Origin of the sequence: Shinella sp. HY16 (assembly GCF_028534175.1) — a bacterium.
Lineage (GTDB): Bacteria > Pseudomonadota > Alphaproteobacteria > Rhizobiales > Rhizobiaceae > Shinella.
The window spans coordinates 1-230,686 of sequence record NZ_JAHYXL010000003.1 but is presented as its reverse complement, the minus strand read 5'-3'; the positions used below and the strand labels follow the sequence as shown (position 1 = coordinate 230,686).

General features: G+C 65.2%; 201 protein-coding genes and 2 pseudogenes (1 of these 203 cut by a window edge). 71 read left to right on the top strand and 132 right to left on the bottom strand.

Features of this window, described 5'->3' with window-relative positions:
- Positions 1-1,860, bottom strand: partial view of an FdhF/YdeP family oxidoreductase gene (locus K0P03_RS27485; protein ID WP_272791231.1) — the 5' portion only. Its footprint begins 435 nt before the window's first position; 1,860 of the gene's 2,295 nt are visible here — the first part of the coding sequence; it begins with the start codon at positions 1,858-1,860; the stop codon falls past the left edge of the window.
- Between the two features lie 163 nt (positions 1,861-2,023).
- On the opposite strand from K0P03_RS27485, the gene K0P03_RS27480 reads away from it, so the two are divergent.
- From K0P03_RS27480 to K0P03_RS27470, 3 genes are all read left to right on the top strand, one after another.
- Positions 2,024-2,500 (top strand): GNAT family N-acetyltransferase, encoded by a 477-nt coding sequence (locus K0P03_RS27480; protein ID WP_050744833.1) that lies wholly within the window; start codon positions 2,024-2,026, stop codon positions 2,498-2,500.
- Between the two features lie 5 nt (positions 2,501-2,505).
- Positions 2,506-4,521, top strand: a complete 2,016-nt coding sequence (locus K0P03_RS27475; RefSeq protein ID WP_272791230.1) for a beta-N-acetylhexosaminidase — start codon at positions 2,506-2,508, stop codon at positions 4,519-4,521.
- 187 nt (positions 4,522-4,708) lie between these two features.
- On the top strand, positions 4,709-11,494 hold the full coding sequence (locus K0P03_RS27470; protein ID WP_272791229.1) for a beta strand repeat-containing protein: 6,786 nt from the start codon (positions 4,709-4,711) through the stop codon (positions 11,492-11,494).
- An 82-nt stretch (positions 11,495-11,576) separates the two neighbouring features.
- On the opposite strand, the gene K0P03_RS27465 is transcribed toward K0P03_RS27470, so the two are convergent.
- From K0P03_RS27465 to K0P03_RS27430, 8 genes are all read right to left on the bottom strand, one after another.
- The gene (locus tag K0P03_RS27465; RefSeq protein WP_272791228.1) at positions 11,577-12,575 is read right to left on the bottom strand and encodes a hypothetical protein; all 999 of its coding nucleotides are present in this window, start codon (positions 12,573-12,575) and stop codon (positions 11,577-11,579) included.
- Complete coding sequence (locus K0P03_RS27460; protein ID WP_272791399.1) at positions 12,572-14,260, bottom strand: glycerol-3-phosphate dehydrogenase/oxidase; 1,689 nt, start codon at positions 14,258-14,260, stop codon at positions 12,572-12,574. The genes K0P03_RS27465 and K0P03_RS27460 overlap by 4 nt, the downstream gene beginning before the upstream one ends.
- 38 nt (positions 14,261-14,298) lie before the next feature.
- The gene (locus tag K0P03_RS27455) at positions 14,299-15,075 is read right to left on the bottom strand and encodes a DeoR/GlpR family DNA-binding transcription regulator (RefSeq protein ID WP_023512106.1); all 777 of its coding nucleotides are present in this window, start codon (positions 15,073-15,075) and stop codon (positions 14,299-14,301) included.
- The gene (locus tag K0P03_RS27450; protein WP_272791226.1) at positions 15,072-16,607 is read right to left on the bottom strand and encodes an FGGY-family carbohydrate kinase; all 1,536 of its coding nucleotides are present in this window, start codon (positions 16,605-16,607) and stop codon (positions 15,072-15,074) included. Before K0P03_RS27450 ends, K0P03_RS27455 begins: the two co-directional genes overlap by 4 nt.
- 12 nt (positions 16,608-16,619) lie before the next feature.
- Positions 16,620-17,591 carry an ABC transporter permease gene (locus tag K0P03_RS27445; protein WP_130514429.1) on the bottom strand — a complete coding sequence of 324 codons (972 nt, stop codon included), beginning with the start codon at positions 17,589-17,591 and terminating at the stop codon, positions 16,620-16,622.
- A 3-nt stretch (positions 17,592-17,594) separates the two neighbouring features.
- Positions 17,595-19,145 (bottom strand): sugar ABC transporter ATP-binding protein, encoded by a 1,551-nt coding sequence (locus K0P03_RS27440; protein ID WP_272791224.1) that lies wholly within the window; start codon positions 19,143-19,145, stop codon positions 17,595-17,597.
- A 59-nt stretch (positions 19,146-19,204) separates the two neighbouring features.
- A complete protein-coding gene (locus tag K0P03_RS27435; protein ID WP_272791222.1) occupies positions 19,205-20,323 on the bottom strand; it encodes a sugar ABC transporter substrate-binding protein in 1,119 nt (372 codons plus the stop codon).
- Between the two features lie 231 nt (positions 20,324-20,554).
- Positions 20,555-20,959: a MerR family transcriptional regulator gene (locus tag K0P03_RS27430; RefSeq protein WP_023517105.1), complete on the bottom strand. Its 405-nt coding sequence runs from the start codon at positions 20,957-20,959 to the stop codon at positions 20,555-20,557.
- 51 nt (positions 20,960-21,010) lie between these two features.
- On the opposite strand from K0P03_RS27430, the gene K0P03_RS27425 reads away from it, so the two are divergent.
- The 6 genes from K0P03_RS27425 to nadE all read left to right on the top strand — a co-directional run bounded on the left by K0P03_RS27425 (position 21,011) and on the right by nadE (position 27,792).
- Entirely contained in the window at positions 21,011-21,793 is a 783-nt protein-coding gene (locus K0P03_RS27425) for a glutaredoxin (protein WP_272791221.1), read from the top strand.
- 180 nt (positions 21,794-21,973) lie between these two features.
- Positions 21,974-23,050 (top strand): hypothetical protein, encoded by a 1,077-nt coding sequence (locus K0P03_RS27420; protein ID WP_272791220.1) that lies wholly within the window; start codon positions 21,974-21,976, stop codon positions 23,048-23,050.
- A 3-nt stretch (positions 23,051-23,053) separates the two neighbouring features.
- Positions 23,054-25,009 (top strand): asparagine synthase (glutamine-hydrolyzing), encoded by a 1,956-nt coding sequence (gene asnB / locus K0P03_RS27415; protein WP_272791219.1) that lies wholly within the window; start codon positions 23,054-23,056, stop codon positions 25,007-25,009.
- A 2-nt stretch (positions 25,010-25,011) separates the two neighbouring features.
- Positions 25,012-25,266, top strand: a complete 255-nt coding sequence (locus tag K0P03_RS27410; protein ID WP_023515753.1) for an acyl carrier protein — start codon at positions 25,012-25,014, stop codon at positions 25,264-25,266.
- A 13-nt stretch (positions 25,267-25,279) separates the two neighbouring features.
- Positions 25,280-26,806: a class I adenylate-forming enzyme family protein gene (locus K0P03_RS27405; RefSeq protein WP_272791218.1), complete on the top strand. Its 1,527-nt coding sequence runs from the start codon at positions 25,280-25,282 to the stop codon at positions 26,804-26,806.
- Positions 26,803-27,792 carry an NAD(+) synthase gene (gene nadE / locus K0P03_RS27400; protein ID WP_272791217.1) on the top strand — a complete coding sequence of 330 codons (990 nt, stop codon included), beginning with the start codon at positions 26,803-26,805 and terminating at the stop codon, positions 27,790-27,792. Before K0P03_RS27405 ends, nadE begins: the two co-directional genes overlap by 4 nt.
- Here nadE and K0P03_RS27395 read toward each other — a convergent pair.
- The gene (locus tag K0P03_RS27395; protein WP_272791216.1) at positions 27,789-29,192 is read right to left on the bottom strand and encodes a S8 family serine peptidase; all 1,404 of its coding nucleotides are present in this window, start codon (positions 29,190-29,192) and stop codon (positions 27,789-27,791) included. The genes nadE and K0P03_RS27395 overlap by 4 nt on opposite strands.
- 110 nt (positions 29,193-29,302) lie before the next feature.
- Here K0P03_RS27395 and K0P03_RS27390 point away from each other — a divergent pair, with 110 nt between their 5' ends.
- The 19 genes from K0P03_RS27390 (at position 29,303) to K0P03_RS27300 (ending at position 46,015) form a co-directional block, all read left to right on the top strand.
- The gene (locus K0P03_RS27390) at positions 29,303-29,845 is read left to right on the top strand and encodes an RNA polymerase sigma factor (protein ID WP_023517513.1); all 543 of its coding nucleotides are present in this window, start codon (positions 29,303-29,305) and stop codon (positions 29,843-29,845) included.
- Entirely contained in the window at positions 29,842-30,582 is a 741-nt protein-coding gene (locus K0P03_RS27385; RefSeq protein WP_272791215.1) for an anti-sigma factor family protein, read from the top strand. The genes K0P03_RS27390 and K0P03_RS27385 overlap by 4 nt, the downstream gene beginning before the upstream one ends.
- A gap of 253 nt (positions 30,583-30,835) precedes the next feature.
- Positions 30,836-31,516: a TetR/AcrR family transcriptional regulator gene (locus K0P03_RS27380; protein ID WP_130514421.1), complete on the top strand. Its 681-nt coding sequence runs from the start codon at positions 30,836-30,838 to the stop codon at positions 31,514-31,516.
- Positions 31,467-32,003, top strand: a complete 537-nt coding sequence (locus K0P03_RS27375) for a GFA family protein (RefSeq protein ID WP_272791214.1) — start codon at positions 31,467-31,469, stop codon at positions 32,001-32,003. The genes K0P03_RS27380 and K0P03_RS27375 overlap by 50 nt, the downstream gene beginning before the upstream one ends.
- Positions 31,996-32,304, top strand: a complete 309-nt coding sequence (locus K0P03_RS27370) for a DUF6958 family protein (protein ID WP_272791213.1) — start codon at positions 31,996-31,998, stop codon at positions 32,302-32,304. The genes K0P03_RS27375 and K0P03_RS27370 overlap by 8 nt, the downstream gene beginning before the upstream one ends.
- An 88-nt stretch (positions 32,305-32,392) precedes the next feature.
- The gene (locus K0P03_RS27365; protein ID WP_272791212.1) at positions 32,393-33,109 is read left to right on the top strand and encodes a DUF6065 family protein; all 717 of its coding nucleotides are present in this window, start codon (positions 32,393-32,395) and stop codon (positions 33,107-33,109) included.
- A 179-nt stretch (positions 33,110-33,288) separates the two neighbouring features.
- A complete protein-coding gene (locus tag K0P03_RS27360; protein WP_272791211.1) occupies positions 33,289-33,636 on the top strand; it encodes a hypothetical protein in 348 nt (115 codons plus the stop codon).
- A gap of 34 nt (positions 33,637-33,670) precedes the next feature.
- Positions 33,671-35,149 carry an SLC13 family permease gene (locus K0P03_RS27355; protein ID WP_272791210.1) on the top strand — a complete coding sequence of 493 codons (1,479 nt, stop codon included), beginning with the start codon at positions 33,671-33,673 and terminating at the stop codon, positions 35,147-35,149.
- Between the two features lie 144 nt (positions 35,150-35,293).
- Positions 35,294-36,469, top strand: coding sequence for a glycerate kinase family protein (locus K0P03_RS27350; RefSeq protein ID WP_272791209.1), 1,176 nt, complete (start codon positions 35,294-35,296; stop codon positions 36,467-36,469).
- A gap of 143 nt (positions 36,470-36,612) precedes the next feature.
- On the top strand, positions 36,613-37,881 hold the full coding sequence (locus K0P03_RS27345) for an ABC transporter substrate-binding protein (RefSeq protein ID WP_272791208.1): 1,269 nt from the start codon (positions 36,613-36,615) through the stop codon (positions 37,879-37,881).
- 126 nt (positions 37,882-38,007) lie between these two features.
- Complete coding sequence (locus K0P03_RS27340) at positions 38,008-38,883, top strand: sugar phosphate isomerase/epimerase family protein (protein WP_272791207.1); 876 nt, start codon at positions 38,008-38,010, stop codon at positions 38,881-38,883.
- Positions 38,880-39,665 carry a 6-phosphogluconolactonase gene (locus K0P03_RS27335; protein WP_272791206.1) on the top strand — a complete coding sequence of 262 codons (786 nt, stop codon included), beginning with the start codon at positions 38,880-38,882 and terminating at the stop codon, positions 39,663-39,665. The genes K0P03_RS27340 and K0P03_RS27335 overlap by 4 nt, the downstream gene beginning before the upstream one ends.
- Positions 39,662-40,606 carry an ROK family protein gene (locus K0P03_RS27330; RefSeq protein ID WP_272791205.1) on the top strand — a complete coding sequence of 315 codons (945 nt, stop codon included), beginning with the start codon at positions 39,662-39,664 and terminating at the stop codon, positions 40,604-40,606. The genes K0P03_RS27335 and K0P03_RS27330 overlap by 4 nt, the downstream gene beginning before the upstream one ends.
- Positions 40,603-41,676 carry an ABC transporter ATP-binding protein gene (locus tag K0P03_RS27325; protein ID WP_272791204.1) on the top strand — a complete coding sequence of 358 codons (1,074 nt, stop codon included), beginning with the start codon at positions 40,603-40,605 and terminating at the stop codon, positions 41,674-41,676. The genes K0P03_RS27330 and K0P03_RS27325 overlap by 4 nt, the downstream gene beginning before the upstream one ends.
- 1 nt (position 41,677) lies before the next feature.
- Positions 41,678-42,586, top strand: a complete 909-nt coding sequence (locus tag K0P03_RS27320; protein ID WP_272791203.1) for a carbohydrate ABC transporter permease — start codon at positions 41,678-41,680, stop codon at positions 42,584-42,586.
- 1 nt (position 42,587) lies between these two features.
- The gene (locus tag K0P03_RS27315) at positions 42,588-43,427 is read left to right on the top strand and encodes a carbohydrate ABC transporter permease (protein ID WP_023514796.1); all 840 of its coding nucleotides are present in this window, start codon (positions 42,588-42,590) and stop codon (positions 43,425-43,427) included.
- A 29-nt stretch (positions 43,428-43,456) separates the two neighbouring features.
- Positions 43,457-44,542, top strand: coding sequence for a Gfo/Idh/MocA family protein (locus tag K0P03_RS27310; RefSeq protein WP_272791202.1), 1,086 nt, complete (start codon positions 43,457-43,459; stop codon positions 44,540-44,542).
- A 32-nt stretch (positions 44,543-44,574) separates the two neighbouring features.
- On the top strand, positions 44,575-45,141 hold the full coding sequence (locus tag K0P03_RS27305; RefSeq protein ID WP_050744809.1) for a TetR/AcrR family transcriptional regulator: 567 nt from the start codon (positions 44,575-44,577) through the stop codon (positions 45,139-45,141).
- Positions 45,142-45,169: 28 nt separating this feature from the next.
- Positions 45,170-46,015 carry a cupin domain-containing protein gene (locus K0P03_RS27300; protein ID WP_023514793.1) on the top strand — a complete coding sequence of 282 codons (846 nt, stop codon included), beginning with the start codon at positions 45,170-45,172 and terminating at the stop codon, positions 46,013-46,015.
- A 40-nt stretch (positions 46,016-46,055) separates the two neighbouring features.
- Here the strand turns inward: K0P03_RS27300 and K0P03_RS27295 are convergent, their stop codons facing one another.
- From K0P03_RS27295 to K0P03_RS27275, 5 genes are all read right to left on the bottom strand, one after another.
- A complete protein-coding gene (locus K0P03_RS27295) occupies positions 46,056-47,786 on the bottom strand; it encodes an acetyl/propionyl/methylcrotonyl-CoA carboxylase subunit alpha (protein WP_272791201.1) in 1,731 nt (576 codons plus the stop codon).
- 10 nt (positions 47,787-47,796) lie between these two features.
- Positions 47,797-49,389 (bottom strand): 5-oxoprolinase/urea amidolyase family protein, encoded by a 1,593-nt coding sequence (locus K0P03_RS27290; RefSeq protein WP_272791200.1) that lies wholly within the window; start codon positions 49,387-49,389, stop codon positions 47,797-47,799.
- Positions 49,390-49,396: 7 nt separating this feature from the next.
- A complete protein-coding gene (locus K0P03_RS27285; protein WP_050744806.1) occupies positions 49,397-50,206 on the bottom strand; it encodes a putative hydro-lyase in 810 nt (269 codons plus the stop codon).
- Between the two features lie 9 nt (positions 50,207-50,215).
- The gene (locus K0P03_RS27280; protein ID WP_272791199.1) at positions 50,216-50,983 is read right to left on the bottom strand and encodes a LamB/YcsF family protein; all 768 of its coding nucleotides are present in this window, start codon (positions 50,981-50,983) and stop codon (positions 50,216-50,218) included.
- Positions 50,984-51,057: 74 nt separating this feature from the next.
- Positions 51,058-52,323, bottom strand: coding sequence for an NRAMP family divalent metal transporter (locus tag K0P03_RS27275; RefSeq protein WP_023514788.1), 1,266 nt, complete (start codon positions 52,321-52,323; stop codon positions 51,058-51,060).
- A 244-nt stretch (positions 52,324-52,567) separates the two neighbouring features.
- Here K0P03_RS27275 and K0P03_RS27270 point away from each other — a divergent pair, with 244 nt between their 5' ends.
- Positions 52,568-53,230 carry a GntR family transcriptional regulator gene (locus K0P03_RS27270; protein ID WP_023514811.1) on the top strand — a complete coding sequence of 221 codons (663 nt, stop codon included), beginning with the start codon at positions 52,568-52,570 and terminating at the stop codon, positions 53,228-53,230.
- 12 nt (positions 53,231-53,242) lie between these two features.
- On the opposite strand, the gene K0P03_RS27265 is transcribed toward K0P03_RS27270, so the two are convergent.
- From K0P03_RS27265 to K0P03_RS27205, 13 genes are all read right to left on the bottom strand, one after another.
- Positions 53,243-55,291, bottom strand: a complete 2,049-nt coding sequence (locus tag K0P03_RS27265; protein WP_050744803.1) for a putative bifunctional diguanylate cyclase/phosphodiesterase — start codon at positions 55,289-55,291, stop codon at positions 53,243-53,245.
- Positions 55,292-55,517: 226 nt separating this feature from the next.
- Positions 55,518-55,931: a type II toxin-antitoxin system VapC family toxin gene (locus K0P03_RS27260; RefSeq protein WP_050744802.1), complete on the bottom strand. Its 414-nt coding sequence runs from the start codon at positions 55,929-55,931 to the stop codon at positions 55,518-55,520.
- Complete coding sequence (locus K0P03_RS27255; protein WP_024271381.1) at positions 55,928-56,176, bottom strand: hypothetical protein; 249 nt, start codon at positions 56,174-56,176, stop codon at positions 55,928-55,930. Before K0P03_RS27255 ends, K0P03_RS27260 begins: the two co-directional genes overlap by 4 nt.
- A gap of 71 nt (positions 56,177-56,247) precedes the next feature.
- Complete coding sequence (locus K0P03_RS27250) at positions 56,248-57,852, bottom strand: GMC family oxidoreductase (protein WP_272791398.1); 1,605 nt, start codon at positions 57,850-57,852, stop codon at positions 56,248-56,250.
- A gap of 17 nt (positions 57,853-57,869) precedes the next feature.
- A complete protein-coding gene (locus K0P03_RS27245; RefSeq protein ID WP_272791198.1) occupies positions 57,870-59,399 on the bottom strand; it encodes an FGGY-family carbohydrate kinase in 1,530 nt (509 codons plus the stop codon).
- A gap of 30 nt (positions 59,400-59,429) precedes the next feature.
- Complete coding sequence (locus K0P03_RS27240) at positions 59,430-60,272, bottom strand: class I fructose-bisphosphate aldolase (RefSeq protein WP_272791197.1); 843 nt, start codon at positions 60,270-60,272, stop codon at positions 59,430-59,432.
- Positions 60,245-61,993 (bottom strand): glycerol-3-phosphate dehydrogenase/oxidase, encoded by a 1,749-nt coding sequence (locus K0P03_RS27235; protein ID WP_272791196.1) that lies wholly within the window; start codon positions 61,991-61,993, stop codon positions 60,245-60,247. The genes K0P03_RS27240 and K0P03_RS27235 overlap by 28 nt, the downstream gene beginning before the upstream one ends.
- A 12-nt stretch (positions 61,994-62,005) precedes the next feature.
- Positions 62,006-63,001: an aldo/keto reductase gene (locus K0P03_RS27230; protein ID WP_272791195.1), complete on the bottom strand. Its 996-nt coding sequence runs from the start codon at positions 62,999-63,001 to the stop codon at positions 62,006-62,008.
- Positions 62,998-64,005, bottom strand: a complete 1,008-nt coding sequence (locus K0P03_RS27225) for a sugar-binding transcriptional regulator (RefSeq protein WP_023515425.1) — start codon at positions 64,003-64,005, stop codon at positions 62,998-63,000. Before K0P03_RS27225 ends, K0P03_RS27230 begins: the two co-directional genes overlap by 4 nt.
- 1 nt (position 64,006) lies before the next feature.
- Entirely contained in the window at positions 64,007-64,996 is a 990-nt protein-coding gene (locus tag K0P03_RS27220) for an ABC transporter permease (protein ID WP_023515424.1), read from the bottom strand.
- Between the two features lie 22 nt (positions 64,997-65,018).
- The gene (locus K0P03_RS27215) at positions 65,019-66,545 is read right to left on the bottom strand and encodes a sugar ABC transporter ATP-binding protein (RefSeq protein WP_272791194.1); all 1,527 of its coding nucleotides are present in this window, start codon (positions 66,543-66,545) and stop codon (positions 65,019-65,021) included.
- A gap of 65 nt (positions 66,546-66,610) precedes the next feature.
- A complete protein-coding gene (locus K0P03_RS27210) occupies positions 66,611-67,639 on the bottom strand; it encodes a substrate-binding domain-containing protein (RefSeq protein WP_023515422.1) in 1,029 nt (342 codons plus the stop codon).
- 204 nt (positions 67,640-67,843) lie between these two features.
- Complete coding sequence (locus tag K0P03_RS27205; RefSeq protein ID WP_430441573.1) at positions 67,844-68,749, bottom strand: phosphotransferase; 906 nt, start codon at positions 68,747-68,749, stop codon at positions 67,844-67,846.
- Positions 68,750-68,831: 82 nt separating this feature from the next.
- On the opposite strand from K0P03_RS27205, the gene K0P03_RS27200 reads away from it, so the two are divergent.
- Positions 68,832-69,473: a class I SAM-dependent DNA methyltransferase gene (locus tag K0P03_RS27200; RefSeq protein ID WP_272791192.1), complete on the top strand. Its 642-nt coding sequence runs from the start codon at positions 68,832-68,834 to the stop codon at positions 69,471-69,473.
- An 11-nt stretch (positions 69,474-69,484) separates the two neighbouring features.
- Here the strand turns inward: K0P03_RS27200 and dmeF are convergent, their stop codons facing one another.
- The 7 genes from dmeF to K0P03_RS27165 form a co-directional block, all read right to left on the bottom strand.
- Positions 69,485-70,474, bottom strand: a complete 990-nt coding sequence (gene dmeF, locus K0P03_RS27195; RefSeq protein ID WP_050744794.1) for a CDF family Co(II)/Ni(II) efflux transporter DmeF — start codon at positions 70,472-70,474, stop codon at positions 69,485-69,487.
- Positions 70,475-70,560: 86 nt separating this feature from the next.
- Positions 70,561-70,833: a metal/formaldehyde-sensitive transcriptional repressor gene (locus K0P03_RS27190; RefSeq protein ID WP_023516304.1), complete on the bottom strand. Its 273-nt coding sequence runs from the start codon at positions 70,831-70,833 to the stop codon at positions 70,561-70,563.
- An 88-nt stretch (positions 70,834-70,921) separates the two neighbouring features.
- Positions 70,922-73,363: a GcvT family protein gene (locus K0P03_RS27185; protein ID WP_272791191.1), complete on the bottom strand. Its 2,442-nt coding sequence runs from the start codon at positions 73,361-73,363 to the stop codon at positions 70,922-70,924.
- Positions 73,360-74,271, bottom strand: coding sequence for a phosphotransferase (locus tag K0P03_RS27180; protein WP_050744792.1), 912 nt, complete (start codon positions 74,269-74,271; stop codon positions 73,360-73,362). Before K0P03_RS27180 ends, K0P03_RS27185 begins: the two co-directional genes overlap by 4 nt.
- On the bottom strand, positions 74,271-76,304 hold the full coding sequence (locus K0P03_RS27175; protein WP_272791190.1) for an ABC transporter permease: 2,034 nt from the start codon (positions 76,302-76,304) through the stop codon (positions 74,271-74,273). Before K0P03_RS27175 ends, K0P03_RS27180 begins: the two co-directional genes overlap by 1 nt.
- 4 nt (positions 76,305-76,308) lie before the next feature.
- Complete coding sequence (locus K0P03_RS27170; RefSeq protein ID WP_272791189.1) at positions 76,309-77,328, bottom strand: quaternary amine ABC transporter ATP-binding protein; 1,020 nt, start codon at positions 77,326-77,328, stop codon at positions 76,309-76,311.
- A gap of 94 nt (positions 77,329-77,422) precedes the next feature.
- Entirely contained in the window at positions 77,423-78,388 is a 966-nt protein-coding gene (locus K0P03_RS27165; RefSeq protein ID WP_272791188.1) for an ABC transporter substrate-binding protein, read from the bottom strand.
- A 231-nt stretch (positions 78,389-78,619) separates the two neighbouring features.
- On the opposite strand from K0P03_RS27165, the gene K0P03_RS27160 reads away from it, so the two are divergent.
- Positions 78,620-79,381, top strand: a complete 762-nt coding sequence (locus K0P03_RS27160) for a DeoR/GlpR family DNA-binding transcription regulator (RefSeq protein ID WP_023514862.1) — start codon at positions 78,620-78,622, stop codon at positions 79,379-79,381.
- 143 nt (positions 79,382-79,524) lie between these two features.
- On the opposite strand, the gene K0P03_RS27155 is transcribed toward K0P03_RS27160, so the two are convergent.
- Entirely contained in the window at positions 79,525-80,838 is a 1,314-nt protein-coding gene (locus tag K0P03_RS27155; protein ID WP_023514863.1) for a glutamine synthetase family protein, read from the bottom strand.
- Entirely contained in the window at positions 80,828-81,724 is an 897-nt protein-coding gene (locus K0P03_RS27150; RefSeq protein ID WP_023514864.1) for a MurR/RpiR family transcriptional regulator, read from the bottom strand. The genes K0P03_RS27155 and K0P03_RS27150 overlap by 11 nt, the downstream gene beginning before the upstream one ends.
- A gap of 147 nt (positions 81,725-81,871) precedes the next feature.
- Here K0P03_RS27150 and K0P03_RS27145 point away from each other — a divergent pair.
- The 9 genes and pseudogenes from K0P03_RS27145 to K0P03_RS27105 all read left to right on the top strand — a co-directional run bounded on the left by K0P03_RS27145 (position 81,872) and on the right by K0P03_RS27105 (position 90,011).
- Positions 81,872-82,688: pseudogene (locus K0P03_RS27145) on the top strand (N-formylglutamate amidohydrolase).
- Positions 82,678-83,328 (top strand): isochorismatase family cysteine hydrolase, encoded by a 651-nt coding sequence (locus tag K0P03_RS27140; RefSeq protein ID WP_272791186.1) that lies wholly within the window; start codon positions 82,678-82,680, stop codon positions 83,326-83,328. The pseudogene K0P03_RS27145 and the gene K0P03_RS27140 overlap by 11 nt, the downstream one beginning before the upstream one ends.
- A 121-nt stretch (positions 83,329-83,449) precedes the next feature.
- On the top strand, positions 83,450-84,622 hold the full coding sequence (locus K0P03_RS27135) for an ABC transporter substrate-binding protein (RefSeq protein ID WP_272791185.1): 1,173 nt from the start codon (positions 83,450-83,452) through the stop codon (positions 84,620-84,622).
- Between the two features lie 52 nt (positions 84,623-84,674).
- On the top strand, positions 84,675-85,409 hold the full coding sequence (locus K0P03_RS27130; protein ID WP_272791184.1) for an ABC transporter ATP-binding protein: 735 nt from the start codon (positions 84,675-84,677) through the stop codon (positions 85,407-85,409).
- Positions 85,402-86,109, top strand: a complete 708-nt coding sequence (locus K0P03_RS27125) for an ABC transporter ATP-binding protein (RefSeq protein ID WP_272791183.1) — start codon at positions 85,402-85,404, stop codon at positions 86,107-86,109. The genes K0P03_RS27130 and K0P03_RS27125 overlap by 8 nt, the downstream gene beginning before the upstream one ends.
- A gap of 3 nt (positions 86,110-86,112) precedes the next feature.
- Positions 86,113-87,003 carry a branched-chain amino acid ABC transporter permease gene (locus tag K0P03_RS27120; protein WP_023514870.1) on the top strand — a complete coding sequence of 297 codons (891 nt, stop codon included), beginning with the start codon at positions 86,113-86,115 and terminating at the stop codon, positions 87,001-87,003.
- An 11-nt stretch (positions 87,004-87,014) separates the two neighbouring features.
- Positions 87,015-88,043 carry a branched-chain amino acid ABC transporter permease gene (locus K0P03_RS27115; RefSeq protein ID WP_272791182.1) on the top strand — a complete coding sequence of 343 codons (1,029 nt, stop codon included), beginning with the start codon at positions 87,015-87,017 and terminating at the stop codon, positions 88,041-88,043.
- On the top strand, positions 88,040-88,708 hold the full coding sequence (locus K0P03_RS27110; protein WP_272791181.1) for a cysteine hydrolase family protein: 669 nt from the start codon (positions 88,040-88,042) through the stop codon (positions 88,706-88,708). Before K0P03_RS27115 ends, K0P03_RS27110 begins: the two co-directional genes overlap by 4 nt.
- A 13-nt stretch (positions 88,709-88,721) precedes the next feature.
- Positions 88,722-90,011, top strand: coding sequence for an aspartate aminotransferase family protein (locus K0P03_RS27105; protein ID WP_272791180.1), 1,290 nt, complete (start codon positions 88,722-88,724; stop codon positions 90,009-90,011).
- A gap of 3 nt (positions 90,012-90,014) precedes the next feature.
- Here K0P03_RS27105 and K0P03_RS27100 read toward each other — a convergent pair whose 3' ends face one another.
- The 19 genes from K0P03_RS27100 to ehuR all read right to left on the bottom strand — a co-directional run bounded on the left by K0P03_RS27100 (position 90,015) and on the right by ehuR (position 108,233).
- Entirely contained in the window at positions 90,015-91,259 is a 1,245-nt protein-coding gene (locus K0P03_RS27100; protein WP_272791179.1) for a Zn-dependent hydrolase, read from the bottom strand.
- The gene (locus tag K0P03_RS27095; protein WP_023516090.1) at positions 91,256-92,089 is read right to left on the bottom strand and encodes a BtpA/SgcQ family protein; all 834 of its coding nucleotides are present in this window, start codon (positions 92,087-92,089) and stop codon (positions 91,256-91,258) included. The genes K0P03_RS27100 and K0P03_RS27095 overlap by 4 nt, the downstream gene beginning before the upstream one ends.
- A gap of 5 nt (positions 92,090-92,094) precedes the next feature.
- Positions 92,095-93,006, bottom strand: a complete 912-nt coding sequence (locus K0P03_RS27090; protein ID WP_023516089.1) for a ribokinase — start codon at positions 93,004-93,006, stop codon at positions 92,095-92,097.
- A gap of 23 nt (positions 93,007-93,029) precedes the next feature.
- On the bottom strand, positions 93,030-93,794 hold the full coding sequence (locus K0P03_RS27085; protein WP_272791178.1) for a glutamine amidotransferase: 765 nt from the start codon (positions 93,792-93,794) through the stop codon (positions 93,030-93,032).
- 28 nt (positions 93,795-93,822) lie between these two features.
- Positions 93,823-94,914, bottom strand: coding sequence for a phosphotriesterase family protein (locus K0P03_RS27080; RefSeq protein WP_272791177.1), 1,092 nt, complete (start codon positions 94,912-94,914; stop codon positions 93,823-93,825).
- A gap of 1 nt (position 94,915) precedes the next feature.
- Positions 94,916-95,836, bottom strand: a complete 921-nt coding sequence (locus K0P03_RS27075; protein ID WP_245290450.1) for an ABC transporter permease — start codon at positions 95,834-95,836, stop codon at positions 94,916-94,918.
- Between the two features lie 86 nt (positions 95,837-95,922).
- A complete protein-coding gene (locus tag K0P03_RS27070) occupies positions 95,923-96,723 on the bottom strand; it encodes an ATP-binding cassette domain-containing protein (RefSeq protein WP_023516085.1) in 801 nt (266 codons plus the stop codon).
- Between the two features lie 68 nt (positions 96,724-96,791).
- On the bottom strand, positions 96,792-97,733 hold the full coding sequence (locus K0P03_RS27065) for an ABC transporter substrate-binding protein (RefSeq protein WP_272791176.1): 942 nt from the start codon (positions 97,731-97,733) through the stop codon (positions 96,792-96,794).
- Between the two features lie 138 nt (positions 97,734-97,871).
- Entirely contained in the window at positions 97,872-98,486 is a 615-nt protein-coding gene (locus K0P03_RS27060; protein WP_050744973.1) for a cupin domain-containing protein, read from the bottom strand.
- A 95-nt stretch (positions 98,487-98,581) separates the two neighbouring features.
- Positions 98,582-99,574 (bottom strand): N(2)-acetyl-L-2,4-diaminobutanoate deacetylase DoeB, encoded by a 993-nt coding sequence (doeB, locus tag K0P03_RS27055; RefSeq protein WP_272791175.1) that lies wholly within the window; start codon positions 99,572-99,574, stop codon positions 98,582-98,584.
- Between the two features lie 3 nt (positions 99,575-99,577).
- Positions 99,578-100,759: an ectoine hydrolase DoeA gene (gene doeA / locus K0P03_RS27050; RefSeq protein WP_272791174.1), complete on the bottom strand. Its 1,182-nt coding sequence runs from the start codon at positions 100,757-100,759 to the stop codon at positions 99,578-99,580.
- Between the two features lie 49 nt (positions 100,760-100,808).
- On the bottom strand, positions 100,809-101,801 hold the full coding sequence (gene eutC / locus K0P03_RS27045; protein ID WP_272791173.1) for an ectoine utilization protein EutC: 993 nt from the start codon (positions 101,799-101,801) through the stop codon (positions 100,809-100,811).
- Complete coding sequence (gene eutB, locus K0P03_RS27040; RefSeq protein ID WP_272791172.1) at positions 101,798-102,805, bottom strand: hydroxyectoine utilization dehydratase EutB; 1,008 nt, start codon at positions 102,803-102,805, stop codon at positions 101,798-101,800. Before eutB ends, eutC begins: the two co-directional genes overlap by 4 nt.
- The gene (gene eutA / locus K0P03_RS27035) at positions 102,802-103,584 is read right to left on the bottom strand and encodes an ectoine utilization protein EutA (protein ID WP_272791171.1); all 783 of its coding nucleotides are present in this window, start codon (positions 103,582-103,584) and stop codon (positions 102,802-102,804) included. The genes eutB and eutA overlap by 4 nt, the downstream gene beginning before the upstream one ends.
- The gene (ehuD, locus tag K0P03_RS27030) at positions 103,584-104,246 is read right to left on the bottom strand and encodes an ectoine/hydroxyectoine ABC transporter permease subunit EhuD (RefSeq protein ID WP_272791170.1); all 663 of its coding nucleotides are present in this window, start codon (positions 104,244-104,246) and stop codon (positions 103,584-103,586) included. The genes eutA and ehuD overlap by 1 nt, the downstream gene beginning before the upstream one ends.
- A gap of 2 nt (positions 104,247-104,248) precedes the next feature.
- A complete protein-coding gene (gene ehuC, locus K0P03_RS27025) occupies positions 104,249-104,908 on the bottom strand; it encodes an ectoine/hydroxyectoine ABC transporter permease subunit EhuC (RefSeq protein WP_272791169.1) in 660 nt (219 codons plus the stop codon).
- 115 nt (positions 104,909-105,023) lie between these two features.
- On the bottom strand, positions 105,024-105,869 hold the full coding sequence (gene ehuB / locus K0P03_RS27020; RefSeq protein ID WP_037406054.1) for an ectoine/hydroxyectoine ABC transporter substrate-binding protein EhuB: 846 nt from the start codon (positions 105,867-105,869) through the stop codon (positions 105,024-105,026).
- 69 nt (positions 105,870-105,938) lie between these two features.
- On the bottom strand, positions 105,939-106,724 hold the full coding sequence (gene ehuA, locus K0P03_RS27015) for an ectoine/hydroxyectoine ABC transporter ATP-binding protein EhuA (protein ID WP_272791168.1): 786 nt from the start codon (positions 106,722-106,724) through the stop codon (positions 105,939-105,941).
- A gap of 123 nt (positions 106,725-106,847) precedes the next feature.
- A complete protein-coding gene (gene ehuR / locus K0P03_RS27010; RefSeq protein WP_443020611.1) occupies positions 106,848-108,233 on the bottom strand; it encodes a MocR-like ectoine utilization transcription factor EhuR in 1,386 nt (461 codons plus the stop codon).
- A 102-nt stretch (positions 108,234-108,335) separates the two neighbouring features.
- Here ehuR and K0P03_RS27005 point away from each other — a divergent pair, with 102 nt between their 5' ends.
- From K0P03_RS27005 to K0P03_RS26995, 3 genes are all read left to right on the top strand, one after another.
- Positions 108,336-108,818, top strand: a complete 483-nt coding sequence (locus K0P03_RS27005; RefSeq protein ID WP_023516072.1) for an Lrp/AsnC family transcriptional regulator — start codon at positions 108,336-108,338, stop codon at positions 108,816-108,818.
- Between the two features lie 132 nt (positions 108,819-108,950).
- The gene (locus K0P03_RS27000) at positions 108,951-110,447 is read left to right on the top strand and encodes an NAD-dependent succinate-semialdehyde dehydrogenase (RefSeq protein ID WP_272791167.1); all 1,497 of its coding nucleotides are present in this window, start codon (positions 108,951-108,953) and stop codon (positions 110,445-110,447) included.
- 59 nt (positions 110,448-110,506) lie between these two features.
- Entirely contained in the window at positions 110,507-111,880 is a 1,374-nt protein-coding gene (locus K0P03_RS26995) for an aspartate aminotransferase family protein (RefSeq protein WP_272791166.1), read from the top strand.
- A gap of 109 nt (positions 111,881-111,989) precedes the next feature.
- On the opposite strand, the gene K0P03_RS26990 is transcribed toward K0P03_RS26995, so the two are convergent.
- From K0P03_RS26990 to K0P03_RS26950, 9 genes are all read right to left on the bottom strand, one after another.
- Complete coding sequence (locus K0P03_RS26990) at positions 111,990-113,789, bottom strand: NAD(P)/FAD-dependent oxidoreductase (RefSeq protein ID WP_023513457.1); 1,800 nt, start codon at positions 113,787-113,789, stop codon at positions 111,990-111,992.
- 66 nt (positions 113,790-113,855) lie between these two features.
- Positions 113,856-114,929 (bottom strand): 2,3-butanediol dehydrogenase, encoded by a 1,074-nt coding sequence (locus K0P03_RS26985; protein WP_050744766.1) that lies wholly within the window; start codon positions 114,927-114,929, stop codon positions 113,856-113,858.
- 162 nt (positions 114,930-115,091) lie between these two features.
- Complete coding sequence (locus K0P03_RS26980; protein WP_272791165.1) at positions 115,092-116,963, bottom strand: sigma-54-dependent Fis family transcriptional regulator; 1,872 nt, start codon at positions 116,961-116,963, stop codon at positions 115,092-115,094.
- Between the two features lie 88 nt (positions 116,964-117,051).
- Positions 117,052-118,014, bottom strand: a complete 963-nt coding sequence (locus K0P03_RS26975; protein WP_050744764.1) for an ABC transporter ATP-binding protein — start codon at positions 118,012-118,014, stop codon at positions 117,052-117,054.
- On the bottom strand, positions 118,011-118,922 hold the full coding sequence (locus K0P03_RS26970) for an ABC transporter ATP-binding protein (protein ID WP_023513453.1): 912 nt from the start codon (positions 118,920-118,922) through the stop codon (positions 118,011-118,013). Before K0P03_RS26970 ends, K0P03_RS26975 begins: the two co-directional genes overlap by 4 nt.
- Positions 118,919-119,740 (bottom strand): ABC transporter permease, encoded by an 822-nt coding sequence (locus tag K0P03_RS26965; protein ID WP_023513452.1) that lies wholly within the window; start codon positions 119,738-119,740, stop codon positions 118,919-118,921. Before K0P03_RS26965 ends, K0P03_RS26970 begins: the two co-directional genes overlap by 4 nt.
- 5 nt (positions 119,741-119,745) lie before the next feature.
- Positions 119,746-120,681, bottom strand: coding sequence for an ABC transporter permease (locus K0P03_RS26960; RefSeq protein ID WP_130514369.1), 936 nt, complete (start codon positions 120,679-120,681; stop codon positions 119,746-119,748).
- Between the two features lie 84 nt (positions 120,682-120,765).
- The gene (locus K0P03_RS26955; RefSeq protein WP_050744761.1) at positions 120,766-122,358 is read right to left on the bottom strand and encodes an ABC transporter substrate-binding protein; all 1,593 of its coding nucleotides are present in this window, start codon (positions 122,356-122,358) and stop codon (positions 120,766-120,768) included.
- 56 nt (positions 122,359-122,414) lie between these two features.
- Positions 122,415-124,040 carry an amidohydrolase gene (locus K0P03_RS26950; RefSeq protein WP_272791164.1) on the bottom strand — a complete coding sequence of 542 codons (1,626 nt, stop codon included), beginning with the start codon at positions 124,038-124,040 and terminating at the stop codon, positions 122,415-122,417.
- Positions 124,041-124,223: 183 nt separating this feature from the next.
- Here K0P03_RS26950 and K0P03_RS26945 point away from each other — a divergent pair, with 183 nt between their 5' ends.
- Positions 124,224-125,195, top strand: a complete 972-nt coding sequence (locus K0P03_RS26945; RefSeq protein ID WP_272791163.1) for a LysR family transcriptional regulator — start codon at positions 124,224-124,226, stop codon at positions 125,193-125,195.
- Here K0P03_RS26945 and K0P03_RS26940 read toward each other — a convergent pair.
- The 8 genes from K0P03_RS26940 to K0P03_RS26905 all read right to left on the bottom strand — a co-directional run bounded on the left by K0P03_RS26940 (position 125,167) and on the right by K0P03_RS26905 (position 132,690).
- Positions 125,167-125,967 carry a M55 family metallopeptidase gene (locus K0P03_RS26940; RefSeq protein WP_272791162.1) on the bottom strand — a complete coding sequence of 267 codons (801 nt, stop codon included), beginning with the start codon at positions 125,965-125,967 and terminating at the stop codon, positions 125,167-125,169. The two genes, K0P03_RS26945 and K0P03_RS26940, sit on opposite strands and share 29 nt — an antisense overlap.
- The gene (locus K0P03_RS26935) at positions 125,964-127,001 is read right to left on the bottom strand and encodes a DmpA family aminopeptidase (protein WP_050744972.1); all 1,038 of its coding nucleotides are present in this window, start codon (positions 126,999-127,001) and stop codon (positions 125,964-125,966) included. Before K0P03_RS26935 ends, K0P03_RS26940 begins: the two co-directional genes overlap by 4 nt.
- Positions 127,002-127,083: 82 nt before the next feature.
- Positions 127,084-127,935 carry a D-amino-acid transaminase gene (locus K0P03_RS26930; RefSeq protein ID WP_050744971.1) on the bottom strand — a complete coding sequence of 284 codons (852 nt, stop codon included), beginning with the start codon at positions 127,933-127,935 and terminating at the stop codon, positions 127,084-127,086.
- Positions 127,936-128,069: 134 nt separating this feature from the next.
- Positions 128,070-129,626: a D-aminopeptidase gene (locus tag K0P03_RS26925; RefSeq protein ID WP_050744757.1), complete on the bottom strand. Its 1,557-nt coding sequence runs from the start codon at positions 129,624-129,626 to the stop codon at positions 128,070-128,072.
- Positions 129,627-129,760: 134 nt separating this feature from the next.
- Positions 129,761-130,243 (bottom strand): c-type cytochrome, encoded by a 483-nt coding sequence (locus K0P03_RS26920; protein ID WP_023516462.1) that lies wholly within the window; start codon positions 130,241-130,243, stop codon positions 129,761-129,763.
- A 98-nt stretch (positions 130,244-130,341) separates the two neighbouring features.
- Complete coding sequence (locus tag K0P03_RS26915; protein WP_088016450.1) at positions 130,342-130,776, bottom strand: c-type cytochrome; 435 nt, start codon at positions 130,774-130,776, stop codon at positions 130,342-130,344.
- Positions 130,773-132,269: a multicopper oxidase family protein gene (locus tag K0P03_RS26910; protein WP_272791161.1), complete on the bottom strand. Its 1,497-nt coding sequence runs from the start codon at positions 132,267-132,269 to the stop codon at positions 130,773-130,775. Before K0P03_RS26910 ends, K0P03_RS26915 begins: the two co-directional genes overlap by 4 nt.
- A 70-nt stretch (positions 132,270-132,339) precedes the next feature.
- Positions 132,340-132,690: a hypothetical protein gene (locus K0P03_RS26905; protein ID WP_050744755.1), complete on the bottom strand. Its 351-nt coding sequence runs from the start codon at positions 132,688-132,690 to the stop codon at positions 132,340-132,342.
- A 211-nt stretch (positions 132,691-132,901) separates the two neighbouring features.
- On the opposite strand from K0P03_RS26905, the gene K0P03_RS26900 reads away from it, so the two are divergent.
- Together K0P03_RS26900 and K0P03_RS26895 are read left to right on the top strand one after the other, a co-directional pair.
- The gene (locus K0P03_RS26900; RefSeq protein WP_023516458.1) at positions 132,902-133,276 is read left to right on the top strand and encodes a CidA/LrgA family protein; all 375 of its coding nucleotides are present in this window, start codon (positions 132,902-132,904) and stop codon (positions 133,274-133,276) included.
- Positions 133,269-133,967: an LrgB family protein gene (locus K0P03_RS26895; RefSeq protein WP_024271193.1), complete on the top strand. Its 699-nt coding sequence runs from the start codon at positions 133,269-133,271 to the stop codon at positions 133,965-133,967. The genes K0P03_RS26900 and K0P03_RS26895 overlap by 8 nt, the downstream gene beginning before the upstream one ends.
- A 4-nt stretch (positions 133,968-133,971) precedes the next feature.
- Here K0P03_RS26895 and greA read toward each other — a convergent pair whose 3' ends face one another.
- The 11 genes from greA to K0P03_RS26840 form a co-directional block, all read right to left on the bottom strand.
- The gene (gene greA, locus K0P03_RS26890) at positions 133,972-134,454 is read right to left on the bottom strand and encodes a transcription elongation factor GreA (RefSeq protein ID WP_037408628.1); all 483 of its coding nucleotides are present in this window, start codon (positions 134,452-134,454) and stop codon (positions 133,972-133,974) included.
- A gap of 204 nt (positions 134,455-134,658) precedes the next feature.
- A complete protein-coding gene (locus K0P03_RS26885; protein ID WP_272791160.1) occupies positions 134,659-135,933 on the bottom strand; it encodes a GGDEF domain-containing protein in 1,275 nt (424 codons plus the stop codon).
- Between the two features lie 189 nt (positions 135,934-136,122).
- A complete protein-coding gene (locus tag K0P03_RS26880; protein ID WP_023516143.1) occupies positions 136,123-136,875 on the bottom strand; it encodes an ABC transporter ATP-binding protein in 753 nt (250 codons plus the stop codon).
- Positions 136,872-137,723, bottom strand: a complete 852-nt coding sequence (locus K0P03_RS26875; RefSeq protein WP_272791159.1) for an ABC transporter ATP-binding protein — start codon at positions 137,721-137,723, stop codon at positions 136,872-136,874. Before K0P03_RS26875 ends, K0P03_RS26880 begins: the two co-directional genes overlap by 4 nt.
- On the bottom strand, positions 137,720-138,622 hold the full coding sequence (nikC, locus tag K0P03_RS26870; protein WP_050744750.1) for a nickel transporter permease: 903 nt from the start codon (positions 138,620-138,622) through the stop codon (positions 137,720-137,722). The genes K0P03_RS26875 and nikC overlap by 4 nt, the downstream gene beginning before the upstream one ends.
- A 9-nt stretch (positions 138,623-138,631) precedes the next feature.
- The gene (locus tag K0P03_RS26865) at positions 138,632-139,681 is read right to left on the bottom strand and encodes an ABC transporter permease (protein WP_051758760.1); all 1,050 of its coding nucleotides are present in this window, start codon (positions 139,679-139,681) and stop codon (positions 138,632-138,634) included.
- Positions 139,682-139,765: 84 nt separating this feature from the next.
- Positions 139,766-141,352: an ABC transporter substrate-binding protein gene (locus K0P03_RS26860; protein ID WP_272791158.1), complete on the bottom strand. Its 1,587-nt coding sequence runs from the start codon at positions 141,350-141,352 to the stop codon at positions 139,766-139,768.
- A 239-nt stretch (positions 141,353-141,591) separates the two neighbouring features.
- Entirely contained in the window at positions 141,592-142,209 is a 618-nt protein-coding gene (locus K0P03_RS26855) for a helix-turn-helix domain-containing protein (protein WP_272791157.1), read from the bottom strand.
- A 135-nt stretch (positions 142,210-142,344) separates the two neighbouring features.
- Positions 142,345-143,352, bottom strand: coding sequence for a magnesium and cobalt transport protein CorA (locus K0P03_RS26850; protein ID WP_050744747.1), 1,008 nt, complete (start codon positions 143,350-143,352; stop codon positions 142,345-142,347).
- A 198-nt stretch (positions 143,353-143,550) separates the two neighbouring features.
- Complete coding sequence (locus K0P03_RS26845; protein ID WP_272791156.1) at positions 143,551-144,294, bottom strand: SDR family oxidoreductase; 744 nt, start codon at positions 144,292-144,294, stop codon at positions 143,551-143,553.
- Entirely contained in the window at positions 144,287-145,036 is a 750-nt protein-coding gene (locus K0P03_RS26840) for an SDR family NAD(P)-dependent oxidoreductase (RefSeq protein ID WP_023513196.1), read from the bottom strand. The genes K0P03_RS26845 and K0P03_RS26840 overlap by 8 nt, the downstream gene beginning before the upstream one ends.
- Before the next feature lie 174 nt (positions 145,037-145,210).
- Here K0P03_RS26840 and K0P03_RS26835 point away from each other — a divergent pair, with 174 nt between their 5' ends.
- Entirely contained in the window at positions 145,211-145,942 is a 732-nt protein-coding gene (locus tag K0P03_RS26835; protein WP_023513195.1) for a FadR/GntR family transcriptional regulator, read from the top strand.
- 19 nt (positions 145,943-145,961) lie between these two features.
- Here K0P03_RS26835 and K0P03_RS26830 read toward each other — a convergent pair whose 3' ends face one another.
- From K0P03_RS26830 to tauA, 12 genes are all read right to left on the bottom strand, one after another.
- The gene (locus K0P03_RS26830) at positions 145,962-147,155 is read right to left on the bottom strand and encodes an NAD(P)/FAD-dependent oxidoreductase (RefSeq protein WP_272791155.1); all 1,194 of its coding nucleotides are present in this window, start codon (positions 147,153-147,155) and stop codon (positions 145,962-145,964) included.
- Complete coding sequence (locus K0P03_RS26825; RefSeq protein WP_272791154.1) at positions 147,155-147,961, bottom strand: NAD-dependent epimerase/dehydratase family protein; 807 nt, start codon at positions 147,959-147,961, stop codon at positions 147,155-147,157. The genes K0P03_RS26830 and K0P03_RS26825 overlap by 1 nt, the downstream gene beginning before the upstream one ends.
- A gap of 81 nt (positions 147,962-148,042) precedes the next feature.
- Entirely contained in the window at positions 148,043-149,701 is a 1,659-nt protein-coding gene (locus K0P03_RS26820; protein WP_272791153.1) for a hydantoinase B/oxoprolinase family protein, read from the bottom strand.
- Between the two features lie 15 nt (positions 149,702-149,716).
- Positions 149,717-151,801: a hydantoinase/oxoprolinase family protein gene (locus tag K0P03_RS26815; protein ID WP_272791152.1), complete on the bottom strand. Its 2,085-nt coding sequence runs from the start codon at positions 151,799-151,801 to the stop codon at positions 149,717-149,719.
- Between the two features lie 573 nt (positions 151,802-152,374).
- Positions 152,375-153,376 (bottom strand): phosphate acetyltransferase, encoded by a 1,002-nt coding sequence (gene pta, locus K0P03_RS26810; RefSeq protein WP_272791151.1) that lies wholly within the window; start codon positions 153,374-153,376, stop codon positions 152,375-152,377.
- Positions 153,376-154,413 (bottom strand): YeiH family protein, encoded by a 1,038-nt coding sequence (locus K0P03_RS26805; RefSeq protein ID WP_443020610.1) that lies wholly within the window; start codon positions 154,411-154,413, stop codon positions 153,376-153,378. Before K0P03_RS26805 ends, pta begins: the two co-directional genes overlap by 1 nt.
- Positions 154,414-154,485: 72 nt before the next feature.
- Positions 154,486-156,261: a sulfoacetaldehyde acetyltransferase gene (gene xsc / locus K0P03_RS26800; RefSeq protein WP_272791150.1), complete on the bottom strand. Its 1,776-nt coding sequence runs from the start codon at positions 156,259-156,261 to the stop codon at positions 154,486-154,488.
- A gap of 28 nt (positions 156,262-156,289) precedes the next feature.
- Positions 156,290-157,690, bottom strand: coding sequence for an NAD(P)/FAD-dependent oxidoreductase (locus K0P03_RS26795; protein ID WP_272791149.1), 1,401 nt, complete (start codon positions 157,688-157,690; stop codon positions 156,290-156,292).
- 18 nt (positions 157,691-157,708) lie between these two features.
- Positions 157,709-158,095, bottom strand: a complete 387-nt coding sequence (locus K0P03_RS26790; protein WP_272791148.1) for a nuclear transport factor 2 family protein — start codon at positions 158,093-158,095, stop codon at positions 157,709-157,711.
- 209 nt (positions 158,096-158,304) lie between these two features.
- Positions 158,305-159,132, bottom strand: coding sequence for an ABC transporter permease subunit (locus K0P03_RS26785; protein WP_023513816.1), 828 nt, complete (start codon positions 159,130-159,132; stop codon positions 158,305-158,307).
- Entirely contained in the window at positions 159,125-159,937 is an 813-nt protein-coding gene (locus K0P03_RS26780) for a taurine ABC transporter ATP-binding protein (RefSeq protein WP_023513817.1), read from the bottom strand. Before K0P03_RS26780 ends, K0P03_RS26785 begins: the two co-directional genes overlap by 8 nt.
- Positions 159,938-160,026: 89 nt before the next feature.
- Complete coding sequence (gene tauA, locus K0P03_RS26775) at positions 160,027-161,046, bottom strand: taurine ABC transporter substrate-binding protein (RefSeq protein ID WP_272791147.1); 1,020 nt, start codon at positions 161,044-161,046, stop codon at positions 160,027-160,029.
- Positions 161,047-161,185: 139 nt separating this feature from the next.
- Between tauA and pdxR the strand changes: the two genes are divergently transcribed.
- Positions 161,186-162,664: a MocR-like pyridoxine biosynthesis transcription factor PdxR gene (gene pdxR, locus K0P03_RS26770; protein WP_050744735.1), complete on the top strand. Its 1,479-nt coding sequence runs from the start codon at positions 161,186-161,188 to the stop codon at positions 162,662-162,664.
- Between the two features lie 48 nt (positions 162,665-162,712).
- On the opposite strand, the gene K0P03_RS26765 is transcribed toward pdxR, so the two are convergent.
- The 5 genes from K0P03_RS26765 to K0P03_RS26745 all read right to left on the bottom strand — a co-directional run bounded on the left by K0P03_RS26765 (position 162,713) and on the right by K0P03_RS26745 (position 169,628).
- Positions 162,713-164,155 (bottom strand): amidohydrolase family protein, encoded by a 1,443-nt coding sequence (locus K0P03_RS26765; RefSeq protein ID WP_272791146.1) that lies wholly within the window; start codon positions 164,153-164,155, stop codon positions 162,713-162,715.
- 107 nt (positions 164,156-164,262) lie between these two features.
- Positions 164,263-165,972 (bottom strand): dipeptide ABC transporter ATP-binding protein, encoded by a 1,710-nt coding sequence (locus K0P03_RS26760; RefSeq protein ID WP_272791145.1) that lies wholly within the window; start codon positions 165,970-165,972, stop codon positions 164,263-164,265.
- 1 nt (position 165,973) lies between these two features.
- Positions 165,974-166,870 carry an ABC transporter permease gene (locus K0P03_RS26755; RefSeq protein WP_050744733.1) on the bottom strand — a complete coding sequence of 299 codons (897 nt, stop codon included), beginning with the start codon at positions 166,868-166,870 and terminating at the stop codon, positions 165,974-165,976.
- Positions 166,870-167,835 carry an ABC transporter permease gene (locus K0P03_RS26750; RefSeq protein ID WP_023515892.1) on the bottom strand — a complete coding sequence of 322 codons (966 nt, stop codon included), beginning with the start codon at positions 167,833-167,835 and terminating at the stop codon, positions 166,870-166,872. Before K0P03_RS26750 ends, K0P03_RS26755 begins: the two co-directional genes overlap by 1 nt.
- A gap of 218 nt (positions 167,836-168,053) precedes the next feature.
- Positions 168,054-169,628 (bottom strand): ABC transporter substrate-binding protein, encoded by a 1,575-nt coding sequence (locus K0P03_RS26745; protein ID WP_272791144.1) that lies wholly within the window; start codon positions 169,626-169,628, stop codon positions 168,054-168,056.
- A gap of 155 nt (positions 169,629-169,783) precedes the next feature.
- Between K0P03_RS26745 and K0P03_RS26740 the strand changes: the two genes are divergently transcribed.
- Positions 169,784-171,151, top strand: coding sequence for an amidohydrolase family protein (locus tag K0P03_RS26740; RefSeq protein WP_272791143.1), 1,368 nt, complete (start codon positions 169,784-169,786; stop codon positions 171,149-171,151).
- 19 nt (positions 171,152-171,170) lie between these two features.
- Positions 171,171-172,373, top strand: a complete 1,203-nt coding sequence (locus tag K0P03_RS26735) for an amidohydrolase (RefSeq protein WP_272791142.1) — start codon at positions 171,171-171,173, stop codon at positions 172,371-172,373.
- Here the strand turns inward: K0P03_RS26735 and K0P03_RS26730 are convergent.
- Complete coding sequence (locus tag K0P03_RS26730; protein ID WP_023516173.1) at positions 172,368-173,330, bottom strand: helix-turn-helix domain-containing protein; 963 nt, start codon at positions 173,328-173,330, stop codon at positions 172,368-172,370. The two genes, K0P03_RS26735 and K0P03_RS26730, sit on opposite strands and share 6 nt — an antisense overlap.
- Before the next feature lie 242 nt (positions 173,331-173,572).
- Between K0P03_RS26730 and capB the strand changes: the two genes are divergently transcribed.
- The 3 genes from capB (at position 173,573) to K0P03_RS26715 (ending at position 179,261) form a co-directional block, all read left to right on the top strand.
- Positions 173,573-175,333, top strand: coding sequence for a caprolactamase subunit beta (gene capB, locus K0P03_RS26725; protein ID WP_272791141.1), 1,761 nt, complete (start codon positions 173,573-173,575; stop codon positions 175,331-175,333).
- 13 nt (positions 175,334-175,346) lie between these two features.
- On the top strand, positions 175,347-177,425 hold the full coding sequence (gene capA / locus K0P03_RS26720) for a caprolactamase subunit alpha (RefSeq protein ID WP_272791140.1): 2,079 nt from the start codon (positions 175,347-175,349) through the stop codon (positions 177,423-177,425).
- 480 nt (positions 177,426-177,905) lie between these two features.
- Positions 177,906-179,261 (top strand): purine-cytosine permease family protein, encoded by a 1,356-nt coding sequence (locus K0P03_RS26715; protein WP_272791139.1) that lies wholly within the window; start codon positions 177,906-177,908, stop codon positions 179,259-179,261.
- A 42-nt stretch (positions 179,262-179,303) separates the two neighbouring features.
- Here K0P03_RS26715 and K0P03_RS26710 read toward each other — a convergent pair whose 3' ends face one another.
- The gene (locus K0P03_RS26710) at positions 179,304-180,074 is read right to left on the bottom strand and encodes a DeoR/GlpR family DNA-binding transcription regulator (RefSeq protein WP_023512121.1); all 771 of its coding nucleotides are present in this window, start codon (positions 180,072-180,074) and stop codon (positions 179,304-179,306) included.
- 237 nt (positions 180,075-180,311) lie between these two features.
- On the opposite strand from K0P03_RS26710, the gene K0P03_RS26705 reads away from it, so the two are divergent.
- The 5 genes and pseudogenes from K0P03_RS26705 to K0P03_RS26680 all read left to right on the top strand — a co-directional run bounded on the left by K0P03_RS26705 (position 180,312) and on the right by K0P03_RS26680 (position 186,318).
- Positions 180,312-181,739, top strand: coding sequence for an NAD(P)/FAD-dependent oxidoreductase (locus K0P03_RS26705; RefSeq protein WP_336314306.1), 1,428 nt, complete (start codon positions 180,312-180,314; stop codon positions 181,737-181,739).
- Entirely contained in the window at positions 181,736-182,962 is a 1,227-nt protein-coding gene (locus tag K0P03_RS26700; RefSeq protein ID WP_272791138.1) for an NAD(P)/FAD-dependent oxidoreductase, read from the top strand. Before K0P03_RS26705 ends, K0P03_RS26700 begins: the two co-directional genes overlap by 4 nt.
- A pseudogene (locus K0P03_RS26690) lies at positions 182,962-184,363 on the top strand (FGGY family carbohydrate kinase). The gene K0P03_RS26700 and the pseudogene K0P03_RS26690 overlap by 1 nt, the downstream one beginning before the upstream one ends.
- 40 nt (positions 184,364-184,403) lie before the next feature.
- A complete protein-coding gene (locus K0P03_RS26685; RefSeq protein ID WP_272791136.1) occupies positions 184,404-184,763 on the top strand; it encodes a DUF1937 family protein in 360 nt (119 codons plus the stop codon).
- Positions 184,764-184,800: 37 nt separating this feature from the next.
- Complete coding sequence (locus K0P03_RS26680) at positions 184,801-186,318, top strand: amino acid permease (protein WP_023513343.1); 1,518 nt, start codon at positions 184,801-184,803, stop codon at positions 186,316-186,318.
- A 62-nt stretch (positions 186,319-186,380) separates the two neighbouring features.
- On the opposite strand, the gene K0P03_RS26675 is transcribed toward K0P03_RS26680, so the two are convergent.
- The 16 genes from K0P03_RS26675 to K0P03_RS26600 all read right to left on the bottom strand — a co-directional run bounded on the left by K0P03_RS26675 (position 186,381) and on the right by K0P03_RS26600 (position 202,260).
- Positions 186,381-186,761 carry a VOC family protein gene (locus tag K0P03_RS26675; RefSeq protein ID WP_023513342.1) on the bottom strand — a complete coding sequence of 127 codons (381 nt, stop codon included), beginning with the start codon at positions 186,759-186,761 and terminating at the stop codon, positions 186,381-186,383.
- A 54-nt stretch (positions 186,762-186,815) separates the two neighbouring features.
- Positions 186,816-187,520 (bottom strand): helix-turn-helix transcriptional regulator, encoded by a 705-nt coding sequence (locus K0P03_RS26670; RefSeq protein WP_023513341.1) that lies wholly within the window; start codon positions 187,518-187,520, stop codon positions 186,816-186,818.
- Positions 187,521-187,569: 49 nt separating this feature from the next.
- Positions 187,570-188,871, bottom strand: a complete 1,302-nt coding sequence (locus K0P03_RS26665) for an amidohydrolase (protein ID WP_272791135.1) — start codon at positions 188,869-188,871, stop codon at positions 187,570-187,572.
- 16 nt (positions 188,872-188,887) lie between these two features.
- Positions 188,888-189,790, bottom strand: a complete 903-nt coding sequence (locus K0P03_RS26660; RefSeq protein ID WP_272791134.1) for a DMT family transporter — start codon at positions 189,788-189,790, stop codon at positions 188,888-188,890.
- On the bottom strand, positions 189,787-191,577 hold the full coding sequence (locus K0P03_RS26655) for an adenine deaminase (protein ID WP_272791133.1): 1,791 nt from the start codon (positions 191,575-191,577) through the stop codon (positions 189,787-189,789). The genes K0P03_RS26660 and K0P03_RS26655 overlap by 4 nt, the downstream gene beginning before the upstream one ends.
- Positions 191,574-192,497, bottom strand: a complete 924-nt coding sequence (locus K0P03_RS26650; RefSeq protein ID WP_272791132.1) for a nucleoside hydrolase — start codon at positions 192,495-192,497, stop codon at positions 191,574-191,576. Before K0P03_RS26650 ends, K0P03_RS26655 begins: the two co-directional genes overlap by 4 nt.
- Before the next feature lie 5 nt (positions 192,498-192,502).
- Positions 192,503-193,531 carry an ABC transporter ATP-binding protein gene (locus tag K0P03_RS26645; protein ID WP_050744716.1) on the bottom strand — a complete coding sequence of 343 codons (1,029 nt, stop codon included), beginning with the start codon at positions 193,529-193,531 and terminating at the stop codon, positions 192,503-192,505.
- Entirely contained in the window at positions 193,524-194,300 is a 777-nt protein-coding gene (locus K0P03_RS26640) for an ABC transporter permease (protein WP_023513335.1), read from the bottom strand. Before K0P03_RS26640 ends, K0P03_RS26645 begins: the two co-directional genes overlap by 8 nt.
- A complete protein-coding gene (locus K0P03_RS26635) occupies positions 194,297-195,124 on the bottom strand; it encodes an ABC transporter permease (RefSeq protein WP_050744714.1) in 828 nt (275 codons plus the stop codon). Before K0P03_RS26635 ends, K0P03_RS26640 begins: the two co-directional genes overlap by 4 nt.
- A gap of 281 nt (positions 195,125-195,405) precedes the next feature.
- Entirely contained in the window at positions 195,406-196,428 is a 1,023-nt protein-coding gene (locus K0P03_RS26630; RefSeq protein WP_023513333.1) for an ABC transporter substrate-binding protein, read from the bottom strand.
- Positions 196,421-197,467, bottom strand: coding sequence for a LacI family DNA-binding transcriptional regulator (locus K0P03_RS26625; protein WP_050744713.1), 1,047 nt, complete (start codon positions 197,465-197,467; stop codon positions 196,421-196,423). The genes K0P03_RS26630 and K0P03_RS26625 overlap by 8 nt, the downstream gene beginning before the upstream one ends.
- 140 nt (positions 197,468-197,607) lie before the next feature.
- Positions 197,608-199,122 (bottom strand): M81 family metallopeptidase, encoded by a 1,515-nt coding sequence (locus K0P03_RS26620; RefSeq protein WP_272791131.1) that lies wholly within the window; start codon positions 199,120-199,122, stop codon positions 197,608-197,610.
- Positions 199,123-199,233: 111 nt separating this feature from the next.
- Positions 199,234-199,977 (bottom strand): amino acid ABC transporter ATP-binding protein, encoded by a 744-nt coding sequence (locus K0P03_RS26615; RefSeq protein WP_272791130.1) that lies wholly within the window; start codon positions 199,975-199,977, stop codon positions 199,234-199,236.
- 9 nt (positions 199,978-199,986) lie between these two features.
- A complete protein-coding gene (locus K0P03_RS26610; protein WP_272791129.1) occupies positions 199,987-200,664 on the bottom strand; it encodes an ABC transporter permease subunit in 678 nt (225 codons plus the stop codon).
- Entirely contained in the window at positions 200,657-201,382 is a 726-nt protein-coding gene (locus tag K0P03_RS26605; RefSeq protein WP_272791128.1) for an ABC transporter permease, read from the bottom strand. Before K0P03_RS26605 ends, K0P03_RS26610 begins: the two co-directional genes overlap by 8 nt.
- 80 nt (positions 201,383-201,462) lie before the next feature.
- Complete coding sequence (locus K0P03_RS26600; RefSeq protein ID WP_023513327.1) at positions 201,463-202,260, bottom strand: transporter substrate-binding domain-containing protein; 798 nt, start codon at positions 202,258-202,260, stop codon at positions 201,463-201,465.
- 215 nt (positions 202,261-202,475) lie between these two features.
- Between K0P03_RS26600 and K0P03_RS26595 the strand changes: the two genes are divergently transcribed.
- Positions 202,476-203,381: a LysR family transcriptional regulator gene (locus K0P03_RS26595; RefSeq protein WP_050744708.1), complete on the top strand. Its 906-nt coding sequence runs from the start codon at positions 202,476-202,478 to the stop codon at positions 203,379-203,381.
- A gap of 2 nt (positions 203,382-203,383) precedes the next feature.
- On the opposite strand, the gene K0P03_RS26590 is transcribed toward K0P03_RS26595, so the two are convergent.
- The gene (locus tag K0P03_RS26590) at positions 203,384-204,046 is read right to left on the bottom strand and encodes a helix-turn-helix domain-containing protein (RefSeq protein ID WP_272791127.1); all 663 of its coding nucleotides are present in this window, start codon (positions 204,044-204,046) and stop codon (positions 203,384-203,386) included.
- Between the two features lie 159 nt (positions 204,047-204,205).
- Between K0P03_RS26590 and K0P03_RS26585 the strand changes: the two genes are divergently transcribed.
- From K0P03_RS26585 to K0P03_RS26535, 11 genes are all read left to right on the top strand, one after another.
- Positions 204,206-206,167: an oxidoreductase gene (locus K0P03_RS26585; protein WP_272791126.1), complete on the top strand. Its 1,962-nt coding sequence runs from the start codon at positions 204,206-204,208 to the stop codon at positions 206,165-206,167.
- Between the two features lie 159 nt (positions 206,168-206,326).
- A complete protein-coding gene (locus tag K0P03_RS26580) occupies positions 206,327-206,944 on the top strand; it encodes a helix-turn-helix domain-containing protein (RefSeq protein ID WP_272791125.1) in 618 nt (205 codons plus the stop codon).
- Positions 206,945-206,989: 45 nt separating this feature from the next.
- Positions 206,990-208,060: an extracellular solute-binding protein gene (locus K0P03_RS26575; RefSeq protein ID WP_443020609.1), complete on the top strand. Its 1,071-nt coding sequence runs from the start codon at positions 206,990-206,992 to the stop codon at positions 208,058-208,060.
- Positions 208,061-208,265: 205 nt separating this feature from the next.
- A complete protein-coding gene (locus tag K0P03_RS26570) occupies positions 208,266-209,132 on the top strand; it encodes an ABC transporter permease (protein ID WP_272791124.1) in 867 nt (288 codons plus the stop codon).
- 3 nt (positions 209,133-209,135) lie between these two features.
- The gene (locus tag K0P03_RS26565) at positions 209,136-209,921 is read left to right on the top strand and encodes an ABC transporter permease (protein WP_272791123.1); all 786 of its coding nucleotides are present in this window, start codon (positions 209,136-209,138) and stop codon (positions 209,919-209,921) included.
- Positions 209,922-209,924: 3 nt separating this feature from the next.
- Entirely contained in the window at positions 209,925-211,040 is a 1,116-nt protein-coding gene (locus tag K0P03_RS26560) for an ABC transporter ATP-binding protein (protein WP_272791122.1), read from the top strand.
- A 17-nt stretch (positions 211,041-211,057) separates the two neighbouring features.
- Positions 211,058-212,443, top strand: coding sequence for an NAD(P)/FAD-dependent oxidoreductase (locus K0P03_RS26555; protein ID WP_130514313.1), 1,386 nt, complete (start codon positions 211,058-211,060; stop codon positions 212,441-212,443).
- 19 nt (positions 212,444-212,462) lie between these two features.
- Complete coding sequence (locus K0P03_RS26550) at positions 212,463-212,822, top strand: cupin domain-containing protein (protein ID WP_023513895.1); 360 nt, start codon at positions 212,463-212,465, stop codon at positions 212,820-212,822.
- A 96-nt stretch (positions 212,823-212,918) separates the two neighbouring features.
- Positions 212,919-213,515: a DJ-1/PfpI family protein gene (locus K0P03_RS26545; RefSeq protein ID WP_050744698.1), complete on the top strand. Its 597-nt coding sequence runs from the start codon at positions 212,919-212,921 to the stop codon at positions 213,513-213,515.
- A 22-nt stretch (positions 213,516-213,537) separates the two neighbouring features.
- Complete coding sequence (locus K0P03_RS26540) at positions 213,538-213,888, top strand: ribbon-helix-helix domain-containing protein (RefSeq protein ID WP_023513893.1); 351 nt, start codon at positions 213,538-213,540, stop codon at positions 213,886-213,888.
- Between the two features lie 301 nt (positions 213,889-214,189).
- The gene (locus K0P03_RS26535) at positions 214,190-215,212 is read left to right on the top strand and encodes an LLM class flavin-dependent oxidoreductase (RefSeq protein ID WP_272791121.1); all 1,023 of its coding nucleotides are present in this window, start codon (positions 214,190-214,192) and stop codon (positions 215,210-215,212) included.
- A 175-nt stretch (positions 215,213-215,387) separates the two neighbouring features.
- On the opposite strand, the gene K0P03_RS26530 is transcribed toward K0P03_RS26535, so the two are convergent.
- The 8 genes from K0P03_RS26530 to K0P03_RS26495 all read right to left on the bottom strand — a co-directional run bounded on the left by K0P03_RS26530 (position 215,388) and on the right by K0P03_RS26495 (position 225,841).
- Positions 215,388-217,571 (bottom strand): TonB-dependent siderophore receptor, encoded by a 2,184-nt coding sequence (locus tag K0P03_RS26530; RefSeq protein ID WP_272791120.1) that lies wholly within the window; start codon positions 217,569-217,571, stop codon positions 215,388-215,390.
- Positions 217,572-217,731: 160 nt separating this feature from the next.
- Entirely contained in the window at positions 217,732-218,616 is an 885-nt protein-coding gene (locus K0P03_RS26525) for a helix-turn-helix transcriptional regulator (RefSeq protein ID WP_050744696.1), read from the bottom strand.
- Positions 218,617-218,748: 132 nt separating this feature from the next.
- On the bottom strand, positions 218,749-220,254 hold the full coding sequence (locus tag K0P03_RS26520; RefSeq protein WP_050744695.1) for a tripartite tricarboxylate transporter permease: 1,506 nt from the start codon (positions 220,252-220,254) through the stop codon (positions 218,749-218,751).
- Positions 220,255-220,263: 9 nt separating this feature from the next.
- Positions 220,264-220,725, bottom strand: coding sequence for a tripartite tricarboxylate transporter TctB family protein (locus K0P03_RS26515; RefSeq protein ID WP_023513888.1), 462 nt, complete (start codon positions 220,723-220,725; stop codon positions 220,264-220,266).
- A 146-nt stretch (positions 220,726-220,871) separates the two neighbouring features.
- Positions 220,872-221,855, bottom strand: coding sequence for a tripartite tricarboxylate transporter substrate-binding protein (locus K0P03_RS26510; protein ID WP_050744693.1), 984 nt, complete (start codon positions 221,853-221,855; stop codon positions 220,872-220,874).
- 199 nt (positions 221,856-222,054) lie between these two features.
- Entirely contained in the window at positions 222,055-223,410 is a 1,356-nt protein-coding gene (locus K0P03_RS26505) for a sigma-54-dependent transcriptional regulator (RefSeq protein ID WP_272791119.1), read from the bottom strand.
- The gene (locus K0P03_RS26500) at positions 223,407-225,230 is read right to left on the bottom strand and encodes a sensor histidine kinase (RefSeq protein ID WP_371260105.1); all 1,824 of its coding nucleotides are present in this window, start codon (positions 225,228-225,230) and stop codon (positions 223,407-223,409) included. Before K0P03_RS26500 ends, K0P03_RS26505 begins: the two co-directional genes overlap by 4 nt.
- Before the next feature lie 110 nt (positions 225,231-225,340).
- Positions 225,341-225,841: a heme-degrading domain-containing protein gene (locus K0P03_RS26495; RefSeq protein ID WP_023514390.1), complete on the bottom strand. Its 501-nt coding sequence runs from the start codon at positions 225,839-225,841 to the stop codon at positions 225,341-225,343.
- 148 nt (positions 225,842-225,989) lie between these two features.
- Between K0P03_RS26495 and K0P03_RS26490 the strand changes: the two genes are divergently transcribed.
- Entirely contained in the window at positions 225,990-226,571 is a 582-nt protein-coding gene (locus tag K0P03_RS26490) for a LysE family translocator (RefSeq protein ID WP_272791118.1), read from the top strand.
- Positions 226,572-226,573: 2 nt separating this feature from the next.
- Here the strand turns inward: K0P03_RS26490 and K0P03_RS26485 are convergent, their stop codons facing one another.
- The 4 genes from K0P03_RS26485 to repA all read right to left on the bottom strand — a co-directional run bounded on the left by K0P03_RS26485 (position 226,574) and on the right by repA (position 230,686).
- Positions 226,574-226,867, bottom strand: coding sequence for a DUF6074 family protein (locus tag K0P03_RS26485; RefSeq protein ID WP_272791117.1), 294 nt, complete (start codon positions 226,865-226,867; stop codon positions 226,574-226,576).
- A gap of 93 nt (positions 226,868-226,960) precedes the next feature.
- Positions 226,961-228,283 (bottom strand): plasmid replication protein RepC, encoded by a 1,323-nt coding sequence (gene repC / locus K0P03_RS26480; RefSeq protein ID WP_272791116.1) that lies wholly within the window; start codon positions 228,281-228,283, stop codon positions 226,961-226,963.
- 157 nt (positions 228,284-228,440) lie between these two features.
- Positions 228,441-229,472, bottom strand: coding sequence for a plasmid partitioning protein RepB (gene repB / locus K0P03_RS26475; protein ID WP_272791115.1), 1,032 nt, complete (start codon positions 229,470-229,472; stop codon positions 228,441-228,443).
- 2 nt (positions 229,473-229,474) lie between these two features.
- Positions 229,475-230,686: a plasmid partitioning protein RepA gene (gene repA, locus K0P03_RS26470; RefSeq protein ID WP_024271204.1), complete on the bottom strand. Its 1,212-nt coding sequence runs from the start codon at positions 230,684-230,686 to the stop codon at positions 229,475-229,477.

The following is a 230,686-nucleotide window of genomic DNA, read 5'->3' as shown; positions in this document are numbered from 1 at the left end:
AGGCGTATCCCATTCCCGGTGCGACGCCGCATTGCGCAGGAGGAAGCCGCGCGGCTTGCGCAGGCGCGTGTTGTAATCCGTAAAGCCCGGAATGGTCGCCTCGATATGGTCGCGGATGCGGTCATAGTCTTCCGCAAGCGCACTCCAGCGCACGATGCCGCTGCCGACCGTCGCCTCGGCGATGCCGGCGATGATCGCCACTTCCGATTTCAGATGCGGCGAGGCGGGCCGGTTGATACCGGCCGAGCCATGCACCATGCTCATCGAATCCTCGACGCTGATCAGCTGGGAATTGCCGTTGGGCGCAAGGTCCATCTCGGTGCGGCCAAGGCAGGGCAGGATGAAGGACACCTCTCCCGGCATCAGGTGCGAGTGGTTGGGCTTCGTGGCGATGTTCACCGTCAGCTTGAGCCGGCGCAGCGCCGTTTCCACCAGCGTGCTGTCCGGCGTCGCGCGGGCGAAATTACCGCCGAGGCCGATGAAGGCCTCCGCCGAGCCATCCAGCATGGCACCGATTGCCGACAGCACATTGTGCCCGTGTTTGCGCGGTGGGGAAAAGCCGAACTCCCGCTCCAGCGCATCGAGGAAAGCTTCCGGCGGCTTCTCGTTGATGCCGACCGTGCGGTCGCCCTGCACGTTGGAATGACCGCGCACCGGGCAGAGACCTGCTCCCGGCCGGCCGATATTGCCGCGCAGGAACATGAAGTTGGCGATCTCGCGGATCGTCGCGACGGAATGCACATGCTGCGTCACGCCCATCGCCCAGGTGCAGATGACGCGCTCGGCCTGCATGTAAACCGCCGCCGCACGTTCGATCTCGGCCCGTGTCAGGCCGGATTGGTCCTCGATCTCGGACCAGCCGGTCGCCTCGACCGCGGCACGATAGGCGGAAAAATCCACGCACTGTTCGGCAAGGAAAGCATGGTCGAGCACCGGCGGCAGGCCCGCCGCAACCGCCGCGTCCTCCGCTGCAAGCACCGCCTTTGCCATGCCGCGCACGGCCGCCATGTCACCGCCGAGCTGCGGCTGGAAATAGTGGCTGGCAATGTCGGTCGAGCCGCCGCGCAGCATCTCGATCTTGTCCTGCGGATCGGAGAAGCGCTCCAGGCCCCGCTCGCGGATCGGATTGAAGACGACGATGCGCGCGCCGCGCAGGGCCGCCCGGCGCAGGTCCCCCAGCATGCGCGGGTGATTGGTCCCGGGGTTCTGGCCGATCACGAAGATCGCGTCCGCCGCCTCGAAATCCTCGAGCAACACCGTTCCCTTGCCGACGCCGATCGCCTGGCGCAGCGCAACGCCGCTCGCCTCGTGGCACATGTTCGAGCAATCGGGAAAATTGTTCGTGCCGTAGAGGCGGACGAAGAGCTGATAGAGATAGGCCGCTTCGTTGCTGGCGCGGCCGGAAGTGTAGAACTCCGCACGATCAGGATTGTCGAGGCTCTTCAGGATGTTGCCGATTTCTGTGAAAGCATCGCCCCAGGCGACCGGCAGATAGCGGTCGCTCGCCGCGTCATAGCGCATCGGATGGGTGAGGCGGCCATGGAGTTCCAGCTCGTAGTCGCTCAGCTTGCGCAGGTCCGCGACCGTATGGGCGGCGAAGAAGGCGGGCGTGGCCCGCTTTTCCGTCGCCTCCCAGGCAACCGCCTTCACGCCGTTCTCGCAGAATTCGAAGGAAGAGCCGTGCTCGGGATCCCCCCAGGCACAGCCCGGGCAATCGAACCCGTCCGGCTGGTTCGCCTTCAGCATGGCCCTGGCGCCCGACAGCGGCGTACCGCTTTCAAGCAGTCGCTTGCCACAGCTTTTCAACGCCCCCCAGCCACCGGCCGCGGAGGATTTCTTTCCGATAAAACGAGTATCCATAAATCAGGTATTTGCCATTCGTCAGCATTGATCAAGGGGCCAGTTCGAATGGCTTGATAGGGAATTCCTATCGCCATCGGCCACACAAAATCTGGCAGTTTGCCTGAATCACGGCGATTGACTACCAATCCTCTAAGGGGATCACCGAACCGGAGGCGTGGCCTTGGACTATCTCGTCAATCTCTCGCGTCTTGATCCCGACCCGGCGCTCGATGCCCGGATGACGCAGGCCGGCGTGACGATCCGCAGGGCCCTTGCGCCCGAAGCCAGGCTCGTCACCGACTGGGTGGCGGATACGTTCGGCAATGGCTGGGCCAGCGAGACCGCGGTCGCGCTGACGCGCCAGCCACCCACCGTCTTCATCGCAACCCGCGAGCGCCGGCTCGTCGGTTTCGCCTGTCATGAAGCGATCGCCCGCGGCTTTTTCGGGCCGACGGGGGTGGAAGCGGACGCGCGCGGGCTCGGCATCGGCCACGCCCTGTTGCTTGCCAGCCTCTTCGACCTGAAGGCGATGGGATACGGCTACGCGATCATCGGCGATGTCGGACCTTCGGCCTTCTACGAGAAGACGGTCAATGCCATGCCGATCCCGGACTCGGCGCCCGGTATCTATGCCGGCATGCTGCCGGTCCAGGGATGATTGCCATGCCGGCGCATGACCTCTACGGCCTTACGCTCGAAACCGTCTGGATCCCGGCCGCGGGAGAGCAGGCGATGGCCTACCGGCTCACGTTGCACAACGACGGGGCGACCGCCATCGACAATTTCCGCCTGTGCTTCAGCGGCCCCTGTCAGGTCGATGCCACGGCAACCGCGGAGGGCGGCCATATCGGCCGGCGGCTTTCAACCTTCACGGAGCTGCTGCCGCCGGAAGGGCTGGAGCTTGGCGCCGGCGCGAGCTGGACCGTCACCATCCATGGCCTGTCCTGGCCATTCCAGCACTGGACGGATGGTGCACGCGGCGCCTATCTGCTCTTTCCCGACGGCGGCACGCGCCAGGTCGCCACCACGCCGACGAAGCGCATGGGCGGCAACGCTGCGCCGAAACGGGGCATGGAGCCCTATCCCGTGCCCGCCAGACCACCGGCACCGGTTTCGGTCATCCCCTGGCCGAACCATGTCGCGCTCACCCGCCTCGGCCCCGTCCCCGCCGGCCTGACGCTTCTTACGGAAGATGCCATGGCAACGGCGGCGGCGGCAGCATTCCGGCGGCTGACCGAAGCACTTTTCGCCGCCGAAGGCATCGTCCGCGCTGCCGAGGAGGGCGGACTGCCGGTGCATTTCCACATACGGAAAACGCTCGCCGCCGAGGCGCATGAACTGGTCTTCACACCCGGCTCCGTCGCCATTCACGCCTCCGGGCAAACCGGATTCCTCTATGGGCTCATCACGCTCGGTCAGATCTGGCGCGGCGCGCATCATTATCCGCACGCCTTCGGGTTTCCGGCAGAAGGACAGATCGCCGATGCGCCGGCGATGAGCTGGCGCGGGCTGCATCTCGACGTGGCACGCCGGTTCTACGGCGCAGCGGAAATCCGGCGGCTGCTTTCCATTCTCGCCTGGAACAAGCTCAACCGCTTCCACTGGCACCTCTCCGACGACGAGGCCTGGCGGGTCGAGATCGATGCCTATCCGGCACTGACGGCAATAAGTGCCTGGCGCGGCGAAGGTCTTGCCATTCCGCCTTTGCTCGGTACCGGCGCGGAACGCAGCGGCGGCTACTACAGCAAGGCTGCCATCCGCGACATCGTCGGACATGCCCAGGACTACGGTATCGAGATCGTGCCGGAAATCGACATGCCCGGCCATTGCCATGCCCTGCAAATAGCCATCCCCGAGCTCCGCGATCCCGACGAGCGGGGCAGCTATCATTCGGTCCAGGGCTTTGCCGACAATTGCCTCAACCCCGCACGCGAGACGACCTACCGTGTCGTGGAAACGATCCTTGCGGAACTGATCGCGCTTTTCCCCTTCCGAACCATCCACATCGGTGCAGACGAAGTCCCGATCGGCGCGTGGTCCGGCTCGCCGGAGGCGCTCGCGAAACTGTCCGAAATCGCCGGAAGGGACATGAGCGAAGCCCATGCGAAACGGCTCAACGTGATCACCAACACGCACGGCGCCGATGCCATCGAAGGGTCCGGCGCGGCGGCGTTGCAGGCGATCTTCCTCAGGCGCATCCAGGCATTCCTCACCGCACAGGGCTGCACCACCGGCGGCTGGCAGGAAGCCGCGCACGGCAACATCATCGACAAGGACACGACCTATCTCTGCGGCTGGCGGGACGTCGCGGCCTCGGCGGCACTTGCCGACGAGGGCTACACGATGGTCGTCTGCCCAGGCCAGGCCTATTATCTCGACATGGCGCATTCGGCCGACTGGGACGAGCCGGGAGCAAGCTGGGCTGGCGCCTCGACGCCAGAAATGACCTACGCTTTCGATCCCGTCTCCGGCTGGAACGAGGCGCAGAAGGCCAGACTGCTCGGCGTGCAGGCCTGCATCTGGTCAGAGCCGATGCTCGACCGCGCCGTCTTCGACCGTCTCGTCTTCCCCCGCCTCTCGGCCGTCGCCGAAACCGGCTGGACCCGACCGGAACACAAATCCTGGCGGCGTTTCCAGGCTTCCGCAGGCCTCATGCCGGTGCTTTACGGCGCCGCGTAGAACACCGGCCGGCAGGCGCACCCTTCGGCCGTCCCGCGCGGGCAGGAAAGCCCGCAAACTCCCGGGAAATCAGGCATTCCGCCCCGCAACCTCCACGTACAGGTTCAGGCAAGCTCGCGATTGTATCGAAAATCAGCCGAATGGTGAATTTGCTGTTCTTTCGATTCCATATTTCAGGACTTTGCCCATGACGTCGATCGTGCCCACCCTGAGCATCGCCCAGATCAAGCAACTCTCCACTTCGGCAATCCTGGCCTGGACGACGGAGGACGTCGCCTCGCTCTCCACGAGCCAGCTCAATGCCTTCTCTTCCAAGCAGATCGCGGCGCTGGAAGTGGAGGACATCGAGACCCTCAACACCCGACAGCTGAGCGCCATTTCGCAAAGCGCCATCATCGGCCTGTCGCTCGACCAGCTCAGCGCTCTCGACAAAATCGCCATCGAGAATCTTGCCCCCTCCCAGGTCGCCGCCCTCACCGCGACCCAGATGAAAGGCCTGTCGTCCGAGCAGGCGGAGGCGCTGACGGTCTCGCAGGTCCGCATGCTGAGCGCCGCCCAGCTCGCCGCCCTCGACCCCGCGGATATCGCGACCTTCTCCACCGACGACATGGCGGCCATCAGCTACAAGGCCGTTCAGCTTCTCGGCACCGCGGCCATCGCCGCCCTTTCCTCCGAACAGATCAGCGCCCTGACGCCGCTCGCCATCGCGGGCTTCACGCCGGCGCAGACCACCTCGCTGACCCCGGAACAGATCGCAGCGCTCACGACGGCGCAGGTCGCACTCCTCAAGCCGACGCAGATCGCGGCACTCAGCGCCGAAGCGGTTGCCGCCTTCAGCGAGACACAGATCGCAGCGCTCAGCACCAGCGCGCTGACAGGTCTCCGATCGACCCAGATCAGCGCCATGAACACCGCGCAGATCGAGGCATTGACCCCGGCGCAGGTCCGCGCGCTTACCGGCCAGCAGCTTACGGCCATGGGATCGTCCGGCCTTGCCACCTTCTCCAGCCAGGATATCGCGGCGATCTCCAGCCGTGCCGTTCCCAGCCTCAGCATCGGCGTCATCGCCGCACTCTCCGCCGACCAGATCGAGGCGCTCAGCCCGTCCGCCATCCAGGCCCTGACGGTGATGCAGATCAATGCCCTCAGCCCGGCCCAGATCGAGCTCTTCACGTCCACCCAGGTGCGCGGGATGAACATGGCGCAGATCGGCGCGCTCGGTGCCGACGATATCGCCGCGCTCTCCAGCGACGCCCTCGCCGCCATCAACAACACTGCGCTGAAGGGGCTCAACACCGCCGCCGTCGCCGCCCTTTCGCAGGCGCAGATCGAGGCACTGTCGACGGCGCAGATCAACGCGCTTTCCGCAAGACAGATCGCCGCGCTCGGCGCCGCCGGCATCGCGCTGTTCTCCACGCTCCAGATCGCCGCCGTCAACAGCAGCGCCATCCCCGGCCTGACGACCGCCCAGATCGCCGTCCTCGCCAGCGACCAGGTCGAAGCCCTCTCGCCGGTGCAGGCCAAGGCGCTCACCGCAACCCAGATCGCCGCGCTCGAAGCCGATGACCTTGCGGTGTTCTCGACCGCCGACATCGCCGCCCTCTCGGCGAGCGCCGTAACGGGCCTTTCCACCGGCACGATTGCCAGCCTTTCCACCGACCAGATCGCCGCGCTCAGCGTGAAATCGATCCCCGGCCTCTCGACGCAGCAGATCGCCGCGCTCGAAGTCGCACAGGCCGAAGCCCTCACGGTCACGCAGGTCAAGGCGCTGACGGCCCGGCAGGTCGGCGTTCTCTCTCCCGAGGCGCTGGAAACTTTCTCGACTGCCGATATCGCCGCGCTTTCGGTCAACGCGCTTTCCAGCCTCGGCAGCGACTCCATCTCCCGCCTCACCCCCGAGCAGATCGCGGCACTCACGACCGGCCAGATCACGGCCCTCAAATCGTCGCAGCTCGCCGCGCTCACCACCGAGCAGGTCGAGGCCTTCACGCCCAATCAGGTCCGCGCCATGAGCGCCGTCCAGCTCGCCGCACTGACGCCGGACGCCATCGCCACCTTCTCGACCGCGGACATGGCGGCCATCAGCAATCGCGGCATTTCCGGCCTCAGCACGGCCGCCGTCGCGACCCTCACCACCGACCAGATCGCCGCGCTCAGCGGCGGCGCGCTCGGCAGCCTGACGGGTGCGCAGATCCGCGCCCTCGAAGCCGAACAGATCGAGGCGCTTTCCACCGCCCAGGTCGCGGCACTCGGCGCGACACAGCTTTCAGCCCTCGGCCCCGAAGACATGGCGATGCTCACCGAAGCACATATCGCCGCGATCAATGCCAAGGCCATCTCCGGCCTCAGCAGTGAGGCCATCGCCGCGCTTTCCACCGACCAGATCGCGGCCCTCGGAACCAGCGCCATCGCCAGCCTGAAGTCGACGCAGATCGCCGCCCTCACCCCCGAGCAGGTCGAGGCCTTCTCGCCGGTGCAGGTCCGCGCGCTCAGCGCCCAGCAGATCGCGTTCCTCGGCGCGGACGACCTTGCCACCTTCTCGACGGAGGACATAGCGGCGATCAATGCCAAGGCGATGCAGGGCATCACGTCCGATGCCTTCATCGGGCTTTCGGACGAGCAGGTCGGCGCGCTGTCGACCGCGCAGATCGCCGGCCTTTCCGCCAAGCAGTTCTCCGGGATGGACGGAACGGTCCTCGCCTCGCTCACCACCGGCCAGATCGCAGCCCTCAGTGCCAGTGTCATCGCTATCCTTTCGCCCAGCCAGATCGAAGCGCTGAGCACGGCACAGATCGAGGCCCTGACCCCGACCCAGGTCAAGGCGCTGAGTGCCAACCAGCTTGCCGCGTTGACCGCGGCCGACATCGCGACCTTCTCGAGCGCCGACCTTGCGGCCATCAGCAGCCGGGCGATTTCCGGGCTTGATGCCGATGTGCTCACCGGCCTTTCGGCCAGCCAGATCGCCGCCCTCGACCGCTATGCGATCCCGGGCATGAGCGCCCGGCAGATCGAGGCGCTGTCCTCTGCCCAGATCGCCGCCCTCACCACCGCCCAGATCGCCAGCCTCACCCCCACGCAGGCCGGCGCCTTCGAGGTGGAAGACATCCGGGCGCTTTCGACCGCGCAGGTCGCCGCCCTTTCCTTCCGCGCCATTCCCGGCCTGAGTGCCGGCTCCATCACCGCGCTCTCCTCCGATCAGCTTGCCGCCCTCAGCACGAGCAGCATGACGGGCCTGACCAGCAGCCAGCTCGATGCGCTGACCTCGCAGCAGGTGAGCCAGCTCTCCACCGCCCAGCTGCGGGCGCTGAACGCCACCCAGCTCGCCGGCCTTGACGACGACATCGACGTGCTCTCCACCGCGCAGATCGCCAGTCTCAACCCGGCCGCCATCAGCGGCCTCACCACGAACCAGATGGCGGGCCTCACCTCCGAGCAGGTCGCGGCCCTGACCACGGCACAGATCGGCGGGCTCAACTCCGGACAGGTCGGTGCCCTCAGCCCCGCCGACATCGCCTCGCTGACGAGCGCCCAGATCAATGCGCTCAGCGGCGTCGGCATTTCAGGCCTGACCGCAAACCAGATCGCAGCACTCACCACGGCACAGATCAACGCCCTCAACAACCGCCAGATGGCGGCACTCTCCTCCGCGCAGATCGCCGCGCTGGGAACCGACAACGTGGCGGCACTGACCACGGCTCAGATCGCCGCGCTCAATGCCGGCAGCATCGCGGGCTTCACCTCCGAACAGCTCGCCACCCTTTCCACCGCCCAGGCCGAAGCGCTGACCAGCGCGCAGGTGGGCTCCCTCAAGTCCGACCAGATCAGCGAACTCGGCACCGACGACATCGCCACCTTCTCGCCGAGGGATATCGGCATGATCAGCTCCGGCGCGATCGCCGGGCTGTCTCCGGCCGCAATCGCCGCGCTCTCGACGGCACAGATCGCCGCCTTCAGCACCGCCGCTATCGGCGCGATGAGCGCCCAGCAGCTCGCCGCCCTCTCCACCGCCCAGGCCGAAGCCCTGACCAGCCAGCAGGTTGCGGCCCTCAGCTCCGCCCAGCTCGCCACCTTCGGTGCCGATGACCTCGCCACCTTCTCGACCCGGGATATCGCCGCCATCGGCTCGAACGCCATTGCCGGTATCTCGACCGAAACGCTCGCGGCCCTTTCGACCGCCCAGATCGCAGCCTTCAGCACCGCCGGTATCGGCGGCATGACGGCACGGCAGTTCGAAGCGCTCAGCGTCGCCCAGGCCGAGGCACTCACCAGCACCCAGATCGGCGCAATGAGCTCGGCGCAGCTTGCGGCCTTCGGGACCGACGACATCGCCACCTTCTCGACGCGAGAGATCGCCGCCATCGGCGCAAACGCGGTCTCCGGCCTCTCGACGGCCGCAATCGCGAACCTCTCGACGGCGCAGGTGGCAGCCCTCAGCACCGCTGCGATCGGCGGCCTTGCAACCCGCCAGATCCAGGCCCTCACCAGCGCCCAGCTCGACGCCCTGTCGCCTGCCCAGGTTCGTGCCCTCGATGCCCGGCAGATCGCAACGCTCGGCACGGAATACATTGCCGCGCTTTCGACGGAGCAGGTTGCCGCCCTCAGCACGGCCGCCATTGCCGGCCTCTCCACCGACCAGATCGCGGCGCTCTCCACCGCCCAGGCCGAGGCCCTGAGCAGCAAGCAGGTCGCGGCCCTCACCTCGCGCCAGATCGCGGCGCTCGATCTCGACGACCTCGACACCTTCTCCGTCGCCGACATGGCCGCCATCAGCTCCAGCGCGATGTCGGGCCTGTCGACCGACATGCTCGCCTCGCTGACGACGAGCCAGATCGCCGCGCTCGGCCCGGCCGGCCTTTCCGGCATGACGAGCAGCCAGATCGCCGCCCTTTCCACCGATCAGGTCGGTGCGCTCACCACGGCCCAGCTCGCCGCCCTCGGGTCGAAGCAGACCGCAGCGCTCAGCACGGACGACATCGCCGCCCTTTCCCCAGCGCAGATCGCCGCCCTCGGCTCGGCCGGTGTTTCCGGCCTCACCACGGACCAGATTTCCGTCCTGTCCACCAGCCAGGCCGAGGCGCTGACCAGCGGCCAGATCGCCGCACTGAGTTCCAGCCAGGTCGCCGCCTTCAGCGCCGACACGATGGAGACCTTCACCGCCGCCGAGATGGCCGCAATCACATCAGGCGCGGTCTCCGGCCTGTCGGCGGCAACCATCGCGGCCCTGACGACGGCGCAGATCGCAGCGCTGAACGGGGCCGGCCTGACATCCACACAGGTCAACGCCCTCAGCAGCGACCAGCTGGAGGCGCTGACCAAGACCCAGCTCGCCGCCTTCGGATCGGCACAGATCGGCGCGCTCGGTACGGACGACATCGCAGTCCTCTCGCCCGAGCAGATCGCCGCCCTCGGCACGGCCGGCATCGCCGCCCTATCCACCGCGCAGGTCGCAGCGCTTTCCAGCAGCCAGGCGGAGGCCCTGACCAGCAAGCAGGTCGCCGCGCTGAATTCGCATCAGATCGCAGCGCTTGAGGCCGAAGACCTCGAACTGTTCTCGACGGCCGATCTTGCCGCGATCAATTCACGGGCCATGTCCGGTCTGTCGACGGCAACGCTCGCCGCGCTCAGCCCCGAGCAGATCGCCGCCTTCAGCCCCTCCGGCATTTCCGGCCTGTCGAGCGCCCAGATCGGCGCGCTGACCGCCGACCAGGTCGAGGCGCTGACAAGCGCCCAGGTCGGCGCCCTGAGCTCGCAGCAGATCGCGGCGCTCGATGCGGATGACATCGCGCTGTTCTCGACGGCCGACATGGCGGCCATCAGCTCGAGCGCGATTGCCGGCCTGTCGCCGGCGGTGCTTGCCGGCTTCTCGGCCAGCCAGATCGCCGCACTCAGCGCTGCGGGGATCGGCGGGCTCACCACAAGCCAGGTCGCCGCCCTCACCTCCGCTCAGGTCGCCGGGCTTTCCACCCAGCAGCTGGGAGCCCTCACCTCCAAGCAGGTTGCCGCCCTCGATGCCATCGACGTCAGCGCACTGACGCCTGCCCAGATCGCAGCGCTCAGCACGGGCGGTGTGGCCGGTCTTACCAGCACGCAGACCGGCGGCCTGACGCTGGAACAGGTCGAAGCGCTCACGACAAGCCAGATCGCGGCCCTCGGTTCATCCGCCCTTGCAGGCCTTTCGACCGAGGCGCTCGACACGTTCTCGCACGGCAAGCTCGCCGCGATCAGCGCCAGCGCGATCAAGGGCCTGCCGCCGGGCTATATGGCGACGCTCTCCGAAGGTGAAATCGCCGCCCTCGGCACGGCAGCGATCTCCGGCCTCAGCAGTGCCCAGATCGCAGCACTCAGCACCGCACAGGTCGAGGCGTTGTCGCTGGCCCAGATCGCCGCGCTGAGCCTGCCGGGCATTGCCGGCCTCACCTCCGCACAGATGCAGACCATCTCCTCCGAGGAGCTGGCGGCTATCGGCACGGCAGCCATCCGCGGGCTTTCGAGCGGCACGATCGGCGCACTGTCGACGGCGTCGATCGCAGCCCTGTCGACGGCTCAGGTCGCCGCTCTCACCTATGGCCAGATGTCGGCACTCGGCGCCCAGCAGGTGGGGGCGCTCTCGTCCGACCAGATCGGTGCGCTGACGGCGACACAGGCCGCGGCCCTCGGTGCCGACGACCTCGCCACGTTCTCGGCTGAGGATATCATCTCGCTGAGCTCAAGCGCGATTTCCGGCCTCGGCACGGCGACACTCGCCGGTCTTTCCACCGAGCAGGCTGCCGCCTTCACGCCCGGCCAGCTTGCCGCCATGACCTCGGCACAGATCAACGCCCTGCCGCAAGGTGGCGGGGGCGCACAGAACTTCGCTTCTCCGCCCATGAGCGACGAGTCTGCAGCGGAAGATCCGAGCTCTGCAGAGCCCAAGGCCGAGAGCGATGCGCAATCGGAGATCGCGTCGATCATCTCCTCCTACCTCACGGTCTGATCAAGCGACAAAGCCTGAAAACACGTTCGCCCCGGCAAGCCGGGGCGAACTGCATTTCGATCGACCGCTTCTGCGCAGACGGCTACGGGCTACCGTCTTCCCTCAGCGCCGCATCGGTGATCGTGTTGTCGAGGTCGAGCGCGCGGTCCGGCTTCAGGCCGAACCGCTGCAGGTCGCCGTGATAGCCGCGAACGGCTTCCGCCGGCGTCACGTTTCGGTTCGCGACGGCGCGCATCCAGGTCGTCAGCGACAGCTGGTGTTCGGCAAGGTTGATCTTGCGGCCGAAAATGGCGAGGCGGGCGCCGCTCGCCTCGGCGCGGGCGACCATTTCCATCGCATCGCGATGCGTGCCGCTCGCCCCGCCCATCACGCCGACGACGACAGTGTCGTCATGGGCGACCAGCTCCTCGAGCGCGCGGCGGCCGTTATAGACGATCTTCAGGAACTCCGGCCGCTCGACGCGCGTGAGGCTCGCCAAAGCCCGCACGATGCAGTCGTTCACGAAGGCGCCGGTCTCGGCAACGCCGAAGCCCGTTGCGGCATTCGGATTGAACACTTCGAGGAAATGCCGCTTGCCGGCGGTGCGTGCGTCGGCGCGGAAGGTCCGGTAGGCCTCCAGCATGGCGACGTCTGCAACGGCATCGTTGTTGAAGGTCATCGAGAACAGGCAGAGCTCAGCCTGCGCGCGCAGAAGATCGGCGCCGCGATAGGGCTGAGCCGGCGTCTCGCGATAGCGGCCGCCGCGGATGTTGAGCCAGACGTCGGTCGTCTCGTTGGCACGAAAGGCCGGCGTCACGGGGCTGCCGTCGAAGCTGCCGCGCTCGACGAGCCGCTCGATGTTGCTCGCAGAGCCCAGCATGACATCGACGGCCTTTTCCGCGATAAGGGTTTCCATCTCGGCGAGGAACTCCCGGCGCGTGCGGCTGCCGGCCGCGATCCCGTCTGCGCCGCGGCGAAAACCCGTCGTCAGGATGCCGCCGGAAATGTCGGCATCCTTGGCATCGACGAGGATGAAATCACCCGATCGGTAGGTGCCGGCGCGGATGCGCGCCATCTTCTCGTCGTAGCTCTTGGGCATCATGTCAGATCAACTCCATGGAAGGTCTTCAGCCGCGCGCGAACGGCGGCGATTTCATCGGCACGGCGGGCCACATCCCAGCCGAACGTCTCTCCCGCCTGGACGGCGAGCGCTTCGACCAGTCGCGCCGTCAGACGGCCGGTCACGGCAAGCGTCGTGCGACGGAAGGCCAGGTCCGCCAGCGAGCCGACCTGCTCGTTGCGCAGCACGTAATCCACCTCGCCGGTGCTGTAGTCCGGAGCGTCGGGAAGCGGCGCATCGGCCGGAACCGCGGCGACATGCGCCGCAACGACCCGCGCCGTGGTGCCGTAGTGGGCGAAGAGATCGCCGACGCGCTTCTCCGCAAGCCCGGTTTCCCGTGCGAGACCGGCAATCCACGCCTGCTTTCCCGCCTCGGTCTTCGGATAGTCACGCCCCCCGCCGATGGCGAGGTCTCGGGTCGAGGCCTTGCGGCCTGCGCCAAGGCGCTTCAGCAGCATGTCCGCCACTTCTTCCGCATAGCCCCGGAAGGTCGTCCACTTGCCGCCGACGAGCGAATAGACCGGATAGGGTCGGCCGGCGGCGGGTTCGAGGACCGGCGTCGCGTGGTCGCGGGTGATGAGGCCCGGATCCTTCGCATCGGAAGCCGGCAGTGGGCGGATACCGCTATAGACATAGACGATCTGGTCGCGAGAGAAGCGAAGCTTCGGCAGGAGCCTGCGCAGGCTTTCGAGGAGGTATTCCACCTCGTCGGGCTCGCAACGCACCGTATCGGGATTGGCCGCTTTGATGTCGGTCGAGCCGGCAAGGGCACGGCCGAGATATTCGAAGACCAGGCAGATGCGCCCGTCATCCGCCTCGAAATAGATCATCCGTCCCTTCAATTCCTTCAACAGGTCAGGATGGTCGAGCAAAATATGCGACCCCTTGGTGCCGCCGATCATGCGCGAGGGTTCGCCGAGGATGGCGTTCACCTCGTCGATCCAGGGACCGGCCGCATTGACGACGATCTTCGGTCGGATCGTCGCCGCCGCCTCGCCGGTGAGGCTTTTGACCGTCAGAGCGCCGTCCGCGGCGCGCTCCAGCCCGACATGGTTGAGCGCAGCGGACCGCGGGCTGTCGGCAAGGCCGTCGCGCACGAGTTCGAGGATCAGGCGCTCGGGATGGGTGACGGTGGCGTCGTAATAGGTGCCCGTCGCCACGATATCGGGCGTCAGCGCCGGCAGATCGCGCAGCGAGGCAGCCCGGCTTGCCGTCGAATGGCGCGGCATGACGCGGTGGCGCGCGCCATAGAAGTCGTAGAGCATCAGGCCGATCTTGACGAGCAGCGCGCCGCGGCTGCGCGGGGCGCTCTTCGAGCCGAACAGCGTGCGCAGCGCCGCGCCGATGCCCTTCGTCCAGGAGAAGATCGGGATCAGCGTCGGCAGCGGCTTGACGTAGTGCGGCGCATTGGCGAGCAGCAGGTTGCGCTCCAGCGTCGACTGCGCGACGAGGCGGAACTCGCCCGTCTCGAGATATTTCAGCCCGCCGTGGATGAGACGGGAGGGCGCCGCGCTGGTGCCGGCGGCATAATCATTCTTCTCGATCAGCAGGCAGTCGAGCCCCTGGGCCGTCAGGTCGCGGAAAAGGCCCGCGCCGTTGACGCCCGCCCCGACGATGAGAACGTCGACCGTGCCGCGCGCCGCCATCGCCGCCATCCGTTCGCCCATGCCGCCGGGAAAGGCGGCGGCGCCTGCTGCTGTCGCATTCATGTACTCTTGCCCATTTTCACGATTTCGAGTTTGACGCCGGCGTCTTTCAGACGCGCCCTCACCGCTTCGTCGACCCGGTCCGTCGTCAGCACGACGTCGAAGGCGGTCAGATCGCTCAGCACGTTGAGGGCGACCTTGCCGAATTTCGAGGAATCGACGAGCAGGATCTTGCGGCTCGACGAGGCCATCATCGCCTGCTTGACCTTGGTAACCTGCGCGTCCTGGATGAACGCCGTCACGCCGTCGATGGCAGAGGCGGAACAGAAGAGAACGTTCGCCCGAAGGCTTGATACCGCCTTCTCACAGGTGATGCCGATATAGGCGTTGTAGTTGCGGTGGTACTTGCCGCCGAGGCTGATCAGTTCCACTTCTTCGGCCTCGATCAGCTTGCCGGTCGAAATGTAGCTGTTCGTGATGACGGTGAGCGGATGGGCCTCCGGCAGCAGGTCCGCAAGTGCGCAGGCCGTGGAAGAATCGTCGAGCATCACGGCCTGTCCGGCCTCGACATAGGCCATGGCGGCGCGGGCGAGCGCTTCCTTCTCCCCCTTGCCCACCGTCTCGCGGTAGCGGAACGTGCTTTCGTAAAGACCGGAAGGCTGGACTGTGACCATGCCGTGCAGCTTACGCAGCACACCCTGCTGGGCGAGCGCGTCGATATGCCGGTGAATGGTCATGCGCGACACGCCGAAATGCTCGACGAGATCCTCGATGCGCGCCTGGCCGGCCCTCATGATGTAGTCGGCAATCTCCTCGCGCCGTGCTTCCGCCTTCATCCGTCCACTCCCCTTGACCGTTTTGCGAGATCCTCGATGGCCCGCCAGTGGGGCGCCATCCCGTCCGCAAGCTGTCTATAGAGATTGTAGCGCTCGGCAAGCCGGGCGCTGCGCACCGCATCCGGCTGGTAGGAACGCAGGATACGGGTCGTCGCTGCCGCGCCGGTTTCCGGGCTCGCATAGAGCCCGACCGCAGTACCGGCGACGAGCGCCGCACCCCAGGCGGCCGCCTCGTCGGCGGAGGAAACGTCGACGGCGAGCCCCGTCGCGTCGGCGAACATCTGCGCCAGAACCGGGCTGCGCGCGCCACCGCCGCTGATGCGCATGCGCTCCACCGGCACGCGCGACAGGAGGTCGTCGATGTGGAGCTTGTGGTTGAAGACGATGCCTTCCAGCACGGCCTTCAGAAGGTCGCCGCGCTCGTGCCAGCCGTGCATGCCAAAGAAGCCGGCGCTTGCACCGCTGCCGAAGGGCGAGCCGAAGAGGAAGGGATGGAAGACGATGTCCGACGGCTTTTCCAGCGCTCGCGCAAGTTCCGGCTGCAGCAGCGTATGGATGTCGGTCGCCTCGTGCTCGGCCCTTTCCGAAAGGTCGCGGCAGAAATTGTCGAGGAACCAGTCGTAGTTCGCGGTGGAGGCCGGGGAGATGGCCATTGAATTCCACCAGCCCTTGCGGATGCCGTTGCGGCAGAACCAGCGCGGATCGGCCATCGGTTCCTCGGTGACCAGCTCGTTGATCGAATAGGTCCCGGCGACGACCGCCAGCAGACCCGGCGCATGGCCGCCGATGCCGAGCGCCGAGGCCGTCACGTCGTGCAGGCCGGCGGCAACGGGCGTGCCCTCGAGGAGGCCGGTCGCTGCCGCCGCGTCGCGCGTTACCGTACCGATGATCTCATCCGGCCGCGCAACAGGTGGAAGGGCCGGCCAGAGGTCGCCGAGGCCGAAGACCTCCAGCGCCGCCCTGTCGAAGGCCTGCGTGCGCACATTGGTGAAGCTCGTGCTCGCCTCGGTCAGATCGGTGCCGACGACACCGGTCAGGCAGAAGCGCAGCCAGTCCTTGCAGGTGAAGACATGGCCGATGGCGCGGTAGCGCTCCGGCTCGTGCTGCCGGATATGGGCAAGCAGGGCCGAGGGCGCCGAGGCGTGGGCGGTCTGGCCGGTCAGCTCCAGCGCGCGTCGCGCCACGCCGTCCTTCTCCCACGCATCGATGATCCCGCCGGCGCGGCTGTCGAGCGAGAGGATGCCGGCGCCGAGCGGGCGCTTGTCACCGTCGAGCAGGTAGAGACCGTCGCCATGGGCGGTGGCCGCGATGGCCGTGATATCGCCGGCCGGCCGGCCGCTCTTCTCGATCGCCTCACGGATCGCCTCGGCGGTCGCGGTCCACAGGCCCGCCATGTCGCGCTCGACATGGCGCGGCTCGGGGAAAGACTGCGGCACCCGCCGCCGCGCGACGGCGACCGGCGTGCCGTCCTCCTCGAAAATCACCGCCTTGGTGACCGTGAGGCCATTATCGATGCCCAGAAGCAGCGCCATCGTTCTCTCCCGTCAGTTCCGGCTTGCATGCAGGGCGAAACGGTCCTGCAGGCTGGCAAGATAGATCGCGACGAGCAGCACGCAACCGAAGACCATCTGGCGGATCGAGGGCTCGATGCCGGTGAGGTTCATCAGGTTCTCGATGATGGCGATGACGATAACCGCGCCGAACACGCCAGAAAGCCGCCCGATGCCGCCATTAAGGCTGGTACCGCCGAGAATGGTGCCGGCGAAGACCATGAGGATGTCACCCTCGCCGAGATCGGCGACGACCGATTGCAGGCGCCCGACTTCCAGGAGGCCGCCGACGGCGGCGGCAAGGCCGGCAATGCCGAAGCAGAGGATTTTCGTGCGGTGCACCTTTACACCGGCGAGGAAGGCGGCTTCCTCGTTGTTGCCGATGGCGTAGATCTCCTTGCCGATGCGATGGCGCTCCATGAAGATATAGGCAACGCCGTAGAGCACGAGCCAGACGAAGATCGCAACCGGAATGCCGAACCAGCGTGCTTCGCCGAGATAGGTATACTCGGCTGGCAGGTAGTAGACACCCTCGGGAATTAGGAAGACCACGGCACCGCGCATCACGAGCAGCGTCGCGAGCGTCACGAGGAAGGCGTTGACGCGCAGGTTTACCGCGAAGGCGCCTGCTGCAAGGCCGACAAGCAGGCCAACAACCGGCGTCAGGATGACGGCGAGAACGGGATGGACCACATCAGGCGCCCAGACCGTCATCGCCACGATGGCGACGGCCGGCGCAAAGGCAAAGCTCGATTCCAGCGAGAGATCGACCTCCTTGATGAGCAGGACGAGGAAGAGGCCGAGCACCATGCAGCCGAGCGGCGCTGCCGCCCAGAGCACGTTGGTGATGTTCTGCAGCGAGGCGAAACCGGGAACAGTGAGCCCGACGGCGACGAGAACGGCGAGCAGCACCCAGATGAGGTGGCGCTCCATCAGACGGGAGAACAGCCGGACTGTGCTGGACATCGTTCAAACTCCTTGAATGGTCTTGTAGAGCGCGGAGACGGTGAAGTTCTCCTCGCCGCGTTTGAGGACGGCGATAATGCGGCCACGGAAGAAGACATAGATGCGGTCGCAGACCGTGATCATCTCCTCCTCGCTCTCCGTCAGCATGATCACCGCACTGTCGCGCGACAGATCGGTGCGGATCGCCTTGAGGATTTCGGGTTTCGTGGCGAGATCGACGCCGCGTGTCGGTTCGTTGAGGATGAGCAGGCGCGGCGCGTTCAGCGTCAGGCGCGCGATCAGAACCTTCTGCTTGTTGCCGCCGGAAAGGCCGCTCATACCGATCTCCGGCCCCTTGGCCTTGACCTTGAACTCGACGATCTTGTCGGCCGTCACCTGGCGGGCGCGGCGGCTATCGATCAGGCCGAGCGCGGTGGAGAACTGGCGGTAGCTGGAAATCAGCGTGTTTTCGGCAATCGAGCGGCCCTGGATGACGGCCTGGCGCTCGCGATGTTTCGGCAGCAGCGCGATACGGTGCTTCATCGCTTCGCCGGGCGATGCAAGATGCAGCGCCCTGCCCTCCATCTCGAAGGTTCCGGCGTCAAGCACGCCGAGGCCGAACAGGGCTTCGGCCGCCTCGTCCTTGCCGGACCCGTCCAGCCCGGCAAAACCGATGACATCGCCCGTGCCGAGCGACAGCGTGACGTCCTCGAAGACACCGTGACGGGTGAGGCCGGAAATGCGGGCAATGGGGCGCGACTGATCTTCCGGCACGGCGCGCGCGAGGCCATCAAGGCTCATCACGGGAATGTCGCCGACGATCCAGTTGGCGAGTTCCGCACCGGTGGTGGCGGCGACGTCGAGCGTGGCGACGGCGCGGGCATCGCGCATGACCGTGACGCGGTCACAGAATTCCATGATCTCGGAAACGTGGTGCGAGATCAGCGTGTAGGACCGGTCGGGATGGCGGCGCACGAGATCGCGCAGCAGCGACAGCAGCATCGTCTTGCGCTCGCGCGAGAGCGAAGCGGTGATCTCGTCCAGCAGGATGACCTTCGCCTCGTCGATGAACTGCGCCTTGCCGAAGGCAAGCAATTGCTGGCTCTCGATGGGCAGCGTCAGCATCAGCGCGTCCGGATCGATGGAAAGCCCGACGGCCTCGGCAACCTCGACGGCCTTGCGTCGCATATCGGAACGGCGCAGGAAGCCGAGCCTGCGGGTCAGCGGCTGGCCCATGAACATGTTGTCGACGACGGACAGGCGCGGCGCGAATTTCGGCTCCTGCGGCACGAGCGAAACGCCGAGCCCGTGGGCACGCACGGGATTGTAGTCGGCGATGGCGACAGGCGCGCCGCCGATTTCGATCGTGCCCGACGTCGCCTGTTGCGCGCCGGAAATCAGGCTCATCAGCACGGACTTGCCGGCACCGTTGCGGCCGATGATGCCGTGGATCTCACCGCGGCGCACGGAAAGATCGACATCCGCGACGGCGGTGAGGCCCGGGAAGCTCTTGGTCAACCCGGCAAGGCGATAGGACGGCGTCCCGGTCGCCGGGAGGGCGGCGGATTGGATCATGGTTCTACTCGTGGTCGGGAAGGAAGGCGGCGGCCGACATGCCGCCGCCCGGCACTCAATCAGTTCGCGGCCTTCATCTGGTTCGCCCAGTTGCGGGCGTCGGCCGCCGGCACGTCTTCCGGTACGGAATAGGCCTGGATCTTGTACCAGTCGCCGTCGAAGGCCTCGGAGGGCACGATCTCGACCGGCGCCCAGAGCTCCTCGCCCTCGATGGGGAAGGTACCGGCGGAAGCCGACTTGTCGAGAAGCTTGCCGCTCTTCATCATGTCGTAGAGCAGACGCATGGAGACGATGCCCTCGCCCGTCGCCGGCTGCACCGAGACGTGGGTGAGATCGCCCTTCTCCACCGCTGCGAGTTCCGGCTGCGTGCCGTCGATCGTCGCGACCGGGATATGCGCCGGATCGTCCGACTTCTTCAGCATATCCTGCGCCCCGAAGGCCGGAATCGCACCGCCGATACCCATCGTGCCGTCGATGCTGGCGACCGCAAGGATCTTGTCCTTGCCGTAACGCGAGATCATGTCGTCGACGACCTTGCGGGCCTTGGACCCGTCGCAGCCCGCCTCATGGGATTCGATCTTGATGTTCGGGTTGTCCTTGACGATCGGATCGAAGGCCGAATGATAGCCGGCGCTGCGGCCGATGTCGAAGGATGCGGTGATGATGCAGCGCAGCTCGATGATTACGCCCTCTTGCTTGCGCCAGCTCTCGCCTCGGTTCTTTTCGAGCCAGTTCACGATCGCCTCGCCGCCCTTGCGGCCGGCCGTCTCGTTGTCGAAGGCGACGAAGGTCGACTTGGACTTCGGCACGAAGGCATTGGAAACGACGACCGGAACGTTCTTGGCGGCGAGGTCCTCGACCACCTTGATCATCGCCTCGCCGCGCCACGGAACCAGGAGCACGCCATCGACGCCGCGGGCGATCTGCGCGTCGAGCGCATTGCGTTGCGCACTCACGTCATTGGCGCCGAACACCGTGAACTCGATCTTCACGCCATCCTTTTCCTCGATGCGCTTCCTCTCGATCTCCTGCCCGAGCTGCACGCCGTTGAAATAGATGTCGTTCGGCTCCCACCGGATCACGGCAACGCGATAGCTGTCCTTCGCCACGGCGGCGGTGGACAGAGAAAGGGCGATCGTCATCGCTGACAGACCTGCCAGCAAAGTCCTGGTTTTCATGGATTCTCCTCCGAATGCGCCTCTTCGTCCAGCGCTATTTGTAACGTATATAGTCGTTATAATATCGTCAATAGATGTTACAAATTTTCCAGATGCCCATTTCTGCACACAGGAAGGCATGCGCCGCCGCGGTCGCCTCTCCGCAGAAGAAAATTCGAAAAACAGGATTGAAAACATACGGCCCCAGCCGGGGCAGCCACGGGTAAACCGGTCGTCCGAGCGGCTGACTGCTCAGGCCTTGAAGGATTTCAGGATGGGACAGGGGCCGGTCTTGCCGACCGCACATTCCGAGACAAGCTTCTGCAGCGACAGCCGTGCCTCCTGAAGCTCCGCCATCCGGGCCTCCAGTTCTGCAAGGCGCTTCGCCGCCAGGACGCGCACCGCCGCCCTGTCCTCGCCGGAATCGAGTGCGAGCAGCTGGCGGATTTCCTCCAGCGTGAAGCCGGCGGCCTGCGCCTGCCGGATGAACCGCAAGCGGCTGACATCGGCCGGCCCGTATCGACGGATACCGTCGAGGCGTCTGGGCGTCGCGAGCAATCCCCTGCGCTGGTAGAAACGCACGGTCTCCACGCCGACATTGCCTGCCGCCGCAAGTTTTCCGATCGTCAGTTCATCAGGGGCTTGACTCCGTACCATGGTACGGAACTTATAGTCCTGCCAACGATTTCACAAGACAGGAGACGTGAGATGTTGGACAGAAACGATCAGGCCGGCCGCACGGCCATCCTCTATCGCATGGTGATGCCCGGCCACACCTGCCCCTATGGCCTGAAGGCGAAGGACCTGCTGAAGCGCTCGGGCTACGAGGTCGACGACCGCCACCTGACGAGCCGCGGAGAAACAGACGCCTTCAAGGCGAAACACGCCGTTCCCACCACGCCGCAGGTTTTCATCGACGACGTGCGCGTCGGCGGCTACGACGACCTGAGGCGCTATCTCGGCAAGCCCGTCGTCGATCCGAAGGCCACCACCTACCGCCCCGTCATCGTGCTCTTCGCCCTGACGGCGCTGATGGCAATGGCCGCAAGCTACGCCGTCAGCGGCACGCCCTTCACCCTCAGGGCCGCGGAATGGTTCATCGCCTTCTCGATGGTCGCTCTCGCCATGCTGAAGCTGCAGAATGTCGAGAGTTTTGCGACCATGTTCCTCAATTACGACCTGCTCGCCAAGCGCTGGGTGCCCTACAGCTACATCTATCCCTATGCCGAGGGTCTTGCCGGCATCCTGATGGTGGCGGGCGCGCTCAACGGGCTGTCGATCCCGATCGCGCTCTTCATCGGCACGATCGGCGCCGTGTCGGTCTTTAAGGCGGTCTATATCGAGAAGCGTGAACTGAAATGCGCCTGCGTCGGCGGCTCCAGCAACGTGCCGCTCGGTTTCATCTCGCTGACGGAGAACCTGATGATGATCGCCATGGCGATCTGGATGGCGGCAGCCAGCCTCGGTTATGTCGGTGGACACGCCATGTAGTCTGCCGGGGAGCGTGCCATGTTGCCGCATGGCACGCTCCTTACGTTACGTCACCAACCCAGAATGCTTTCTTGACCTTTTCTTCACGCTCCTCGCGTAAGCAGAACAGGACGAGGCCCGGAATGGGACAGGGCCGGGTGGGTATCGATGTCGAGCGTTCGTTCATTTGAAGCAGGGGATGTGGATGCGGTCGCGGACCTGTTCCAGCGCCTGCTGCGCAAGACCGCCGATCCGGCGAACGACGATCTGAAAACCTATCTGCGCACCCTCTTCATCGACTTTTCCGAGAAAGAACCGGAGCTGCGCTCCCGCGTGCATGTGCGCGCCGATGGCAGCGTTTCAGGTTTCCTCGGTGTCCTGCCGATGGAGATGGAGTTCGAGGGCCGCCGCCTGAAGGTCGCCAACTGCGGCACTTTCGCTTGCGACGACCGGGACAGCGACCCTTTCGCCGCTCCGCGCCTGCTGCGCGACGTGTTCTCCGGACCCCAGGACTTCTCCTTCACCGAGACGTCCAACACGATTTCCACCGACATGTGGCGCAAGGCGCGCGCCACGGTCCTTGCGCCCTACAGCCTCGAATGGCTGCGCATCCTCAAGCCGGCCGCCTTCTCGCTGGAGGTCGCAGCCGGACGCCATTCCGCCCTGAAACTGTTCCGCCCGATCGCCCGCGCCGCCGATGCCATCGTTTCCCGGCGCAGCGAAAAGCAGACCTGGTCCCATTACGCGCCGCAGGCAAGCAAGGCGGACGCCTTCATCGACGAGCCGGTGCCCGATGATGAATTTGCCAACCTTTGCAGGCAATTTTCCAGCCATTTCCCGCTGCGTCCGGTCTGGGACAGACCGATGCTGGAAACGATGCTGCAGCACGCCGCGCGCAAGGCGATGCATGGCGAACGTGTTCAGCATGCCGTCAAGACCCGATCCGGCAAGGCCATGGGCGCCTACCTTTATTATGGCGGCCCGGGCGGCATCGGCCATACGGTCCAGATCATGGCGGAACCCGGCCAGGAATCCATCATCATCGATTGCCTGATACGAAATGCGCACGCCCGCGGCCTCGTCGCCATCCGCGGCCGCACACAGCCGGTCTTGCTGCAGGCAATGCTTGGCAAGAAATGCGCCTTCCTGCACACCTCCTCGACCATCGTGCATACCCGCGACCCCGCACTGCTGGAGGCGATGACGAACGGCAAGGCATTCCTCAACGGCCTTGCCGGCGAAGGCTGGACGCGCCTCATCGGCGACCGGTTCGGGTAAGCCATGTGCGGGATCGCTGGATACTACGGGGGAAACATCGCGCCGGAACGGGCGGCGGACCACCTGCGCCGCATGGTCGCCGCGCTTCGCCATCGCGGTCCGGACGGTGAAGGGATCCTCATCCGCAGCGATGCGGGCCTTGCCCATACGCGCCTTTCCATCGTCGGCCTTGCCGACGGCGCCCAGCCGATGGCGACGGATGACGGGGCGCTCGCGCTCTCCTTCAACGGCGAGATCTTCAACTATGTGGAGCTGCGCGACGATCTGACGGCCCGCGGCCACCGGTTCCGCACCACGTCGGACACCGAGGTTCTGCTCACGGCCTTTGCGGAAAAGGGACCTTCCTGCCTGGCGGACTTCAACGGTGACTTCGCCTTCGCCATCCACGATGCGAAGAATCGTCGGCTTCTGCTTGCCCGCGACCGCATGGGCGTGCGTCCGCTGTTCTATACGCGGCATGAAGGCGCGCTGTTCTTCGCCTCCGAGATCGGCGCGCTGCTGGCCCTGCCCGGCATGGCCGCCGAGATCGATCCCGTGGCGCTCGACCAGATCTTTACGCTCTGGTGCCCGATCCCGCCGCGCACCGCCTACCGCAACATCTTCGAACTGCCGCCCGGGCACCTGATGACCGTCGAGGGCGACCGCCAGACGGTCCGACCCTGGTGGCAACTCTCCTTCCCCGATCGCGGCGATGTCCCGCCGGCCAGCCGGTTCGAAAGCCAGGTCGAGGAGCTGCGCGCGCTTCTCGCCGATGCGACGCGCATTCGCCTGCGCGCCGACGTGCCCGTCGGATCCTATCTTTCCGGCGGCATCGATTCTTCCATCATCGCCGCGCTTGCTGCGCGCAGCGTGACGCGCGGCCTTCGCACCTTTTCCCTGACCTTCCGCAGCGAGGAACACGACGAAAGCGCCTGGCAGCGGCAGATGGCAGCCACGCTCGATGCGGCCGCCGACAGCGTCGAATGCTCGACGGAGGCGATCGCACACCACCTGCCCGCAGTGATGGGCCATATCGAGCGACCGATCCTGCGCGCTGCCCCTGTGCCGCTGCACCTGCTTGCCGCCCGCGTGCGCGAGCGCGGCATGAAGGTCGTGCTGACCGGCGAGGGTGCGGACGAGATCTTCGCCGGCTACGACCTTTTCCGTGAGGCACGCGTCCGGCGCTTCTGCGGCCGGCAACCGGGATCCGTCCACCGCCCCCGTCTCTTCCAGCGGCTCTACCCCTATCTGCCGGGCCTCAAACAGCAGACGCCGGAATATCTCGCGCGTTTCTTCGCCTTCGGCTCGGAAGCCCTCGACGATCCGCTCTATTCCCACCGCCCGCGCTTCCGCTCCACGGCGGCGGCAAAGCTGTTCTTCTCCGCCGGCCTCAAGGAGACGCTTGGCAACTACGACGCCGCCGAGGACCTTGCAGCGCAGCTGCCGGCCGATTTCCGCCGCTGGCATCCGCTGCACCAGGCGCAATATCTCGAAACGGCCTTCCTGCTGCCGGGCTATATCCTGTCCAGCCAGGGCGACCGGGTGATGATGGCCAATGCCGTGGAAGGCCGCTTTCCCTTCCTCGACCACCGGGTCGTCGCCTTCGCCGCCGGCCTTGCCCCGGATACGAAGCTGCTCGGCCTTCGTGAAAAGCACATTCTCAAGGAAGCCGCCCGCGGCCTCGTACCCGAGGCCATCATCGACCGCCCGAAACAGCCCTATCGCGCGCCGGACAGCGAGAGCTTCGCCGCCCCGCACACGCCGGCCTATCTTGACACCGTGCTGTCGCCGGAGCGGCTTGCCGAGGGTGGGCTGTTCAATGTCCAGGCCGTCGGCAAGCTGAAGGAGAAGGTTCGCAACGGACAGGTCTCCGGCTTCCGCGACAACACGGCCTTCATCGGCATCCTCTCCACCGAGCTCCTGCGCGGCACCGGCGCCGCGCGATCCACAGAACCTGCATCCAGCATTGGGATAAGCTGACCATGTCCGACGAGACCAAAGCCGCAATCCGCACCTTCATCGTGGAAAACTTCCTGTTCGGCGACGACAGCCATCCGCTGCCGGCCGACCTGTCGCTGATCGACAACGACCTCGTCGATTCCACCGGCATCCTCGAACTCGTCGGCTTCCTTGAAGAACGCTTCGGCATCCAGGTCGCCGATGCCGACATCGTCCCGACCAACCTCGACACGATCGAGCGCATCGCCGGCTTCATCGACCGCAAGCAGGCGGCCTGACGGCAAGCCAGCCATGCGGATCGAGCAATATCTCAAGGACAGCGCAGCCCGCGACGGCGCCCAGACGGCGATCGTCTCGGGCGACGTGCGGCTCAGCTACGCGCGCTTCCTCGATCTTGCGACACGCATGGCAACGACGCTGCGCACACGTGGCGTCGAACGCGGCGACCGCGTTCTCATCCTCCTGGACAACGGCTGGCAGACCGCCGTCGCCGTCCTCGCGACCTGGATTGCGGGTGCCGTCATCTGCCCCGTCAACCCCGCGGCCAAGAGCACGCGGCTCGCGCAGATCGCCCGCGACTGCACCCCTGCGCTGGTCTTCGTGGAAGGCCGCCTCGAAAGGCTGCTTGATGAAACACCAGAGATCGCCGCGACACCTCGCATCGTGGCAGGCGGCGGCTTCGAGGCAGCGCTCGATGCCGCGCCGCTCATCGCCGACCCCCTGCCCGACACGGATCTCGCAGCACTGATCTACACATCGGGCTCGACGGGGGAACCGAAAGGCGTGATGCTCTCCCATGAGAACATGGACGCCGCTGCCCGCGCGATCACCACCTATCTCGAGAACACCGCCGCCGACACCATTCTCGTCGTGCTGCCCATATCCTTCGGCTACGGCCTCAACCAGCTCGTCACCGCCATGCGCTGCGGTGCGACCCTGGTCATCGAGAAATCCTTCGCCTTTCCGCAGGCGATCTTCGAGAGGATCCGCGACGAGCGCGTCACCGGATTTCCCCTCGTGCCGGCCATGGCCGCCATGATGATGCAGGCGCGCGACCTCGACGCGTCGCTTTTTGCAAGCCTGCGCTACGTCACCAGCGCCGCCGCGCCCATGCCGCTCGCCCATCTCGACTGGCTGCGCGCCTTCCTGCCGCAAGTGAAACTCTATTCGATGTACGGCCAGACCGAATGCACCCGTGCGAGCTGGCTGCCGCCGGGCGATATCGATGCCCGGCGCGGTTCTGTCGGCATCGCCATACCGGGCGGCCGGGCCGAGGTCGTCGATGAGGCAGGTGCGCCTGTGTCGCCCGGCACGGTCGGCGAACTGGTGATCAGCGGGCCGCATGTCATGCGCGGCTACTGGCAGAACGAGGCCGCGACACGCCGCGCGCTGCGGCCCGATCCGCGTATGGACGGCCTGCGCCTCCACACCGGCGACCTTTTCACCGCGGATGCGGACGGCTACCTCACCTTCGTCTCCCGCATGGACGACATCATCAAGTCGCGCGGCGAGAAGGTCGCGCCGAAAGCCGTGGAAGACGTGCTCTGCCGCATGCCGGGCGTCGCGGAAGCACTGGTCGTCGGCATTCCCCATGAGGTCCTCGGGCAGGCGGTCAAGGCTGTGGTCGTCGCCTCGGACCCGGCCCTCACCGAACGGGACGTGCTGCGCTTCTGCGCCCGCCATCTCGAGGACCACATGGTCCCGAAGCAAGTCGAATTCCGGGATACCCTTCCCAAGACCGATTCCGGCAAGGTAAGCCGCCGGCTTGCCGCCGAACCCGCCATTACGACTGGCCAAAAGACAGGATCGCCTGCATGACCGCGCCGAAGTCCCACACGCCCACCTTTGCCCCGCTCGTGCTCGATCCCGCTGCAGAGGTAGAACGCATTACCGGCTGGATGCGCGAGCGCCTGCGCCTCGACCTGCGCAAGCGCGGCCTGGTGCTCGGCCTTTCCGGCGGCATCGATTCCAGCCTCTGCGCAGCGCTCGCCGTCAAGGCGCTCGGCGCAAAGAACGTCTTCGCCCTGTTCATGCCGGAAAACGATTCCGATCCGGAAAGCCTGCGCCTCGGGCGCAGCGTCGCCGAAACCTTCGGCATCGAGAGCATCGTCGAGGATATCGGCCCATCGCTCGCCGCCATGGGCTGTTATACGCGCCGCGACGCCTTCATCCGCGAGGCCGTGCCGGAATACGAGGCGGGCTGGGCCTCCAAGATCGTCTTCGACAACCCGATGACGACGGGCGGTTACAACATCTCCTCCCTCGTCGTGCGCGCGCCCGACGGTGAAATGCGCAAGGTGCGCCTGTCGGCAAATGCCTATCTCGGCATCGTCGCGGCGACGAACATGAAGCAGCGTACCCGCAAGCAGCTCGAGTACTACCACGCCGACCGGCTGAACTTCGCCGTGCTCGGCACGCCGAATCGGCTGGAATACGACCAGGGCTTCTTCGTCAAGAACGGCGACGGCGCCGCCGATATCAAGCCGATCGCCCACCTCTACAAGTCGCAGGTCTTCCAGCTTGCCGCCCATCTCGGCGTCCCGGCCGACATCCTGTCGCGTCCGCCCACCACCGACACCTATTCCCTGCCGCAGACCCAGGAAGAGTTCTACTTCGCCCTGCCCTACGACAAGATGGACATCTGCCTCTACGGGCTGGAGAACGCCGTGCCGCCAGCGGAGATCGCCGCAGCAACGGGCCTCAAGGCAAGCGACGTCGAACTGGTCTGGACGGACATCGCCGCCAAGCGCAAGGTTGCCCGCTACCTGCATTGCCCGCCGCTCGTCTTCGATGGTGCGGACTAGGTTCCGCACAACGCGCGGGCGTTGAGCAATCCCCAGCCGTAGACGGCATCCTTGCCGGGCTTGCCGATGTCCTCGGCGGATTTCATCAGTTCCGCCTCGACCGCGTCCGGCGAAAGGCCGGGCTTGGCGGTCAGGAGAACGGAGACGGCAGCGGTGACGAAGGGGGCGGCGAACGAGGTGCCGCTCTTCTGCCTTGCACCGGAAACCGACGCCGCCGTCCACACGCCGACGCCGGGCGCCGCGATATCGATATGGTCCCCCCGCACTGCGCGGCGATAGGGATTGCGCGCCTTGTCGACCGCCGTCACGGCGATCACGTGCTCATAGGCGGCGGGATAGACCGGCTCGGCATTCGGCCCGTCATTGCCGGCAGCGGCAACCATGATGATCCCCCGGCTGGCGGCGGCCGCCACCGCCCGCTCCAGCAGCATATTGGCCGGACCCGTGAGGCTCAGGTTGACGACCCGGATGTCACGCTGGACGAGAAGGTCGAGCGCACGTACGAGGTCGTAGACATTGGCGATGTCGGCGGTCTTGCGAAAACGCTGGAAAGCATCCACGGCGACGACCTCGGCCTCGGGCAGCAGGCCCGGCACGCGGCTGCCGGGTGCTCCGACCAGCAGGGCCGCGACGGCCGTGCCGTGCTGCTCGCCCGATGCCGCACCCTTTTCGTCGCCAAGGCTGAGCACCTCCAGCCGCGCCTTCGCCAGAACGGCATGGTCGGCATTGATCGCCGTGTCGATGAGGCCGATGCGTTGCGGCTTCAGGCAGGCCATGCCGCTGCCGTCACCTCCGGTCGGCCAGCCGACCATGTGGCGCACCAGGCCGCAGCTTTCCCGCACGCAGGCCGCCTTTTCGGCCTCTGCCGCCTGCGGCTGGTAGAAATGGTTGAAATCCACCGCCGCAGTGGCACTGCGGGCCGAGACGGCAGCGCGCGCAGCCTCGAGGGTCATGCCCCGGGGAACGATGAGGCGAACCATCTCGCCGCCGACCAGCGCGACCTCGATGCGGCTGTCGATGACGAAGCCGTCCTGTGTCAGGCCGGCAAGCGCGCCCTCATCGAGGCCCGTCGCGACGATCTCGTTCTGTGCCCGCTCCGGCACCACGACCGGCCGGCGCACGGGCACGCGCCGGACCTCGCGCTCGGGACGGGAGAACAGCGGGCGCAGGATACGCGGCGTCTCCATGCGGCGGTCATCCCCGCGGCCGCCGCGATGGCTGCTGCCGCCGTCGTCATCGTCATCGTCATCACCGTCGTCGCCGTCGTCGTCGTCGGCAAGGGCCATGGCCACGCCCGGCGCCAGGCTACCTTGCGGCGCAGGCAGGGCAACGACCCCGGCCATGACCAGCGCAGCGAGGAGGGAAAGGCGTACGGTTCTGTCCATAAGGCGGCTCGGCATGGTCCGTCTCCCGTGGCGACACCGGTTCATCGGTGCCACCTTCTGTTGATAGTCATCCCTGACATACGTTTGACTCGACAGCTTATTCCATGGCGTGCCAAAGAAATTGCATGACGAACACCATGCCGACGGTGCCGGAACGGCTTGTGGCCTTCCTGCCGAACCTCAGACGTTTTGCGATTTCTCTCTGCCGTTCACGGGAACTGGCCGACGACCTGGTGCAGGCCGCCTGCGAGCGGGCGATCCTCGCCGCAGACAGCTTTGCACCCGACAGCCGCTTCGACGCGTGGATGTTCCGCATCCTGCGCAATCTGTGGATCGACCACCTGCGCCGCCAGAAGACGGCCGGCCCGCATGACGACATCGACGAGGCGCTCGACGTCTCCGTGCCCTCGGGCGAGGCGGCCGCCCATGCGCGCATGGACCTCGCCGGCGTGGCCGCCGCCTTGCAGAAGCTGCCGACGGAACAGCGCGAAGTGCTGGTTCTGGTCTGCGTGGAGGACATGAGCTACCGCGATGCCGCGGAAGTGCTGGCCATTCCGATCGGCACGGTGATGAGCCGCCTTGCCCGCGCACGGAAAAATTTGATGGAACTCACGGGAATAAGTTTCAGCGACGGGCGTTCGTCCGATACGAAAGGCGGCGTTCTATGAGCAAACAGGAATTCGACGACGAAACATTGATGGCGTTTGCCGATGGCGAACTGGACGAGGCGCAGAGCCTCGCCCTGGAAGAGGCGCTCGCCGACGACGAGGCCCTCGCCGAACGGCTCGCCGTCTTTTTCGACAGCCGCCGTCTGGTCGGCGACACCCTCAAGCCGCTGATCGACGAGCCGGTGCCGGAAGCACTGACCGTTGCGGTGCAGCGCATGGTGCAGGAGGCGGGGCAGAAATCAGCACCGCCGCAGGACAATGTCGTCTCCTTCCCCGCAAGGCCACATCCGGAGCCCGTCCGGCCGGTGGCGCGGTCGTGGATGATGCCGATCGCGGCGAGCCTCGTCGCCGTCATCACCGGCGTCGTCGGCTTCACGCTCGGGCGCATGGGCCCTTCGACGACGGATTCCGGCGCAGAGATCGCCGCCGCCCTCGATCGTGAGGCATCCGGCCGGGACGTGACGCTCGGCACTTCCGTGCTGCATGTCGTCGCCACCTTCCGCGACGAGCGCGGCGAGCTCTGCCGGGAATACCGGCTGACACAGCCGGCAAGCAACACACAGACCGTTGCCTGCCGTCAGGACGGCGCCTGGACCACGCGGCTCGCGCTGACGACGCCGCAGGCCGAAGGCTACGTGCCCGCCTCCGCACAGGAGACCGTCGACGCCTACCTCGCCTCCATCCAGGCAGGCGCGCCGCTTTCGGCCGAAGAGGAGCGCAAGGCGCTTTCTCCCTGAAAAACTACTTATACCGCCTTCCGGGCGGCCGGCGGCTCCTCCCAACAAGGGAAGGAGCCTTGCCTGCAGTTTGCGGCAGATCGAAAATCGACAAGTCATAAGGCCCCGAACGGCTCCGCTCCCACATCGGAAAGGCCGGCGGACAAGGCGTTTTGGACGTGATGCCCTGCTCAGGGCATAGGGGACGGCACAGCCAAATAGATTGATATCAATCTATTCTTGACACATACCAACCGTATGGTATGTTACCAACATGTCCAGACCGACCAAACACGCCCCCGAACGCGGCAATGCACGAACCCGGCTCCTCGAGGCGGCCCGCGACATCATCCGCGAGAAGGGATTTGCCGCAACGAGCGTCGATGACCTCTGCAAGGCAGCCGACGTCACCAAGGGCGCCTTCTTCCATCACTTCGCCAGCAAGGAGGCGCTGGGCGTGGCGGTTGCAGAGTTCTGGACGGAGACGACGACGGCCTATTTTGCAGCCGCGCCCTATCATGCGCCGAACGACGCACTCGCCCGGGTCCTTGCCTATGTGGCGTTCCGCAAGGCGATCATCACGGGCGCGCTGAAGGATTTCACCTGCCTCGTCGGAACGATGGCGCAGGAGGTGCACGCGAGCGCGCCCGATATTCGCGACGCCTGCGGCCGCAGCATCTTCGGTCATACGGCGACGCTGGAGGCCGATATCGAGACGGCGCGGCAAGAGCGCGGCATCGCCGCGGACTGGTCGGCCGACAGCCTGGCACGGCACATGCAGGCCGTGCTGCAGGGCGGTTTCGTCCTTGCCAAGGCCGGCAACGACCCCGTGCTCGCGCGCGAAAGCCTCGATCATCTGGAGCGATACATACGACACCTGTTCAACGCCATGGAGGATGACGCGCATGATGAGAGCGACCCAGATCGGCTGCGCCTGCGGGCGGACATGCCTTGAACTGCGGGGAGACCCGATCCTCGTTTCGGAGTGCCTGTGCAACAGCTGCCGGGCCGCCGCCGGCAGGCTCGCCGCCCTTCCCGGCGCGAAGAACACACTGACAGCCTACCAGGCGACACCCGCGGCGGAGTACCGCAAGGACCGGATACAGTTCCTCTCCGGCGCGGAAACCCTCCGGGAGTTTCGCCTCTCCCCCGGCGCTGGCTCGCGCCGGGTGATCGCGACCTGCTGCAATACACCTGTTTTCCTGGAGATGAAGGGCGCGCACTGGCTGAGCCTCTACCTGCATCTGTGGCCGGAGGCGGCAAGGCCGAAGGCGACGTTCCGCACGATGACCGGCGACCTTGCCAATACGTCCGGCCTGCCGGCCGACATGCCGAACCTCAAGACCCATACCGTCACCTTCTATGCCAAGCTTCTGGCGGCATGGATCGCCATGGGCTTCCGCAATCCGAAAATCACCGTGGGAGGAACCGTCGATGCCTGAGAAAATCGAAATCGAGAACGTCAACATTCCCGGCCGCACGGAGCGGGTGGACCACACGAAATACATGGCGATGCGCAAGGCGCTTCTCACCGCCCTGCCGGACACCGCGCCCGGCATGACGGTGGCGGAGGCCCAGGCCGCCCTCCTGCCCTTCCTCTCGGAAGCGGATTTTCCGGAGCGGCAGAAGGCGGGCTGGTGGATGAAGGCCGTGCAACTCGACCTTGAGGCGAAGGGCGTCATCCGGCGTGCACCGCGCAAGCCGGTGCAGCTCTACCGCCTTGCTGCCGCTGTGGCCGGCTGAACGGCATCTCCCGGCTTTTTTCGGGATGCCGGGAATAGACTGCAGCCGGCGCCGTTCCTCCTTCAATCGAACGATGAGGAGAACAGCGATGGTACTCGCCCTTCTGAAGAAACCGCAGCCCCGGCTGACCTTCCTCTGCCGCAAGGAGGACGAGGGTGTCATCCCCGCCCCGGTGCGCGCCAAGACGGCCCTGCCCGACTGGTTCCGCAAGCTGCCGCCCGTCGATGCCGCCCATGTCTCTCCGACGAACAGCGGCCTGACGGTGAAGCGTTGCATGCCCTTTCTCGACGCCATGGCGGCGGGATGGGTGATCGGGCTTTCCGGCACGGTCCGCATGGAGATATCCGATGGCGGCAGGACCGTGGATTGCGGCTGGGATTTCGATCGCACGCTGGTCAGCAACCATGCGAGCCACCAGGTCGCCGGCAATCCGCGCGAGCCCCTGCCGCCCTGCAAGTTCCACAACTACTGGACCATCCGCACGCCGCCGGGCTGGAGCTGCCTCTTCGTGCCGCCGCTCAACCGGGCGAACGGCGTCTTCGAGGTCGTGGCCGGCGTCGTCGACACCGATACCTACCAGTCGGAAATCCACTTCCCCTTCTTCGCCACCGGCGAGGACGGCCTGCATGTGCTCGAACGCGGCACGCCCCTCGTACAGGTCATCCCCTTCCGACGAGAAACCTCCGACCTCGACGCTGACATCCGCGCCGAGTGCGAGGCAGAGGGCACGGTCCGCAAGACGATCCTACGCAAGACACTCGCTGCCGACGGCTGGTACCGCAAGTTCGCGCGCGCACAGCGATAGCCCGCAGAAGACGAAAACTGCCCTTTCACCGCCGTTGCACACGCAGCGGCGGCGATGCCGCATGGACACAGAAACGATCTATGCAATTGAAAAATATTTGGTTTTTTTTGGGAATAGACACCCTATCCCGCCGTTCCTCCTTTGCAGCCGGCAAGGCTGTCATTCAAAGGAGACATGCCATGAAGAAACTCATCGCAATCCTCGGCACCTTCCTCGTGGTCGGTGCGGCAGCGCCGGCCCCTGCTATCGCGGACGATCCGGTCCAGCAGTTCCTGCAGAAGATGACGCGCAGCAACAAGGCGCACCACAGTCGCGCCTATCGTGACCGGGACGACGACCGCCGGGGCAGCTGGAGTTCCAACCGCAATTCCAACAGCAGCTCCAACAGCTCGTCGAACTCCTCGCGGAACTCCAACTCCAATTCGAGTTCCAATTCGTCAAGCAACTCCTCCTCGAACAGCTCTTCCAACTCTTCGAGCAATTCGAGCTCGAACTCTTCGTCGAACTCTTCGTCCGACGACGATTGAGACCCCGCCTGAAAGACCGAAAGGAGGGCAGATCTTGGCCCTTTATGCAATCGCCCCGCCCGCACCCCACGCCGCCCGGCGTGGGGAACCGTCCCCGGTTTCGCAAGCCACCGTCCCGCTCGCCCGCGTCAAGCAGATCGTCGCGGCGATCGTGCTCGCCTTCAGCGCCATGCTGATCTTCCTGGCGATCGACGGCCTGACGCTGCCTATGCGGCTGACCCTTGCGGTCTTCGTCGCCGCAATCACCGCCTGGACTATTCTCGATCTGCCGGATACGCCGGTGGCGTTGGCCGGCGCGGCGGTGCTGGCGGCCGTCGGCGCCATCGACGAGGACGTGCTTTACCGCTCGCTCGGCAACGATATCGTCTGGCTGATGCTGGCGGCCTTCGTCGTTGCCGGTGTGCTGCGGCAGGTCGGCGTGGTCGAACAGGTCATCGCGCGCCTGCTCGCCCGGCTCAACACCGTGCAGAGCCTGTTCTGGACGCTGACGCTCCTCATCTTCGTCACCGCCTTCGTCATTCCCTCCACCTCGGCGCGCGCCGCCATGCTGGCGCCGGTCTATCTCGGCCTGTCGGCGGCCATCGGCAACGGGCGGGTGAACCGTGCATTGGCGCTGCTCTTTCCCTCCGTCATCCTGCTGTCCGCCGGCGCATCGCTTATCGGCGCGGGCGCCCATCTCGTCGCTGCCGACATGATGAAGAAGACGGGTGGCGAAAGCCCCGACTTCCTCGGTTGGCTCGCGCTCGCCGGCCCGTTCTCCCTCCTCTGCTCGCTGATCGCCTGCGCGGCGCTGCTGCATCTCTTCCTGAACCCCGAGGAACGCAGCATGGCGCTCACCCGCCCTGCCGCGGAAGCGTCACCCACCCGCATGACACGGCGCCAGTGGACCGTGCTCGCCATCGCCGCGGCAATGGTCCTCCTTTTTGCAACGCAGCCGCTCCACGGCATCGGCATGGCGCTGATCGGCATCGCCGCCGCCCTGCTGCTGACGACCGAGCGCATCTCCGGCCTTTCCCTGAAGGCCGCGCTGAAGGGCGTCGAATGGAACCTCCTGCTGTTCCTCGCCGGCACGCTCGTCATCGGCGAGGCGCTGCTCGAGACCGGAACGGCGGCCGTGCTCGCCGAGCGGGTGGTCGGACTTGCCGGCAAGGGTATCGCGGCCTGGCCCGTCCTCGTCATCGCCTTCGCGGCAATTGCCGCGACGCTGTCGCATCTCGTCATCACCTCCCGCACGGCGCGGGCGACGGTGCTCATTCCCGCCCTCGCCCTGCCGCTCGCCGCCCTTGGCGCCGATCCCGTCGCTCTCGTCATGGTCGTCACGCTGGCGAGCGGCTTCTGCCAGACGCTGATGGTGTCGGCAAAGCCCGTGGCGCTCTTCGGCGGCATGGATCCGCCGGCCTTCGGCCAGGCCGACCTCTTCCGCCTCGCCGCCATCCTGATCGTGCCGTTCGTTGGACTCCTCGTTGTCTTCGCAACGCTGATCTGGCCCCTGCAGGGTGTACCGCTGCGCTAAACAAGCGCAACACGAGAGAAGAAGGCCGCCATTGGCGGCCTTTTTTATTTAGCCGACTAATTTTTTTCAACCCGATGGAATAGACCGCGCGCGCGCGCGTTCCTCCCCTGTCACATGGTTGTCACAGCAGAAAAGGAACGCTCCATGTCTTTCACGGTTCTTGTCGCCCCTTCCGGTTTCAAGGAAAGCCTGTCGGCGGATGAGGCAGCCGATTGCATCGCAACGGGCGTGCACCGCGCCTTCCCGAACGCCACCATCCTGAAGGCACCGATGGCCGATGGCGGGGAAGGCTTCACCAGGGCGCTCGTCAAGGCGACCGGCGGCACACTGCATAACCTCTCGGTGACCGGTCCGATCGGTGAACCGGTCGAGGCCCATTTTGGCTTCCTCGGCGGTTGCAGCGAGCCGACCGCCGTCATCGAGATGGCCGCGGCCGCGGGTCTCAGCCTCGTGCCGCGCGACCGGCGCAACCCCTGCCTCACCACAAGCTACGGCGTCGGCGAACTGGTGCGCACCGCACTCGACCGCGGCGCCCGCCGTATCCTGCTTGGCTGCGGCGACAGCGGCATCAACGATGGCGGCGCGGGCATGGCCGAGACGCTCGGCATCCGGCTGCTCGACGATACGGGCGCGCCCCTTCCCCGCGGCGGAGCAGCCCTCGCCCGCCTCGCCGCCATCGACATGGCCAACCGCGACCCGCGCCTTGACCGCGTGCGCATCGACGCGGCCGTCAACTGGCACAACCTGCTGCTCGGCGAGCGCGGCGTCGCCCGGGTCTTCGGTCCGCAGAAGGGCGCAACCCCGGCGCAAGTCGAGGTCCTTGCAAGCGCGATGGAGATCTATGCCGACGCCATCCGGCGCACGACCGGCATCGAGGTCGGCACGGCACCCGGTGCCGGCGCTTCCGGCGGGCTTGGCGCAGCGGTGCTCGGCCTTCTCGGCGGAAGGCTGCATCCCCGCTACGACATCGTCATGCAATATCTGGAACTCGATCGCTTCATGGCGACCGCTGACCTCGTCATCACCGCGGAAGGCAGCCTCGACGGACAGACGCCTTTCGGCAAGGTGCCGGCCGAGGTGGCCCACCGGGCAAAGCAGATGGGCGTGCCCGTCATCGCGCTCGCCGGCACGCTCGGCAAGGGTGTACGGCTCAATTTCGAGCACGGCATCGATGCCTTCGCCTCCATCCTCAGCCGCCCCTGCTCGCTGGAAGACGCAATTTCCGGCGCCCCGAAGCTCCTGGCCCGGGCGGCGGAAGATGCCGCACGCATGGTGATGGTCGGCATGAGCCTGCGCGATCGCCTCGACAGGGCCGCATGACGCTGGAGACGCACCACGGGACCGCACCGAGAGTATCCTGACATTGTCCACACTCTTCGCAAAGGGGCATTCCGCTTGCTTTACTTTACCGACCAGACGGTATAGTGATTTCTCGTGCTTAACGCGGTGTGGGAGGAAACACAGTGCAGCGGGATGGATTTCTGAGAACGACGGCGCTCATCGGCGCCGTCCTGTGGGGTGGCTCTGCGGCAGCGGCGGAAGTGTCGATCTTCTGCAGTTCGGCCGGGGCCGAACTCGAACTCTGCCAATCGGCCTCCGAGGCCTGGGCAAAAGAGACCGGCAACACGGTCAAGATCAACAAGATGCCGGCGAACTGGGGCGAGGCCCTGCCGCTCTACCAGCAGCTTCTCGCCGGCAAATCGGGCGACATCGACGTTCTGACGCTCGACAACATCTGGGTCGGTGCACTCGCCTCGCATCTGGTCGATCTCAAGGAAAAAGTGTCGGCAGAGGAGCTTTCGGGACATTTCGAGGCTGCGCTCGCCGACAGCACCATCGAGGGCAAGCTGCTCGCCATGCCGTGGTTCGTCGATGCCGGCCTGATGTTCTACCGCAAGGACCTGCTCGAAAAATACGGCAAGGCCGAGCCGAAGACCTGGGCGGAACTGACCGAGACGGCAAGGTCCGTCCAGGAACAGGAACGCACCGCCGGCAACAAGGACATGTGGGGCTACGTCTGGCAGGGCCGCGCCTATGAAGGCTTGACCTGCGACGCGCTCGAATGGGTCGCCTCCTATGGCGGCGGCACCTTCATCTCGCCGGACGGCGAGATCACCGCGAACAATCCGAAGGCCATCGAAGCGCTGGAACTCGCCCGCACCTGGATCGGCGGCATCAGCCCGGAAGGCGTGCTCAACTATGACGAGGAAGGTTCGCGCGGCGTCTTCGAGGCGGGCAATTCCATCTTCCACCGCAACTGGGGCTATGTCTGGGGAACCAGCCAGGCGGAAGGCTCGTCGCTGCTCGGCAAGGTCGGCGTGATGGCGCTGCCGGTCGGCGCGGAAGGCGAGAAATCCAGCGGCTGCTACGGTGCCGGCCTTCTCGGCGTCTCGAAATATGCCGACGATGTCGATGCGGCCGTCAGCCTGGTACAATACCTCACCAACGCCAAGGAACAGAAGCGCCGCGCCCTGCAGGGCTACAGCCCGACGCTGAAGGCGCTCTACCAGGATACGGAAATCCTGGAAAAGAACCCCTCGCTGCGCTTTGCCGAAAAGGCCTATGCGGAAAGCGCCTCACGGCCGTCGCAGGTCACGGGCGCCTCGTACAACCGCGTCTCGCAGCGCATCTTCAACGGCGTTCACAACGTTCTGAGCGGCAAGGAAAGCGCCGGAGACGCGCTCGCCAAGGTGAGCAGCGACCTGGAACGGCTGAAGAAGCGCGGCTGGTAACCGCCGTGGGCAATTCCGGAAGGACAGCATAGCGCCTTTGGTCCGGAGTTGCGCGAAACAGAAGCCCGAGCGTTTCGGCGGTTCGAGGAACAGTCGAAACGCTCGGGGAAACCCAAGGAAAAGACAGTGAATATCGCGATCGCACCGTGCTGCTGGGGCGTCTACTGGCCCACCGGCAACGACCTCGGCTGGACCGATTATCTCGACCGTATCGTCGCGGCCGGATACCGGCATACCGAACTCGGCCCCTACGGCTACTTCTCCACCGATCCCGCAGTGCTGTCACGCGAGCTGACCAGCCGCGGCCTCTCCGTGGTCGCAGCGGCCCATGTCCACACGCTGGCGGATGTGGGGACCGCGGACGCCCTTGCGGAACGGACGCATCAGATCTGCTCTCTGCTCACGGCTGTCGGCGGCACGCATTTCATCCTGATGGATGAATCCGAATTCTACCCGAAGGACCAGATGGGTATTGTCGACGAGGCCGGCTGGCGCACCGTCGTCGAACTGACCCTGCTCTCCGCCCGGATCGTGCGGGACTACGGCCTGCAGTTCAGCTTCCACCCGCATGTCGGCACCTGCGTCGAACATGAGGACCAGATCGATCGGCTTCTTGCGGAGACCGATCCCGATCTCGTCGGCCTCTGCCTCGATACCGGCCACCACGCCTATTGGAAAGCCGATCCGAAGGCGTTCTTCCTGCGGCACACGGCACGCATCAATGCCATCCATCTCAAGAATGTCGACGGCGCCTTCCGCGACAGGGTGCTGGCGGAGAACATCCATTGCGACCGCGCCTTCGAGGACGGCATCATGACGGATCTCGACCGCGGCGCCGTCGACATCGCCGATTTTCTCGAGACGCTGCTGGCGAGCGGCTATGACGGCCCGCTGGTCGTCGAACAGGATCTTGCGCCGAAACACCCCGAGACGCCGGAGGCGATCGCCACGCGCAACTTCACCTTCGTCTCGACCCTGCTTGCGGGACGGAGCGGCCGATGAAGACCCTGATCCACGACACGCCCGAGGCGATCGGCGCGCATCTCGCCGCCCGCATCCTCGCGGAAATCCATGCCGCCAATGCCGCCGGGCGACCTTATGTGCTCGGCTGCCCGGGCGGGCGAAGCCCGATGCCGGTCTATCAGGCGCTGGAGCGCCAGCTCGCCGCCGCGCCCGTCGATTGTTCGCATCTCGTCATCGCGATGATGGACGAATATCTGCTGCCCGGCGGCGCCGGCCTCTTTCCTCCAGCCGCCAGCGCGCACTACTCCTGCCGCGGCTTCGGCGAACGGGAGATCGTCGGTCGCATCAACCGGGCGCTGCCGGACGGCCTGCGCATGCCGAAGGCAAACTTCCGCATGCCTGCCATCGCCGAGCCGGAAGCCTATGACGGCATGCTCGCAGCTCTCGGCGGCATCGACCTGTTCCTGCTCGCCTCCGGCGCCGGCGACGGTCATATCGCCTTCAATCCACCCGGCTCCGCCCGCGAGAGCCGCACCCGCATCGTCACGCTCGCCGAGCAGACGCGGCGCGACAATCTCGCGACCTTCCCGGAATTCCGCGGTATCGAGGACGTGCCGACCCACGGTCTCACCATCGGCATCGGCTCCATCGCCGCGCTGTCCAAGGCCGTCGCGATGATCGTCTGGGGTGACGGCAAGCGCGAGGCCTTCCGCCGCCTTTCGGGCGCAGAAGCCTACGATCCGTCCTGGCCGGCGACCATTCTCGCCGAGTGCCGGAACGGCGAGCTCCACGCCGATACGGCCGCCGGAGCGCAACCATGACACGGCACGCGATCGGGGTCGATGTCGGCGGCACCAAGACGAAGGCCTGCATCGTCAGGCTTTCGGACGGCGCGGTCGTCGCCGAGCGCACTGAGGCGACGCCCTGCCAGGACGGCGGCAGCGCGGTGCTCGATCTCGTCTGCCACCTCGCGGCAACCATGCAGGATCGCGCACGCGGGCAGACCCTCGACATCGCGGCCCTCGGCATCTGCCTGCCGGAACTCGTGACACGGGACGGCGAGCCGGCCTCTGCCTGGAATTTCGACTGGCGCGGCCTCGACTACCGCACCCAGCTTGGCGCCTTCGCCCCCTTGCACATCGACAGCGACGTGCGCGCCGCCGCCTTCGCCGAGGGCTGGATGGGCGCCGGCAGGGGCGTCGATCCCTTCGTCTACGCCACCATCTCCACCGGCCTCTCCCATTCGCTGGTCATCGGCGGCACGCCCTATAAAGGCGCCCGCGGCTTCGCCATCCATTTCTCCGGCAGCGATATCGTCGCCTTTGACGGAGAGGGCCGCGCGGTGCGGCACAATCTGGAACTTTTTGCCGGCGGCAAGGCGCTCGGCGAGCGCTATGGTGCGATCACCGGGCGCCCGGATGCCTCCGCACTGGCGCTTTTCGAAGCCGAGGCGACGGACCCGCGCGCCGCGGAGATGGTCGCCAATGCACTCCTTTCGCTCGCCTCCTATCTCGGCCAGCTCATCAACACGCTCGACCCCGCCCTGCTCGTCCTTGGCGGCGGCATCGGCAGCGACCCCAAGGTGACGCCGCGGCTTGCCGCACTGACGCGCGAGTTCATCTGGGCGGACGGAGCGCGTGACATGCCGATCGTGCCGAGCCTCATCGGTGACACGGCCTGCGCCATCGGCGTGGCAGCGCTGGCAGCCCGGGCGCACGAAAAAATAGCGGAAAAGACACTCAGCAAGATGGAACGGCCATGAGCGGTATAGATCTCATCAATGTCGTCAAACGGTTCGGCGCGCTGACGGTCATCGACGGCGTCGATCTCGAGATTGCCGAGGGCGAGTTCGTCGTCTTCGTCGGCCCCTCGGGCTGCGGCAAGTCCACGCTGCTGCGCATGATCGCGGGGTTGGAGGAAATCTCCGATGGCGAGCTGCGCATCGCGGATAGCCGTATGAACGAGACGCCGCCGGCAAAACGCAACATCGCCATGGTCTTCCAGTCCTACGCGCTCTATCCGCATATGAATGTCGAACGCAATCTCGGCTTCGCCCTGGAAACCGCCCGGCTTCCCGCCGCCGAAATCCGCGAGCGCGTCACGAAGGCCGCAAAATTCCTCAAGATCGACCATCTGCTCGACCGCCGCCCCGCCCAGCTTTCCGGCGGACAGCAGCAGCGTGTCGCCATCGGTCGCGCCCTCGTGCGCCAGCAGAAGCTCTTCCTGTTCGACGAACCGCTCTCCAACCTCGATGCGGACCTGCGCATGGAGATGCGCGTGGAAATTGCCCGCATCCACCGCGAGGTGAAGGCCACCACGGTCTATGTTACCCACGACCAGATGGAGGCAATGACGCTCGCTGACCGCATCGTCGTGCTGAAGGACGGCCGCATCGCGCAGGTCGGCACCCCCATGGAGCTTTACGAGCGTCCGGCCAACCGTTTCGTCGCCAGTTTCATCGGCTCACCGCGCATGAATTTCCTCCCGGGAACGCTGGGGCGGGAAGGTGAGGAAAGCGTGCTGTCGCTATCCGGCAGAAGCTATCGCCTTCCCGCCCATGACTATGCCGGCGACGTCAGCCTCGGCATCCGCCCGGAAGACCTGGTCCTCGGTGGCGGCGAGGCAACGCTGGAGGCCGAGGTCTTGCTCGTCGAGCCGCTCGGCGGGGAATCCCTCGTCCATCTCACCGTCGGCGATGGGCGTTCGATCGTCGTCAAGGCACAGGGCAAGCCGGATATCCGGTCTGGCACCACCATCGCCGTCGGCTGGAACCACGCGCGTGCGCATCTCTTCGACAAGGAAGAGTGCACGATCAAGCCGGGGAGGATGTGACATGGCGACGGGAGCGATACGCATCGGCCTCAATGCCAAGCGGGCGCGTACGGCCTGGCTGTTCCTCGCACCGAGCCTCCTCGTGCTCTTCGCCGTGGCGCTCTGGCCGCTCGGGCGGACCTTCCTCTTCTCCTTCACCGATGCCTTCCTCACCGAACCCGACATCTACGACTATATCGGCCTCGAAAACTATTTCACGCTGTTCGAGGATCCGCTGTGGTGGCAGTCGGTCCGCAACACGCTCTATTTCACCATCATTTCGGTCTCCATCGAGACAGCGCTGGGACTTGCCATCGCGCTTTTGCTGAACGCCCACATTTCCGGCCGCGGCTTCATGCGCGCGGTCATCCTCATTCCCTGGTCCATCCCCGTCGTCGTCAGCGCGCGCATGTGGCAGTGGATGCTGCATGACCAGTTCGGCATCCTCAACCATGTGCTGAAGCTCATGGGCCTCATCGATAACGGCATCGCCTGGACGGCCAATCCCGATCTCGTGATGCCCGTCATCATCGCCGTCGACGTCTGGATCACCACGCCCTTCATGGTGCTGCTCATCCTTGCCGGCCTGCAGATGCTGCCCAAAAGCATCTACGAGGCCGCCTCGATCGACGGCGTGTCGGAATGGCGGCAGTTCACCGCGCTCACCCTGCCGCTGCTTGCGCCCAGCATCGCCGTCGCGGTGCTGTTCCGGCTGCTCGATGCGCTGCGCATGTTCGACCTCAGCTTCGTGCTGTCCTCGAACAGCGACGACACCAAGACCGTGTCGATCTACGCCCGCGAGGTGCTGGTCAATTTCCAGGACATGGGCGTCGGCTCGGCGGCAAGCGCCGCAATCTTCCTGATGATCGCCGTGGTGACGGCGATCTACGTGACCGTCTTCCGGCTCAACCGCAAGCTCCTGGGGGTGTGACATGGTGCGCAGTTCAACGGGCAGGCGCCTTCATCGCATCGCAATCTACACACTCTTTGCCGTGGTCGCGCTCTACACGCTGTTTCCCTTCTACTGGATGATCGCCTCCTCGCTGAAATCCGGCCAGGCGATCTTCGACGTCACCTTCCTGCCCGACCTGAAGTTCAACAATTACGAGGCGATCCTGTCGGACGGCGTGTTCCTGCGCAGCCTGCTAAATTCGCTCATCGTCGCCGCCTCCGTCGTGGCGCTCTCGCTGGGGCTGGCAATCGCGGCGGCCTATGCGCTGGGCCGCATCGATTTCCGCGGCCGCTCGCCGATCATGTTCCTCTTCCTCGCCGTCTCGATGTTCCCGCAGATCGCCCTGCTGTCAGGCCTCTTCGAGATGATCCGCTGGCTCGGCCTCTACAACACGCTCGGCTCGCTGATCTTCGCCTACATGATCTTCACGCTGCCCTTCAACATCTGGGTGCTGACGACCTTCATGCGCAGCCTGCCGCGACAGATCGAGGAGGCCGCCATCATGGACGGCTGCTCGCCGCTGCGCATCGTGCGCTGCATCTTCCTGCCGATGATGGGGCCGGCGCTGATCTCGACGGGCCTGCTCGCCTTCATCGCCTCGTGGAACGAGTTCCTGTTCGCGCTGACCTTCATCCTCACGGATGAAAACCGCACCGTACCGGTGGCCATCGCCCTCATTTCAGGCTCCAGCCGCTACGAGTTCCCCTATGGCGCGATCATGGCCGCGTCGACCATCGTCACCGTGCCGCTGATCGTGCTGGCACTGCTCTTCCAGAAATACATCGTTTCCGGCCTCACGGCCGGGGCGGTCAAGGGATAGGCCCCTTCCGGGGCAGAAAGGTCTTTTCCATGCGTATCGTCCGTGTCGGCCTCATCGGCCTTGGCGAGGTGAGCCAGCTCATGCACCTGCCGATCCTTGCCGATCATCGTCACCTCTTCGAGGTCGCCGGCGTCTTCGACGTCTCGCCGAGCCTCACCGCGCACTGCGCAGGCCGTTATCCGGGCGCCCGCGCGTATGAGAGCGCCGAAGCGCTGCTTGCGGCATCCGATATCGACGCCGTCTTCATCCTGACGCCCGACCAGACGCACCGCCACTATCTCGACCTGGCGCTGAAGGCCGGCAAGGACGTCTTCCTCGAAAAGCCCGCCTGCCTGACGCTCGGCGAGATCGACGACGTCCTGCCGCTTGCCGAAAAATCCGGCCGCCTCGTCTTCGTCGCCTATATGCGGCGCTATTCGGCAAGCTTCCTGAAGGCCAGGGAGATGATGCCGGCGCAGGAGGAGCTGCGCTATGTGCGCGTGCGCGACCTCATCTGTGAAGGCCCGTTCTTCATCCGCCAGACGCGCAACATCTTCTACCCCAACGACCTGGATGGCGCCTTCCTTGCACAGTCGCGCGCCGAGACCGAAGCGCTTCTGCGCGACGTCGCCGGCAAGGACGCTTCGCCCAGCCTGATGCGCGCCTACCAGGTGCTGACCGGCCTCTCCTCGCACAGCCTCTCGGCCATGCGCGAACTGATCGGCCTGCCGCACCGGGTCATCGCCGCCCATCACAAGCAGAACGGCGAGCAGATCGTCGCGCTCTTCGACTACGGCCACTTCACTGCGATCTACGAGGCGCTGATCGACAATGTCGCGCGTTTCGACGCCCGCATCGAGGTCTATTCCGACCGCCGCCGTCTCAGCTTCGGCTATGACACGCCGTACATCCGCAACCTGCCGACATCGCTGGAGGTCACGGACTCGACCGACACGGAAACAGAAACCCGCACCTTCGGCCCGAACTATACCGACCCCTTCGCCATCGAACTGCGCGCCTTCCACGACCATCTCGTGAACGGCACGGCGCCGAAGACGACACTCGGCGACTCCCGCCAGGACCTTGCTTTGATGGCGGAAATCGTCGGTCGCCTGCGCGAAAGTTCGTCGCTATAGCGGGAAGACCAGCAACAGCATCGAGGTTCGACATGGCAAGACGTGGCACCGCCCGGGAACGCATTCTCAGCGCCGCTGAGGAAATCATCGTCAAGGAAGGCGTTTCCTCGCTCACTTTCGACAAGGTGGCGGAGGTGACCGGGCTTTCGAAGGGCGGCATCCTCTATCACTTCGCCAGCAAGGATGCGCTGGTGCGCGCCATGGTCGAACGCTTCGTCTATCGCTTCGAGACCGGTCTTTCCGGCCTCGAAGGTGAGGACGAGGAACCGCATGGCCGCTACACCCGCGCTTATGTGAAGGCCACCATGGGCGGGGCCGCCAGCACCGGCGACCAGTACGACCGTCTCGGCGCCAGCATCACCGCAGCGCTGTCGAACTTTCCCGACCTGCTCGAAATCGTCCACCAGCAGAACATCCGTTGCCAGGCTTCCGTCGAAGCGGACGGCCTGGACCCGGTCGAAGCGACGATCATCCGCCTCGCCATCGAGGGCATGTGGATGGCCGAAGTGTTCAACGTCATGCATCTCGACCCCGCCACGAAACAGGCCGTCATCGACCGGCTGATCGCGCGCACGCGCCCGGCGGGCGCCGCCCCCTAGCTTTCCATATCATGAAGAGGAGTTTTCCATGGGCTACAAGCCGTCCCCCCGCCCCGTCTTCGACCGGCCAAGCCACATTCCCTATGCCGGCGTGACACGCCATCTTTGGGGCGAGGAGAATGCCGGCCTCGTCGACGACTGGATCTATGCCTCGACGGACAACATCCACCAGATCGTCTTCGGCATGCAGCCCGGCGGCTGCTTCAAACACACCGATGCCTTCCGCACTATTTTTGGCGCCGACGAGCTGCTCTATGTGATCAGCGGCACGCTGGGGCTCGCCAATCCGGAAACAGGCGAAGTCTGCATCGCCAAACAGGGCGAAGCACTGTTCTTCCGTAAGGACACCTGGCATCACGGTTTCAATCTCGGCGAGGAGCAGGTCCGCGTTCTCGAATTCTTTGCGCCGCCGCCGGCCAAGGGCACGTCGGGCCCCTATGCCCGCACCAAGCCGCTGCTATCGGAAAACCGCTACATCCAGGACGAATTCCTCGGTCGCTGGCCAATGGAGGCGGCGGCGCAGGAGAAGGCCCGCACCATCCATCCCAAGCGCGATGCCGACATGCTCTGGAGCCTCGATGCCGCAACGCAAGGCGCCTATACCGGGTTCTACTGCGCGACGGACCAGCTGACGGTCGGCAAGACGACGGTGCTCGGCGGCAAGCGCACCCGCATCGAACGCCACAAGGGCGACGAATGCCTGTATGTCGTTTCCGGCGTGCTCAACATCCATATCCCGGATGCCGAGGGCCAGGCCTGGTTCGAACTCAACCCGCGCGACGGCTTCTACATCCCCGCCGGGTTCGACCACCAGTATTTCAACATGTCGCACACGCCTTGCGAATTCGTCTTCGGCGTGGCGCCGGATTTCTGATCTGAAAATGGGCTCTCGAAAACCGGGAGCCCTTTTTGTTTCAGCCTTCGAACACCATCAGCGTGTCGCCAGCCTGAAGGTAGTCACCTTCCTTGACGCGCAGGCGAAGTCGGCCGGCCTTGGGGGCGAGGACCTGCGTTTCCATCTTCATCGCTTCCATGACAGCCACAAGGTCGCCTTCCGCGACGGTGGCGCCATCGGCGATCTTGAACGCCTGCAGCGTGCCGGAAACCGGAGCGGCGATGCCGTCCTCGGCAGGGCGCCCGCCCTTGCCTGCGGCCGATCCAGCGCCCTGCCCTGCAGCGCCGAGGCCGGCGAGCAGCAGGCTCGGAAGGGCGAGCGACACGCGCTTGCCGTCGATTTCGAAGTGGGTGCGGACCAGCGTCGGGTCTTCGGCCGGCTCCGGCCGGGCCATGGCCTCCGGCATGGCGGCGAAATCGGTCTCGATCCAGCGCGTATGCACCTTGAAACCGTCCGTGCCGATGAAATCCGCCGTGTCGATGGCGGCACGGTGGAACGGCAGGACCGTCGCGACACCCTCGATGCGAAACTCCTTCAGCGCACGGCGGGCGCGGCGAAGGGCCTCGTCGCGCGTCGCACCGGTCACGATCAGCTTGGCGACCAGCGAATCGAAGACACCGGGTACGGTGGAGCCGCTGACGACGCCGCTGTCGAGGCGCACGCCCGGGCCGGAGGGCGGATCGAAGACCGTGATGGCGCCCGGCGTCGGCAGGAAGCCGCGGCCGGGGTCTTCCGCGTTGATACGGAACTCGATGGAGTGGCCGCGCGGTTCCGGCGTTTCCAGCACACGCAACGGCAGCCCTTCGGCGATGCGGAACTGTTCGATGACGAGATCGATACCGGTCGTCTCTTCCGTGACAGGATGCTCGACCTGGAGACGGGTGTTCACCTCCAGGAAGGAGATCGTGCCGTCGACGCCGAGCAGGAACTCGACGGTACCGGCGCCGGAGTAACCGGCGGCGGCGCAGATCGCCTTTGCGGAGGTGTGGATCTTCTGGCGCTGTTCGTCCGAGAGGAAGGGCGCCGGCGCCTCCTCGATGAGTTTCTGGTTGCGGCGCTGGGCCGAGCAGTCGCGGGTGCCGAGCACCAACACGTTGCCGTGCTTGTCGGCGATGACCTGCGCCTCGATGTGGCGCGGCCGGTCGAGGAAGCGCTCGAGGAAACACTCCCCACGCCCGAAGGCCGCCGTTGCCTCGCGCACGGCGGATTCGTAGAGGTCCGCAACCTCCTCCATCTTCCAGGCCACCTTGAGGCCGCGCCCGCCGCCGCCATGCGCGGCCTTGATGGCGACCGGCAGGCCATGCAGCTCCGCAAAGGCGACGACCTCGGCTGCAGAGGACACCGGGCCATCGCTGCCGGCGACCAGCGGTGCGCCGACGCTTTGCGCGATACGCCGTGCCTCGACCTTGTCGCCGAGCGCTTCAATGACGGACGGATCGGGGCCGATCCAGATGAGGCCCGCGCCCTGCACGGCCCGTGCGAATTCGGCACGCTCGGAGAGAAAACCGTAACCGGGATGAACTGCATCCGCGCCTGCACGTTTTGCGACAGCGATCAACTTCTCGATATCGAGATAAGTTTCCGCCGGACGCACGCCACCGAGCCCATAGGCTTCGTCAGCGAGGCGCACGAACAGCGCGTCCGCATCCGGATCCGCATAGACGGCCACGGACTGGAGGCCATGGTCCTGGCAGGCGCGCGCGATGCGCACGGCGATCTCGCCACGATTGGCAATCAGCACTTTCTTCATGGCGGTTCTCCTAGCGGGTCGCGGTAATGTCGGCGAAGGGGCCGATCGGGCGGAAACGGATTTTTGCATTGATCGGGATCTGGCCGGCGAGGTCCAGATGGTATTCGGCGACGGCACCGATGACGGGATAGCCGCCAGTCAGCGGATGGTCAGCGAGGAAGAGCACCGGCTGGCCGCTGTGCGGCACCTGGATGGCGCCCGTCGCCGTGCCTTCGCTCGGCAGCTCCGCACTGTCCTTGCGCTCCAGCGGCACCTCGCCGGCAAGGCGGATGCCGACGCGGCTCGATTGCGGCGTCACCTGCCAGAGCTGGCTCGTCAGCGTCTCGATGCCCTTCTGCGTGAACCAGTCCGTTCGCGGGCCGAGCACCACGTCGAGCACCACCACATCACCGGCCGAGGGCAACCCGAAAGCGGGAAGCTCATCGGGCGAAACGCTCGCCAGCCCATCCTTGCGGCCACCAAGCGCGAGCACCGTCCCGGCCGTGACCGGCTCGGGGCCGACGACGGCCAGCGTGTCGGTAGCCGCACTGCCGAGGATCGACGCGACATCGAAGCCGCCGCGCACGGCAAGATAGGCCCGCATGCCCGCCTTCGGATGGCCGATCGTCACGACGTCGCCCGGCTCCAGCGCGATAGGCTGCAGAATCGAAAAGTCTTGGGCGCGGCCGTCCACATCGCGGACTGTCACGGGACAGGCGGCACCGGCAAGACCGATCACGGCGCGCACATTGCTTTCGAAGGAGAAGCCGCCGAGGGTGAGTTCGAGCGCCGGCGTGTTGGCCGGATTGCCGACAACGCGGCCCGCGGCGTTGAACGCGCCGCGATCCAGTGCGCCGGAGGCGGAAACACCCTGCCCCGTCTGGCCGAAGCGGCCAAGATCCTGGAAGAGAGCCGGCATCGGTGCGGCCAGAACCCTGAACTGCGGCGCATCCGCCACGACGGTGCGATCCGCCTTGGCGGTCGGTACGGGAAGGCTGACCGTCCGGCCCGTTGCCTCCATATCGAAGAAGCGCACACGATAGCCGGGCTGGAACAGTGCACCAGGCTCGCGATCGATGTCCCACATCTTGACCGGCGTCGTGCCGATGATCTGCCAGCCGCCGGGGCTTGCCTGCGGGTAGACGCCGCTGAAGGCGCCGGCAAGGGCGACCGAGCCGGCCGGAATGCGGGTGCGCGGGCTCTTGCGGCGCGGGACATGCAAGGCCGGATCGCCGCCGACGAGATAGCCGAAACCCGGCGCAAAGCCGCAGAACGCCACGGTGAATTCGCTTTCCGTATGCCGGCGGACGACCTCCTCGACACTGAGGCCGGTCAGCTCCGCAACATCGCGCAGGTCTTCGCCGTCATACCGCACGGGAATTTCGACCAGATGCTCCGACGGTGCGATCTTGGCAGAAAGGTCGCGAATGCCGATCCGGGCTGCAAGATCCGCCGCAGCCACCTTTTCCGGGCGGAAGCGGATCATCAGCGTGCGCGCGGCCGGCACCATTTCCTCGATACCATCGATGGGATCGGCCTGGAGTGCAGCAAAGAGAGCGAGCGTCTCGTCGAGATCGGCGAGCTCGACGAGGATGGTGGTCAGGCTGACGGGAAGAAAGCGCATCGAACCCTCACGCGTGATAGGCGGAATCGGGGATATCGGTGATGAACATGTGGCCCGGCGCATGGGTGATGGCAAAGGGCACGCCCGATGCCATCACGGCCGCCTGCGGAGTGACGCCGCAGGCCCAGAAGACCGGCACCTCGCCGGGCTCGATGCGCACCGCATCGCCGAAATCAGGCTTTGCGAGGTCGCTGATGCCGATGTCCTCGGGTGCACCGACATGAACCGGCGCGCCGTGCACCGCCGGGAAGCGGCCGGATATGGTGGCGGCGTCGGCAACGCGCGCGGCCGGGATCGGCCGCATGGAGACGACCATGTTGCCCTTGAGGCGGCCGGCGGGCCGGCAGGCCTTGTTGGTCAGGTACATCGGCACGTTGGTCTTGTCCGTCATGTGGCGGATCTCGATGCCGGCCTCGACCATCGGCGTTTCAAAGGTGAAGGAACAGCCGATGAGGAAGGCGACGAGATCGTCGCGCTCCGCCCAGGCCGCCGACGCGTCCGGCGTTTCCTCGGCAAGCTTGCCGTCACGCCAGATGCGATAGAGCGGCAGGTCGGTGCGCAGGTCCGCGCCGGGCGCCAAAAGCGTCGTCGGCGAGCCGGGGTCGGAGACATCGAGCACCGGGCATGGTTTGGGATTGCGCTGCGCGTAGAGCAGGAAATCGAACGCCCAGTCGCGCGGCAGTACGATCATGTTGGCCTGTGTAAAGCCCGGTGCAATGCCGGAAGTGGGCGCAACGAGCCCATCACGGTAGGTGGACCGCGCTTTGCGGGCGGCCGTGGCGTCGGCATGATCCAGGAAGGCGGTCGGGATCGTCATGGCCGCTCCTTACGTCTTGTCAGCGAAGGAGCGGATGGCGATGCCTTCCGCCTCGAAGCGGCGGCGGATCCCCTCTGCAATCGCCACCGCGCCGGGGCTGTCGCCGTGCACGCAGATCGACTGCGCCTCGATGCGGATCGTGCTGCCGTCGATGGCTTCCAGCGTGCCCTCGCGGGCGAGCTGCACCATGCGGTCGGCGATTGTCGCCTCGTCGTGCAGCACGGCACCCGGCTCGCGGCGCGAGACGAGCTCGCCCTTCGGCGTATAGGCGCGGTCGGCGAAGGCTTCGGCGACGACGGCAAGGCCGGCCTTGCGGGCGAGATCGAGGATTGGCGCATTGGCAAGGCCCATCAGGATCAGCGAGGCATCGACCGCCTTGATGCCGTCGATAACGGCCTGGCCCTGCCTGGCATCATAGGCGATGCGGTTGTAGAGCGCGCCATGCGGCTTGACGTACCGCACGGTGGTGCCGGCCGCAGCGGCGACGCCCTTGATCGCGCCAATCTGGTAGATCACGTCGGCGATCAGCTCCTCGGGCGTGGCGTCGAGGTCGCGTCGGCCGAAGCCGACGCGATCGGGATAGGAGACATGGGCGCCGATGACGACACCGTTTTTCGCGGCAGCCTGCACCGTGCGGTAGATGCCCGCCGGGTCGCCCGCATGGAAACCACAAGCGATGTTGGCGGAGGAGACAACAGCGAGCATCGCCGCATCATCGCCCATGCGCCACGCACCGTAGCTCTCACCGAGATCGCTGTTGAGGTCGATCGCTGCCATTGTTTCCTCTCCCTTTCTTGAGTTTTGCCGCTGTTCCGAACGCAAAACCGCTTCGCACGTTTGCTGGAATAGCTCTAGAGACCAAGCAGTCCGAAGATCGTGCCGGCCGACTTGTAGCCCATATACCATGTCAACAGGCAGACCAGGACGCCAAGGGCGAGCAGCCAGCGCGGATAGTGGTAGCCCCCCATCAGGTCCTCGCGCTTCCAGGCGGCAAAGAGGAAGATGCTGAGGCCGATCGGCAGGATGAGGCCGTTGAGACCTCCGACGAAGACCAGCATGGCCGCCGGTGGCGTGGTGATCAGCAGGTAGGAGACCAGCGAGATGGCGATGAAGACGACCGTGGCCATATTGCGGGCGTGTTCGCTGATATCCTGCTTGAAGACGGTGATGAACGAAACCGAGGTATAGGCCGCGCCGATGACGCTGGTGATGGCCGCTGCCCAGAAGATGATGCCGAAGAGGCGCAGACCGACATCGCCTGCTGCCGCCTGGAAGGCCTGGGCGGCCGGGTTGGCGGCCTGGCTCGCCGTGTCGATGACGACGCCACTGGCGACGACGCCGAGGATGGCGAGGAAGAGGACGTAGCGCATGAGACCGGTCACGGCGATGCCGGTGAGCGCGGCGCGGGTGACAGCCGGCAGGTGCTCCTGGCCGACCATGCCGCGGTCGAGCAGGCGGTGTGCGCCGGAATAGGTGATGTAGCCGCCGACCGTGCCGCCGACGATGGTGGTGATCGTGGCGAAGTCGATCGTGTCGGGCAGGACGGTCTGGAACAGCGCGTCGCCGACCGGCGGGCCGGACACGAAGGCGACGTAGAGCGTCAGCACGATCATCAGGATGCCGGCGAAGATGATGAAGCGGTCGACCGCAAGGCCGGCGCGCTTTGACAGGAAGATGCCGATCGAGAATACGGCGCTGATCGCTCCGCCGATCTTCGGATCGAGACCAAAGACCGCATTGAGGCCGAGGCCGGTGCCGCCGATATTGCCGATGTTGAAGAACAGGCCACCGACGATGACGAGGATGGCCAGAAGATAGCCGGAGCCGGGAATGGCGGCATTGGCGACGTCGGAAGCGCGCATGCGCGTGAGCGTCACGATGCGCCAGATGTTCAGCTGCACGACGAAGTCGATGAGGATGGAGGCGAGGATGCCGAAGGCGAAGGCAGCGCCAAGCTTCGTGGTGAAAGTCGCCGTCTGGGTGATGAAGCCCGGGCCGATGGCGGAGGTCGCCATCAGGAAGATCGCGGCGATCAGCGCCGAGCGACGGGATTTGACGGTTTGAAGGCCCTGCGCGACCACACTCTGGCCGGCAGGCACAGCAGCATTCTGTTCCATGAGATTTCTCCGCTCTCACGCACCCGCCCCTCGCGAGTGGTTCATCGTTAAATGATGAACCGCTACACAAAAATGTCAAGATTGTTCAACAATATTTCCATATCGTTCCTTATTCCTGCCGTTTTACCAATCACATAGCACTGGATTCGCCACACTTTTCGGCCCCATCGCTCACCCATTCATGCTATGCCCAGCCAGGAAAGAGGGTGCCCGAAGCAAACGGAATCGGGCCGGGGAGAAGACCATGACCGATGACGGAGAAGGCCTGCCGCTGGCGGATCGACTGGCGCGGCGCATTCGCACGCTTCTGATCTCGGGCGAACTCTCCCCCGGCCAGCGCCTCTCGGAAGCCGCCTTCAGCGACCGTTTCGACGTCTCGCGCAATTCGCTGCGCGAGGCCTTCCGCCTGCTCACCAAGGATGGCCTGCTGCGCCACGAGGCCAATCGCGGTGTCTTCGTCGCCGTGCCCTCCATGGCCTCGATCATCGACATCTACCGCGTGCGACGCATGCTGGAATGCGGCGCACTGCGCCAGGCCTGGCAGAAGCATCCGGCAATCCGGGCCATGCGCGCGGCGGTGGAGATGGCCCGGGAGCGGCGTATCGAGGGCGACTGGATCGGTGTCGGCAGCGCCAACATGATGTTCCACACCGCCGTCATCGACCTTTCCGATAGCGCGCGGCTCAACGAATTCTATGAGCGGATCTCGGCGGAGCTGCGCCTCTGCTTCGGCCTTCTCAACGACCCGGAACACCTGCACGCGCCCTTCGTCGACATGAACGACGCCATTACGACTCTCGTCGAAAAGAACCAGCCGCATGAGGCTGCGGCGCAGATGGAGATCTATCTGAACCTCGCCGAACGCACGATGCTCAAGGCACTCGAGCGGGCTTCGGAACTGGCCTAGCGCCAGTGGAACCTATGCGACGTCGGCGCGGCGCAGCGGTGCGGCAAGGCCTGTCGTTTCCGGCAGGAAGGGCTCCGGGCGACCAATGGAAAAGCCCTGCGCATAATCCACGCCGATCGTGCGCAGCGCGGCAAGAATCTCCGTGTTTTCAACAAACTCCGCGATCGTCTTGCGGCCGGCGAGGTGAGAAATCTGGTTGATCATCTCGACGGTCATCCAGTCCGCCTTGTCCGCCAGCATGTCGCGCACGAAACTGCCGTCGATCTTCACATAGTCCACCGGCAGGCGTTTGAGATAGGTGAGCGAGGACATGCCGACGCCGAAATCGTCAAGCGCGAAACGGCAGCCCATGGCGCGCATGGCGTTCATGAAGGCGATGGCTTCGTCAAGATTCTCGATCGCGCTGGTTTCGGTGATCTCGAAGCAGAGCACTTCGGCCGGCACCCGGCTGCGGCGCAGGGCTTCCCGCAGGAACGGCAGGAAGGTCTCGTCCTTCAGCGTCAGGCCGCTGAGATTGATGGAATAGGTGCCGGATGCCGCGCCCTTGCGGCGACCGATGATGTCCAGCGCATGGCGCACGACCCAGCGGTCGAGCGCCGGCATCAGGCCGAAACGTTCGGCAGCGGGGATGAACGCGCCGGGCGACAGCAGCGTGCCGTCCTCTTCGAGGCGTAGCAGGATCTCGCAATGCTCGCCCGTCTCGCCACCTTCCCGCAGGGTGGCGATGGCCTGCGAAAACAGCCGGAAGCGGTCCTCCTCCAGCGCCCGGTGCAGGCGCTGCACCCAGTTGAGATTGGCCGTGAACTGGGTCTGTGCCGCATCGGTCGTCTCGAAGACGTGCACGCGGTTGCGGCCCTTTTCCTTGGCCATGTAGCAGGCAATGTCGGCGGCGCGCAGCGCCTCCTCAAGCGTGTAGTTGCGCCCGGCCAGATGCACCACACCGATGCTGGCGCTGATCGAATAGCGATGGCCGTTCCAGACGAAGTCGATCGCTTCCGTGATCTCGCGCAGGCGCATGGCAATGCGCAGCCCATCCTCCGGCGCACAGTTCGGCAGGATGATGCCGAACTCGTCGCCACCCAGCCGTGCCAGAAGATCCGTACCCCGGATGGCGTTGACGAGATCGCGCGAGACGCGGCGCAGCAGCGCGTCGCCGGCCGCATGACCGCCATTGTCGTTGACGGCCTTGAACTGGTCGAGATCGATGAACATCAGTGCGTGGCGGGTCTTCGGCCCTGCCAGCATGCGCTCCAGCTCGCGCTCGAACAACCGGCGGTTGGCAAGCCCCGTCATATCGTCGTGATTGGCGCTGAAAGACAATTGCTCCTCGATCCTGCGCCGGTGGGTGAGGAAACTGTTGAGCCGCCAGACGGTCAGCACGATGAAGAGCAGTGCCATCGCCACATTGGCCGCAAGAAGCACCGCCTGGACCTGCCGCGTTCCCTCGCCGAGGCGATCGGAGAAACGTTTGGTGAGTGGCGTGACAAGCGCGTTGATCTCGTCGAGTTGGCGGGTAATGTCGCGGCGGTCGGCCTCGCTGATATGGGGGGACGTGTCGATCGCCTCGCCGATCGGCAACAATTGCATCAGCACCCCTTCCGCCGTGCGCCAGTCGCGCACGCAGGCCTCCATCACCGGAAGCCAGCGAAAATAACGGAACAACCAGATCACGTTGGGAATGTCATCCGGATGGTTGCCGCCCTTCAGGAAACCCTGATAGGCCGCCTGGATGTCGGGCTGATCGGCCTCGAGCGCGAGCCGTGCCGCCCGGTCGCCGAGCGGGATGGCCATCGCCTGCCGATAGCGATCGACGAAGGAGCGGTTGCCGCTGTCGGCATAGCGATTGAGGTAATAGAGCGCGTCGTGCTGGCCCTTCGACCACAGGCTCTCGCCCGTCACAAAGGCGCGCAGCGACGTGCTGACCTGCAGGCTGAACGTGGCAAGCGCGGTCTGCAGCACAACGATCAGCACGAAGGGCCAGGCGACCGAAATCAGGCGAAGCGTGCTTCGAGGAGACCGCATCATGACCGGTACCGTGCGGCCCGGCTCGTGTACGGGCATATGGCCTTAACCCCGATGCGGCACACCCCGTCATTCGCGATCGCTGTCGTCCTGTCCAAAGGCCGTACCCGTCTCACCACATTTGTCCCTTGCGCGCAGGCGCCCGGAAACCGGCAACCGCACCATCGCTTCGGTACGGACGAGTGGAGCACAAGAGTGTGAGAAAACCCCTAATACAACCATGAGATTGCACCCTATCGGCACGTTTGCGCCCCGGTTCGGGACGCTAGAAGGCCCAGGGATCGACGACCTCGATGCCGGTGCCGGTAAAGTCACGCGTGTTGCGGGTCGCAAGCCGACCGCCGTTGACGCGGGCGATCGCGGCAATCATACCGTCAGGCGCCGACATCGGGCGTCCTTCCCGCACCGCCTGCCCCATGATCTCGCCATAGGCAAGGGCCGCCGCCTCGGTCAGGCCGAAAATCCGCCCGGCAAAGCGCCGCCGCCATTCGGCCAGCCCCTGCTCCAACCTCACGGCCCGCTCGTCCGGCCTGATCTTCTGGATGCCGAAGGCGATCTCGGCAATCGTCACCGTCGGCAGCGCCAATTCGGCGTCGAAACGCGTGAGCCAGGCGAGCACGTTTTCCGAGGGCGCTTTCTTCAGCGTCTCGGACACGACATTCGTGTCGAGGAAGATCAAAGGTCCAGACCCTTGTGCGGCGTGCGATGCTCGCGGATCACGGCCTCCAAGTCGACTTCCGCACCGAAATCGGCGGCAAGCCGGCGGTAGAAATGGGCCGCCGGCTCACTGCCGGCCTCCCGCACCTCATAGGCCTCCAGCGCCCGCTCGACGATGTCGGCGACCGTGCGGTTTTCCCGCCGGGCAAGGCGATGAGCAAGATCGCGGGCGCGGGCGCTGCGGACGGAAAGTTGCGGTTCTGCCATGACGGTCTCCTTCGAGGGGAAATATAACCCTTCGCCTTGACGCCATCAAGATGGCAGGGGATGGCAAGCCATCAGGCTTGTGCCAGAATCGCCTCCGCCGCCTTTTCCGCAATCATGATGACAGGCGAATTGGTGTTGCCGGAAACGATGGTCGGCATGATCGAGGCATCGACGACGCGCAGCCGGTCCAGGCCGTGCACACGGAGCTTCGTATCGACCACTGCCATCGGATCGCTTCCCATCTTGCAGGTACCGACGGGGTGGAAGATGGTCGTGGCGATATCGCCGGCCTTGCGGATCAACTCCTCGTCGCTGTCATACTCCCGGCCGGGCAGCATTTCCTGCGGATGGAAGGGCGCAATGGCCTTTGCCTGCATGAGGCTGCGCGCATGGCGGATGGATTTTGCGGCGAGCAACCGGTCACCGACCGTCGAGAGGTAGTTCGGCCGGATTTCCGGCGCAAGAGCGAGATCGCGGGTCGCAATGTGCACCGTGCCGCGGCTTTCCGGCCGGAGATTGCACACCGAAACGGTGACCGCGGGATAGCGATGCAGGGGCTCGCCGAGTCGGTCGGTGCTGAGCGGCTGGACGTGATATTCAAGATCGGCCGTGGCGACGGCAGGATCGCTCTTGGCAAAGATGCCAAGCTGGCTCGGCGCCATGGAGAGCGGGCCGGAGCGGCGGAAGGCATATTGCAGCCCCATGCCGGCGCGGCTGAACAGGTTGTGGTAGAGCTGGTTCAGCGTGCGCGCACCCTCGATCCGGAAGACCGTGCGGATCTGCAGATGATCCTGAAGGTTCTCGCCGACGCCGGGCAGCGCGTGGTGAACGGGAATGCCGAGCGCGGAAAGCAATTCCGGCCGGCCGATGCCCGACAGCTCCAGGATTTTCGGTGAATTGATCGCGCCCGCCGACAGCACGACCTCCCGCGTGGCGCGGGCAAGGCGGGCGCGTCCGCCCTGACGAAAGCGCACGCCCGTCACCGCCCGGCCGTCGAACTCCAGCTGCTCGGTCTCCGCGCCGGTAAGGACACGCAGGTTCGGCCGTTTCATCGCCGGCCGCAGGAAAGCCTTCGTCGTGTTCCAGCGCAGCCCGCCGCGCTGGTTGACCTCGAAATAGCCTGAGCCCTCATTGTCGCCGTCGTTGAAATCGTCGGTCTTCGGGATGCCGAGTTCCTCGGCCGCATCGCGGAAGGCGTCGAGGATCGGCCAGGAGAGTCGCTGGCGCTCGACGCGCCACTCCCCGCCGGCCCCGTGCATGCCGGTTTTTCCGCGGTAGTTGTCTTCCGACTTCAGGAAATAGGGCAACACGTCGTCCCAGCCCCAACCGGCATTGCCCGCCTGCCGCCAGCCGTCATAGTCGGCCGCCTGGCCGCGCATATAGATCATGCCGTTGATCGACGAGCAGCCGCCGAGCACCTTTCCGCGCGGATAATTGAGCGCGCGGCCGTTGAGACCAGCCTCTGCAGCCGTCTTCATCATCCAGTCCGTGCGCGGGTTGCCCATGCAATAGAGATAACCGATCGGCACATGAATCCAGTGGTAGCGGTCCGAGCCGCCGGCCTCGATGAGCAGCACCCGGTTCTTCGGGTCGGCCGAAAGCCGGTTCGCCAAAACGCAGCCGGCCGAGCCGGCACCGACGACGATGAAGTCGTAGCTGCCCTCGTCCACCGGCATTTCCTGTTCCCTGACGGTCACGCTGCAACTCCTGCTGCCATCTCCTGCGAGGCTGTAAGGCGCCGCCAAAGCGGCGTCATGGCCTCGCCAATATCCCTGTAGAGGGCGTAGCGCCGGTCGTAGTGGGCGGCAAGCGCGACATTCGGCCTGTAGTGCCGGTCGGTCCGCACCATGGCATTGGCGCCTGCGGTGAAATCGGCAAAGAGGCCGACCCCGGTGCCTGCCGCAATCGCCGCACCGAGCGCGCCCGTCTCGCGTGACATGGCGACGGAGACAGGGACGCCGAGCACGTCGGCGAAGATCTGCGGCCAGAGCCTGCTGCGCGAGCCGCCGCCCGACAGAACCGCCTCCTCGAACGTCGCCCCGGCCTTGCGGATCGTCTCGACATGCTGGCGATGACCGAAGGCGACGCCTTCGAGCAAGGCACGGACCAGATGTCCCTTGGTGTGCCAGCCGGCAATACCGTAGAAGCCCGCCCGCGCATGGCCGTCCTGTTGGGCGCCGTAGAGATAGGGGTGGTAGAGCGGATCATCCGCTGCAGGCTCCACCGCCGCGGCATGCGCGCAGCAGGCGTCGAAAGGCGAGACGTCGGCGGTGTGGTCGCCTTCGAAGAACTCCCGCACCAGCCACTCGAGATTAGCGGCCGAGGTGGCGCTGTTTTCCATCGCCATGTAGCGGGTACGATCGAAGGTCGATGACATGAAGACCGGACCGTCGAGATCCGGGCCGTCGATGACGACCTGGTTGATGCTCCAAGTGCCGGCGATGACGGACGCGCTGCCGGTGCGCGAGACACCCGAACCGAGCGCCGAAGCGACGACGTCGAAGAGCCCGCCGATGACCGGCGTGCCGGCGGCAAGGCCAGTCTCCGCGGCCACCGCCTCCGTCACGTACCCGGCAATATCGGCGCTTTCGATGAGCGGCGGCAGGAGATCCATGCAGTCACCGAGGCCATAGGCCTCCATCAGCGCCTTGTCGTAGCGGCGCGCGGCAAGATCGAGCAGGCCGGCGCCGGACATATCCGAGACCTCGCTGACACGCTGGCCGGTCAGCCGATTGACGACGAAGTCCTTCGAGAAGAACACCGTGCCGATGCGCTTGAAGAGTTCCGGCCGGTGACGCTTCAGCCAGGCGAGCAGGGTCGGCGTCTGCGACGGCCAGGGGCGTTGGCGAGCGATCGGATAGGTCCGTTCGCCGACGCCTTCTGCCAGCCATGTCTCGACGAGGCCGGTCGCCCGCGTGTCGAGCGACTGGATGCCGACAAGCGGCTCGCCCGCCCGATCGAGCGCATAGAGCCCGTTGCCATGGCCGGCGCAGCCGATGGCGGCAATGTCGCCCGCCGCAATGCCCGCCCGGTCGAGGCAGGTGCGGATGACACGCCGCGCATTGGCCCAGAGCTCCCCGAGATCGCGCTCGACATGGCCGGGACTCGGCATGCGGCTATGGCCTTCTTCGCCCGCATGCGCCAGTTCCCGGCCCGTCCGGTCGAAAATCACCGCCTTGATCACGGTGTTGCCCGCATCGAGCCCCAACAGATATTCCTGCATGCTGAACCCCTCCCAAGGTTCTGGTCTATCTTACCCCTGCTGATAGCGCGCGAAAGCCTCTTCGCCGCTCGCATCCGCATGGATGATCGCCATCAGCCCGCGCACCACGGCGCTCGGATTGGCATGCTGGTAGATGTTGCGTCCATAGACCATGCCCACCGCGCCCTGCCGCATCAAGGCCGCGGACTTGTCGAAGACGGCGCGAAGATCCTCCTTGCCGCCGCCGCGCACGAGGACCGGGCAACGCGCCGCCTCAACGACCCAGTGGAAATCCTCGGCATTCGTTGTCGGATCCGCCTTGATGATATCCGCACCCATCTCGCGGGCAAGCCGCGTCAGGGTGACGATCTTCTCCGCATCACCGTCAACCATATAGCCGCCACGCTCCGTGACGGGTTGCATGACGAGCGGCTCGATCATCAGCGGCATGCCGTACTTCTCGCAATCCGCTCGGACGCGCGCGATATTCTGCACGCACTGGCGAAAAAGATCGGGCTCGTCCGGCAGCATGAAAAGGTTGACCACCACACAGGCGGCGTCCATCTCCAGCGCACCGATCAGCGGTTCCGCCTCGTTCTGCAGGACAGCCCACATGTCGCGGTGGCGAATGCGGTTATAGGGATTGCCCATGTCGATGCGCATGACGAGGGCAGGCTTGTCCTTGCCGGGAAGGCCCTGCAAAAGGTCGGCCTGGCCGTAGTTCATCTGGATCGCATCGGGCCTCGCATCGACCAGCGCCTTCACCACGGCCGGCATATTCTCCAGCCCGTCGAGGAAGGACGGCTCGTTGCACACGCCGTGATCGATCGCCACGTCCAGGCAACGACCGTTGCCGAACAGCCGGTTCATCCGGACCTTGCGGTTGTTTCGCATACATCACTCCTTTGTTCGTTCCTTGCGGAAAGGTTTTCCTCCGCGACGCCGTGGCGCTCGCGCATGAGGGTCAGAAAACGGGTGCGCTCCTCGGCCCTGCGCGCCGCGGGCCAGCCTTTTTCGGCTGCCAGCACATCAAGCGCGGCCTCCGTCATGCCAAGCGAGAGTTCGCCGGTAACGGCGAGCGCGGTGCGGCGCAGAAGGAGGTCGTCCAGATGCTCGACGGCTTCGGAGCGAATGAGATAGAGAAGTTCGCGAGCGCTGTAGGCCGGATGAGGCAGGACATGATCCGGCCCGGCGGCGATAAAGCAGGCGATGTCAAGCGCATCCGTGCCGTAGCGCGAGAACAGCACCGCGGTCTGTTCCGCGGGAAGGCCTGTAGAGGCCGAGAGCGCCCGCGTCCAGTCACCACCATTCTCGGGGTAGTCCCGGCCGCCACCGAGCGGGCGTTCCGCCGTGTCGATGCGGCGCGGCAGGCCGAGCCTGTCGAGCGCCATGTCGGCGGAGAGTTCACCGAAGGAACGGAACGTCGTCCACTTGCCGCCGATCATGCAGAGCACCGGCGGCCCGCCGTCGCGCCCTTCGAGGACGGTGCAGAAATGGTCGCGGGGGATACGGCCGGTAAAGCTGTCCTTGCTCGCCGGCAGCGGGCGCACGCCGGAAAACTGGAAGACGATCTCCTCCGGACGGATGCGGATGCCGGGCAGAACGAAAGCCAGCGATTGCAGGATGTAGTCCCGTTCGTCCGCCTCGCAGCGCACCATGCCTGGATCGTCGACGCGGATATCCGTCGAGCCCACCAGCACCTTGCCGAGATAGGGGAAGAGGATGCAGATGCGCCCGTCCTCGTTCTCGTAGTAGATCATGTGCCCGTCGAGCATGTCGCGCAGCGCGGGATTGTCGATGATGAGATGCGAGCCCTTCGTGCCGCCCATCAGCGGCACGGGCCGCGCCTCCGCGGGAAACAGGCTGGCATTGGCAATGTCGATCCAGCCGCCCGTCGCGTTGACGATGAGCCGCGGCTGGAGGGCAAACGTCTCCCCGGTGAGGCCGTCGTGCAGCCTGTAACGCCCGCCGCTCGCCTCCTCGATCGTCGCGTAGTTGAGAGCCCGTGCCTGCTCGCCGCCGGAAAGGCCGTCGCGCAGAAGCTCGATGCCGATACGCTCGGGATGGCTGACCCAGGCGTCGTAGTACGTCGCCGAGTTGCGGATCGCCGGATTGAGCGCCGGCCACTTTCCAAGGGTCGCCTTGCGGCTGCGGAACTGGTGCTTCGGCATCAGCGCCCGTTTGCGCGTGAGGAAATCGTAGATGCCGAGTCCCGTCTTGATGGCGATCGCGCCGCGGCGACTGGGGCGGCGGGTGAGGCCGAGGAAACGCACGATGCCATTGGCAAGGCCCGAAAAGATGTCGAAGACCGGCACCGTCGTCGGCAGCGGCGCGACGTAATGCGGCGCATTGCGCAAGAGGCGGTCGCGCTCGACGAGAGATTCCTTGACGAGGCTGAACTCGCCGTTTTCGAGATAGCGCAGCCCCCCATGCACCATGCGCGAGAGGGCGGCGCTCGCACCGGAACAGTAGTCAGCCTTCTCGACGATGAGCACGTTGACGCCCTGCAGCGCCAGCTCGCGAAAGACGCTGAGCCCGTTGATGCCGCCGCCGAGGACGCACACGTCCACCTTCGGGCTCTGGCGGAGCCCGTCCAAAGTCTGTTTCCGGTTCATGATGGCAGTCCGTTATCCGTCCATGGAGACGAGGTGTGCCGCGATGGCGGTGTCGATGGCCGCCAGATCGTCCGCCCCGAGCCGCAATGTACCGGCCCGCGCATTGTCGAGCGCCTGCGCCGGGTTTCTGGCGCCGCAGAGCGCGAAGGTCACGCCCTTCTGCGCCAGCGTCCAGGCGATCACCACCTGCGCGATGCTGGCGCCATGGCGCTCGGTGACGGGCCGGATCGCATCGGAAAAGGTTTTCGCCTTCTGACGGTTTCCAACGGAGAAGCGGGGATTGTCCTTGCGCTGGTCGTCGCCGGAAAACACGCGGTCCGGTCCGATCGTGCCGGAGAGCAGGCCGAGCGCCAGCGAGGAATAGCTGAGCGTCGACACGCCGTTCTGAACAGTGAGCGGCAGCAGGTCCGCCTCGATCTCGCGATCGATCATGCTGAACCGCTCCTGGATCGCATCGAGCGACCCTGTTTCGATATACTGCGCAAGCTCCGACCTATTGACGTTGCTTGCACCGATGGCGCGGATCTTGCCCGCTCTCTTCAGGTCCTCAAGCGCCGCAACCGTTTCCCCGATGGGCGTCGTCGCGTCCTGCCAGTGGGTGATGTAGAGGTCGATGTAGTCCGTGCCGAGCCGGCGCAGGCTCTCCTCCACCTCATGGATGATCGCATCCCGGCCGAGATAGCGGTGGACCGGCTTGCCGTCCTGTTCGAAGAAATGAGTGCCCTTTTGCGTGTGCCAGACGAGACCGCATTTCGTGGCGATGACGGCCTTGTCGCGGCGCCCGGCGATGGCCTTGCCGACGATTTCCTCCGAGCGGCCGAGGCCATAGGCGGGGGCCGTGTCGATGAGCGTTACGCCGGCATCAAGCGAGGCCTGGATCGCAGCGATGGATTGCGCCTCGTCCGTGCCGCCCCACATCCAGCCGCCGATCGCCCAGGTGCCGAGGCCGACGGCCGAGGCCTTGACGCCGGAGCGCCCGATGTCGCGGATCAATTGTTCGCCGCTCATGCGGAAACTCCTTCTTCGGATGCCAGTTCAAGAATGCGCGCGCCGGTCGCCTCGTCGGTGACGAGCGTGTCGAGATGATCGCCGCGCAGGACGCTGAGAATGGAACCGGCCTTGTTGAAGCCGCTCGCGACACCGATCTTCGTAGGGATGGAGGCGAACTCCGGAAGCGTCAGCGAGACCAGGGTACGGTTGAGGCTGTAGTCGCAGATCCGGCCCTCGCCGTCGAGCAGATGGGCCAGCAGCTCCGAGCTTGCGCCGGAATGCTCGATCGCCTTGCGGTCCTCGCTCGAGGAGGGATGCAGGTCGTAATAGGTCGAATCCGTGCTCATGATCGAGCCGATGCCGACGACCGCCACCTTCGCCTCGCGTGCCCGCTGGAAGACGTCGGCGACGGAGCGCATGTTCATCAGCATTGCGCGCTGTTCGGCATCGTCGGCAAAGAGCGGTGCGTGGATCTGGTAGGAGCGCCCGCCGAGCCGTTCGGCCATCAGCGTCGAGACGTGGTTGACGTCCGTATAGTGCTTGCCCTGGACGCAGCCCGTTGCGGGAATGACCTCGACATCGAAGCGTCGCGCTGCCTGCAGACCGGCAACGACGGCGCTGACGCCCTTGCCGCCGGTGATGCAGATCGTGTCGCCATCGGCGATCTCTTCGAGCAGCAGCCGGGCTGCGGCCTCCCCCACCGCTTGCAAGGCGGTCTGCGGGTTGTCGGAGACGGTCGGCACCACGACGGCGCGGCTGATGCCGCCGAGCGCCAGAAGCCGTTCCTCCATATCGACCAGCGGCTCGACCGGCGACTTGATCTTGATCTCGACGAGGCCGAGCTGGCGGCCGCGCTTGATGAGGCGATTGACGGTGGCGTGCGACAGGCCGAGCTGGTCGGCGATCTGCGCCTGCGTCAGGCCTTCCAGGAAATGCAGCACGAGCGCCTGATGCATCTGGCGGGCGATGACGATCTCTTCACGCGCCGCTGTGGTCTTGGGTTTCAGCTTGGCGATCGGCATGTCAGGAAGCCTTCCGCTTGTGCAGGAAATGGTCGATCGAGACGGCCGATAGCAGGATGCAACCCTTGATCATGTCCTGCCAGTAGACCGAGACGTTAAGCAGGATCAGCGACGAGGTGACGACCGAGAGCAGCGCGATGCCGAGGATGGCGCCAAGAATGGTGCCCGAGCCGCCGCTGAGCGAAGCCCCGCCGATGACGGCCGCAGCGATGATGTTGAGCTCCATGCCGGCACCGAAGGTGGGCGTCGCTGCACCGAAGCGGGACATGTAGATGACGCCTGCGACACCGGCGAGGGTGGAGCACAGAACCGTTACCCAGAACTTCACTTGGTTGGTCTTGATGCCGGAATAGAGCGCAGCCTTCTCGTTGCTGCCGGTGTAGAAGACCTTGCGGAACGCGGTCGCCCGGCGCAGCAGGAAATCGAACAGGATGACGACCGCGACGAAGATCAGGATGACATAGGGCACACCGTAGAAGGTGCCCTGGCCCACCGCCTTGAAGCCGGCCGGCAGCGTGAAGAGCGACAGCGGCGTACCCTTGGTGATGATGAGGCAGAGACCGCGCACGATCACCATCGCGGCCAGAGACGTGATGAAGTGGTTGAGGCCGACGACCGTCACGAAGAAGCCCATGGCGCCGCCGATGGCGCTCGAGGCGAGAATGCCGATCAGCGAGGCCGTCCACGGATCGAGCCCGGCCAGGAACAGCGAGCCGGACAGCACCATCGCGAAGCAGACGACGGAGCCGACCGCAAGGTCGATGCCGCCGACGATCAGAAGGATCGTCATGCCGACGACGACAATGCCTTCCACCGAAAAGCTCATCAGCATGGCGCGGAAATTACCGAGCGTCAGGAAGTGCGGCGAGGCGAAGCTCATGATCACGCAGAGCACGAGGATGATCGCGATCAGCCCGGCCTCACGCATGGTACCAATGCGCCTGAAGGACGATGTCTTCGGCGTGCTTGCCGCCATCGTGTCGATTGCCATTCCCGTCTCTCCCAGTTTCTTCTCACGCGGCATGGTTCGCCGCCCTTGCCGTACTCATGCCCGAAGCGAGCCGAATCACGGCTTCCTCCGTCATCTCCTCCGCGCCGAGTTCACCCGCGATGCGTCCCTCCCGGACAACGAGCACGCGGTCGCAGAGCCCGAGCAGCTCCGGCATTTCCGAGGATATGACGACGATGCCGATACCCGAGCGTGCAAGCTCGCGCAGCAGGCGGTGAATTTCTGTCTTCGCCCCGACATCGATACCGCGCGTCGGTTCGTCCATCAGAACGACCTTCGGCTTGACGGCGAGCTGCTTGGCGATGGCCACCTTCTGCTGGTTGCCGCCGGAAAGCGATTTTACCGGCGCGTCGATGCCGCCCATGCGCACGGCGAGCCGCTTTGCAAAATCCTCCGCCAGCGCCGCCTCGGCGCGGCCGTCGAGCAGGCCGAGCGGGCTCGTCAGCGACTTGAGGTCGAGCACGGAGATGTTCTGCGCGATGGAGAGATCGAGGAAGACGCCGGATCCCTTGCGGTCCTCAGAAAGGTAGACGATGCCGGCCCTCACTGCATCCGCATAGGAGCGGATCGCCTGTGTCTCGCCGTGCAGGCGCACCCTACCCGCCGTGTGCGGCCGCAGCCCGCAGATGCCCTCTGCGATCTCCGTCCGGCCGGAGCCGATGAGGCCGCCGATGCCGAGGATCTCGCCCTTGCGCAGAGTGAAGCCGACGTCGTGGAAACGGTCGCCGTCACCGAGGCGATCGACCTCGAGGATCGTCGTGCCGGGCGCTTCTCCCGCGCCAAGCTTGTCCGGATAGAGCTGCGTGATCTCGCGTCCGACCATGCGGCGTACCACGTCATCAGGCGTGATGTCGGCGATACGGTCGGTGCAGACATAGCGGCCATCGCGAAAAACGGTCACACGGTCGCAGAGCGAAAAGATCTCGGCCATACGGTGGCTGATATAGATGATCGAGATGCCGTTCGCCTTGAGGTCGCGGATGATGGAAAAGAGCTGCTGCGCCTCGGTTTCGGTGAGGGCGGCGGTGGGTTCGTCGAGGATCAGCACACGGCAGTCGAGCGTCAGCGCCTTGGCGATCTCGACGAGCTGCTGGCTGGAAATCGGCAGGTCCGCCACCTTGCGGCGGACATCGATGGCGGCAAGGCGGTTCATCACGGCCTGCGCATCGCGCTCCAGAGCGCGGTAGTTCATGAAAGGCGAGCGGCGCCGGTTGGTGGCGGCCATGAACATGTTTTCGGCAACCGTCGCATCCGGGCAGAGCGCGATTTCCTGATGCACGAGGCCGATGCCGAGTGCCTGTGCGGCGGCAGGCGAAGCGATGCGCACGGCCTTGCCGTCGACGCGGATTTCCCCCTCTGTCGGCTGCAGGACGCCGGCGATGATGTTCATCAGCGTCGACTTGCCGGCGCCGTTCTCGCCGCAGAGCGCATGCACTTCGCCGCGCGCCAGGGTGAAGTCGACCTCTGTCAACGCCTTCACCGCCCCGAAATGCTTGGTCACGCCATGAATGGTGAGCACCGGCTCCGCCATTGTCTTCCTCCCTCTTCCCGGAACCATCCGCGCCACACGGCGCGGATGGCGTTCACCTGGGAAGCTTACTCCTCGATGCCCTTGGTGCCGCGGCGCTTCAGGTACTTGTCCCAGTAGAAGTCGTCGGCATTTTCCGCCGTCACGATGGACAGGCCGTTGTCGACAACCGGGATGCTCATCGGGTTGAAGCCGGAGCGCTTGGCGTCGTTCATCGGGTCGATCAGTTCCGGATGCTTGGCAAGCCAGAGCAGCATGAAGCCCATATAGCCCTGCATGCCCTGGTTCGGGTTGATCGAGCCGAAGACTTCGCCGGCCTTGATCATGTCAAGGATGTTGGCGTTGACGTCCGCGCACATGACGAGGACCTTGCCGCCGGCTTCCTTGTTGGCCTGCGCCGCGCCGATGGCGGAGTTGGCTTCCGGCATGAAGACCGCGCCGAGGTTCGGGTTGGCCTGGATGAGGCTCGACAGGCCCTGATAGGCCTTGGTCGGGTCCTGGTTGGACGCAGCGCGGCCGACCAGCTTCATGTCTGGCCACTTCTCCTCCATGCGGGCGATGAAGGCGGAAATGCGCTTGTCGTGGTTGTCCTGACCCGGATTTTCAAGGACCGCATATTCGCCCTTGCCGCCCATCTTCTCGGCGATCGCATCGGCGGCATAGGTGCCTTCGCGGGTATTGTCCGAGGTGATGAAGGAGACGCGCTTGGAAAGCGGCGAGTCGGCAGCGAAGGTCACCACCGCCGTGCCCTGGTCGATGGCGCGGTTGATCGGCTCGATGAACGGGTCGGAGTTCATCGGGTGGACGAGAATGCCCGCCGGGTTCTGTGCCAGTGCCTGGTCGAAGGTGGCGATCTGCTTGTTGACGTCATATTCCGGCGTGCCGGTGTATTCCGTCTCGCAGCCGAGCTGCTGGCCGGCCTGCTTGAACATTTCATAGACCGGGAACCAGTATTCGACGCCCGAGACCATGACATTCATGACGTATTTCTCGCCCGGCTTGCAGCGGAACGGGTTCTCCGTTTCGGCCGCCGCGGAACCGGCAAAGAGCGTCGTCGCAAGGACCGCCATCGCGGTCGTCGTCAGAAAAGTGCGCAAGTATCCTCCTCGGGGCGAAAGCCCCTCCCAAAAAGCCCGTGGGCGTCGTTCCGACGCCGGTGATCTCCGTGAAGACCGGAATTCCTCCTCGAAGTCCGGTATGGGCAACTAATCGCAAAGCAGAGGGGGTGTCAATATAATTCAGACATTGAAATATATTTCATACTCAAATGGTGAAATCAAGCCCGGAGACTGAAATATCTTTCATCCTTTGGAGACGGCCGCCACGGAAGCGGCGAAGACCGGATCGGCCATCAGCGCGCGGCAACGGGCAAAACGCCCGTCTGCATAAGCGCGGAAGTCGGCGGCCGGATTGCCGTTCGCCAGCTGGATGAGCCCCCACAGGGTCCAGAGCAGGTCGCACATCGCCTTGTAGATGACGATCCGGCCGCGCTCGGCCGGTTTCGGCTCGCCACCGAAATAGGCGCGAATCATGGCCTCTTCCTGCGCGCGGTCGAACTCCGCCTCCACCGAGAGGTCGCCGAGATCCCACATCGGGTCGTTCATGCCGGAATATTCCCAGTCGACGATCCACATGCGGTCTCCCGTGTCGAGGAAGTTCTCGCAGAGCGGATCGCAATGGCAGGCGACGACGGGCAGCGGATGGGCGGCAAGCGCGGCGCGCACCGCCTCCGCCTCGCGCAGTCCCTCGTGATAGCCTTCCGGCAAGGCGACATCCTTGGTGGCGAGCACCGCAAGGTAATCGTCGATCATCGCGAAGAGCTCGAAGCGCGCGGGAAAGACCGCACCGCTGTCGTGCAGGCGGCGGAAGGCCTCGCCTGCACGCGCCGGGGCGCCGGCGACGGCCTTGAAGCCCTCCGGCGTCATCGTCGTCGCACCGGGAATGAAGCGCGTGACCATCAGCCCGCTCGCCGGATCCGCGTGAAAGACCTCCGGCCCCACGCCGACACGCGCGGCTTCCCTTGCCGCAGCGGCCTCGTTGCCGCGATCGATATATTCCTCCGTGCCCCTGCCGGGCACGCGCAGGCACCAGTCACGGACGCGGAAGACGAGGTTGGTGAGGCCACCGAGCCGTTCCACGGGACCGTCGTAGCCTGCCAGAAGGGGGATTTTTGCGATTGCATCCAGGGCCTGCCGCTCGTCGCTCATCAACACCTCCTTTTGGCCGCCCGGGACGGTTTCACAGATTTCGGCCTTTCGCTATCATCATCAGAATACGGGAGAAAAGGCTATGGCAAACGGGCATCACGAGGGCGCACTCGGCGCGGTCTACAATGCAAGCGGCACGGAGGAGGTCGCAGCCCTCTATGACGGCTGGGCGGAGACCTACGACGCCGACATGGCGAGCGCCGGCTACCGTCATCCGTCGATCTGCCTTGCGCTGCTTGCGCGCCACCTGCCGCGTGGCGCCGCGCCCCTGCTCGATGCCGGTGCCGGCACCGGGCTCATCGGCGAGTGGCTGGCGATCCTCGGCTATGCCCATGTCGAGGGCCTCGACATTTCCGAAGGCATGCTCGCCCGGGCGGCAGCAAAGAGCGTCTATGCCGCCCTGCATCGCGCCGCCCTCGGCAATCCCCTGCCCTTCCCGGACGGTCACTTCGCCGGCATCGTCTCGTCCGGCGTCTTCACGTCAGGCCATGTCGGGGTGGAGGGCCTGCCGGAGCTTGTCCGCATCACACGGCCAGGCGGCATCCTCGTTCTGACGGTGAAGAACACGCTCTGGAACGACGGTTTTTCCGACCATCTGGCTACCCTGGAGCGCGGGGGCATCCTCGAGCGGGCCGAGGAAACGGCGCCCTATGTCTCGATGCCCGGCGAGACGGGCACCGTGCCGAGCCGCGGCGTCGTGCTGAAGGTGCTGCGCCACGGCTGAGGCAGCGCCGGTCAGGCCGGCTGCACCTCGACGGTCACATGCGACAGCGCACCGAGATGGGCAAGCCGCGCCTTGTAGTCGGACGGCGCCTTCGGCTGCGGCGAGGACAGCGAAACGATGGCGGCGTGGTGGCCCGGGCCGACCTGCCAGACATGCAGGTCGGTAATGCGCTCGTCGCCGCGCTCCAGCGCCGTGCGGATACCGTCCGCCAGCGCGCCGCCCTCCGGCACCGCATCGATCAGCACGCCGCCGGTCTCGCGGATGAGGCTCCATGACCAGCGCACGATCACCAGCGCCCCGACCACGCCCATCAGCGGATCTGCCCAGAGCCAGCCGTAGCTCCGGCCGACCAGCAGCGCCACGATGGCGAGGATCGAGGTCAGCGCGTCCGCCAGGACATGCAGATAGGCGGCGCGCAGGTTGTTGTCGCGCGCGGAATGCGGGTGATCATGCGCATGGTGATCATGATCATCATGGTCGTGGTGATGATGGTGCCCGCCATGACCATGGCCATGACCGTGATGGCCATGGTGGTGATGCGCGTGATCGTCCCGCAGCAGCCAGGCGCTGACAAGGTTCACGGCAAGGCCGGCAACGGCGACGGCGATCGCCTGGCCGAAATGGATCTCGACCGGGTTGGCAAGGCGCTGGAAACTTTCCCAGCCAATGAGCAGGGCAATGAAAGCGAGGATGATGGCGCTGGCAAAGCCAGCGAGATCGCCAAGTTTTCCCGTGCCGAAGGTGAAGCGCGGGTCGCGCGCATGCCGGCGCGCATAGGAATAGGCAAGCGCCGCGATCAACATGGCGCCGGCATGGGTGGACATGTGCCAGCCATCTGCCACCAGCGCCATCGAGCCGTAGATCGCACCCGCGACGATTTCCGCCACCATCATGCCGGCCGTCAGCGCGATGACGAGCCAGACCCTGCGCTCGTTGCGGCTATGGTCTGTGCCGAGAAAGACGTGCTCGTGTGTGGACCTTGCCGTCATGTCGTTTGCCATGGGATTTCCTTTCGTTGTAGCCGGCGAGACTGGATCCCTTCGACAGGTCCCGCTGCGCGGTACATCCCGCCGTAGCGGGAACTGCGCTACTTCATGTAGGTCCGGATGACCCCGATCAGTTCCTCGCCGCCCTGAAGACAGTCCGCCTTCGTTTCGGCCTCCATCACATGGTGGCGCAGGTGATCCTCCATCACCTCGGCCGTGAGGCCGCCGAGCGCGCCGCGCACCGAGGCGAGCTGGCGCATGATCTCCGCACATCCCGCCTCGCCTTCCAGCGCCCGTTCGATGCCCTCGATCTGGCCACGAATGCGACGCACGCGGGCGATCAGCTTGTCCTTCTGCTGGATGGTGTGGCCCATGCAGGTCGTCCTTCGAATCTATACTATAGAGGGGTATACTATATGAATCATTCTCCGGGAAGGCCCGAGGGCCCTCCCTTCCTCAGGATCAGGCTTTCACACGCGCACCGGCCGGGTCGTAGAGCGGTTCGAGATGAATCTTTGCCGGCGTGCGCTCCATGGCGACGACGAGTTCATAATCGCCGCCTGTCAGGAAATCGTCGTCCACGCCCTCGGCGCGGCGCACATAGCCGTAGCCGACATTCTTGCCGAGCGTGTAGCCATAGCCGCCGCTGGTGAGGTAGCCGACGGGCTCGCCGTTGCGCAGGATCGTCTCACGGCCGACGAGCACGATATCGGGATTGTCGACCGTGAAGCCGGCCAGCGCCTTCCTGCGCTTTTCCCCTTGCAGGGCCTCCAGCGCCCGGCGGCCGAGGAAATCGGTATTCTTGCGCAGCTTCACCGCCCAGCCGAGACCGGCATCGAGGGGGGTGTCGTTCGGCGTGATGTCGGATCCCCAGGCACGATAACCCTTTTCGAGGCGCAGCGATTCCAGGGCGCGGTAGCCGACAGGGCGTATGCCGAACGGGGCACCGGCCGTCATCAGCGCGTCGAAGACCGTGCCGATGGCATCGATCGGCACATGCAGCTCCCAACCGAGCTCACCGACATAGGTGACGCGCAGCGCCCGCACGACATGGCCGGCGAGCACGATTTCCCGCACCTGGCCGAAGGGGAAGCCCGCATTGGAGACATCGGCATCGGCCAGCGCGGCCAGCACGTCGCGCGCCTTCGGCCCCATCAGCGAGAGCGTGCCGAAATCCTCCGTCACATCGCGAAGCGTCACGTCGAGACCATCGGGAAGGTGATCCGTGATCCAGCCGAGATCATGGGTGCGGAAGCCCGTGCCCGTCACGATGTAGAACTTTTCCTCGGCGAGCCGCGCCACCGTCAGGTCCGCCTCGATGCCGCCGCGGGTGTTGAGAAGCTGCGTATAGGTCAGCCGCCCCACCGGCTTGCCGACATCGTTGGCGCAGATCCAGTCGAGCGCCTTCAGCGCGTCCGGCCCCGTCATCTCGTACTTGGCGAAGGAGGATTGGTCGAAGATGCCGACGGCCTCGCGCACATGGCGGTGCTCGTCGCCGACCGTCGAGAACCAGTTCTGCCGGCCCATCGAATAGACGTCCCGTGCCTCCATGCCCTTCGGCGCAAACCAGTTCGGCCGCTCCCAGCCGAGCTTGGAACCGAACACCGCGCCATACGCCTTCAGCCGCTCATAGAGCGGCGAGACGACGCGCGGGCGCCCGCTTTCATATTCCTCGTGCGGGAAGCCGATCGTATAGTGCTTGCCATAGGCCTCCAGCGTGCGGTCGAGCACCCATTGACGGTCGCGGTGCATGCCGGCGAAGCGGCGGATATCGACCACCCAGAGATCGAGCGGCGCCTCGCCGTCAACGACCCATTGCGCCAGCACCCAGCCGGCCCCGCCGCCCGACGCGATCCCGAAAGCGTTGAAGCCCGCACCGACGAACATGTTGCTGCATTCCGGCGCCACACCGAGAATGAAGTTCCCGTCGGGCGTAAAACTCTCCGGTCCGTTGATCATCTGCTTGACGCCGACCTTTTCCAGCGCCGGCACGCGGGCGATCGCCTCCACCATATGCTGCTCGAAATGGTCGAAGTCGTCATCGAACAGCCGATAGGCCCACTCATCCGGCACATCGCCGGTCGTCCAGGGCTGCGGGTTCGGCTCGTAGCCGCCCATGACGAGCCCGCCGACCTCTTCCTTGAAGTAGGTGCGGCGATCCGGATCGCGGATCGTCGGCGCATCGGTTGCAAGCCCCGGCACGGCTTCCGTGATGATATACTGGTGCTTGACCGGCTGCAGCGGCACGTTGATGCCGGCCATCGCGCCCACCTGCCGCGCCCACTGGCCGGCGCAATTGACCACCTTCTCGCAGGCGATGTCCCCGAGCGTCGTGCGCACGCGCCGGATACGGCCGCCCTCGATGTCGAAACCCGTCACGCGCACGTTCTCGACGATCTTCGCGCCGTGCATGCGCGCGCCCCTGGCGAGCGACTGGGTGATGTCCGAGGGGCTCGCCTGCCCGTCCGTCGGCAGCCAGCTTGCGCCGACGAGGTCGCCGACCTCCATCAGCGGCCACATGGCCTTGACCTCCTGCGGCGTCAGGAGATGCATGTCCATGCCGAAGCTCTTGGCGGTGGTGGCGAGGCGGCGGAACTCCGTCCAGCGGTCCTGGTTGGTGGCGAGCCGCAGGCATCCCGTCATCTTCCAGCCGGTCGCAAGGCCTGTCTCGGCTTCGAGACCCTTGTAGAGATCGACGGAGTATTTCAGCACCCGGGTGATCGACGCCGAGGAACGGAGCTGACCGACGAGACCGGCCGCATGCCAGGTCGAGCCCGAGGTCAGCGTGCCCTGCTCCAGGAGGATCACGTTCGCCTTGTGGTCGCGGGCGAGATGATAGGCTGTCGAGCAGCCGATGATGCCGCCGCCGATGACAACGATCTCAGCATGGGATGGCAGGGTCATTTGGTGTGTTTCCCGTATTTCGTTCTGTAGTGGTCGAGCGCCCTGTCGAGGCGATCGAGATTTTCGGCCGTGTAGCCGACATAGTCGGCCCCCGGGGCTTGGAGATGGAGTTCCGACACCATGCTCCACATCGCCTCACGCAGCAGCGAGGCGCATTGCATGGCCGCGTGCGAGCGAAGGATCGCCGGGTCGGGGGCACCGGCGAAATAGGCATCGAGAAAATCCTCCGCCTCGTCGGGCGAAAGCCCGGCATTGGAGGTGGCGCCGGCAAGATCGAACATGGCGGTGGAGAAGCCGGCATATTCGAAATCGATCAGCCAGAGCCGATCGCCATCGTCGAGGATATTGGCCGGCAACAGGTCGTTGTGCGCGAAGACGATCGGCAGCGGCGCCTGGGCGGCCTCCAGTTCAGCGGCAAGCGCGAGGTAGCCCGGAAGATGCGGCTTCATGCGGCTGCCACCCTCCCGCAGCGTGCGGGCATAGTCGCGCACCACGTGGAACGGCCAGAAGAGGAAGGCGGCGCCGCTGACCTCCTGCGGCATCTCGCCATGGAACCGGCGCAGCAGGTCGGCCACCCGCCGCCGCCCGGCGGCAACATCTTCCGCGCTGAACGTCTTCGCACCGAGAAAGGCAGAGACCATCACACCGGGCTCAGCATAACGCACTTCGGGACCGAATCCAGCCGCATGCGCCGCGCGGGCCGTCATCAGCTCCCGCTCGCGGAAGACGTGATGGAAGGGATAGTCCCGGCCAAAGCGCACGACATGGCGCCCTACCGCATCGCTGACGAGATAGCTCTCGTTGCTGATGCCGCCCTTCAGCGGCGCGATCTCGATGCGGCCCTCCCAGCAGGGCAGAGCGCGGATGCGATCCTCGACGGCCCGGCTGGGTTCGACATGACCGTCCATCAGCTCACCCTTTCACGAATGCGGTTCGCGCCGGCTGAGATCAGCCGGTCCGCGATGATGGCGATGAAGGCGACGGACAGACCGGCGACGAGGCCGCGCCCCGTATCGGCCTTGGTGAGCGCGATATAAACCTCCTGCCCAAGATCACGCGTGCCCACCAGCGCCGTGATGACCAGCATGGAAAGGGCGAACATGATCGTCTGGTTGAGGCCGAGCAGGATTTCCGGCAGCGCCAGCTTCAGCTTGATCTTGACGAGAATCTGCCCGGGCGTGCAGCCCATGGCTCGGCCCGCCTCCACCACACGCGGATCGACGCGGTGAAGGCCCAGCACCGTGTAGCGGATCGCCGGCACGACGGAATAGGCGACGACGGCGATCATCGCGGTAAAATCCCCGACGCGGAAGAGCATGACGACAGGCATGAGATAGACGAAGGAAGGCAGCGTCTGCAGCGTGTCGATAAGGAGTTGCAGCCAGCGCCACAGCCGGTCGCGCTCCGCCGCCAGAATACCCAGCGGCACGCCGATAAGGCAGGCAAAGACGACGGAGACGCCGCAGAGATAGACGGTGATCATCGCCTTCTCCCATTGCCCGGTTGCGGCGATCAGGAAAGAAAGCACACCGACCAGCGTGGCGAGACGCAGGCCGCCCAGCCGGTAGCCGGCCAGCGCGAGCAGCGCGACGACACCCGCCCAGGGCAGGTCGCCAAGCAGTCGCTTCAGCGGAACGAGGAGGTTCAGCAGAATGGCGTTGCGGATCGCCTCCAGCGCATCGAAGAAATTGACGTTGATCCAGCGCACCACTTCGGACCAGAAAGTGCCGGTGGAGACCTGCCAGCTTTCCGGAAAGCTCTGCAGCGCGGGCACGGCAAGCCCGGCGAGGAAGGTCACGACGACGATGGCGAGCGCGGCGACGAGATAGGCATGACGGGAAACGAAGCCGCCATCCGTCGGGAGACCGGCTGCAGGCCGCCCAGCTTTCTCCGCATAGGCCTGGCTCAGCCGGTCGAGCGCCACGGCGAGCGCGACGATTGCAAGCCCGGCTTCGAGGCCCGCGCCGATATCGAGGCGGCGGAGCGCGGCGAGCACGTCGAAGCCGAGGCCGCCGGCACCGATCATCGAGGCGATGATGACCATGTTGAGCGAGAGCATGATGACCTGATTGACGCCCACCATCAGGCTGTCCTTGGCCGAGGGCACCATGATCTTCCAGGTCATCTGCCGCCGGCTGCAACCGACCATGTTGCCGAGGTCGCGGATTTCCGATGGTACGGAGCGCATGGCGAGGATCGTGACGCGCGCCATCGGCGGCAGGGCATAGATCAGCGTCGCGACGATGGCTGCGGTCGGACCGAAGCCGAAGAAGACGAGCACGGGCACGAGATAGGCGAAAACGGGGATCGTCTGCATGAGGTCGAGGATGGGAACCAGTACCCGCTCGAAGACCGGCCAGCGCCAGGCGGCAAGGCCGAGCAGCAAGCCGGCCACCACGCCGATCGGCACCGCGACGACGATGGAGGCAAGCGTCACCATGGCGCTCGTCCATTGGCCGAAGAGGACGAGGAAGCCGAAGCAGGCCGTGACGAGCGCGGCGAGCCGCACGCCGCCGGCATGATGGCCGATCAGCGCAACGATGGCGAGAACCGCCAGCCAGGAGAGTGGCGGCAGGTGCTGCACGGCGCTCGAGCCCTGCCCCGACAGGAGCCCGCTCGAGAGCAGGCCGAGCGCCACCCGATAGGGCAGGTCGATGATCTCGGCGAGGAACCGGGTGAAGTCCGTGAAGGTGAAGAGGCCGAAGCTCGCCTCGTCCACCAGCCATTTCGTCGCCTTGCCGATCCAGCGCGCCGCCGGGATCTCGAAAGCGCGCGGGTAGGAGAAGGCCCATTTCGCAACGCCCTCGCCGAACTGCCAGAAGAGGACGAAGAGGGCGAGCGCCGCAGGCCACAGCCAGCGTGTCCGCACAGCACCACGCGCGGTCGGGTTTTCCGGGATCGGTTCGGCGACTGGCTGGAGAACGGGGAAGGACGCGCCCATGTCGTCAGCCCCGCATCATCACGTCAACGACCGCCGCGCGGTCGAGGAGGCCGACGGGTATTCCCGCCCCGTCGAGTGCGGCGAGTGTCTCCGCACCGTGCGAAAAAAGCGGCGCGGCTTCGGCCACCGGCGCATTGGCGCGGATCGAGGCCTGCGGCAGCGTACCGTTGAGCGGCCGCATGAGGGTGGCCACCTTGACGACCTTGGCCCTGGCGACGCTGCGCGTAAACTCCGCCACATAGGGGGTCGCCGGGTTCAACACGAGATCCTCCGGCGTGCCCGCCTGCACGATCTCGCCATCCTTCATGATGGCGATGCGGTCGGCAAGGCGGATCGCTTCGTCGAAATCATGTGTGATGAAGACGATGGTCTTCCTCAGCACCGATTGCAGGCGCAGGAACTCGTCCTGCATCTCCCGTCGGATCAGCGGGTCGAGCGCGGAAAAGGGCTCGTCGAGGAACCAGAGCTCCGGCTCGACGGCAAGCGAGCGGGCAATGCCGACGCGCTGCTGCTGGCCGCCGGACAGCTCGCGCGGGAAGGCATTCTCGCGGCCGGCAAGACCGACGAGATCGATCATGCGCCGCGCCCGCTCCTCTCGCGCCGCTCGCTCGACACCCTGGATCTCCAGCGGAAAGGCGACATTCGCCAGCACCGTGAGATGCGGCAGCAGGGCGAAATGCTGGAAGACCATGCCCATCTGGTGGCGGCGGATCTCGATCATCCGCGCCTCGCTCGCCGCCAGGAGATTCTCGCCGTTGAAGAGGATGTCGCCGGAGGTCGGCTCGATGAGACGGGAGAGGCAGCGCACCAGCGTCGACTTGCCCGAACCGGACAGGCCCATAATGACGAAGATCTCGCCCTCGCGCACCTCGATGTTGACATCGCGCACCGCACCGACAGCGCCGGCCGCGCGCAACTCCGCACTCGTCAGCCGGACAGACGAGGAGCCGACGAGGGATTTGCCGCCTGCTCCAAAAATCTTCCAGACGCCGCGGCAGACAAGTTTCGGTTCGCTAGAGGCCATTTTCATTCCGGTCGCGTCATCGAAACGCGGTCCTTGCGGGACCGCACGAAAGGTGCCCGGCCTCCCCTGCTGGCGGAGGGCCGGGCCTTGCGCGCTACTTCTTGATCCAGCCGGACCAGCGCGCTTCGTTCGCCGTCATCCATTCGGCGACCACCTCGGAGACCTTCTTGCCGTCGAGGTCCACCTTGGTGATCATCGCCCCCATTTCGTCGTTGTTGATGTTAAACGCCTTAATGGCGGCATAAGCGCCCGGCCACTTGTCCTTGACGCCGGACCAGCCGACCTTCCAGATCGGGCCGAAGGGCTTGCCGCAATCATAGGCGGCATCGGGGTTCACGCCGGTCGCCGCATCCTCGTAGCATTCCTTCGAATAGGGCGGGAACTCGACCCACTCGCCCTTGTACTTGGCCGGCGCCCAGTGCGGCGCGTATATCCACAGGAGGATGGGCGCCTGGCGCTGGTAGGCGCTTTCCAGTTCGGCAAAGAGCGCGGCGTCCGTGCCGGCATGGATCACCTCAAAGGGCAGGTCCAGCGCCTCGACGCGCTCGTCATCGAAGCCGCCCCACGTGACGGGGCCGCCGAGATAACGCCCCTTTGGCGCGGTTTCCGGAATGGAGAAGGCTTCCGCGCATGCCTCGCTCTTCAGCGCCTCCCAGTTCGGCAGGCCGGGGCATTTCTCCTTCATATAGGCCGGATACCACCACTCTTCCTTGGCCTGCATGCCGGTCTCGCCGAAATTCTCGACCTTGCCGGTGGCCGTCGCGGCGTCCATCGCGTCGCGGCCGGTCGTTTCCCACATTTCCATGGCGACGTGCAGGTCGCCGGTTTCCAGCCCCGCAAACTGCGCGAGATAGTCGGCCTGGACATATTCGACGGAATAGCCGGCCTTCTTCAGCACCTCACCCATGATCTCGGTGGTGATGAGCTGGCCCGTCCAGTCGTGCAGAGTCAGCTTGATGGGGTCAGTGGATTCCTGCGCCGCTGCGGGCGCAATCGTGAAGGCCGCGGACAGGCAGAGCGTCGCGGCAAACAGTCCTGACAGGCGAATAGGTTGAAACATGCGTGATCTCCCGGTCGCACTTTGAAGTCGATGCTGTATGATGCGCCGGATGCCGTTCCCCGTACTTTTGTATCTGTCGGCCTGCGCACGGTAGCGATCTCACGCTGGATAAAAGCGGCTGTCAATCCTGCAATGTGGCTTTTTCTGCCTTTATGACCGAATTTGCGGCTTTCTTGCCAGATGATCCGTCTAGGATTATGAAGCAGGAGAACGCATGCGGACATGACGACGATGAACCACTCCAAACGGCACAACGACATTCTGAGGCTGCTCCAGCAGGACGGCACGGTGACGATCGCCGACCTTGCCAAGAAACTCGACGTTTCGCTGGAAACCGTGCGACGGGACATCAAGCCGCTGACGACGAACGGCACCGTGCTGAAGATGCACGGCGCCGTAGCGCTGCCCTCCGTGGTCGGCGAAGCGCCCTTTGAAAAGCGCATGCGCGAAAACAGCGAGGCGAAGAAGGCGATCGCCGTCGCCATGGCCGCGACGATTCGCGACGGTGATTCGATCATGCTCGATACGGGCACGACGACGAGCTACCTCGCCCGTGAATTGCTGGGGCACCGACGGCTGACGGTCGTGACCAACTCCTCCGACATCGCCCGCACCCTTTCAACGGTCAACGACAACAGGGTCTACATGGCGGGCGGCGAATTGCGCAGCGACAACGGCGCCGCCTTCGGCGTCTCGGCGATCGAGTTCATCAGCCATTTCACCGTGGGCCATGCCGTGATTTCCACGGGCGCGATCGATGCCGGTATCGGGGTGATGGACTACGACCTCGAGGAGGCGGAGTTCGCCCGGGCCGTGGTCTCGCGCGGCAAGCGAGCCGTCGTCGTCACGGATCATACGAAGTTCGGCCGGCAGGGGCTGGTACGGGTCTGCGAATTCAGCATGCTGACCGATCTTTTCACCGACAAGACGCCGCCCCGCGATGTCTCCGCCTCGCTGAAGGCGGCTGGCGTCAACGTCACGCTGGCACGCTGACGAAAAAGCGGCCCGGCGGATATCCCGCCGAACCGCTTTGCATCCCCCTCGGAAACCCGGGCGATCACGTCATCATCGAGCACTGGCGCCCGAAAAGAGCGCAGGGATCCTTGTAGACTTCCCCGCACTCAAAAGCCTTGTGGCTAGTAGGCATTTTCGTAGGCGGCGCAGATTTCCGCCTGCGTCTTGCCGGCAAGGTAGGCGATCTCGCCTTCCTTGTGCTTGACGTAGACATCGGCAAAGCCTTCCGGGAACCAGCCGCACACCGTTGCATTGCCACGGAACCGCTGGAGCGCGGCCTCCAGCGTCTGCGGCAGACGAACGTAGCCGCGTGCAGCCAGCGCCTCGACGGTCAAAAGAGATAAATCCTCCTGCGTCGCCTCCGGCACGGCAAGCCCCTCTTCGATACCCTGCACGCCGGCATGCACGATGGCGGCAAGCGTCAGATGCGGATTGGCCGTGCCGTCGGCAGCACGGAACTCGAAATTGAACTGGGCAGCGCGGGCGATGTCGCTGATGTCGGAAACCGGGCAGATGCGCACCGACGCCTCACGATCGCGGAAACCGAGATTGTTGAAGGCCGCGCTCCAGCGATGCGGCGTGAGACGCAGATAGGAGACGACGCTCGGCGCGGTAATGGCGATGATCGAATCGAGGTATTTCAGGATGCCGGCAACGAACTTTCCGGCGACGTCGGAGAGCTCGTGCTTGCCGTTCGGATCATGCGTGACGGGATTGCCGGCTGCGTCCAGCATGCTCATATGCACATGCACGCCATTGCCGACGCCCGCGGGGTCGCGGATCGGCGTGAAGGTGGGATCGTAGCCAAGCTCGCGGGCGACAAGACCGACGAGCTCGCGGGTGATCAGCGAATGGTCCGCGACGGTGACGCCCTTCTGCGGGCCCATCGTCACCTCGAACTGGCCGGCGCCGAACTCCTTCAGGATGGTGTCGGGCGTGACGCCCGCTTCCCGCATCGCCGCGATGATCGCCTCGCAGAAATGCCGCTCCTCCTGGAATCCCCCGAGCGTAAAAGCCTTGCCGATATCGGAGACGAGGTGCTTGATCTGGAATTCGTGCTCGAAAGCGCCGTAGAGCGTGACGCCCGCCACCCTTTGCAGGCGATCTAGCGCCGCCTCGAGGATCGAGCGCGTGCAGAATTCCCAAGGCCGACCATCGGTATAGCGGATGTTGCCGAGAACGAAATTCTCGTTCGGTGCCCCCTCCTCGCTCTCGATGCTGACGCTCGTCGCCGGATCGGGAATGAGCACGAGATCGCCGAGCGAGCCGAACGGGCTTTCGGCGATGTTGTCGAAGCAGGTGATCTGCACATTGGTCGGCGTCCAGCCGACGCCACGCCTCAGGCGCTTTTCCATCTGCACCAGCGGAAAAGCCTTGCCGCGCACTTTGCCCGAAAGGTCGCCGCAGCAGGCGACCATCATTTCTTCACGTTTCATCAGCGTCCCCGTTGATCTGATCATAGCCCGGCATCGAAAAGCGGATGCCGTCCCAATCCTTGATGCGTTTCTGCGTCGCCCCCCAATCGGCCTCGGAGACGCGCACGATCAGCGCCTCGACAAGTGCCATGGCGGCCGCCACCGTATCCCAGGCCGTGCCGGCATCGATCGGCAGCGCGACGATATGGTCGGCGCTGCGTGCCGCCGGCGACATCCACTTGTCGGTGACGACGACGATCGTCGCGCCGCGCTTTTCGGCGATGGTCTCGGCAAGGCGCGCCAGGCTGAGCTGGTAACGCCGGAAATCGAACAGCAGAACGACGTCCTTCCGGCGCATGCGCAGGACGTGCTCCGGCCATATTTCCGGGTTGCCGGCCATATGGTAGATGCCGCTGCGGATCTGGCGCAGGTGGATCGACAGGAACGCGGCGACATTGTCGCTGACGCGCCCGCCGAGCAGGAAAATGTTGCGCGCAGGATCGGCGAGCAGCTCGGCAAGGATGTCGAACTGCGCCTGCGACACCGTCGCGGTCATCTCCTGCATCACGGCCGAGACGCGCGCGACGTATTCCGACAGGAATTCCGAATGGCCCACCGGCTTCTGGCTCGATTTCAGGTCGAGCGGCGAGCGCTGCCCTTCCTTCAGCTCGGCAATCAGCTGGCGCTGCAGGTCCTGGAAGCCCCCGCAGCCGATCTTGCTGACGAAACGGGTGATCGAGGGGGCGCTGACACCGGTCTTGGCCGCCAGTTCCTGGATGCTTTCGAGGCCCGTGAAGGGGTAATCCGCAAGAATGGCATTGGCGATCTTGCGCTCGCTGGCGGTCAGCTGCGCTGCGGCATCGCGAATCCTCGTGCGGATCGTCGTCGACGATTTCCCATCGCTCATTGGCGTTCGTTCCCTTGGTTGGTCCGGATATTTGCGCCATGAAAAAAATTAGTCAAATGGAAAAATGCAATTGACTATGATCGAAAAATTTCTTTGACTGACTGTCATGAAAACCCGACCCACCGGGTCCACGACGGATGCCACTCCATGCTCAGGTTCGCCGACCGCGACACGACCAGACTGCTGCAGACGGGCGATCCGGAGCCGGTGGAATGGATCAATGCCGCCGGTGCCTCTTCGATCTTCCTGACCTGCGAGCATGCCGGCCGCGCCATTCCGGCGGCCCTCGGCGATCTCGGCATTCCCGCCGCCGAAATGGACCGCCACATCGCCTATGACGTCGGCGCCGAGGGCGTAGCCCGCGGTCTTGCCGAACGGCTCGACGCCGCGCTCGTCCTGCAGCGCTACAGCCGCCTCATCATCGACTGCAACCGTCCCTTCGAGGCGAAGGACTGCGTCGTCCTTGAGAGCGATGGCACCCCGGTGCCGGCCAATGCCGATATCTCCGATCTCGACCGCCGCCGCCGCTTCGTGGAGATTCACCAGCCGCTGCACGAAGCGATCGCCGCCGCGCTCGACCAGCGCCAGGCAAGCGGAAAGCCGCTTCTCCTCGTCTCGGTGCACAGCTTCACGCCGGTGATGCGCGCGACGGGCGCCGTCAGGGATTTCGAACTCGGCCTGCTCTACAATCGCGACGCCCGCCTTGCCGAACGGCTCGCGCAGACGTTCCGCGCCGCCAATCCGGACGTTACCGTCAAGCTCAACGCACCTTACCACGTCGACGACATCTCCGACTACACGATCCCGGTGCATGGCGAGCGGCGTGGCATTGCGCATGTGCTTCTGGAAGTCCGCAACGACCTCATCAACGATGCCCGCGGGCAGGAGGAATGGGCAGGCCGCCTGGCCGGCCCCCTCCGCCTTGCGGCAGACAGCCTCGAAGGAAACGCCTGATGGCCGCTGACCATCTGACCACCCGTGACGTGCCGCTCGATCCGGCCGCCTCCGCCATTCTCTTCATCGACGTGCAGAACTTTTCCGTGCGCCGCGAGGGCGGCGAGTTCAAGGACGTGTCCGACGCCGATATCGCCGGGAAATACGGCTATTATTTCAAGCGCATCCACGAGGTGGCGATCCCGAACATGCAGCGCCTGCTCGAAGGCTTCCGCAAGGCCGGCATCGAGGTGTTGCACACGACCATCGAGAGCCTCACCAGGGACGGCCGCGACCGCAGCCTCGACTACAAGATCACCGGCTTCAACGTGCCGAAGGGCTCATGGGACGGCAAGGTCATCGACGAGCTGGAGCCGCTCGACGACGAGATCGTCTTTCCGAAGAGCTCGTCCAGCGTCTTCGTGTCCACCCATATCGACTATATCCTGCGCAATCTCGGCGTAAAACAACTCGTGCTGTGTGGACTTCTGACCGACCAGTGCGTGGAATCGGCCATTCGCGATGCCTGCGACCTCAACTATCTCGTGACGCTCGTGCCGGATGCCTGCGGCACCTATTCGCAGGAGCGGCATGATTTTTCGCTCAACGCCATCAAGGGCTATTGCCGCCAGGTCTCGACCGACGCGCTGCTGAAGGAAATCGGGCAGTAAGGCCCGCAGACGAACAGACGGGACGGAACAAGGAGCATCCGAAAGCGGGCCGCAGAACAAAACAAAAAGGCCGGACCGCGCGACATTTCACTGCCGAAAGGCATTAAAAAGGGGAACGACCATGATGAAGACTTCAAGACTGCTTCTGGCGGCCGCAAGCCTTGCGCTCGCCGCCTCCGCGGCCTTTGCCGAAGACGACAAGATCGTCATCGGCGGCGCACTTTCCATGACGGGCATCCAGGCCCCGCTCGACACGCCCGGCTATAACGGCGCGCAGGTCGCAGTGAAATATCTCAACGACAACGGCGGCGTGCTCGGCAAACAGATCGAGTTCATCAACATCGACGGCAAGTCCGATCCCGTCACCGTCGGCAACGTCGCCGTCGAGCTGATCGACAAGGGTGCCCAGGTCATCGTCGCGCCGTGCGATTTCGACTTCGGCTCGCCGGCGAGCCGCGAGGCGCAGTCGGCCGGCCTCGTCGGCATCTCCACCTGCGCGTCCGACCCGCTCTATTCTTCCTGGTCGCTCGGCGACAAGCAGTTCACGCTTTCCATGTGGAACACCACGATGGGCGCGACCGCGGCCGATTTCGCCTTCAAGGAAAAGGGCTGGAAGACGGCCTATGTCGTTACCGACCAGTTCATCGCCTATACCAAGTCGCTCTCGAAATACTTCGTCGAGCAGTTCAAGGCCGATGGCGGCGAAATCCTGCTGGAAGACACCTATACGAACGGCGACAACAATTTTTCCGCCCAGCTCGCGCGTCTCCAGGCGCTCGGCAAGAAGCCGGACGTGATCTTCGTCTCGTCCTACGGCACGGATATCGGCGTGATCATCCGCGCGTTGCGTGAAGTGGGTTATGATGCGCCGATCCTCGGTGGCGATGCCTATGACGACCCGGCGATGCACCAGGCGCTCGGCGAAAAATTCGGCAACAACGTCTACTTCGTCACGCATACCTGGATGGGCCCGGAAGCCCACCCGGACATGGCGAAATTCATCGAGCTATACACCGCCATGCATGGCAAGGCACCGGATACGTCCTTCGTCTCGACCGGCTGGGATACGATCATGCTGCTTGCCGAAGCGATCAAAGCGGCCGGCACGACGGAAGGCGGCGCACTCGCCAAGGCGCTGGAAGACGGCCAGTTCAAGCTTCTGACCGGTGACCTCGACTATGGCACGGCAGAAGAGGGCCACGTTCCGAACAAGGCGGCGGCACTCATCGAGCTGAAGGGCGGCAAGCCGACCTTCGTGGGCTGGCGCAAGCCGGAATCCCTGCCGAAGCCCTGATCGCACCTCACGGGCCGGCCCTTGAAGCCGGCCCATCACCTTCGGAAAAGCCATGTCTGAAACCCGCCTCGCGGTAAACGACGTGTCGGTGGAATTCACCGGCCTCCGCGCCCTCGACCATGTATCGCTCTCCGTTGCAACCGGCGAGGTCGTCGGCCTCATCGGGCCGAACGGCTCCGGCAAGACCACGCTCATCAACGCCATCACCGGCCAGGTGAAGCTTGCGGGCGGCACGATCACCGCCGGCGGCACAAAACTCTCCGGCCTCTCCCCGCGCGAGATCGCACTGGCGGGCGTCAGCCGTTCCTTCCAGATCGTTCGCCTCTTCAACACGATGACGGTGCTGGAGAATGTCGAGGCCGCGGCGCTGGCAAAGGGCGCCTCGCGCACCGTTGCCGCCGAGCGCGCCAAGGGCCTGCTCGCCGAACTCGCCCTCTCGGCAAAGTCGGACGAACTGGGCGAAAGCCTCAGCTACGGCGACAAGCGCCGCGTCGAGATCGCCCGGGCGCTCGCCGCCGAACCGCGCTTCCTGCTGCTCGACGAGCCCGCCGCCGGCATGAACGACGCGGAGACGGAAACCCTGCTGCACACCCTGTCCGAACTGCCGAAGAAGCGGGGCCTCGGCCTACTCATCATCGACCACGACATGGGCCTCATCATGCGCCTCTGCCACCGGCTGCATGTGCTCGCCTCCGGCCGTACCATCGCAGAAGGCGACGCCGCCCATGTCCGCAGCCATCCTGATGTCATCGAAGCCTATCTCGGCAAGGGAGCGGCGCATGCTTGAGATTTCCGACCTCTCCGTCAGCTACGGCACGATCCGCGCGGTGCGTGGCGTCAGTTTCTCCGTCGCCAAAGGCGAGCTGGTCAGCCTGCTCGGTGCCAACGGCGCAGGTAAATCCTCCACCATCAAGTGCATCGCCGGCGCGCTGAAGGCGGCGGGCGGTTCGATCGTGCTCGAAGGCAAGGACATCACCGCCGCCAACCCTGAACAGGTCATCCGCGCCGGCCTTGCCACCGTGCCGGAAACCCGTGACGTCTTTCCCGACCTGACGGTCGCCGAAAACCTCATGCTCGGCGCCTACATCCACCGCCGCGACCAGGCCGGCAACCGCCAGAACCTCGAAAAGCTGCACACGCTTTTCCCGCGTCTTGCCGAGCGCGCGCACCAGCCTGCCGGCACGCTTTCGGGCGGCGAGCAGCAGATGCTGGTCATCGCCCGCGCGCTGATGGCGCGGCCCAGCGTGCTCCTTCTCGACGAACCCTCGCTCGGCCTTGCGCCCGCCATCGTCGAGCGCATCTTCGAGATGATCGAGACACTGAAGAAATCCGGCCTCACCATCCTGCTCGTCGAGCAGAACGTCAACCAAGCGCTCTCCGTCGCCGACCGCGCCTATGTCATGCGGCTCGGCGCCATCGTCGCCTCCGGCACCGCCGACGAGATCCGCTCCGGAAGCGATCTTAGCGCACACTATCTGGGAGGCTGACCGATGGCTTTCGCGATCCAGTTCGTCATCGACGTCCTTAGCCTCGGCGGGGCCTATGCCCTCATGGCGCTCGGACTCGTCATCATCTACGGCATCCTGCGCCTCGTAAACTTCGCCTATGGCGAACTCATCATGGTCGCCGGCTACACCATGTATCTTTCGAGCGGCTCGGGCCTGCCCTGGCTGGTCATGGCCGTCGTCGCTGTCGCCATGGCCGTGCTTTTCGGCATCCTCACGGACTACGCCGCCTTCCGTCCGGTGCGCGCCAAATCGGTAACCGCCGTCCTGATCACCTCCTTCGCCTTCTCCAACCTGTTGCAGAACGCCGCCCTGCTCTTCATCTCGCCGCGCCCACGCAACGTGCCGCTGCCGGAGATCTTTTCGCAGACCGTCTCGATCGGCGGCGCGATCACGCCGGTGCGCAACCTCATCACCATCGCCGCCTCGATCGTGCTGCTCGCCGCCGTCGCCTTCCTGATGCGCAAAACGACGCTCGGCATCGCCATGCGCGCGGCGGCGACAAACTTCACCATGGCACGCATGCTGGGCGTCCCGGCGAACCTCATCATCTCCTCGGCCTTCGCGTTGTCCGGTTTCCTTGCCGGCGTCGTCGGCATTCTCTGGATCGGGCGCATCGGTACGGTCGTGCCGGGCGTCGGACTGGAGCCGCTGCTCGTCGCCTTCATCGCCACCGTCATCGGCGGCATGCGCAGCCTTCCCGGCGCCGTCGTCGGCGGCTTCCTCCTGGCGCTCATCGACACGACGCTCAACTACACCCTGTCGCAGGACCTCCTGAAATTCCGCGACGCCTTCACCTTCAGCCTCGTCATCCTGATCCTGCTCTGGCGTCCGCAGGGCCTCATCAAGGGTCCGGCGAGCGGGCAGCGGACCTGAGGAGCGGATCCATGAAACACACCTATCTCACCGCGCTCATCCTCATCGCTGTCGTCGCCGTCATCGCCATCGGCAGCCAGATGCTCGGCATTCGCCTTTATGACCGCATCGCCACCAACCTCCTGATCTCGCTGGTCCTCGTCGTCGGCCTGCAGACCTTCATGGGCAATTCGGGCCTGCTCTCCTTCGCCCATATCGGCTTCATGGGTTTCGGGGCCTACACCTCCGCTGTGCTGACCATTCCCGCGCAGATGAAGGGCATGGCGCTGCCGGATCTCTATGACTTCCTGAAGGTCGTCGAAGTCTCGCCGTTCCTCGCCATGCTCGCGGCCGGCGTCGTCGCCGCGCTCGTGGCGGCAGTCGTCGCCTATCCACTGATGCGGCTCTCGGATGCCGCGGCCGTCATCACCTCCTTCGCGCTGCTCGTCGTGCTCTACACGGTCATGAACAACTGGAGCGCGATCACCAACGGGCCGCGCACGCTCTTCGGCCTGCCGAAGACGACGGACATGCCGCTCGCCGCCATCATCGCGGCCATCGTCATCGTCGTCGCCCTCCTCTTCAAGGAATCGCGCACCGGCAAGCTTCTGCGCGCCTCGCGGGAAGACGAAGTGGCCGCCGCCGCACTCGGCGCCGATATCCCGCGCCTGCGCTGGCGCGCCTTTATCCTCGCCGCCTTCATCGCCGGCATCGGCGGCGCGCTCTGGGGCCACTTCATCACCTCCTTCGCGCCGAAAGCCTTCTACCTGAAGGAAACCTTCCTCATCGTTACCATGCTGGTGATCGGCGGGGCGAACACGGTGACGGGCGCCGTCGCCGGCGCGATCCTCATCACCTTCGCCTATGAGGGCCTGCGCGGCACCGAAAGCGCGCTGAACGCCTCGGCCATCGGCGCCGGCCAGGTCGTCGGTCTCACCGAGATCGTGCTGGCACTCGCCATGATCGCCGTGATGATCGTCAAGCCCGGCGGTCTCTTCCCCAACCGCGAGATCGGCCACATCCTCACCCGCGCCCGCCGCAAGAAGGAGTTTTCGTCGTGAACTGGAAAACCGCCTACCGTTCCTTCTACTATGCCAATGCCGAGGAACCGGACGACATTACGCTCGACCCCGATACGACGGCCCTGCTCGTCATCGATATCCAGAACACCTACCTCGACCCGAAGGACACGCTGGAGGAAACCGCCCGCTGGCAACCCTTCTACGATCGCATGCGGGGCACGGTGATTCCGAACACTGCACGACTGATCGAAGAATGCCGCAAGCGCCAGGTGGAGGTCATCTTCGCCCGCATCGCCTGCCAGAAGCCGGATGGCCGCGACCGCTCGCTGAGCCAGAAGAAACCGGGCTTCAACTACCTGCTGCTGCCGAAGGAACTGCCCGAGGGCCAGGTCGTGCCGGAACTCGAACCGCGCGCTGACGAGATCGTTATCACCAAGACGACCGACAGCGCGCTGACCGGCACGAACCTTCGCCTGATCCTGCACAACATGGGCATCAAGGACGTCATCTGCTGCGGCATCTTCACCGACCAGTGCGTCTCTTCCACCGTGCGCAGCCTTGCGGATGAAAGTTTCGGCGTGGTCGTCGTCGACGATTGCGGCGCGGCGGCGACGGACGAGCTGCACCGGCGTGAGCTGGAGATCATCAACATGATCTACTGCCACGTCGTCCAGCTCGACGAGGTCCTGACCTTCTTCAAGTAACGAGGAGAGCGACATGTCCGGCCTCTACGCCCGCGAAAGCCGATCGGTCTCGACGATGGCGCATCTGCGCTTCTTTCCGCAGGCGGTGGTCGGCGGAAACGGGGCCTATCTGACCGGCGACGACGGGCGAAAGCTGCTCGATTTTGCCGCTTCCTGGGGCGCAGCGAGCCTCGGCCATGCGCATCCGGCCATCCGCGAGGCGGTAAACCGCGCGCTCTCCGACCAGGCGGGTGCAAGCTACCTCTCCACCGCCAACGAACCCTGCGTTCTCCTCGCCGAGAAGCTGCTGTCCCTCGTGCCGGAGCGCGCCCGCGGCCGCGTCTGGTTCGGACATTCCGGCTCGGATGCCAACGAGACGGTCGCCCGCATGGTCGTCGCCGCCACCGGCCGGCCGCGCATCCTCGCCTTCGACGGCGCCTATCACGGCGGCACCGTCGGCTCCATGGCCGTCTCCGGCCACCCATCGCAACAGGGCGCGCGTGCGAAGAACCTGACGCTCATACCCTACCCCAACAGCTACGCCGCCGGCAGCCCGGATGCCGCGAAGGACGCCGCCCTCGCCCACCTCGAAAAACTTTTCGCGACGGAGGTCCCGCCGCAGGAGGTCGCCGCCTTCTTCATCGAGCCGATCCAGTCGGATGGCGGCATGCTGGTTCCACCGGACGGCTTCTTTCCAGCGTTGGAAGCGCTCTGCCGCCAACACGGTATCCTCATCGTCTCGGACGAGGTGAAGGTCGGCCTCGGCCGCACCGGCCGCTTCAACGCCTTCGAACATCTCGGCATCGAGCCCGATATCGTCGTCTTCGGCAAGGGCCTCGGCAGCGGTCTGCCGATTTCGGCGGTGGTCGGCCCGGAGGCGATCCTGAACCACGCCGTCGCCTTTTCGCTGCAGACCGTGCACGGCAATCCCGTCTGCGCCGCGGCGGCGCTCGCCGTGCTGCACACCATCGAGCGCGACAACCTGGTGGCAAACGCCGAGCGGACGGGCCGCGTGCTGCGCGAGGCGCTCGACCGCCTCGCCGCCCGCCACGCCCTGATCGGCGATGTACGCGGCCGCGGCCTCGCCCTCGGGGTCGAGTTGACGGACGCACGCCAGACAGCGCTGACGGTCTACCGCGCCTTCCAGCTCGGCCTCGTGCTCTATTATGTCGGCGTGAATTCCAACGTGCTGGAGTTTACGCCACCGCTGACCTTGACGGAGGCGGAAGCGCAGGAGGGCGTCGCGATCCTCGGCCAGGCGCTCGCCGATGTCGCGGCGGGGCGTGTCGACGAAGCGTTGCTTGCGGACTTCGCCGGCTGGTAGGTTTCAGGCGGCCGAGAGGCGAAGCGCGACGCCCAGCAGGGTGCGTGCACCGGCGATGATATGTTCGTCGGAGACGAACTCCGCCTCGTTGTGGCTGACGCCGTTCCGGCACGGCACGAAGATCATCGCCGCCGGTGCAACCCGACCCACGAAGAGCGCGTCGTGGAAAGCGCCCGACACCATCGGCCGGCAACGGATGACGAGCGCCCGGCACGTCTCCTCGATAGCCGCCGTCACCGACGGGGCAAAGCGCCCGGGAGCCATATCGACCCGTTGCTGGATGGCCGTCCTGCAACCCCACCGCTCGCCAGCCCCCTCGCATTCCTCCCTCACACGCTGCTCCATCGCTGCTAGCGTCGCTGCGTCCGGATGGCGGATATCGACGGTAAAGGAGACCCGGCTGGGGATGACATTGATGGAGCCGGGCTCGGCAGCAATGCGGCCGACCGTCAGCCGCGCTTCGGGATCGGCAGGCATGATATCGTCCTGGATACGCGCGATGGCGGCCGCAGCCGCCCCCATGGGATCCTTGCGGAACTCGAGCGGCGTCGTGCCGGCATGCGCCGCCTCGCCGGAGAAGGCGACCTCCAGCCATTTCGTGCCCTGAACAGCGGTGACGACACCGATCGGCACATCCTCGCGTTCAAGGATGGGGCCTTGCTCGATATGCAGTTCGACAAAGGCGGAGATCGGGTGCCCGATGGGGCGCACCCTGGCCTGGGGCAAGGCATCGAGCGTCGCTGCCAGTTCGTCGGCAAGCAGCGCACCGTCCGTCGCCTGCGCACCCCGCCAATCGGACATGCTGCCCGCCCTGGCAAAGGCCATGGAGCCCATGCATCCCGGTGAGAAGCGGCTGCCCTCCTCGTTGGTAAAGGCGACCACTTCGATGGCGCGGTCCGTCTCTATGCCCGCATCGGCGAGCGCCTCCAGCGCCTCGAAGGCGCTGAGCGTGCCGAGCGCGCCGTCGAAGCGGCCGCCGGTCGGCTGACTGTCGAGATGGCTGCCAATAAGGAGCGGCGGCAGCGCCGTATCCCGGCCTTCACGGCGGAGAAAGAGATTGGCCGCTTCATCCTGAAACACGCCGAAACCGCGGGCCATTGCACGTTCGGCGAGGAGCCGCCGGGCAGCACGATCTTCGACGCTCAAGGCCTGCCGATTGACGCCGCCGGCGGGTGTCGCGCCGATGGCCGCGAAGTCGGCAACGGATCTGAGGAGGCGCGCGGGGTTGACCTCCGGCTGCCGGCTCATCGGCCGAGGCCTGCGATGAAACGCTTCACCCGGTCTGGATCGACCGCGTTCCACCAGACACCGTCATATTTGAGGGCACTGGCGATGATGACGCCGTCGGCGACGGCAAGGATGTCATTGGCATTGTCGTGGGTGACGCCGCTGCCGACCAATGTCGGCAGCGAGGCGGCCTCCTTGATCATGCGGATATAGCCGAGATCAGCCGTATGGCCGGTGCGCTGGCCGGTGGCTATGACGACGTCGGCGTCGAAGAAAACGAGATCCTTGACCTGCTCCTCCACCGGCCGGTCGGCGACGATGGCATGTGCGCCGTGCTTGACATGGGCGTCAGCGAAGATGCGGATACCCTTGGCGCGAAGCTGCGCGCGGTAGCGCATGGCGCGGGCGGACTCTCCCTCCACGATACCTTCGTTGGCGATATAGGCGTTGGCCCACTGGTTGACGCGGATGAAGGAGGCCGACGACGCCGAGGCGATGGCAAGCGCCGGGATTGCCGCATTGGCGAGCACGTTGATGCCGATGGGCCGGCCGAGTTCGCGGCGGATGCGGTCGGCGATGACGGCCATATGGGCGGAGGTTTCATGACCGATATCGTCAGGCTTGGCGAAGGGCACGTCACCGTGGTTTTCCACGATCAGCGCATCGCAGCCGCCGGCGAGGTAAGCGCGCGCATCCGAGAGGCCGCGCTCGTAGATTGCATCAACGCCCTCGTCGTCATACCGCGGCGCGCCGGGCAGCGGCATCAGGTGCACCACGCCGATCACCGGCTTGTCGCGCCCGAAAAGCGTCTTCAGCGTATCCTTGTCCTGTCGTCCGATAGGGTTGCTCATGGCGATCACACGTTTTCCAGTTTCAGTGTCTTGGTAAGGGCGGAGATTTCCGCCCGGGTCGGGAAGGAGGCGAGCGTGCCGGGGCGGCCGACGGCAATACCGGCCGCTCGTGTCGCCAGTAGCGCAGCGTCCGGCAGCAATGCCCCCTGGGCAAGAAGGCCCACCAGCGTGCCCGCGAAACAATCACCCGCGCCGCTGGCATCGACGGCCTCCACCTCTCCGGGCGGCAGGCGGATGCCGGACGAGGCCCCCTCATCGAGAAGCAGGGCGCCTGCACTGCCGAGCGTGACGATGGCGCTGCCGGCGCCCATGGCGAGCAGGCGGCGCGCGGCGCGCTCGGCATCGGCCTCGCCGGTCAGGGCTTTCGCCTCCGGCCGGTTGACGACGATGAGCGACACCGCCGAAAGATCGAACGGGTCGGCCGGCAGCGGGCTCGGATTGAGGACCGTGACGAGGCCCGCGGACCGCGCCGCCGCCAGGCAGGCCAGTGTCGCCGCCTGCGGGAGATTGCCCTGCATCAGCAGGATGTCCCCGGCTGCCCATGTGTCGCAGAGGGCGGTCATGGCGAGCGGGTCGAAGGCTTCCGCACAGGCTGCGGCGGTAACGATGACGTTTTCGCCGTCACGGTCGATCATGATCACCGAGCGGTCGCAAGGCAAATCGAGATGCAGGAGGTGAAGCGCCGGGATTTCGGCGGCGATCCGCCTCTCCACCCAGTCGCTCGCCGCATCGCGGCCGACCGGCGCCCAGAGGGCCACCGCGGCCCCCGTGCGTGTCGCGGCGACCGCCTGGTTGGCGCCCTTGCCACCCGGGCCGTCGCCGGCAGCGGTCGCATTCAACGTTTCGCCGGGCAGCGGCAAGCGCTCCAGGCGAAAGCTCGTATCGATGCAGACATTGCCGACGACGTGAATGGTCATGGGACGCGTTCCTGGGCTCTCCGTCAGTCCGTCGCCCAGGCGAGCATCTGCTCGAACAGGGTCTTGTAGCCCGGCCAGGCGATGAACTCCGGCGGCAGCCAGTGCGGGCCGACGTCGGAGGTCCAGACCAGCGTGCGGCCCTTTTCATAGGTGCCGGTGACGAGCAGCGGCAACGAGCCGTACTCGCTGGAAACCGTCATCAGCTGGTTGGCGCCGTCCTTCAGCGTCACTTCGTTGAAGCCGAGCAGGTAGGGGAATTCGCCGGAAATGCCCGACAGGATCGGGTGCGACGCATCGCCTGACACGACGGGTGTAAAGCCCTCCGGCACCTCGACTCGGTCATCGACCGAGAGGCAGGAGACGGGCAGGACTTCTTCGACGGCGGTGTTGCGGAAGCGCGCGCCGCCATTGATGCCCTGGAAGGAATAGTAACCGCCGAACATCAGGAGCGCGCCGCCGTTGGCGACGTAGTCACGCAGCAGCTTCAGGCGGTTCGGCGTGCGGCGGGAATGGATCCAGGTGTCGGGATGCAGGAGCAGCGTGTTGGCGCCGATATCCGAGAGCACGATGGCGTCATAGGCCTCAAGGCCCTCCAGCGTGTTCGGAAACTCCTTCTGCGCCTCGTGCGCCGGCATGAAGGTGACGTCGAACGGGCTGTCCTTCAGCGCCTTCAAGAGTTCATCGGCGCCGGTGTGGTAGGTGACGGTCGGAAACTGGTCGAAGCCCTTGATATGGGTCGCGGTCGACACCCAGGATTCGCCGGCGAGCAGCACTTTCTTCTTGGTCATGGTAACTCCTTGAACGGTTGGCCGGCGCTCAATGCGCGGCGGAGAAAACGGATTTCGGATTGTCGATCAGCATGCGGTCGATCGCCGCCTGCTCGACGCCGTGCCGCTTCAGGCGCGGCAGGAAATGCTTGAGGATATAACCGTAGCCGAAGCCGCCGTAACGGGTGAGCATGATCTTGAGGAACACGTCCTGCGAGAGCAGCAGACGGTCGGCAAACCCCTTGTCGACGAGCGACGCGATGGCGCGGGCGTTCTCCTCGTCGGACGGCGACTGGGCGTCCTGGTCGGCATAGTAGTAGTCCATGCCGATCATGTCATACTCCAGGAAGGCACCGCGCTTTGCGAGCGCCATCTGGTAGTCTGGGTCGCCGTGGCTCGGGTTCATGTGGCAGAGCACGGTATGCGCGGGATCGGCCCCCTCCTCCTCCACCACATCGAGCACGCGGTGGGCGAGGCGCTCCCAGCCGGGCAGGTGGATGGAGAGCGGCAGACCGGTGATGCGCGCCGCCCGCGCCGAGGCGCGCAGCGACTTTTCCTCCTCGGTGGTGAAGTTCCGGCTGACGCCGACCTCGCCGATGATACCCGCCATGATCTCCGGCTGGCTCTCGCCGCCGCCGACATCCGCGACGATGAACTGCGTCACCTCCTCCACGTCCATTGCCTTCAGCCAGTCAGGATGGGTGTGTTCGAGGTAGAAGCCGGTGCCCATGACGATGCGCAGGCCGGACATACGGGCGATGCGGGCAAGGCCGGTGGCATCGCGGCCGATCCCGAAATTCGTCGTCTCCACCACGGTGCAGCCGCCCAGCCCCTGGAAACGCTTCAACTCGCTGAGCGCCAGGTCCCCGTCATCGAGCGAGACATTGTCCCGGTTCATGTAGGGGTTCATCCGGAGGTCACCGACGATCTCGATGGAAACCTTCTGCTCGGCGATCGCCTTCTCGTCGGGGTGGCAGGGGCAGATCCAGCTGCGCGCGCCGTCGAGGAAGATATGCTCGTGCATCAGCGTCACGCCGAGGTCGTCGACGGGAATCGGGCCGGTCACGGTCATTGCGGTGCCGGACTTCACGCCGATGGGATGGCGCTTCCTCGGCTCCTCGGCAAAGAGGTGGTCGAGCATGTCAGCGTCCCCTCGCCCCGCCCTTGAAGAGGCGGAAGTTGAGCCAGATCGCGACCAGGATGATGAAGCCGGTGACGATGGGTGTGAAGAAGGGCGAAAGATGCGACAGGATGAGGCCGTTCGCCAGCACCGCGACCGTCAGCGCCCCGAGGATCGTGCCGACGAGCGAGCCTCGCCCACCGAACAGGCTCGTGCCGCCCAGCACCACGGCCGCGATGACATCGAGCTCGAATCCCTGCCCCGCATTCGAGGAGCCGGAGCCGAGGCGGGCGGAGAGGATGACCCCAGCCGCTGCCGAAGCTGCACCCGACAGGACATAGACCCAGAGGATGATGCGCTGCGTGTTGACGCCGGCCCGGCGCGTCGCCTCCGCATTGGCGCCGACCCCGGTGACGTAGCGGCCGAAATGGGTCTCGTTGAAGGCGATATAGGCGACGATCAGCACGACGATGGCGATGAGCGCCGGCGCCGGAATGCCGAGGATCCAGGCCCTGCCGATGGCGACGAACGGGCTCGTCGGTTCGATCGGGATCGAATAGCCGCCGGTGATCAGAAGCGCGAAGCCGCGGATGACGGAAAGGCCGGCGAGCGTGACGATGAAGGCGGGAATGCGCTCGTAGGCGATGAAATAGCCTTGGATCAGCCCCACCGTGCCGCCGAGTGCGAGCATCAGCAGAATGGCGAGCGGCCAGGGAACGCCGGCCTGCAGGGCGGCAGCGGACAGCGTGGCGGTCAGCGCGAGGACGGAGCCGACGGAAAGATCGATGCCGCCTGTCGTGATGACGAAGGTCATGGCGGCAGCGACGATCAGCAGCGGCGCGGACTGGCGGATGATGTTCAGGAGGTTCGGCGCCGTGAGGAAGGCATCCGTCGTCACCGCGAAGAAGAGGCAGCAGACGATGAAGAACAGCGCGATCGACATCACGCCGCCATTGGCGACGATTTTGTCGAGGATGGTCGCCTCACGCAGGCGCGGGGGATGGCTGGAATAGGCGTTGGGCTCGGAGCTCATGCGGAGGCGCCTCGTTCCTGATGGTTGTTGCCGGCAGAACGGGCGGTGAATTTCCGCCCGACGATGAGATTGACGACATCCTCGATATTGGTGTCCTCGATGCGCCGCTCGGCGACGTTGCGGCCCTCGTACATCACCTGGATGCGATCGCAGACCAGGAACAGGTCCTGCAGCCGATGCGTGATGAGGATGACGGAAACCCCGCGCTTCGAGACGGTACGGATGAGTTCGAGAACGGCCTCGACCTCGGCGACAGCAAGGGCTGCCGTCGGCTCGTCCATGATCAGAACGGAGGGATTGAAGGACGCGGCGCGGCCGATCGCGATCGACTGGCGCTGGCCGCCGGAGAGGTTCTCCACCTTCATGCGTGTGTCGGGAATGACGATACCGAGATTGGAGAGCATGTCGCGCGCCCGCTCGTGCATCGTTCGCTTGTCGAGCATCGGCACGCCGGCGAGGCGCCGCTTCGGCTCGCGGCCGAGGAAGAGGTTGCCCGCGACGTCGATCGTGTCGCAGAGGGCGAGGTCCTGGTAGACCATCTCGATGCGCGCGGCGCGCGCCTCCGCCGGAGAGGTGAAGGAAACCGGCCGGCCGTCGATCTCTATCGTGCCGGTATCGGGGATGACGGCGCCCGAAAGCACCTTGCTGATGGTGGATTTTCCCGCACCGTTGTCGCCCACCAGCCCGAGCACTTCGCCAGGCTTGAGGTTGAGCGAGGCGTTGTCGAGCGATTGCAAAGCGCCATAGCGCTTGGATATGCCGGTCATCCGGACGCGGCTGACGTCACTATCGGTCATGTTCGATGGCCCCTGAGGAGGTTCCGGTTGCCCGATCCGCCAAGCGGACCGGGCAGCGGCGGTTCGGCTTACTTGAACATATCGCGATACTGGTCGACGTTCGCCTTGGTGACGATCGTCACCGGAACGTTGATGATCGGCTCGATTGTCTCGCCCTTCTTCACCTTGACGAGCGCTTCGACGGCGGCCTTGCCTTCACCGGCCGGGTCCTGCTGGATGACGGCGGTGACAAAACCCTGGTCGATGCCGTCGATGGCGGATTTCGTCAGGTCCCAACCGAAGACCTTGATCGAGTCGCCGCGGCCCTGGCTGGCGACGGCGGAGACTGCGCCGAGCAGCGCTGGCTCGCCGGTGGCGTAGAGCGCGTTCATGTCGGGATTGGCGGTCATCAGGTTTTCCGCCGCTGCAAGCGCGACGTCCTGCACGTTCTGGCCGTCCACGGTGTTGAGGAACTCGACCTTCTGGCCGCCCTCGCCGACCGCCGCCTTAAAGCCGTCGAGGCGCTGGTTCTGGATGAAGGAGTTGAGCGCGCCGACGACGCCGACCTTGGCCGCGCCGCCCATGTCGCTCTTCACGTAATCGGAGAAGAACTTGCCGATTTCACCGCCTGCCGCCGTGTTGTCGACGCCGACGAAGGCGATGTTGTCGCCATCGGGGATCTGCGCGTCGATGGCGATGACGGGGATGCCGGCATTCTTGGCAGCGGTAATGGCCGGCTTCACGCCGTTGACATCGATGGCGACCAGAATGATGCCGTCGACCTTCTGGGTGATGTAGGTCTCGATCGCATCGTTCTGGGCAGAAGGCACGTTGTTGGCGTTGAAGATGACGAGCTCGGCGCCGGCTTCCTTGGCCGCCGCGCTGGCACCGTCATTGATCTGGTTGAAGAACAGCGCCTGCTGGTTGATGGTGACGAGCGCGAACGTATCGGCGAAGGCGTTTGCAGCGCCCATGGAAAGCGTCATGGCAACGGCTGCAGCGCAGCCGAGGAGATATTTGGTCCGACCCATTTTGATGTTCCCCTTGTTTGATGCCGTTGGCGGCAACCGGAATTTACGAGAGGCATTATTCAAGTGACTTGAATTTATGTCAAGAGACTTGAATTGCGCGCCTGCAAAATCCGCTGGGGAGATTTTTAAAGAGGAATATCAGAAGGTTGGCGGCGTATTCACCCAGAAGATCGAGGCACGCTCGGCTCCGACATTGCGATACCAGTGCGCAAGCTCGGAATTGAACACGAAACTGTCGCCCGCCGAAAGCCGGAAGGTCTTGTCACCGATCATCAGCTCGATCTCGCCGACCAGCACGTATCCCACTTCTTCCCCGACATGCTGGATCGGCCCGGCGCTCTGGCCGCCTGCGTCGATATGGTGGATGTTGCACTGGAGAAGATGGCCGGTCGAATAGGGAATGATGCGCTCGAGCGAGATGCCTTCGCCGCGCCGGAGAGGATCGAGCGCGATGAGCGGACGGGTCCCCGCGCGGAACACAACGCCCTCCTCGCCATCGGTCTCCTCGAACATCCAGCCGATATTGGAATCGAGCGCCCGTACCAGGCGGTGCAGCATGGGCAGCGAGGGCGAAGCCTTGCCGTTCTCGATCTTCGACAACAGGCTTTCGGAACATTCCGCCGCCAGCGCGAGCGCCTTCAGCGTCAGCCCGCGCGTCTGGCGGGCGAGCTTCAGGCGCGCGCCGAGCCGCACGGGATTCGACTGGATCCTGTCCTCCCGGCTGCTGTCAGACGGTAAAGGCGGCTTGAGCATGTTCATGATATGAGTATCGCATTGATCGAGACCGCAATCATAAATCCTTCAATCGACGGCTGTCCAGAGACCGCCGCACGCCCGTCCGGCGCCACCTACGCGACGACGGCCGCGAGCACGCTGACGCAATCGCCGGGCTTGACCAGCCCAGGGAAATGGCGTGCCACAAGGATGCCGTCCATCTTCGCCGTCACCTCCAGCGGCGCGGCGCCGGTACGGCCAACGGGATAGATACGGGCAACAACGGCACCGGCCGCGACCGGATCGCCGAGATCGAACAGCGGTTCGATGAGCCCGCCGTCCTCGGCAAAGGAGAAGCAACTGCCATCGGGCATGTCGAGCCAGGTCGTCCCGGACGCCTCGACCGCGCCTTTCAGGATACCTGCCGCCTTCAGCACATTCGCGACGCCCCGCTTGGCGATGCCGGCGCTTTTCGCCGTCGCCGTGCCGCCACCGCCGAGTTCCGTTGTGATGAAGACCTTGCCCATCTCCTCGGCGGCCGTGTCGTACATGCCGACCGCATCGATCTCCAGCATCTTCATCGACCAGGGCGCGCCGAAGGCGCTGACGAGGTCGAAGGCCTTTGCCTCCTGCGCCTTGTCGGGCAGGATGTGGGCGGCGCAGAAAGGCAGGAAATCAAGCGTTTTTCCGCCGGAATGAAAGTCGAGAACGACATCGGCGAGCGGCAGCAGCGTGCGCTGGAAATAGTCGGCGATCTTTTGGGTCACCGTTCCATCCGGCGCGCCGGGGAAGCTCCGGTTCATGTTGCCCCTGTCGATCGGGGAGGTGCGCGTGCCGGCAAGGAAGGCCGGATAATTCATCGCGGGCACGATGATGACGCGGCCGGTCACCTCCTCGGCTCTCAGCGAACGGGCAAGATCGAAGAGCGCGATCGGCCCCTCGTATTCGTCGCCATGATTGCCGCCGGTGAGGAGCGCGGTCGGCCCCTCCCCGTTCTTGATGACCGTCACCGGGATCATCACAGAGCCCCAGGCCGAATCGTCCCGGCTGTAGGGCAGACGCAGGAAGCCGTGCTGCACGCCTTCGGCTGAGAAATCGACCGTGGGCGCAATAGGAGAAGCGCGCATGGTTCAGTCCTTCACGAGAAGCTTGCGCGGCACGTCGGCGAAACATTCGACACCGGTCTCGGTGATGAGAATGCTCTCCGTCGTCTCGAAACCCATGTCCTCAAGCCAGAGGCCCGTCATGAAGTGGAAGGTCATGCCCGGCTTGAGCTCGGTCCTGTCGCCGGGGCGAAGGCTCATCGTGCGCTCGCCCCAGTCCGGCGGATAGGAGACGCCGATCGGGTAACCCGTGCGGTTGTCCTTGACGATGCCGTACTTTTTCAGCACCGCGAAGAAGGCGTTGGCGATGTCCTCGCAGGTGTTTCCGGGTTTGGCCACGGCAAGGCCCGCCTCCATACCCTCCAGCGTCGCCTTTTCGGCATCGAGGAAGGCCTGTGTCGGCTTGCCGAGGAAGACGGTGCGCGAGAGCGGCAGGTGGTAGCGGTTGTAGCAACCGGCGATCTCGAAGAAGGTGCCCTCGCCCGATTTCATCGGCCGGTCGTCCCAGGTGAGATGCGGCGCGGAGGCCTCGACGCCGGACGGAAGCAACGGCACGATGGCCGGATAGTCGCCGCCGATGCCCTCCGTGCCGCGGATGCCGGCGTCATAGATCTCGGCGACGAGATCGCATTTGCGCATGCCGACCTCGATCCTGTCGAAGATACGCTGGTGCATCTTCTCGACGATGCGCGCGGCCTTGCGCATGTACCGGATTTCCGTCTCGCTCTTGACCGCGCGCTGCCAGTTGACGAGCGCGGTGGCATCGACAAACCGGGCGTTCGGCAGATGTTTCTGGAGCGAGGCGAAGGCAGCGGCGGAGAACCAGTAATTGTCCATCTCGACGCCGATGGTCATTTTCTCGAGACCGCGTTCGGCAAGCCTGGCGGAGAGATAGTCCATCGGGTGGCGTTCGGTGGACTGCACATAGTTGTCGGGATAGCCGATGATGTTCTCGTGGCTGAGATAGGCGGTGAATTTCGCGCCGTTGGCGTCCTGTCCGCGGCCGTACCAGATCGGCTCGCCGGCCGGCGGCACGACGACGCACTGGTGCACGTAGAAGGACCAGCCGTCGTAGCCCGTCAGCCAGTTCATGTTCGAGGGATCGCTGACGATCAGGACGTCGATCCCCTTGGCCTCCATGGTCTTTCGCGTCTTTTGAAGACGCGTTTCATATTCCGGAAGTGAGAACTTCAGGTTCGCTTGTTTCATCGGTTTTTCCTCTGTACCCGGCTGGTCTTCCGCTAGCGGGAGGCCGGTCTCAACTTTCGAAGGTCGCGCCAGCCCCGGCCGCCGCCGCGCGAGCGGCTGCGAGCGTTGCGATGGCGGTGTCCTGGATGCCCGTGCCGGTAAGATCCGCCACGGTGATCTGCTCGGGGCCGGAGCGGCCCGGTTTGCGCCCGGCAATGATCTCGCCGAGTTCGGTGAAGAGGGCGCCCTCCGTCACAAGGCCGGCCTCGATGGCGTGGCGCAACTCGCCAAGCCTGCGCGTCTGCTTGAGGCTGTCGGCGACATAGAGACCCGCCCCGGTGACGATGGCAGGTTCGATCTCGTTCTTGTGCTCGGCATCCGAGCCCATCGCGGTGACGTGCTGGCCCGGCTGGAGCCATTCGGCCTTGAGGATCGGCGTTTCCGATGGCGTCGTGGTAATCACGACATCCGCGCCATCGACCGCCGCCCGGCCGCTCGCCTCGGCACGCACGGGAAAACCGAGCTTTTTCGCCAGCTCCGCCGCGACAGCCTCCGCCTTTTCCACCTCCCGCGCCCAGATGCGCGCCTCCCGGATGGGGCGCACCAGGCTCAAGGCTTCAAGCTGCAGTTTCGCCTGCATGCCCGCACCGAGGATGGCGGCAACGGAGGCGTCCTCACGCGAAAGATGCTTCGCCGCCACCGCGCCGGCCGCGGCGGTGCGCACGTCCGTAAGATAGCCGTTGTCGAGCAGGACGGCCTGCACGAGGCCGGTCTTCGTCGAAAACAGCACCATCAGGCCGTTGGTGCTAGGCAAGCCGATCTTCGGGTTGTCGAAGAAGCCGGGGCTGATCTTGATGGCGAAGCCATCGAGGCCGGGCACATAGGCGGTCTTCACATCCACCTCGCCGCGATGCTCGGGAATGTCGAGCCGGAGGACCGGCGGCATGGCGACGGCCTTGGTGGCGAGCGCATGAAACGCATTCTCCACGCAGTCGATCGCCTCGAGATCGAGCGGGACGATGCGCCGCAACTCCGCTTCGGTGAGTATCTTCATCGTCGTCACGCCCTCTCCTCCGCAAAGGGATCCACCGCGCCGTCAAGAACCCGTTTGTGCAGGCCCATATCCACATTCCGGCCGGAAAGGACGACGGCCACCGGACCGTCCAGCCGGCCGAGCCGGCCGGAGAGCAGCGCCGCGATGCCGACCGCCGCCGCCCCCTCGATCACCTCACGCTCCTCGGCATAGGCATGGCGCATACCGGCGGCGATCTCCGCTTCGGAGAGCAGGATCACATCGTCGAGCAGCGCGCGGCACATCTGAAAGGTCACGGCATTGTCGAGGCCGATGCCGCCGCCGAGGGAATCCGCAAGGCTTGCGACCTCCTCGACCTCGATCGGCCGTCCGGCAACAAGGCTCGCCTTCATCGCCGCACCGCGCTGCATGGTGAGGCCGATGACGCGCGCCTTCGGAACACGCCCCTTCACCGCCGCGGCGACACCTGCTGCCAACCCGCCACCGGAGAGCGGCACAAGCACGGTCGACACATCCGGCATCGCCTCCGCGATCTCCAGTCCGAGCGTGCCCTGCCCGGCCACCACGGCCCTGTTGTCGAAGGGCGGCACCATGACGAGGCCCTCTTCGGCCACCAGTCGCTCCACCTCGACCTGCGCCTCGTCCTGCGACCGGCCGGTGATGCGCACATCGGCGCCGAGCCGGCGGATTTCCGAGACCTTGTTCTCCGGCACCAGCCGCGACATGCAGATCGTCGCGACCGATCCTTCGACCTTCGCCGCATAGGCAAGCGCCCGGCCATGGTTGCCGGTCGAGGCCGCCACGACGCCACGCGCCCGCTCGCCCGGCGAGAGCGACAGGACGGCATTCGTCGCACCACGCAGCTTGAAGCTGCCGGTCGTCTGGTGGTGCTCGAGCTTCAGCCCGACCGGCACGCCGCAGCGCTCGGCCAGCGATGCCGACGGCACGAAGGGCGTGCGCAGGATGCGACCGTCGATGCGCCGGGCCGCCTGCTCGATATCTGCCATGGTCACGGGGAGATCTGACGTCGTCATGCGTCACCGCCCGGATAGGCGCAGGTCATCAGCCGGCCGAGCGCCGGCCGGGCGGTCTCGTCGCCGCAAAGGTGCAGGCACGCCCAGGCGGTGGCGAGGTTGCTGGTAACGACCGGCCTGCCGATGGCAGCCTCGATCTTCGCCGCCACGCCCGCCGCGCGCACGGCGGTGCAGGAGATGAAGAGCGCCTCGCAATCCGGCGCCGTCGCTTCCTTCGCGAAGGCGACGATCTCTTCCGGGGAAATCCGCGCCATGTCCCGATCGTCGGAGAGGCCGAGGCAGGTGAAACGGGCAATGTCGAAGCCGAGCGCCAGAAAATAGTCGGCCATCGGCCGGCTGGTGTCGAGCGTATAGGGCGTCAGCACGGATATCCGCCTCGCGCCGAGGGCCTTCAGGCCAGAAACCGCGGCAGCGGTCGGCGTCACGACCGTGGCGGTGGGCTTGGCTGCCCTGATCGCGGCCTTCACCATCGCATCGCCGATGACGACGGAGGCCGAGGTGCAGGAATACATCACCACATCCAGGGGCTCGTCCGGCAAAATGAGTGCCGCGCCCGCCGTCAACGAGGGCTGCATGGCGGCAAGGTTCTCCGGCGTCACCGGATTGGCATAGGGAATACGGGTGGCGTAGACGCCGATGCGCTCATTCGCCACCATGCGCTGGAAGTCCACCTCCGTCGTGTGGTCGGTCGCCAGAATGATCAGGCCGAGACGTTTTTCCAGCGGCCGGTCGTCGAGTTTTGGTGCGCGGGAAGCGAGCGCGAGATCAAAGGTGCGCATCAGCGTTCCTCCACCCGGGCGTAACGTTCTTCCAGCCAGCGCAGGAAGACGACGGAGATCAGGCTCATGATCAGGAAGAACACGCCGACCAGCGTCATCGGCTCGATGTAGCGATAGCTGCTGTTGGCGACGCTTTTCGCCTGGTTCATCAGTTCCAGCACCGTGATGGCCGACAGCAGCGGCGTCTCCTTGAACATGGCGATGAGATAGTTGGCGAGGGCCGGGATCATCGGCGGGATCGCCTGCGGCAGGATGACGTGGATCCAGGTCTGGCGGCCGGTGAGGTTCGTCGCCTTCGCCGCCTCCCATTGCCCGCGCGGCACGTTCTCGATACCCGCGCGATACACCTCCGCGGCATAAGTGCCGTAGTGCAGGCCGAGCCCGATGACGCCGGCGAGCAGCGCCGGCAACCGGATGCCGATGTCCGGCAGCACATAAAAGATGAAATAGAGCTGCACGAGCAGCGGCGTGCCGCGAATGAACTCGACGACGAAGCCCGTGGCCCTGGCAACCGGCTTCGGCGCCGTCATACGCAGGATCGCGAAGACGAGGCCGATGGCTGCGGCGAGCACCGCACCGAGAGCGGTCGCAAGAATGGTGATCTTCAGCCCCTCGAGGAGGGTCGGCATGATTTCCCAGACGAAATTCCAGTCCCATTCCATCGTCAGGTCCTCACACCATCGAGACCACGGGTGATCCGGCGCTCCAGCCAACGCATGCTGGTGGAGATGGCGAGCGCCATCAGGAAGTAGAGGACGAGGATCGTCGCGAAGGGGATCAGCGTGCTGCCGGTCTGCGCGCGCACCACCTGGGCCTGGAACGTCATGTCGGTGAGCGAGATCAGCGAGACGACGGCCGTGGCCTTCAGAAGTTCGATTGCGTTGTTGCAGAAGGTCGGCAGCATCAAGGGCAGCGCCTGCGGCAGGATGACATGGCGCATCGCCTGGCCGCGCGTCAGGTTCAGCGCGATGCAGGCCTCGCGCTGCTCCCGGCCAATCGCCTTGACCGCGCCGCGCACCACCTCCGCGCCGTAGGCTCCGACATTGAGCCCCAGCGCCAGAACGCCGGCCTGGAGCGGCGACAGCGTGACGCCGGTGAGCGGCAGCACGAAATAGACCCAGAAGAGCTGCACGAAGATCGAGGTACCGCGGAAGAACTCGATATAGGTGGTGGCCAGCGCCCGGACCGCCATGAAGCGGCTGACGCGCCCGAGCCCGGCGATAAACGCCATGACAACGGCAAGCGCAGAGCCCATCACGGTGAGCTGCAGCGTCACCAGCGCGCCTTGCAGGATCAAGCCTATATAGCCGGACCAGTCGGTCATGGTGTGTTCCAAACTAACTTCAGCGGAGCGGCGCCCCTCGTCCGCCTGTCGGCAGCTTCTCCCCGCAAACGGGGAGAAGGTCGCGGCAGCGGGATGAGGGGCAAATCCGCCATCCTCACTTCGCCGCGCAGAGCTTTTCGCGCGTCGTCGACATCGCCGCGGCGGCGGAAAAGCCATAGGGCTCGATGATCTTGGCAAACTCGCCCGTCTCCTTCAGCTTGGCGAGCTCGACGTCGAAGGCGTCCCGCAACGCTTCGTCACCCTTGCGGAAGGCAGCACCGTCGCAATAGACCGGAGCGCCCTCGACAGGCGCGACGACCTCGATGTTCGGATCATTCGCCTTGGAAACGAGGTCGTTGATCGAGAGGACCGGCAGCGAATAGACGTCGATGCGGCCGTCCTGGAGCATTTTCAGGCCGCTCTGGCCGTCCGGCACGACAATGACGCGGTCACGCGGCACGCCGGCTTCGAGCGCCAGCTTCTCTTCCGTGCCGCCACCCGGCGCGCCGATCTTCGCGTCCGGATTGTCGGCGATGTCCTTGTAGCTCTTGAAACCGAGCGGGTTGCCCTTCTTCAGCGCGAAAGCCTCCGCGTCACACAGGACCGGCTCCGAATAGGCGACAGCGGCGCAACGCTCCGGCTTCATGAAAAGACCGGCGGTGACGACGTCGTGGCGGCGGGCCTGGAGCCCCGGGATCATCGCGCCATATTCCGAGATCGAGGCGACGATATCGGCAACGCCGAGGCGCTTGAAGACCTCGCGGGCGACATCGGGCGCGGCGCCCGAAACCTTGCCGTCGGCGGCGACCGCCGTGAACGGCGGCTCGTTGGCTATGGCGACGCGGGCAAAGCCTTGTTCCTTCAGTTCCGCAAGCTTGCCGTCATCGGCAAAAGCCGGCGCGGCGGCAACGACCGCCATCAGCGCGCTCGCGCTGGCGGCAATGGTCAAAAATGTCCTCATGCTCATTGTTCCCAACTCCTCTGGCTGTCCTTGGTTGTTGTTTGGAGCGTTGTTTCCGAGGGACACCCCTCAGACGCGGTGCCCTGCCGCGATGATCTTGCGCAGGAAGGTTTGCGTGCGTTCCTGCCTTGGATTGCGGAAAATCTCGTCCGGCTTGCCCTCCTCGACGATCTTGCCGCGATCGAAGAACAGGATGCGGTCGGCAAAATCGTGGGCGAAGCCCATCTCGTGCGTGACGAGCAGCATGGTCATGTCGGTCTCGGAAGCGAGCTTGCGCATGACGTTCAACACCTCCTCGACCAGTTCCGGATCGAGCGCCGAGGTCACCTCGTCAAACAGCATGATCTTGGGAGAAAGCGCGAGAGCACGGGCGATGGCGACACGCTGCTTCTGTCCGCCGGACAGCTGGGCGGGCATGTTCCTCGCCTTGTCGGCAAGGCCCACCATGTCGAGAAGCTCCATCGCCCGCTTCTCGGCCGTCGCCTTCGCGACGCCCTTGGTCAGCATCGGCGCCAGCGTGACATTGTCGAGCACGCATTTGTGCGGAAAGAGATTGAAGTGCTGGAAGACCATGCCGATCTTCTCGCGCATTTTGTGCAGGTGCCGGTCGTCCGCCGGCACCAGGCCGCCGTTCTTCGGCATGTGGTAGAGCTGGTCGCCATCGACCTCGATATGGCCGCCGCTGATCGTCTCCAGCGTCATCAGGATGCGCAGGATCGTCGTCTTGCCGGAGCCGGAGGGGCCGATGAGCGCAAGCTTCTCGCCCGGCAGCACCTCCATCGACAGCCCGTCGAGCACGGTCAAGGGACCGTAGCGCTTCACGATGTTGTCGATGCGGATGATGGGTGCGGCCATGCATGTCTCTCCCTGTTGAGACAAGTGATGGCCTAACGATGCGCGGCGATCGAAATCATGTCAATGTAGATAATAATCTCATGACAATTATTGTTTCATCGCCCATTTCTCGGGCACCGATCGTCAAATCGCGAGCAGCAACGCCTCCGGGTTCCCGCTGGCCAGTGAAGCCAGAATGCCAAGGCCCGTGCGAAGTTCCTGCTCCGTCGTCGAGCCGAGGGAAATGCGCACCGCCGGCTGCCAGCCCTGATCCGCGGTGCGGAAGGAAGAGCCGGGCGCGATGGCGACGCCGCGCAGACGCGCCTGCGAGACGAAGCCTTCCTCCGTATGTCCTTCCGGCAGCGGCAACCAGACATGCAGGCTCTGTGGATGCGAGCGGTACGGCAGGCCGGCGAAGACCTCCTCCGCAATGGCATGTCGCACCGCCAGCGCCCGGCGCTGCCAGCTGACGAGCTCCATCGCCGTGCCGTCGCTGACCCAGCGCGTGGCGATCTCGGCAATGGAGGGCGTCGCCATCCAGTTCGAGACGAGATGCCGGTTGGCAACGGCCGCGACATAGCGGTCGGGCGCGGCGAGATAGCCGATGCGCAGGCCCGGCACCGTGATCTTGGTGAAACTCGTCACGTAGAGCGCGCGCTCCGGCGCATAGGCGGCAAGTGGCGGCGCCCTTTCCGCGACGAGCGGCCCTAGAATATCGTTCTCGATGATCGCGATGTCATGGCGCCTCGCCACCTCGGCCAGCGCCTGCCGCCGCTCCGCGCTCATCAGCGTCGCGGTCGGGTTGATGACGGAGGGCTGCAGGAAGACGGCGCGGATGACGCCCTTTCGGCAGGCCTCGTCCAGCGCCTCCGGGATCATGCCGTCGCGGTCGATCGGCAGCCCCTCCAGGTGCAGGCCGAGATAGGTGGAGAGCGGCACCAGCGTGTGGTGGCTGATCGCCTCCGTCGCGACCGTCGCGCCCGGCGGCGCGACGCTCATCAGCGCCACCGTCATGCCCGACGTCGCGCCGTTTGTAAGACTGATGTTCAGCGGCGAAATGTCGAGCCCGCAGCGCGCCAGCCATTCGGAGGCAACGGTGCGGTGGCGCGGGAACACCATGTTGGGCCGGAAGGAGAGCGCCGAACTCGACGGCAGGTTTTCCGCAAGCCAGCCGAAGGCCTCGCGCATGCGCTCCAGGTGGATCTGCTCGCAGACGGGCTTCAGGATCGACAGGTCGACCAGCTCGCCGAGCCGCTCGGGCAGATAGGGCGGCTCCGGCTCCTTCGGCCGCGTCTGCACGAAGGAGCCGCGGCCGATCTCGCCGGAAATCAGGCCACGGCGGATCAGTTCGTCATAGGCGCGACTGACGGTCTGTACGGAGAGTTTCAGCTCGTCTGCGAGCTTGCGGTGTGGCAGAAGGCGTGTACCGTTGGGCAGCAACCCCTCCTGGATGGCGCGGGCGATCTGCTCGGCAAGCGACAGGTAGGCCGGCCGGCGCAATTGGGATATATCGGGTCGCCAATTTGTCATGATTTCAACAGTGCTCAAATTCAGTCCAATTGACAACGCCAAAATGCCTTTCCATTGTCTTTTTTCAAGCTTTGACATGATCTTCGCCCGGAGGGCGACCGCATGAAACTCGACGCCATCGACCTGCGCATCCTGGAGGCGATCCAGGAGAACGGCCGCATCACCAAGCTGGCGCTGGCAGAGAAGGCGGGCCTTTCCCCGACGCCCTGCTGGCTACGGCTGCGCAAGCTGGAGAAAGCGGGCATCGTCACGGGCTATCATGCGCGCGTCGCGGTGCGGCGCCTGGCGCCCGTCGCCAGCGTTATGATGGAAGTGACGCTCGCCAACCACCGCCAGGCGGATTTCGACCGTTTCGAGCGTGCGGTGGCGGCGACACCGGAAATCGTCGCCTGCTGGTCCGTCGGCGGCGGCGTCGACTACATCCTGAAGATCATGGCGCCCGACATCGACGCCTACCAGCGGCTTGTCGACGATCTGCTTGACCGTGAGCTCGGCATCGACCGTTACTTTACCTACATCGTCACCAAGACGGTGAAGGAGGAGACCGCACTGCCGTTGGCAACGCTGCTGCCGGCCCCGGACTGATCGCGACGTAGAGAGATTGTCTACGCGTGGTCGCGGGTTTGGCCAAAGTCTCTGCGGCCAGCCCCGGCAATAGACAATCTTTTGCCCCCGCCTCTGGCAGACTCATGGTCGACACAGCCAGAGGAGGCCGACTTGACCGCCCTATTCGCCCGGACCGTTTTTCACGATGCGCTCGCCCGCCTGAGCGATCCGCATCTGCTGCGCGAACTCTCCTATGTCGGTGGTCGCTGGGTGGCCGGCCGCGACGGCGACAGTTTTGCCGTAACGGACCCCGCCTCCGGCGCAACGCTCGCCTGGGCCGCCGCGCTCGATGCCGGCCAGACGACGGAGGCCGTTTCAGCCGCCGCGCAGGCCTTTCCCGCCTGGCGGGATCTGCTGCCGCAGCAGCGCGCCGAAACCCTGCGCAAATGGCACGGGCTGATCCTTGAAGCGCGCGAGGACCTCGCGCTGCTGATGACGCTGGAACAGGGCAAGCCGCTCGCGGAATCCCGCGGCGAGATCGATTATGCCGCCTCCTTCATCGAGTGGTATGCGGAGGAGGGCAAGCGCCTCAACGCCGAGAGCGTGACGAGCCACCTGCCCGGCGCCGAGATGATCGTGCGGCGCGAGGCGCTCGGCGTCGTCGGCATCGTGACGCCGTGGAACTTCCCCTCCGCGATGATCACCCGCAAGGCCGCCGCAGCGCTTGCCGCCGGCTGCACGGTCGTCGCCCATCCCTCCAGCGAAACGCCGCTCTCGGCGCTCGCCCTTGCCGAACTCGGCGAGCGGGCCGGCCTCCCGGCAGGCGTCTTCAATGTCGTGACGGGCGATGCCGCCACCATTGTCGGCTGCATGAACGCGGACGCCCGTGTGCGCGCCATGAGCTTCACCGGTTCGACGGAGATCGGCAAGCTGATCGCCGGCCAGTGCGCGCCGACCATGAAGCGGCTCGTCATGGAGCTCGGCGGCCATGCACCGCTGATCGTCTTCGCCGACGCCGATATCGACAAGGCCGCGGATATCGCCGTCGGCGCCAAGTTCGCGACGTCCGGGCAGGATTGCCTTGCCGCCAACCGCATCTATGTCGAGCGCCCCGTGCTTGCCGCCTTTACCAAGGCCTTCAAGGCGCGCATCGAGGCGCTGAAGGTCGGCGCCGGGCTGGACGCGGATGTCGAGATCGGCCCGCTGATGCACGAGCGCGCCATCGCCAAGGTGGAAGAACAGGTGGCCGATGCCGTCAAACAAGGGGCAAAGGTTCTCACGGGAGGCAAGCGCCACAAGGCCGGCCCGCTGTTCTACGAACCGACGCTTCTTGCCGAAGTCTCCGACGACGCGCTGATCATGCGTGAGGAAACCTTCGGCCCCGTCGCTGCCGTCACGGCCTTCGACAGCGAGGCGGAGGTGATCGCCCGCGCCAACGACACCGAATACGGCCTTGTCGCCTATGTCGTCACCGAGAACGGCGCACGACAGATGCGGCTTGCCCGCGCGCTGGAATACGGCATGGTGGCGGTCAACCGCGTGAAGATCACCGGCGGGCCGATCCCCTTCGGCGGCTGGAAACAATCCGGCCTCGGCCGCGAGGGCTCGCGCCACGGCATGGAGGCCTTCACGGAACTGAAATATCTGTGCATCGACACGGCGGCATGATTTTCAACACCTGCCACGGCCCGGAACACGCAAACAGACTGACTTCGAAAGGAAAGACCATGCTCGACAGACGCAACGAACTCACCGCCTGGGATCGCGACCACTTCTTTCACCCCTCGACCCATATGGGCATGCATGCGCGCGGCGAAACGCCGACCCGCGTCATCGGCGGCGGCGAAGGCGTCTACATCACCGATACGAACGGCAAGACAAGCCTAGACGCCTTTGCCGGCCTCTACTGCGTCAATGTCGGCTATGGCCGCACGAAGATTGCCGACGCGATTGCCGAGCAGGCAAAGAACCTCGCCTACTACCACGCCTATGTCGGGCACGGCACGGAAGCTTCGATCACGCTTTCCAAGATGATTATCGACCGAGCACCCGAGGGCATGAGCCGTGTCTATTTCGGGCTTTCCGGCTCGGACGCCAACGAGACGAACATCAAGCTCGTCTGGTACTACAACAATATCCTCGGCCGGCCGGAGAAGAAGAAGATCATCTCGCGCTGGCGCGGCTACCATGGCTCCGGCGTCATGACCGGCTCGCTGACCGGCCTTCACCTCTTCCACAATGCCTTCGACCTGCCGCGCGCCCCGATCCTGCACACGGAATCGCCCTACTTCTTCCGCCGCCCGGACCGATCGATGGACGAGGAGCAGTTCGCGCAGTATTGCGCCGACAAGCTGGAGGAAATGATCCTTGCCGAGGGCCCGGACACCATCGCCGCCTTCATCGGCGAGCCGATCCTCGGCACAGGCGGCATCGTGCCGCCGCCGAAAGGCTACTGGCAGAAGATCCAGGCCGTGCTCGACAAATACGACATCCTTCTGATCGCCGACGAGGTCGTCACCGGTTTCGGCCGCCTCGGCACGATGTTCGGCTCGGACCACTACGGCATGAAGCCCGCCCTCATCACCATCGCCAAGGGCCTCACGTCTGCCTATGCGCCGCTCTCCGGCACCATCGTCTCCGACAAGATGTGGGAGGTGCTGGTCAAGGGCTCGGACGAGCTCGGCGCCATCGGCCATGGCTGGACCTATTCCTCGCATCCGATCTGCGCCGCAGCCGGTGTCGCCAACCTCGAGCTCATCGACGAACTCGGCCTCGTGGAAAATGCCGGCTCCACCGGCGCCTATTTCCGCAGCGAACTCGCCAAGGCCGTCGGCGACCACAAGCATGTCGGCGAGGTACGCGGCGATGGCCTGATGGCTGCCGTCGAATTCGTCGAAGACAAGGACGACCGCGCCTTCTTCGATCCGGGCAGAAAGATCGGCCCGCAGGTCTCCGCCGCCCTCCTCGAACGCGGCGTCATCGGCCGCGCCATGCCGCAGGGCGATATTCTGGGCTTTGCCCCGCCGCTGTGCCTCACACGCGAGGAGGCCGACACCGTCGTGAAGGCGGCCGCCGATGCGGTAAAGGCGGTTCTCGGCTGAGCCTGACGAAACGGGCAGGCAGCGAAACCCGCTGCCTGCCGCAAAACCGATACCGGCACAGATCCATTGAGGGCGGGTGGCGAGCGCCGCCCGCCCTCAGCGCGCCGGCCTACTTCCGGTGATGCACCGGTTGGAGGGCGTAGACCGGCGTCGGGATGCCTTCCATGCGCGCCTTCAGCTGCAGGGCGAGATATTGCGAATAGTGGCGCGACTGGTGCAGGTTGCCGCCGTGGAACCACAGCGCCTCCTGCTGCGTCGGCTTCCACATGTTGCGCTGCTCGCCCTCCCAGGGCCCCGGGTCCTTCGGCGTATCCGAACCGAGACCCCAGACCTTGCCGACCGCATCCGCCGTCTCCTGGTCGATGAGATCGGCGACCCAGCCGTTCATCGAACCATAACCGGTCGCATAAACGATAACGTCAGCCGGGATTTCCTTGCCTTCGGAGAGCTTGATGGAACTCTCCGTGATCTCCTCCACCTGGCCGGCGGCGAGCTTGACCTTGCCGTCGATGATCAGCTGCGAGGCGCCGATGTCGATATAGTAGCCGGAACCGCGACGCAGGTACTTCATGAAGAGGCCCGAACCGTCCGAACCCCAGTCCAGCTGGAAGCCGGCCTTTTCCAGCGCTGCGTAGAAATCGGCGTCGCGCTCGCGCATCTTGTCGTAGAGCGGGATCTGGAATTCGTGCATGATCCGATAGGGCAGCGAGGCGAAGATGAGGTCGGCCTTCGCCGTCGTCACGCCGTTTGCCAGCGCCTGCTCCGAATAGAGCGAGCCGAGGCCGATATCCATCAGCGTGTCGGAACGCACGATATGCGTCGTCGAGCGCTGGATCATGGTGACGTCGACACCCGCCTCATAGAGCGCGGCGCAGATGTCATGGGCTGAATTGTTCGAGCCGACGACCACCACCTTCTTGCCCTTGTAGCCATCCGGCCCCGGATGTTGAGACGAATGGTGCTGCTCGCCCTGGAAGCGCTCGCGGCCCTTGAAATCCGGGATGTTCGCCTTGCCGGACATGCCGGTCGCAAAGACGAGCTGCTTCGGCCGCAGCACCACCTCCTCGCCGTCACGGTCGACGACGATGGTCCATTCCTTGGCGGCTTCGTCCCATCTGGCGGATTTTGCGGCGGAGCGCGTCCAGTAGTTCAGCTCCATGACCTTGGTGTAGAATTCCAGCCAGTCGCCGATCTTGTCCTTCGGCGCGAAGACCGGCCAGTTCTTCGGAAAATCGATGTATGGCAGGTGATCGTACCAGACGGGATCGTGCAGGCAGAGCGACTTGTAGCGCTTGCGCCAGCTGTCGCCCGGCCGGTCGTTCTTTTCCAGGATGATGGTCGGCACGCCGAGCTGGCGCAACCGGGCACCGAGCGCGATACCGCCCTGCCCGCCGCCGATGATGACGGTATAGGGCTGCTTCTCGTAGCCGAGTGTGCGCTCCTCCTCCTCACGCGCTTCCTTCCAGGTCTTGGCGCCGACATTCTGGCCGTGCCTTGCGCCGAGCGGGCGAGTGAAGCCGGACTTCTCCTCGTGGCCTTTCAGTTCGGACAGCACGGTGAGAAGCGTCCAGATGAGACCGTTCTTGAAGCGCACCAAGCCGTAGCCGCGCCCGGTCGCCGTCTCGAACGAGATCCAGCTTTCCAGGACACCGTCCGCCTCCGTCGCCGCCTCACCGTCGGCAACGCGCCAGTTGGAGGGTTTCGCCGTGGAAAGCTGCGATTGCAGCATGTCGCGCACCTGGTCCCGCCCTTCGACGGTCTTGAGGTTCCAGGTGAAGGCGACGAGGTCGCGCCAGTAGCACTCCTCGGCGAAGAGGTTGGCGGCATCGTCGACCCGGCCGGCCTCGAGGGCCGAGCCGAGCGTGTCGAGAAGCGTCTGGACGCGCGTGGTGGGGGTTTTGTCGAGCATATGTTTCTCCTCCTGCTCAAGTGAAAGACGGGACGGCTCCTCAACCGCCCCGCAAGACGGACCGGCCTAACGGGAAAGGTCGATCAGGATTTTCAGGTGTTTTCCGGCCGGGTCGAGCAGCTGGTCGAACCCTTCCGCAACGGCCTCGCCGAGCGAGACATATTTCGTGACGATACGGCTTGCGGGGATCTGGCCGCTGGCGATCAGCCGGGCGACACGCGGCCAATAGTGGGTCGGGTAGGCCCAGGAACCGCGGATATCGATATCCTTGAAGGTGACGTCGAACCAGTTCAGCGGGTTCTCGCCGGGGTGAAGCCCGGTCTGCACGACAACACCCTGTTTGCGCACGGCATCGGCGCAGTTCTTCAGCGCGTGTTCGTTGCCGACACATTCGATGGCAACATCGCAGCCGACGCCGCCCTCCGTCTCGGCGCGGATGACATCACCGACCTTTTCCGTCTTCGGATTGATGGTGCGCACGGCGCCCAGCGCCTCGCGCGCCAGCCCCAGCCGCGTGTCGTTGAGATCGGAGAGGAAAATCTGCGAGGCGCCCGCAGCGCGTGCCGCCATGGCGACAAGAATACCGATCGGTCCAGCGCCAGTGACGAGCACGCTGTTTCCGGCCGTCACGCCGCCGCGATCGCAGGCGTAGACGGCAACCGCCGTCGGCTCGATGAGGGCGGCCTCCTGATCGCTGAGCGCATCGGGAATGGGCTGGACATTGTAGTCATTGAGAAGGGCAGCCTCAGCCATGCCGCCGGAGTGCCAGGAAAGGCCGGCAAGCGCGAGGTTGCCGCTGAGATGGAAGAGGCCGCGATCGGCGTAATAGTCGCCCTGACGGGGCATGATGAGCGGCTGAATCGACACCCGGTCACCGGGCTTCACATGCGTGACGCCCGCACCAACTGCCTTGACGACCCCGCCGAATTCGTGGCCGAGGATCTGCGGTCCGTGCGCGCCGGTGAAAGGATGCGGCTCCTTCGGCACGAAGATCGGCCCGTAGGCATATTCATGCAGGTCCGTGCCGCAAATGCCGCAAAATCGGTTCTCGACCAGAACTTCACCCGGACCGGGCGACGGCGGGGCATCGACCTCCTCGATACGCAGATCCTTGGCGGCGTGAAAGCGCAGAGCCTTCATTGTGTTTCCTCCTGTTGTTCTTGCACAGGAAGGTCAGCAAGCGCCGTGCCAGACCGGAAGGACGCCTGATTTCACTTTGTTTTCAGATTGTTGCGATGAGCAAGATTTCCCTGCCTGAAGCAATGCAACAGGTGGCGTGCAACAGGTGTTGCAGGTGCCGCGTCAGTTGAGGCGCTTCAGGCGGCGGTGGATGGTGGAGCGGTTGACGCCGAGCTTGCGGGCAAGCGCAGAGACACTGTTGCCGCAGTCGCTGAGCGCCTGGCGCAGTTCCCCGTCATCGTCGGACGCAGCCGCGACCGGACCGGCGAAGAGATGGTCCGGCAGGCAGCCGACATCGATGACGCCGCTCTCGGAGAGCGCCGCAGCAACGCGCAGCGCATTGGAAAGCTCGCGCAGATTGCCCGGCCACGTATGGGTCAGCAGAGCTGCCCGCACTGCCTTGTCGACGCGATAGGTCTCACCGTTTTCCTTTTCGACACGGGCGAGAAGCTGGTCGATCAGCCAGCCGAGGTCTTCCCGCTCGCGCAGGGCCGGCAGGCTGAGGGTCGCGGCATTCAGGCGATAGTAGAGGTCCTGCCGGAAGCGGCCCTCCTTCACGAGATCGGCAAGGTCGCGGTGCGAGGCGGAGAGCACGCGCAGGCGCACCGGGCGCGCCTTCAGCGCACCGACCGGCTGCACCTCGTTTTCCGAAAGCACGCGCAGCAGCCGGCTTTGCAGCGCGAGCGGCATGTCGCCGATCTCGTCGAGGAACAGCGTTCCGTCCTGTGCCTCCTCGATCAGGCCGCGCTTGCCCTTCTGGCTGGCCCCGGTGAAAGCGCCGGGCGCATACCCGAACAGCTCGGATTCGATAAGGTGCTCGGGGATTGCAGCACAATTGACGGCGACGAAATTGCCGCTGCCACCGCAGCTTTCATGGATCGCACGGGCCAGAAATTCCTTGCCGCTGCCGGTCTCCCCCTGGATGAGGATCGGAATGTCGCGCGCCGCCAGTTTCGCGGCGCGGGCCTGCACCCGCTCCATGGCTGCATCGCCGTTGCTGAGGTCGCGCAACGCCCGCGGCAGGCGCGGTTCCGGCCTTGTGGGCGTACGCAGGCTGACGGCGGGAGCAACGGCGCTGGCGAAGAGCACGAGGCCGTTTTTCGCACGAAGCAGGCGCTCGCCGTTCGGCCGGCCGCGCATAAAACGCGGCAGGTCATCGACATCCATGTCGAATACCTCGGAGATCGGCAGACCGAGAAAATCGCGTGTCGCAAGGCCCCGCATGTTCATCGAGCGGGCAAGCGCGCCGAAGCCACCATGGGTCATGCCGGTGATGCGGCCGGAACCGTCGAGCGCGATGGCGGCATCCGGGTCCACGTCCAGAAACTCCGGCGAGCGGGCAAGGCGCAGCACCCAGTCGTTGCGGGTGCGGGTCATGAGATTGGCAAGCTCGATGCGCCGCGCGGTGGCGGCGGCAAGATGCAGCGCCAGTTGCTGGCTCGCCTTGACGGTGGGCGAGCGGAGTTGGGAAATATCCAGCACGGCCGTGAGGTCGCCGAGCGTGTCGAAGATGGGCGCGGCCGTGCAGGTCAGTCCGATATGGCTGGCGTCGAAATGATCGTCCTGGTGAATGATGACAGGCTCGCCGGAGACGATGCAGGCGCCGACGGCACAGGTGCCCGCGCGGTTCTCCGACCATTCCGAGCCGAGATAGAGCCCTGCCTTGCGGAGCTGGTTGTCGAAGGTCGGATCGCCCATGAAGTCGACGGTGACGCCGCGCGCATCCGACAAAAGCAACACATAGTTCTGCCCAGCAACCTGGTTGAACAGGCCTTCGAGGCCGGAGCGACCGATGCGGATCAGCTCCTCCGCCTGCTCGCGATGCTCGCGCAGCTTCAGTTCGGGAACGATATAGGCTTCCTGCGCGATCGCGGGGTCGAGCTTGTAGTCGTTGAGGCAGCGCAGCCAGGATTTGACGACCGGCGCATCGCGCGGGCTGACGGCGCCCATGCCGACGCGCTCGATCTCCCGTATGTGCGACAGCGTCGACACCATAAGACATCCTCCCATGCCCATGGTCGCACAGGAGCCGCCCCGGGACAATCGCCCATAGGTCGGATGCGCAAGCCGGTGCGGGGTGGCGTCAAGCCGTCGATGCCAGCCGCACGCGATGGCCGGGCGCGATCTCGGTGAGTGCCGAAGGCACCGGCCGCGTGAAGACATCCGGCGCCACGCTGCCATCGGAAACGAAGCGGCGTCCATCGGGCAGAGCCGCATCCGTCGCGAGCAGGGCCTCGCCCGGGTTCAACGCCGTGTCCGGGTCGGGAATGGCGGCGATCAGCCGGCGGGTATAGGGATGGGTCGGCGTCTCGAAGATCTGCCGCCAGCCGCCCTCCTCCACCACCTCGCCGAAGAACATCACCAGCACCCGGTCGCTCATATGCTCGACCACGCTCAAGTCGTGGCTGATCATGATGTAGGAGAGGCCGAGCTTTTCCTGCAGATCGAGCAGCAGGTTGATGATCTGGGCGCGGATCGAGACGTCGAGGGCGGAGACCGGCTCATCGAGCACAACGATCTCCGGTTCGAGGATCAGCGCGCGGGCGATACCGATGCGCTGGCGCTGGCCGCCGGAGAATTCGTGCGGGTAGCGCCCCGCCTGTTCGGGCGTCAGGCCGACATTCTTCAGCATGGCCTCGATACGACCCTCGATTTCCGACGCCGCGGTGATGCCGTGCAGCTTCAGCGGCGCAGCAAGGGAGGTGCGCACGGACTGGCGCGGATTGAGCGAGGCATAGGGGTCCTGAAAGACCATCTGCACCGCCTTCGCACGCTGCATGCGCCCCGGCGCCCCAAGGCCGGCAAGCGGCTGGCCGCGATAGCGGATCGTCCCTTCCGTCGGCTCCTGAAGACCGAGGATGGAGAGGGCCGTGGTGGACTTGCCGCAGCCGGATTCGCCGACGATCGACAGGCACTCGCCCTTGGCAAGGTCGAAGCTGATGCCGTTGACGGCGTGCAGCATGCGCCGCCCTGTGCCGAACAGGCCGCCGCCGGAAATCGGAAAACGCACATGCAGGTCGTCCACCTGCAGCAGGGGAGCGGTCATGGCTGGCTCCCTTCCGGCCCGCGCGGGGTGATGAAGCGCGTCTGCGTCAACGTCGAGCGGTCGGCGATGATGCTGTCGATATCGACGAGACGCTGGCGGCCGTGCGCGCTGCGGCTGCCAAGGCGCGGCAGGGCGCCGAGCAGGCCGCGCGTATAGGCGTGCCGGGGATCTTCGAAGAGTGCTCGCGTCTCGTTCTCCTCGACGAGGCAGCCGGCATACATCACGCCGACACGCTGGCAGATGCTGGCGATGACGCCGAGATCGTGGCTGATGAAGAGCACAGCCGTGCCGCGCGCGGCGCAAAGCTCCTTGATCAACCTCAGCACCTCGGCCTGCACGGTCACGTCGAGCGCCGTCGTCGGCTCGTCGGCGATGAGGAGATCCGGGTTGCAGGCGAGCGCCATGGCGATCATCACGCGCTGGCGCAGGCCGCCGGACATCTGGTGCGGATAGTTCTTCGCACGACGGTCGGGATTGGGCACGCGCACATTGCCCAGCGCCTCGACGGCGAGCCGTTCCGCCTCGCCCCAGCTCTTGCCTTGATGCAACACGAACATTTCGGCGATCTGCCGGCCGACCGTCGAGAGCGGGTTCAGCGCCGTCATCGGCTCCTGGAAGATCATGGCGATGCGGTTGCCGCGCAGGCGCCGCATCTCGCGCTTCGGCAGGGACAGCAGGTTCTGGCCCTTGAACCGGATCTCGCCACTGGTGACGGCGAGCGGCTTCTTCAAAAGCCCCATGACGGCAAGCGAGGTGATCGACTTGCCTGAGCCCGATTCGCCGACGAGCCCATAGGCCTCGCCCGGCATGATCTGGAAGGAAACGTCCTTCAGCAGCGGATGGTGGACGGAGCGGCCGAGGGCGACGCCGAGCCGGAGATCCCTGATATCGAGAAGCGGCGCGGTCATGGCTTGCGCGTCCTCATATGCGGGTCGAGACTGTCGCGCAGCCCGTCACCGAGAAGGTTGAAGCCGAGCACGGAGAGAAAGATCGCAAGGCCCGGGAAGATCGCCACCCAGGGCGCGAGCTGGATGAGCTGCCGCGCATCCGTCAGCATCGAGCCCCAGCTCGGGAACGGCGGCTGGATGCCGAGGCCGAGGAAGGAGAGTGCGGCTTCGGAGAGCACCGCGGAGCCCATGCCGAGCGTCGCCATGACGAGGATCGGCCCCATCATGTTGGGCAGGATCTGCGTGAACATGATGCGCAGGTCTCCATAGCCGAGCGTCTGCGCCGCCTGCACGTAACCCTGCGATTTCAGCGACAGCGTCGAGGAGCGGGCGATACGGCAGGTCCAGCTCCAGTTGGTGAGGCCGAGTGCGATGAGGAGCGACGGCAGGCCGGGACCGAGCACGGCCATCACGGCGAGCGCGAAGATCAGCGAGGGAATGGCGAGCATGACGTTGGTGAGGCCGTTCACCAGGTCGTCCCACCAGCCGCCCCAGTAGCCGGCAGTCATGCCGAGCGTGACGCCGATGGCCGAGTTGATGACCTGCGAGACGATGCCGACCGTCAGCGAGATCTGTGCACCGTAGAGGATGCGGGTATAGACGTCGCGGCCCTGCGCGTCCGTACCGAACCAGAAGGTGGCGTCGGGCGGCAGTTCCGAGCTCATCAGGTCCGCATCGAGCACCGGGTCGAAGGGCGCGATCCACGGTGCGAGCACGCCGGCGAGGATGACCAGCGTCGTCAGCGTCGCGCCAAGCCAGAAGTTGAAGCCGAGACGCATTCCCGTCACTCCTGCTTGATGCGCGGATCGATCGCGGCATAGATCAGATCGACGGCCGTGTTGATGACGAGGAACCACAGCACGATGACGAGGATCGTGCCCTGCACCACGGGAATGTCGCGGATCGCCACGCTGTCGACCAGAAGCGAGCCGATGCCGGGCCAGGCGAACAGCTTCTCGATGACGACGGCCTGACCGATCAGCGAGCCGAACTGCAGGCCGACCGTGGTGACGATCAGCACCAGCGCATTGCGCGCCACATGCCAGCGCACGACCGTCACCTCGCTCATGCCCTTGGAATGGGCGGTGCGGATGAAATCGGCATTGAGCACATCAAGCACGCCGGCCCGCGTGGTGCGCGCGAGAAGCGCGAGCGGCGTAACGCCGAGCGTGACGGCGGGCAGGATGAGGTTCTGGAACGAACCGTCGCCATAGCCGAAGCTGGGCAGCCAGTTCAGTTGCAGGGCGAAGAGGTACATCAGCAGGAGGCCGAGCCAGAACTGCGGCATGGAGAGACCCGAGACGGCACCGATCATCGTCACGGTATCGAGCACGGAGCCGGGTCGCAGCGCCGCGAGGAAGCCGAGCGGCACGCCGATGACCAAGGCAAAAACCATGGCGGCGATGGCAAGTTGCAACGAGGCCCACATACGGTCATTGATGAGGTCGATCACCGGCTGGCGGGTGCGGAAACTGGTACCGAGATCGAACTGCGCGAGGTCCGTGACATAGGTCACGAAGCGTTCCATGAGCGGCTTGTTGAGGCCGAATTCCTCGTTGAGGCGGGCGATCATCTGGGGATCGGCGGCGCGCTTGCCATCGGCGAAGAGGCTGGCGGCAAAGGTGCCGGGCACGACGGAGAAGATGACGAAGATCAGCAGCGCCACCACGACGACCGTCGGAATGATCTGAAAGATGCGGCGCAGGGTGAAACGAAGCATGAGCGGTTCCGTGTTGGCCGCCCGCAAGGGCGCGACAATCGATGCGGGGGCGGCAGTCACGCCGCCCCCGAACCCCTCAAGATCTTACTTGCGCGAGTCCGGCGCGGTCTCGTCGATCCAGATCTCGTCATAGGGCTGGACCGCCAGTTCCGTCGCGTTGGGAACGAGGCCGTGGATCCACGGCTGATAGGCCATGACCGCCTTGTTGTAATTGAAGAACCAGACCGGCGCGTCGTCCTGCACGATGTTGTTGGCCTGGCGCAGGAGGTCGTTCTGCTTGGCGGGATCACGCTCCTGCTGGGCCGCGTCGTAGAGTTTGTCGAAGTCCGCGCTCGCATAGCTCGTATAATTGCAGGCCGATTGCGCCGTCTTCGAATGATAGCAGCGCAGCGCGTTCAGCGGATCGGGACCAGAGAGGTTCGACCAGATGAAGGCCTGGAAATTGTTGGTCGTGACAGCCTCGCCGAGCGCCGAGCTTTCCACCGGCTTCGGCTTCACGGTGATGCCGACCTTCTTCAGCATCGGCAGGATGGCCTCGACGATCGGAACGCCCCAGCTTTCATTCGGGCTCGCCGTCACCTCGAATTCGAAGCCGTCGGCATAGCCGGCTTCCGCAAGCAGCGCCTTCGCCTTTTCCGGATCGAAGGCATAGGCCGGCTTGTCCTTGTCGAAGGCCGGCGAGGAGAGCGGCAGCCAGCCGGACGCCGGATAGGCCTTGTTCTTGACGAGGCGCTCGATGATCAGCGGCGCATTGATGGCATGGTTGATCGCCTGGCGTACCCGCTTGTCCTTGAAAGGCTCGAAGGCCGGGTTGAAACCGATATTGCGGGTATAGACCTCGGCAACCTCGAGCAGTTGCCCCTTCAGCGCGTCCTCACCCTGATAGGCCTGGTACTGGGTCGGGCCGAGAATGGAGACGTCGATCTCCTTGTTGCGGAAGGCAACGTCGCGCGCGGCATCCTCGGCCATCAGCACGATGTTGATGCGATCGAGGTAGGGCTTGCCCTCCTCGTAGTACTTGTCGAACTTTTCGACGACGACCTGCGAACCCGGCACATGCTCCTTGAAAACGAAGGCGCCGAGGCCGACGGGGGTCTTGCCGAAGCTCGATTCGTCCTCGACATTCGACGGGTAGATGACCGTCGTGTTCTGCATCAGCGGAAAGCCGGGATTGATCGGGCCGGTATAGGTGATCTCCAGCGTGTTGTCGTCGATCTTCTTGAGGCCGGAAATCTCCTCGGCCTTGCCGGCGATATAGTCGTCCGCGCCCTTGATGTTGGCGATGAAGCTTGCGCCCGGGAAGGCATTCTTCGGATTGGCGATACGCTTGTAGCTGTAGATGAAGTCGTCGGCCGTCAGCGGCTTGCCGTTGTGGAAGACGGCGTTCTTGCGCAGGTGATAGGTATGGACCGTGCCGTCCTCGGAGACGTCTTCGGAATCCGCCAGCTCCAGCACCGGCTTGTTCTGGATGGAATCCCAGCTGTAGAGCGCGCGGTGGATCGCCTGCGTGATGAACTCTTCCTGCGTGTTCGGGCTCGCCTGCACGTCGAGCGTGGCAAAGCTCGAGCCGTAGGGTGCGGTGAAGACGAGCGTTCCGCCCTGGCGTTCACCCGCAGCGAGCGCCCCGGAGGCCACGCCGAGGCTGAGCATTGCGGCCAGTGTCAGTGTCTTGAGCATGTCGTTCTCCCTCTCGTGCCGTTTTCGGCATCGTTTCGATTCAGTCTGTCAGGCCGTCACCTCGCATCATGCACGACACGGCCTGCAAGCAGGGTCAGCAGGCAACGTGTGCCTGAGAGAATGGTCTTGGGATCCGCGGTCAGAAGATCGTTGTCGAAGACCGCGATATCGGCCCACTGGCCGGGCACGAGCCGTCCCTTCACGCCCTCGGCCTTTTGCGACCAGGCGCCATATTCCGTATAGGCCTGCAGCGCCTCTTCCGGGCTCAGCCGTTCGGAAGCATCCATGACCGTGCCCTTGCCGGTCTGGCGCGTGATCATCGCGTGAAGATTGGGGAAGGGATCGGGCGAGCAGACCGGTGAATCCGAGCCGGTCGATGGCTTCAGGCCGAGGCGCGCCCAGGTACCGATCGGATAGGACGCCTTGCCGCGCGCCTCTCCGAGCACGGAAATGTAACTGTCGCCGAAATCATGAATGAAGGCCATCTGCGGCGCGGGCAGGATGCCGGCCGCCTGCATGCGCGCGTGCTGCGCGGGCGTGGAGAAGCCGCAATGCTCGATGCGGTGACGACGATCGGGATCCGGGTTGGCGGCAAGCGCCTTTTCGTAGGCCGTGATCAGCTGTTCGATCGCGCCGTCGCCGATGGCGTGGCAGACCATCTGGTAGCCGCGGTCATGGCAATCCCGAACGACCGCCTCGACCGTCTCGTCCGGCAGCATCTGCACGCCGATGTTGTCGGGCTCGCCCTCATAGGGCTTCGTCATCCAGGCGGTGCGCCCGCCGGCCGAGCCGTCGAGGAAGACCTTCACGCCGCCAACGCGCAGCATGTCGTCGCCGCCCCCCGACAGCAGCCCCGCCCGCCAGGCATCCTCGACGATGGAGACGCCGGGATCACCGAGCAGCGTCAGCCAGACGCGCACCGGCAGGCGGCCGGACAGTTTTGCCATCTCATAGGCCTGGATCTCCGAGAACCCGGCAACGTGGCCGACAGCCGCATCCATGCAGCTGGTGATGCCGAAGGAGAGCAGATGCCGCCCCGCCCGCTCGATACCGTCGATCAGCTCCTCGGTGGTCGCCGGCGGCATGACGGCCTTGACGAGATTCTGGGCGTTCTCCGCGAGAAGACCGTTGAGCTTGCCGTCCGTGATGCCGATAACGCCGCCGTCCGGCACCGGCGTCGCCTCGCTGATGCCGGCAAGCTCCAGCGCGCGGGAATTGGCGATGGAGACATGACCGCAGGCCCGCGTCAGATACACCGGATGATCCGGCGCGGCGCGATCGAGATCCTCGCGCGTCGGATGGCGCCCCGTGTCAAGCTTGACCTGGTCATAGCCGCGGGCGCGCACCCAGCCACCCTTCGGCGTCGATGCGGCACGCTCGGCGATGGCCCGCGTAAGGGCGGCCACCGTCGGCGCAGCGGCGGGCGTCGCGTCGACGAAGCCCATGGCGATGCCGGTCGCGATGAGATGCAGATGATTGTCGATGAGGCCGGGGGTTGCGAAGCGCCCCTCCAGGTCGATCACCTCGGTCGCAGGCCCCTTCAGGCTCAGCATGTCGGCTGTGCTGCCGGTCGCCAGAACTTTGCCCTGCCAGACGGCGAGGGCCTCGCTGATGCCTTCTTCCCGCCCCCGCCAGATCCGGCCGTTGATCAGGATACGGTCAGCCTCAATTCCGAATGCCATGCACAGCTCCCCCTGTCGGCACCGGCGAACCGGCGCCTCTTTCCTCCACACGCAACGTGAAAGGTTGCGGCGGCCTTGGCCAATTCGCTTTTGGCACGACCCCATGCGAAATCGGCATACCTATTTCGATTGAATGACTTATGATCACCTTTGCCGCGCAGAAGGCACCGGAGGGACACGTGAATGGAGATCAAGTGGCTGGAGGACTTCGTGACGCTGGCCGACACGTCCTCCTTTTCGCGCGCCGCCGAATTGCGCAATGTCACCCAACCGGCTTTCAGCCGCCGCATCAAGCAGCTCGAAGGCTGGCTCGGCGCCACGCTGATCAGTCGCGCCACCATGCCGGCCGAACTGACGCCTGCGGGGCGCAACTTCCTGCCCGTCGCACAGGAGGCGATCCGCACTTTCTATGCGGCTCGCGAAGCGCTGCGCCCCTCGCATGAGCCGGGCCTCATCCGCTTTGCCGCCCTGCATACGCTGACGGTCACGTTCTTTCCGCGCTGGCTGAAGACGCTGGAAGGCGCGGGCGGCACCTTCAGCACATCGCTCATCCCTGACCGCGGCGGCATCGAGGCCAATCTCGATGCGCTCGTTGGCGACGAAGCGGATTTCTTCCTCACCTATGCCCATCCGGAGGTGCCGTTCCATCTCGATCGCGGGCAATTTGCTTCGCTGACGGTCGGTCAAGACCGGCTGATGCCGCTTGTATCGGCGGAGGTCACGATTGCGGGCCAGGTGCAGCCCGGACACAATCTCCTCGACCGCGCCGTCGCGCAGCCACGGCTCGCCGTTCCCTATCTCAGCTATGGATTCAATTCCTTCTTCGGCGTCGCCCTGTCGCGCCTCCTCCTGCGCCGCCCGCCCTTCCGCCGGCGCACGACGCACGAGAACACCATCAGTGCCGGCCTGATGAACATGGCGGTAACGGGCGCCGGCCTCTGCTGGCTGCCGGAAAGCCTTGCGCGCGAGGAGATGGAAGCGGGACGCCTCGTGTCGGGCTCGTCGGACGAGGGCTGGAACCTCGACCTCGAAATCCGTCTCTACCGCCATGCGGCAAGCCGGACCGGCAAGGTCGAGGATTTCTGGCGCGCGGCGCGGCAATTTCTGGAAGCAGCGCCTGCCGAAATCAGACCTTCAGGAAGAGCAACGCCCTGAGGATTTCCGAAAAATCCCTATGCTCGAAGGCGACGGCGCGAGGACCGTGCGCCTTGGCACCGGGATACCAAGCGGCCCGGTACGCCTCGGTCGGCGTGCTGAACTCGATCACCACCTCGTAGTGATCCGCCTTCGCGGGCAGTGCCTGCGCGAAATCGCCCGACAGCGCTGCTGCCACGCCTTCACGGATGAGGCGACGCGACCAGGCGGGCGAGATGGATGTCGAGGCACGGCCCCTGCCATCGAGCGTTTCCACCGTCGCAAGGCCCGGCACCATGGCCCGGGCCTCGGCGCAAATACCCACGTCTCCCGCGAGAAACACGGAAGGCACACCATAGCCGGCCGCACAGAGCGCGTTGAAAGTGAACTCGGACGCGACCTCGCCATTCAGCAGCAGGCGCGAGATACGCAGGTTGGAAGTGTGGGCCAGCGGATTGACCTCCGTGCCGGCCTTGGAATGGTAACCGGTATAGATCGCGGCGGCGAAACCGGCGTCGATGCCGAACATCATTTCGTCCGGGTGGCCCGACCAGCCGCGCACGATGCGGGCGTAATCGGGCAGGCGATCGAGGATGAGGTTGCGGCCGCTGTCATGGGCATCCTTGATCACCACTTCCGTGGCACCGGCGGCGCGCGCGCCCTCGCAGGCGGCAACCACCTCGCCCGTCATCAGCGCGCGGAACTCGGCCCAGTCCGGATGGGTGCGCTCGGCCTCGTTCCAGTGGGCAATGCCGGCGGTGCCTTCGATATCGGCGGAGATGAAGACTTTCATGATGCGGGGCTCTCCTTCAGCCAGTCCGTGAGGGCGGGATAGGTGCGGCCGCTCCGTGCCGGCGTGGCCGGCGCGGCACAGAGCGCGTTCAGCACCGCCTCCTGCGTGGTCTCGGCAGCGGCGCGGAAGGCGATGTCGATATAGCTGTCAGACAGCCGTTGCTGCATGGCGACGGGCGCGGCCGGATCGTGCTCGACCGGATCGGCCGTTGTGAAACAGAGGACAACGTCGCCGCTGCCATGGCCCCAGAAGGCGCCGAGCCGGGCAAGCCCGGCCCCGCCACGCCGGGCGACGCGCTGCAACTGCCTGTCCCCCAGCGGCAGGTCCGTCGCCATGACGACGATGACCGAGCCGCGCTCGGGGCTTGCCGGCACACGCGGATCGGGCCGGCGGCCATCCGGCAAGACGAGATCGCCGGCCGCGCCGAAATTGGCGAGGACCAGCGTGCCGAGCGTGAAATCGTGCTTGCCGATGCGCATCAGCCGCGACGCGGTGCCGATCCCGGCCTTGAAGCCGAAGGCGGTCATGCCGGACCCGGCGCCGACCGCCCCCTGCTCGACCGGCCCCGGACGCGCGGCGTCAAGAGCGGCATCAGCATCGGCGGGCGTCACGCCGAGGGCCTGGATATCGTTGATGCCGCCGTCGTTGCATTCGCAGACCAGCGCATTGACGGTCGAGGTTTTCCGCCCGATCGCCGGATTGGCGCCGATGGCGCGGCGGATGAGCGCCTCGGTGCAGGCCGCAACGCCAAAGGTGTTGGTGAGCAGGATGGGCGTCTCGATCGTGCCGAGCTCGGCCACCTGCATCAGCCCGGCCGACTTGCCGAAACCGTTGACGATCTCGACCGCTGCCCGCGGCTTGACGCGGAAGAGATCGCCCGGATGCGGCACGACGGCCGTCACGCCGGTGAAGAGGCCGTCCCCGCGCAGCGAGCGGTGGCCGACGGCGACCCCGGCAATATCGGTGATGGCATTGCCCGGCCCCGGCTCCAGCCGCCCCTGCGGGATCAGGCCCAGTTCGCGCGCCGTGTTCATGTCCGCCCCTTCCGGCATTCCAGTTCTTGAAAAGATGGTTCTTTTTCAACGAGCAACCATAAGCCGCCTCGCCGGGCATGCTCTAGACCGAAACGCCGGCCGCTTCCAGATAGAGCGCCTGCAACACCCGTGTCCGGGGTCCGGGTTTTCCATCGCCGATCACCCGGTCGCCGATACGCACAACGGGCATGACCAGGCTGGAAGCGGAGGTCTGGAAGGCCTCCGCCGCATCCTGCGCCTCTTCGGGCGTGAAGGCGCGCTCCTCGATGCGCAGGCCCTCGGCGGCGCAGAGGCGCGCAAGGGCGCGCTGGGTGCAGCCCGGCAGCGTGGCCTGCGAGGCGGCGCGCGTGAGGATGCGACCATCGGCGGTGATGAGATGGGCGGTCGAGGAGGCGCCTTCCGTCACCAGCCCGTCTTCCACCAGCCAGACATCGTCGAAGCCACGGGCCCGCGCCGTCTGCTTGGCCATCACCTGCCCGAGCAGCATGGCGGTCTTGATGTCGCGGCGCTGCCAGCGCGGATCAGCGGCCAGATCGACCGAGATGCCGTTCTGCTGGGTCTTTGTCCCCGTCAGGGTCTTGGCCTGGGTGAAGCCGACCAGCCGCGGCGTCAGAGTGGCAGGGTAGAAGAAGTCGCGATCCGCCTCGCCGCGCGAGACCTGCAGATAGACGGTGCCGTCCTGCAAGGCATTGCGGGCGATCAGTTCCGCCTGAATGGCCTCGATTTCCGTCCGGCCGAGCAAGAGGGCAATGCCGAGCTCCCTCAGCGAGCGTTCGAGCCGGGCGAGATGCAGGTCGTTATCGATCATTCGTCCGGCAATCACCGCCGTCACTTCGTAGACCGCATCACCGAACAGGAAGCCGCGATCGAACAACCCGATCCTGGCCTCCTCCTCTGCTACGAATTGACCGTGGACGTAGACGATCCTGCCCATCTGTTCCTCTTGCTTGCGCCGGTTGCCTTTGGCGCGGAACATTGGTGTGACTTGCCGCGGCTGACCAATTCAATTTGGGCAGGATCCTATGCAAAAATCGCCTGAGGTCTTGTTTTGCAATATGTTAGACGGCGTCAGTTGCGCCGGACATAGCGGATCCCGCGGGCCAGCCAGCAGCCGAGCACCAGACCCGTGATGTGTCCGGCCGCATCGCGCTCAGCCACCAGCGTCCAGTCCCCCGGGGCCGGCGCATCCATCGAGCGACGGGTTACGACGAGCCAGACATCAGGACCGGCCGGCCGGACGATTTCGGGCCGGCCCGTGCCGAGGAAGCCCTCAGCCCAGAGATAGGTCCCGCCGTCACGGCATTCGATGACGATGTCGGCCTCCAGTTCGGGGGAGCGGTAGCGGCCCGCAAGACGCGCGTCGCCTACCGCCGGCGCCGATGCGACCGGCACCAGCCTCTCGGCGTAGTTTTCCTGTGCGCGCTGCATCAGGAGGTCCTCACCGGCACGGGCGACCTTGACGGACGAAGAGGCAAGACTGCCCTCCTCCGCCTCCAAAAGGCTTTCCGGCGACGTGCCGAAGCGCAGTGTCGCCGAATCGAAACCTGGCTCCAGTCGCGCAAGAAGACCGGTCTCGCGACTCATCCATTGACCGCCCCAGCGCTCGCCGAGCGGCTTGGAAGCGGGATGCGGCAGGCCGAGCGCGGCGCGCAGCAGCCGATGCGCCGCCCCATGCGCATCGCCGTGATGATTGAACATCACCACGACCGAAAGCCGCGCCTCGGCCGAATAGGCCCGGAAGGCCCGGAACCCGCGCAAGGCGCCGCTGTGGCCGGTGAAGGCGACATCACCGACACGCGAATGCTGCAGGCCGAAACCATAGGAGGCGGCCGCCCCGTCGCGGAAGGTCTGTGGCACGGCGATCTTCCGGTAGAGGCTGTCCGGATCCCCGCGTGTCGCATCGATCCAGCGCTCATAGGCGAGCATGTCGTCGAGCGAGGCGGAAATGCCCGCATCACCGCGCCAGTAGATGCCGTTGTCTGCCGGCAGATAGCCTGTCGCGTCACTGCCCTCGTAGCCGACCACGCCGTCCTCCGGCTGGCGGGTATCGGCGGTCAGCACGGCACCGGCCATGCCGGCCGGCTCCCAGATGTGCCGCGCGTAGAGCGTCTCAAGCGTGTCGGAGGAGAACTCCTCGAGAAGATCGGAGAGGAGGCGGAAATTGCCGTTGCTGTAGGAATAACGCGTACCCGGCGCAAAATGCCCGCTGCGCATACGCTTGAACGCCGATGCCGCATCATCACGCGAAAAGGCCTGCTCGGCTCTGGCACCGTGCAGCACGGTCAGCGCCCAGTAGTCGCGCAGGCCCGACTGGTTGTTGCAGAGGTCGCGCACCCGCGGCAGCGGACCGTCGAAATTCGGCAGATGCGCGGCGAGCCGGCCATCGAGGGCCTCCGGCGTGCCGCAGGCGGCCAGCATGGCCGCGCAGGTGAACTGCTTGGAGACCGAGCAGATCGGCAGCCGCGTGCCGGCCGTCATCGATCGCCGCGCGTCGAGATCGGAGAAACCCCAGGAACGAAGGGCGACAATCCGCCCCTCGCTGACCACACCGGCAACGCCACCCGGCCCCGGAAACCGCACGGCGAGTGCATCCATTTCCGCTTCGAGCCGCTTCTCGTCGATCATGCCCTGCCTGCCTTCCGTTCCCGCCCCGCCCGGCGCCTGCCCTGCGGGGATCGCTGCGAATCTTTCCGGTGGCCATTCTTTCCATCCGCGCCGGCTTCGCAACTCGGCAAATCTGGCCGGCAGGGCATGCCGGGTCACTCGATGCCGTTTGCCCGCTGCACCTCACGCACGTAGGCGATCACGTTCTGGAGATCGGCCTTCGTCATGGCCGGCTGGGGCGGCATGTCGCCGAACCTCCAGTGATGCGCCCGCACGCCGTTGGCAACGGCCATCTCGAAGGCGTAATCGCCATGATGAGAGGGCTCGTAGATCTTATGCACCAGCGGCGGCCCGGCCTCGGTTCCCGCAGCATTTGCGCCGTGGCAGGCGGCACAGACGGCGTTGAACGCCCTTTCCCCCATCTTCGCCGCCTCCGACAGGGTTGCCGGAACCGTGACGGCGACGAGAGCGCCCCCACCTGTCGCAGCTTCTGCCGCCGGGGCCTCCGCCCCCCGGCGCGTCCAGACAGCGGCGGCGGCAATGCCCACCGCGACGATGGCGAGAACGGCGATCTTTCCCTTGTTCATGCCGCCAGCGGCATTTTTCGAGTGGCTCTTCTGTTGTTCGTTTCGTGTCATGTGCGTGTCCTGATCGGAAGCCGGCTGCGGCAATTGCCACCCGGCGAAATTGTTTTCTGAAGGGCCACGGGGCAATCCCCGCGACCGGATGTGCAAGATCAGCCGCCCGAGATCCGGCGCTGATAATCCGCCTCGCGCTGCGGCCAGGTGCTCTTGATGAAATCAAGCACCGCCGCGCTTTCGGCATCGCTGAGGATGCCGGCAAAACCCGGCATGTCGCTCTCGTAGCCGCCGCCAACGACCGCGGCCGTACCGCGGCGGATGATCGCCAGAAGCTGCGCGTCGGCATGATGCCAGGTGTGGCCGGTGGCATCGTGGGGCGGTGCGGGCAGGCGGCCGTCCGCCCGCGGGCTGCGCCAGTCAGGCTGGCCCTCCAGCCTGACGCCGTGACAGCTCGCGCAGTTCTCCGCATAGAGGGCTTTTCCGAGGGCGATACGCGCGTCCGCCTCCCGGCCCGGCCTTTCCAGGACGAAGAGAACCACGCCGGCCACGGCCGCAAGGACCGCGCCGCCTGCAATCCACGCCGCCTTCACGCCTCGACCCGGAACTCGGTCATCATGCCGGCCGAAAGATGCGGCATGTGGTGGCAATGCAGCATCCAGCGCGCGGCCTCGCCCGCGTCCAGCGCCACCGTGACCATCGACATCGGCGGCACATAGATCGTGTCGCGTCGGGCGCCGGCAAAACGACGAGCATTGATCCCGACCACCTGGAAGGCATGGCCGTGCAGGTGCATCGGGTGTCCCATCATCGACATGTTGTGGAAGCCGAGTTCCACCCGCTCGCCGCTCTTTGCGACGATGGGGCGGTGCTTGCCCCAGACAGCCCCGTCGATGGTCCAGACATAGGGCTGCATGGAGCCGCCCAGCATGACCATCTGGTTGCGCTCGATCGGCCTTTCCGGCAACGTGTCGATGCCCGAAAGGCTCGCTTCCTGCGCAAGGTCAATATCGAAGGCCGGTGCCTCTTTTTCGGCAAGGGCGTCGATCCTGGCGATGGCCGCACCGGGCGTCGCAAGGACGATGCCGGTCCGCTCGCGCGCACCCTCGCGCAGCGCAAGCACGGGCCATGCCCCGCCTTCGTTCGGCAGGTCGATCTCGATGTCGAGCCGCTGTCCCATGGCAAGGCCAAAGCGGGAGCCGGCGAGCGGGCGGACCTGATGCCCGTCCACGGCGACGAGCTGCCCTGTCAGCGCGCCCGTATCGATCCAGAAAACCGTGGCGGCGGCGGCATTGATGACGCGCAGCCGAATCCGTCCGCCGTGCTCGACCGACACGACCTCGGGATCGGACAGCGTGCGGTCATTGGCAAGATAGGCATCCCAGTCGTAGTCGTTCAGGTCCATGGTCATGCCGCCCATCCCGGCCATGTTGCCCATATCCATCTGCATCGCCATCGCACCCGTGGTTCCGGCGCTGTCCATGTTCATTCCGGCCATGCTGCCGTGGTCCATGCCCTGCATGGCGCCGGAGGGGGCGGCGCCCCCATGCCCGCCGGTGATCTCCGCCAGCACCTCTTCCGGCGCCTTGAAGGAGAAATCGTGCAGGAAGAGCACCACATCCTGCCGGTCGGCGGCGAGGTCTTCCGGCCGGCGCACGATCAGCGGGGCCGCAAGCAGCTGCATTTCCTGGATCGGCACATGGCTGTGCATCCAGTGCGTGCCCGAAAGCGGGGCGAAATCAAAGCTGCGCGTCTCACCTGGCGCTAGAAGCGGCTGCGGCATATCCGGCACGCCGTCCTGCACGTTCGGCGGAATCTGGCCATGCCAGTGCACGATGGTGGGGACGGGCAGGTCATTGCTGAGGTCGACCCGAAAACGCTGGCCGGGATCGAGGACGAGGCCTTGCCCGCCGGGGCCGGAAAGGCCGAAGACGGTGGCGGCGCGACCGTCGATATCGAGTGTACGGCGCGTGGCGGCAAGCCGCAATGGCGCGGCCGTCTGGCCGAAGACAGGGATGGGGAACTGGGTTGCAGCAAGCGTTGCTGCGCCGGCGGCCAGGAAGCCGCGTCGGGTAAAGGATCTCATAGCATCACCTCGGGACAGACGTCCCGTTCAACAATCTGGAGGGGTGCGGCAGGAAGAGCCCGCCGCGGCTTCAAAGGCGGTGCGCTATGGGAGGTCGGTCGTCGAGGGCGGGCGGCGTCGAGACGAGCGCCGCGTCGGGATGACGACGGTAGGTTTCGCGGGGCGAGGCAAGGCCTGCCGGGATTCGCTCGGCCGGCAGAAACACGCCGATACCCATGCAGACGAGATCACACAGGCCGGGATCCGTCTTGCACGTCCCGTCATCGGTACAGGACGCCTTCGCCATGGACGTGTGGTCCATCGGCTGCATGCGGCTGGCCAGTTCCGTCGACACGATCATGCCGGTCTCGTGCGCCGAGGCCGTGAAGGACACGACCGCGAACAGACAAGCCGAAACGATGAGCAACAGAAACCGCAGCATGATACAAAAATAGGGATCCGATCCCGCTTTGTCCATCGCTCAGCGCCCGGGCAAAGTGCCGCGCAGATTTTCTCCTGCCGCCCGACAGGCCAGAGCCATGGATTTAAAGGCAAAAGGCCTTTAAGCCTCGCAGCTGCGGCCCGGTCGTTCGTTGGGATTGCAAACGAACCGACGGACACCCGGGCCCGAAGCTCATGCAGGGAGTGCGCAGATGCTCGTCGGAATTACGATCTTGCTTGTTTTCCAGTTGATCGGCGAAGTGACCGCCTATTACCTCGGCGGCTTCGTGCCGGGGCCGGTCATCGGCATGGCGATGATCGCCGTGGTTCTCACGCTGACCGGCGGAAAGCCGTTTCTGCAGTCCGCCCACCAGCAAACCCTCGACACGTCGAAAGCCATCCTTGCCAATCTTGGCATCCTCTTCGTGCCCGCCGGGGTCGGCATCATCCAGCACCTGGATCTCATCCGCGACCGGGGTTTCGCGTTGCTCGCCATCGTACTGCTGTCGACCGTCATCACACTGACCGTCACCGTCTGGGTCTTCATCCTGGTGAAGCGACTTTCCGGAGGCTATACGAATGACTGACGGGCTCTGGGTCTATCTCGCCACCTCGCCGCTCCTGTGGCTTGCCTGCACGCTGGTCGTCTGGCTCGCGGCCACCGGCCTTGCCGGGCTCCGTCCGGGAAATCCCTTGCTGAACCCGATCCTCTTCTCCATCGCCGCCATCGCCACCGTGCTCTGCGTCACCGGGATCGACTATGCCACCTATTTCGAAGGCGCCCAGTTCATCCATTTTCTGCTGGGCCCGGCGACCGTCGCCCTCGGCATCCCGCTCTATGAAAAACTGGCGCTCGTGAAGAGCAACCTCCTGCCGCTGCTCGCCGCCCTCTTCGTCGGCAGCCTCACCGCCGTCGGCTCGACGGTGTTTTTCAGCCAGTTGTTCGGCTTCGCACCGGAGGTCGTCGCCTCGCTCGCCCCGAAATCCACGACCGCAGCGGTTGCCATGGCCATATCCTCCGGCCTTGCGGGGGACCCGGCCCTCACCGCGGCCGTCGTCGTGCTCACCGGCATCTGCGGTGCGATCGTCGTGACGCCCATGATGAACGCCATGCGCATCAAGGACTACAGCGCGCGCGGCTTTGCCGTCGGCCTCGCCTCGCACGGCATCGGCACGGCACGCGCCTATTCGGTGGATCCGGTGGCCGGGCTGTTTTCGGGGATCGCGATGGGGCTGAACGCGGTGCTCACATCCCTCATCGTGCATCTCTTCCTGTGATCGCTCACGCGATGGCGGTGATTTCGAGTTCCTGGTCACCGACTGTCACCAGATCGCCGACAGCCTTGCCCATGAGAATGCGGGCCACGGGCGCCACGTAGGAGATCGAGCCGGCCTTGGGGTCGGCCTCGTCCTCGCCGACGATGCGATAGGTCTGAACGCGTCCGTCGTCGCGGCTGAAGGTGACCGTGCTGCCGAAGGAAACGACATCGTTCGAGGCAGGCGCGGCAACGAGCTCGGCGGTTCGGACCCTTTCGGCAAGATAGCGCAGGTCCCGTCCCGGGCCGGCCGCCTGCCGCCGGCGCTCGTTGACGTCCTCGATGGCGTTCGCCGCCGCATAGGACTCGCGGGCCTCCTGAAGCTGCGCCTCCAGTGCCCTCAGCCCGGTCTCCGTCACAAGATTGAGGTGCGGGGAGATCGCCCGTTCGGGCAGCAGGGTTTCCGCTGCCGTCTCGGCGCTCTCTTCCTTCATGAAGGCTACGCTCACACTCGAACTCCATCGTGACGCAGAGGGCACACGCCCTGCGCTTGTCATTTGCTGTTTGCGGAAAAGGCCCTTCGCCCGGCCTGCCGACCGTCCATGGCCGGGCGGCTCGCAAACCGGACCCGCCACCGGGAATCTACCCATCGTCGGGAGATGGGTCAATTCCTCGACACGCCCGGCCCCGGCTGCAAAGACCATGCACGAGGATCAGGGGTGCGCCGACTGTCTCGCCGTATGCGCGATCGCAGATCCGGCGGCCGAGATCGCCGGCGGCGGCGATATGACCATACGGGCCTTCACCGCGCTGTCCGGCCCCGCTTCGCCCGCGATCTCCACACGGTTGCGGCCGTTCGACTTGGCGCGGTAGAGCGCACTGTCGGCCCGGCGCAGGATATCGTCATAGATTGTGTCGCCCGGGCGCAGGACGGCGATACCGCCCGAGATGGTAATGTCGATCCTCGCGTCGCCGACAGTGAAATCACTGCCCTCGACGGCGGCGCGCATCCGCTCGGCAATGGCGAAGGCATCGTCCGTGCCGAGATCGGGGAACAGCACGGCGAATTCCTCGCCGCCCATCCGGGCGATCGTGTCCGTCGGGCGTACTTCGGCGCGCAACCGCCTGGCGACATGGATGAGCACCCGGTCGCCGGTCTCGTGGCCGTAGGTGTCGTTGATCGCCTTGAACTTGTCGATGTCGAAGACGGCGATGGAAAAATCACGGCCCCTCGGCTTTGCGGCGAGAAAGGCTTCCGCGGCGCGACCGGCGAGGCTGCGCCGGTTCGGCAGGCCCGTCAGGTAGTCCGTCGCCGCAGCCCGCTCGAGACCTCGCCGCAACCGGTCGGAACACATCAGCAGGAATGCCGTCGTGCCCATGACGGGCAGCAGCGTCAACAGCATGGCGGACAAGACGTTCAGCCAGTTGTCTCCCGTCTCGACGGCGAAGGCATCGGGTACCCCCACCCGCAGATAGAGCGCGCCCCGCAGGGCCGAATAGGCACCGACCCCGATGAACATCGCGGCAAGGATGGAGCGCGCCAGAGAGGCGTGGCCGCGCGTCCGGTCGAGCAGCACCCGCACGCATAGCGCCATCAGCCAGATCCAGGCGGCGGAAACGATCAGGATGCGAATGCGGAAATCCGGCATGACGGTGGAGAACCGCACCACGGACAATGTCGCGATGGTCGCGGGAAGAAAATGCCAAACCCTCACCTCCAGCCGGTGAAACGAGAGGATCGCGGCATAATAGGCGGTCAGGCCGAAGGCGAAGGCGGCATTGGCCGCCGACAGCATGACCGGCCGGGGCAGCGGCGCGCCGAAAGCAAAGACGATGCAGCCGAAAGCGACCAGCAGCGTTCCAAGACACCATTGGCTGGCCGCCCCGCGCAGCCGTGCCGGCAAGTCGCGGTGGATGGCGGCGAGGATCGCGCCATTGGCAAGCACCATCACAGACGCCGTCGTGAATATGGTTTTCGCATCCATCATGAACGCGCTTCCCCCAATCCGAAGATCGTTGACCGACGCCGTCTCAGGCGGCGCGGGACGGTCGGCACGCAAGCGCCGCCCATCGCCCGCACCCTATCCGGGAGGCCCTAAGAGCGCGTTTCGAGACGAGGCCAACAGAGCGTTAAGGTGTCGCCTCCGATTTGCGGCAAGCGCCGGCCGAGCCGATCGTCAGGCTTCGGCAGGCGCGGCCTGCGCCCGGTGATGGCTCGCCCGGAACAGCGTGCGGGTATAGTCATGCTGCATGTCGCCGGCGCGCAGCTGTTCGCGCGTCAGCGTTTCGACCGTCCGGGCATTCTGCATCACCATCAGCCGGTCGCACATATAGGAAATGACTGCGAGATCATGGCTGACGATGATGAAGGTCAGCTTCAGCTCCTGGCGCAAGCGGTTGAGGAGGTTGAGGATTTCGGCCTGCACCGAAACATCGAGCGCCGAGGTCGGCTCATCGAGCAGCAACACGCTCGGGGCGAGCGACAGGGCGCGGGCGATCGCCACCCGCTGGCGCTGGCCGCCGGAAAGCTCATGCGGGAAACGGAAGCGGTGCGCCGCCGTCAGCCCGATCATCTCCAGCAGCTCAACCGTACGGGCATCCACGTCAGGCAGACGGTTGATCAGCATTGGCTCCGCGATGGCCTGGCCGATCGTGTAGCGCGGATGCAGCGAGGCATAGGGGTCCTGGAACACCATCTGCGCCACGCGCACGAGATCCTTCCGCCGCCCCCGGCGCAGGTCGATGCCCGCAATGCTGATATCGCCGGTCCACTGGCGATTGAGCCCCATGACAGTGCGCAGCACCGTCGACTTGCCCGAACCGCTTTCCCCGACCAGCCCGAAGCTCTCGCCGCTCTCCACGGCAAGGCTGACATCCTGCACGGCGACGGCGCTGCCGAAACGGACGCCGAGATTGTCGATACGGATCATGGGCGTGCCTCTCCCCAGCTTGCCGCGCGCGCAAGGATCGGCAGCGGCGTCAGCGGCCCATCGATGGCGGGCAGGCAGGCGAGCAGGCCCTGCGTATAGGGATGCGCCGCCTCGTGCATGCGCCGCGCATCCAGCGTCTCGACGATACGGCCGGCATACATGACCAGCACCCGGTCGCAGAAGCGCGAGACGAGGTTGAGATCGTGGCTGATGAAGACGAGGCCCATGCCGCGGCGCCTGACCAGCTCGTCCATGATCTCGAGCACCTGCGCCTGCACGGTGACGTCGAGGGCGGAGGTCGGTTCGTCGGCGATCAGCAGTTCCGGCTCGCGCACCACCATCATGGCGATCATCACCCGCTGGCCCATGCCGCCGGAGAGTTCGTGCGGATAGAGGTCGTAGACGCGCTCCGGTGCACGGATATGCACCGCCTCCAGTATCTCGAGCACCTTCCGGCGCACCTTTGCACGCGGCAGCGAGCGGTCGCCGAGCCGGATCGCCTCGGCGATCTGCGCGCCGACGCGCATGACGGGGTTGAGCGAGAATTTCGGGTCCTGCAGGATCATGCCCATGCGGTTGCCGCGCAGCTGCCGACGCACGCGCGGCGAGGCCGTCAGGAGATCGATGCCCGCAAACGACATGGCGTCGGCGGCGACATGGGCATGGCCGGGCAGAACCCCCATCAGCGCACGGCTGGACAGGCTCTTGCCCGAGCCGCTTTCGCCGACGATGCCGAGCTTTTCCCGGCCGACCTCGAAGGAGACGCCCTTGACCGCCTCGATCGTCGCGCCGCCCTCGCCGGCAAAGGCGATGCGCAGGTTCTTCACGGTGACGAGCGGGTCGCTCATGCGCGCCTCCTCAGATGCGGGTCGAGCAGGTCGCGCATGGCGTCGCCCAGAAGATTGAAGCCGAGGCTGACGACGAAGATCGCAAAGCCGGGCATGGTCGCCACCCACCACTGGTCGAAGATGAACTTGCGGCCGGTCGAGATCATCGCGCCCCATTCCGGCAGCGGCGGCTGGGCGCCGAGGCCAATGAAGCCGAGGCCGGCGGCCGTCAGGATGATGCCGGCCATGTCGAGCGTCATGCGCACGATCACCGAGGAAAGGCACATGGGCATGATGTGGCGGAAGACGATGCGGAATTCCGAACCGCCGGCAAGGCGCACGGCATTGACATAGTCGCTGTCGCGCACAATCAGCGCTTCGGCCCGCGCCAGCCGCGCATAGGGCGGCCAGGCGGTGAGCGTGATCGCCAGTGCCGCATTGACGATGCCCGGCCCGAGCGCCGCGACGAAGGCGAGTGCCAGCAGGAGTTTCGGAACCGCCAGGAAAACGTCGGTGATGCGCATGAAGACCGCATCCACCCAGCCACCCGCCGTTCCCGCCACGGCACCGATAACAAGACCGATCGGCGCGGATGTCGCCACGACCAGGCCGACGATGAGCAGGGTCAGCCGGGCGCCGTAGAGAATGCGGGAGAAAATGTCGCGGCCGAGCTCGTCCGTGCCGAGCCAGTTCTGCGCGCTTGGCGGCGAGAGGCGGCGCACGAGATCGGGAAGGTAGGGATCGTGCGGGGCAAGCAGCGGCGCGAGGATCGCGCTGGCCAGCAGCACGCCAAGGATGGCAAGGCCGATCATGCCGAGCGGATTGCGCGCAAAGCGGCGGGAGAACCTGCCGAATTCGCCGAGGCGTGCACGCCTTAACTGTCGGCGGCTGTCGGCGTGGGTGGGATTGGCGGTGGTCATGGCGGCCTCCTACCGGCGGCGAAGGTTGGAGCGCGGATCGAGCATCTGGTAGACGACGTCCGAGACCATGTTGAGCAGGATGAATACGGCACCGACCAGCACCGTGCCGCCGAGCACGGCATTGATATCGGCCCGGAAGAGCGAGGAGGCGATGTAGTTGCCGATGCCGGGCCAGGCGAAGACCGTCTCGACGAGCACCGAGCCTTCCAGCAGACCGCCATAGGAGAGCGCGATCACGGTGACGAGCGGGATCGCGGCGTTGCGCAGGGCATGCAGCATCACCGCCCGGTACTCCGTCGCGCCCTTGAGACGGGCCGTCAGCACATATTCGCGCGAAAGCTGGTCGAGCATCATGGAGCGCGTCATGCGCGAGATGTAGGCAAGACTGTAGTAGCCGAGCAGCGCGGCCGGCAGCACGATATGGCTGAGGGCGTTGCCGAACACCTCCCATTCGCCGGCAATCAGGGAATCGATCAGCAGCGATCCCGTCACCGGCGTGACGATACCTTGAAAGAAGACGTCGATCTGGCCCGGACCGGAGACCCAGTCGAGCCGGGAATAGAAGACGAAGAGGCCGACCAGCCCGAGCCAGAAGATCGGTACCGAATAGCCGATGAGGCCGATGAAGCGGATGAGGTAGTCCGGCCAGCGATCATGCCAGTAGGCGGCGGCGACACCGGCCGGCACGCCGACCAGCGTGCCGATCAGAAGGCCGAGCGTCGCCAGTTCCAGCGTCGCGGGGAAGAAGCCGGCGAGATCCGACAGGACCGGCCGGTTGGTGACGAAGGAGGTACCGAAATCGCCCTGCACCAGCTTGCCGGCATAGAGCAGGAACTGCTGCCAGAGCGGCTTGTCCAGCCCCATTTCGAGGAAGACGCGCTGATAGACCTCCTCGCTCGCCTTCTGCCCGACCACGGAGAGCACCGGATCGATCGGCACAAGACGGCCGATGCAGAAGGTGAGCGCAACGAGACCGAGGAGCGTGATGCCCACGGTCAGGACGAGGGTGACGATCCGGCCGGTAAAACCGAGGACCCGCTGGAATAGAACTGCCGGCACGAACCCCTCCGGTTTGATTGCCTTGAACCCGCCTTCGACCACGGCCAGGCCGAGCCTGTCGTGGCCGAAGCCCAGATCCTACGCCTACTTGCTGACGTTCCAGTAGCGGTCGTCGGAGAAGGTCTGGCCGAGGACCAGGCCCTTCAGCGAGCTCTTCACCCCGACCTTGCGCACCTGCTGGAACATGTAGAGGAAGGGCGAGGTATCGGTATGGGTCTTCTGCAGCGCCTCGTACATCGCCCGGCGCTTGTCCGTGTCCTGCTCGCGCACCGCGGCCATCGCATCCTGCGACAGTTTTCCGGCATCCCAACCGAAGCGGTCGGCAAGCCCGGTGGAGCCGTCCGGTGCGTCCTTCTGATTGACGGCGAAGGCCTTGCCGTTGGAATGCGGGTCCGGATAATCCGGTCCCCACAGGCCGAACCAGATATCGAGGCTCGCAGAGCGGTAACGCTCCAGCCATTGCTGGCCATCGACCACTTCGAGGTTCAGCTTGACACCGGCCTGCGCCATGGTCGCCTGGATGGCCTGGGCGAAATCCGTGTAGGGCGGCGTGTTCCAGACGACGGAATCCAGCGTGAATTCGCCGGAGACACCGGCCTCGCCAAGTAGCGCCTTGGCCTTCTCGATGTCGAGCTTGTAGGGCTTGTAGTCGATCGCCCCGAGGAAGCCCTTCGGCACCAGCGTCTGGTGCACCTCCATCGTGCCGCGCGAGATCGTGTCGGCAATGCCCTGATAGTCCACGAGATATTTCAGCGCCTCGACGACCTTCGGCTTGGCGAGGTACTCGTTCCGCACGTTGAGGCCCATATAGTAGATGGTGCCTGAAACGCCTTCGACGAAGCCGACATCCGGATTGCCTTCCAGCGCTCCGAAATCGTCCGGGCCAAGCTTGTTGGCGATATCGATGTCACCCTTTTCGAGCAGCAGGCGCTGGGCGGCGCTTTCCGGAATGTGCTGGAGGAAGATGCGCTCCAGGCCACCGCTTTCGCCGGTATAGTTGGGGTTGCGGGTCAGCATGATCGACTGTTTCGGCTCCCAGCGCGTCAGCACATAGGGGCCGGAGCCGGCGGAATTCTCCGACTTCAGCCAGGCATTGCCGAAGTCGCCGTTCACCTCGTGCTCCTGCACCAGCTTGGAATCGACGATACCGCCGACATAGGAGGAGAGGCAGTAATAAAGGAAAGACGGTGCATAGGTATCGCCGATCTCGATGACCAGCGTCCTGTCGTCGGTCGCCTTGATGCGGTCCTTGACGTTTTCCGGCGAGAAACCGAACTGGGTCAGGATGAAGGCGGAGCGCGACTTCATGGCGACGACGCGGCGCAGCGAATATTCGGCATCTTTCGCCGTCACCGGATTGCCGGAGGCGAATTTCAGGCCGGAGCGCATCTTGAACGTATAGGTCTTGCCGTCTTCGGAGGCCGTCCAGCTCTCCGCGAGCACACCGATGATCTTGCTGGAATCATCCGGCGCCACGCTTACCAGCGGCTGGTAGATCTGGTTCGCCGCCAGCACGCCGCCCACCTCCGAGACTTCGCCCGGATCCAGCGTGATGATGTCGTCGATGGCGTCGGCCACGACGAGCGTGTTCTTCGGCGTTTCGGCAAGGGCGCTGGTCGATGCCAGTGCCAGTGCGATCATCGCGCCGCCAATCAGTCTTTCTATACGCATGTTTCCTCCTCCAGCCGGGCAGAATGTCCTGCCGCCGGCCGCTCCCGCGTTGCCGTTCGTGAAATGCGCCCGCCCCATGATCCCGTCCGCGTTTCGGGCGCGGAACCGGCGAGGCGGCCTCCCCAAATCGAGCGGCCTCCACCGCACCTCTCAAAAACTTTAGTCAGGCTAAAGTTTTTGAGAGGTGCTTGTCAATCGATTTTGCGAGAATCCCTGCAAAGAATTGAAAGCACCCACCGTCAGCGCTCCGGGATGATCCGCGTCGTGCCGACCCAGAGTTCCCGCGCCTCGACGGCGCCGACATTGCGCGCCCGGTGCGGCAGGGAGGAGGGAAAATGCAACGTATCGCCCGCCTTCAGCAGATAGTTCCGGTCGCCGACTTCGTAGAGCATCTCGCCCTCGATGAGATAGAGGAAGTCCTCGCCCTCGTGGCGCGTCAGCTCCGAGACATAGCCGGGTGGCATATGGGTGATGCAGCTGTTCAGCCGGGCATCGGGAAAGCCGCGCTGCAGGATCTGATAGACCCGCTCCTCCGCATCGATGCTGCAGCCTTGCCGTTCACTCGCCCGCGAGACCATGGAATGGGCGGGCTGGGGGTTTTGCGGCAGAAAAGCCTCAATGCTGATGCCGAGCGTATTGGCGACATTGTAGAGCGAGATCAGCGAGGGGGTGGAAAGTCCGCGCTCGATCTGGCTGATGAAGCCTTCGCTGAGCCCGGCCTCCTGCGCCACCTCCTTCATCGTCTTGCCGATCTCCTTGCGCCGCTGACGCAGCGCGCGGCCGAGCGAGGTCGCGGAGGGCGGTTGGGCCAGGGAACCGGCGCCCGCCTCCGGCGCCTCCCGTTCATCGAAATTCATGCCGTCTTTCCGCACTGTGCCATCATCATCGCACACTTTAGTATCACTAAAGTTCATTGCGCAAGCGGGAAATTGACGAAAACCGAGGAACGCGAAACAACGAGGATATGCCGGCAGGACCGGAGCTCGCCCCTGTCAGAGCCAGCCGTTCTTGCGGAACCGCCAGTACAGGAACAGGCAGGTCGCACCGATCGCTGACAGCACCATGGGGTAGCCGTATTGCATGCGCAGTTCGGGCATGTCGCTGAAGTTCATGCCATAGATGCCGGCAAGCGCGGTCGGCACGGCGAGGATCGCCGCCCATGAGGCCAGCTTCTTGGAGATTGCCGTTTCCTGGCTCTGGCCGACCAGCAAGCTCGCCTCGAAGGCGAAGGCCAGCACCTCGCGCAGGCTGTCGATCTTTTCCTGCACGGTGCGGATGTGATCGGTGACGTCGCGAAACAGCGGGTGCATGGCCTGCTGGATCTGCGGCAAGTCCGAGCTCGTCAGCCGCCGGCAGACCTCGACCAGCGGCAGCGCGGCATTGCGCAGCCGGAGCAGGTCGCGACGCATCATGTAGAGGCGCTCGATATCGCCCGCCGTCATCGGCTTGATCAGCACCTTGTCCTCGATTTCCTCGACCTCGTCTTCGAGTTGCTCCAGCACGGGCATGTAATTGTCGACGATGAAATCGAGAATGGCGTAGAGGACGAAATCCTCCCCCTTGGCCAGCGAATGAGGGCAACTCTCCCAATGCTGGCGGACCGAGGCGTAGGAGGTTGACGGGCCATGGCGCACGCTGACGATATAGCCCTTGCCGACGAAAAGATGCGTTTCACCGAAGATCACGCGGCGGTCGATCAGTTGCGCCGTGCGCGCCACGATGAACAGCGCGTCGCCATACTGCTCCAGCTTGGGTCGCTGGTGCGGGTGCTCGGCATCCTCGATCGCTAGATCATGCAGGTTGAATTGCGCCTGAACGCGCAGGAGAAGCTCGCGGCTGGGCTCCAGCAGCCCGATCCAGACGACATGGCCATCCTTGGCCGCCCATTCGCCGGCCTCTTCGATGGTGATATCGGCGATCCGCCTGCCGGCGGTGTAGACGCTGGAGGCAACGATCCCGGCCTCGGCCGGGGCTGGCGTGAACTTGCGGACATGATCCATCAGCACCTCCCGGTCGCGACCGCCGTCCCTCAAAGAACGCACTCGCACCACCAATCTAGCGCACTTTCGCCGCCGGTTCGAGGGTGGTTGTCGCAACAGGAGCAATCCGTTGAACGGACGTTTCAGCGATACGTTCAACGGGCACAGCCGAGCCGCAGGTGGAGACCGCACCGCCTCGGAAACCCGTGTTGCAGCGCTTCAGGGCGGGTCGAATTTCACCATCGTGCCGCCGCCGGTGGCCTGGTCCGTCGGGAAGACCTCGATGCGGGCGACGTCGACATGGGCAGGCAGTGCAATGACGTCATGGACGATCTGCGCAATGTTTTCCGGCTGGATGGGACGGTAACCGTCATAGAGCACGGCATTCGCCTGGCCGCCGGGAAGCGAGGTGCGGTAGAGCGCCGTCTGGACGCGGCCGGGCACGATCTCGCTCACCCGCACGCCGGTGCCGAGGAGATCGCAGCGCAGGTTGTCGCAAAACAGGCTGAGACCCGCCTTCGAGGCACCATACGCGCCCATGTTCGGATAGGGTGCCTGACCGCCGCTCGAACCGATATAGAGGAGATGGCCGCGCTTGCGCGCCACCATGCCGGGCAGGAACACTCGCGTCAGCTGCATCGGCGCCTTGAGATTGACGTCGATCATCGCGTCGATCTCGGCGGGGTCGATGTCCTGGAAAGCCGCGCGGGTCGAGAGGATACCGGCATTGTTGACGAGGATGTCGACCGCGACGCCGGCCAGCACTTCGGCGATGCGCGCCGTATCGCGCACGTCCGCCTCGACAGGGATCGCTCCGCAGCGTTCCGCAAGCCCGGCAAGCGCTGCCGCGTTGCGGCCGATGGCATAGACCGTCAGTCCCCGCCCCCGCAGCATCGGCACGATGGCCTCGCCGATGCCGCTGGTCGCGCCGGTGACCACGGCGACGCGGTTAGCGTCAGACATAGATGTAGCCCCCGCTGATCACGACATTCTCGCCCGTCGCATAGGTGTTGCGGCTGGAGGCCATCATGACGATCCACTCGGCCATTTCTACCGGCTCCGCCGCCCGGCCGAGCGCGCTTGCCCTGGCAAGCTCCGGCAGGAAGCCGAGCTCCCTGGCCCGATCGGTGGCAAAGCCGGCCGGCGCGACGGAGTTCACGAGAATCTGGTCCTTGGCGCATTCCTGGGCGAAGGATTTGGTGAGGCTGACGACCGCCGCCTTGGTGGCGGCATAGTGGGCATTCTGCGGGTGCGCCTTGAAGGCATCGACCGAGGTGACGTTGACGATACGGCCGGTCACCTCCGGCAGGGTCACGAAGCGGCGCATGTGGCGTACCGCCGCGACCATCATATGATAGGTGCCCTTGATGTTGATGGCGTTTTCCAGGTCCCAGTCCTCGTCGGTGATCTCGAGGATGGGCTTGCGCGGATAGATGGCCGCACTGTTGACGAGGGCATGGACACGGCCGAGCTTTTCCGCAACTGCCTCGAAGCCGCCATGCGCCGTCTCGGCCCGGGAAATGTCGGCGACGGCAGTCGCCACCTCAGCGCCCATCGCCGACAGCGTTGCCGCGGAGGAGGCAAGCAGCGCTTCGTTGCGGTCGACAAGGCCGATCTTCGCAGCACCGCGCTCGACCATCAGCCGGGCCGTGACGAAACCGAGACCCGAAGCGCCGCCGACGATGACAACAGACTGATCCTGCATGCTTCATCTCCCCCGCAATTTTCGCGGCAACGCTATATTGGTATGTTATCACTTATATGCTAACTTTATCGAAATGCAAGCTGCCCCCGGAGTTCGCCGCAGGCGCGCTTCCTCTGGGGAAGCCTGCGACATATGATATCTGATACCTGAAAACCCGGGAAAGGCTGGATCGGCATGTCGATCATCACGCAGCGCGGCAACCTCGCAGAGATCGTTGTCGCCAGGCTCGCCGAGCGGATCGACTCGGGCCTCTATCCACCCGGCGAAAAGATTCCGTCGAGCGCCCAGCTGTGCGAGGAGTTCGGCGTCTCCCGCACCGTCATCCGCGAGGCACTGGCTTCGCTCAAGGTTGCCGGCCGCGTCATCGCGCGGCAGGGCGCCGGCGTCTATGTCACGGAGAAGGACACGCGGGCGCTGAACTTCGAGATCAGCCGCATCGACGACATCCGCTCGGCCATGCAGATCCTCGAGCTGCGGCTCGGCGTCGAAATGCAGGCCGTGGCACTGGCCGCCCAGCGGCGCACCCCGGAAGCCCTCGCGGAGATCGCCCGCGCCTTCGACCATATCGAGACACTCAACACGAACGATGCCGAGATCGAGGCGCGCGCCGATTTCGAATTTCACCTCGCCATCGCCAAGGCGACGCGCAACCCGCATTTCCCGCGTTTCCTCGAAGCCGTGATGGGCGAGATCAATCTCGACCTTGTTCTCAAGCACCGCCAGTCCGGCCCTGCCTCGAAGGCCTATCTGAAGAAGATCAACCGGGAGCACGCCGCCATCCTCGCCGCGATCACCCAAGGCGATCCCAAGGCCGCCAAGCAGGCGCTGGTCGCCCATCTGGAGGAAAGCCTCAACCGCTATCGCGCCCTCCTGGACGAGCCCGCGGGCAGCGAAGGGGACGATTGAAGGCTCGGCGCGCGCACCCTCAGATGACGGTGTCTTCCAGGAAGGGCCGGTTCGCGGCGACGCGCGCGTAGCCGAAGGGCGAGAGGTCGAGCGTGCGGAAACCTCCATAGGTGATCAGTTCGGAAAGTCCGCGCCCCATGGCCGGCGATTGCTGGAGGCCATGGCCGGAAAAACCGTTGGCAAAGAGGAAATTCTTCACCTCGACATGCGGGCCGAGGATGACGTTGTGGTCGAGCGTGCAGTAATCATAGTGGCCTGCCCAGCTGTTGACGACCTTGATCGCCTCGAAGGCCGGTACGCGGTTTGCCAGCGTTGGCCAGATTTCCGTTTCGAACTCGTCATGCATGACGGCGAAATCGGCCGGATCGACCTCCGGATCATGCTTGGGATAAGTGCCCATCAGGTAGAATTTCCCCTCGGGGCGGAAGAAGACGCCGGAAGGGTCGATGGTGAGGCCGACGCCGGGGCCGAGCGGCGTGCGGCAATCGACGACGAAGATCGAGCGGCGACGCGGCTCGACGGGAATGTCGAGACCGGCCATGCGCGCCATGACCTTGCCATTGGTGCCCGACGTGTTGACCAGCGTACCGCAGGCGATGGTCTGCCCACCCCTGATCGTCACGGAGACGATGCGGTCGCCTTCGCGGTTGATCGCCACGACCTCGTCCTCGATGTATTCGACGCCAAGCGCGCGCGCCTTCTTGCGGAACCCTTGCAGGAGGCCGACGCTGTCGAACCAGCCCTCCCCGCGTTCGCCCTTGCTGCCGAGGGTGAGGCCTTCCGTGTTCAGCCAGGCAAAGCGCCTGGTCAATCCGTCCGGGTTGAGCAGCGAGACCTCCGCACCGCAGGCGAGCTGCGTTTCATGGTTGCGGCGAAGCACGTCCGCGCCCCGCCTGTCGCCTGCCAGGAAGAGATAGCCGTTCTCGTGGAAGCCGATCTCCGGCGTGTCGGAATCGACCGCGACATTCTCCTTGAAGTTGCGGATGAATTCCGTGCCGAATTGCGAGACTTTCACGTTGATGGCATTGGAAAACTGGTGGCGGATCGAGCTGGAGGAGAGCGCGGTCGCCGATCGCTGGTAGGTCCAGTCCTTCTCGATCACCAGCACGGAGCCGGTGAAATCCGGATTGGTCGCCAGGAAATAGGCCGCTGCGCTGCCGACCACCGCGCCGCCGACGATGACGACGTCATAGGCTGTCCGAGACGCCTGCATCACCGGTCCTCGAAATGGCCGGCCGCGCAGAAGCCGCCCCCTTGGTAACGCACCGCCGGATCGTTCGGATCACCCTGTCCGGTTTCGGCAAAAACCTTGTCCGCATAGTCGTCGGCGCTGTCCTCCGGTCGGTAGCCGAGCGAGGCCGCCGTACGATTGTCCCAGAAGGCGCGGCTGTTGTTCGACATGCCGTAGGCGACCATGAAACCGACGCGTTCCGCCGAAAGGCACTTTTCGACGAGCTGGCGGCAGTCGCGGTAGGAGAGCCAGGTGATGAGATGGCGCCGGTCGGTCGGCTCCGGGAAACAGGAACCGATGCGGATGTTGACGCTCTCGATGCCGAACTTGTCGAAATAGTAGCGGCCGAGATTTTCGACAAAGGTCTTCGAAACGCCGTAAAGGCTGTCCGGCCGCGTCGGCACGTTGCCGTCGATCGTCTCGGTGCGCTCATAATAGCCGATGGCGTGCACGGAGCTGGCATAGACGATGCGCTTGACGCCGTGGCGGCGCGCCGCCTCGTAGAGGTGGTAACCGCCGGAAATGTTGCTGTCGAGGATCGTCTTCCATTCGGCCTCGAGCGGCTGGCCGCCGAGATGCACAATAGCATCGCACCCCTGCACCGCCGTACAAACCGCCTCGAAATCCGCAAGGTCGAGCGTGAAGTCCTCCTCGTGGGAAGCGAGGTTTTCGCAGGGCCTGCGGTCGGAAAGCCGCACGACCTTGCCGAGCCGCGTGCCCGACTGGCGCAGTGCCGTGCCGACCCGGCCCGCCGCGCCTGTCAACAGAACCCTTTGAAAATGCGACATGGTCTTTCCTCCAGAATCTTTTCAGTCGAAGCTGGCCACGATGGCGGACGACAAGAGCAACGGCGACCTGAGATGCCCGTCTCAGGCTTTGCCCTCCGCCTTGCCGTAAAGCGCAGCCTGTTCGCCGGTGATGTAGCCGTGTCTGACGTCATGGGCGACGGTATCGGCGGGGCGTTCGGCCGGATCGCCATATCCGCCACCGCCCGGCAGAGAAAGCACGAGGCGGCGCCCCTCCGGCACGAACTGCAGGCCCTTGCCCTTCAGCACCGTGCCATCATCCAGCGCTACACCGCCGGGCGCGCCATCAAGGCCGCCGTCGCGACCGCGGGCGGGATGACCGAGGCGATCGAACATCGCGGAAAAGCGGAAAGAAAAACCCTCGGCCGCTTCGATCTCGATCATCTGGCCGAGACCACCGCGCTGCGCACCGGCGCCACCGGAGCCCTGGCGCAGTTCCTTGCGCCAGACGATGACCGGGCCGACATTTTCCGTCGCCTCGATCGGCATTGTATGCACGCCACTCGGAAAGGCCGTCGCGTTGAGCCCGTCGAGCGCGGCGCGCGCGCCGGTGCCGCCGGAATTGAACATCAGGATTTCCGCGCCCTTGCCGCCGATCTCGTCGCTCAGCGGACGCACGCTCATATGCAGGTTCCAGAGTGCACTCGCGCCTTCCGCCGGCACCTTTCCGGGCAGTGCCTGATGCAGCGCGCCGAGCACGAGGTCCGGCACGAAATGGCCAAGCACGTGGCGCACGGCAACAGGGGCCGGACGTCTGGCATTGAGGATGCAGCCTTCGGGTGCGGCAACGTCGAAGGGCGCAAGCGAGGCGGCGTTGTTCGGAATGTCGGGCGCCACCACACATTTAATGCCGTAGCAGGCATAGGCTTTCGCATAGACCAGCGGCACATTGATGCCGAACCGGCTCATGCCCGAGGTACCGTCGAAATCGACCAGCACGCCGTCGGGACTGACGGTCAGCCTTGCGGCAAGATGCACAGGCTCGTCATAACCGTCGAGATCGAGGCTATAGGACCAGCTGCCATGCGGCAGCGCCTGCAGCCGCTCCAGCGTCGCCTCGCGGCTGTGCTTCAGGATGAAGCCGCCGATCACCGAAAGGTCTTCGAGGTTGAACTCCGTGAGCATGTCGACGAGGCGGCGGTGGCCGGTCTCGTTGCAGGCGGCCAGCGCATGGAAATCGCCGACCACCTTGTCGCTCTCACGCACATTGTTGCGCACGATATGGATGAGCGTGCGGTTCAATTCGCCGCGCTCGAAGAACTTCATGATCGGGATGAAGAGGCCTTCCTCGTAAACCTCACGCGCATCCGGCCCGAAGCCGCGACCACCGATATCCACCACATGGGCGGTGGAGGCAAAATAGCCGACAAGCCTGCCATGGTGGAAGGAGGGCGTGACGACGGTGATGTCGTGCAGGTGGCCGGTGCCCTTCCAAGGATCGTTGGTGATGTAGACATCGCCTTCGAAGATGTTCTCCGGGCCGATGTCGCGAATGAAATGGGCGACGGATTCGGCCATGGCATTGACATGGCCCGGCGTACCGGTGACGGCCTGTGCCAGCATGCGGCCTTCAAGGTCGAACACGCCGGCCGAAAGATCGCCCGCCTCGCGCACCGAGGTGGAGAAGGCCGTGCGGATCAGCGTCTGCGCCTGTTCCTCGACGACGGAGATCAGGCGGTTCCACATGACCTGCATGTGAATATCGATCATCGACCGGTTCATGCCTTCGATCCTCGATCAGGTCCGGGTGACGAGCAGGCAGCCGTCGTTCTGCACGACGGCCCTGAATGCGGCGGTGAGCACGGTGGACGTCTCGCGCTCGACGATGACGGCCGGCCCCTTGACCACGTCGCCGGGCATCAAGCTGTCCCGCTCATGAATGCCGGCATCGCGGAAGACGCCGTGCGCGGCGTCGAAGAGGCGGCGCGTCCGTGGAGGCGCCACGACGGCGCCCTCATCGACGATGGAAACCCGGGCGACGGGCGGCAGCGGGGAGCTTGCCTTGACCGACCAGCTGACGATCTCGACCGCAAGCCCCTCGATGGCGCGGCCGAAAAAGCGCTCATATTCCCTCTCGAACAGGCCCGCGATTTTCACCGCGCTTACAGCATCGAACTGCTCGACGTCGAGCGGCACCGGAATGTCCCAGCCCTGCCCCGCGTAACGCATGAAGAGCGTGCGTTCGATGACGGGCGTTCCGCGATCGAGCCCGCCTTCTACGAAGCCGAGGGCCTCCGCCTGCATGGCTGAAACCAGCACGTTCGCCGCGGCAAAATCGAATGCCGAGAGATTGAAAACGGCGCTGCGCACGGATTCGTAGCCGAACGGCGCGCGCAAAAAGCCGATGGCGGAGCCGACACCGGCACCCGGAGGTACAAGGAAAGTGGAGATGCCCATCTTCTCGCAGAGCCGCGCGGCATGCAGCGGGCCGGCGCCGCCGAAGGTGATCATGGTGAAATCGGCAATGTTCTTGCCGTTCTCGACCGTGTGGACACGGCCGGCATTGGCCATGTTCTCGTCCACCATCTCGCAGGTGCCGAAGGCGGCAGCCTCCGGATCGAGGCCGATGACGGCGCCGATATCGTCGGCCATGGCCTGCCTGCTGGCCTCGACAGAAAGCGGGATGACGCCGCCGGCGAAATTGTCGGGATCGAGCTTGCCGAGGATAAGGTCGGCATCCGTCACGGTCGGGCTCCTGCCGCCGCGCTGGTAACAGGCCGGGCCGGGCTCGGAGGCGGCGGAATGCGGGCCGACGCGGATCTGGCGCATGCCATCGACCGAGGCGATGGAGCCGCCGCCGGCACCGATCTCCACCATTTCGACGACCGGGATGGAGATCGGCATGCCGGAGCCCTTGCGGAAGCGATAGGTGCGGGCAACCTCGAAGGTCTTTGCCGTCTTCGGCACCTGGTTCTCGATCAGGCAGATCTTTGCCGTCGTGCCGCCCATGTCGAAGGAAAGCACGGTGTCGAGCCCATGGCGGCGGGCGATGTCGGCGGCGAAGATCGCCCCGCCCGCAGGGCCGGATTCGACGAGGCGAACCGGGAATTCCGCGGCGCTCTCCACCGAGACGATGCCGCCGCCGGAATGGATCATGAAGACCGGACAGGATACGCCGATCTCCTTCAGCGAGACGACGAGCCGATCGAGATAGGATTTGATCGCCGGCTTGACATAGGCATTGGCTGAGACCGTGTTGAACCGCTCGAACTCGCGCATCTGCGGCGAGACTTCGGAGGAAATCGACACGGAGACATGCGGCAGGCGCTCCAGGATCGCCGCGCGCACCGCGACCTCGTGCGCGCCGTTGGCATAGGCATGGATGAAACCGATGGCGACGCTCTCGTAGCCGCCGGCGGCAATCGCCTCGACCACGGCGGCAACGGAGGCCTCGTCCAGCGGCAGAAGCACCTTGCCGGCGGCGTTCATGCGCTCACGCACGACAAAGCGGTCGGCGCGGGATATCAGGGCCGGTGGCAGGGTAATGTTGAGATCGTACTGCTCGAACCGGTTTTCCGTGCGCATTTCCAGCACGTCGCGAAACCCCTCCGTCGTGACGAAGGCGGTCTTCGCGCCGCGCCGCTCGATCAACGCATTGGTGGCGAGCGTCGTGCCGTGGATCAGGAGGTCGATCTTGGAAAGGGCGATGCCGGCGAGATCCGCGACGGCAACGACACCTTTGAGGATCGCCTGTTCGGGCGCCGTATAGTCGGTCAGCACTTTCGTCGAATGAAGGACGCCGTCGATGTCGAGCGCGATATCCGTGAACGTACCGCCGATATCGACGCCGACCCGGCAGTTTCGCGGGCTATCCTTCACCATCGCACTCTCCACAGACGACATCCTTACAGCGCCGCACCCCTGCCGTATCTGCCGCCCGGCCCGGCCATCCAACCGCAAAGGGTATTCAATCGCAAAATGGATATATCACTTATCATACATGTGTCAACTTAAACCAACCCAGAGGCTCCGCGCAATCCAGGCTGCGACGAGCACCGTGGCGGCACTGGATCACACGATGGCAGGCTTTGGTAACGAACACGAGTCGGTGCAAGCGGCAAGCCCCGCCGACGCTCGGCCCCACGCGGTGGTGAGCCTCTCGCGGAGGTCGAAAGGACATAAAACAGGCGGTACGGATCCACCAAGCGGCCGTTCGGCGCCGCCGCGCAGATCGCCCCCGGACACATGGGCGGCACGGCAAAGCAGGAACGAAGGGGTCGGGAACGGCAGGATCCCTCTCGCCGGACCTGCTTCAGGCTAGCGGGCACGGTGATCGGTGCAGGCCTGCTGGCCTGAAGCAGGACGCCGATAGGATATCTACCTTGTGATCAAGACAGGCGATCAATTCTCACGAAGAAACATCGCCCTTGCGTCAACGATATCCGCAAGGCGCCGTCATGGGTTGTAGCCCGCCTGCACCACCGTGACCGCGATCATGTGAAAGACGTCATCGGCGTTGCAGCCACGCGAAAGATCGTTGGCGGGCTTGGCAAGGCCTTGCAGGATCGGGCCGATGGCGGTGGCGCCGCCGATGCGCTGGGCGATCTTGTAGCCGATATTGGCGGCGTCGAGATTGGGGAAGACGAAGACATTGGCCTCGCCGTGCAGCGCGGAATTGGGCGCCTTGGCGGCGCTGACGGCCTCGACGAAGGCGGTGTCGAACTGCAGTTCGCCGTCGATGACGAGGCCGGGCGCGGCGGCATGGGCGAGCCGCGTCGCCTCCACCACCTTGGAGACGCGGTCATGCGCGGCGCTGCCCGCCGTCGAGAAGGAGAGCATCGCCACCTTCGCCGGCTTGCCGGCCAAGGCTTCGAAGGAGCGCGCCGACATGACGGCGATATCGGCAAGGCCCGCGGCATCGGGATCGACCACCAGCCCGCAATCGGCGAAGACGAAGGCGCCCTTCTTCACATGATGCGCCTCGCACAGCATCATCAGGAAGAAGCTCGACACCAGGCCGGCCTCCGGCGCGCGGCCGATCGTCTGGAGCGCGGCGCGCACCGTGTCCGCGGTCGTCGCCACCGCCCCGCCCACCGTGCCGTCCGCCTCGCCCTCCCGCACCATCATGGCGGCGAAGACGAGCGGGGAGCGCGCCGCCTCGGCCGCAGCCGCTGCATCGACGCCCTTGCTCTTGCGCAGCGCATGATAGGCGGCGGCAAAGCGCGGCGTCAGCGGAGACGTTGCCGGGTCCTCGATGCGGATTTCGCCCGGGCTCGCACCGGCGGCAGCAAGCCGTTCCTCGACGATCGCACGGCTGCCGACCAGCGTAATCCCGGCGATGCCGGCGCGCACGGCCCGCAAGGCGGCTGCGACGACACGCGGGTCCTCCCCTTCGGCGAGCACGATATGGCGCGGCGCGGATTTGGCGGTTTCGAGAATGCGGTCGAGCGGTTTCATCAGGCGTGCCCCAGATAGTGAATGCCGACGAGGATGAAGACGGCGATGAAGGCGGTCTCGGCGACGATCAGCGCGACGGCGTCGCCGCCGACATCCAGCACCCGGCGCAGCGAGGTGCGCATCCCGACGGCGACGATGCCGGCGAGCAGCGCCCAGCGCGAGGTCTCCATGCCGGCCGTCGCGACCATCTCGGGCACGAGGCCGAAGGAATTGAGCGCGGCGAAGATCAGAAAGGCGACGACGAATCCGGGCAGGAGCGGCGGGCGTTTTCCCGCCTCCCCTTCCGGCTGCGGCACATTGCGCAGCGCCAGCGAATAGGTGAGCACGACCGGCGCCAGCATGGTGACGCGAATCAGCTTGACCAGCGTCGCCGTCTCGCCCGCTTCCGGCGAGACGGAAAAGCCGGCGCCGACGACCTGCGCCACGTCATGGATGGTGCCGCCGAAGAAGATGCCGGTCGCCCGCGCATCGAGCCCCATGGTCTGGGCGATGATCGGGTAGGCGATCATGGCGAGCGTCGAGAGCACGGTCACCGAGAGCACGGTGAAGATCAGGTTGCGCTCGGAAAACTCGTTTTTCGGCAACACGGCGGCAATCGCCATCGCCGCGGAGGCGCCACAGATGGCGACGGACCCGCTGGTGAGCAGCGCCAGCCGCCAGCCGCGGCCGAGCAGTTTTGCGGCAAGCAGGCCGAAGCCGATCGTCGAGACGAGGGCGGAGACGAGCAACAGGATGGTACCAGCCCCAAGCCCGATCAGGAGATCGACGCTGATGCGCACGCCGAGCAGCGCGACGCCGATCCGCAGCACATGTTTGGCGCAGAAATCGATGCCGGCGACGCAGCGCCCCTCTTCCGAGAGGAAATGGAAGGCGATGCCGAGCAGCAAGGCCATCAGCATGGCCGGCGCGCCGTAGTGATCGGAGAGGAACTGGGCGGCGACGGCCACGGCGGCGGTGACGGCGAAGCCCGGCCAATAGGCGGCAAATCCGGAGGGCATGCCCCTGAAACGGTCTTGGACGGAGGCGGCGAAGGTCATGATGTCGTTCCGGTCACTTGCGGGAAGACGGGCCCGCCCGGTTTTTCCGGGCGGGACATGGGTCGGGGAGGATCAGGCCCGCGTCTGCGGGCGCATGTCGGCGCGCTCGATACCGGCGACCGGCACCGGCTTCTTCATCGCATCACGCCGGAAGGGTTCGCCGAGTTCCTGGTTGAGGATGACCTCGACGAAGGTCGTCACGCCGCGCTTCTGGTCGGCGATGGCGGTGGAAAGCGCCTCGGTGAGGGCCGCCGGCGTATCGACGGCGACGCCCTTCAGGCCGCAGCCCTCGGCCACCTTGGCGTAGCTGAGATTGGGGTTCAGCTCCGTGCCGACGAAGTTGTTGGAATACCACAGCGTCGTGTTGCGCTTTTCCGCACCCCATTGGTAGTTGCGGAAGATCACCATGGTGATCGCCGGCCAGCCCTCGCGGCCGATCGAGCCCATCTCGTTCATCGAGATGCCGAAGGCGCCATCGCCGGCAAAGCCGACGACCGGCACATCCGGGCAGCCGATTTTTGCGCCGACGATCGACGGGAAACCGTAGCCGCAGGGGCCGAACATGCCGGGCGCCAGATATTTCCGGCCGTCCTCGAAAGTCGGATAGGCGTTGCCGATGGCGCAGTTGTTACCGATGTCGGTGGAGACGATCGCCTCCTTCGGCAGTGCGGCCTGGATCGCCCGCCAGGCCTGGCGCGGCGACATGCGGTTCGGCTCGCGGCTCCGGGCGCTCTCGTTCCATTCCGTGCCAACGTCGTCGTCCTCGTGATCCATCGAGGAGAGCTGCTGCTGCCAGGCCGAGCGGGTCTGGTGGATCGCCGCCTTGCGCTCCTCACGCCCGGCATCACCGGCGGAGGGGGAGAGCTGTTCGAGGATCTGGCCCGCCACCTGCTTGGCATCGCCGCAGATACCGACCGTCACCTTCTTGGTGAGGCCGATGCGGTCGGCATTGATGTCGACCTGGATGATCGCGGCGTTCTTCGGCCAATAGTCGATGCCGTAGCCCGGCAGGGTCGAGAAGGGATTGAGGCGTGTGCCGAGCGCCAGCACGACATCGGCCTTGGAGATCAGCTCCATCGCCGCCTTCGAGCCGTTATAGCCGAGCGGGCCGACCGACAGGCGATGGCTGCCCGGGAAGGCGTCGTTGTGCTGGTAACCGCAGCAGACCGGCGCGTCGAGCCGTTCGGCGAGCTTCATGGAGGCGCCGATCGCCCCGCCGATGACGACGCCGGCGCCATTGAGGATGACCGGGAATTTTGCTTCCGACAGCAGCTTTGCCGCCTCGGAAATCGCCTGCGGGCCGCCGGCCGGGCGCTCGAAGCGCACGATGGACGGCAGGTCGACGTCGATCACCTGGGTCCAGTAGTCGCGCGGGATGTTGATCTGCGCCGGGGCGCAGCCGCGCCAGGCCTTTTCGATGACGCGGTTCAGCACTTCGGGAATGCGCGAGGGATCGCGCACCTCTTCCTGGTAGCAGACCATTTCCTTGAACATCGCCATCTGGTCGACCTCCTGGAAGCCGCCCTGGCCGATCGTCTTGTTGGCCGCCTGGGGCGTCACCATCAGGAGCGGCGTGTGGTTCCAGTAGGCGGTCTTGATCGCCGTGATGAAGCCGGTGACGCCCGGGCCGTTCTGGCCGATGGCGATCGACATGGTGCCTGTCGCGCGGCTGAAACCGTCGGCCATCATGCCGGCATTGGTCTCGTGCGCGCAGTCCCAGAATTTGATGCCGGCCTTCGGGAAGAGGTCCGACACAGGCATCATGGCCGAGCCGATGATGCCGAAGGCATGTTCGAGGCCATGCATCTGCAGAACCTTGACGAAGGCTTCCTCGGTGGTCATTTTCATGGCGTGTTCCCTTTCTGATTTCAATGGGTTAGAGGATTTCGTCGCGCAGGTAGTACCAGCGGTACATGCCCCACTGGCCGAGCCGGCGGAACGGGGTGAGAAGCCCGTGGCTCGGCAGCGGCGAGGTGAAGATCGGAAGGTTGAGGCCCGCGCCCTTGCCGGCGACCATCTGCGCCATGCGGCGCCCGGCCTGCGCCGAATACATGACGCCGTTGCCGCCATAGCCCATGGCGTAGAACAGCTTTTGCGCGGGGTCGGGCTGGAAGATGCGCGGCATCATGTCGTGGCTGACATCGACCCAGCCCCACCAGGAATAGTCGATCTCGATGCCGCGCAGGATCGGGAATTTTCGATAGAGCCCTTCCAGCAGTAGCGCGAGATGTTTCGGGTTGGTGGCGTCGCGCCCGGTGATGGCGCTGCGGCTGCCGATCTGCACCCGGCCATCCGGCAGCATGCGATAGTAGTGGCGGAGCGTGCGCGTATCGGTCAGCGGTATCAGCGTCTTGAAGTTCAGCGCCTGCTGCTCCTCCGCCGTCAATGGCCGCGTCACCACCGAATTCGACAGGATCGGCATCAGCCGGTGTTTCGTCAGCGCATTCATGCCGGGAGACGTGTAGCCGGCCGTCGCGATACAGACCGCGCGAGCGCGCACCGTGCCGCCCGGCGTCCGGAGATAATGCACGCCGCCCTTGGCCGTGCAGTCGAGCACCGGGCTCGACGTGTGCACCCTTGCGCCGAGCCGCCGCGCCAGCCGGAGATAACCGAAGGCGAGCTTTGCGGCGTGGATGCCCATGCCGTCAGGCTCGTACATGGCACCGCGGGCCTCCGCGTCGCGGACGAAATCGCTGTGGATCTCCTCGCGCGAGACTATGCGGGCGCGATAGCCAAACGTGTCGTTGAGGACGCGGGCCTCGCTTTCGAGGTTCGGCAGGACCTTGTCACGGTGCGCGATGTAGAGATGGCCGCCGTCCTGCGGATCGCAATCGATCTCCGGTTCACGGACCAGCGAACGGAACAGGTCGAAACCCTCGGATATCTCCGCATGCATGCGCTTTGCGACATCGACACCCCAGCGGGCGATCCATTGCGAGCGCTTCAGGCGGCCGGCGGAAATCTGCGCCTGCCCGCCGTTGCGGGTGCTGCATCCCCAGGCAACGCCGTTTGCCTCCAGCACCGTCGCCTTGATACCGTGCTCGCGGGCGAGATGGATGGCGCAGGACAGGCCGGTATAGCCGGAGCCGATGATGGCGACGTCGACATCGATATCGCGCGTGACCGGGCCGTCGTCCTCCGGCTCCGGGCCGGCGGTGCCGATCCAGTAGGTCGGCGCATAGTCCTTGCCGGTGCCGGGGCTTTTGGCATGTTCGGGATCATAGGCGGGATCGAACGGCGCCCTGCCGGTTTTCGGGGGAATGGTGCGCATCTGCATGACCTTGCCTCCCATCCCTCAGTAGCGGGGCTGCAGAACCGGCCGGTTCTTGCGGAACGCCTGCTTGCGGACGATCTTGCCGTTCTCGAAGGTGAAGAGGTCGCAGCCCTCCGCCTCGATGCGGCTGCCATCGGCGGCCGTGCCGGAAAACGTCCATTCGGAGACGCCGCGGTCGCCGCTGACGAAATGGCTGTGGTTGCCCCATTCGGCATCCGGCATCGCCTTCCAGACGCCGCTGAAGGCGTCGGCGATCGCAGCAAAGCCTTCGATCCGGGTGCCATAAACCTCCGGGCCGCCGACCGCGTTGAACACGCAATCCTCGGCGAAGAAGCGCATGACCCCGTCGATGTCATGCCGGTTGAAGGCATCGAACACGCTTTTGAGATCGGTTGCAGTGAGTGTCATCGTCCTGTCCTTTGTCGCAAGGCATGGCTTCGCCGGAGACGGGAAACGCCGTCTTTGAAAGGCCGCCACGGCCGGGGAAATGAAGTGTCGGGGCTAGAGCATTTCCGCTTTTCTTCGAATCGCTAAAACGCTCTATCTCTTTGTTTTTCCGCAATTCCTGACGCAAAACCGCTGCGCACTTTTGCTGGAATTGCTCTAGCCGCCGCCGGTCAGATGCGCCCCTTCCAGGGGATCAGCGTCTTTTCGAGGTAGCGAATGAGCAGGTCGAAGGCGAAGGCGAAGAGGCCGATGATGAAGATGCCCATGATGACCGTATCGCTTTCGAGGTTTTCCGCCGCATTGAGCACCATGAAGCCGAGGCCGCGGTTCGCGGCGACCATTTCGGCCGCCACCAGCGTCGTCCAGCCGACGCCGATGCCGATGCGCATGCCGGTGAAGATCTCCGGCAGGGCGGCCTTCATGATGACCTGGCTGATGACCTGCCCGCGGGTGGCGCCCATCGCATAGGCCGCGTGGATTTGCTCCGTCGAGACCGAACGCACCCCTGCCCTTGCGGCAATCGCCATCGGCGCGAAGATCGCCAGATAGATCAGGAACACCTTGGGGAATTCACCGATACCGAGCCAGATGATGACCAGCGGCAGGTAGGCGAGCGGCGGCAGCGGGCGGTAGAACTCGATGATCGGATCGAACAGGCCGCGCACGAAACGGTTGACGCCCATCAGGATGCCGATCGGCACCGCCGTGACCAGCGCCAGCAGGAAGGCGCCGAAGACGCGGCCGATGCTGGCCAGCGTATGCTGCGCCAGCGTCGAGTTCGAAACGCCCTCCGTCATCGCCAGCCAGAACTTGTCCCAGACGGACAGCGGCGAGGGCAGGAAGAGCGGCTTGACCCAGCCGGACTCCGTCACGAGGAACCACATTGCGACGAGCACGGCCGCCGTCACGAAGCTGATCAGGCCGCTGCTGCCGTCGCCCGGCGCGCCGAAAATCTTGCCGGCCTTGGCGGGCTTGGCGCGTGTCACTCTGTCAAGCATGGGCCACCTCCGGGTTGCCGGACGCACGTTCGTCGCCATAGATGATGCCGAGCACTTCCTCGCGCATGCGGATGAATTCCGGGCTCGACTTGATCGCGCGGGCATTGCCTTCGGCGAGGAAACGGCGGTTGAAATCAAGCTCGTAGGTATGGGTGATGCGGCCCGGGCGCGGCGACATGACGATCAGCCGCGAACCGAGGAACAGCGCCTCCTCGACGCTGTGCGTGATGAAGAAGAACATCTTGTTGGTGAGCTGCCAGACCTCCAGCAGCAATTCCTGGATGGTCTCGCGCGTCAGCGCGTCAAGCGCCGCCATCGGCTCGTCCATCAAGAGCATGGCGGGGTCGCAGGTCAGCGCCCGTGCAATGCCGACGCGCTGCTGCATGCCGCCGGAGAGATGGTAGATCATGTGGCGGTGGAAATCCTGCAAGCCGACGAGGGCAAGGTTCTTGGTGGCGATCTCCCGCCGCTCCGCCTTGTCGACGCCGCGCAGCTTCAGGCCGAATTCGGTGTTCTCGATGACGTTGAGCCAGGGCAGGAGAGCATGTTTCTGAAAAACCACGCCGCGCTCGGCGCCGGGACCGTTGACCCGGTGATTGCCCAGCGAGATATCACCCTCCGAGGGGGCCATGAAGCCCGCCATCAGGTTGAGCAGCGTGGTCTTTCCGCAGCCCGAAGCGCCGAGCGCGACGACGAAATCGCCGCTCTTGATGGTCAGATTGACGCCTTTCAGGGCGATCACCGCCTGGTCCGAGTACAAGCCCGGATAGGTCAGACTGATGTTCCTGACGCTGAGTGTTTCCATGAGAAATGCCTCCCTGCACCTCGATCACGTCTCTAAGCGAAGATGGCAGCACCGGCCGCTCCACCGGCCGGTGCGCCATCGACGGATGGTTACTTCGCCGCCGCCGCGGCGAAATCCGCATTGACGAAGGGCGTATAATCGTCGAGCGACTTGCCGATCTGCTTCTGCTCGACGAGGAATTTGGCGCTTTCGGTGAGCGCCCGCGTCGCCCCGCCGCCGAGCCAGGTGTCGGAGGCCTGTTCGTCCGCATTGGGGAAGGAGAGCAGCCCCAGCGCCTCCACCGTGCTCGGCCCGTCGCCGCCGATCAGCTTGACGATACCCTGTACCTCGGGCGAGTCCACTGTCCACTTCGTCTTGTTGGCGTTGTAGTCGGCATAGGATTCGGCGAGAACCTTGGTGAAGGCCTCCATCAGCTTGGGGTTCTCCGCCGCCCAGGCCTTGTCGACCACCAGCCCGTCGAAGGTCGGCACGCTGGCCGCGCCGATGACCTCGCTGTCCGAGATCGCCTTGCCGGTCTTGAGGATTTCCGAGAGCGCCGGGGGCCAGACATAGGCGGCGTCGATATCGCCGCGCTGCCAGGCGGCGACGATCTGCGGCGGCTTCAGGTTCAAAATCCCCACCTCGCGCGGATCGACGTTCCACACCTTGCTCATGCCGACCAGAAGGTGGAAATGCGAGGTCGAGACGAAGGGCACGGCGACCTTCTTGCCCTTGAGGTCGGCGGGTGTCTCGATGCCCGAGCCATCGCGGGCGACCAGCGCCTCGGACTTGCCGATGTTGTCGAGGATCCAGAACAGTTGCAGCTCGACGCCGCGGGTCGCGGCCGCCGCCGTGCCGGTCGAGCCGAGCACGCCGATCGGCACGTCGCCGGAGGCGAGCGCCGTGGTGATGTCGCCGGCCGACGAGAACTGGCGCCAGTCGATCGTGTAACCGACCTCCTTGGCCGCCGCGTCGAAACGGCCGTCGGCGATGGCGGCGACGAACGGGCCGACGATCTGCTGATAGCCGACGACCAGATTGGTTTCCGCATAGGCGGCACTGGAAGCAAGAAGGCCCGCCAGAAGGCCGGCGGTCGCGGTCATGCGTTGAAAATGTTTGAAAAGCATCATCGTTCTCCTCATCGATTGGTGCTTGAGCCGGTTTCCTCCCGGTCTTCTTGATGAAAGTGATAAGGGTGAAGTCCGCCTTGCGTTATATCCAGTTTGGAAGTTGAATAGATCCAGACTGGCGGAGCGGAGGACGGAAGACGTGCGCACCAACGTTTCCGAGACGATTTTCTTCATCGACCGGGAGAGCGGACTGGGTCTGCAGGCGCAGTTGCGCGAAACGCTGGTCTCGGCGGTGCTGGCCGGCCGCGTGCAGCCCGGCGCGCACCTGCCCTCCACCCGCAAGCTTGCCGATTACCTCAACATTTCCCGCATCACGGTAACGCTCGCCTATCAGGAGCTGGTGTCGCAGGGCTATGTCGAGGCCGCCGACCGCAGCTCCTATCGCATCGCCGGCAATCCGCCGGGACGCGGCGTCGAAGGCGACCGCCCCTCGGCCGGCTCCGCCCCGGTCGATTGGACGGGCAAGATGAAGATGCGCTTCGAGGTGGTGCGCCAGGTCTCAAAACCGCTCGACTGGCGGCGCTATCCCTACCCTTTCCTCTATGGCCAGATGGACCCGACGCTGTTCGATCTCAACGCCTGGCGCGATTGCGCCCGCCGCGCCTTGGCGCGCGAGGATTTCATCCTGATGGCGAGCGATTTTGCGGCGGCCGACGACGTGCGGCTGGTCAATTACATCTGCTCGCGCACCCTGCCGCGGCGCGGCATCCATGCCAATCCGGACGAGGTGCTCATCACCGTCGGCGCGCAGAATGCGCTGTGGATGGTCACGCGGCTGATCCTCGACAGGGGCTCCAGCGCGGTGTGTGAAAACCCGTGCCATCCCGATATCAGCGCCTCGCTGCTGCTCAGCGGCGCAAAGGTCACCACTGTCGACGTCGATGGCGAGGGCCTGCCGCCGGATGGGCTGCCCGACGATACCGATGCCGTCTTCGTCACGCCGAGCCACCATTCGCCGACGGGCGCGACCATGCCGATCGACCGGCGCACGCGGCTTTTGCAGGCGGCGGCGGAGAAGGATTTCGTCATCGTCGAGGACGACTACGAATTCGAGATCAGCTATCTCGCCCCGCCCTCGCCGGCGCTGAAAGCCTTCGATTCCACCGGGCGCGTGCTCTATATCGGCAGCTTTTCGAAATCGCTGTTTCCGGGGCTGCGCCTCGGCTATCTCGTCGCGCCCGCACCGTTCATCCGCGAGGCACGCGCGCTGCGCTCGCTGATGCTGCGCCATCCACCCGGCCACCTGCAACGCACGGCCGCCTATTTCCTGGCGCTCGGCCACTATGATGCCGTGCTCCACCGCATGCGCACCGAGTACCACAAGCGCCATGTCCTCATGGCCGATGCGTTGGAGCGCGAGGGATTGACGGTCGTCGGCTCCTCAGCCTTCGGCGGCACGTCCTTCTGGATGGAAGGGCCAAACGGGCTCGATGCCGATAGGCTGGTCACCGCACTTCGCCAGGACGGCGTCCTCGTCGAATCCGGCTCGCCGTTCTTCCCGAGAAACGACCAGCCATGCCGCTACTTCCGCATGGGCTATTCCTCGATCCCGCGTGCCAATATCGTCGAGGGCGTTTCACGTCTCAGGGCGGGCATCGAACGCCTGATGGCGGGATGACATGTTGCGCCAAAGGCGCGCGCCTGCTTGCGGCTACCCCGTCGCCGTTCAGTCGAGCACGTCGAGGTCCCGGCTGTGGCGCCAGAACATGCGCGGCGTCTCCAGCGCGTAACGCAAATCCAGCCGGTCGATCATACGCTCGGCCTCGCGCTGCGCCGCGTCGAGCACCGAGTCCTGATCGGCATGGACGGGCCTGCGGTCGCGCAGTAACACCCTGCCATCGACCAGAACGGTGTGCACGTCGTTGCCGTTGGCAAAACAGGTGACGCGGAATTCCGGCATGTGGGCGGGGTAGAGGTGCGGGCGGCGCAGGTCTACGAGGATGATATCGGCCTTCTTGCCCGGCTCGAGTGAACCAATCTCCGCCTCGAGCCCGAGCACCCGCGCGGCGTCGATGGTGCACATTTCCAGCACCTTGCCGGGCGGAAGCCAGCTTGGATCGTGAAAATGGGTGCGGTGGTAATGCATACATTGCTGCATGTGGCGGAACATGTCGGCCGAACGATCCGGTGCCGTCGCATCCGAACCAATGGCCACGGTGACACCCGCATCCAGCAGCTCCGGCACGGGGCACCGCGCCAGGATAGCGGCAACGGCGCTCGGATTGTGCACGATGGTCGTGCCGGTCTCGGCGCAGATCGAAACGTCTTCCGCATCAAGGCCCGTTGCATGGGACAGGAGGGTGCGCGGGCCAAGGATCCCGATCTCATGCGCGATACGCACGCTGCCGCTGGTGTGGCCGTCCTGGGTGAAGACGAGGCCGCGTTCCTCGGCATAGCACTTGACGGTATGTGACTGGGCGACGGCCTCCTGTGCCCCCGCCGTGTCGCGATAACCCTGATGCAAGGTGGGCGTCAGCAAGGCGAGGTGCAGGCGGCCGCCTTGGCTGCCGTGCCAGCGGTCGATAAGCGCCTTGCAGGTCGAAAACTGCTGGTCGAAGGAAACGGGATAGTCGGTGCGTGTCTCGCCGTGCCAGCGGGCATAGGTCAGGGGATGAGGCGGGCGGGTCGTGCCGACCGCCACCACAGAGCGTGTTCCGATACCAAGCACGCCTTCCATATGGGCATCGCCATATTGCGGTTCGTCGGTGCGCATGACGGAATCGCCGCCGCCAAGCAGCGAGACGCCCGTCGTGACGCCGAAGCGCAGGCGCTCCAGCGCGGCAAGTTGCGCTTCGGCATACCAGAAATCCGGCGTCGAGCCGACGGTATAGGCGCCGCGGCAGGCCTGATACCACGGATCGCTCTTCCCGCCACCGAGCGTCTTGATCAGGCCATGGCCGGCATGGGCATGCGCATCGACAAGGCCCGGCAGGATCGCCATACCGCGCGCATCGATGACCTCTGCGGCCGGATGCGCGACCTCCACCTCGGCGGTCGGTCCGACGGCGACGATACGGTCACTGGTGATGGCGACCGCCCCGTCATGGATGATGCGGCGCTGCGGGTCGATGGCGATGACCACGCCGTTCTTGATGAGGATGTCGGCCATGGCGGTCTCCATTGGTTCGGTTCAGTTTCTGACACACGGACGCCTTAACGTGAACCGGTGCCGCTCCTTCCCTTCTCCCCAGCGGGGAGAAGGGAAGGAGCGCAACGTTACTCCGCCGCCTGCCGCGACAGGATTCGGTCGAGCGAGGGCGCGAGGCGCAGCAGTTCCTTGGTGTAGTCGTGCTGTGGTGCGGTGAACAGCGTCTCGGTCTCCGCCAGCTCGACGATCTCGCCCGACTTCATCACCGCGATGCGGTCGCACATCTGGCGAATGACCGCCAGATCGTGGCTGATGAACAGCATGGAGAGCCCGGCGAGGTCGCGCAGGTCCTTGAGGAGGTTGAGGAGCTGAGCCTGCACCGAGACGTCGAGCGCCGAGGTCGGCTCGTCGCAGATCAGGAGCGACGGGCGCGGGCCGAGTGCGCGGGCGATGGCGATGCGCTGGCGCTGGCCGCCGGAAAAGGCGTGCGAGAAGCGGCCGCCCGCATCCGCCGGCAATCCGACCGCTTCCAGCAGCGTCCTGGCGTCCTGCCGGGCCTCCTCCGCATTGGAGGCGAGCTTGTAGAACAGGATCGGCTCGGCGATAGCCGAGTTGATGCGCAAGCGCGGGTTGAGCGCCGAATACGGGTCCTGGAACACCATCTGCAGGGACTTGCGCACGGATTTCTCGCGTTTTGCGCCGAGCGCCGTGCCCTGAAAATCGATATTGCCGGAACTCTGAGTGACGAGGCCGGCAATGGTGTTGGCGACGGTCGTCTTGCCGCAGCCGGATTCGCCGACGAGACCAAAAATCTCTCCGCGGCGCACGTCGAAAGAAACGCCTTTCACCGCGCGGAAGACGGAGGATTTGCGGCCGGGGATCAGCGACCGGCCACCATATTCAACGGCAAGATTCTTGACGGAGAGCATCACGTCGTCGCGGCTGCCCGTCTCGCTGCTCGTGCTCTTGGCGCGCACGGCGGCGCGCGCATCGAGCGTCACCTGCGTTTCCTCGCTCGGCACCGGCAGGCGTTCGAGCCGATGTTCAATCGGCGGCACGGCGGCGATCAGCGTGCGGGCATAGGGGGCCTTGGGAGCGGTCAGCACCTCGCGGGCCGAGCCGCTTTCCACGACGGCACCGTTCTGCATGATGGTGACGCGGTCGGCGATTTCGGCGACGACACCCATATTGTGCGTGACGAGCAGCACGCCTACGCCGCGCTGGTCCGCGAGATCGCGGATCAGTTTCAGGATTTGTGCCTGCACGGACACGTCGAGCGCCGTCGTCGGCTCGTCGGCAACGAGGAGCTGGGGGCCGCAGGCCAGCGCCGTTGCGATGACCACGCGCTGGCGCTGGCCGCCGGAAAGCTGGTGCGGATAGGAGCCGAGCCGGCGTTCCGGTTCGGGAATGCCGACGGCCTTCATCAGCTCCAGCGCGCGGGCCTTCGCCTCGGCGCGGGAGAGCTTCAGATGGGTCAGCATGCCTTCGCAGAGCTGGCTTTCCACGGTGAAGAGCGGGTTGAGGCTCGTCATCGGGTCCTGAAAAATCGCGCCGACGTCACGGCCGGGCACGATGCCCTCGGTGCGGCCGGTGCGCAGGTCGATCGGCTTGCCGGCGATCTCGATGGAGCCGGCAACAATCTTGCCGGGGGCCTGCAACAGGCCCATCAGCGCATTGCCGACGGTGGTTTTTCCCGCGCCGGATTCGCCGACGAGGGCGTGGATCTCGCCGGGGCGGATCAGGAGGTCGATATCCTTGACGGCGACGAGCGTATCGCCGCTCGCCAGCGGATATTCGACGCGGAGTTTCTTGATGTCGAGGACGGGGGTCGTGTTCATCTCAGCGGGCCATCAGTTTCGGGTTGAAGCGATCGCGCAGATAGTCGCCGATGACATTGACGGCGAGCACGAGGATGACGAGAACCGCCGCCGGCATGACCGCAATCCACCAGAGGCCGGAGAACAGGAACTGGTTGCCGATGCGGATCAGCGTGCCGAGCGAGGGATAGGTCGGCGGCATGCCGGCGCCGAGGAAGGACAGCGTCGCCTCCGTCAGGATCGCCCCGGCGAGGTTGATCGTGGCGATGACCATGACCGAGCTCATGACGTTCGGCAGGATGTGGCGGCCCATGATGCGCCCGGAGGGCAGGCCGATCACCTTGGCGGCACGGACATAGTCACGCGCGACCTCCACCATGGTCGAGGCGCGGACCGTACGGGCATATTGCACCCATTCGTTGATCGCGATGGAGAAGATCAGGACGAGCGGCGCCCAGGCGAGCATCGTATCGGCGCTGAGCTGCGCGCGGGCGATGCCGCTGATGAGGAGCGCCACGAGGATCGTCGGAAAGCTGACCAGCACATCCGCGATGCGCATCACCACATTGTCGACCAGGCCACCGAAGAAACCGGCGACAAGCCCCAGAACGACGCCGAACGCGGCGGCAAACAGCACCGCGCCGAGGCCGATGACGACGGAGATCCTGAGGCCGAACAGGATGACCGAGACGAGATCGCGGCCCTGGTTGTCCGTGCCCAGCAGGAAGCGCGGATCGCCCCCCTCCATGAAAGCCGGGGGGATCTCCATGTCGATCAGCGAGTAGGAGGAAACGTCGCGCGGGTCCATCGGCGCGATCAGCGGGGCGAAAAGGACGAGCACGAGCATGATGGCAAGCACCAGGCCGGCGATCATCACGGAAACCGGCGGCAGCCGGCGCATCAGGGATTGCGTGGCCATTATCGTGTCCTCAGGCGCGGATCGATGAAGGTGTAGAGGATGTCGACGATCATGTTGATCATGACGAAGAGGAAGCCGACGAAGAGCAGATAGGCCGCAAGAACAGGCACATCGGGATAGCCGACGGCATTGGTGAAGAGCAGGCCCATGCCCGGCCACTGGAACACCGTCTCGGTGACGATGGCAAACGCGATGAGCTGGCCGATCTGCAGGCCGGTGACGGTCACGACCGGCATCAGCGCGTTGCGCAGTGCCAGCCGCCCGTAGATATAGGCGCGCGGCAGGCCGCGGGCGAAGGCGAAGCGGATGTAATCCGACGACAGCACGTCGATCATCTCCGAGCGCACCAGCCGCATGATCAACGTGAGCTGAAAGAGCGCCAGCGTGATCGACGGCAGGATCAGCGATTTCAGGCCCGAGAAACTGAGGAAGCCCGTCTGCCAGAAGCCGAGGTCGACGAGATCACCTCGTCCGGAGGATGGCAGCCAGCGCAGGTTGACGGCAAAGACCAGGATCAGCAGCAGGCCGGTGACGAAGGTGGGCATGGAAATGCCGACCAGCGTCGTCGCCTGGGTGAGACGGGACAGAACGGAATTGGGCTTGAGCGCGCAGAGCACACCCAGGGGAATGCCGACGGCGAGCGCCAGGAAGGTCGCCACGATCACAAGTTCCAGCGTTGCCGGCAGGCGGCTCATCAGCAGGCTTACGACGGGCTGCTGATAGCGGAAGCTCGTGCCGAGATCCCCTGTCAGCACCTGGCCGACGAAATCCATGAACTGCATCAGCACAGGCTTGTCGAGGCCGAGGGCCGCGCGCAGCGCGTCCTTTTCCGCCTGGGTCGCCCCTTCGCGCACCATGGAGGCAACGGGATCGCCGACGAAGCGGAACATGACGAAGGCGATGGCCGTCACGGCCAGCATGACGAGGACCGCCTGGAGCAGCCTCACCGAGAAAAGTCTGAGCATCGTTATAGTCCTTGCTAGGGAGCGCCTGCGCTCCACGGGCAATTCCGGCAAACGGCCGTAGCGGCCCGGCATCCGGAACGGCATCGAAACACGCCGGTGAACCGGCTCTTCGCCCCGCCTCCCCGCGTACCGTCTTGGCAGGCCGGGAGGATCAAACCGGTTTGCGAAATGGTCCCGGCCGCTTTCGCCGGCCGGAACCATGCCTCGGGAGAAACCCGTTACTTCTTGACCTTCGCGAACCAGGGACGAACGTATTCGTCGGGGAACTGCGGCATGTCGACCTTGGTGCTCATCGCCCAGGCGACGGGCTGCTGGTGCAGCGGCAGATAGAGCACCTGGTCATGAGTGATGCGGAAGGCCTGCTTCAGCATGTCGACACGCTTGGCTTCGTCGAGTTCGACGGCCGCGGCATGCGCCAGCTTGTCAATCTCGGGATTGGACAACCCATCCGCATTGCTGCCGCCGAAGACCCCGTCATTGGTGGCCAGCAGGGACTGCAGCGGGCTGAAACCGTCCATTGGCGGCAGCGAGGCCCAGCCGAGCAGATAGGTATCGAACTCGCCCTTGTCGGTGCGCGGGAAATAGGTCGTCTTGCTCTCGACGCTGAGATCCACCTGGACGCCGACCTTCGCCCACATGGAGGCAATCGCCAGGCAGATCTGCTCGTCGGCGATGTAGCGATCGTTCGGGCAGGCGAGCCCCGTCTTGAAGCCATCGGCATAGCCCGCCTCGGCGAGCAGCGCCTTGGCCTTGTCGATGTCGTAGGGCAGCGGCACGTCGATGGTTTCGTCATAGCCGGTGACGGCAGGGGCGACGAGCATGGCGGCGATACGCGACTTTCCGCGCATCAGGCGCTTCTGGATCGTGTTCATGTCGATGGCATGCCAGAGCGCCTGACGCACCCGCACGTCGAGCATCGGGTTGGGTTTTCCGGGGGCGGCATGAAGCTCTGGCCGGTAGCTGAAGACGAGGAAGATGGTGCGCAGCGACGGATTCTCGGCCACCTTCAGCCCGTCCGTGGCAGCGATGCGGTCGACATCCTGCAACGGCACCGGCGCGATCATGTCGACTTCACCGGACAGCAGCGCGGCAACACGCGTCGCATCGGAAGCGATCGGGCGGAACTCCACCTCGTCGAGATTGTGCTCGGGCTTGTCCCACCAGTCCTTGTTCACCTCGAAGACCGAGCGGGAATCCGGCTCGTAGCTCTTCAGCTTGAAGGCGCCCGTGCCGTTGGCGTGGTTGCTCGCATAGGTGACGACGCCCGTCGAGGCGTTGCCCGGCTTCAGCGCATCATGCTCCTCCATCCAGGGCTTGCTCATGATGTAGATGGCGGCGAGGTCGTTGAGAAGCAGCGGATAGGGGCCGCGCAGGATGAGATCGACGGTATAGTCGTCCACCTTCTCGACGCCGGTAACGGTGGAGAGATTTTCGCGGTTGCGTGCGCCGGGATCGATCTGACGCTGGATCGTCGCCACCACGTCGTCGGCATTGAAGGGCTGGCCTTCATGGAACTTCACGCCCTGGCGCAGCTTGAAGCGCCAGCGCGTCGGCTCGATGACCTCCCAGGAGGTGGCGAGCGCCGGCTCCAGCTTCAGCTCCTTGTTCCGCCGCACCAGCGGGTCGAACACCATGTGGTGCACGCTCTGGGTAAAGCTGTCGACCTGCGCATTCGGGTCGTAGGAAATGACATCGCCGGACGACGCCCAGCGCAGCGTCTCGGCAAGGGCAGGTACGGAAAGCGGCGCCAGCATGGCCAGCCCCGCCAGCAGGGTTTTCACGTAGGTCTTCATGCGGATTCTCCCAGATTTGTATGCATACAATACTATTTTTGCATACGATCACTCCGAATATGACTGTACATAATGAAAATGGAATATCAAGATACCAGCGCTAGAATTTGCACACACTATATGCAAAAATTGTATCCAATTTAGGAGGATTTTGAGTGACCGACACATTGCTGATCGAAAATGGCGTGATCCTCGCCATGGATGCCGGCCGAAGAGTGCTGGAGGGGGCATCCCTGCTGGTGCGTGACGGGCGGATCGCCGCCATCGGCGCGGATGTGCCTGCCATTCCGCCCGAAACGCCTCGCATCGACGCCGCCGGCATGGTTGTCATGCCGGGGCTGATCGACACTCATGCTCACGCCGGACACATGCTGACCAAGGGTCTGGGCGGGGATTCAGAAGACTGGATGACGATCACCGGCCGGGTCTACGCCGAGGCGACGGATGCGGAATTCTGGGCAGCGGAGGCAGCGCTTTCAGCCGCGGAACGCATCAAATGCGGCACGACCACCGCCGCTCTCCTCTTCGGCGGCGGGCCGGATATCATGCGCACCGAAGCGCCGGACGCCGCCGACGCGCATCTTGCCGTTATCGCCGAAATGGGACTGCGGGAAGTGCTGGCCATCGGCCCCAACCGGCTCTCGGCAAAGAGCATCTACCGAAAATACAACGCCAAATCGTATGACGAAATCGCTGTTTTACCGGATACACAACTGAAGGCGTGCACGGCCCTGATCGATGCCTGGGCCAGCCGCAATGACCGGGTCCGGCTCGCCGTCTCGCTGCCGGTCTTCGATGCATGCGATCTCCAAGACCCCGCCGTGCGCGCCCTTTGCCTGAAGGCGCGCGACCTTGCCCGGGAAAAGGGCGTGCTCCTGGTGCAGGACGGCCACCGCGACGGCTCGATCGCGGCCAACGACGCCAGCCTCGACCTCTTCGACACCCGCTCTCTGCTTGCCCATTGCATCGACCTCACCGACGAGGACCGCGCCGTGCTGACGCGTACCGGCGCCAAGGTGGCGCACAATCCGAGCGCGCTGATGTCGGTGTCCGGCCGCTGCCCGGCGCCGGAGCTGATGGAGGACGGTATCACCGTCTCGCTCGGCACCGATGCCGCCGCGCCCGACCGCTCCTTCGACATGTTCCGCAACATGTTCCAGGCGCACCGCTACCACGCCCGGCATTTTCGCGACGACGCCGTGCTGCCGCCGCAACAGCTTCTCGAAATGGCGACGATCGAGGGCGCCCGGGCGCTCGGCATGGAAGACGAGATCGGCTCGCTGGAGGTCGGCAAGCGCGCCGACATTCTCCTTGTCAACATGCGTCAGCCACATCTCTGGCCGCCGGTCGATCCGGTGCAGCGCCTCGCGCGCTTCGCCAACGGCGCGGATGTCGACACGACCATCGTCGGCGGCCGCGTGCTGATGCGCGGGCGAAAACTGGTGCAGGCCGACGAGGGCGCGATCCTCGACCGGGCGGAAAAGGCCTTTCGCCTGGCCATGCGCCGCGCCGGCCTCGCGTGAGCGCGAAAAGGAGAAAGCCATGAGCAAAGACCTTCTCATCCGCAACGCCCGCCCCCTCGGCGGCGCACCGGTCGATCTCGTCATCCGCGACGGCCGCTTCAGCCCGCCCGGCGATCAGCCGCCGGCAGAGGTGATCGACGCCGCCGGTTTCATCGCGCTTCCCGGCCTCGTCGAAGCCCATACTCATCTCGACAAGACGCTGATCGGCATGGACTGGTTCGAGAACCGCATCGGCCCGAACCGCAACGACCGCATCCTCGCCGACCGCAAGGCCAAGCGCGACCTCGGCATCAACGCCCGTCGCCAATCCGCCCGCCAGGTTCTCCAGACACTGAAATACGGCGTGCTGCACATCCGCAGCCATATCGACGTCGATACGGAGATCGGCACCGCCAATATCGAGGGTGTCATCGAAACCCGCGAGGCGGTGCGCGATCTCGTGGACGTGCAGATCGTCGCCTTCCCGCAGAGCGGCATGCTGCCGCGCGCGGGCACGCTGGACCTGATGGACGCCGCGATGCGGGCCGGAGCCGATATCGTCGGCGGCATCGATCCCGCCACCATCGACCGCGATCCGGTGCGCCATCTCGACGAAATTTTCGCCCTCGCGGAGCGTTACGGAAAGCCGATCGACATCCACCTGCACGAACCCGGCGATCTCGGCGCCTTCTGCCTCGAACTGATCGTCGAGCGGACGCGGGCGCTCGCCATGCAGGGCCGCGTCATGGTCAGCCACGCCTATTGCCTCGGCATGCTGGATCCGGCCCGCCAGCGCGCGCTGATCGAGGCAATGGCAGCGGAAAACATTTCTGTCATGACGGTCGGCAGCCCCGCGGCGCCTGCCCTGCCGCTGCGCCTGATGCGCGAATGCGGCCTCACGACCGCCTCCGGCTCGGACGGCATCCAGGGTACCTGGGAGCCCTGGGGCAATGGCGACATGCTGGAACGGGCAAAATACCTCGCTCAGCGCAACGGCATGACCAACGATGCGGACCTTGCGGAAACGATGCGCATCTGCACCTTCGGCGGCGCCGAAGGCGTCGGCCTTTCGGGCTACGGTTTTGCGAATGGCGATTTCGGTGACGTCGTGCTGGTTCCCGCCCGAACGCTCGCAGAAGCCGTGGCGCTGACGCCGCAAAAACGCACCGTCATCCGCCGTGGCCGCGTGCTCGTGCGGAACGGCGAGCCGGTGGCGGAAATTTCCAGCCGCTTCAGCCTATGACAGACGGCCAGCCCGGGCGTTTTCGCGGAATTCGCCCGGCGGCACGCCGAACTCGGCCTTGAAGACGCGGGAAAACTGCGTCTGGTCGCCGAAACCCCAGCGATAGGCGATCTCCGCCGCCGTCTCGACATTGTTCGGGTCTTCCAGCGCCTCCCGGCAGGCCATCAGCCGCTGGTCACGGATCCAGCTCCGCACCGTCTGCCCCGTATCGCGGAAGAGTTCGTGCAGGTAGCGGGTGGAGATACCACAGGCCCGCGCGATACGCTCCGGATCCAGGCGAAAGTCCTGGAGATTGGCACGGACATACGCCTCGATGCGGGCGAGATGCGCACCGCGCACGGTGGAATTGCCCGAGACCAGCACCCGGTCGTCCGCTTTGATCGCCAGAACGAGCAGGTCGACAAGCTGCCGGCCGACCGTGATACGCGCCTCTTGTGTCATGCCGTCGAAACGCGCCGGCAGAAGATGCAGCATGTCGGTGAAGAGGCCGCCCGCCCCGTTGTCCGCCTCGAATTGCAGGGTGCAGAAGCGATCGGGCGCGCGCATGCGGCCCGCCAGTGCGTCGCCCTCCACCTTCAGCACCCACATGTCCGCCGGCTCGGCATGGCTGAACTGGTAGGGTTCGCTGCTGCGCTCCAGGAAGAAGCCGCCGGGCGGGCATCTGATGTCCTTGCCGCACTGGGAAAAGAACACCTCCGCCTTGGCCGGCACCGTCACCAGAAACTCCTCGTCGCGCGCGGCGCGAAAATGATGCGGCAGGCGGTGGTATTGCAGGGCATCCGAGGTGAGCCGCGAGATCGAGACGTCGCCGAACTGCCAGGTCGTCAGGTCGCCGGAAAACCGGTCGGGATCACGGAAACGCAGGTCGAGCGGGAAATAGGCCGAGGCGATGGCCTCGTGCCAGTGCCGGCTGCGGTCCGGGGCGCGTGTCGCGCTTGTGGTGATGCTCGTCTTCATGCGGCTTCCCCTCTTCGGACAAAGGTACGCACAGGATTTCCGCCAGGCAACGAAAATGACAGCTTGTGCGCCCCAGCGCAATTTGTCGTTCCCGCACTGCAAAGACCGAAGCGGAAAACTCTGCCTAGATTGACCCCGGCTTCAACGGTGCGACAGATACCGGCGGCTTAAGGGAACAGTCACATCAGCACCTCCAACGGTTTCCAGGCCGTCGGTTCTCGCCCTCAACCAGCGTGAACACGATGAATCATACCCAGACTTCCAAGGTAGACCCGATCACCCTGTCGGTCGTGCGCGGCATGCTCGAGACGACCCAGCGTGAAATGACGCTCGCGCTCGAAAAGACGGCCCGCTCGTCGGTCTTCAACCTGGCACACGACTATTCGACGGCGCTGTTCAACGCCCGGCCGGAAATGATCCTGCAAGGCCAGGACATCCCGATCCATCTCGGCTCGCTCATTCCCGCCATGAAGGCGGTCGCCGCCTTCTTCGGCGACGACATCCACGAGGGCGATCTGTTCCTGCACAACGACCCGGCCTTCGGCGGCAGCCACGCCATCGACACCTGCATGTACAAGCCGGTCTTCTACAAGGGCGAACTCGTCTACTGGACCGTCTGCAAGGGCCATCTCACCGATATCGGCGGCCCCGTTCCGGCCGGCTACAACCCCAACGCCACGGAAATCTACGCCGAGTGCCTGCGCATTCCGCCGGTCAAAATCTGGGACCGCGGCACGCCGCGCCACGACGTGCTCAACATGATCCTCACCAACATGCGCGCCCGCCGCGACCAGGAGGGCGATTTCCGGGCACTGATCGGCGCCTGCCAAGTGGGTGAGCGCAACCTCATCGCCATGCTCGACAAATACGGCAAGGAACAGGTGGACGCCTGCGTCGACACGTTGCTCGACATGGCCGACCGGCACATGCGCGCGCTGATATCCACCGTGCCCGACGGCACCTACGAGGGGTCCGCGATCCTGGAAGATGCCGGCCACGGTTTCGGCGATTTCGAGATCAAGGCGACCGTGACGGTCACGGGCGATAGCTGCCACATCGCCATCGCGAGCCCGCCGCAGATCCCCTATTTCATCAATTCCTACGAGGGCAATTCCCATTCCGGCGTCTATCTCGGCCTGATGATGTTCGCCGCCCTGCCGCCGCCCTACAACGAGGGCCTCTATCGCTGCGTCAGCCTCGATTTCGGGTCGAAGGGCACGCTCTGCAACGCGCAGGAACCCGCTCCGCACATGAATTGCACGACGACGCCGATGGAGACGCTGACCGACGCCGTGCGCCTCGCCTTCGAAAAGGCGATGCCCTCAAAGGTCTCCGCCTCCTGGGGCCATGCGAACGGCCTCAACATTGCCGGCCGCGATTCCCGCACCAACGAGGAATTCGTGACCATGGTGCTCGCCACCATCATCTCCGGCGGCGGTGCGACACCCAAGCAGGACGGCTGGCACGCCGTCGGCCCGGAATGCTGCTTCGGCGCGCTCACCTCCGGCGACGTCGAACTGCTCGAATATTCCTACCCCATCGTCATCCACCGCTACTCCCTGATGACCGATTCCGGCGGCGCAGGAAAATTCCGCGGCGGCTCCGGCACCGCCTGGGAGGTCGAGCCGCTCAACGGCGACATGCTGTGCATCGGTTTCGGCGAAGGCCGGCGCATTCCCGCCATGGGCGCGGCGGGCGCAAAATCGGCGATGGTCGACACCAAGGTCGGCCGCGTGGAGCTGCGCCGCGACGGCAAGGTCGAGGTCGAGCGCAAGAACATCATCGAGACCATCAAGCCGGGCCAGACCATCACCAACCTCAATCCGGGCGGCGGCGGCTACGGCAATCCGTTCGAGCGGCCGGTGGAGAAAGTCGTCTGGGACGTGCGCAACGGTCTCGTCTCCATCGAAGGTGCGCGCGCCGACTACGGCGTCGCCATCGCCAACCCGCAAACCCTCGCCGTCGATACCGCCGAGACCGCGCGGCTGCGCGCCAGCGTATAAAGAAAGACCCGACATGACCCTGCATTCCTATCGTCTCGGCATCGACGCCGGCGGCACCTTCACCGACTTCGTCATCGCCGACCGCGCCAGCGGAGAGGTAAAACTGTTCAAGGCGCTCTCCACGCCCACCGACCCGACCAAGGCCATCGAAAACGGCCTCGGCCTCATCGCCGCCGATCTCAGGAAGCCGATCGAGGAGATCATCGCGAGCTGCGATCTCTGCATCAACGGCACGACGGTCGGCCTCAACGCGCTGATCACCCATCGCGGCGGCAAGACGGGGCTGATCTGCACCGCCGGCCACGAGGATTCCATCGAGATCCGCAATGGCCACAAGGAAGACGGTTTCCGCTATGACCCGGATTATCCGGCCGCGACCATGCTCGTGCCGCGCTATCTCCGCCGCGGCGTACGCGAGCGCATCCTGTCCGACGGCTCGGTGCGCACGCCGCTGCATGAGGAGGACGTGCGCGAGGCCTGCCGCCTGTTCCTGAAAGAGGGCGTCGAGACCGTCGCCATCTCCTTCGTCTGGTCCGTGCTCGACCCGAGCCACGAGCGGCGTGCCGCGGAGATCGTACGCGAGATGATGCCGGACGCGATCCTGACCGTGGGCGGCGAGCTTTATCCACAGGTGCGCGAATACACCCGCACCTCCACCGCCGTCACCAATGCCTATCTCGCGCCCGTCATGCGCCGCTACGTCGCCGCCGTCGATGCCTATTTCCGCAAACTCGGGGCAAAGCAGCCGGTGCGCTATTTTCAGTCGAACGGCGGCCTTGCCATCGGCCAGGTGATGACCGACCGCTCCGTCTATGCCATCAATTCCGGCCCGGCCTCCGCGCCGCAGGCGGGGCTTTATGCCGGCGCGCCCTTCGACCAGAAGAACGTCATCACCGTCGACATGGGCGGCACCTCCTTCGACATCACGCTGACGCGCAACGGCCAGACCAACCTCAACAAGAACATCGACTTCCTGCGCTACCGCATCGGCGTGCCGATGATCCAGGTGGAGACGCTGGGCGCCGGCGGCGGCTCCATCGGCTGGATCGACCCGCTCGGCCTGTTGCAGGTCGGCCCGCAGTCGGCCGGCTCCGAGCCCGGTCCCGCCTGCTACGGCCGCGGCGGCACCGAGCCGACCACCTCGGACGCCAATCTCGTGCTCGGCTACCTCAACCCCGAGGGTCTGCTCGGCGGCAAGCTGCCGCTCGACATCGAGAAGGCGCGCGCCGCGGTGGCCCGGGTCGCCGAACCGCTCGGCATCTCCGTCGAACAGGCCGCCTACGGCATGTTCGCCATCGTCAACAACAGCATGGTCAACGGCATCCGCCGCGTCTCCGTCGAACGCGGCTACGATCCGCGCGATTTCGTGCTGGTCGGCGCGGGCGGCGCGACGGCAGCGCATATCACGGCGCTCGCAAGCGAGATGGGCATCGACACGATCATCCTGCCGAAACTCGCCTCCGGCCTTTGCGCTTTCGGCCAGATCATCTCCGACGTCAAATACAACTACATGGCCCCGGCCCCGGTGCGCCTCGACAATGCCGCCGCCTACCAGCGCATCGACAGCCTGTTCCACGAGATCGAGGAGAAGGGCGTTTCGCATCTGAAGGCCGACGGTTTTGCCGACGACGCGATCGCCATCAAGCGCTCGATCGACATGCGCTATGTTGGCCAGGTGCATGAATGCACGGTCGATATCGGCACCTTCCCGATCGACGGGACGACGATCGAGAAGGTCAAGGACGCCTTCCACGCCCGTCACGAGGAACTCTACACCTATGCCGAACGCCACAGTGCGGTCGAGGTGGTGAATCTCGAATCCACCGTCTACGGCCTCATCGAAAAGGTCCGTCCGCCGAAACTCGCCGAAGGCGGCGAGGCGAAAGCGGCCCTGAAAGGCTACCGCGAGGCGATCTTCGACCAATCCGGCAAGGCGACGTCCACGCCGATCTATGACGGCGCGAAGTTCGGCGCGGGCGCCCGCATCGAGGGACCGGCGATCATTGAGGAGGTGACGACGACCATCGTGATCGAGCCCGGCTGGACGAGCGTGCTGCATGAAAGTGGCAGCTACCTGCTGACCCGCACCTAATCGGCCCTGGGCGGTTGCGCCAGCGGAGCCGCCCGAAACGTCCCGTTGCAAAGCGCCTTCTGGTTTATGGCGGCCATGCATCAAAAAAACAGAAGGCGCTTTGCATACACGCCAATGAAACCGCAAATGCGTTTTGCGAGATACGCCTAAACGTCTGTATAATCGGCGGTTTTTACGGCCATGGCAGCAAATGAACAGTTCTGATTTTCAGATGCAAAGCATGCAAAAATAGAATTTTTCAAAAGGAGGCAATCGGCCTAGCGTTGGCTGGTCAAAGAGGACATGCGTGGGGAGGAGCAATGCACGCGCCAATGTCGATGACGCTTCTCCGAGGTCCCTGATCCCCTTCGCATCGGCAATCCGAAGCCGGCGGATCAGACCCAAGCACCTCGCCACCAGACAGATACGCACCCAATCGCCCGCCCGGCCGACACTGTCGCCGGTCGAACCGCATCACCTGCAACAATCGAGGGGAACAAGATGGCAGGCAACGTATCGGCCACCGAAGCCGACAATTCGGATTTTTCCAACGTGGCGGTCCCGCCGCACGCGCGCATGCCGAAAGGCGCCTTGACCATGGCCTGGTGGGCCGTGTGCAGCGCCGTGTTCTATATCGTCGTCGGCGCGGCAATGGCGCTCAATTTCGGCACGCGCAACGCCATCATCGGCATCGTGCTGTCGGTCATCGCCTATGGCGGCGTCAATGCGGTGCTGAGCCGCTTCGCCATCCGCACCGGGCTTTCCGTCGCGCTGTTCTCGCGCGTCCTCTTCGGCAATGTCGGGGCGGGGCTCGCAACGCTGATCTTCTGCGCCACGGCGATCTACTACGCCGTCTTCGAGGGCTCGGTCATCGCCGTCGGCATCAACACCGTCATGCCGTCGATCTCCTATCCCGTCGCGGCGCTCATCGTCGTGCTCTACAGCGTGCCCCTAATCTTCGGCAGCATCCAGACCTGGCTCGACAAGTTCAACGGCGTGCTCCTGCCCTTCTACATCCTCGGCCTCGTGGTCGCCGTCGCGCTCGCCATCGGCGAATACGGCTACAGCGACAAATGGCTGAACCTCGGCCCGGAAACCGGCGAACCGGCCGGCGGCTGGTGGTCGTGCTTCGTCTACTACATGGGCGTCTGGGTGCTGATGATGTTCACCTTCGACTATGCCCGCTTCGGACGCCAGGAGGATGCCGGCTATCACGCCTGGTTCAACTTCGGCACGCCCTTCTACGCCGTCGCCTTCCTGGTGAGCGGCCTCTTCGGCATGTTCATGATCGGCACCGTGCCGGATCTCGGCGCGCTCTCGGAGGTCAGCGTGCTGCTGGCGCTCCTGAAGCTCATGGGCATCTGGGGCCTCGCCTTCGTCTGGGTCACGCAGACACGCATCAACACGGCGAACTACTACCTCGCCGCCGTCAACCTCGAAGCGCTGGTGCAGCTCTTCGGCCGCCTGCCCTTCGGCCGCGTCGGCTGGGCGATCGCGGTCGGCGTCATCGTCTATCTCCTGATGCTCGCCGACGTCTTCTCCTACCTGCTCCAGGCCCTCGCCTACCAGGGCATCTTCGTCGTCGCCTGGGTCGCCGTCGCCATGGCGCACATCCTGATCGACCGCTACAGCACGCTGGTGGGTTCAGCCATCGAATACCGCTCCAGCCATGTGCCGGCCTTCAATCCGCTCGGTATCAGCGCCTGGTTCGTCGCCGCCGCGGTCGGCATCGCGCTCCATGTCTGGGGCGGCGCCTATGCGGAACTCTCGGCACCCGCGACCGCGGTCCTTGCCTTCTCCATCTATGCCGTGGGGCTGATGCAGGCGCGCCGTTCCTGGTTCCTCGTGGCGGGCTGAGCCCGCTGGCCGTGCCCCCAGCTCGGGGCACGGTCTACCCGCTCAGGCGATCACGACTTCCGTCCCGGCGGCCGCCAGCGCCTCGGCGATCGAGGCCGGCGGCTCCTGTTCCGTCACCAGCCGGTCCAGCGCAGACCAGGGCGCGACCTCGAAAATGCCGTGCTTGCCGAATTTCGAAGCATCCGCCAGCACGGTGACCGCCTCCGCGCGCTCGATCATGGTCTGCGCCACCTCCGTTACCTGCGCGTCGAAGTCCATGACCGAATGCTGATCCACCGCCCCGACGGTGAGAAAGGCGTGGCGCGCGCGGAACTTCCGCACCTGCTCGACAGCGAACTGCCCGAGCGTCTCCCCCGCGTCCGCGCCATAGGCTCCGCCGAGCAGGAAGACCTTGTGATCGGCATTGGCCGAAACCGTCGCGGCGATCTTCCAGGAATTGGTGATGACGACCAGCGCCGGCAGGTCGACGAGCGCCTCCGCCAGGATCAGCGTCGTAGTGCCCGTGTCGATGAACACCGAATCCCCCGGCGCAAGCAGCCGGGCGGCGGCATAGGCGATCCGTCGTTTTGCGGTGAGGTTTTCCGCCATGCGCAGCGCGAAGGGTCCCTCCACGGCCGGCTCGACCGATGGCGTGGAGCGAACCCGCGCGCCGCCATGGAATTTCTTCAGGCGCCCCATCGCATCGAGGTTCGAGAGATCGCGCCGGATGGTTTCCCGGGAGGCGGAGAGCGTCTGGGCCAGCTCATCGACACCGATTTCCCCAGCCTTGTGCACCAGCCGCACAATTTTTTCGTGGCGATCCGCAGGCCTCACAATGGTCCTTTCCGGCAACGGTTTTCGAATGCAAAGCCACTCGTTTGCTATGCTTTCCCGTTGTAGCGCGATGATCGGTCAAGTCAATGACCGGAAAGAGACCGATCGGTCAAAACCTGAGGTTTTCACTCTTGCACAGCGCGCGCTGAGAATCAGGGCTTTCTGTCACACAACGCCCGAACCGGCTCGCAATCCCGCTTTACATTCGGTCAAACGTTAAATACCGTTCAGTCAATCATTGACCGAACGGGAGAAATGTCAGTGCCCCTTCCCCCCGCCATCAGCGGATCATTCGACATCGCGATCATCGGCGCAGGCGTCGTGGGCTGTGCGGTCGCCCGGCGGTTTGCGCTGGCCGGTGCGAAGGTCGTGCTTATCGAGAAGGGAACGGACATTCTCTCCGGAGCGTCCAAGGCGAACAGCGCGATCCTGCATACGGGCTTCGACGCCCCGCCCGGCAGCCTCGAGCTCGATCTGGTCCGCGCGGGCCGGCGGGAGTATCTCGCGATCCGCGACACGCTGAACCTGCCCCTCGTCACCACAACGGCCTTCGTCTGCGCCTGGAACAGCCTCGAGGCCGACAAGCTGGCCGCCATCGACGCCCAGGCGCACGAAAACGGCATCACGGATGTCGTGCTCCGCTCAGGCGCCGAAGCGCGCGCCGCAATGCCGACGCTGTCGGAACGCCTTGCCGGCGCCCTCGAAGTGCCGGGCGAACATGTCATCGATCCCTGGTCGGCGCCGCTCGCCTATCTCACGCAGGCCGTTTCGCTCGGCGCGATCTTCCTGCGCGGCGCGGAACTTCTCAAAGGCGCGTTCGACGGGAGCTGGTGGCTGGAAACGTCGGCCGGCATCATCGAGGCGGGCAGCGTGGTCAATACGGCCGGCCTCTACGGCGATATCGTCGATAGCCGCCTCGGCTTCGAAGCGGCCTTCCGCATCAAGCCGCGCAAGGGCCAGTTCGTCGTGCTCGACAAGGCCGCCGCGCGCCATGTCCCCCGCATCATCCTGCCGGTCCCGACGGAAATCACCAAGGGCATCGTCGTCTGTCCCACCGCCTTCGGCAACGTGCTCGTCGGCCCGACGGCGGAGGAGCAGGAGGACCGGGTGCGCGCCACGGTCGAGACGGAAACGCTCGACGCCCTCTTGCGCCGCGCGGCGGAAATCGTGCCCGCCCTTGCCGGTATTCCGGTGACGGCGGTCTATGCCGGGCTACGCCCCGCCAGCGAGGAAAAGGGCTATCGGGTTTTCGTGCGGCCCGACAAGCGCGCCATCACGCTCGGCGGCATCCGCTCGACAGGCCTCAGCTCTGCTCTTGGCCTCGCGCAGCACGCCCTGAAGCTGTATTCGGATTTTGCCGGTGATTTTGCACACCCTTCCGAGGTTCCGCCGGTCTCAGTCCCCAATCTGGCCGAATGCCGGGAGCGCGACTGGCAACGCCCCGACCATGGCGAGATCGTCTGTCACTGCGAGCTGGTCACGCGCCGCGAGATCGAGGCGACCTTCGACAGCCCCGTCCCGCCCGGCGATTTCGGCGGCCTGCGCCGGCGCACGCGCGCCGGCATGGGGCGCTGCCAGGGCTTCTACTGCAATGCACGCCTTGCCGAGATGACCCGCGGAAAGCTTGCGACACCACTGGCCAGCGAAACGGGGGAGAGCCGATGAGCCCGTTCGACGCGGATGTCATCGTCATCGGCGGCGGCCCCTCGGGCGTCGCGGCAGCCATCGAGATGCGCAAGCGCGGCGCCGGGCGGGTCACCCTGCTCGACCGTGAGCCGGCACTCGGTGGCGCAACCCGCCACTGCAGCCATTCCCCCTTTGGCATGCTGGAATTCGGCCGCGTCTATTTCGGAGCGGCCTATGGGCGCAAACTCGAACGGGAAGCCGCCAAGGCCGGCGTCGATATCCGCACGGGCCATTCCGTCGTGCGGCTGGAAGAAGGTGGGGCCGTCACGGTCACCTCGGGCCGCGGCGTCGAGACCCTCCGTGCAAGCCGCATCCTGGTGACGACCGGCGCGCGCGAAAAGCCACGCTCTGCGCGCCTGCTCTCCGGCGACCGGCCGATCGGCGTCGTCACCACGGGCACGCTCCAGGCCTACATCGCCTTCCACGGCCTCGTGCCGTTCCGCCGCCCGCTCATCGTCGGATCCGAACTCGTCTCTTTGTCGGCCGTGCTGACCTGCCTCACCCACGGGGCAAGGCCCGTCGCGATGATAGAGCCGCGCTCCCATGCCCTTGCCCGGGCACCCCTGCACTGGTTTCCCACACTGGTCGGCGTGCCGTTCCACCGCGGTACCGACGTCGTCGACATCATCGGGCGCGATCGCGTCGAGGCCGTCACCATCCGCCGGAACGGTGAGTTCGAAACCCTCGCCTGTGACGGCGTGCTGCTGACGGGACAGTTCACGCCGGAATCGGCGCTGTTCCTGCAGTCTTCTATCGGGGTCGATACCGGCAGCGACGGCCCGGCGGTCGATCAATATGGACGCGCGCGCGATCCGCTGCATTTCGCTGCCGGCAACGTGCTGCGCGCGGTCGAGACCGGCGGCTGGGCCTATCGCGAAGGCCGCGCGATCGGGCGCTCGTTGGCTGCGGATATCGGCCGCGACCCGGAGGCAGTACAACCGGTTGCCGTCACCTTCGACGATCCGGTCAAGCTCGTCGTGCCGAACATCCTGCGCCGTGCGGCCTCTCTGCCTGCGGCATTCCGGGACTTCCAGCTGCGCTTCCTGCGCCGCGCGAAGGGCCGCCTGTCGCTTGAACTGGAGGGGCGCGAAGTGTGGCACGCCAGCGGCACCTGGATGCCCGAGCGGCGCGTCCTCGTGCCCATTCCGGCGGCGGCGCCGCAGGCGCAGCACGTCCATTTTCGTTTCAGGGAGGAATCATAATGCGGGTAGCCGCCATAGATCAGGGCACGACGTCCACCCGCTGCCTCGTCGTCGAGGATGGCGGGGCCTGGACGGTCGCCGGCACGCGCCGCCATGCGCAGCACCATCCGGCACCCGGCTGGGTGGAGCACGATCCGGAGGAACTGCTGCGCAACATCGAGGCCGTGCTGGAGGGCGCCGGGCCGGTGGATGCGATCGGCATTTCCAACCAGGGCGAAAGCTGCCTTGCCTGGGACGCAGAGACCGGAAAGGCCCTCTCTCCTGTCATCGTCTGGCAGGATGCGCGGACGGCGGACGACCTTGCCGCCCTGCCGCCTGCCGCCTGCCGCGGAGGAACGCTCCAAGAGCGTCTGCGGCCTGCCGCTCGATCCCTATTTCTCCGCCAGCAAACTCGCCTGGCTGGTCAAGAACATCCCGGCGGTCTCCACCGCGCTTCAGGCCGGCCGCCTGCGGCTCGGCACGACGGACGCCTTCTTCCTCGACCGGCTGTGCGGCACGTTCCGTACGGATCTGGCAACCGCCTCGCGCACGGGCCTCATTGATCTTGCCACCGGCAGCTGGAGCGAGGAGATGTGCGACCTGCACGGCGTCCCTCGGCACTGCCTTCCCGATATCGCCGCCGTCAACGAAACCTTCGGGACCATCGGCGGAACGCCCGTCAAGGTCTCGATCGTCGACCAGCAGGCCGCCCTTTACGGCCACGATTGCCGCAAGCCCGGTGATTGCAAGATCACCTTCGGCACCGGCGCCTTCCTTTTGTCCGTCACCGGAGACAGGCGTCCGCCCGCTTCAGACCTTCTGCCGACCATCGCCTGGCATCGTAAGGGCGAAGCGCCGACCTTCGCCGTCGAGGGCGGCGTCTACGATGCCGGCTCGGCGCTCGAATGGGCGCGCAATATCGGCCTCTTCTCGGCAATGGAGGAGCTCGGCAGCTTCGAGGGGCCGTCGGCCCTCAGCCGCGGCATCGTTTTCGTGCCGGCGCTTTCCGGCCTTGCCGCACCCTACTGGGACCGCCAGGCTGCGCCACTCTTCATCGGCATGGACCATGCAACGGACCGACGGGACATGGTTCGCGCGGTGCTGGAGGGCATCGCGATGCTGACGGTGGGCCTCATCGAGGCCGCCGCGCAGGTCGTCCCGCTCGGTGAAAGCATCTCCATCGACGGCGGCCTGTCGCAGAGCAGCTATTTCGCCCAGTTCCTCGCCTCGGCGAGCAGGCGGTCGATCACCGTGCCGCCGATGCACGAGCTGACGGCGCTCGGCCTTGCCGAACTCTGCGGCGTCGACGTCAGCGGCGCCCGCAAGGCGGCGCAGACCTTCACGCCGGATGCTTCCGTCAGCACGGCCGAGCATGCGCGCTTCGCGCGCGCCATCGAGAGGGCTCGAGCCTGGCGTCAGTGACGCCCTCGACCACAGACAGACCATTTCCGGAGCTTAGAACATGCGAAAGATCTTTCTCGCATGCCCCTACGGGCATGCCGACAAAACGGTCGTGGAACAGCGTTTCACGCTGTCGAACGCCGTGGCCGCCCGCATCGTGCGGGGCGGCGGCGCCGTCTTCAGCCAGGTGTCGATGTCCCATCCGATCAACGGCCACCTTGCCGATCTCGACAAGGCGGGCATCGGCAAGCTCTGGGGGCCGGTCGATGCCGTTTTCATGGAGGCGATGGACGAGCTGATCGTCATCGATGCCGACGGCTGGAAAGAAAGCGTCGGCGTCGCGCGCGAGATCGATTTCTTCAAGCAACGCAACCGCCGCGTCAGCCTCTGGAGCGAGGCCGAGGGCGACTTTCCCGCATGACTTGACCGCATACCAAACCTGAAACAGGAGGGGAACCATGAGCAAGAACACCACGGGACGGCCCGCGCCGTCCCATCACGCAAGCCAGCACGACACGCTGAAGCGTGACGTCACCGCCTTTCAATCCTTCGCCGTCGCCTTCGGCTTCGTCTCGATCGCGACCGGCATCTTCACCGCCTACGGCGCCATGCTCTCGACATCGGGACCGATGGGCATCTGGACCTGGCCGGTGGTTGTCGTCGGCCAGCTGATGGTCGCTCTCATCCTCGGCTCGCTCGCCGCACGCATTCCGGTGACCGGCTACGTCTACCAGTGGACGTCGCGCATCTCCAATCCGGTCTTCGGCTGGATCATGGGCTGGATCAGCTTCACCTTCCTTGCCATCGTGCTCTGCGCGGTGGACTACACCATCGCCTCCACCGTGCTGCCGGTCCTCTTCGGCTACGAGGGCACGACCATGAACGCCTGGTGGATCACCAGCCTCGTCATCGTCGCCCAGGCCGTGATGATCGCCTTCTCCACGAAGTTCACCCAGCGCTTCAACGCGGTCGCCGTCACCATCCAGCTCGTCGGCATGATCGGGCTCGTCGTGCTGCTCTTTGCGGTCGGCGCCATCAACAACGAACTCGACTTCGCCAATTTGACGAGCACGGGCACGATCGGCGCGGAAGGCTATTATGCCTTCGGCGAACTGACCAAGGCGGGCCCGTGGATCATGGGCACGCTGCTCGGCGCCTTCACCATCGTCGGTTTCGAATCGGCGGCAAACCTTGCCGAGGAAACCCGCGAACCGGCGCGTGTCGTGCCGAAGGCGATGTGGCAGGCGGTTCTCAGCCTCGGCATCATCGGCATGCTGTTCCTCATCGCCGTCACCGCCCTTCTCGGCGATCCGACAGCACTCGGTGCCTCTGCAACGCCGATCGCGGATGTCATCACACGCGTACTCGGCCCTATCGTCGGCAATTTCCTGCTGGTTCTGGTGGTCATCTCCATCTTCTCCTGCGGCCTCGTCATCCTTCTCAGCGGCACACGCCTCGTCTGGGCCATGTCACGCGACGAGCGCTTCCCGGGATGGCAGCTCTGGCACAAGATCAGCCCGACCCTGCACACGCCGGTCAACGCGACCATCTTCGTCGCCGTCATCGGGCAGGTCATCCTCGCGCTGTTCTCGCAGCAGACCGATGCACTGTTCTCGCTGTTCTCCGCCGCAACGCTGCTGCCGGCGATCATCTATGCGGTGACCGTGCTGATGTATGCGGCCAAGCGCCACCAGCTGCCGCCGAGCCAGGGCTTCACGCTCGGCGCCTGGGAGGTTCCGGTGCTCGTCCTCGCCATCGCCTGGCTTGCCTTCGAACTGGCGATCTTCCGCGACGCCTCCTTCGCAAAGCCGTGGTCCTATGTCGCGATCATGTTCGCCATCGGCGCCGTCTACCTCGGCTACCTGCTCGTCTCGCGCGGCGGTGCCAACGGCCTGAAGATGCCCGACCTCATCGCCATCGACAGCATCCTCGATGCCGATCGCGGCGCGGAATACAAGTCTGCCCCGGCAGAATAGCCGCGCTCTCTGCCGACCGGCCGGGGAAACCCTGGCCGGTCTTCTCCTATATCCGGCGGCCGCTAGGCTCGGGAGTTGTCCGTCACCGTATAGACGCGCAGGCGATGGCCATCGGGATCGACGGCGACAAAGCTGCGGCCGAAGTCGAGATCGGTCGGCGGCATCAGGATGTCGGCGCCTCTCTCCCGCCACGCGGCATGACGGCGATCGACCTCTTCCACGGTCTCGACCTTGAAACCGATCTCGCTTCCGCCACCGGCCGCTGCCGGAGCCGGCGCCACGCCCTCCCTGCCCCACAGGCCGAGACCGAGGCCGGACGGCAGCACGAAAATCGCGAAGGTCGCGCTCGCCTCCACCGGCTCCTGGCCGAGAAGACGTGCATAATAGCGGGCACTTACCGCTGCATCCGCCACATAGAGAAGAACGCTGTTGATGTTGCTCATCGGAGCCTCCTGTCGTTGAAAGACAGGAAACGGCTACCATCCCCTGCTGCCAGTTTATGGCAGCAGCATGCGCTGCTGCGGAATGTTTTCCGCCTCGCGCCATGCCCGCAACAGGGCCTGACGGCGCCTGGGATAGCGGTCGTCTAACACCTCAACCGCATCGATCCGGTCGGTGCGGAAATGCCGGAAGGCCTCGCGCAGCTCGCACCATCCGATCACCACCCGCGCATGGTCGAAAAAGGAGAGCGCGAAGGGCCAGATCACGCGAGCCGACGCAGTGCCCTCCGCCGAGCGATAGGTGATGGAAAGCCTGCGCTCCGTGCGGATCGCCTGCCGCAGGACGGCAAGGTCCACCGAACTTGCCGGAAGCGCATTCCCCGGACCGACGAGCAGCGGCGATGCCTCCAGCGTCTCGCGCAGTTCAGGCGGCAGCACTGCCGATATCCGGGCCAGCGCGTTGCGGGCGGCATCCTGCAGCGGGTCGTCGCCGCGGTTCGCCACCCAGCGGGCGCCAAGGACAAGAGCCTCGATCTCCTCCGGCGAGAACATCAGCGGCGGCAGGAGAAAGCCGGGCTTCAGAACATAACCCAGTCCCGCCTCCCCCTCGATGCCGGCGCCCTGCGCCTGGAGGCTGGCAATGTCGCGGTAGAGCGTGCGCAGGCTGACGCCCGTCTCCTCCGCCAGAACCCGCCCGCTCACCGGCCGGCGATGACGGCGGAGGGCTTGCAGGAGAGCGAAGAGGCGTTCGGAGCGGGACATGTCGGCACTCTATACGCACCTACCGCTGCCAGAAAGCGGCAGCAGGGTGCTATGCGCGCGCTTCGCCACCCAGCAGGCGCTGCGCGATGCCGGCAAACAGCGCGACGCCAGTTTCGAGCGATGCCTCGTCGATATCGAAATCAGCGGCGTGGTGCACGGCTGGTATATCGCTGCCGATGATGCAATAGGCGGCCGAGCCGCCGTTCTCCCGCACATGGCGGATCATCAGGCAGGCATCGTCGCCACCCCCGATCGACCATTCCGGCAGCACCTCGGTGACGCCGGGCAGGCCACGCGCCACGTCGGCGATGAGGTCGGTGGCGTTCCGGCTGTTCTCGTTGCCGGGCATGTGGTTCTTGCGCACGATATCCACGCCGCATTGCTGCATGGCGGCGGCGCCCTCGATGACCGCGTGCAGCCGCTCGACCATGTAGTCGTGCGCCGCACGGTCGTCGGCCCGCACCTCCACCAGCATCTCGCAGGTGTCGGCCACGATGTTGAAGGCCGTACCGGCGCGCAGAACGCCGACATTGACGAAGGTTTCCGCACCGGCAAAACGCGAAATGCCGTGCAAGCCGAGCGCCGCCGAGGCCCCGGCCAGCAGCGCGTTGCGCCCCTCCTGCGGCCCCATCGCCGCATGGGCGACAGCCCCGCGGAACGTGACGACAAAGCGGCTGGAGAACAGGAAGCCGACAGCGCTGGCACCGATCCTGCCGGACGGCAACAGGCAGCCGAGATGGCCGACAAAGAGATGATCGACAGCGTCGACCGCGCCGCCCGCCACCATGGGCGCAGCACCGCGGGCGCTTTCCTCCGCCGGCTGGAAGATCAGGCGCAGAGTGCCGGAAAGTCCCTTCTCCGCGCAAAGCCGGTGGGCGAGCGCGAGGCCGATGCCAACATGGCCATCATGACCGCAGGCATGCATGCGGCCGGCAAAACGCGAGCGGTAGTCCTCCGCATTCGGCCGGTGCGTCTCGGCCCCGGTCTCGTTGACCGGCAGCGCATCCATGTCAAAGCGGAAGGCGACGATCGGCCCGTCGCCAAAACGATAGTCCGCGACGACCCCGGTCAGGCCCTCCGGCATACGGTCCATCCAGACAGGATCGCCGCCCGTGGCAAGAGCCGCCTGCTTTGCTGCCACCACCGCCTCAGCCGAGGGCGGATCGATGACGACGGCTGGATCCATCACGTCCCGGCCGGTGCGCACGGCAAAACCGAGATGGTCAAGATAGGCGGCAACGCGCGAGGCGGTACGGTATTCGAGGAAGGCCGTTTCCGGATGGCGATGCAGGTCGCGGCGCACGGTGACGGCGGGCGCATTGCTGGTGGCGATCATCTCGGCAAGGGTCATGGTGGTTCCTGTCAGTTTAGCCGCGGCTGGCAAGGGAAACGCCGAGCGTGGCGATGCAGAGGCCGGCAATCTGGACCAGGGTGAGGCTTTCGCCAAAACCGATCCAGGCCATCAGGGCCGAGACGCCGGGCACGAGGAAGAAGAGCGACGACACCTTGGACAGTGCGCCCTGGCGGATCATGTGCAGGAGCAAGAGGATCGCCCCGAGCGACATGCCGAAAACCGACCAGGCAAGGCCGATCCACAACGGCACCGCCGTCGTATCGAAGGCCGGCCCGCCGACGAAGGGCACGAGGATCGCCGTCGGCACCAGCGCGCCGATATATTGTGCAGCGGTGTTGGTCAGCGGATCGGCGGTGATCCTGGTGCGCTTGACCAGGATGGAGCCGGTGGTAATAGCAAGCACGCCCGCAAGGCAGACGAGAAGCGGCACGAGAGGAATGCCGCCGGCATCCGTCGCGCCGAGCTTCGGCGCCAGGGTGACCAGCGTGCCGATGGCGCCGATGACGATGCCGATGGCGCCGCGCCGCGACATGCGCTCACCGAGCAGCCGGCCGGCCAGCAACGTCACGAGCAGCGGCTGCATGCCCGCCATCAGCGCGGAAATCGCCGTCGGCAGGCCGTTTGCCACCGACCAGAAGACACCACCGAGATAAAGGCCGTGGATCAGCACGCCGGCGAGCAGCGCCTGTCGCCATTCCTGCGCCGCGCGCGGCCAGCGGGCCCCCTTCCAGAGCGCGATGGCGGCGAGTGCCAGAAAGGCAAGACAGAAGCGCACGGCAAGGAAGGTCAGCGGCTCCGCATGGGGCGCGACGAGCCGCGCCAGCACGAAGCCGCTCGACCACAGCGGCACAAAGATCGCCGGCAGCAAGAGACCGGTGCTGACCGATGGAGCGGTGGTGTTGGCGGGTGCGTTCACGGAAGGCCCCGAATGCTCAAGACCGGGTTTTCGAGCAGCACGCCCGTCGTGCCGTCGGCGATGCCGCGGTCGGTCTGGTGTGGGCCGGCATTGCAGGCGAGCGTCGCGCCGAAGACGGCCTTGAACACCAGGTAGGGCGGTTGCCAGTCGACGATGCCATCGGCCGCGGTGCGCAGCGCCGAGAAGGCGGCGGCCACGTCCTCAAGCGGCGCATCGGAAATCAGGCCGGAGAGCGGCAGCGCGAGCAGCGCCAGCACCTTGCCCTCCGCCGCTACGGCCATGCCGCCGCCGGCGGCAATCACCGCATTGGCCGCCACGGCCATGTCCCGCGTGTTGCTACCGAAGACCGTGAGGTTGTGGCTGTCATGCGAGACGGTGGTGGCAAGCGCGCCGCGCCAGTCACCCCAGCCGGACAGGAGGCCGACGCGGGGCCGTGCATCCGTCTTGCCGTGCCGGTGCGCCACCGCGATCAGCGTGGTTCCGGCGGGCGGAACGACAAAACCGTTCTCGACCTTCGCGACGGCCTCGCCCCATTCGGTGAAGCGCGGTTTGGCGATCAGGGCGACGGTCGCCTCGCTGCCCGCACAGGGAATACGGAAATCGTCGTCCACGAGCGGCGCGAGATGCATGGAGCCGCGAAGCGGCGCCGCGTCGATTTCCTGTGCCGCTTCGATGAGGGCACCATCGCGAGCAACAAGACGCCCGCTGCAAAAGACCCGTTTCGCTTGAAAATCGGCAAGATCCCGGAACAGCACGATGTCGGCCCGGCGGCCGGGAGCGATGAGGCCGAGATCGTCGCGGCGGATGCGGCGGGCAGCGTTCAGCGTGGCGGCCTGCAAGGCCCATTCCGGCTTCATGCCGTAGCGCACAAGGCGGCGCACCACGTCGTCGAGGCCGCCGGCGGAAAAAAGGTCGTCCGGGAAGACGTCGTCGGTGCACAGCGTCACCGTTTGCGGGAAGTGGGGCAGCGCGTTGAGGGCCGCGACGCATTCGGGCAGAAGGTGATCGTGCGAGCCGCGCAATTCGATGGTGAGGCCGGCACGCAGTTTCTGCACGAGATCCTCACCGGAGACGATCTCATGATCGGAGCTGATGCCCGACGTCACGAAAGCCTGCAGATCGGCACCGTCCAGGCTGCGCGCATGGCCGTGGATCGGCTTGCCGGACCGGCGGCCGGCAGCAAGGATGGCGCTCATGCGTGCCCTCCCCTCGATGACGGCGCGCATGTCCATCACCTCGGCAATGCCGCCGATCTCCGGGCGGGCGAGCAGTGCGGCGATGGTTTCCGCGGGAAAATCAGCGCCTGCCATTTCCAGATCCGGCGCGGACGGCACGCAGGAGGGTGCAAGCAGCACATGGCGCTGCGCCAGCGCGCCGGCTGCCTCCGCCGCCCAGTCGACACCAGCGACACCGTGCACATTGCCGAGCTCGTGTGGATCCCAGACAAGCGTGGTGACGCCGCGCGGCAGCGTCGCCGCGGCATAGGCCGCGGGGGTGATCATCGAGCTTTCGACATGCATATGCGTATCGATGAGGCCGGGCGAGACGAAGAGCCCGGTGGCGTCGACTGTCTCCGCCGCATCCTGCCGGGCATCCGGCGCATGAACGCTCGCAATCAGCGGGCCGACGAGGCCGATATCGGCAGGGCGGCACTCGCCCGTCACCATGTCGACCAGCGTGCCGCCACGGATGAGGATATCGAAGGCGCGGTCGCCGCGGGCCGCCGCGACGGCGTTTTCCCTCAGGGTCTCGTCGTCGAGGTCGCAAGCGTCGGTCCGGCCGGTCATCGCTGCGCCTCCGCAGTCAGCGCGCCAAGGATGACCGCACGCGCGGCATCCACGTCGATATCGGAGACGAAGGCGGCATTGCGTCTTGCCGCGGCGGCGCGAACATCCACAACCGTACGTCCACGGGTCAGCATTCCGGACAGTTCCACGTCGATGCGGGCAGCAGTAAAGGTCACCAGCTCCGGTCGCACGAAGACGACGGCAGCGCAAGGGTCGTAGATGGCCATGCCGGGACGGCCACGGCTTGTCCCGATGGAGATGTATCCGGCAAGAAGATCGGCCAGAAGGTCGGCATTCCGCCCGCCTGCAGTGCGGACCGGCGCGGCGTCGTCCGGAAAGGCGACGACCTTGCGGCAGAGGTCGAGATCGACCATGCGCAGCGGCAGGCCATGGGCGAGCACGATGGCGAGCGCTTCCGGGTCGGCGAAGGCGTTGAATTCGGCCGAGGCCGTGTGGTTGCCGGCGGTGACGCCGCCGCCCATCCAGGTAAGATCGTCGATCTTCTTCGCCAGATCCGGCCGGGCGAGCGCGAGCGCGGCGATGTTGGTGAGCGGGCCGAGGGCGAGGATGCGGCGCGGGCTTTCCATCGTCTCCAGCCAATGGCAGAGGGCCGAGAAGGCATCGCTCTCCGGCAGCAGCGGCGCCGGCGGCAGGCTGCGGCCGGCGGTCAGCATGCCGGCTTCGGAAAGGATGTTTTCCGCGGTTTCGAGGCGGCCCAGGACCGGCAGGGACCGGCCGTCGTGGAGGGGAAAGCTCCAGCCGAAGGCTGCTGCAGCCGAGGCCGCATTCTGTCGCACCTGCGCAAAGCCGGAATTGCCGAAGACCAGCGATATGCCGTCGATGGGCTCCCTCGCATGCGCCACCACGAGGATGGCGGCGATGTCGTCGAACCCCATATCCGTATCGATCCAGACGCCCATCGCCGTCACGCGAAACGCTGGAGGGGTGCAGCCGCCTTCAGCGGCAGGTCGAAGGCGAGGTCAGCACCGAGTGCATGGACCGGCAGCGCGGCACTGACCTCGGCCGTGATGGGGCCGAGCGGCGTGTCGAGCAGGTATTCGCGCAGATTGCCCGTGAAGGAAACGCTCTTCACCTTGCCCCTGAACGGGCCGGCATCGAGCACGACGCCTGCCGGGCGCCAGGCAAGACCCGCGGCATTGCCGGGCAGCGTCTCGGCAAGCGCGGTCGCGCCCGCGGGCGTAGCAAGCTTGCCGTCCTTCAGCGCGAAGACATTTTCGAATCCGACGAAGTCGGCGACGAAGGAAGAGACGGGGTTGTTGTAGATTTCCTCAGGCGTGCCGATCTGCTCGACCAGGCCGTCACGCATCACGACGATGCGGTCGGCGAGCGACAAGGCTTCGGCCTGGTCGTGGGTGACGAAGATCATGGTGACCCCGGTCTCCTTCTGCACGCGCTGCAGCTCGGCGCGCATTTCGACGCGCAGGCGCGCATCGAGATTGGAGAGCGGCTCGTCGAGCAAGAGCACCTTCGGCTCCATGACCATGGAACGGGCGAGCGCCACGCGCTGCTGCTGGCCGCCGGAAAGTTCCGCCGGCTTGCGGCCGGAGAAGGCGGAAAGGCCGACCGACTTCAGGCCGGCGGTGACACGCGCCTCGATGTCGGCGGCCGGCATGCGCTTCAAACGCAGACCGAAGGCGACGTTTTCGAAAACGGTCAGATGCGGGAAGAGCGCGTAGGACTGAAAGACCAGGCCGACATTGCGCTTGTTGGCGGAAACGCGGGTGATGTCCGTGCCGTCGAGCGTGATGCGACCGGAGGTCGGCGTCAGGAGGCCGGCGATCGAGCGCATGGTCGTCGTCTTGCCGCAGCCGGACGGGCCGAGAAAGGCGACGAGTTCGCCCTTCCTGATGTCGAGGTTGAATTTGTCGACGGCGATCGAATTGCCGTAGGAGAGCGTCAGGTTTTCGAGGGAGAGGAAAGCGCGATCAGACATAGCGGGAGAATCCAAGGAAGCGTTCTGCGAGGAAGACGATGCCGATCGACATCAGGGCCAGAAGGGCCGACAGCGCAGCGACGGAGGGATCGTAGGTGGTTTCCATGTAGGAGAGCATGTCGATGGGCAGCGTGCGCACGCCAGGACCGGACAGGAACAGCGAGACGGGCACCTGGTTGAAACTCGTTACGAAGCCGAGGATGAAGGCGGCGAGAATGCCCGCCCGGATGTTCGGCAGCACCACCATGAAGAAGGCGCCGAGGCGGGTGGCGCCGAGCAGCACCGCCGCCTCCTCCATGTCGGAGCGCAGGTTGTTGAAGCTGGAGGAGACGACGCGCACCGTATAGGGCAGCACGAGGGCCGTATGGGCAAGGAACAGCGCGACGCCGATCGAGAAACTGAAGGGCACGACGAGATAGCGCAGGAGCGCGAGACCGACGATGATGCCGGGCACGATGATCGGCAGGGTAACGATGGTGTTGATCGTCTCGCCGAAGGGCAGCTTGTAGCGCGACAGCGCATAGGCCGCCGGCACGCCGAGCAACAGCGCAACGAAGGTGCCGCCGACGGCGAGGATCATCGACATGATGAAGCTGTCGCGGAAACTCTCGACGGTGAAGACCTTCAGCACCCATTTGAGCGACAGGCCCTGCGGCGGGAAGGCAAGCGTATCGCCGGCCGAAAGCGAGGCGGCAACGATGATCAGGAACGGGCCGATCAGGAAGACGATCAGTGCGGTAAGGATGGTGAAGGACAGCGTGCGGTTCATCGCTTGTTCCTCGCGGTGGCGAGCCGTTTCAGGAGAAGGTTCGCGGCAAAGCACATGGCGATCAGGATGAAGGCGATGACGCTTGCAGAGACGAAGTCGTTGGCGACGGTGACGCGCTGGAAGAGTAGCGTCTCCAGCATCAGCACCTTGGAGCCGCCGAGGATGGCGGGCGTGATATAGGCCGTCAGCGAACCGGTGAAGACCAGGGTGCCGCCGACAACGAGGCCTTCGCGCGTCAAGGGCAGGATGACCTTCCAGAACACCTGGAACCAGTTGGCGCCGAGCACCCGGGCGGCGAGGATGGCATCCTTGGGCATGTTTTCCAGCGCGCTGATCAGCGACAGGATCATCAGCGGCAGGAAGAGCTGCAGGAGGCCGATAAAGACGGCCGTCTCGGTAAAGAGCAGGCGGATCGGCTCGTCGCTGAGGCCGACGGCCTGCAGCGCCTGGTTGACGATGCCGGTGCGGCCGAGGATGACGATCCAGGCATAGGTGCGCGCGACCGGCGAGATCATCAGCGGCAGCGAGATGAGGCCGATCATGCGCCCCTTGCCGGAGGCGCTGAGATTGACGATCGCAAAGGCGGCGGCATAACCGATGATGGCGGACGCCACCGTCACGGCGATGCCGAGCTTGAACGTGCGCAGCAGAACCAGCCTGTTCAGTGGCTCAGAGAAGAAGTTTGTATAGGCCGAGAAGGTCCAGCCGGCCGGGCTGCGAAAGCCCTCCGCCAGCACGATGACCACAGGCACCAGGAAGATGACGGTCGCAAAGACGGCGGCCGGCAAGGCCAGCGCCAGGGCTTCAGCGCGATTTTGAAACATGCGTGCTCCTGCCGAAAAGAGGGCAGCGGTTCGGGGTGATGGGAAGCGCAGAGGGCTTCCCTCTGCCTGCCGGCATCTCCCCACGAGGGGGAGCGGTCGCGTATAGAGATTGCCCCTCATCCGGCCTGCCGGCCACCTTCCCCCCGCAAGCGGGGCGAAGGAGATATGCCGTGCCGGCTTGCCCAATTCCTCAACGGTTCGTAGGGCAAGTCCCCTCTCCCCGCTTGCGGGGAGAGGGTGAGGGGCAACTTAGTGCGATCGCCTTCGGTTCAGAACGCCTTTTACTGCGCGACCGTCGCGTTCCACTCGGCAAGCCACTTCTCACGGTAGTCGAGGGTGGTGGCGGCCGGCAGGAAGGTCAGCTTGTTGGCGACGTCGGCGCCGTAGGTCAGCTTTTCGGCGATCTCGGGCGCGACGACGACTTCCTTGTTCGCCGGGCTGTCGATCAGCATTTCGGCGATCTTGGTCTGCATCGGCGTCGAAAGCCAGAAATCCATGAACTTCAGGGCCAATTCCTGGTTCTTGGAGCCCTTGACGAGCACCATGGCGTTCATATCGCCAGCGTCGCCTTCCTTGGTGGCGGCCCAGCCGATCGGCAGGTCCAGCTTCGAGATGCCGGCCCAGGAGAAGTGCCCCATCGGCGCGGCCCAGATCTCTTCTTGCTGCATGAGCTGCACGAGCTGCGAGCTCTTGACGTAGAAGGTGACGAACTCGTCGCGCTTCTCGCCGACGGCGGCCATGGCATCCTTGAGATCGGGCGAATCCTTGCCGAGCGCCTTGCCGATCATGTTCAGCACCGGTCCACCCTGGTTGGTGGTGATGTTCGGCAGGGCGACATGGCCGGCATAGTCGTCCTTCAGGAGATCCGCCCAGGATTCGATCTTCATCTTGTCGGTGCGGTAGGCGATGCCGGTCTTGTAGATCGTGTAGCCGACGCTCATGCCGTCGCCGTTCGGGTCCTTGGCGAAATCATAGAGCTTGTCGTAGTTGGAAAGCTTCGTCGTATCGATCTTGTCGGTCAGGCCCTTGCGCGCGGCGGAAAGCGCATCGGCAAGCGAGAAGACGGCCATGTCGATGACCGGAGCGTCCTTGTTGGCGTCCAGCTTGGCCAGGCGCTCGATGCTGTTGCCGGTCTCGACGACCAGCTTGCAGCCGCATTCGGCCTCGAAGGGCTTGTAGAGCGCCTCGGTGAATTCCTCCTGGACGAAGCCATAGACGGAAATGGTCAGCGTCTGCTCCTCGGCGGATGCAAGCGCTCCGCTCATGAGCCAGAAGACGCTGGCGGCCAGTACTTTCTTATGCATGCGGGGACTCCTCCTCAAAAAAACCGGCAGATGGCGCGGGACCACTGGAACGGCGGATGACAAGCTCCATCGGCACGGCGGCCTTGCGAGCGGTGACGGGCGGGCTCGGCGTGTCGTCCGAGGCCTCGCGGGACTGGATCGCCTCGACCAGCGCATCGAGCGCCAGCGTCGCGATTTCCGGCATGTTCATCTTCACGGTCGTCAGCGGCGGCGAGATGAAGGACGACCATTGCAGATTGTCGAAACCGGTGATGCTGGCCTCCGCCGGAATGGCGATGCCGGCCGATTGCAGCTCGGTGAGCGCACGCAGTGCGTGGGGATCGGAGACGCAGGCGAAGGCGGTAAAGCCCCGCTTCCGCCAGTCTGCAAGCCCGAGCGCACAGCCCTTGCCGTGCCGGGCCTCCAGTTCGACGATCCAGATGGTCTCCGTCCTGATGCCCGACAGCGCGGAACGCATGCCATTGATACGGGCGTTCTGCACATTCGAGCTCGGATCGTCACCGATCAGAAGGATCCTGCTGTGGCCGAGCGCAGCAAGATGGCCGGCAGCCTCCGCGCCGCCGGCGAAATGATCCGCCGAGACTGTGTTGCGCGGGGTCGTCGGCGTGTCGATGATCGCAATGGGGCAGCGCGTTTCCGGCACCGTCGTGCCGCGGCGGGGAACGATGACGATGCCGTCCACCCCGCGCTCGATGAGCTGGAAGATCGCCTTGTCCTGCGCGGCGATCTCGTCGCGCGAGTTGGCGATCAGCACGCCGTAGCCCGCCCCCGTCGCCACGCGCTCGATTTCCTGCGCGATTTCCGGATAGAGCGGATTGCCGATATCGGGCAGAACGAGGCCGAGAACGCCGCTGCGGCCGGTGCGCAGGGCCCTGCCCGCCTGGCTCGGCACATAGCCCAATTCGTCCGCCGCATCGCGGATGCGCTTGGCAAGTTCCGGCGATAGCCGCCCCTTGCCCGACAGCGCATTCGATACCGTCGCAATCGACACCCCAAGGTGGCGCGCCAGTTCCGAAAGGTTGGGTCGCGAAGGCTTCACGGCTGGTCACCGATGTGATTAAACGTTTAATCACATTAGCACAGTTTAAAACATTGTCAATCGGCGCCGTTTTTTGCCGGTGGAAAACAGGGGCCGGCGGCAGCGTTCCCGTGGAAAGCGACCGCCGGAAGCACACGCCGTCAGTTTGATGACGCTGCAGCAAGCTGTTCAGAATCCAGAGGAAAAGCCGGGCGGCGAAGGCGCGTATAGGTCCTGCGCGCAAGATCCGGCGAGCTCAGCCCGCCAGCATCCGTCACGATCATGCGCGCGGCGATCGGCCCGAAGGCGCCCTTGAAATGCTGCATGGATTTCACCGCGAGGATCGCCCTTTTGGTCGGCTCTATGCCCACGGCGCGGAAGATGTTCTTGTCCAGCATCTGCATGCGCTCGGAAACGATCATGATGTCGAGCCCATCGACGCGCAGGCAAACACTCGTGCCGCAGGTGCCGGGCAGGCCGGTGAACATCGGCCCCTCGAAGACGAACCTGCCGTCGGTGATCGCCATCACCGTGCCGGTCACCGTCAGGGGACCGCCACCGACCGCCGGGTCCGTGCGCCCGCCAATCGTCACCGTGACCTTTGCCCCGACGCCAGCCTCTGCGATCTCGCGGACCGCATCGGGATCCAGCAACGCCCCGGCGGCGGCATCGGTGAGCTGCGCGTCCAGCATGGCGGCGATCAGGGCCGTGCAGTCGCTATAGGCGCCCGATCCGGGATTGTCGGAAAAATCCGCCACCACGACGATGCCGTCCCTGGGATCGGCGTCCGTCAGTTCCGCGATGCATGCCGAGAGCGGCACCGGCTGCGTCCACTCGTTGCGGTAGGACCAGATGGCCGCGCAGAGCCTTTCCCCGACGCCCTCCGCCGCTGCGACCGGCACGGTGGCGCTGTCATAGGTGACGACGACGCTTGGTCCGGCGGCCCAGACATCGGCATCGGTGAAGCCGGCATTGATCGAGACGACGAGCACGCCCGGCGCCGCTGCTTCCGCCGCCGCTTTTTCCAGTAGGCGGCACATCGGCCCGTTGTCCGTCGTGCGCCCGTCGTCGCAGCCGAGCAGCATGGGCGGGCGGCGGATGGCGAGTTTCGGCGCGATCTCGCCGGCCATCGCCCGGTGCAGCAGATCGCAGGCCTCGACGCCGACCTCCCGCATGTCGACATGCGGATAGGTGCGGAAGGAAACGGAGATCTGGGCAAGGTCCGCCAGGTCGTCGAAGATGTTGGCATGCAGGTCCAGCGTGATGGCGACGGGCACGGCATCCCCCACCACGGCACGAATTTCCCGCAGGAACTGGCAATCACCGTCCTCGTCCGTCTCCGTCACCATCGCGCCGTGCAGCGCCACGAAGATCCCGTCGAAGGGTCCGCTTTCCTTCAGCCGGCGCAGGCATTCCTGCGTGATCTCCGCGCGTGCCTCTTCAAGGATGATGCCGTTCGGTTCGGCGTGGGCAGCAACGATATAGACCGGCGTCCAGCCCCGCGCATGGGCAACCTCCATCGCTCCGCCCACTTCCGATCCCGTGCCCGCGAAGTTCTGCGGAATCTCGTCGCCCTTGAAGTAATGCGAGGCATGGAAATCGTCGATCCCGGTCCGCTTCAGCGTGAACGTGTTGGATTCGTTGATGAACTCTATAATGGCGACACGATAGGACATGAAATACCCTTCCCTGCCCGCAAGGGCAGACGATGAACTGGCGTGGAAAAATGCGGAATGCGGCCCGGTTTTCGAGGTGGCGCAAAGTTTCAGGAAGCCATGACGCCCCCGTCAGCTCTGCGCGATACGGCTGAGGAAACGTCGGGACCGCTCCTTCGCGTCGACGCCGAAGAACACGTCCGGCGGCGCCGCCTCGATGACTTCCCCCTTTTCCATGAAGACGATGCGGTCCGCGATCTTGCGGGCGAAGCCCATTTCGTGGGTCACGCACAGCATCGTCATGCCCTCGGCGGCAAGCCCGGCCATCACCTCGAGCACCTCTGCGATCGATTCCGGATCGAGCGCGGAGGTCGGCTCGTCGAAGAGCATGATCTCAGGCCGGAGGCAGAGGCCGCGCGCGATGGCGACACGCTGCTGCTGGCCGCCGGAAAGCTGATGGGGATATTTGCCGGCATGGCCGTCCATGCGCACCCGCGCGAGCAGCGCCATGGCAAGCGCCTCCGCCTCTTCCTTCGCGACACCATGCGTGTGGATCGGCGACAGGGTGCAGTTGCCAAGCACGGTCAGGTGCGGGATCAGGTTGAAATGCTGGAAGCACATGCCGACCCGGTTGCGCACCGCGCGAATGGTCTTCGGCGTCTCGTCGAGCAGGATGCCATCGACAGTCAGCCGGCCGGACTGGTGGGGTTCCAGCCGGTTGATACAGCGGATCAGCGTGGATTTTCCCGAGCCGGACGGACCGCACAGCACGATGCGCTCGCCGCGGGCGACCGAAAGGTCGATATCCTTCAGCACATGAAAGGCGCCGTAGAACTTGTTGAGCCGCTCGAAGCGGACGGCGGGCTGCTGCTGCATGAAGCTCTCCTACCGCGCGACCCAGGGCGTGCGCGCCTCGATCCGCCGCACGGCCCATTCGATGAGAAGGACAACGACCAGATAGTGCGCCGCCGCCACGTAATAGACGCCAAGGTCAAAGGTCTTCGAGAAGATGAACCGCGCCTGCCCCATCAGGTCGAAGACGGTAATGATGGCGACGAGCGAGGTGGACTTCAGAAGCAGGATCACCTCGTTGCCGAGCGCCGGCAGCGCCTTGGAAAGCGCGATCGGCAACAGCACCCGCCGGAAGGCCGTCCAGCGCGTCAGGTTGAGCGCCGCATTGGTTTCAAGCACAGACTTGGAAATCGTATCGAGGCTGCCACGGATGATCTCGGCCTGGTAGGCGGCGGTGTTGAGCACCAGAGCCAGAAGGCCGCAATAGGTGGCGTCACGGAAGAACCACCAGAGCCCAATCTGCCTGAGTTCACGGTTGAACTGGCCGACGCCGTAATAGATGAGAAACAACAGCACCAGCAGCGGCAGGCCGCGCAGCACGTTGACATAGCCGAGCGCAAGGAGGCCGAGCACGCCCCTGGAGCGCGAACGCGCCACGCCGATCGGCACCGCGAGGAAGAAGCCGATGACGACCGCCGAGACGGTGAGACCGATCGTGGTGAGGAGGCCGTCGCGCCAGAGCGGCAGATTGTCGAGCCAGAGATCAAGCATGCGAGCCTCCGGCGGCGGAAAACCCGCGCGATGCCCGCAGCTCCAGTGCCTTCTGCGCCCGCGACGACAGGGTCACCAACGCGACATAGAGCATGCCGATGGCGAGATAGAACAGGAACGGTTCGCGCGTCGTGTTGATCGCCATGACGGCGACATGGGTGAGGTCGCTGAGCGCGATCACCGAAACGAGCGAGGTATCCTTCAAGAGGATCACCCAGAGATTGCCGAAGCCCGGCAGCGCATGGCGCCAGAGCTGCGGCAGGATCACCTTCTGGAACGCTCGCATGGGGGACAATCCCAGCGCCGCGGCCGCCTCGAACTGCCCGCGGCCCACCGCGTTCATCGCTGCACGCACGACCTCGCTGCCATAGGCGCTGATGACGAGGCTGAGCGCGACAAGCCCGGCGATGAAGGGGCTGATGGAGAAATCGCTTCCCGGCGATAGGCGCTGCGCCAGCCAGTTCAGCACCGCCTGAGCCTGGTAGTAGAGGATGAGAAGCGTCAGGATTTCCGGCAGGCTCTTGAAGAGCGTCGCATAGGCCTGCCCGAAGAGCCGCACCGGCGCCAAAGACGCGGTGCGTGCCCAATGCACGGCGAAGGACAGCGCGATCGCCACCGGAAAGGTGGCCAGCGCCAGCGCGAGGGTGACGGCAAGGCCCCGAAGGATCTCGTCGCCCCATCCGCCCGCGCCGAAGGCAAGAAGGGATAGCTGGTTCATGAACCTGTCCGGACAAGGGCTGACGGCGGGCGCAGCCCGGTTGCCGGGCTGCGCCAACGTTTCATGCGGTCAGGACCGGATTATTTTGCGAACAGCTCGCTCGCATTCTTCGGTTTCTGACGGATATCGAAGTCGAAGTATTTCTTGCGGATCGTTTCATAGGTGCCGTTGCCCACGAGGGTCGCCAGCGCCGCGTTCACCCGCTCGCGAAGGGCATTGTCCTCCTTGCGGAAGGCAAGGCCGGCGCCGAGCGTACCGTCCTGGAGGAACTCCTCGCCGACGAAGACGCAGCAGTCCTCGCCCTTGGCCAGCCAATCCGCGCTGGCGATCTTCGATTCCACCAGGAGGTCGAGGCGGCTGCTCTTCATGTCGAGGAAGGCCTCGCCCAGCGTCGGATAGAGCTTCACCTCATTGTCGGGGAAGAACTCCTTGAGCATGTCGGCCGCAATCGAGCCAGACTGCGTGCCGATCACCATGCCCTCGGCGGTGGCGGGCGTGACGTCCTTCAGGTCCAGGTCCTTCGACGCGACGAAACGCATGGCGTTGAAATAGTACGGCTCGGAGAAGCTTACCTGCTCCCTGCGCGCTTCCGTGATCGCCATCGACGAGGCGATGATGTCGAACTTGCTGGCCTGCAGCGCCGGAATGATGCCGCTCCACTCGTTGGTGCTCCACACGCATTCCGCCTTCAGCTCCGCGCAGATCGCGTTGCCGAGATCGATGTCGAAGCCCTTGAGCTGGCCATCCTCGGCAACATAGTTGAAGGGCGGATAGGCACCTTCCGCACCCATGCGGATCGTCTCGGCTGCGGCCGATGCTGCCCCCGACAGGACGATCGCGACCGCCGTGCACGCATAGAGCGCCATTTTTCTCATCATCGTTCCCTCATCGTGTTGTGTCGCCGGATTGCCTCGCCCACAGCCCCACCTTCCAGCGCATGACACCGAAGTGAAGGCAACAACCTGAATTTTCCGGGTCTTGGCGAACGATACATCCGGTCGGTTTTCGTTCTGCCCTTGTAGGATTACTGTTGAGCCGACGCTGCAACAATGCAAAAGATATATTCCTAACTATTAGTTTTCCTCATGGTTCGATGACAGACAGGCACCACCGTCGACAACTCGCCAATCTGCGCGCATTGCGCGCCTTCGAGGCCGTGGGCCACCACCGCAGCTTCACGGCGGCGGCGAGCGAGCTTGCCGTCAGCCAGGGCGCCGTCAGCCATCAGATCAAGCAGCTGGAGGAGCGGCTCGGCCGCCGCCTTCTGGAGCGCAACTCGCGCGGGGTCAGCCTCACCTCGGAAGGCAGCCTGCTGCTCGACGTCTGCACACGCGCCTTCGAGGATGTCGCCAATGTGCTCTCGCTCATCGGCCAGGAGACCGAGGCGAAGATCCTGCGTATCCGCACTGGCCCATTCTTCGCCATGGAGGTGCTGGTACCCCGCATGGCGGGCTTCCTCGAACAGAACCCCGGCATCCAGCTCCATCTCAGCAATCTGGAGGAGCGCAGCGGCGCCGTCGAGCGTGAGGACGCCCAGATCAAGTACTGCGTCCATCCTCCGGCCGGAGACTATGCCGTCGAGGTGCTGCGCGAACGCCTTGTCCCCGTCTGCAGCCCGGCGCTGCTCGCCAGCGTCGCGCAGGCCAGAGATCTCCTGTTCAGCCGCAGCGTCGCGCGCCTGCACTATCGCAACGCCAATGACTGGAAGAACTGGCTGACCCACAACAACCTGCAGGAGACGCAGACGAACGCCAATCTCTTCTTCGACGACCAGCATACGCTGCTTGCCGCCGCGCGCTCCGGCCACGGTATCGGCTTCTCGCACCGCGCCTTCGTCGAGGCCGACATTGCGCGCGGCACCCTGTGCGTGCTCTCGGAAGAGACCTTCCAGCCGGAGGAATCCTATAAATTCCTCTGTCCGAAGGAGAGTATCGAGGGCAACCCCGCCCTCGCCCGCTTCCGCGACTGGCTGCTGCAGGAAATCGAAACGGTGCGCTGACGTCAGAAGCTGGGCGGGCTGATCGCCCAGAGCACGACGGCCTCCCGGCTTCCCGGATTGCGGTAGCGGTGCGGCTCACCGGCGGAATAGGAGCAGCTGTCGCCCTCGCGCAGGTGGAAATGCCGTTCGCCGACCCACATCTCCAGTTCGCCTGTCACGACGAACCCGACGGCGTCACCCGCATGGGTGTAGCTTTCCGCGCTTTCGCTGCCCGGCGGCAGGCGGGTGTGAATCATCTCGAGCTGGAGGCTCATCTTCGGCGTCAGCAGTTCGTCGACGATGCCGCCGTCATACTGGATGCGCAGACGGTTGCCGCGGCGGATGACGTACCCCTGCTCGGCCTGCGGCACCGCCGCCGCACCGCCGAAAAACCATTGCACGGTGACCCCGAGACTGCGGGCAATACCGACCAGGGCCGGGATCGACGGGTAGGCAAGGTTGCGCTCGATCTGGCTGATATAGCCGGTCGAAAGGTCGCAACTTTCGGCCAACTGGGCGAGCGTCATACCCCGCCGCTTGCGCAAGCCGCGGATACGCTCGCCGAGCACCGGATCCTCGGTCACCGCGCCGCCCTGCCCTCCAAGAACATCCTCGTCCACCATCACCTCTTCCCTTTCCACGCGATACCGGCGCATGGCGGCAAAGTTGCCCAGAATAGAGCGCATGGCAACAGATTTTGCCGTTAGTAAAAAAAACCGTCGATTTTTTACTTTGAATAAAATATAAGCACCTGGCTTCGCTCAATCAGGATGGGAGGACTGAATGATGGAGAATGCACGGACCGATCGCGCCATGCGCCACTGTCGCAAGACCGGGAGCGCAGCATGACTACGTCCGCCGCCTTTCCGAACCTCTTCCAGCCGCTGACGATCCGCGGCGTGCGGCTGAAGAACCGCATCATGTCCACCGGCCACGACACGACGCTGCCGACCGATGGCCGCGTCAACGCGGCTCTCGTCGCCTACCACGAGGCCAGAGCCAAAGGCGGCGTCGGTCTTATCGTCTCACAGGTGGCCGGCGTGCACGAGACGGCGCGCTACACCTCGCACATGCTGATGGCGACGGACGACGGCTGCATCGAGGGCTATCGCAAACTGGCGGAAACCTGCCACGCCCACGGCTGCGCGCTCTTCTCGCAGCTTTTCCATCCCGGCCGGGAGATCATGGAGGGCGGCGACGGCCTGCTGACGGTCGCCTATGCCCCCTCCGTCACGCCCAACGAGCGGTTTCGCGTCATGCCGCGCGCGCTCGACCAGGCGATGATCGACGAGATCGTCGCCGGCTATGGCGCGGCCGCCCGGCGCATGCTGGAGGCCGGTGTCGACGGCGTCGAACTGGTGGCGAGCCACGGCTACCTGCCGGCGCAATTTTTGAACCCGCGCGTCAACCGCCGCACGGATGCCTATGGCGGCGCGCTGGAAAACCGGCTGCGTTTTGCCGAGGAAGCGCTGAAGGCGATCCGCGCCGCCACATCGGAGGATTTTGTCGTCGGCCTGCGCATCAGCGCCGGGGACCGCGATGAAAACGGCCTCACCCCGGACGAGGCGCTCGACGGCTGTCGCCTGCTCGAACCGCTGGTCGACTATGTCAACGTCACCGCCGGCACCTCTGCCTCGCTCGGCGGCGCAGTGCATATCGTGCCGCCCATGGCCTATCGCAACGCGTACCTCTCCAGCGACGCCGCCCGCTTCCGCAAGGCGCTGAGCGTACCGGTCTTCGTCGCCGGCCGTATCAACCAGCCGCAGGAGGCCGAGGCTGTCATCGCCGAGGGCGCAGCCGATGTCTGCGGCATGACGCGCGCGCTGATCTGCGATCCCGAGATGCCGGCTAAGGCCGAAGAAGGCCGCACGGACGATATCCGTGCCTGCATCGCCTGCAACCAGGCCTGTATCGGCCATTTTCACCGCGGCGTGCCGATCTCCTGCATCCAGCATCCGGAGACCGGCCGGGAACTTGCCTTCGGCACGCTGACCCCGGCCGCCCGGCCGAAAAAGGTCATGGTGATCGGCGGCGGGCCGGGCGGCATGAAGGCCGCCGCCATCGCCACCGCACGCGGCCATCAGGTCACGCTCTATGAAGCCGCAAACCAGCTCGGCGGGCAGGCCCTGCTCGCCCAGCAATTGCCGCGCCGCGCCGAATTCGGCGGCATCGTCACCAACCTGTCGCGCGAACTCGAACTGGCGCAGGTGCGCGTGGTCAAAGGCGTTCGCGTCGATGTGGCCCTTATCGAACAGGAAAGGCCGGACGCCGTCGTGCTCGCGACGGGCGCGAGCCCCTACCTGCCGGAAATCCCCGCCGACGACAGCGTGCAGGTGGTCGATGCCTGGCAGGTGCTGCGCCGCGAAGCCAAGACCGGCAGCCGCGTCGTCGTCGCGGACTGGCGCTGCGACTGGATCGGCCCCGGCATTGCCGAACTGCTGGTCAACGAGGGATGCAGCGTCGATCTCGCCGTCAACGGCACCCACCCCGGCGAGCTTCTGCCGCTCTATGTGCGCGACAACATCGCCGCTGAGCTGCACAGGAAGGGCGTCGGCATCACGCCCTATGCCCGGCTCTACGGCTGCGACGGCGGCACGGTCTACCTGCAACACACCGTCAGCGAACAGCCGATCCTCTTTGAGGAGGTGGATACGCTCGTCCTCTGTCTCGGGCATGCGCCAAACGACGCATTGCGGACGATGCTGACTGGACTGGTGCCGGAGATCCATCTCATCGGAGACTGTCTGGCGCCACGCACCGCCGAAGAAGCCGTCTATGACGGATTGAAAGCTGGAACCGCTCTCTAAGTTGCCATTTTGAAACGGCTTTGCTGCCGAACGCCCTTCCGCCAAGCAGATATCCGCCGAGGGCGGATCCCGGGCAATTCGGGAAAATCGTTGCGCCTTGATTTTAGCAGTTGCCAAAATGCCATTCACTTAATACGCTGTTAAGTGAGGAGCAAAACCATGGACGACATCGCGGTCGCGACGAGGAACCAGGCTGCCGTCGGCGAGAAGGTAAAAGCCTTCCGCACCGCCCGCCGCATGTCGTTGCGCACGCTGGGCGAGGCGACCGGAACGACCGCAAGTTTCCTCAGCCAGCTCGAACGGGGCCTTAGCGGCGTCAACATCAGCACGCTGATGCGCATTGCCGGTGCGCTCGGCATAAGCCTGACAGACCTTTTCGAGGAGGCCGCCCCGCCCGTCGGCCGCGTGCTGCGCAAGCATGAACGCCCGGCTTTGCCGCCGGCCGAGGGCTATCGGAAAATGCTTCTGTCACGGCGGCCGATCCGCGACATGGAAGTCTATATCGGCGAATTCGATCCCGGCGGCTCGACGGGCGACAAGCCCTACAGCCACGGGGATTCGCATGAACTCTTCTTCGTCCTCAAGGGTGAGGTGGAACTCACCCTCGGCGAGGAACGCCATGTGCTGTCGGCCGGCGACAGCATCGAATATCCGACCTCAGTTCCGCACAAGACCGTCAATATCGGCACGGAACCGGCCGAAGTGCTCTGGATGATCGCGCCGCCCACCAGCGTCGCCGATGACCTCGACAAATACCTGCCACGGCCGGGCTCGTAACCGCGGCAGGAACAATTCACGCGAGCGCTACTGGGAGTATCAGTGATGAGGAAATTTGCGAGGGCTTTTGCCCTGACGATGACGTGCGCCCTGGCGTTGCCGGCGTTTGCACAGGAAAAGCCGGTCGCCGGCGATGTGAAGGAAGGCTCGCTCAAGGGCAAGACGCTGACCTTCGTCTCCTATGGCGGCATCTACCAGGACGGCCAGGTCGCCGCCCTTCAGGATTTCGTCACGAAATCCGGTGTGACGCTGCTCAATGACGGCCCGACGGAGATCGCCAAGCTCAAGGCCCAGGTCGATGCCGGCAACGTCACCTGGGACGTGGTCGACACCGCCGACCTGCCGCCTTACGTGCATTGCGGCACGCTGTTCCAGAAGCTGGACTTCTCCAAGCTCGACGTTTCGAAAATCCCGCCCGGCCAGGTCGGCGAATGCTCGGTTCCGGCGATGAACTACGGCGTCGTGCTGATGTACAAGAACGAGACCTACAAGGACAATCCGCCGAAGAGCTGGGCCGATTTCTTCGACACGGAAAAATTCCCGGGCGTGCGCGCCATCGACGGTTCCGGCGATCCGACCGGCGGCCTGATCGAGCAGGCGTTCAAGGCGACGGGCGGCGACCCCAAGGCGATGACGCCTGACGATATCGAGAAGGGCATCCAGAAGCTGCGCGACCTCGGGCCCGACACGATCTACTGGAAGACCGGCGCGGAGAGCCAGCAGCTCGCCGAATCCGGCGAGGCCGACATGGTGATGATGTGGACCGGCCGCGCCATGACCGCGGTGAAGAACGGCGCCGCCTATACGCCCGTCTGGCAGGACTGGCTGGTCGTGATGGACCAGATGACCATCCCGGTCGGCGTCAAGGACACGGATGCCGCCTACGCGCTGCTGAATGCCTATCTCGGCGCGAATGCCCAGGCGATCCTCACCGAAAAGACCTCCTACACGCCGATCAACCTCGACGCCAAGCCGAAGGTCGACGACACCACCGCCGCCTTCCTCACCTCGACGCCCGAGCGCATCGCCCAAGGCTATCAGCAGAACATCCCGTTCTGGGTGAAGAATTTCGATCTCGCCGCGGAAAAGTGGAACGCGCTGCTTTCCGGTAACTGAGGCCTACGGCGGCGACTGCCCCTCACCCTACCCCTCTCCCCGCAAGCGGGGAGAGGGGACCTGCCCCACGAACCGGTTCTGATTGCGGAAAACGGTGCGGCCTATCCCCTTCGCCCCGTTTACGGGGAGAAGGTGGCCGGCAGGCCGGATGAGGGGCCAGCCCAACTGAGAATGCCGCCACCCAACCGAACCACAGGAGACGACCGTGACCGACACGCCTGACAGGCCCGCTCTCCTTACGCGATGGCGCCCGCGCGGTGCGGTGTGGCTCGCCGCCCCCGCCGTGCTGGTGTTGCTCGTCGCCCTCGCGTATCCGCTGGCGATCGTCGTGGTGCGGAGCTTCACCGATCCCGCGCCCGGTCTCGACAACTATGTCTGGTTCTTCCAATCCGCTGTGAACCGCACCGTGCTGCAACGCACCTTCGTCGTCGCCGCCTGGGTCACGCTCGTCTCCCTCATCTGCGCCTATCCCTATGCCTACGCCATGACCATCGTCGGCAAGAATGTGCGGCTTGCGCTCATCCTGTGCGTGCTCGTGCCCTTCTGGCTGAGCGGCGTGGTGCGCACGCTGGCCTGGGTCATCCTGTTGCAGGATTCCGGCGTCATCAATTCCTTCCTGCGCGGCATCGGCCTGCCGCCCGTAAAACTGATCCGCACGCTGCCCGGCGTCATCATCGGCATGACGCAGGTGCTGCTGCCCTTCATGATCCTGCCGATCTATTCCGTGATGAAGGGCATCGACACGCGCCTGTTGCAAGCCGCCCGCAGCCTCGGCGCAAAACCCTGGCGCGCCTTCCTGCAGATCTACGTGCCGCTGTCACTGCCCGGCGTCTATGCCGGCGTCATCATCGTCTTCATCCTGTCGCTCGGCTTCTACATCACCCCTGCCCTTCTCGGCGGCCCGCGCTCGACCATGCTGTCCTCGCTGGTGCAGAACCAGGTGCTGAGCCTGCTCAATTGGGGCCGCGGCGGCGCGATGGGCGTCGTCCTCCTCGTCGCCACCTTCGTGCTTCTCGCCATCGCCGCCCCGCTGATGCGCCAGAAGCACTCCTCGACCCGCAGGGAGGCGTAAACGATGCCGTCCTTCCCCCGCGTCCTCCTCGGCCTGTTCTGCCTGCTCGTTGCGGTACTGCTGCTCGCGCCGACGCTGGTCGTCATCCCCATGTCGTTCAACGGCAACAAGTCGCTCGCCTTCCCGCCGGTCGGCTTCTCCTGGCAATGGTACGACAACTTCTTCCGCAACCCCGACTGGACGACGAGCTTCTCCAATTCGCTGATCATCGCCCTCATCGTCGCGGTGGTGGCGACGGTGGTCGGCACGCTCGCCGCCTTCGGCGTCTCCCGCGCGGCGGCGCGCACCGGCGGGCTGCTACGCGCCCTGCTGATCACGCCGATGGTCGTGCCCGGCGTGGTGCTCGCGATCGGCATCTATGCGGTCTATCTCGATGCCCATCTCGTCGGCACAGTCACCGGTTTCGTGCTGGCGCACACCATGCTCGCCATCCCCTTCGTGCTGATCGCCGTGCAGGCAAGCCTTGAAGTCTTCGACCGCCGCCTTGAAACCGCCGCCGCCAGCCTCGGCGCCGGCCGGCTGACCGTCTTCCGCACCGTCACGCTGCCGCTCATCCTGCCCGGCATCCTCTCCGGCGCGCTCTTCGCCTTCATCACCTCGTTCGACGAGATCATCGTCGCACTGTTCATCACCAGCCCGTACCTGAAAACCCTGCCGGTGCAGATCTACACCTCGATCACCCGCGACGCCGACCCGACCGTTGCCGCCGTCGGCACGCTGCTGTTCCTCGCGACCTCGCTCATCATCATCGCCGGCCTGCTTCTCGGCATGCGCCGCGGAAGGACCTGACCCATGACCGCACCCCAACGCTCGGCCGGCGCCGCGATCGAAATCCGCAAGGCGTCCAAACGTTACGGCGCGTTCACCGCCCTCAACGATATCGACCTCCACATCCGCCCCGGCGAGTTCATGACGCTGCTCGGCCCCTCCGGCTCCGGCAAGACGACGACACTGAACCTCATCGCCGGTTTTACCGACATCAGTTCCGGCACGCTCGAAATCGGCGGCAAGAGCGTAACCGGCCTGCCCTCGCACAAGCGCAATATCGGCGTCGTCTTCCAGCATTACGCGCTCTTCCCGCACATGACGGTCGGCAAAAACGTCGCCTATCCGCTGGCATTGCGCGGCATCCGCGGCGAAGACCGCGAGCGCCGCGTCAAACGCGCCCTCGACATGGTGAAGATGGCCGATTTCGCCCATCGCTACCCCAACGAACTCTCCGGCGGCCAGCAGCAGCGCGTGGCGCTCGCCCGCGCCCTCGTCTTCGATCCGCCGCTCCTCCTGATGGACGAACCGCTCGGCGCGCTCGACAAAAAGCTGCGCGAATGGCTGCAACTCGAAATCAAGCGCATCCACCGCGAACTCGGCACCACCTTCGTCTACGTCACCCACGACCAGGAGGAGGCCCTCGTGCTCTCCGACCGCATCGCCGTGTTCAATGGCGGGCGCATCGAGCAGATCGGCACGGGCCGCGAACTCTACGACAAACCCGCGACCCTCTTCGTCGGCCGCTTCATCGGCGAATCCACCGTGCTGCGCGGCAAGGCGGAAGCCACCGGCGACGGCACGGCCATGACCATCGGCGCCCAGACGATTTTCGCCCATGGCCGCCTTGCCGGCGATTCCCGCCCGGTCATCCTGCTGCGGCCCGAGCGCGTGGTGCTGAAACGCCCCGGCATGGACACTCTCCCCGGCGAAAATCGCCTGTCCGGCACGGTCGCCGAGGCGATCTATCTCGGCTCCGGCTCGAAATACGAGGTGCGGCTGACGGACGGCACGGTCGCCGTGGTGCGCAGTCCGCTCGGCGCGACCGATTTTGCCATTGGCGACACCGTCGACATCGCCTTCACCCCCGCCGACCTCATCCTTCTTCCCGACGACGCCAGCGCCGACGTGACGCTGACCTGAACCCGAAAGCCTCTCCCATGGACGTCAAGACCAACGGTGACATCTCCTTCTGGTATGCCGATATCGGCGGCATACCGCAAAAGCGCCCTCCCCTGCCCGGCGATCGCGAGGCCGATGTCTGCATTATCGGCGCCGGCTATACGGGCCTGTGGACGGCCTACTACCTGAAGAAGGCCGATCCCTCGCTCGACATCGTCGTGCTGGAACGGGAGTTCGCGGGCTTCGGCGCATCCGGACGAAACGGCGGCTGGCTATCCGGCGGCTTCGGATGGTCCCGCGACAAATATCTGAAAACCTCGACGCGCGGCGCGGTCATCGACATGCAGCGCGCCATGGCGGGCACGGTGGACGAAGTGATCCGTGTCACCGAGGCCGAGGGCATCGACGCCGATATCCGCCGTGTCGACAATTTCACCGTCGCCACCAACGCGCCGCAGCTCGCCCGCGCTCGCGAGGAGTACCAGTTCTATCTCGACTGGCAGATGCCTGCCGAGCGCCTGGAAATGCTCTCCGCAGAGGAGGCCGCAAAACGCATCCGCATCGCCAACGTCCAGGGCGGCTTCGTCATCCGCGACACCGCGCGCGTGCAGCCGGCCAAGCTCGTGCGCGGGCTCGCCAATGTCGTCGAAGCCCTCGGCGTTCCGATCTTCGAAGGTACCGCGGTCACCCGCTTCGAGAAGGGCCGGGTCGAAACCGACCGCGGCACGGTACGCGCGGCGAAAATCATCCGCGCCACGGAAGGCTTTTCCGCCGGCTTCCCCGGCGAGGAGCGCACCTGGCTGCCGCTGAACAGCGCCCAGATCGTCACCGAGCCCGTGCCGGAAGCGCTGTGGCGGGAGATCGGCTGGGAAGGCCACGAACTGCTCGGCGATGCGGCGCATGCCTATTGTTACGCCCAGCGCACCCGCGAGGGTCGCATCACCATGGGGGGGCGCGGCGTGCCCTATCGTTTCGGCTCGAAGACCGATGTGAACGGAAAGACGCAGCAGGCGACCATCGACGCCCTGCATGCCATCCTCACGCGCCTGCTGCCGCAGACGAAACCGCTGAAGATCGACCATGCCTGGTGCGGCGTGCTCGGCGTGCCGCGCGACTGGTGCACGACGGCCGGCTTCGACCGCTCGACGGGCATCGGCTGGGCCGGCGGTTATGTCGGTCTCGGCGTCTCCAGCTCCAACCTTGCCGGCCGCACACTCTGCGACCTCGTGCTCAACCGTGAGACGGAGCTGACCGCCCTGCCCTGGGTCAACCGCACCGTGCGCAAGTGGGAGCCGGAACCCTTCCGCTGGCTCGGCGTGCATTCCATGTACCAGCTTTACCGCATCGCCGACGAGCGCGAGTTCGCCGGCCTGCCGCACACGTCGAAACTCGCGGCGCTTGCCGACACCATCACAGGCCATTGAGCCAGAGACAGGACGAACCATGATCAGCTTCGAAAATTTCGGCGACCTCCTCCAACGCGATATCGGCGCCTTCGTCGCAAAACCCACCTCCATCGAGGGCGAGCAGCAGGAGGCAACGCTGCCCCTGTGGACGAGCCCGGACGGCAAGATGGAGACGGGCATCTGGGAATGCACCCCCGGCCGCTTCACCGCCGACCGTAGCGAGATTGCGGAAATCTGCCACATCCTCACCGGCCGCGTATCGCTGCACAATGCTGACGGCACGAGCCGGGAAATCGGGGCGGGTGAAATGTTCGTGCTGCCGCTCGGCTGGCGCGGCGAATGGACGATCCACGAGCGGACCCGCAAGATCTACACGATGGTGGCGAAGGGTGTCTGACGGCGCTATCGCTGAATCTTCACTGTAGTATTCCCATAGTACCCGCTCGCATGCCGGCCTTGCTAAGCTCCTCCCATTGGTTTTGGGAGGAAACAGATGCCAGCTTCGAAAATTCTGATGATCACCGGCGACTTCACCGAGGACTATGAAACCATGGTCCCGTTCCAGACGCTGCTTGCCTGCGGCTACACCGTGCATGCCGTCTGCCCCGGCAAGAATGCCGGCCAGACCGTCGCGACCGCCATCCATGATTTCGAGGGCGACCAGACCTATACCGAAAAACGTGGCCACAATTTCACCCTCAACGCCACCTTCTCCAGCATCCGCGCCGAAGACTACGACGCGCTGGTCATCCCGGGCGGCCGCGCGCCGGAATATCTGCGCCTCAACCCCGAGGTCATCAAGGCGGTGCGGCACTTCTTCGAAGCCGGCAAGCCGGTGGCCGCCATCTGCCACGGTGCCCAGCTTCTCGCAGCCGCCGGCGTCCTCAAGGGCCGGACCTGCTCGGCCTATCCCGCCTGCCGCCCTGAGGTGGAACTTGCCGGCGGCATCTATGCGGATATCGCGATCGACGATGCGGTCTCCGACGGCAATCTCGTCACCGCACCCGCATGGCCGGCACACCCTTCCTGGCTGCGGCAGTTCATGGCTGTGCTGGACGCCGCGTCCCTGCTACAAACAGACGCTGCCTGAGGAGGCGGACAAGGAGGCCGGGATGTGTGAGCTGTTCATCAAGGCGGATGCGAAGCTCTGGGAGAGCACCACGCGCTCGCTGCGGATCGACGGCATGGTGACGAGCGTGCGGCTGGAGAATTTCTTCTGGTCGAAGCTCGAGGAGATCGCACGCCGCGATCGCATGAACGTGACCCAGCTGATCACCAAGCTGCACCATGAATCGATCGATGCCGGCCACGACCTCGGAAACTTCACATCTTTCCTGAGGGTGTGCTGCGCGCGCTATCTCGATCTCCAGCTGACCGGAGACATTCCGGCAGACGTCAACCAACCGATCGCCGGGCTGAACGCCCCGGCGATCCTCCTGCGGGAGCGGGAAAAATATCACTGAGCATGGCGGGGATCGCATTGGCGACGTTTCCGCAATGTGCAGTTTTTGAATCTTTTCCAGGGAAAACCGCACAGGGCGCATGGAGTTTCTTTCGAACCTCTGGACAAAGCCAGTTTTCCTGAACCCGGAACCATCCAAACAAGCGGTGACCACCTGATCCTGCCGTAGCCTTTACCGGCACAAAAGCACCGAACGGTGAACGCAGCGTTCTCGTTCCACACCTTTTCAAGCCTTGCCCGATACCCCATCTTCGCCGGCGACACCCATCCCAACGGACGCACCGGCGTCGAGGCAAACATCCATGAAGAAAATCGGTTTCCTTTCCTTCGGGCACTGGACCCCCTCCCCCCAATCCGAGACCCGCTCGGCCGGCGATACGCTGCTCCAGTCGATCGACCTTGCCGTCGCGGCGGAGGAACTGGGCGCGGACGGTGCCTATTTCCGGGTGCATCATTTCGCCCGGCAACTCGCCTCCCCCTTTCCGCTCCTTGCCGCCGTCGGCGCGAAGACGGGCAGGATCGAGATCGGCACGGCCGTCATCGACATGCGCTACGAAAACCCGCTCTACATGGCGGAGGACGCCGGCGCGGCCGACCTCATCTCCCGTGGGCGCCTGCAGCTCGGCATCAGCCGCGGCTCGCCCGAGCAGGTTATCGACGGCTGGCGTTACTTCGGTTACCAGCCGCAGGAAGGCCAGAGCGACGCCGACATGGGGCGAAGGCATGCCGAAGTGTTTCTGGATGTGCTGAAAGGCGAAGGTTTCGCACAGCCGAACCCGCGGCCGATGTTCCCCAACCCGCCCGGCCTCCTGCGGCTGGAGCCGCATTCGGAAGGCTTGCGCGAGCGCATCTGGTGGGGTGCAAGCTCGAACGCCACCGCCGTCTGGGCGGCGAAGCTCGGCATGAACCTGCAGAGCTCGACGCTGAAGAACGACGAGACGGGCGAGCCGTTCCATGTCCAGCAGGCGGCGCAGATCCGCGCCTATCGCGAGGCATGGAAGGAAGCCGGCCACGGCCGCACACCGCGTGTTTCGGTCAGCCGCAGTATCTTCGCGCTCGTCGACGACCGCGACCGGGCCTATTTCGGCCGCGGCGGCAAGGAGGCGGATTCGATCGGCTTCATCGACGACCAGACGCGGGCGATCTTCGGCCGCTCCTATGCCGACGAGCCGGACAAGCTCATCGGGCAGCTTGCCGCCGACGAGGCGATCCGGGAGGCCGATACACTGCTGCTGACAGTGCCGAACCAGCTGGGCGTCGAGTACAATGCCCATGTCATCGAGGCCATCCTGAAGCACGTAGCACCGGCGCTGGGCTGGCGCTGATTGGCTGAAACGACAAAGGCGCGTCGGATTTTCCGGCGCGCCTCGGTTTCGACGGCAAGCTCCGCCCCACCCGCCTCCGTCATCTGCAGGTCAGGCCCGCCCATGACGGAGGAAAGGTTTGCGTGCCTCATTGGCAAGCGAAAGGCGCACCGGAGCCTCGGTGCGCCTTTGCCCCTTACCAGGTGCGGCTGAGCTTGAAGGTAATGGTACGGCCATCGCCGTAGCCGCAGACCATGGTGGTCTGGCACCCCTTCACATACTCCTTGTCGAAGAGATTGGTGACGTTGAGCGCCGCGCCCCAGCCGTCCTTTTCGTAGCGCAGCGCCGCGTCGGCGAGCACCACGTCCGGCACCTTCTTGGTGTTGGCGTAATCCGCCCAGGATTCGCCCTGGTAGCGCACGCCGCCGCCGACGCTGAGTCCTTCCAGGGCGCCTTCCGGGATAGTGTAGTCGAGCCAGAGCGATGCGGTGACTTCCGGCACCAGATAGGGGCTGTTGCCGATCAGGGTCTGGTCGGCGTGTTCCGTCATTTCCAGCTTCTGGTAGGTGAAGGCCGCCGTCGCCTTCCAGTCGTTGGCGATCTGCGCCTTCGCTTCCAGTTCGATCCCCGTCGAGGTCACTTCGCCGATCTGCGACTGCAGGAAGGTCAACGGGTCGGTGACGGTCCAGTTCTGTTTCACGAGATGGAAGACCGAAGCCGTGAGCATGCCGTCAAAGCCCGTCGGCTCGTACTTGAAGCCGCCTTCGAGCTGATAGCCTTCCTCCGGCTTGATCGGTGCTGTCGCGCTTGCACCGATAACTGGCAGGAAGAACGTCGAAACGCTGGCATAGGGGGTAAAGCCGTTGGCGAATTCGTAGGCGAGGCCTGCACGGCCGCTCGCGGCCTTGTCGTCGGAGGTGTAGCTATAGCCGACCACGGCATCGGATTCGGTACGCACGAAGTCGTAGCGCCCGTTCAGGGTGGCGATGAAGCCGCCGCCGAAGCGGATCTGATCCTGCGCATAGAGGCCGACCTGGCGCTGCGTCAACACCTGATCGAGATAGACGAACTTGTCACCCTGAGCGATACCGTAGAGCGGGTCGAGCACATCGATCGGCGTCGCACCGCCTGCGGCCTGGGTCTGCTCGATCCTGTAGTATTTGAAATCGAGACCGACCGTCAGGTCGTGCTCCAGCCCGCCCGTCTGGAACGTGCCGTTCAGGCGGTTGTCGAGCGCGAAGGTATCCACCTTGGTGTTACCATGGAAGCCGATGCGGGTAAACGTATCCGTGCTGCCATCCGGCTGCTCCAGCCAGCCTGCATCCGTGTCCCGGTTGTAGTAACCGTAAATGTAGGCCATGGTCTCCTCCTTCGAGAGGTGACCGTAGCGACCGTTCTGCGAGAAGGTCCAGCCGTTGTCGAAGGTGTGCTCGAACTCGTGGCCGAGCAGGAATTGCTGGTAACCGCCATCATCGGACGACGGCTCGCCATAGAAACCTTCCGGATCGATCTTGCCGAAGCGCGCCGATTCCACGGTCCCGTAGTAGGGATAGAAGCCGTTGCCGACATGCACCTGGTCCATGGCGCTGTAGAAGGCGTAGACGTTGAGCTTCGTCGCATCATCCGGCTGCCAGGTAACCTGCGGCATGATCCCGCCGCGCAGGTCTTCCGAATAGTCGGTCGTCTGGTCACCGCCCGCAAGCTTGCCCGTAAGGCGGAAATTGACGCCGCTCCCAAGCGGCGTATTGACGTCGAAACCGGCGAAGGCATTGCCGTAATTGTTGACGCCGATCTCGCTGTAGACCAGCTTCTCCTCGAGCGGCCGCTTGCCGACCATATTGACAAGACCGCCGGGATTGGCCGCGCCGTAGAGCACGGAGGCCGGCCCCTTCAGCACTTCCACTCGTTCGAGGAAGAACGGATCAACCTGGAAATTGCCGAACGAATAACTGAAGAGATTGAGGCTATCGAGGAAAAGCCCTGTCTGGCTGGCATCGAAACCGCGAATGTAGATCCAGTCCGTGTCCGGATCGGAGCCGAAGGGTTCGGCGAAGACGCCGGACGTGTAGCGCAGCGCCTCGTCCACCTTGCCGACGACGCCGCGGTCCTCGAGTTCATCCCGGCCGATGACAGAAACGGCCTGGGGGATATCGCGAAGCGCGGTATCGGATTTCGAGCCGGTAGCGGACACCTTGGCGACATAACCCCTGACAGGTCCCGTCGCGGAGGCCTCCCCTTCCCCGCCGGTCCCCTCGACGACTACGGGATTGAGCGTCGTGCTGTCCTGGGCCTCGGCATGGCCCAGTCCGGCGAGCATGGACATTGCAACACCCGCCAAAAGCCTTGCCCGCGGCGCCGGCCCCTTCGATTTCATCATCATCTGCGCATACCCCACTCACCCGTTCGCCAGCCAGAACGGTCTTCCAACAATAAGGTGAGTGCTTAACTCAGTTTTAACGATCGGGCTTGTCGCATTCCGCGAAAATTGTACGTTCTTGGGCAATTTTCCACGGAGCGAACAATCGCCCGACCGCGCAAGCTCAGGTCAGCTGCACTTTCTGCCAATGGGCCGGGGTCGTGCCGAAATTCTTGCGGAAAACCCGGGTGAAATGCGCCTGGTCGGCAAATCCGGTCTCGGCGGCGATCTCCGTCAGAGGCTGATCACCTTGCAAAAGCAATTGCTTGGCCCGGCGCAGCCGCGCGTTCACCTGCCATTGATGGGGCGCAATGCCGGTCGATGCCTTGAAGGCATGGCTGAAATGGGATTGCGACAGGCCGATCAGGCTGGCGAGTTCCTCCAGCCGGATGTTGCGCAAGCAGTTTTCTTCAATGAAGTCGGTCGCGCGACGAAGTTGCCAGCCCGCCAGTTTGCCGCGCTTACGGCCCGGCATCTTACCCAGCTTCATGACATCGATGATCAGCGCCAGCGCCAGGCCGTCGCCATAGAGGTCATGCAGCGGCAGCGGATTGATACATTCGGCAGCGATGAGCTGCGCCAGCGAAAACAGGCGGTCATCGGAGAAGAACAGCTTCGGGGTGGCGAGCCGCTCCGGATCGAGATCCTCCGCCAGGCGCCGGCCAACCGTTTCCACATCGAAATGCAGGTCGAGATGGCGCAGGAACTGGTGATCGGCGAGATCCGCCCAGAGTTCAAAATTCGCGGGGATGTAGGCAATCGGGCAATGCCGCCAGTCCTCGACGGATTCGCTCCCCCCAGGCGCAAGGCGAATGCGAGAATCGCCCGGCCCCTGCTTGTCGAGCAGGATGAAAAGCCGCGGGTCCCGGCCGACATAATAGCCGCCTGCATGGGCCGCGCATTCGACATCCCAGACATCAGCGACGATGCCGTTCCAGTGACGACGGTTGAGACCGCCGACGACGGAAAAGCCCTCGATCCTGTTCTGCATGCGCGGCTGGAACGTCATCTTCCCCTGCTGATATTCCTTCTATTTTTCCTCAAGTTTTTTAACCCGGTTTCTGCCGCAATGCAATATCGCTAAAATGCGAGGAGGAGCGGCTCGTCGCCACTCCTCCCCTCCCCCGCAGGTTTTCCTGTTTCAGTCTTCTTCTTGGAAAACCTCTTCACGCTTCTTCTTGACCGAAGGCAGGAAGACGATGATGAGAACCGCCAGCGCCAGTGCCAGCAGGATTGCGCTGATAGGACGTGTGACGAAGGTCGTCGGGTCGCCGCGCGACAGGATCATGGCGCGGCGCAGGTTCTCCTCCAGCAAAGGCCCAAGCACGAAGCCGAGCAGCAGCGGCGCCGGCTCGCAGCGCAACTTGACCAGCAGATACCCGCCAAGGCCGAACAGCGCGACCGCATAGAGGTCGTAGACGTTCGAGTTGACGCTGTAGACCCCGATCGAGCAGAACGCCATGATGATCGGGAAGAGCACATAGTAGGGCACCGTCAGCAGCTTCACCCAGAGGCCGATCAGCGGCAGGTTCAGCACGACAAGCATCAGGTTGCCGATCCACATCGAGGCGATGATGCCCCAGAACAGCGTCGGCTGCTCGGTCGCGACATTCGGCCCCGGCACGATGCCCTGGATGATCATCGCCCCGACCATCAGCGCCATGACGGGATTGGCGGGGATGCCGAGCGTCAACAGCGGGATGAACGAGGTTTGGGCACCCGCATTGTTGGCCGATTCCGGTCCGGCGACACCTGCAACCGCGCCGTGGCCGAACTCTTCAGGATGATCCGATACACGTTTTTCCACCGTGTAGGACGCGAAGGCCGCGAGGATCGCCCCTCCCCCCGGCAGGATGCCGAGCGCCGAGCCGATGGCCGTGCCGCGCAGCACCGGACCGACCATGCGCCGGAAGTCGTCCTTCGTCGGCCAGAGCCCGGACACCTTGGCCATGATGAGGCTGCGTGTCTTCTCCCCCTCGAGGTTGCGCAGGATCTCGGCAATGCCGAAGACGCCGACCGCAACGGCAACGAAGTTGAGCCCGTCGGCATATTCGCGAATGCCGAGGGTGAAGCGCGGCGTGCCGGTATAGATGTCCGTACCGACGAGGCCGAGCAGCAAGCCCAGCGCCACCATGGCCAGTGCCTTGACGATCGAGCCGTGGGCCAGCGCGATGGACGAAACCAGACCGACGACCATCAGAGAGAAATACTCGGCAGCGCCGAATTCGAGTGCGATGGCCGTCAGGGGAATGGCAAAGATCGCGACGAGGAAGGTGGAGACCGTGCCGGCGAAGAACGAGCCGAGCGCAGCGATGGAGAGCGCCGCTCCTGCCCTGCCCTTGCGGGCCATCTGATAACCGTCGATGGCGGTCACGGCGGATGAAGACTCGCCCGGCATGTTGATCAGGATCGCCGTGGTCGAGCCACCATATTGCGCGCCGTAGTAGATGCCGGCGAGCATGATCAGCGAAGAGACCGGCTCCAGCTTGAAGGTGATCGGCAGGAGCATGGCGATGGTCGCCGTCGCGCCGATACCGGGCAGAACGCCGATCAGCGTTCCGAGCAGCACGCCGATCAGGCAGAAGGCGAGGTTTTCCGGCGAGGCCGCGGTGGAAAAGCCGAGCGCGAGATTGCTGACAAGATCCATGCGCGCCTCCTAAAGCCGGGTCCAGGGGCCGAAGCGTTCGAACGGCAACCCGAGGGCGTAGCTGAACACCAGGACGGAAAAGAGCGTGATCGCCCCTGCAAGCACCAGCGCCATCAGCGGCTTCATGCGGGTCGAGGCGAAGGCGGCGATGAGCGCGGCGAAGAACAGCGACGGCACGAAGCCGAGCCCGCGCACGGTGAGCCCGAAGAAAACGGGCGCCGGCAGAATGAACAACATGCCGCGCAGCGCCAGCGGGGCCATGGGCTCGCCCTGCACCCGTGTCGCCTGCACCAGCACGACGACGCCGAGCAGCGTCAGGATCGCGGCGAGGATCAACGGGAAGTAACCCGGCCCCATGCGGAAAGCCGTGCCGAGCTCAAGGTTGAGGCATTGATAGATAAAGAAGCCGCCAAGCGCGATAAAGGTCAGGCCGCAGATCGCATTGGTACCGTCGAACTGTAATTGTTTCATGGGATCCCCTCTTCCAGCGGCCGGGACGGGCCGCGCAGGCGGTCAGGGCTCGTGGCGACATCGACTGCCGCTGCGAGCCGCTCCGTGCACCGCCGTGTCGTTTCCGTCATCTCGGCGGAAACGACACGCCACGGCAGCGGTTGACCTCAGTCAGCGTACTGGCCGGCCGCTTCGATGACGGGCTTCCAGCGCGCGATCTCGCCTTCGAGTTTTGCCTTCAGGGCAGCCGGCGTTGCGTCTGCCTCTGCCGACGGCGCCGTGCCGAGTTCGGCAAAGCGGGCAACGACGTTGGGGTCCTTCAGCGCGGCCTGCAGCGACTTGGACAGGCGTTCCGTCACGTCGGCCGGCGTACCCTTGGGCGCATAGACGCCGTGCCAGATGCCGACCTGGAAGCCGGAGAGACCGGCTTCTTCCGCCGTCGGGACATCCGGCAGATTGCCGAGCCGGGCAGGGGAGGTCACCGCATAGGCCTTGATCGTGCCGCCCTGGATCTGCTTCGTCGTGTTGGTCGTCTGGTCGCACATCACGTCGACCTGGCCGCCGAGCAGATCCGTCATCGCCGGGCCGGTGCCCTTGTAGGGAACGGTAACGAACTGCGTCTGCATGGCGCTCATCAGCAGCATGCCGCACAGATGCGAGGCCGCGCCGATGCCGGCATTGGCCACGGTCACCGTGTCCTTGTTCGCCTTCATGTAGTCGATCAGGCCCTTGAGGTCCGTCGGCTCGAGATCCTTGCGGGCGACGATCGTCATCGGCACATCGGTGACGAGGCCGACATATTCGAAGGCGTTCAAAGTGTCATAGGCGAGCTTGCGATAGAGCGTCGCGCTGGTCGCCATGCCGATATGGTGGAGCAGCAGCGTGTAACCGTCCGGGTCTGCGCTGGCCACACGGCCCGCACCCAGCGTGCCGCCGGCGCCGCCGACATTCTCGACCACGATCTGCTGGCCAAGATCCTTTGACATCGCTTCGGCGACGAGGCGGGTGACCGTATCGGTCGGACCGCCCGCGGAGAAGGGCACCACCATGGTGATGGTCCGTTCCGGATAGGTCTGGCCGAGTGCCGACGTGGCGAGCAGCGATACGGCGAGTGCGGCCGAGACGCCGAACAGGGCTTTCAATGTCTTCATCAAATCCTCCCGATGAAATGCCCAGCCGACGTGGCTCCTCCCGCGCCGGTTCTGGATGATCTAGAAGGGCCTCCGGGATGGCGAGTCGGCAAGCGGCGAGGGAATTTTACGGGCGAGTTTACCGCCGTAAACTTGGCACGATGGGTGGAGATGGGAACAAACCTGCACACGAGTGGGTGGAAATCCACCCACCAACGCCTCAAATGTCGTCCTGAAGCAGCCCAGACGGGAAATTTTTATCGAGCCCGTACTTCTGCATCTTCTCGTAAAGCGTCTTGCGGGAGACCCCGAGCTGCTCGTAAACAGGCTTCAGACTGCCGCCATGGGCAGCCAGTGCCGAGGCGATCAGACCGCGCTCATAGGCGGCGACCCTGTCGACAAGGCGCTGCGGTGCGGACACCGGCGAGGCCTCGTCCGGCGCAGTATCGAGCCCCAGCACGAACCTGTCCGCGAAATTGCGCAGCTCCCGCACGTTGCCCGGCCAGCTCCGGCCGGCAATGTCCGCCGTCAACTGCGGGGGAACGTCAATGTCGCTGCGGCCGTATCGCGCCGCGGCCTCGCGCACAAGCTGGAGGAAGAGCAGGGGAATATCCGCCCGGCGCTGCGCGAGCGAGGGCACATGCAGCGTCGCGACATTGAGCCGATAGAGGAGATCGGCCCGGAACCGTCCGGCCGCCACCTCCGCCGCCAGATCCACCTTGCTGGTCGCAATGAAGCGCACGTCGAGCGGCACGGGCTCGTTCGAGCCGAGGCGGGTGATGACCCGCTCTTGCAGAACGCGCAGGAACTTTGCCTGCAGGTCGAAGGGCATGGAGCCGATCTCGTCCAGCAGGATGGTGCCGCCACGGCCGTGTTCGAATTTGCCGAAGCGCGACCGCAGGGCGCCGGGAAAGGCTCCCGCCTCGTGGCCGAAGAGCTCGCTCTCGATGAGGTTTTCCGGCAGGGCCGCGCAGTTGATGGCGATGAAGGGGCGGTTTGCGCGGGCGCTGATATCGTGCAGCGCGCGTGCCACCACTTCCTTGCCGGCCCCGGTCTCGCCGATCACCAGTGTATCGGCATCCGTCGCGCCGATCGCCCTCAACCTGTACCGAAGGTCCACCATGATCTGCGTTCGACCCGGCAGCCGGGCTTCGATGTCGTCCCGCTTGCCGGCGACGGCGCGCAGGCGGCGGTTCTCCAGCACCAGGCTGCGGCGGTCCATCGCACGGCGGATGATGCCGGCGAGATGCTGCGCCGTGAACGGCTTTTCCAGGAAGTCATAGACGCCGGCCCGCATGGCGCTGACGGCAAGTTGCACATCCGCATGCCCGGTCACCAGGATAACCGGAACTTCCGGATCCACCTCGCGAATGCGCTGCAACAGCGTCATGCCGTCCATGCCGGGCATGCGGATATCGCTGACGACAACCCCGTCGAAGGCGTAACCGACGAGTTCCAGCACCGGCTCCGCACTGGCAAAGGTATCCACCGTCAGGTCGAACAGTTCGAGGGCCTGCGCCGAGGAGCGGCGCATCTCTTCTTCGTCGTCGATCAGCAGAATGCGCGGTCCGCTCATTCCGCCGCCTCCTGCGCAGGGGTTGCTACATCAAGCGTAATACGGAAAACAGCGCCTCCGTCGGGATGGCTCACAGCGGAGAGACTTCCACCGAAGTCCTTGATAATATTATAAGAAATGGAGAGACCCAAGCCAAGTCCCTTGCCGACGCCCTTGGTCGTGAAGAAGGGATCGAAGATACGATCGGCAATTGCAGCCGGTACGCCCGGTCCGTGATCGCGCACTTCGATGACGACATGATCGTCTTCGCGATGCGCGGAAAGCCGGATCAGCCGGTCATCCAGTCCCTCGACCGCATCGGCCGCATTGCTGATGATGTTGACAAGCACCTGCTGGAGGCGGACCGGCCCGGCGCGCACGACGAATGCCTGCTCATCAAGTGCGACCTCCAGCTTCGCATCCGCCGCCTTCAGCCGCGGGGTGACGATCTCCACCGTATCGGCGATGACATCGGGGAGAGGAACGGCTCCCAGTTTCTCGTTCGGCTTGCGGGCAAAGTTGCGTAAGTGACGGCTTATCGAGGCCATGCGGTCGACGAGGGCGGAGATGCGGCGGACATTATCTTGCGCTTCAGGCACACGGCCCCGATCGATCAGCAGCGCCGCGCTGTCCGCATAGGTTTTCGCCGCGGCAAGCGGCTGGTTGAGTTCATGGGAGAGGGCGGCTGACATCTGGCCGAGACCGGCAAGCTTGCCGGCCTGGATGAGATCGGCCTGAGTCTTGCGCAGTTCCTGCTCGGTCAGCCGTCGTTCGGCGACTTCGAGTTCGATCTGTTCGTTGACGCGGGCGAGATCGGCAGTGCGCTCCTCGACGCGCCGTTCCAGCTCGTTGCGCGCCTCCTCCTGGAGCCGGAGCCGCTCCACGACCCGGGCGCGACGTTGCCAGAGCACGGCAAGTCCAAGGCCCGCAAGGCAGATGAACAGCAGAATGGCGATGAGGGCGGTCCGGGCCTGCGTGCGCACCGAGGCTGTGTCGAGCAGCACATTCACGGTCCAGTCCGCCTCCGGCATGTATTGCGAGAGCTGCAGATATTCCCGCGTCGAGCCTTCACCGGCGATCCGCATCAAATGTTGACCGTAGTAAACACTTTCGGTGACGGGCAGGGGTTTCAATGCCGCTTCGGCGTAGCGCCGGGAAGCCTGGGTACGGGCGAGGCGAGGGGCGTCCAACGGCAGAATGCCGTTGTAGAGCCACTTTTCGTTCCCCGTCATGAAGATGATGCCTTCGGGATCTGCGACGAAGATTTCGTATTCGCCACCGCGCCAGGAAGCCTCAATGGTGTCAATGTCCACCTTAAAGACGATAACACCGAGGATAGTACCGCCGACTTCCACCGGCGAGGAGAAATAGTACCCCCGTCTCAGCGATGTCGTACCAAGCGCATAGAACCGTGCCTGCCGACCCGCGATCGCCTCCTGAAAGTAGGGACGGTAGTCGAAATTCTGGCCGACGAAGGTTCCGGGTGCCTCATAATTGCTGGCCGCGATCGTGTTGCCGTCCGGCGTCATCACATAAATGTCCGAGGATTCCAGAAGGCTGTTGATCTCCTTGAGGTATTGACTTGCGGTCCGGCGCAGCTCCGGGTCCGCTGGCGCCTGGAGCAGCGCTTCGATGTCGTCGTGATCAGCGATCAGCGCGGGCAGGGGCTCGTACCGGCTGAGGTGCCCGCCAAGCGCCGCAACCGCAAGGCGAAGCGTCGTGCCGGCCTGCAAGGAGGCTTCGCCCATGTAGCTGCGGGTCAACAGCGCGCCGCCTTGCAGGATGGTGAGCACCACGACGATCGGCAGGATCACGAATGCCAGGGCATGACGCAATTTCACGGAACGACTGCTCCTCTCCGCTTCCTCCCGGCCAAGCGGCCGCAGCTTATCCTAATGAGCCGGGTCGATCTTTCCTAGAGGGGAGGGGAGGGGAGGGGAGGGGAGGGACGCTAGTCCGGCAAGCGGGCTTCACCAAGGTCGATGTTCAAGAAGCCGGCGATCGCATCCGCGACAATGGCGTGGTCTATGCGCTGTGGCACGCCCGAAACCGTAACGGCTCCCACGCAGCCGAGATCCGCTACGAAGAGCGGGACGCTGCCGCCGTGCACTGCGAAGTCGGCATGCGGGAGATTATGCGCTTCCATTTGGTCCCGGCCGGAAAGCGCCAGCCTCCGCCCCACGAGATAGGAGGAGTGCCAGAGCCGCAGCACCGTGTTTCGCTTGCGTCGGATCCACTCGACATTGTCGGTCGATGTTCCGGGGAGGGCGCAATGAAACAACGGCCGATCACGCAGGGAGATATCGATCGCCACACCCGCGCCACGGGCGAGCGCCGTCTCGCGAACCCGATTGCCGAGCGCCCAGGCATCGTCCGGGCTGAACCGGCTGAACCGGAGAAGGCGCTCCTGTTCCTCCAGCCGGCGAATGTCGTCCGCAATCATCTCGGTCATTGTCGTCCCCCTCTCGTGATCTTGATCCGATCCTTACCGGGACTTCGCATGCGGGGGAAGACACCGCGCTCTTGACGGAGATCAAGGCCGCGGTGCAGGAAGTGCCTAGGGTGGAGCCGTACAGATCCTCCCCACCCGTGGAACACTCATGCCGGACAGCTTTTTCATCGTCGCCATTCTCGCGCTGCTGCTCACGCCTGGACCGACCAACACCCTTCTGACGGTCGGCGCCGCAGCGCGCGGATTCCGCTCGAGCCTCCCGCTGCTGATCGGGGAGCTTGCAGGCTATCTTGTCGTCGTCGTGCCACTGGCAACGATTGCCGCGTCTCTGCTGGAAGGGCGCCCGGCGCTTGCCGTCACCCTTCGGCTCGTGGCTGCCTTGTGGGTGCTTTTTCTGGCCATTCGGCTTTGGCGCGTCTCGTCCAGCGAGATGACCCCGGACAGTGCCTCTACCGTAACCATTGGTCAGGTCTTCCTGACAACCGTCCTCAACCCGAAAGCACCGATTGTCGGTCTCGTCATCATGCCGCACGGCCCGCTTTCGCAGATCGCCCCGGCGATAGGGTTGTTCAGCCTGCTGGTTGCGGGCGCCGGCACGAGTTTTCTCGTTCTAGGCAGCCTGATTGGTCGCGCGCCGGTTCTGTCGCCGCAACTTGTCTACCGCGTTGCAGCCGTCTGCCTCGGCGTGTTTTCGCTCGGGCTGGCGGGAACCGCTTCCGGGCTTATTTGAGATCAGGCCTCATCGGCCTGATGCAGGCGCATGAGTTCCTGCTGCACCTCGTCCTGAAAGGCGAAGACGGCGGCCCGTGCCTGGTTTTCGTTCGATCCAAGCTTCTGCAGCTCGGCCGCAAGTTCACGGCACACCTTCACCCAGTATAGCCGCGCTTCATCGCCATGCAGGCCACCCAGTTCCCCCGCACAGCGGCGGACATGGGCCGTGCGGCGTTCGGCGGGAAAAGGGACGACCGGTCCATTCTCGTTGGCAACAGAGCGGCGGTGCGGCTGGATCGCGGCATATGGGGGCATTGATTCGGGCTTCCTTGTCTTCCCCCCATGATTAGGGAATCCATGGTTAATGCCCGGTTTCCAAAGTGAATTTCGTGTACCGCCCTGGCACCGTCACCCCACCTGCCGTACTGGCTTCTCGTTTGCCCGCGTCAGCGCCATCAGCATCGGCCCGAGCGAAAACTCCCCGCGTTCCGCCCGCCGAGTGAGGTCACGCAAGTAGCCGCCCGCCGAGTTGATGTGCCCGGCACGTTCAAGAATGCAGGCAATGACCGTCGCTGCGTTCTCCGGCCCGAGGATCGCACAGGCGTTCTCATAGGCCGAGGCGCTGACCGCCAGCATTGAGCGCACCACCACCGCCGCGGTCATCAGATCGCGCCAGCTCGATATCGCTCCACCCGGACCGAAGGCGACGATTTCCGGGCACGCCTGCAGCACAAGACCCAGCGGATAGGGCTTGAGCGCATCCGAAACATTCGCCGGCTGTGGATGAACTCCTTTCGCCGTCGTCGGGACATCGACAGGCCACTGCGAATAGCGTCCGCTCGTTTTTTCATCGTCATTGCCGTGCTGCACAGCCACCCGCTCCTGTTCTCTCTCGGCATCGCCGCTCTGCTTCGGTTCGAAGCGAGGTTCAAAATCAGAGGATGAGTCGGGTTTTGAATTCTGTTTGTGCCGCTCAGTTTGGCCGGCATTGCCCGCCGATTTTTTCAAAATAACCTGCCGTTCCAGGTGGTTGATGATTTCCGCTCGCAACGCTTCCAGCGCGGCGAGGGCCGGCGTCAGGATTTCCGGTGTCGGTACGCGTGGCAGGGCAAGCACAAGCACTCGAAAATCGGCTTCGTAACGCATCCAGTCCCCCGTAAGCCCGTCTTCCAGCGCGGTCCCGATCAGCTTGGCAATATCCCGGCGCACGAGCGTCACACGCTCCCGCAGCCGCTGCAGCAACAGGCGCTCGGCAACCACCTCGGCGGCAAGCTGTTCGATTTCCTCGGCCCGGGCAAGCAGCGGGGCCAGTGAAAAGCCGAAGGCTTCACCGATCGCGCCCTGCTGGTCGCGTCGCACATAGCGCTTGCCGTTCGGACTGTCGCGCCGGGTGAGAAGGCCACTTTCCACCAGCGCCGCGAGATGCCGGCGCAGCGTCGTCTCCGCCATACCGTGCGTGCGCAGCGAAAGCTGAGCGTTCGAGGGGAACACCACCAGCCCGTCGCTTCCGGCAAGATCAGTCTTCGGATAGAAGCTCATCAACGCATTCAGCACCGAAAGCGCCCGGTCGCTGATGCCCAGCTTCGGCCGCGCTTCACAGAGCCAGCGATACAGCTTCCACTTGTCCACGCTCGCATCCGGCGGGACTGATTTTGCGATCGCCTGGCTTGCGAGCATGCCAAGCGTCATCGCCCGCCGCCCGAAGGGCGTCGTTATGCCGTCCGTCTCCATGTCTCTTCACCTTTTCAACAGGCAAAAGAAACCCCATCACCGGAACCGGCGCCAAAAAGGCTTGACTGTGATTCGGGGAAGTGCGACTCTCAGGCTGCTAAACGATGAGAAGGGCTTCCACGACGGTAACGTTGAGGGGGCCTTTTTCTTTTGCGGATCAATCTCCTGATTTATCTGCATTTTCCGTCCGGAACGCCTCGTAGAGGCGGTCCAGGTTCTGGGTAATGTAAGCGCCAAAGGCCACGGCATCCGCGGATTTCAGCGCAATCGTGTACTGGCGACCGGTGGTCTTGATGCTGGCGCGCACCGGGCCATCCTTGCGGACCCACTCGGCCGGTGCCGGCTTTGCGACAGCCTCTGGGGTGTCCTTGCGGGCAAGGTGGCTGCTGACGAGATTGAAACGGTCCTCGGGTGCACGGGCTTTCACCCGGTCGCGGGCCAGGAATTCCATCGCCCTGTCCTCGTTGGCGGGCTCGTCGAAGCGGGTGGCCAGCTCGTGCCAGCGGTCTCGCCCGATGGCGAGCGCCGGGCCGATGCCGGTCCGCACCGTCTTGGGAATGCGGTTCACCACCGAGAGCATCTTGGACACGGTCGTCTTGTCGGCACTCAGCGCCGCCATGATCGTTTCGCGGTCGAAGCCACGCGCCTCCAGCTCCCCGGCAAAGGTTGCCCTTTCGAGGAAGGAAAGGTCAGCGCGCGCACTGTTTTCCTGGCCCTGCGCGATAACGTGGTCCCGGTCGGTCAACGCCCTGACGACAGCGCGAACGGGCCGCCCGAGCAGGCGCGCAGCCTTGGCGCGGCGATGGCCGAAGGCGATCTGGTAGATACCGTCCTTGGCTGGATGCGGACGAACGAGGATCGGCGAGTCTTGCCCTCGCACGCGCATAGCCTCAACGAGGTCACGGAACTGCTCGTCCGAATGGGCAAGGCGGTCGGAAACGAAGGATTCTTCGATCTGATCGGGCTCAAGCTCGATGACGACCTCGCCGGCCGTCAACTTCGCTTCGATCTCTTTTGCCGCATCCGCCTTGGCGGCCAGCGCGTCGATACTGCGCGTAACAGCGCCAAGCGCGCCGATGCCCTTGTAGGTCACATGCTGGCGCGGCTCGTCGTTGCCGGGGGTTACCGGCGCCACTTGCTCCGTCGTCGTCGGGGACATCAGGTTGGAAAGAACGTTCTTGCGCGCCATGGTCAGCGCCCCCATGCTTTGTGGATCAGTTCAACGATTTCCGCGTTGACCGCCTCCATGGATTCGAGCGCCCGGTCATAGGTGGCACGTGTGAACTGACTCCGGTCAACTTCGTAAAGCGTCTGGTTGGTCAGCGCTGCATCGGCAATGGCAACGCTTCGCACCATCGGATTGGTCAGGACATGCTGCTTGAACAGCGAGCGCATGAAGGCGACCATCTGGGTCTGCGGCCCGTCGGCCGGGTCGTAGCGGGTGACGAGATACCGCAGCCAGTCGAGGTTCATGTTGCCACCCGCGCTCTTCAGCGTGTTCAGCACTTCCCCCAGCATCTGCAGGAACTGGCACATGGACATGACGTCGAGCATCTGCGGATGCACCGTGATCAGCACCGCCGTCGCGCCGCAGATCGCGCTCATCGTTAGGAAGCCGAGCTGCGGCGGGCAGTCGATCACCACCACGTCATAGTCGTCGGCTACGGACGACAGAGCCTCATCGAGCCGTGCGAAGAAGATCCGGCCATAATCGCTCCGGTCGCCCTGCGCGAGAACCCGCGGCGTGTCGTGCTCGAACTCCATGAGTTCGAGATTGCCCGGCACGATGTCGAGGCCCGGGAAGTTCGTCTTGCGGATGATTTCCTTCAGCGGCCGCCGCTGGTCGTCATAGCGGATGGCCCCGTAAAGCGTCTCGTTCTCGTTGACGTCGAACTCCGGCTGGAAGCCGTGCACCGCCGAAAGGCTGGCCTGCGGGTCGAGATCCACCGCCAGCACCCGGTGCCCGGTCAGCGCGAGGTGTTGGGCGAGGTGGGCCGTCGTCGTCGTCTTGCCGGAGCCGCCCTTGAAGTTGACGACCGCGATGACCTGAAGGTGCTCGCCGCCGCGCCGGCGCGGCACGTAGCGTTGACCGGCGCGGCCGTTCTGCTCCAGATACTCGCGCATCTCCTGCAATTGCTCGGCCGAATAGGACCGGCGGCCGGAAGGCGTGACCTGCGGCAGCGGCCCCTTGGATTCCAGCGAAAGATTGCGCAGGTAGCCGCTGGTGACGCCCAGGAAATGTGCGGCCTCGCTCAGCTGGAACTGGCGCAGGTTCTTCTGTGCGACGGGAGGGAACATCTCCAGCCGGTGCTGCTTCAGTTTGTCTGACAGTTCGTGCGCCTGTCCGATGATCAGTTGATCGACCTCGGAAATTGCCCGTCCGAACGTTGCGGCCATATTCAT

What these genes read in the sequence shown, in the direction of transcription:
- K0P03_RS27475 (WP_272791230.1), top strand. Translation starts at nt 2,506, where the DNA reads ATGCCGGCGCATGACCTCTACGGCCTTACGCTCGAAACCGTCTGGATC.
- K0P03_RS27470 (WP_272791229.1), top strand. Translation starts at nt 4,709, where the DNA reads ATGACGTCGATCGTGCCCACCCTGAGCATCGCCCAGATCAAGCAACTC.
- K0P03_RS27465 (WP_272791228.1), bottom strand. Translation starts at nt 12,575, where the DNA reads ATGATGCCCAAGAGCTACGACGAGAAGATGGCGCGCATCCGCGCCGGC.
- K0P03_RS27460 (WP_272791399.1), bottom strand. Translation starts at nt 14,260, where the DNA reads ATGGGCGAACGGATGGCGGCGATGGCGGCGCGCGGCACGGTCGACGTT.
- K0P03_RS27455 (WP_023512106.1), bottom strand. Translation starts at nt 15,075, where the DNA reads ATGAAGGCGGAAGCACGGCGCGAGGAGATTGCCGACTACATCATGAGG.
- K0P03_RS27450 (WP_272791226.1), bottom strand. Translation starts at nt 16,607, where the DNA reads ATGGCGCTGCTTCTGGGCATCGATAATGGCCTCACGGTCACCAAGGCG.
- K0P03_RS27445 (WP_130514429.1), bottom strand. Translation starts at nt 17,591, where the DNA reads ATGTCCAGCACAGTCCGGCTGTTCTCCCGTCTGATGGAGCGCCACCTC.
- K0P03_RS27440 (WP_272791224.1), bottom strand. Translation starts at nt 19,145, where the DNA reads ATGATCCAATCCGCCGCCCTCCCGGCGACCGGGACGCCGTCCTATCGC.
- K0P03_RS27435 (WP_272791222.1), bottom strand. Translation starts at nt 20,323, where the DNA reads ATGAAAACCAGGACTTTGCTGGCAGGTCTGTCAGCGATGACGATCGCC.
- K0P03_RS27430 (WP_023517105.1), bottom strand. Translation starts at nt 20,959, where the DNA reads ATGGTACGGAGTCAAGCCCCTGATGAACTGACGATCGGAAAACTTGCG.
- K0P03_RS27425 (WP_272791221.1), top strand. Translation starts at nt 21,011, where the DNA reads ATGTTGGACAGAAACGATCAGGCCGGCCGCACGGCCATCCTCTATCGC.
- asnB (WP_272791219.1), top strand. Translation starts at nt 23,054, where the DNA reads ATGTGCGGGATCGCTGGATACTACGGGGGAAACATCGCGCCGGAACGG.
- K0P03_RS27410 (WP_023515753.1), top strand. Translation starts at nt 25,012, where the DNA reads ATGTCCGACGAGACCAAAGCCGCAATCCGCACCTTCATCGTGGAAAAC.
- K0P03_RS27405 (WP_272791218.1), top strand. Translation starts at nt 25,280, where the DNA reads ATGCGGATCGAGCAATATCTCAAGGACAGCGCAGCCCGCGACGGCGCC.
- nadE (WP_272791217.1), top strand. Translation starts at nt 26,803, where the DNA reads ATGACCGCGCCGAAGTCCCACACGCCCACCTTTGCCCCGCTCGTGCTC.
- K0P03_RS27395 (WP_272791216.1), bottom strand. Translation starts at nt 29,192, where the DNA reads ATGCCGAGCCGCCTTATGGACAGAACCGTACGCCTTTCCCTCCTCGCT.
- K0P03_RS27390 (WP_023517513.1), top strand. Translation starts at nt 29,303, where the DNA reads ATGACGAACACCATGCCGACGGTGCCGGAACGGCTTGTGGCCTTCCTG.
- K0P03_RS27385 (WP_272791215.1), top strand. Translation starts at nt 29,842, where the DNA reads ATGAGCAAACAGGAATTCGACGACGAAACATTGATGGCGTTTGCCGAT.
- K0P03_RS27380 (WP_130514421.1), top strand. Translation starts at nt 30,836, where the DNA reads ATGTCCAGACCGACCAAACACGCCCCCGAACGCGGCAATGCACGAACC.
- K0P03_RS27375 (WP_272791214.1), top strand. Translation starts at nt 31,467, where the DNA reads ATGATGAGAGCGACCCAGATCGGCTGCGCCTGCGGGCGGACATGCCTT.
- K0P03_RS27370 (WP_272791213.1), top strand. Translation starts at nt 31,996, where the DNA reads ATGCCTGAGAAAATCGAAATCGAGAACGTCAACATTCCCGGCCGCACG.
- K0P03_RS27365 (WP_272791212.1), top strand. Translation starts at nt 32,393, where the DNA reads ATGGTACTCGCCCTTCTGAAGAAACCGCAGCCCCGGCTGACCTTCCTC.
- K0P03_RS27360 (WP_272791211.1), top strand. Translation starts at nt 33,289, where the DNA reads ATGAAGAAACTCATCGCAATCCTCGGCACCTTCCTCGTGGTCGGTGCG.
- K0P03_RS27350 (WP_272791209.1), top strand. Translation starts at nt 35,294, where the DNA reads ATGTCTTTCACGGTTCTTGTCGCCCCTTCCGGTTTCAAGGAAAGCCTG.
- K0P03_RS27335 (WP_272791206.1), top strand. Translation starts at nt 38,880, where the DNA reads ATGAAGACCCTGATCCACGACACGCCCGAGGCGATCGGCGCGCATCTC.
- K0P03_RS27330 (WP_272791205.1), top strand. Translation starts at nt 39,662, where the DNA reads ATGACACGGCACGCGATCGGGGTCGATGTCGGCGGCACCAAGACGAAG.
- K0P03_RS27325 (WP_272791204.1), top strand. Translation starts at nt 40,603, where the DNA reads ATGAGCGGTATAGATCTCATCAATGTCGTCAAACGGTTCGGCGCGCTG.
- K0P03_RS27320 (WP_272791203.1), top strand. Translation starts at nt 41,678, where the DNA reads ATGGCGACGGGAGCGATACGCATCGGCCTCAATGCCAAGCGGGCGCGT.
- K0P03_RS27315 (WP_023514796.1), top strand. Translation starts at nt 42,588, where the DNA reads ATGGTGCGCAGTTCAACGGGCAGGCGCCTTCATCGCATCGCAATCTAC.
- K0P03_RS27310 (WP_272791202.1), top strand. Translation starts at nt 43,457, where the DNA reads ATGCGTATCGTCCGTGTCGGCCTCATCGGCCTTGGCGAGGTGAGCCAG.
- K0P03_RS27305 (WP_050744809.1), top strand. Translation starts at nt 44,575, where the DNA reads ATGGCAAGACGTGGCACCGCCCGGGAACGCATTCTCAGCGCCGCTGAG.
- K0P03_RS27300 (WP_023514793.1), top strand. Translation starts at nt 45,170, where the DNA reads ATGGGCTACAAGCCGTCCCCCCGCCCCGTCTTCGACCGGCCAAGCCAC.
- K0P03_RS27295 (WP_272791201.1), bottom strand. Translation starts at nt 47,786, where the DNA reads ATGAAGAAAGTGCTGATTGCCAATCGTGGCGAGATCGCCGTGCGCATC.
- K0P03_RS27290 (WP_272791200.1), bottom strand. Translation starts at nt 49,389, where the DNA reads ATGCGCTTTCTTCCCGTCAGCCTGACCACCATCCTCGTCGAGCTCGCC.
- K0P03_RS27285 (WP_050744806.1), bottom strand. Translation starts at nt 50,206, where the DNA reads ATGACGATCCCGACCGCCTTCCTGGATCATGCCGACGCCACGGCCGCC.
- K0P03_RS27280 (WP_272791199.1), bottom strand. Translation starts at nt 50,983, where the DNA reads ATGGCAGCGATCGACCTCAACAGCGATCTCGGTGAGAGCTACGGTGCG.
- K0P03_RS27275 (WP_023514788.1), bottom strand. Translation starts at nt 52,323, where the DNA reads ATGGAACAGAATGCTGCTGTGCCTGCCGGCCAGAGTGTGGTCGCGCAG.
- K0P03_RS27270 (WP_023514811.1), top strand. Translation starts at nt 52,568, where the DNA reads ATGACCGATGACGGAGAAGGCCTGCCGCTGGCGGATCGACTGGCGCGG.
- K0P03_RS27265 (WP_050744803.1), bottom strand. Translation starts at nt 55,291, where the DNA reads ATGCCCGTACACGAGCCGGGCCGCACGGTACCGGTCATGATGCGGTCT.
- K0P03_RS27255 (WP_024271381.1), bottom strand. Translation starts at nt 56,176, where the DNA reads ATGGCAGAACCGCAACTTTCCGTCCGCAGCGCCCGCGCCCGCGATCTT.
- K0P03_RS27250 (WP_272791398.1), bottom strand. Translation starts at nt 57,852, where the DNA reads ATGCCGGTGGACGAGGGCAGCTACGACTTCATCGTCGTCGGTGCCGGC.
- K0P03_RS27245 (WP_272791198.1), bottom strand. Translation starts at nt 59,399, where the DNA reads ATGCAGGAATATCTGTTGGGGCTCGATGCGGGCAACACCGTGATCAAG.
- K0P03_RS27240 (WP_272791197.1), bottom strand. Translation starts at nt 60,272, where the DNA reads ATGCGAAACAACCGCAAGGTCCGGATGAACCGGCTGTTCGGCAACGGT.
- K0P03_RS27235 (WP_272791196.1), bottom strand. Translation starts at nt 61,993, where the DNA reads ATGAACCGGAAACAGACTTTGGACGGGCTCCGCCAGAGCCCGAAGGTG.
- K0P03_RS27230 (WP_272791195.1), bottom strand. Translation starts at nt 63,001, where the DNA reads ATGAGCGGCGAACAATTGATCCGCGACATCGGGCGCTCCGGCGTCAAG.
- K0P03_RS27225 (WP_023515425.1), bottom strand. Translation starts at nt 64,005, where the DNA reads ATGCCGATCGCCAAGCTGAAACCCAAGACCACAGCGGCGCGTGAAGAG.
- K0P03_RS27220 (WP_023515424.1), bottom strand. Translation starts at nt 64,996, where the DNA reads ATGGCAATCGACACGATGGCGGCAAGCACGCCGAAGACATCGTCCTTC.
- K0P03_RS27215 (WP_272791194.1), bottom strand. Translation starts at nt 66,545, where the DNA reads ATGGCGGAGCCGGTGCTCACCATTCATGGCGTGACCAAGCATTTCGGG.
- K0P03_RS27205 (WP_430441573.1), bottom strand. Translation starts at nt 68,749, where the DNA reads ATGAGCGACGAGCGGCAGGCCCTGGATGCAATCGCAAAAATCCCCCTT.
- K0P03_RS27200 (WP_272791192.1), top strand. Translation starts at nt 68,832, where the DNA reads ATGGCAAACGGGCATCACGAGGGCGCACTCGGCGCGGTCTACAATGCA.
- dmeF (WP_050744794.1), bottom strand. Translation starts at nt 70,474, where the DNA reads ATGGCAAACGACATGACGGCAAGGTCCACACACGAGCACGTCTTTCTC.
- K0P03_RS27190 (WP_023516304.1), bottom strand. Translation starts at nt 70,833, where the DNA reads ATGGGCCACACCATCCAGCAGAAGGACAAGCTGATCGCCCGCGTGCGT.
- K0P03_RS27185 (WP_272791191.1), bottom strand. Translation starts at nt 73,363, where the DNA reads ATGACCCTGCCATCCCATGCTGAGATCGTTGTCATCGGCGGCGGCATC.
- K0P03_RS27180 (WP_050744792.1), bottom strand. Translation starts at nt 74,271, where the DNA reads ATGGACGGTCATGTCGAACCCAGCCGGGCCGTCGAGGATCGCATCCGC.
- K0P03_RS27175 (WP_272791190.1), bottom strand. Translation starts at nt 76,304, where the DNA reads ATGGGCGCGTCCTTCCCCGTTCTCCAGCCAGTCGCCGAACCGATCCCG.
- K0P03_RS27170 (WP_272791189.1), bottom strand. Translation starts at nt 77,328, where the DNA reads ATGGCCTCTAGCGAACCGAAACTTGTCTGCCGCGGCGTCTGGAAGATT.
- K0P03_RS27165 (WP_272791188.1), bottom strand. Translation starts at nt 78,388, where the DNA reads ATGTTTCAACCTATTCGCCTGTCAGGACTGTTTGCCGCGACGCTCTGC.
- K0P03_RS27160 (WP_023514862.1), top strand. Translation starts at nt 78,620, where the DNA reads ATGAACCACTCCAAACGGCACAACGACATTCTGAGGCTGCTCCAGCAG.
- K0P03_RS27155 (WP_023514863.1), bottom strand. Translation starts at nt 80,838, where the DNA reads ATGAAACGTGAAGAAATGATGGTCGCCTGCTGCGGCGACCTTTCGGGC.
- K0P03_RS27150 (WP_023514864.1), bottom strand. Translation starts at nt 81,724, where the DNA reads ATGAGCGATGGGAAATCGTCGACGACGATCCGCACGAGGATTCGCGAT.
- K0P03_RS27140 (WP_272791186.1), top strand. Translation starts at nt 82,678, where the DNA reads ATGGCCGCTGACCATCTGACCACCCGTGACGTGCCGCTCGATCCGGCC.
- K0P03_RS27135 (WP_272791185.1), top strand. Translation starts at nt 83,450, where the DNA reads ATGATGAAGACTTCAAGACTGCTTCTGGCGGCCGCAAGCCTTGCGCTC.
- K0P03_RS27130 (WP_272791184.1), top strand. Translation starts at nt 84,675, where the DNA reads ATGTCTGAAACCCGCCTCGCGGTAAACGACGTGTCGGTGGAATTCACC.
- K0P03_RS27125 (WP_272791183.1), top strand. Translation starts at nt 85,402, where the DNA reads ATGCTTGAGATTTCCGACCTCTCCGTCAGCTACGGCACGATCCGCGCG.
- K0P03_RS27120 (WP_023514870.1), top strand. Translation starts at nt 86,113, where the DNA reads ATGGCTTTCGCGATCCAGTTCGTCATCGACGTCCTTAGCCTCGGCGGG.
- K0P03_RS27115 (WP_272791182.1), top strand. Translation starts at nt 87,015, where the DNA reads ATGAAACACACCTATCTCACCGCGCTCATCCTCATCGCTGTCGTCGCC.
- K0P03_RS27105 (WP_272791180.1), top strand. Translation starts at nt 88,722, where the DNA reads ATGTCCGGCCTCTACGCCCGCGAAAGCCGATCGGTCTCGACGATGGCG.
- K0P03_RS27100 (WP_272791179.1), bottom strand. Translation starts at nt 91,259, where the DNA reads ATGAGCCGGCAGCCGGAGGTCAACCCCGCGCGCCTCCTCAGATCCGTT.
- K0P03_RS27095 (WP_023516090.1), bottom strand. Translation starts at nt 92,089, where the DNA reads ATGAGCAACCCTATCGGACGACAGGACAAGGATACGCTGAAGACGCTT.
- K0P03_RS27090 (WP_023516089.1), bottom strand. Translation starts at nt 93,006, where the DNA reads ATGACCATTCACGTCGTCGGCAATGTCTGCATCGATACGAGCTTTCGC.
- K0P03_RS27085 (WP_272791178.1), bottom strand. Translation starts at nt 93,794, where the DNA reads ATGACCAAGAAGAAAGTGCTGCTCGCCGGCGAATCCTGGGTGTCGACC.
- K0P03_RS27080 (WP_272791177.1), bottom strand. Translation starts at nt 94,914, where the DNA reads ATGCTCGACCACCTCTTTGCCGAGGAGCCGAGGAAGCGCCATCCCATC.
- K0P03_RS27075 (WP_245290450.1), bottom strand. Translation starts at nt 95,836, where the DNA reads ATGTCGATCGCGCTGTTCTTCATCGTCTGCTGCCTCTTCTTCGCGGTG.
- K0P03_RS27070 (WP_023516085.1), bottom strand. Translation starts at nt 96,723, where the DNA reads ATGACCGATAGTGACGTCAGCCGCGTCCGGATGACCGGCATATCCAAG.
- K0P03_RS27065 (WP_272791176.1), bottom strand. Translation starts at nt 97,733, where the DNA reads ATGGGTCGGACCAAATATCTCCTCGGCTGCGCTGCAGCCGTTGCCATG.
- K0P03_RS27060 (WP_050744973.1), bottom strand. Translation starts at nt 98,486, where the DNA reads ATGCTCAAGCCGCCTTTACCGTCTGACAGCAGCCGGGAGGACAGGATC.
- doeB (WP_272791175.1), bottom strand. Translation starts at nt 99,574, where the DNA reads ATGCGCGCTTCTCCTATTGCGCCCACGGTCGATTTCTCAGCCGAAGGC.
- doeA (WP_272791174.1), bottom strand. Translation starts at nt 100,759, where the DNA reads ATGAAACAAGCGAACCTGAAGTTCTCACTTCCGGAATATGAAACGCGT.
- eutB (WP_272791172.1), bottom strand. Translation starts at nt 102,805, where the DNA reads ATGACGACGTCAGATCTCCCCGTGACCATGGCAGATATCGAGCAGGCG.
- eutA (WP_272791171.1), bottom strand. Translation starts at nt 103,584, where the DNA reads ATGCGCACCTTTGATCTCGCGCTCGCTTCCCGCGCACCAAAACTCGAC.
- ehuD (WP_272791170.1), bottom strand. Translation starts at nt 104,246, where the DNA reads ATGGAATGGGACTGGAATTTCGTCTGGGAAATCATGCCGACCCTCCTC.
- ehuC (WP_272791169.1), bottom strand. Translation starts at nt 104,908, where the DNA reads ATGACCGACTGGTCCGGCTATATAGGCTTGATCCTGCAAGGCGCGCTG.
- ehuB (WP_037406054.1), bottom strand. Translation starts at nt 105,869, where the DNA reads ATGAGGACATTTTTGACCATTGCCGCCAGCGCGAGCGCGCTGATGGCG.
- ehuA (WP_272791168.1), bottom strand. Translation starts at nt 106,724, where the DNA reads ATGGCCGCACCCATCATCCGCATCGACAACATCGTGAAGCGCTACGGT.
- ehuR (WP_443020611.1), bottom strand. Translation starts at nt 108,233, where the DNA reads ATGACAAATTGGCGACCCGATATATCCCAATTGCGCCGGCCGGCCTAC.
- K0P03_RS27005 (WP_023516072.1), top strand. Translation starts at nt 108,336, where the DNA reads ATGAAACTCGACGCCATCGACCTGCGCATCCTGGAGGCGATCCAGGAG.
- K0P03_RS26995 (WP_272791166.1), top strand. Translation starts at nt 110,507, where the DNA reads ATGCTCGACAGACGCAACGAACTCACCGCCTGGGATCGCGACCACTTC.
- K0P03_RS26990 (WP_023513457.1), bottom strand. Translation starts at nt 113,789, where the DNA reads ATGCTCGACAAAACCCCCACCACGCGCGTCCAGACGCTTCTCGACACG.
- K0P03_RS26985 (WP_050744766.1), bottom strand. Translation starts at nt 114,929, where the DNA reads ATGAAGGCTCTGCGCTTTCACGCCGCCAAGGATCTGCGTATCGAGGAG.
- K0P03_RS26980 (WP_272791165.1), bottom strand. Translation starts at nt 116,963, where the DNA reads ATGGTGTCGACGCTGTCGCACATACGGGAGATCGAGCGCGTCGGCATG.
- K0P03_RS26975 (WP_050744764.1), bottom strand. Translation starts at nt 118,014, where the DNA reads ATGACCGCTCCCCTGCTGCAGGTGGACGACCTGCATGTGCGTTTTCCG.
- K0P03_RS26970 (WP_023513453.1), bottom strand. Translation starts at nt 118,922, where the DNA reads ATGACCGCGCCGCTTCTCGATATCAGGGATCTCCGGCTCGGCGTCGCC.
- K0P03_RS26965 (WP_023513452.1), bottom strand. Translation starts at nt 119,740, where the DNA reads ATGCGTCTCGGCTTCAACTTCTGGCTTGGCGCGACGCTGACGACGCTG.
- K0P03_RS26960 (WP_130514369.1), bottom strand. Translation starts at nt 120,681, where the DNA reads ATGCTTCGTTTCACCCTGCGCCGCATCTTTCAGATCATTCCGACGGTC.
- K0P03_RS26955 (WP_050744761.1), bottom strand. Translation starts at nt 122,358, where the DNA reads ATGCTCAAGACACTGACACTGGCCGCAATGCTCAGCCTCGGCGTGGCC.
- K0P03_RS26950 (WP_272791164.1), bottom strand. Translation starts at nt 124,040, where the DNA reads ATGGCATTCGGAATTGAGGCTGACCGTATCCTGATCAACGGCCGGATC.
- K0P03_RS26945 (WP_272791163.1), top strand. Translation starts at nt 124,224, where the DNA reads ATGGAGATCAAGTGGCTGGAGGACTTCGTGACGCTGGCCGACACGTCC.
- K0P03_RS26940 (WP_272791162.1), bottom strand. Translation starts at nt 125,967, where the DNA reads ATGAAAGTCTTCATCTCCGCCGATATCGAAGGCACCGCCGGCATTGCC.
- K0P03_RS26935 (WP_050744972.1), bottom strand. Translation starts at nt 127,001, where the DNA reads ATGAACACGGCGCGCGAACTGGGCCTGATCCCGCAGGGGCGGCTGGAG.
- K0P03_RS26930 (WP_050744971.1), bottom strand. Translation starts at nt 127,935, where the DNA reads ATGGGCAGGATCGTCTACGTCCACGGTCAATTCGTAGCAGAGGAGGAG.
- K0P03_RS26925 (WP_050744757.1), bottom strand. Translation starts at nt 129,626, where the DNA reads ATGATCGACGAGAAGCGGCTCGAAGCGGAAATGGATGCACTCGCCGTG.
- K0P03_RS26920 (WP_023516462.1), bottom strand. Translation starts at nt 130,243, where the DNA reads ATGACACGAAACGAACAACAGAAGAGCCACTCGAAAAATGCCGCTGGC.
- K0P03_RS26910 (WP_272791161.1), bottom strand. Translation starts at nt 132,269, where the DNA reads ATGAGATCCTTTACCCGACGCGGCTTCCTGGCCGCCGGCGCAGCAACG.
- K0P03_RS26905 (WP_050744755.1), bottom strand. Translation starts at nt 132,690, where the DNA reads ATGCTGCGGTTTCTGTTGCTCATCGTTTCGGCTTGTCTGTTCGCGGTC.
- K0P03_RS26900 (WP_023516458.1), top strand. Translation starts at nt 132,902, where the DNA reads ATGCTCGTCGGAATTACGATCTTGCTTGTTTTCCAGTTGATCGGCGAA.
- K0P03_RS26895 (WP_024271193.1), top strand. Translation starts at nt 133,269, where the DNA reads ATGACTGACGGGCTCTGGGTCTATCTCGCCACCTCGCCGCTCCTGTGG.
- K0P03_RS26885 (WP_272791160.1), bottom strand. Translation starts at nt 135,933, where the DNA reads ATGATGGATGCGAAAACCATATTCACGACGGCGTCTGTGATGGTGCTT.
- K0P03_RS26880 (WP_023516143.1), bottom strand. Translation starts at nt 136,875, where the DNA reads ATGATCCGTATCGACAATCTCGGCGTCCGTTTCGGCAGCGCCGTCGCC.
- K0P03_RS26875 (WP_272791159.1), bottom strand. Translation starts at nt 137,723, where the DNA reads ATGAGCGACCCGCTCGTCACCGTGAAGAACCTGCGCATCGCCTTTGCC.
- nikC (WP_050744750.1), bottom strand. Translation starts at nt 138,622, where the DNA reads ATGACCACCGCCAATCCCACCCACGCCGACAGCCGCCGACAGTTAAGG.
- K0P03_RS26860 (WP_272791158.1), bottom strand. Translation starts at nt 141,352, where the DNA reads ATGCGTATAGAAAGACTGATTGGCGGCGCGATGATCGCACTGGCACTG.
- K0P03_RS26855 (WP_272791157.1), bottom strand. Translation starts at nt 142,209, where the DNA reads ATGAATTTCGATGAACGGGAGGCGCCGGAGGCGGGCGCCGGTTCCCTG.
- K0P03_RS26850 (WP_050744747.1), bottom strand. Translation starts at nt 143,352, where the DNA reads ATGGATCATGTCCGCAAGTTCACGCCAGCCCCGGCCGAGGCCGGGATC.
- K0P03_RS26845 (WP_272791156.1), bottom strand. Translation starts at nt 144,294, where the DNA reads ATGTCTGACGCTAACCGCGTCGCCGTGGTCACCGGCGCGACCAGCGGC.
- K0P03_RS26840 (WP_023513196.1), bottom strand. Translation starts at nt 145,036, where the DNA reads ATGCAGGATCAGTCTGTTGTCATCGTCGGCGGCGCTTCGGGTCTCGGT.
- K0P03_RS26835 (WP_023513195.1), top strand. Translation starts at nt 145,211, where the DNA reads ATGTCGATCATCACGCAGCGCGGCAACCTCGCAGAGATCGTTGTCGCC.
- K0P03_RS26830 (WP_272791155.1), bottom strand. Translation starts at nt 147,155, where the DNA reads ATGCAGGCGTCTCGGACAGCCTATGACGTCGTCATCGTCGGCGGCGCG.
- K0P03_RS26825 (WP_272791154.1), bottom strand. Translation starts at nt 147,961, where the DNA reads ATGTCGCATTTTCAAAGGGTTCTGTTGACAGGCGCGGCGGGCCGGGTC.
- K0P03_RS26820 (WP_272791153.1), bottom strand. Translation starts at nt 149,701, where the DNA reads ATGAACCGGTCGATGATCGATATTCACATGCAGGTCATGTGGAACCGC.
- K0P03_RS26815 (WP_272791152.1), bottom strand. Translation starts at nt 151,801, where the DNA reads ATGGTGAAGGATAGCCCGCGAAACTGCCGGGTCGGCGTCGATATCGGC.
- pta (WP_272791151.1), bottom strand. Translation starts at nt 153,376, where the DNA reads ATGAAACCGCTCGACCGCATTCTCGAAACCGCCAAATCCGCGCCGCGC.
- K0P03_RS26805 (WP_443020610.1), bottom strand. Translation starts at nt 154,413, where the DNA reads ATGACCTTCGCCGCCTCCGTCCAAGACCGTTTCAGGGGCATGCCCTCC.
- xsc (WP_272791150.1), bottom strand. Translation starts at nt 156,261, where the DNA reads ATGAAAATGACCACCGAGGAAGCCTTCGTCAAGGTTCTGCAGATGCAT.
- K0P03_RS26795 (WP_272791149.1), bottom strand. Translation starts at nt 157,690, where the DNA reads ATGCAGATGCGCACCATTCCCCCGAAAACCGGCAGGGCGCCGTTCGAT.
- K0P03_RS26790 (WP_272791148.1), bottom strand. Translation starts at nt 158,095, where the DNA reads ATGACACTCACTGCAACCGATCTCAAAAGCGTGTTCGATGCCTTCAAC.
- K0P03_RS26785 (WP_023513816.1), bottom strand. Translation starts at nt 159,132, where the DNA reads ATGCTTGACAGAGTGACACGCGCCAAGCCCGCCAAGGCCGGCAAGATT.
- K0P03_RS26780 (WP_023513817.1), bottom strand. Translation starts at nt 159,937, where the DNA reads ATGGAAACACTCAGCGTCAGGAACATCAGTCTGACCTATCCGGGCTTG.
- tauA (WP_272791147.1), bottom strand. Translation starts at nt 161,046, where the DNA reads ATGATGCTTTTCAAACATTTTCAACGCATGACCGCGACCGCCGGCCTT.
- K0P03_RS26765 (WP_272791146.1), bottom strand. Translation starts at nt 164,155, where the DNA reads ATGGCCGACATCCTCATCAAGAACGGCGTGGTCATCGCCATCGACCCG.
- K0P03_RS26760 (WP_272791145.1), bottom strand. Translation starts at nt 165,972, where the DNA reads ATGAACACGACCCCCGTCCTCGACATCAAGAAACTCCGCGTCGAATAT.
- K0P03_RS26755 (WP_050744733.1), bottom strand. Translation starts at nt 166,870, where the DNA reads ATGGCCACGCAATCCCTGATGCGCCGGCTGCCGCCGGTTTCCGTGATG.
- K0P03_RS26750 (WP_023515892.1), bottom strand. Translation starts at nt 167,835, where the DNA reads ATGCTCAGACTTTTCTCGGTGAGGCTGCTCCAGGCGGTCCTCGTCATG.
- K0P03_RS26745 (WP_272791144.1), bottom strand. Translation starts at nt 169,628, where the DNA reads ATGAAGACCTACGTGAAAACCCTGCTGGCGGGGCTGGCCATGCTGGCG.
- K0P03_RS26735 (WP_272791142.1), top strand. Translation starts at nt 171,171, where the DNA reads ATGAGCAAAGACCTTCTCATCCGCAACGCCCGCCCCCTCGGCGGCGCA.
- K0P03_RS26730 (WP_023516173.1), bottom strand. Translation starts at nt 173,330, where the DNA reads ATGAAGACGAGCATCACCACAAGCGCGACACGCGCCCCGGACCGCAGC.
- capB (WP_272791141.1), top strand. Translation starts at nt 173,573, where the DNA reads ATGAATCATACCCAGACTTCCAAGGTAGACCCGATCACCCTGTCGGTC.
- capA (WP_272791140.1), top strand. Translation starts at nt 175,347, where the DNA reads ATGACCCTGCATTCCTATCGTCTCGGCATCGACGCCGGCGGCACCTTC.
- K0P03_RS26715 (WP_272791139.1), top strand. Translation starts at nt 177,906, where the DNA reads ATGGCAGGCAACGTATCGGCCACCGAAGCCGACAATTCGGATTTTTCC.
- K0P03_RS26700 (WP_272791138.1), top strand. Translation starts at nt 181,736, where the DNA reads ATGAGCCCGTTCGACGCGGATGTCATCGTCATCGGCGGCGGCCCCTCG.
- K0P03_RS26685 (WP_272791136.1), top strand. Translation starts at nt 184,404, where the DNA reads ATGCGAAAGATCTTTCTCGCATGCCCCTACGGGCATGCCGACAAAACG.
- K0P03_RS26680 (WP_023513343.1), top strand. Translation starts at nt 184,801, where the DNA reads ATGAGCAAGAACACCACGGGACGGCCCGCGCCGTCCCATCACGCAAGC.
- K0P03_RS26675 (WP_023513342.1), bottom strand. Translation starts at nt 186,761, where the DNA reads ATGAGCAACATCAACAGCGTTCTTCTCTATGTGGCGGATGCAGCGGTA.
- K0P03_RS26670 (WP_023513341.1), bottom strand. Translation starts at nt 187,520, where the DNA reads ATGTCCCGCTCCGAACGCCTCTTCGCTCTCCTGCAAGCCCTCCGCCGT.
- K0P03_RS26665 (WP_272791135.1), bottom strand. Translation starts at nt 188,871, where the DNA reads ATGACCCTTGCCGAGATGATCGCCACCAGCAATGCGCCCGCCGTCACC.
- K0P03_RS26655 (WP_272791133.1), bottom strand. Translation starts at nt 191,577, where the DNA reads ATGACCGGCCGGACCGACGCTTGCGACCTCGACGACGAGACCCTGAGG.
- K0P03_RS26650 (WP_272791132.1), bottom strand. Translation starts at nt 192,497, where the DNA reads ATGGGCGTCTGGATCGATACGGATATGGGGTTCGACGACATCGCCGCC.
- K0P03_RS26645 (WP_050744716.1), bottom strand. Translation starts at nt 193,531, where the DNA reads ATGTCTGATCGCGCTTTCCTCTCCCTCGAAAACCTGACGCTCTCCTAC.
- K0P03_RS26640 (WP_023513335.1), bottom strand. Translation starts at nt 194,300, where the DNA reads ATGAACCGCACGCTGTCCTTCACCATCCTTACCGCACTGATCGTCTTC.
- K0P03_RS26635 (WP_050744714.1), bottom strand. Translation starts at nt 195,124, where the DNA reads ATGTTTCAAAATCGCGCTGAAGCCCTGGCGCTGGCCTTGCCGGCCGCC.
- K0P03_RS26630 (WP_023513333.1), bottom strand. Translation starts at nt 196,428, where the DNA reads ATGCATAAGAAAGTACTGGCCGCCAGCGTCTTCTGGCTCATGAGCGGA.
- K0P03_RS26620 (WP_272791131.1), bottom strand. Translation starts at nt 199,122, where the DNA reads ATGTCCTATCGTGTCGCCATTATAGAGTTCATCAACGAATCCAACACG.
- K0P03_RS26615 (WP_272791130.1), bottom strand. Translation starts at nt 199,977, where the DNA reads ATGCAGCAGCAGCCCGCCGTCCGCTTCGAGCGGCTCAACAAGTTCTAC.
- K0P03_RS26610 (WP_272791129.1), bottom strand. Translation starts at nt 200,664, where the DNA reads ATGCTTGATCTCTGGCTCGACAATCTGCCGCTCTGGCGCGACGGCCTC.
- K0P03_RS26605 (WP_272791128.1), bottom strand. Translation starts at nt 201,382, where the DNA reads ATGAACCAGCTATCCCTTCTTGCCTTCGGCGCGGGCGGATGGGGCGAC.
- K0P03_RS26600 (WP_023513327.1), bottom strand. Translation starts at nt 202,260, where the DNA reads ATGATGAGAAAAATGGCGCTCTATGCGTGCACGGCGGTCGCGATCGTC.
- K0P03_RS26595 (WP_050744708.1), top strand. Translation starts at nt 202,476, where the DNA reads ATGACAGACAGGCACCACCGTCGACAACTCGCCAATCTGCGCGCATTG.
- K0P03_RS26590 (WP_272791127.1), bottom strand. Translation starts at nt 204,046, where the DNA reads ATGCGCTCTATTCTGGGCAACTTTGCCGCCATGCGCCGGTATCGCGTG.
- K0P03_RS26585 (WP_272791126.1), top strand. Translation starts at nt 204,206, where the DNA reads ATGACTACGTCCGCCGCCTTTCCGAACCTCTTCCAGCCGCTGACGATC.
- K0P03_RS26580 (WP_272791125.1), top strand. Translation starts at nt 206,327, where the DNA reads ATGGACGACATCGCGGTCGCGACGAGGAACCAGGCTGCCGTCGGCGAG.
- K0P03_RS26575 (WP_443020609.1), top strand. Translation starts at nt 206,990, where the DNA reads ATGAGGAAATTTGCGAGGGCTTTTGCCCTGACGATGACGTGCGCCCTG.
- K0P03_RS26565 (WP_272791123.1), top strand. Translation starts at nt 209,136, where the DNA reads ATGCCGTCCTTCCCCCGCGTCCTCCTCGGCCTGTTCTGCCTGCTCGTT.
- K0P03_RS26560 (WP_272791122.1), top strand. Translation starts at nt 209,925, where the DNA reads ATGACCGCACCCCAACGCTCGGCCGGCGCCGCGATCGAAATCCGCAAG.
- K0P03_RS26555 (WP_130514313.1), top strand. Translation starts at nt 211,058, where the DNA reads ATGGACGTCAAGACCAACGGTGACATCTCCTTCTGGTATGCCGATATC.
- K0P03_RS26550 (WP_023513895.1), top strand. Translation starts at nt 212,463, where the DNA reads ATGATCAGCTTCGAAAATTTCGGCGACCTCCTCCAACGCGATATCGGC.
- K0P03_RS26545 (WP_050744698.1), top strand. Translation starts at nt 212,919, where the DNA reads ATGCCAGCTTCGAAAATTCTGATGATCACCGGCGACTTCACCGAGGAC.
- K0P03_RS26540 (WP_023513893.1), top strand. Translation starts at nt 213,538, where the DNA reads ATGTGTGAGCTGTTCATCAAGGCGGATGCGAAGCTCTGGGAGAGCACC.
- K0P03_RS26535 (WP_272791121.1), top strand. Translation starts at nt 214,190, where the DNA reads ATGAAGAAAATCGGTTTCCTTTCCTTCGGGCACTGGACCCCCTCCCCC.
- K0P03_RS26530 (WP_272791120.1), bottom strand. Translation starts at nt 217,571, where the DNA reads ATGATGATGAAATCGAAGGGGCCGGCGCCGCGGGCAAGGCTTTTGGCG.
- K0P03_RS26525 (WP_050744696.1), bottom strand. Translation starts at nt 218,616, where the DNA reads ATGACGTTCCAGCCGCGCATGCAGAACAGGATCGAGGGCTTTTCCGTC.
- K0P03_RS26520 (WP_050744695.1), bottom strand. Translation starts at nt 220,254, where the DNA reads ATGGATCTTGTCAGCAATCTCGCGCTCGGCTTTTCCACCGCGGCCTCG.
- K0P03_RS26515 (WP_023513888.1), bottom strand. Translation starts at nt 220,725, where the DNA reads ATGAAACAATTACAGTTCGACGGTACCAATGCGATCTGCGGCCTGACC.
- K0P03_RS26510 (WP_050744693.1), bottom strand. Translation starts at nt 221,855, where the DNA reads ATGAAGACATTGAAAGCCCTGTTCGGCGTCTCGGCCGCACTCGCCGTA.
- K0P03_RS26505 (WP_272791119.1), bottom strand. Translation starts at nt 223,410, where the DNA reads ATGAGCGGACCGCGCATTCTGCTGATCGACGACGAAGAAGAGATGCGC.
- K0P03_RS26495 (WP_023514390.1), bottom strand. Translation starts at nt 225,841, where the DNA reads ATGACCGAGATGATTGCGGACGACATTCGCCGGCTGGAGGAACAGGAG.
- K0P03_RS26490 (WP_272791118.1), top strand. Translation starts at nt 225,990, where the DNA reads ATGCCGGACAGCTTTTTCATCGTCGCCATTCTCGCGCTGCTGCTCACG.
- K0P03_RS26485 (WP_272791117.1), bottom strand. Translation starts at nt 226,867, where the DNA reads ATGCCCCCATATGCCGCGATCCAGCCGCACCGCCGCTCTGTTGCCAAC.
- repC (WP_272791116.1), bottom strand. Translation starts at nt 228,283, where the DNA reads ATGGAGACGGACGGCATAACGACGCCCTTCGGGCGGCGGGCGATGACG.
- repB (WP_272791115.1), bottom strand. Translation starts at nt 229,472, where the DNA reads ATGGCGCGCAAGAACGTTCTTTCCAACCTGATGTCCCCGACGACGACG.
- repA (WP_024271204.1), bottom strand. Translation starts at nt 230,686, where the DNA reads ATGAATATGGCCGCAACGTTCGGACGGGCAATTTCCGAGGTCGATCAA.